This window comes from Bradyrhizobium mercantei, assembly GCF_001982635.1.
Classification (GTDB): domain Bacteria; phylum Pseudomonadota; class Alphaproteobacteria; order Rhizobiales; family Xanthobacteraceae; genus Bradyrhizobium; species Bradyrhizobium mercantei.
Genome location: NZ_MKFI01000010.1, coordinates 1 through 230,686, shown reverse-complemented (window position 1 = coordinate 230,686; position 230,686 = coordinate 1). Strand labels below are relative to the sequence as shown.

The window sequence follows — 230,686 nt, the reverse complement described above, 5'->3', positions numbered from 1 at the left end:
ATCATGGTCGTGGGAATGGGTGTGATCGTGGGAACCGCTCATCGTTCTTGCTTTCGTCAGACATGTTTCGTGCACGGAACGCTACCGAAAAGCACGCGCGCAAGCGAGCGCAAAATCGGAACATTGCCATGTTCCGGCGCGTTGCATCAGCGTATTCCGAAGGAGCATTTCATGACCAGCACGACCGACAAGATCAGGGGCACGGCTAACGAGGCGATCGGCAGGCTCAGGCGGCGCCTTGGCAAGGCCACCGGTTCTCTGACGATGCACGGCAGAGGCGCGATCCAGCAAGCCAAGGGCAAGGGACAGAAGGCACTCGGCGGCGCCAAGCGGATCGTCGGACATGCAATCAGCCGGGCCACCTCGGGCGGCCACTGGTCTCGCTGAATGAGAGATGAGACGGCCGGTCATCGGGCCCGCCGTTCGAGCACGCGCGACGCTGGTCAGCCGCGCGGGCTCGGATGTGCCAGCACATCCGGACGTGCCAGCACATCCGGATTGACCACATTGGTCGGCGTGCCGGCGGCGTAGGCCACGATCTGATCGAAGATATCGGTGAACTGGATCTCGTATTCGTCGCGCGAGACGTAACCGAGATGCGGCGTGCAGACCACATTGTCCATGTTGAGCAACGGGTCGGCGGTGTCGCGCAGCGGCTCCTTCTCGTAGACGTCGATCGCGGCCATGCCGGGCCGGCCGCCGCGCAGCGCGTCGACCAGCGCGCCGGGCTCGATCAGCGGCGCGCGGCTGGTGTTGACGATCAGCGCGGTCTCCTTCATCCGCGCCAGGTCTTCCGCCTTGACGATGCCGCGTGTCGCATCGACCAGCCGCATGTGCAGCGACAGCACGTCGCAACGCGCGAAGAAATCCGCCTTGCTGGCCGCGGTCTCGTAACCATCGGCGCGCGCCTTCGCCATCGCGGCCTCGCGCGCCCAGACCAGCACGTTCATGCCGAACGCCCTGCCGTAGCCCGCGACCACGGCGCCGATGCGGCCATAACCGTAGATGCCGAGCGTCTTGCCGCGCAGCGTATGGCCGACGCCGATCTGCCACTTGCCGGCCTTCAGCGCCGCCATCTGCTGCGGGATCGCGCGCATCGCCGCGAGGATCATGCCCCAGGTGAACTCGGCGGTGGCGTAGGACGGCGTATCGGCGTGCTGGCTCGACGACACGATGATGCCGAGCCGGGTGCAGGTGTCGATGTCGATGTGCGGATAGACGCTGCGCTGGCTGATCAGCTTCAGCTTCGGCAGACGCTCGAGCAGCGGGGTGCGGATCTGGGTGCGTTCGCGGATCAGGACCAGCGCGTCGGTGTCGGAGAGCCGCTCGGCGAGCACGTCGACGTCCTGGACATGATCGTTCCAGATCCTGACGTCGTAGCCGTCGAGCTTGCGGTAGCAATCGAGGGTGCGCAGCGTGTCGAAATAATCATCGAGGATCGAGATCTTCATCGCTGCGCCCCTGTTCTTGTGGGCCGGTTATCCGGCCGCCGGAGCTTACTTTACACCGAGCAGCTCGACGTCGAACATCAGCGTGGCGTTCGGCGGGATCACGCCACCGGCACCGCGCGCGCCGTAGCCGAGATCCGGCGGGATGATCAGCGTGCGCTTGCCGCCGACCTTCATGGTGGCGACGCCCTCGTCCCAACCCTTGATCACGTGGCCCTGGCCGATCGGAAATTCGAACGGCTCGTTGCGGTCGACGGAGGAGTCGAATTTCTTGCCCTTCTGGCCGTTTTCGTAGAGCCAGCCGGTGTAGTGCATCACGCAGGTCTGGCCGGTCTTCGGCGAGGCGCCGGTGCCGACCTTGCTGTCGATGATCTGGAGGCCTGAAGCTGTGGTCATGGGCTTTCCTGCAGTTTGGGCCGCTGCCATTTCGCTGACAACGGACGTGGAGACTGCGGCCGCAAGGCCGGCGAACGCAGTCCTGATGATCGTGCGTCGTGAAGATCGCATCTTGGACGTCCTTCCTTGATTGATATTGATTCTGGTCAGTAGCCGAGCGCGCAGCCGTCCTTGCGGGGATCCGAACCGCCGGTCAGCGTGCCCTTGTCCCAATCGATCCAGATGCCCTGGCCGCCGCCGAGCGGCGCGACCACGCTGGTGGTCTTGTGGCCGATCTTCTTCAGGCCCTCGACGATCTCGGCCGGCACCGAGTCCTCAAGCTGGTAGACGCCTTCGTAATGCAGGCCGCGCGGCATGTCGATGGCTTCCTGGATGTCGCAGCCGTAGTCGAGCATGTTGGTCAGCACATGGGTCTGGCCGACCGGCTGGTACTGCCCGCCCATCACGCCGAACGGCATCACCGCGCGGCCGTTCCTGGTGGCCAGCGCCGGGATGATGGTGTGCAGCGGACGCTTGCCCGGCGCGATGCAGTTCGGATGGCCGGGCTGGATGCGGAAGCCGCCGGCGCGGTTCTGCAGCAGGATGCCGGTCTTGTTGGAGACGATCGCCGAGCCGAACGAATGCGCGATCGAGTTGATGAAGGAGCAGACGTTGCGATCCTTGTCGACCACGGTGATGTAGACCGTCGACGGATTCATCGGCGGTGCGACGTTCGGCAGGTCGAGCAGGGCGTCCATCCGGATGTTCTTGATGTGCTCGTCGGCGAATTCGCGGGAGAGGATGCCGGCGACGTCGACATGCACCTGCTGGGGATCGCCGATGTGCTGCTCGCGCATCATGTAGGCGATGCGGGCGGCCTCCGCCTCGAGGTGGAAGCGCTCGACGCTGAGCGGCTTGAACTTGGTCAGGTCGAACCGCGACAGGATGTTGAGCATGACCAGCATGGTGATGCCGGGGCCGTTCGGCGGGCACTGCCAGACGTCGTGGTCCTTGTACATCGTGCCGATCGGCGCCGTCGTCTCGGTCGAATGCGCCGCGAAGTCCTCCAGCGTGTGCAGGCCGCCGATGCCGCGCAGCGTGTCGACCATGTCGGCGGCGATCTCGCCGCTATAGAAGGCGTCGCGGCCGTTTTGCGCGATCGTGCGCAGCGTCTTGCCGAGCTCGGGCTGGCGGATCACGTCGCCGGCGACCGCGGGCTTGCCGTGCGGCAGCAGATAGCGCTCGGTGTTGGTGCCGTTCTTCAGCTTCTCAAAGCCGTTCTTCCAGTCGAAGGCGATACGCGGCGCGACGACATAGCCCTCTTCGGCCGCCTTGATCGCGGGCTGCAGCAGCCGGTCGAAGCCGAACTTGCCGTGGTCTTTCAGGATCACGTCCCAGGCATCGATGGCGCCGGGAATGCTGACGGCATGCGCCGAGGTCAACGGCACCGAATGGATCTTGCGCTCGAGGTACCAATCGGCGGTGGCCGCCATCGGCGCCCGGCCGGAGCCATTGTAGGCCGTGACCTTGCCCTCGCCCCGCGGCTGGATCAGCGCGAAGCAGTCGCCGCCGATGCCGGTCGATTGCGGTTCGATGACGCCGAGCAGCGCGCAGGCCGCGACCGCCGCGTCAGCCGCCGTGCCGCCCTCGCGCATCACCTCGATGGCCACCAGCGCCGCCTCCGGATGCGACGTCGCCACCATCGCGTTCTGGGCGTGGACGGTGGAACGGCCGGCGAAATGGAAATTCCTCATGACGGAGTGCTCGCTTGATCGTGATGGTCTGATGGTGCTGCGGCGGATGGGTGCCAAGGGGCTACCAAGGGGCTGCAAGTACATGGCACATTCGTCCCCGGCAGGGCAATGCCTGGCATGCCAGAGGAATTATCCCGATAACGCATGGCTTTGCGGGGTTTCGCCGGCCTGACCGGCCTGATAAACCCCGGCCATGCCGCTCAAGGTCGCCGCCTTCTACCAATTCGCCGCGCTGCCCGATTTCCGCGCACTGCGAGAGCCGCTGCGCGCGTTTTGCACCAGGCTCGAACTCAAGGGCAGCGTGCTGCTCGCCCATGAGGGCATCAACGGCACCATTGCCGGCACCACTGACGCCATCGACGGCCTCGTCGCAGAACTCAGATACGGGCCGCTGTTCGGCGGCCGCCTCGACAATCTCGAGCTGAAATTCTCGGAAGCCGCGCAGATGCCGTTCCAGCGGCTCAAGGTGCGGCTGAAGAAGGAGATCGTGACGCTCGGCGACACCACGGTCGATCCAACCCGGCAGGTCGGCACCTATGTCGATGCCGCCGACTGGAACGAACTGATCGCCGCTCCCGACATCACGGTGCTCGACACCCGCAACACGTTCGAGGTGGCGATGGGCACCTTCGACGGCGCGGTCGATCCCAGGATCTCGAGTTTTGGGCAATTCAAGGAATTTGCCGCACGGCACCTCGATCCCGAAAAGCACCGCAGGATTGCGATGTTCTGCACCGGCGGCATCCGCTGCGAGAAGGCGAGCGCCTATCTGCTCGCGCAAGGCTTCAACGAGGTCTATCACCTCAAGGGCGGCATCCTCAGATATCTCGAGGAAACCCCGCAGCAGGAGAGCCGCTGGCGCGGCGACTGTTTTGTGTTCGACGAACGTGTCGCGCTCGGCCACGGCCTGCGCGAGCGCACGACGGCAATTTCAAGCGAGGCCGAGAGCGAGATCAGCTCGTGCGGGGCCGCCATCCATGAATGACACGGCGAAGCTGAGCGAACGGATCGAGGCGCTGGAGGTCCGCCTGACCTACCAGGACGAGACCATCGAGACGCTGAACCAGACCATCACGGCACAATGGAAGCAGATCGACGCGCTGACGCGCCAGATCGTCGAGTTGCGCGACCGCCTTCAGGAGGCCGAACGTCAGGCGCCAGGCTCCGCCAACGAGCGCCCGCCGCATTATTGATCGATGCCGCCGGACTGCGGCGGCATCGGATTACATGTTGCTCACCTGGCGCATCGGCTTCGCGCCGCTGAAGAACAGGTTGGACAACCGCTGCACCATCGCCGTCGCGCGGCTTCCTTCGAGGCCCGGGCGGACACACAGCAAGCGCTTCTGCACCGGAAGCTCCGGAAGATAATAATCCTTGGCCGAAACCAGCGAGGACGGAATCATCCGTTCGGGGCACGCCGTCAGGCCGTATCCGGCCCGTGCGGCTTCCAGTCGCAGCTGATGGTTCGGGCTCCTGAACACGATCTTGTACGAGATGTTGTGCTTGGTGAGCGTCCGGATCATCCAGTCGTCGCCGGGCCACGCCAGGATCGGGATCGGGGCGCCCGGCCGCAGCACAAAATCGCGTGACCGCACCCACACCGAACGCTCGTCGGCCTCGGCGGCGATCGTCACCTCGTCTTCGTTCTCCAGCGAGGGGTTGCTGTAGACGAACGCGATGTCGATGTAGCCGTCGATCAATCCTCGGATGACGATCGGCGACATGTCGGCGTGAACCAGTACGTCGGCGAGCGCGTCGGCCGGATGGAGCTTGAGGAATTCCTCGGCGAGCATCGTGCTCATTCCCAGCCGCAGCGGCTGGGGTCCTTCATGATTGCCGCCGAGCCGAAGCAATTGGTCGTTGGCTTCGAGGATTCGCCTCGCCTGCTGCACGGCGACCTTGCCGAGCTCAGTGGTTGTGGTGCCGTTTGCGGTTCTGACGAACAGCGCGCCACCGATCAGGCTTTGCAGTCGCTTGACCTGCGAACTGATCGCCGGCTGGCTGAGGCCGAGACGCTCCCCGGCTTTCGATAGACTTCCCGTCTCTGCAATCGCAACGACGGTACGAACGATTTCAGTAGGAATATTCAAATGCTGGCGTGGTCTGTGCATCGCGGGCCCTCCAATCTCAGCACGGGACGCAATTGCGATCTCTATAGTATGTGATTCAGCTATACTAACATTTGGTTGCACTTTCGTTTAGCCGCAATTTGTCGCGAAGGGGCTGCTCTTGCAGGCCATATGTATTGTTACGTGCATTTCCACGTAGAGCTACGGTATCGAACGACTGCATCTGCACACGCGCACAGCACCTCGGCACCGTCAGACCCCGGAATTCTGCGGACACAGCATCAAGGATTTTGATCGCCCCATAACGCGGCGCGCACCTGATAATTTCTAACGCTGCCATTCATCTGAATTGACGTCGCTGATTCGCGGAAGCGTTTTCATAGCTTTCCTTAATCAAAGCCTCGCAACGTGACGCTGTAGGCTGCGTTCCGAGGTATTGCCAATGACCAGGTTCTTTCGCTGTCGAAACGGCGCTTCTGCTGTCGAATTTGCGCTGATGCTGCCGCTGTTTCTCGCCTTCATTTTCGGCATCATCGTATTCGGCTCATATCTCGCCATGGTGCACGGCGTGCAGCAGCTCGCCGCCGAAGCGGCGCGCTCATCGATCGCCGGAATGACCGACACCGAGCGCAACAGCCTCGCGACGAATTACGTCACCGCCAACGCATCCACCTATCCGCTGCTGGTCCCCGGCAATCTCACCGTCAATGCAGCGCCGTCCCCCTCGAACGCGAACGTCTACATCGTGACGGTGAACTACAACGCGGCCGGCAACTTCATCTACAAGCTGCCCTTCGTCCCGGCGCCGGCGAGCACCATCGTCCGCTCGGCGGCGATTCAGTACGGGGGATTCTAGGATGAGAGGCATCCTCCTGCTGATGCGGCGCTTCGGCGCCGACGAGCGTGGAAACTTCGCGATGATCTCGGCCGGCCTGATGACGCTGCTGATCGGGTGCGCCGGGCTTGCAATCGATCTCGGCACGATCTTCGCGGATCGGCGCAAGACGCAGAGCACCGCCGACCTCGCCGCGATCGTCGCCGCCGCCAATTTGAACAATCCGGTCAACGCCGCCAGCGCGACGGTGACACAGAATAACTATCCGGCCAGCGCACTGGTCAAGGTCGAGACGGGGACCTACACCGCAAACAGCGCCATCGCGCCCCAGGCCCGCTTCGTGACCCCGGCGATCGGGATTCCCAACGCCGCGCGCGTCACGCTGACCACCCAGACCCCGCTCTACTTCGCGCGCTACCTGACCGGCGCGAGCAGCTTCAAGATCTCGACGACCGCCACCGCGACGTCGACCGAAATGGCGACGTTCGCGATCGGCTCCCGGTTGCTCGCGGTCAATGGCGGCGTGGTCAATGCGCTGCTCGGCTCGATGCTCGGCACCTCGCTGTCGCTCTCGGTGATGGACTATAACTCGCTGATCAGCGCCAAGATCGACGCATTGGACTTCCTGTCGGCGCTGGCGACCCGGATCAACCTGACCGGCGTCAGCTACAGCGACCTGCTGAGCAGCAACATCAAGGTCGGCGACATCATGGCGGCGGCGCTGACCACGCAGCAGATCACCAACGGCGCGGGCGCGGCGACGACCGCGCTGTCGACGATCTCCCAGGCCGTCACCGGCTCCTCGACCAAGATATCGCCGGGCACCCTGATCGATCTCGGCCCCTTCGCCAACCTCACGGTAGGGCAGAAACCCAAGGTCGGCGCCAGCGTTTCGGTGTTCGACCTCGTCAACACGGTGGCGCAGATCGCCAACGGCAACCATCAGATCGCAACCTCGGTCAATCTCGGCCTGCCGGGCATCGCCAACGTATCCGTGATCGCAACGATCGGCGAACGCCCCGTCGGCTCGAGCTGGATCGCGATGGGCACCCAGGGCGTCAGCGTCCACACCGCGCAGACCCGGATCCTGGCGACGATCAACGTGCTCGGCTCCGGCGCCGTTTCCGCGATCAACCTCCCGGTCTATGTCGAGGTTGCCTCGGGCACCGCGACGCTCAACGCGGTGTCCTGCGGTCGTCCGAACATCAGCACCTCGCAGGTCACCGTCGGCGTGACGCCGGGGATCGTGGACGCGTGGATCGGCAACGTCACGGTCGCCGACATGACCAACTTCGCGACCAAGCCCAATCCGCCGCCGGCGATGCTGGTCAATCTCGGTCTCGTCACCGTCACCGGCCTCGCCCATGCCGGCATGGGCAACACCACGCCGACCAACGTCAATTTCAGCTACAGCGAGATCCAGTCGGGGACCAAGAAGACGGTGACGACGACCAACTTCCTTTCATCGCTGACGGGAAGTCTGCTCGGCGACCTCTCGCTCACCATCAATGTCGGCCCGCTCGGGCTGCCGATCCCGGGATTGGGCGCGCTCGTCATGAGCATCCTGAACGGCGTGACGAGCTCGATCGACCAGGTCCTGGCATCGCTGCTCGCAACGCTCGGCATCGGGCTCGGCCAGGTCGACGTCTGGGTGCTGGGCATCCGCTGCGACGGCGCGGTGCTCGTGAACTAGGGGAACGATCGCGACATCAGGGGTAGAGAGACTGCCGTGAGTGCAACAATAATAAGATACAAGACCGACAGCCAGCGAACGGTCCTGATGAAGCGCGGGACCATCTTCTACCGCAACGCCAGCGTCGGATGCCTCGTGCTCAACATCTCGACCGGCGGCGCGGGGCTCGCCGTGGAAAGCGACGCCGCGCTCCCCTTCGCGTTCGACCTCGAAATCGAGAGCGAGCCGATCCGGCGGCACTGCATTCTGACATGGCGTCTCGAGCGGCGGCTCGGCGTGACCTTCGAGCTCGACCGGATGCAGCACCCCGAGGGCGGCCCGATCTAGCCTGTCCGGGCGATCGCAATATTGCGGGCGGCTCGCTGATGGAGGCCCGCAAACCCGTCACGCGCGCAGCGTTCCCCCGCGATCGAACGCGATTCGCATCATGGTTAGCATCCGCTGCGATATACCAGCTAATTGTCCCGATCGCCGTCGTGCTTCGATGGCGCGGGCTGCGTGGCGCTGACCGGATCGGAGGCCGGAAAGGTATCCTCCAATCCCTCCTTCAGCCGGCTGCGTGCCTTGCGGTCGGCAGCCTGCGCCTCATGCGGCTTCTCGGCATGCTTGTCATGCGGGGCAGGATCGAATTTCTCGGCCATATCGTCCCTCCATTCACGGGACAACGCGTCTGCGCAAACGGGGGTTCCAGAACCGCCTTGGCCCAGTGCGCCGCAGCGTGTATCAGGGGTGCAAATTTGACCGTGATCAGGAACTCCCGCGTGTCCCAGGACCCCAGCCAAATGCCGTTCATCGATGTCCTGTCGGGCCACCGGCGGGCCGTGCCGCCGCTCTGGATGATGCGGCAGGCCGGCCGTTATCTGCCGGAATATCGCGAGCTGCGCGCCAAGGCCGGCGGCTTCCTGGATCTCTGCTTCACGCCCGAATTCGCCACCGAGATCACGCTACAGCCGATCCGCAGGTTCAACTTCGACGCCGCGATCATCTTCTCCGACATCCTGGTGATCCCCTATGCGCTCGGCCGCTCGGTGCGGTTCGAGGCCGGCGAAGGGCCACGGCTCGATCCGCTGGCGACCCCCGGCGAGATCGCGACGCTGGCGACCCGTGCCAATTTCGACCTGCTCGAGCCGGTCTTTGAGACCCTGCGCCGGGTCCGGCGCGAACTCGCCCCCGAGATCGCACTGATCGGCTTCTGCGGCGCGCCGTGGACGGTTGCGACCTATATGGTGGCCGGACAGGGTACGGCGGACCAGGCGCCGGCACGGATGCTCGCCTATCGCCACCCGGACGCGTTTGCCAAGATCATCGACGTGCTGGTCGAGAACTCGATCCACTATCTCATCGGCCAGCTCAAGGCCGGCGCCGATTGCCTGCAGATATTCGACACCTGGGCCGGCGTGCTGCCGCCGCGCGAGTTTGCCCGCTGGTCGATCGAGCCGACCCGGCGCATCGTTGCCGGGGTGCGCAAAGAGGTCCCCGGTGCCAGGATCATCGGCTTTCCGCGCGGTGCGGCAGGCATGCTACCGGCCTATGTCGAGCAAACCGGCGTCGATGCGGTCTCGGTCGACTGGGCGGCTGAGCCGTCGATGATCCGCGAGCGCGTGCAGAGCCACGTCGCCGTGCAGGGCAATCTCGATCCGTTGGCCCTGATTGCCGGCGGCGCCGCGCTCGACCGCGCGGTGGACGATGTGCTGGAGAATTTCGGCAAGGGCCGGCTGATCTTCAATCTCGGCCACGGCATCCTGCAGGAAACGCCGATCGCCCATGTCGAGCAGATGGTCGCACGGGTGCGCGCGTATAAGGGCTAGCGTCTTGTAGCCCACTCCATCACCGTCACCCTGAGGTGGCCGCTTCTTCAGCGGCCCTCGAAGGGTCGACGGCCCGGCCGGTGGCCGTACATCCTTCGAGGCTCGCTACGCTCGCACCTCAGGATGACGGTTCGCGATATGCGCCCGCTACCTTGCATCCTCCAAGATCATGTCCGCGGCCTTCTCCGCGATCATGATCGTCGGCGCATTGGTATTGCCCGACATCAGGTCCGGCATGACGGAGGCATCGACCACGCGCAGGCCATCGATGCCGCGCACCTTGAGCCTGTTGTCGACGACCGCGAGCGCATCGTTGCCCATCCGGCAGGTCGAGGTCGGGTGATACACCGTGCTGCCGGTGCGGCGGCAGAAATCGAGCAGATCGTCGTCGCTGACCACCTTGGCGCCGGGGTCGACTTCGCCGACCGAGTATGACTTCAGCGCCGGCGCGGCCAAAATCTTGCGCAGGATGCGGATGCCGTCGATGAAGGCGCGGCGATCGGTCTCGGTCGCGAGATAATTGATGCGGATTTCCGGCGGCACGCTGGGATCCGCGCTCCTGATCTTCAGCGAGCCGCGGCTCTCCGGGCGCAACTGGCAGACCGATGCCGTGAAGCCGGAGAACGGATGCAGCTTCTCGCCCATCTTGTCGGTCGAGAACGGCAGAAAGTGGATCTGGATGTCGGGCGAGGCCAGCCGCGGGCTGGTCTTGAAGAACGCACCCGACGTGCCGGCCGCGATCGTCAGCGGCCCCTTGCGCAGCGCCGCGTAGCGCAGGCCGGCCATCACCCGTCGCACCGGATTGTTAACGACGTCGTTCAGCGTGACGGTCTGCGCGCAGCGGGTGACGATGCGCACCTGCATGTGATCCTGCAAATCGTTGCCGACGCCGGGTGCATCGAGCACGATATCGATGCCGTGCTGCTTCAGCAGCTCGGCCGGGCCGACGCCGGAGAGCTGCAGCAATTGCGGCGAGTTGTACGCGCCACTCGACACCAGCACCTCCTTGCGTGCCGTGGCCTTGCGCAATTGTCCGCCCTGCCTGTACGCGACGCCGCTCGCACGCGTGCCCTCGAACAGGATGCGCTGCGCCAGCGCCGAGGTCTCGACATGCAGATTGCCGCGCGTCAGCGCCGGCCGCAGATAGGATCGCGCCGTGGAGGCGCGGCGGCCGCGCCGCGTCGTGGTCTGGAAGAAGCCCGCGCCCTCCTGGCTCGCGCCGTTGAAGTCCGGATTGGTCGGAATGCCGACCTCGGCCGCGGCATGCACGAAGGCTTCCGACAGCGGATCATGGTGCCGCCAGTCCGACACCGGCAGCGGGCCGCCGGCGCCGTGATATTTGTCGCCGCCGCGCTGCTGATCTTCCGCCTTCCGGAAATAGGGCAGCACATCGTCATAGCCCCAGCCGGCATTGCCGCGCTGGCGCCAGCGGTCATAGTCCTCGTGCTGGCCGCGGACATAGAGCAGGCCGTTGATCGAGCTCGAGCCGCCGAGCACCTTGCCGCGCGGCTGGAACACCTGCCGTCCGTTCAGGCCGGGCTCGGGCTCGGTCTGGTACATCCAGTTGACGGATTTTTCCTTGAACAGCTTGCCGTAGCCGAGCGGCACATGGATCCAGATGTTGCTGTCCTTCGGCCCGGCCTCGAGCAGCAGCACCGAATGCTTGCCGTCGGCGCTCAGGCGATTGGCGAGAACGCAGCCGGCCGAGCCGGCGCCGACGATGACGTAATCATACTCGGCCGCATCATTGTTATTGTTCACTGGTTTCCCCCGGAATTTCTTTCTTCCGGTGGTACAGACAAAGCGCTGGCTTGAAAAGGCTAGAGCTCCATTCCGATTTGATCGGAACGGAGCTCTAGCTTTTTATTTTGACGCGTTTTCTTCACGCGAAACGGTGTCCACTTCGCTCGAAAACGCTCTAGTGCCATGCGCTGAGGTTCTGGACCAGTTGCCCGACAAGCATATTGAGCTCGTCGGCGTTCCCGGCGGCGCCGAAGACGTAACGGTCGGGCCGCACGATCACCGCTGTGGCGCCGTGTTGCCGCATCCATTCGGCGAACAATCCGTCTCGCTCCACCACACTCAAAATACCGTTGGCATCGGCACTGTCGCCTGATGTCGTGATGACGACGCGCTCGCCGGCGAGATGCTGCCAGGCGGCACGGGACGCCTCCGACAGCCATGCCATCGGCTCGGCCGCGGCGGTCACGATCGCAAATTCCCCTTGCAGCAGATCGTCGAGCCGGCAGGTACGCCCGTCCGGCGCGCGCACATGCGGCTGCACGAACAGCCGCCCGGCCAGCACGACATCGCGCGCGATCAGGCCGGTGACGAGATCGGGAATGAATTTCTGCCGGATGGTTTCAGCCGTGCCGGCCTTCAGCTCGGCGCGCAGCCGCAGGTCACGCTCGGCGGCGGCCACAGGATCCAGCTCGCCGATGATCTTGCCGAACTCCTTGGCGCTGGCGACGACGGCGCGGACATGCGGCTTGCGCTCGATCTCGTAACTGTCGAGCAACGCCTCGTCAGCGTCGCCGCGCAGCACCAGCCTCAGTTTCCAGGCAAGGTTCACGGCATCGCGGATGCCGGCGCACAGCCCCTGCCCGAGGAACGGTGGCGTCTGGTGCACAGCGTCGCCCATCAGCAGCACGCGGCGGTCGCGCCAGCGTTGCCCGAGCAGCGCATGGAAGCGATAGACCGCCGAGCGCCAGATCGTGAGGTCCGAGATATCGGTGAAGCCCTTGAGCAGCTTCACCACGTTGTCGGGCGCGCCGGCCAGATCGGGATCCTCGCCGGGCAGCAGCTTGATTTCCCAGCGCCGCAGGTTGCGCGGACCGGGCACGAAGGTGCCGGGACGCTGTGGCCAGCAATACTGAAAGCTCTTGGCCGGCCGCCTGGCGGGGTCGCTGGTCAGCGTGTCCACCACCATCCACCATTCATCGAAGGCAAGGTCTTCGAGGCCGATACCGAGCTGCTTGCGCACAAAGCTGTTGGCGCCGTCGCAGCCGACCAGATAGCGCGCGCGGATCGAGAGCCCCTCACCGGGCTCGCGGCGCGCGGTCAGCGTCACCGTGTCGTCGTCCTGCTTGAGCGCCACGCCCGCGGCAGCAAGGAGCACGTCGACCTGCGGATAGTCGGCGAGCTTGTCGCGCAGCGCCTGCTCGAGGTCCGGCTGCACGAAGGTGACGTTCGGAATCCAGCCGAGCGGGAACGGCGGCGGCATCGGGTCGAAGATCTTGATGATCTCGCCGTCGACGCCGAGATAGTGCGAGCCGTTATGCGGAGCGATCGCCTGCTCCATGAAATCGCCGAGCCCGATCGCCTGCAGCACCCGCAGCGCCTCGTGGTCGAGCGTGATCGCGCGCGGCTTGTCGTAGATCTCGGCAACGCGCTCGACCACCGCAATGCGCAAGCCAGCCTTTGCGAGCAGATGGGCGAAGACGGCACCGACCGGCCCGAGGCCCACGATGACCACGTCATACATGCGATGATGCTCGGGGTTCGCGGCTGACACTGACATGCTACTTCGTGAGATAGTTCTCGAGCGTCAGCGGCTTCGGCTTGATTTGCGGCTCGCGGATCGCGACATCGGCGAACGGCGTCGCCTCCTCGAACCAGGCCTGCCGCGCCGGCAGTCCCCATGGAAACGAGATCTTGTGGTCGGACGGGTCCCAGCCGATCGGCTCGTTCTCGATGTCCATGATCTGGTAGTGCGTGTTGAACAGCTCGACGCGGTGCCCATCGGGATCGCGCATGTAGACATACATCGCGTGTCCCGGCCCGTGCCGCCCCGGGCCGCGCTCGACGGCCGCGCCATAGCCGAGTTCGCCGGCGATATCGCAGGCCTTCAGCAGATGATGCACCTCGGGCGCGAGGAACGCGAAATGATGCAGCCGCGGTCCGGCGCCGTTGAAGAACACGATGTCGTGCGGATTGCCCTTGCGCTGCAGGAACACGCCGCGCAGGTCGAACGTGCCGGCCGGCGCGATATACTCGCTGAGCCGGAAGCCTGCCGCGGTGTAGAACTCGCACGCCTTGCGCACCTCTGATGTCAGCACCTGGTAGTGATCGAGCCGCAGCGCCGAGCCGCCGGCATGGCGGGTGAATTGGGTGATCATGCGCGGCTCGACCGGCATGGTCGCGCAGAACTCCAGCGGCGTGCCGGCCGGATCGGTCGCATGCAGCGAGCGGCCCTGATGCGGCACGTCGGCCCAGGCGGCTCGGCAGCCATGCGCCTCGAAGAAGGCCTTGAGCCGGTCGAGGTCGTCATCCCTGAACACCCGCAGGCCGAGCCGCGCACAGACGGCGTCCGATCCCTTGCGCAACACAAGGCTGTGATGACAGGCCTCCTCGACGCCGCGGAAATAGAGCGCATCGCCCTCCTCCGCGGTCAGGATCAGCCCGATCACCTTTTCGTAGAACCGCCGGCTCGCCGCGAGATCACGGACGGTCAGGACGACGTGGCTGGCCCGCGTGATCCGAAACCCGGGATCGTGGTTCGTGGTCGGGAGGCTCATGCGCACCTTCTGGTTCTTGCCGCTCGCGGGAACCCGACTCATTGCGAAAAACCGGCCGGCGATCAAGCAGGGCGCCGCCGCTGGGCAGGCTTTGCCGGTCCGTGACGCCCCGTCACGCATTTGTATCGATTTGTTAGCAATGCCCGCCAGTGGAACCGAAGCGCGGCCCGCCGTGGCACGGTCCGTTCCAATAGTTCATAGTTTGTCAAAGGTTTGCAGAGAATTCTTCGCTGCTGCGCCACGGCCAACGCGCGCAGGCAACGTAGTGAGATGCGTACCTATCTCAGATCATATTTCGCGACCCTGTTCGCGGGCGACCTCGCGGCCTTCGGTGCGCCACCGACCGATGACGCGCTTGCCGGCCACATCCGCGCCGAGCAGGTTTCGCTGGTGCTCGGCTATTCCTTCGGCATCATGCTGGCCAATGCCTGCAACGCGCTGGTGCTCGCGGTCGCGCTGTGGCAGTCGCCGGACTGGGCGTTTGCGCTGGTGTGGGCCGCCGCCGTCAGCAGCGCCGCGCTGTTCTTCGGCCTGCAGGCACGCGCATCGCGCCGCATCGCCAAGCCGCAATTCGTCTCGCGCCGAACCATGTACCGGCTGGTGCGTAATGCGCTGGCGCTCGGGGCGGCCTGGGGCGTCGTCCCGGTCGCCTTCTTTGCGAATGCATCGAGCGGCGCGCAATTGGTCATCACCTGCCTGTGCGCCGGCATGCTGGCCGGCGGCGCCTTCGCCTTCTCCACCGTCCCGATCGCCGCGATTGCCTTCACCGCGCCGATCTTCGTCGGTACCGCGATCTGCCTCGGCCGCGACGGCGACTTCGTCTATCTGCTGATGGCCGTGCTGGTCGTGGTCTACGGCTCGGTGTTGCTGCGCGGCGTGTTCGTCAATGCGTTCGAGTTCCGGCGGCGGATCATCGCCCAGCACGAGGCCGAACGGACGGTGCGGCAGGATCCGCTGACGCATCTGCCGAACCGCGTCGCCTTCAACGAGGCACTCAATGGCGCGCTGAGCCGGCTGACGCGCTCCGGCGAGGAATTCGCCGTGCTGCTGCTCGATCTCGATCACCTCAAGGAGATCAACGACAGGTTCGGCCATCCAGCCGGCGACGAATTCCTGGTGCAGGTCGCGGCCCGGCTGCAGCGCTGCACCCGCGCCGCCGAGCATGTCGCGCGGATCGGCGGCGACGAGTTCGCGCTGATCATGTCCAATCTGACGCGGCCCGAGGATGCGCTGGCGATCGCCGAACGGTTCGTCGCGGCCTTCGCCGATCCGTTCCCGATCGACGGATTCGAGATATCAAGCGCGATCAGCATCGGCATCGTGCTGGCGCCCCGCGACGGCAGCACGTCGCACGATCTGCTCAAGCATGTCGACATCGCGCTCTACCGGGCGAAGAAGTCCGGCGCCGGCACGATCTGCTTCTTCGAGGCGAGCGACGACCAATCGGCGCGCGACCGCCGCGCGTTGCAGCGCGACCTGGAACAGGCCATCGAGACGGACCAGCTGTTTCTGGTCTACCAGCCGTTCCTCGACATCCGCAAAGGCCGCGTCACCGGCTTCGAGGCACTGTTGCGCTGGCAGCATCCGACGCGCGGCCTGATCCCGCCGAGCGTCTTCATTCCGATCGCCGAGGAGAGCGGACTGATCCACCAGCTCGGCGAGTGGGTGATCCGCCGTGCCTGCGCGGTGCTGTCGCACTGGCCGGACGATATCAGGATCGCGGTGAATTTCTCTGCGGTCCAGTTCCAGAACGTCGGCATCCTGCAGACCATCGTCGACGCGCTGGCCGAGGCGAACGTCGCGCCGAGCCGGCTCGAGATCGAGATCACCGAATCGATGCTGATCTCGAAATATGGATCGGCGCAGGCCATCCTCAACGGACTGCTCGAGCTTGGGCTGACGGTCGCGCTCGACGATTTCGGCACCGGCTTCTCGTCGCTGACCTATCTGCGCAAGCTGCCGTTCAGCCGCATCAAGATCGATCAATCCTTCATCCGGGACATGCTGACCCAGCCGGATTGCGCCGCGATCGTCAAATCGGTGATCGCCCTCGCGCAGGATTTGCAGATCGGCGTTGTGGCCGAAGGCGTCGAGACCGCCGATCAGCTCGAATACCTGCGCCAGACCAGCTGCGACGAAGTGCAGGGCTACCTGATCGGCCGGCCGATGTCGGCCGGCGAGATTTCCGCGCTGCTCGATCACAACCCACGACACTCGGTGCACGCGGCGTAGCCCTGATCGCGCACATCACGGCGCGTCGGCGCGATGCAGGGTATCCACCGTGATGGTGCCGCGGGCCCGCGAAACGCAGGCGCAGATCTTGCGGCTCTCCCGCTTCTGGTGGTCGCTGAAGAAGACGTCCCGATGATCGATCTCGCCCTCGACATCGACCACGTCGAGCGCGCACACGCCGCATTCGCCGCGCCGGCAGTCGCTCATCACCTCATGGCCGGCTTCGTTGAGCACGTCGAGCATCGAGCGATCGCGCGGGATGATGAACTCGGTGCCCTCGCCCCTGAGCCGCACCCGGAACGCCTCGGTCGGCAACAGCCCGCTCGATCCAAAGGTCTCGTAGCGCAGATCGGTCATCGGGCGCCCGGAGGCTTCCCAGGCCCGTCGCGCTGCATCCAGCATCCGCATCGGGCCGCAGAACAGCGTCATCGCCCCCTGCGGCAAGCCGGCAAAGACGCGCTCGAGGTCGAGCCGCCTGCCCTCGTCGCCGGCGTGGACGACGAGGCGGTCGCCGAGCAGATGCTCGAGCGGTTCGAGGTAGGCGGCATCGCCGCGCGTGCGCACGGCATAGTGCAGCGTCACGCCGGCATCGCGACGGGCCAGCGCCTGTGCCGCGCCGACGATCGGCGTGATGCCGACCCCGCCCGCGATCAGGCAGAACTGCCGCCGCGTCCAGTCGAGTTGCACCAGCGAGGCGGGCTGCGTGATGTTGAGCCGCGCCCCCGGCGCGAGCGACCACATGTAGCGCGAGCCACCGCGGGAATCCGGCGCGCGCCGCACCGCGATCCGGTAGCCCTGCGGATCGGCTTCACCGACCAGCGAATAGGACCTGACCTGCGGCTGGCCGTCGATGGTAACGCCGACATCGATATGGCTGCCGACCGGATAGGGCGCGGCCGTAAAATCGTCAGGCCGCAGCAGGAATTCGCGGATGCCGGGCGTGAGGTCGCGCACGGCAAGCAGCGTAGCCGATGTCCAGGTTTCAATGAATCGCATGGCGCGCTCCGTTCAGCCTGATGCGATCAGCGCCAGCGCCGGCAGCAGATCGAGGTGCGTGCGGTTGCGCAGCGCGAGCCGCAGATTGCGCGCCGCAAGCCTGGCATGCTCGCGCATAACAGCCTCGGCGCGCGCGCCCTCGCGGTTCTCGATGGCGTCGACCACCACGCGATGATGGTCCTGCGCGATCAGCAGGATCTGGCGTGCCTCGGGCAGCGCCGATTGCGCCATCACGAACGCGCTCGGCGAGGCGAACGGCAGCGCCGAAGCGCGGTCGATCTGCCGGATCAGCGGCGGACTGCGCGACAGCTCGGTCAGCAGCGCGTGGAAGCGCGCGTTGAGCGCGACATAGGACGAAAACGCTTCGACTGAGATCGGATCCTGCCGCACCAGGCCGTCGATCTCGTTGAGGCATTGCTTCAGCGGTTCGAGATCGCGCGACGAGACGCCGCGCTCGGCGGCAAAGCGCGCAGCCAGCCCCTCCAGCGTGCCGCGCAGCTCGATCGAATCGAGAATGTCGCGCTCAGAAAACGCCTTGACCATGAAGCCGCCGGACGGGATCACCTCCAGCAGGCCTTCCTCTTCCAGCCGGACCAGCGCCATCCGCACCGGCGTCCGCGATACCCCGGTGACCTCGACCGCCTGCAATTCCGAGATGCGCTCGCCCGGCCGCAGGCCGCCGGAAACGATCAGCTCACGCAGCGCGAGCTGCGCCCGCACGGTCTGCGACACTGAACGCTCGGCCTCGCGCTCCGCCATGCCGCCTACTCCGCCGCCTGCAACTGCGGCGGATTTTCCTTCGCCACCATGCGGTCGATGACGCGGCGCGCCCACATCGCGCCGGCATCGATGTTGAGATTGTAGAACACGCGATCCGGATTCTCGTCCATCGCGCGCTGCTGTGCTTCAAGGATGATCTCGTCCTCGTGGAAGATGCCGGCGACGCCGTCGCGGATTTCCGAGGTCAGGCGCTGCTCGGTGATGCGGTGATTGCGGACGAAGGCCCAGAAGTAGTGGCAGGTCTTCTCGGTCTCCGGCGTGATGGTGTTGAGCACATAGCCGTTGACGCCGTGCGAGCGATCGCCCTCCGGCGCGCCCGATCCGGCCGGCGCCACGCCGACGTCGATATTGACGGTGCACGGCGCCTCGAAGCGGATGATCTGCCAGCGATCGACCGGGCCCGGCTTCTGCAATTGCTTGGCCCAGAACGGCGGCGCCTCGATGCCCTGCATCCAGCGCGTGACGGTGACCGTCTTCTCGCCATGGGTGACGTCGAACGGCGCTTCGGCGACCGCGTCATTGCCGATGCTCGAACCATGCACGAAGGTCTCGTGCGTCAGGTCCATCAGATTGTCGACGACGAGCCGATAGTCGCATTTGACGTGAATGGTCTTGCCGTCGCCGGCCCAGGCCGGATCGTGGTTCCAGTGCATGTCGGGCACCAGCAAGGGATCGGCGAGCGCCGGATCACCCATCCAGAGCCAGATGAAGCGGTGGCGCTCGACCACCGGATAGGCGCGCACGCAGGCCGACGGATTGATCGTCTCCTGCGACGGCATGAAGGTGCAGCGGCCCTGCGCATTGTATTTCAGGCCGTGATAGCCGCAGACCACGGTGTCGCCGTCGAGCCGGCCCTTGGAGAGCGGCACCAGGCGATGCCAGCAGGCATCCTCGAGCGCCACCACCTCGCCGTCGCCCTTCCGGTACATCACGACATGCTTGCCGCAGATCGTCCGCGGCAACAGCGCGTGCTTGATCTCGGCATCCCAGCCGGCCGCGTACCAGGCATTCATTGGAAAGGAATTTGGCATCGGTCGCCCTCTCGGGATCTCTATGGATACTTTATGTATACATTCTTGGCTCGCGCTTGGCAATCCGAACCATAATCGTTCGAAATTCCGGCATTTCGGTATACATCATTTGGAGATATGAAAGTTCCAGGAGCCCTCGCGGTCCGCCACGCCCATGGCGCATCGCCGGACGCCTTTGGCGCCGGAGGCAGATGGCACGTACTGAAGGCTGATGGGCTTGATGCGCCGGCGGCGGGCGTGCGGCTAAGAGTTCGACGCCGCGCGGGTCGAGGCCGACTGGACGTCCTTGATGTTGATGACGACGGCGATGCGCTTGATCATGCCGCTGCGGTAGGCCTGCAAGAACTTGTCGTAGTGCTTGACCGAGATGCAGCCGTTGGAGTCGCCGTTCGGCCCGAGCATGTAGCTGTGGACCAGCAGGCCAACACGCCCGAACGTCTCGCTGCCATCGACCGGGGTCATGCGCAGCGCGGGCACGCCGTGGAACAGTTTTTCACGCGGCTTCATCTCATAGATGCCGGGCGGCGTCGCACCAGCGTTCCGGGCATTCACATGCGCCGGATCGTCGAGCAGATTGCCGAGCCCCGAATGCGCCTCGAACTTGGTGCCGTCGGGCATGTACACGATGCGGCCGGTGATGTCGTAGACCGCCGTGGTGCTGTCATAGCCGAGCTTGCCGAGATCGGGGCTCGGGCCGGACAACAGGCCGTCATTCGGATCGACCGAGGCAAGCTGTATCTTGCCCGGCATCATGTCGGCGATCTTCTGCAGGAACGTCCGGTTGTCGCCCTGCTGCACCGGCGCCGGCGGCGGTAGCGGCTGATCGTTCCGCGCAAGCAGATTGGCCTCGGCGGGCCGCGACCGCGGCATCGGCACAGCGGAAGCGGAAGTCGGGGGAGTGATCGCAGCGACGGATGCCGTTGCCGGCTCGCTGGTCGGCTGCTCGGTCTGCGTGTCGCGCAGCTGGCCGGCCAGCGCGTCCTCGATCTGACCGAACTCGGAATTGAAATCGCCGCGGCTCGAACGGAACCCGCGGCGCAGCGGATAATAGAGAGAGGCCGTGTTGATGGTGGAGCGCGCGCCGAAGCGATCGTCGAAGTTCAGCGAGGCGGTGGTGTTGGCGAAGGCCGGTCCATGCAGCCAAGAGGTGGGATCGACGCCGACCATCCAGGCGGCAAGGCCAGACGACAGGACAAGCGCGCTCACGGCGAACGCCGTGCTGCCCACCAGAGACGTGCCGCGGCTTGACTTATGCCCGGCAGCTTTCGTCGTTCGTTGACCCATCATCCCCAAGTTCGGTGCTCTGGGGCCTGTTGCCCGGCCCACGTGGGATTCACCGATCGCTCATCATATCAGGGAATTAGAGTAAGGCATAATCGAGACGAAGCGGCCAACGAGAGGTTTTTTAAACGTTTTTCGGATGGATAGTGCCGGAGAATCAGCCTTGGACAGGCCGAAACCATCAAAAAAGTCCCGATTCGGGACAATTCGACCGACTCAGGCGATCTTTTCTTCCCAGAGGGTGAGCACCGGAACCGGCTTCCCGATGGCGTAGCCTTGCGCGTAATCGACCCCGATCAAGCGCAGCTCGTCCAGGATCGCAAGGCTCTCGACGAATTCCGCGACCACCTGCTTCTGCATGATCTTCGCGGTCTTGGTGATCATCTCGACCATCGCGCGATCGACCTTGCTGTTCAGGATCTCCTTCACGAACGACCCGTCGATCTTGATGATGTCGACCGGCAGGTGCTTCAGATAGGCGATCGAGGACATCCCGGTGCCGAAATCGTCGAGCGAGAAGCTGCAGCCGATCTCGCGCAGCCGCGCGACGAATGTCTGCGCCTCGTCGAGATTGGAGATTGCGCTGGTCTCGGTGATTTCGAAACACACCAGCGCCGGCGACACGTCGTGCTGCGCAAACAGCCCGGCGACGAAGTCGACGAAGTCGCCGTCGCCGATGGTGGCGCCGGAGAGGTTGATGGCGTAGCTCGCGATCTTGCGCGGGTGATGCTTGCGCTCGGCGATGATCTCGAACGCGCGGCGAACCACCCACCGATCGATCAGCGGCATCAGCCCGTAGCGTTCGGCGGCGGGCAGGAAGCTGCCGGGCGGCACCAGGGCGCCGCTCTCGTCACGCAGGCGCAGCAGCAGCTCGCGCCGGTCACCGCCCTTCAGCGTGCCGTTGATCGGGCGGATCTCCTGCTCGTAGAGGCAGAATCGCCCCTCGTCCAATCCCTTGCGGATGCGATTGACCCAGCTCATCTCGGCGACACGTACGGCCATGCCGGTATCGGACGGACGGTGCTCCTGGACGCGGTTGCGTCCCTTGTCCTTGGCGAGGAAGCAGGCGACGTCGGCGAGCCGCAACGCGTCCTGTACGCCTGCGCTGTCGGCCAGCGAGACAAGGCCGATGCTTGCGCTGATCCGGAAGCTCGATCCCTCATGGACGAAGTTCGACTGCTCGATCACGGCCCTGATCCGCTCCGCGACGTCGGCGGCAACGTCGTGCGCGGCGGAGGCATCGTCGTGCAGCAGGATGCCGAACTCATCGCCGCCAAGGCGCGCGACCAGCCCGCTGCCGCCGACCTCGGCCGCCAGCAGCCGCGCGATCTGTTTCAGCAACCTGTCGCCCGCCATATGGCCGCAGGTGTCGTTGACGATCTTGAACTGATCGAGGTCGATCAGCATCAGGTCGGCGCCCATGTCCTCCGAGCCCGCCATCGCCTTGTGCAGCTCGAACTCGAACTGGCGGCGGTTCGCCAGGCCGGTGAGCGCATCATGCGAGGCGGCCCATGCCAGTTCCTCTACCAGCCGCCGCTCGGCGGTCATGTCGTGGATGATCATCACCCGGCCGGCGGGTTCGCCTTCATGAACGATCGGGGTCTCGACCACCGAGACCGGCACGCTGGAATGATCCGGCCGCACCAGGAGCCGCTGCTGCGGCCGGCTTTCACCATCGGCATCCGAGCTCTGGAACGATCCCCGCACCGGCTGCTCGGCGATGTTGAACAGCGACGAAAGCCGCCAGCCGGTCACGTCCCGCCCGGCTGCGATCAGCCGCTGCGCGGCGGCGTTCATGTAGCCGACGCGATCATCCTGCGTGGTCACGATGACGGCGTCGCCGATCGAGGCCAGCGTGAGCTGGGCGCGCTCCTTCTCGACCGCGAGCGCGGTCTCCGCAAGCCAACGTCGCCACAGCATCCGCCGTGTATGCAACAGCACGATGCCGGCAAGGCAACCCGCGATCACGAGATTGACCAGCAGAAGCAGCGTGGAAACCTGACGCGACGCCTTGCCCAATTCATCCGAGAAATCGACGGCAAGCGTGCTCAGCGCGGCGTCGACCGCGCCGATCCGCTCGGCCCAGTGTTTGATGGTCGCAGCCGAGGGATCATGCAGCGCGACGTCGTTCGCGGCCTCGTTCCTGATCTCGATCAGCTGATCGAGCAGCGCATCCGAGTTGCGCCAGGCCGTCACCGCGCCGGCCACATGGTGCATCTTGCGGAAATATTTGAACAGCCAGATCAGGCCGCCGATGTCGTCATCATGATTGCCTGCCCTGGCGAATCCATCGCGGGCCACGGCGTCATTGTTGCCGGGCGCTTCGAGCGCGCGCCGCGCGGTGCGGTCGGCCAGCGGCACCGCGATCGCGGCATCGAATTTCTGCAGATAGAGCGGCGCACCGGTAGAGACATAGGTCTGGAGATAGTGAATGGCGTCCTTCTGGCCCTTCGACCACATGCTTTCGCCGGCGACATAGGCCCGCACCGCGGACATCACCTGGAGGCTGCCGGCCGACAGGCCGCCCAGCAGCAACACGATCGCCAGCAGCGGTCCGACCACCCGCCACAGTGACCAGCTCCGGAATGAAAAGAACATGCCCAATGCGCCCGACCCTGAAATTGTCGGGTAAGCCTAGGAATGGTGATTTAACCTCACGTTGCAAAACGCGATGAGTTTGAAACGACTTGGTTGCAATACAATTGCGTCAAACTTTATCCATCCGGCGACCGCTCAGGGGCGCAGTGTCGGCGACGTGTTCGGCGCCAGCGCCAGCTCCATCTCGGCCTCTTCGGGCAGCTTGTCGGCGTGGACAGCGAGCGGCGTGCCGATCCAGAGCGGATCGTCGCGATGATCGCGGCGCGGATTTGTCGTGTTGGGATGGACCAGGATACTCAGGCTGCCGTGGTTCAGCATCAGCCACGGCACCAGGGTCGGAAACAGCTCGGCTGCAAACGCCACCTGATACATCGCCTGATCGTGCGGGCCGACCTTGACGTCGTGCCAGCGCCCCAGCGTGACCAGGAAGCGCTCGCCCATCCAGTTGCGCAGCCGTTCCGCCTCGCCCCGGCTGGTGGCGGGATCGTAGTAGACATGGGCATGGTAGCTCGCGATCTCGCCGATGGTCCGTGGCGCGTCCGTCATATCACCTCTCCTTCCGCGGCCGATCGGCTGCGCCGCAGCACACTGAATTGGAACGACTGCGTCGCGCCCCAGGGCGTGACGTGCCGATGCTCCTCCCCGGCGATCAGCTCGAATCCCGGACCAATGGTCCCGCTGAGCGTTGCGGGATCATAGCGCTGCACCGGCAGACCGCTGCATTTCTCCGGACCGTCCAGCGCGAAGGTACCGATCACGGCATGGCCGCCTGCTTTGACGCCGCGATGCAGCCTCTCGATATAGGCCGCGCGATCCCTCTCCTCGACGAGAAAGTGAAACGCCGCGCGATCGTGCCAAATGTCGAAAGCCTGCGGCGGCTGCCAGACCGTCGCATCAGCCGCGATCCAGCGCACCGCCTCGCCCGTCGCGCCGATCCGCTGTCGCGCGCTGGCCAGCGCCGCTTCGGAGAGATCAAGCACCGTCAGATCGCGGAAGCCGCGCGCCAGCAACGCATCGACGAGGCGCGAGGCCCCGCCGCCGATGTCGATGATCGACGCGTCGCGACCGGTGGCGACGGATTCGATCAGGCGCAGCGATGGCTGCGGATCGGCCTGCGACCAGCTCACCTGCTGCTCGCCCTTGGTCAGATAGACGGCCTGCCAGTGCGATTGGCGATCCGAAGCAGTCATGGCGATACGTCCCGGCAGCGGCGGCAATCTGCGTTGCCGCACGATTAACCATGAGCTAGGCACGGCGGCTTCCCGCGTCAACCGGCGGCGGCCGACAGGCGTGGCCGCGCAACCGCAAATGCCGCATTTGCTTCGCCGGATTTTCCATCTAACCTGACGGGCAGGTTGAGATCGGGGCGCCCGGGGATGGCCAATTTCGGCTGGACACGCGTCAACAAGCCTGCACCTGCGGAGGACGCCGCCAGCGACTTGCGCGGCCTCAGCGACCCCTGCGCGTTTCTCACCGCACTCGACAAGGTGGTGCCGCGCTATCTCGATCTCGCCGACAACGGCGTGCTGGTCTATCCGGCCTGCAAGCGCAAGCCCGGCGACCTGCTCGGCGATAGCAGGGCGATCTGGGAGCACACGCGGCTCGAAGCCATGCGCTACATCCCGATGGTGCCGCGGCAGGACACCTCGCTGCTGGTCGATCCGTCGCGCCAGGCCGAGATGATCGACGCGTTCCTGCGCCAGCGCGCACACGACAAGACCGTCATCGATTTCACCGGCGCTGCGATCGAGGATTACGGGATTGCGATCTACGCCGGGCTGAACTGGCTGAACCATTGCGGCTCCCTTGTCGGCGCCGATCCGCAGAAATTCTCCGGCACGCTGCGGAGCTTCCGCAAGGTCATGGTCGTCGCCCGGCAGTGGTGGGCGCTCGACGGCGCCGCTGACCGCTGCCGGCAGATGCTAGAGGCACGCGAGCGGCCGCCACTGGTGTTCTTCCTGCTGTGGGCCGAATGCACCAACCGGGCGCGGGAGATCACGATCGCGGCGGCCGGTACGGCGGCAACCGAAGACAGCATTGCGCGGATACGCGCGGCCGAAGATCCGGAACAGCTGACGTAAAGTGTGATGAGATCAGGTTTGGCTGGGTCGGCCGCGAAGGTTCACCTCTCCCTTGGGAGAGGTCGGCGCGTAGCGCCGGGTGAGGGGTTACGGTCCCTCGTGAGATCTGCGCCCCCTCACCCGATTTGCTTCGCAAACCGACCTCTCCCCAATGGGGAGAGGTAAAGCGAGCACGTGGCCAAACCCCGTTCGAGCTAAATTCATCATGGTCTAGGGAAGCCCGTAGTATCCGGAGGTCAGGCAACCGGATCCGCGTCGGCGGACACCACCAGCAATTCCTTGGATTTGCGCGCGATCAAGCGGGCCAGCTCGCTCTGCTTGTAGGTCTCGACGAATTTGATGGCGAAACCGTTCGGCAGATGCCGGACCACGCGCCCGACGCAGGCGCCGATCGCAAGCGGCATGCCGACCGGCGGCTGCACCTCGGACGACACCGCCGCGCCCGACAGCGACATATCGATGATGAAGCAGCTCTGCATGGTGCCGTCCGCCAAGGTCAGCATGGCATGCGGCGCGACCGGAACGAAGCGCGGGTTGTTGCGCGCCTCGCGGATGCTGGGATCCTTTTGCTTCTTCTCGATCCAGGTCAGCTTGTCGGCGAACTTCTCGCGCATCGCATGCGTCATCTCGAGCTCGAGCAGGAAGCTGCCGCTCATCGTGTCGGTGATGCAGCCTTCGAACTTGCCGAACTCCTCGAAATACGAGGTCAGCCGGTCGCCGATCTTGCCGACGACAGGAACGTCCACGATCATGCGGAACGGCGACACCCGCGTGGTCCGGCACGCAAACGTGCGCAGTCTGCCCTGCGCATCATACCAGTTCGGCAGCGTGTAGCTGCCGTTGACCGTGATCCTGACTGCGCGTTGCTTGAGAAACTTTTCGACAGACACGACTGGACCTCGCCGGAGGCGATGTGAATACACGGAGGTCGGGGGTTGACCGGCTTCCTTGCCGGTCCGGTGGTGGGACTTCCGCTACCGACGCGACGGCAGCGTGAGGCTGCGGCACGCATCCCAGCGCGGCGCGGAATGCTCCTGGCGCGCAGGTACGTACAGTCGTACCGTCGAAAAACTAGGAAAAAGTTAAGCCGGGACAGAGTGCGGCGGCGCACTTTATGGCGCAACCCTTACGCGGCAGTTTAATCTGCGACCCGTACAACTACCGGGAGAATAGCCGCACGCCGATGCAATCGCGCCGTGCCCTAAACCGCCTGCTCCGGCTGCCGGCCGAATGCTAGGCTTGGTGGAAATCAGAGCGGACCTCACATGGCAAACATCTCGAACAAATCGCTTGCCGACGGCAAGATCCTGCAAAGCGTGGTCGACGGCGTCGGCGTCATCACCTTCAACAACCCCGACAAGCGCAATGCGATGTCGCTGGAGATGTGGGAAGGGCTCGGCGAGGCGCTGATCGCCTTGCGTGACGATCCGGCCGTCCGCGTCGTGATCCTGGTCGGCGCCGGCGACAAGGCCTTCGTCTCGGGCGCCGACATCAGCCAGTTCGAGAAGACCCGGCATAACGCGGAAGCCTCCGAGGAATATTCCCGGCGCAGCGCCGCCCAGCGCGCTTTGCTCGCCGACTACCCGAAGCCGACGATCGCCTGCATCCGCGGCTTCTGCCTCGGCGGCGGCATGCAGGTCGCGATGCTGACCGATATCCGCATCGCCGGCACCAGCGGCCAGTTCGGCATTCCCGCCGCCAAGCTCGGCATCGCCTATGGCTATGACGGGCTGCGCCATCTGGTGTCGCTGGTCGGCCCGTCCTGGGCGCGGCTGATCATGTATACGGGCATGCGGATCGACTCCGCGGAAGCGCTGCGGATCGGCCTCGTCGAACGCGTGCTGCCGGATGCCGAACTGTGGGACGCGACCATGGCGATCGCACGCACCATTTCGGGCAACGCGCCGCTGGCGATCAAGGCCGCCAAGATCACCATCGCGCAGGTGCTGAAGGATCCCGCCGATCGCGACATGGCCGCGATCAAGCAGATCGGCATCGACTGCATGGACAGCGCGGATTTCCGCGAAGGCCGCAACGCCTTCATGGAAAAGCGCAAGCCGCAGTTCAAGGGCCGGTAGCGATGCGGTGTCGGCTGTGGCCCAGCCGCGCGCCGGTACCGGATCAAAGCGCACCTCCCGCCACGCAACAAACCGTCATCGCCCGGCTCGACCGGGCGATCCAGTATTCCAGAGACGAATGTTATTGAACCGAGAAGCCGCGGCGTACTGGATCGCCCGGTTGAACCGGGCGATGACAGGTGAGAATGAGGACCGCCCGCGCGATTTCTGAATATTAGAAATATATCCCTGAGTTGCCCGACGTGTCAAGCCGCCCGGTCGACGCCGGCCGCCGACCGCTCCTTTGCATGGGGTTGTTTTCGATATTTTGGCGGCGCCCTACTTCTTCTCGTTGACCGGCACCGTGTAGTTCAGGATCAGCCGTCCGCCGTCGGGATAGATGGTCTGGCCGGTGATGTAGGAGGCGTCGTCGCTGGCGAGGAAGGCCACGACGGAGGCGACCTCGCTCGGCTCGCCGCAACGGCCGGCCGGCGTGCGCGACAGCACGCTGCGCCGCGCGTCCTCCGACGAGAAGATCGCCGTCGCCACCATCTCGGTCAGGATCGTGCCCGGTCCGACCGCCACGACGCGAATGCCGTGCGGCGCCAGCGCCACGGCGGCCACCGAGGTGAGCTGCTTCATCGCGCCCTTGGACATCGCATAGGTCGCAAGCGAGGGGATCGCGAGCAGCGCGTTGACCGAGGACATGTTGACGACGACGCCGCCACCGCCCTGCGCGATCATCTGGCGCGCCGCGGCCTGGACGCCGAAGAACGCGCCCTTGAGGTTGATCCCCATCACGTCGTCGAACTCGGCCTCGCTGATGTCGAGGAAGTCGCGGTTGCGCGCGACGCCGGCATTGTTGACCATGACATCGAGCCGGCCGAACTCCTTGACCGCTGTCGCGACGATGCGATCGACGTCGGCGCGCTTGCTGACGTCGGCTTCCACCGCCCGCAGCCGATCGTCATGTCCGAGCTCCTGGGCGGTGTGGACCAGCCCGGCAGCGTCGACATCGGAGATGACGACCCTGGCGCCATCGGCCAGGAAGCGCGCCGCGCAGGCCTTGCCGATGCCGCGCGCCGCGCCGGTGATGGCGACGACCTTGCCGGAATTCTTCATGGGAGTGCCTCCAGGATTTCGGTTTGCGCGTTCCGCCAGAGCCGGACTGATGCGAGAATGAGGCCCGAGCAATAGCCTATTGCGCGGCGTCAGGGAACGCGACGGATTCACCGTTACGTCCTGCGATCAGCGGCGCCATATCATAGCGCATTGCGCGGTTTCTTGCTTCCGCCGTCTAAACCGCGCTTCAGAAACGACTCCGCCGCATTCGTCAAGCGGGCGCGTGAGCGAAGCAGGCAACCATTTCGGGCGCCTCCTCCCGCCTGAGATAGCCTGATATAGCCCGCTCAAGGTCGGCTCGCCCAGCCGCCCAAACCCATCTCGCTTTTCGGGAGCCCCCTATGTCGATCACCGACCGCCGATCGCTGCTGCAGGCTGCGGCCACCATCCCCTTCGTCGCATCCGCCACGACCGCGGCGCTCGCGCAGACGCCGGCCGAGCCGGCCAAACCCGAACCCAACAAGCCCGCGCCTGCAAAGGACGTGACGCGCAAGCTGGCGCAGTATCTCGTCGGGGCAAAGTACGACGACTTGCCGGCCAATGTCCGCAAGGAAGGCGTCCGCACGCTGCTGAATTGGGTCGGCGTCGCAATCGGCGGCTCGCATCATCAAACCGTCGATATCGCGGTCTCCGCGCTGGCGCCATTCTCGGGCCCGGCCCAGGCCTCACTGTTCGGGCGGCACGAACGCTTCGACATCATGAACGCCGCCTTCCTCAACGGCGTATCGAGCCACATTTTCGACTATGACGACACCCATCTGAAGACGATCATCCATCCGGCCGGCCCGGTGGCGTCCGCGATCCTCGCGCTGTCGGAGATGCAGCCGGTGTCGGGCAAGGACTTCCTCAACGCGCTGGTGCTGGGCGTCGAGACCGAATGCCGGATCGGCAACGCGGTCTATCCCAACCATTACGATGTCGGCTGGCACATCACCGGCACCGCCGGCGTGTTCGGTTCGGCCGCTGCGGTCGGCAAGCTGTTGAACCTCAACGAGCAGCAGATGGTGTGGGCGCTCGGCCTTGCCGCGTCGCAGCCGGTGGGCTTGCGCGAATCCTTCGGCTCGATGAACAAGAGCTTCAATATCGGCCGGGCTGCATCAAACGGCATCTTCGCCGCGATGCTCGCCTCGAAGAATTTCACGTCCTCTGACAGCATGATCGAGGCCAAGCGCGGCTGGGCCAACACGATCAGCACCAAGCAGGACTACAACGAGATCCTCGGCGACCTCGGCAAGCGCTATGAAGCCGCGCTCAACACCTACAAGCCGTTCGCTTGCGGCATCGTGATGCATCCGGCGATCGACGCCGCAATCCAGCTGCGCAACGAGAACAAACTGACGGCCGACCAGATCGAGCGCGTCGATCTCAAGGTGCACCCGCTGGTGCTCGAACTGACCGGCAAGAAGACGCCGCGCGAGGGCCTCGAAGGCAAGTTCAGCATCTACCACGCGGTCGCCGTCGCGCTGGTCGAAGGCGCCGGCGGCGAAAAGCAGTTCAGCGACCGCGCGGTGACCGACCCGACCATCGTCGCGCTGCGCTCCAAGGTGATGCCCGTGATCACACCGGGCATCGATCCGGCGCAGGTCGACATGACCATCTTGCTCAAGGACGGACGCACCCTGCATCGCTACATCGAACACGCGATCGGCAGCGTCGAGGTTCCCATGACCGACAAGCAGCTCGAGACCAAATTCGCCGACCTCGCGGATGGCATCATTCCGGCCGCGGCGGCGCGCCGCGTCATGGACGCTTGCTGGAATGTCGAGAAACTGCCTGATGCGGCCGAGATCGCCAAGCTGTCGGTCTCGACCTAAGGTCTCGCGCAACGCGGTCCTGTGATCACGCTGTCGCCTTGCGTGATCCCGTATTGATCCGCGCGAGGATCCGGTCGGCCTCGGTCCGCCAGTCGGCGCTGCGGGCGAAGTCCCGCGTTCCCTTCGGCCCGAACACGCCCTCGTCGGCAAGGTCCGCGATCCAGCCCTGCCGCTCCGCGGTGCCGGACGCGGACCAGGGCGTCAGGTGGGCCTCGCGCACGGTCTCGGCCACCTCGCGCACCTCCTCGGCGCGCCGCCGGCCGTGCTCGATCACGCGCTGGAAGAAATAGGCGCCCTGCTTCTCCCAATCGATGCCCGGAAAGGTCTCCTTGAGTGAGGCGAGCACCGCATCCTCGACGCCATAGGCGCGCGCGGTGGTGAAGCTCTCGATCACCATCGCCTCCAGCCCCTTGATCATGATGCTGCGGCACATCTTGACCGCCGAGGACACGCCGAGCTCGTCGCTCGCGACCTTGGCCGCGAAGCCGAGCGCGACCAGGAGCGGCGCCAGCTCCCGCGCACCCTGGCCGCCGAGCAGCAGCGGCACCTTGATCCGGTACGGCGGCAGCGAAGTCATCACCGCGCCCTCGACATAGCGGCCGCCGGCGCCATCGATGTGGACCGCCGCGCGCTGCTTGGCCCCGGGCGAGGCCGAGTTGAAATCGAGAAACCAGGCACCTTTCTTGATTGCGGGCGCGCTGGCCTCGGCGACCGGCACCGCCTGGCTCGCCGTCACCGCCGAGATGATGAAATCAGCCCGCGCCGCGAGGTCGGCATGGGATTGCACGAGTTGGACGCTGATCTCCGCCGCGTGTGCGCGCAGCGTGCCGCCCTGTTCGCGGTCAAGCTTGATATCGTAGGCGGCGACCTTCACACCCTGCTTGCGCAAATCTTCGGCCAGGATGCGGCCGACCTCGCCATAGCCGAGCATGCCGACCTGCCATTGCCGCGGATCGCTGGAGATTGTCATCAGTTCAGGTCCCGTGTTGTGTCGTCGAACAGCGCGTCGACCGTGACGCGCCGCGGGATCAACGCCTGCTGCACGCCATAGTCGATCATCAGCTCGAGCGGCTTGCGATTGGCCTCGACGCCGAACGGCACCATATCAGGCATGCCGGGCGGACCGGCCTCTGCCTTGCTGCGCTTGAGGAGATCGTAGAGGCTGCGGACCACGTCCGGCCGCGATGTCGCGAGCCGTTCCGTCACCACGACCAGGTGATTGACCGGCACGACGCCATGCCGCGCGTACCAGCGCGCCGCCTCTGCGGCCGGATCGGCGAACAACGGCCTGAGCGCCGGGTCGCTCGAGGTCTCACCCAGCACGGCGTCGAGTTCGCCGTCCTTCAGCATCTCGATGATGCTGCTGCCCTGCGGCGCACGTTCGGTGCGGTCGGCATATTCGGCGACATGCGGATCCTCGAACGTGACCCAGTTGATGCGGTCGAGGTTGACGCCATGATCATTGGCAAGGATGCCGCGCATCCATGCCCCCGTCGTGGTCGTGAACGAGCGGATGCCGACCCGCTTGCCTTCGAGACCGGCAGGCGTGAGCGTGCCGCGATCGGCGCGACAAAGCGCATGGCCATGCTGGAAGCGGCCGACCATCGCCGCCGGCAGCAGCACCAGCGGCTTGCCGCGCGCCCGAGCCATCAGATAGGTGACGATGGCCATCTCGCAGACGTCGTAGGCCTGCTCGCGCACCATCGGCTTGAACGCGGCGTTGGTCGGCGTGAACTCGGTGAAGTCGAGATCGAACAGCTCCGCGCGCAGCTCACCGCGCTTCACCGGCTGGATGTGCGGGTGATTGCCGAGTACGGTGCGCAGCCGAAGTTTCTCCATTGCGACGAACTCCGCAGGGTCAGGTCAGTGCCCGGCCAGGGCTCGCGCCCGCTGCCTTGCGTGGCTGGTCGAGCGGAGGAGCCTGCAGCGCGGCGACGGTCGCGCGCACCAGCTCCTCGATGGCGTGGCCGGCATCGGTGCCGTCGGCGCTGCCGCGCGACAAGCGCGAAACGCGCTCCGGCGTCACCAGCGTGTAGTAGAGCGCGCCGAGCAGGAAGTGGCCGCGCCAGACCAGGTCGGTGCGCGGAATATGCGGCAGGCTCTCGTGGATCGCGTCGATGAAGGCGTGGCTGGTGTCGTCGAAGGTCTGCGCGATGATCTTGCGCACCACCTCATTGCCCTCGGCCGACATGATCGCACGCAACCGCGTGAAGCGCGTTCCGCCGCCGGCAAGGTCGCTGCCTGACGTGAAGGCCGGCAGCACATAGGCGCGCACGATCGCCTCGAGCCGGTCCTGCAAATCGCGCACCCGCCGTGCCGCCGCCAACAGCTCGGAGCGCCGCCGGTTCATCGGCCCGCAATGCCGCCGATAGATCTCGAGCAGCAGGCCGTCCTTGGTCTTGAAGTGATAGGTCACGCTGCCGGGATTGGCGCCGGCGGCCTGCGCGATGTCGCGCACCGAGACGGCGTTGAAGCCGTAGGTCGAGAACAACTCCTCCGCCGCGGCGAGGATCGCCTCGCGCATGTTCGGCTTGCGGGTGCTGGCGGCCTTCACGTCGGGCTTTACGTGGGACTTGGCGGGCTTGCGGACCATATTTGTACTATCGTCCAAATATTCAGGTCACGTCAACAAGGCGGCCCGCGGGCCCGCGCTCAGGACAGTTTGACGTCCGGCTCGGCACGGCCGCGCGCCGCGGCATCGAGCAGAAAGGTTTGGCCGTGCCCGGGATCGGCGGCGCGCTGCGCCTCATCCATGTCCTGCCAGGCCGAGGTAACGAACACGCGCGAGAAATCGCGGCCGACAAAGGCCGGGCAACTCGACTGGCTCGCCGGCACCTTCAGCGCGCGCAGGTGCCGGCCGGTGGGATCGTAGACATCGATGCGGCCGCCGCCCCAGCGCGCGTTCCAGATCATCCCGTCGGCGTCGACGACCGCGCCGTCGAGCCCGCCAATACCCTGATGCCTGATCAGATCGATCGGCTCGCCGGTCGGCAATCCCGTTGCTGGATCGAGCGGCACGCGATGCAGCACGTTGGTTGCGGTATCGGCGAAATAGCCGACGTCGCCCGCGGGCGAGAAGCAGATCGCATTCGGGATGGTGATCCCGGGATAGAGCCGCGTGATGCGTCCCTGATGCAGCGCATAGATCGCGCCGGCGCCCTGCTCGGCCTGGCGCCCCATGGTGCCGAGCCAGAACGTGCCCGACGGATGCACGCGCGCATCGTTGGAGCGCGTCAGCGGGTTGTCGGCCTCGAGCGCGGCGAACAGTTCCAGGCGGCCATCGGCGACTTGCCGAACATAGAGTCCATCCTCGGTCAGGATCAGCTGTCGCTCACCGTCGATCCGCGCCAGCGCGCTCGCCATTTTCGGCAGCGCGTGAATAACGGTGCGACCGCTTGCAAAGCGATGCTCGAACAGGCGCCGCTCCCGGATATCAAACCACCAGGCAGTGTCGGTCGACGCGTCATAGGTCGGGCCCTCGCCCAGATGACAGCGCTCGGCCGACAGCACGGATGTCGGCACCTCCTCGATCAGCGGCTCGGCGGTACGGTCGGTCATTGCATCACTCACACGGTTGAGAATCGGTAGACGATACTGCGCCGGTAGATCTGCCCGGGATCGAGCCGCGCCGACGGGAAATCCGGCCGGTTCGGCGTATCCGGCCAGGCATGCGGCTCGAGACAGAGTGCATCAGACTGGCGATAGAGCCGATCACCCTTGCCCGCGGACGAACCGTCGAGGAAATTGCCGGAATAGAACTGCAACCCCGGCTGATCGGTGAACAGCTCCATCACGCGGCCGCTGTGCGGCGCCTCGAGGCGCGCAGCAAGGCGAAGGCCGGCCCCCGAGGCCAGGCAGAAATTGTGGTCATAGCCGCGCCCGAGCCGCAGCTGCTCGTCATTCATCCTGATCCGCGCGCCGATCGCTGCCGGCTCGCGGAAATCGAACGGCGTGCCGTCGACCGGCCGCGGCGGCCCCGGTAGCGGGATCGCGGTGGCGTCCACCGCCAGGAAGTGGTCGGAGGCGATCGTCAGCCGGTGATCGAGGATTGGCGTGCCCGAACGCGCGCCGTCGAGATTGAAGAAGCTGTGATTGGTGAGATTGAGGCAGGTCGGCCGATCGGTCGTCGCCTCGTAGGTGACCGCGAGTTCCATCGGACTGCGCACCAGATAGGTCACGCGCGTCGTGAGATTACCCGGATAGCCTTCCTCACCATGCGGGCTCTCGCGCTCCAGCACCAACGTCGGCCCCGGATCATCCGATAGTTCGACGATCCGCCACAACTTGCGATCAAAACCCTGCGGCCCGCCATGCAGCGCGTTGGGACCGTTGTTGGCGTCGAGCGTCACCGTCTCGCCATCGAGCACGAAGCGCGCGCCGCCGATCCGGTTGGCATAACGCCCGATGGTCGCGCCAAAGAACTTGCGCTGCGCGAGATAGCCACCGAAGTCGTCGTGGCCGAGCACGATGTCGTCGCAAATCCCGTCGCGATCGGGCGTCACCAGCGACTGCAACGTGGCGCCAAAGGGAAGGATGGCGGCCTCGAAGCCGTGCGCGCCACGGAGCGTCACGCGCTCGACCACGGTGCCGTCGTGCAATTTGCCGAAGGGGGCGCGAGCAATGCTGGCTGATGTCATTGTCAGTCCTCGAACGCCTCGACGAGGCGCCGCTGCCCCACCATGAAGCTATCGGCGACGAGCCGCAAGGGCGCGAGGTCGACATCAGATTTTCCCTCCGATGTCAGCGCGACGAAACGGCGGTACAGCGCGGGATATTCCTCATCCGCGGCATCGACCACCAGCCTGTTGCCGTCGCGCAGCTGCCGTCCGCCTTTCGACAGCGTCACGGGCCCGGCCTCGGTCTCGCACAGGATGTCCCAGCTCGGCGGCCCGGTCTGGCGGAAATCGAACTCGGCGTGAATCGGCAAGCCGCTGTGATCGGTGAGTTCGATTTGCGCTGCAATCGGCGCGTCCCGATTGGAGGGAAAGTCCAGCATCGCGTTCCTGATACAAACCTGATGCGGAAGGATCTCGGTCAGGATCGACAGCGCGTTGATGCCGGGATCGAACACGCCGAAGCCGCCCGCTTCGAAGATCCAGGCCTGGCCGGGATGCCAGACCCGCACATCCTCCCTCCAGATGACGGTCACCTTGGTGATCGTGCGGCCCGCGAGCAATTGCCGCGCCGGCCCGACCGCCGGCGCGTAGCGCGAATGCCATGTCGCGAACAAGGTCCTGCTCGCTTCGTGCGCGGCCGTGATCAGCGGCGTGAGCTCGCTTAACGTGGAGCCCGGCGGCTTCTCCAGCAGCACATGCTTGCCGGCAGCGAGCGCGGCGGCAGCTTGCACATGACGCACTTGCGGTGGCGTGCACAGCGCCACCGCATCGATCTCCGGCCCGTCGCGCAACAATTCCTGCAGATCGCGGAAATGCGGCAGGCCCGGCGGGGTCTTCGCCGGATCGACCACCGCGACGAGTGCGATGCCGGACGTCTTGGCGATCGCAGGCACGTGCTGCCGGCCTGCGATCTCGCCGAATCCGACGATGGCGATGCGAAGCAGGTCACTCATGGCCGTCCTCGCGTTGCTGCCCACCCTCTTCGGCCCGATGCCGGCAGGCAAGAATCACAGGCCGGCGCCGAATAGCAACGGCATGATCCGACGTTGACTGCAAACGCGCAAGTCCGGCGCTTCGCCGGCAACGATCTCAAATAGCGTCCGATTCCATGATATGCCGACACGGCAGACATTGATTCAAAGACGCAGGACGCAAATCCCGGCCATGGCGAGCGGCAAAGCGAAGACGGAGGATGCGGCAACGGGGCGGCGCGGCCGGCCGCGCTCTGCCGCGACGACCGCCGCGATCCTGCAAAGCGCCTATACGCTGATGGCGACCACCGGCCTCGCCGCCACCACCATCGACGCGATCGCCAGGCACTCGAACGTCTCGAAGATGACGATCTACAAGTGGTGGCCGTCGCGCGAGGCCCTGCTGATCGATGCCTTCCTCGACCAGGCCTCGCGGGCCGTGCCGCTGCCCGAGGCCGGCAATCCGGTGGCCCGCATCCGCCGCCATGTCTCGACCTATGTCGAGGCGCTGCAGGGCGAGTTCGGCCGGGTGCAGCTCGCGGTGATCTCGGAATGCATCTCGAAGACCGGCACCGCGGAGCTGTTCTACGAGCGTTATCTCGGCCTGCGCCGCAGCAAGATGCTTGAGATCATCACCGCCGGTCAGAAGGACGGCAGCATCGGTGCGCCGGGCGTGGCCGGCGACATCTATGACGCGATCTATGGCAGCCTGTTCTACCGCTATGTCTTCGGCATCAAGCCATTGACGCCGGCCTACGCGCGCAATCTTGTCAATCTGGTGCTGCGGCCACGCGCGGAGGCTTGAGCGATCAGAGCATGATCCGGAAAAGTGTGCCGCGGTTTTCCGATAAGACCATGCTCAAACGTCAAGAATGCTGCCGCTGACGGCGGAACCAGGCCCAGGTCTCGCTCGTCACGGCGCGGTAGTTGCGGCCACGATACACGATGTGGCCATCGACGATCGCATTCAGCTTCGGCAGCGCATGGAACGGCACCGTCGGATAGGCATGGTGCTCGACATGGTAGGGCATGTTCCAGGCGAACCATTTCATGATCCGGCCGGTCATCGTGGTGCGCGTGTTCTCGAATGCGCTCCGCGTCCGCTCGCAGCCGGTATGCTCGGCATAGAGATACGGACGCAGGATGAGCTGGCCGGCCAGCAGCGGCACGATCCACACAAACAGCAGGATTGCGCTGTGCAGCGCGAGCGACGCAACGAGCAACAGCAAATAGCCGGCGAGATAGAGCCTTGCTTCCAGCACGATCGCGGCGCGCTTATGCGCCGGAATCCACGGCACGATCACCCGTCCGGTGAGGGCATGCCGCAACATCAGCCGGATCCGGACCAGCACCTGCAACAATCCGGAATAGGCGATCGCGAGCTGGGTGTCCGACGCCGGCTTGGGACCGACGATCAGCTCCGGGTCCTTTTCCGGATCCTGGGTGTAGCGATGATGGTCCCAGTGAAACAGGCAGTAATATTGGTAGGGCAGTCCGATCATGAAGGCGGACAGATTGCCGACAACGAGATTGAGCGCCGGACGGCGGAACGCGGTCTTGTGCGCGGTCTCATGCACCACCATGAACAGGAACGCGACGAAGTAGCCCTGCACGGCAATCAGCGGCAGCGCCCACGGCAGTCCGTAGCGCGACGACACCAAGGAGATCAGCGCGCCGACGATCACAATCATTCCGTAGTGGCTTGCCGCGCGCACCGCGCCGGCAAGGTTCGACTTGGCCGACAGATCGCGGAGGATCGGCGGGCTGAGCGGCTTCAGGCGAGGTCCGGCGTCACTGGTCTCGGCGGTGCTCATGGTCGTCTCACAGGTCAGCGTTGCAAGAGCGCCGAGATTTCGGGGTTGATGAAGGCGCGGTCTTCAGCGTTGTTGATGGGATTGCCGGCGCGGTGCCCATGGATCGAGGGGATCGCATGCAGCGCCGCGGAGCGGGCATTGACCAGTCGGCCGAGTTCGTCCTCGTTGTCGCGCGGATCGAAATAGCGGTCGGTGCGACCGGGCATCAGCAGGATGTGCGCCTTGATCGCGGCCAGCGCCCGGTCGAAATCGCCGGCGAATTCATCGCAACGGCTGATGTCGCCGGCCTGCCAGATCGCGATCTGCGCCAGCAGATCATTGGCATCGCGCCGCGCGAAGGTACCGTCCCACGATCCCGCGAGATAGTCTTCCAATGAGCTGAAGCCGGCCCCGCGCCAGACTTCCTCGCGATAGAACTCATGCGACATCGCCCAGCCGGCATAGACGCGCCCCATCGCGCGAAGGCCAGCCGCAGGCTTGGCGACGAAGCGGCCGTCCTGATAGGCCGGGTCGGCGGTCAGCGCGGCCTTCACGCCTTCGAGGAAGACATGATTGTACGGCGAGCACCTTGCGCTGCCGCAGACCACCGCCGCGCGCGCCACCATCTCGGGATAACGCGCGGCCCAGTGATAGGCCTGCATGCCGCCCATCGACCAGCCGTAGACCAGCGCGAGCCTGGTCACGCCAAACCGTTCGACCAGCAGCCGCCGCTGGATCGCGATTGCATCATGATAGCTGAAGGCGGGGAACGGCGCGCCGCCGAGCACCTCGCTCGAATTGGACGGCGAGGAGGACAGGCCGTTACCGAACAGATTCGCGATGACGATGAAGTAGCGCTCCGGATCGAGCGCCCCGCCCGGCTGCACCAGCCATTCGACGTCATAATGCTGAGCGGCGAACGACGTCGGATAGAGGATGACGTTGTCCCTCGCCGCATTCAGCGTGCCGTAGGTCTGGTAGGCGAGCGCAAGCCGCGGAAACACCGCGCCACACTGCAAGGTCACTGGACCTGCCTCAAACACCTCGTAGTCACTTGGCGTGGTCATCGGCATTCGACCTCAAGCCCCGGGCACGACGTTGCGCCCTCAATAACTGTACGAATAGTACACTAATTGGAGGCCGACGCAAGAGTGGCGAAGGTGGAATGACACCGGGCCGATCAATTCAAAACCGGTATGGATCAATACCTGTTTCGGCTTGGACCCATTGCCGTCATCTCTCTAGGACAGACCCCGAGGAAATATTTCTAAGGAGGCGCGAATGAGCGCAATTGTGTCCGCCACGGATGCGCGGCGGTCCCGCGTCCGGCTCTTGATCGTGACGATGCTGTTTCTCGTCACCACCGTGAACTATGCTGATCGCGCCACGCTCTCGATCGCTGGGCCCGCCCTGTCCAAGGAACTGCATCTCGACCCCGTCGCGATGGGTTACGTGTTCTCGGCGTTCGGCTGGTCCTATGTCGTCGCGCAGGTGCCGTGCGGCTGGCTGCTCGACCGCTACGGCTCCAAATGGGTCTATGCGATCAGTATCATCGTCTGGTCGATCTTCACCGCGATGCAGGGCCTGGTCGGGTTCCTTTCCGCCGGCACGGCCGTGGTCCTCCTGTTCGGCCTGCGCTTCCTGGTCGGCATCGCCGAGGCGCCGTCATTCCCGGCCAACGCCCGCATCGTCGCCTCCTGGTTCCCGGGCAATGAGCGCGGCACCGCATCGGCCTTCTTCAATTCCGGGCAGTATTTCGCCACCGTGATCTTCGCGCCGCTGATGGGCTGGATCGCCCATGAGCACGGCTGGCGCCACGTGTTCTACGTGATGGGCGGGCTCGGCATCGTCATGGGCATTGCCTGGATCAAGACGATCTACGAGCCGAAGGACCATCCTGGGATCAACGAGGCCGAGTTCGACTACATCAAGCAGGGCGGCGCGCTGGTCGACATGGACGCGGCGAAGGACGGCAAGGCGCATGACTCTGGCCCGCGCTGGGACCACATCCGCCAGCTGCTCGCCAACCGCATGATGCTCGGCGTCTATATCGGCCAGTACTGCATCAACACCCTGACCTATTTCTTCCTGACCTGGTTCCCGGTCTATCTGGTGAAGGAGCGCGGGCTTTCGATCCTGCAGGCCGGCTTCGTCGCGACCTTGCCGGCGCTGTGCGGCTTCATCGGCGGCGTGCTCGGCGGCGTGATCTCCGACTATATCCTGCGCCGCACCGGCTCTCTGACCCTGGCGCGCAAGATCCCGATCGTCGGCGGCATGCTGCTGTCGATGTCGATCATCGCCTGCAACTATGTCGATGGCCAGGCGCTGGTGGTCGGCTTCATGGCGCTCGCCTTCTTCGGCAAGGGCATCGGCGCGCTCGGCTGGGCTGTGGTCTCGGACACTTCGCCGAAGGAAGCCGGCGGTGTCTCCGGCGGGTTGTTCAACACCTTCGGCAATCTGTCCTCGATCACCACGCCGATCATCATCGGCTATGTCCTGGCCGCCACCGGCTCGTTCAACGGCGCGCTGGTGTTCGTCGGCGTCAACGCGCTGGTCGCGGCGATCGCCTATCTGTTCATCGTCGGCGAGATCAAGCGGGTGCAGCTGAAGGCGGCCTGATGCCTACGGCCCGTCATTGCGAGGAGCTCGCGACAAAATTGCAAAGCAATTTTGCGCTGAAGCGACGAAGCAATCCATGCTTCCGGATGTGCCGTGCGATGGATTGCTTCGCTTCGCTCGCAATGACGGGGATGGAGTTGGGCACAAAACTCCAGGAACGGCGGCTTCGGCCGCCGTCTTTGTCTGCTTGTTTGTCTTCTTGGCCAGTGGGAGGCATCGATGCTAGAACGTACGAATTCTCAAGCGATCCATTCCAGGCTTGCATCGATGTTCGACCTGAACCAGCTCCGCTGTTTCGTCACGGTGGCCGAGGAACTACACTTCGGCCGCGCCGCGGCGCGGCTCAACATGACGCAGCCGCCGCTGAGCCGGCAGATCCAGGTGCTCGAGCACATCATCGACGCGCCGCTGCTGGAGCGAACCAGCCGTTCGGTGCGGCTGACGCCGGCGGGCCGTAGCTTCCTGCCCGAGGCGCGGCGCATCCTCAAACTGGCCGAATCCGCCTCGCAGGTCGCCCGCCGCATCGCGCTCGGCAAGACCGGCTCGCTCAAGATCGGCTTCACGGCGGCGGCCGCCTATGGCTTCCTGCCCGACCTGATCGCAGCCGCCCGCTCCCGCCTGCCCGAGGTGGATTTTTCGCTGAAGGAGATGGTCTCCGGCGATCAGTTCGAGGCACTGACCACCGGCCAGATCGATGCCGGCCTGCTGCGCCCGCCGATCGCGCGGCCGGAATTCGCCAGCCGCCGCGTCGTCGCCGAGCCGCTGCTTGCGGCGATCCCGAAGAAGCATCCACTGGCCGCGGCCGATGCCGTCAGCATCAAGGATTTCGACGACCAGCCCTTCGTGATGTATTCGCCCTATGAGGCGCGCTACTTCCACGATCTGCTGGTGTCGATGTTCACGCGCGCCGACATACTGCCGCGCTATGTCCAGCATCTCAGCCAGATCCATTCGATCCTCGCCATGGTGCGCGCCGGGCTCGGCATAGCCATCGTGCCGGAGGCCGCCGCCAGCCTGAAGATCGCGGACGTCAAGCTGAAGCCGCTGAAGCTGCGCACGCCGGTGCCGGTCGAGTTGTTCATGGTGTGGCGGCGCGATCACGAGAACCAGTTGCTGCCGTCATTGATCGAGATCGCGACCGAAATCGCAGCGCCGCAGCTGCGCGGCGATTGATGCAGAGTTAGCATCGCTCGATACCGCGTTTGGCTTGGACGCGCATCGAACCAGTCCCTAAGAATTCGGCCATGGACGCGCGCTGCTCGCGCATCCCTTTCCCAACAACATCATTCAAGGAGTGGCGCCATGAGCAAGATGACCCCTCAGGAGATGGCCCGGCATATCGGTGGCGGTCTCCTGTCTTTCCCGGTGACCCCGTTCAACGCGGACTATTCGTTCGACGAGGCGACCTACCGTGCCAACATGGATTGGCTGTGCGGCTATGACGTCGCCGGCCTGTTCGCCGCCGGCGGCACCGGCGAGTTCTTCTCGCTGACGCCCTCCGAAGTTCCCCATGTCGTGAAGATCGCGGTCGAGGAGACCAAGGGCCGCGTTCCCGTGCTGGCCGGCACCGGCTACGGCACCGCGATCGCGCGCGAGATCGCAGTTGGCGCCGAGAAGGCCGGCGCCGATGGCCTCTTGCTGCTGCCGCCCTATCTGACGCATGCCGAGCAGGACGGTCTCGCCGCCCATATCGAGGCCGTGTGTTCGTCGGTGAAGATCGGCGTCATCGTCTACAACCGCGACAATGCGATCCTGCAGCCGGATACGCTGGCGCGGCTCTGCGAGCGCTGCCCGAACCTCGTCGGCTACAAGGACGGCATCGGCGACATCGAGCTGATGACCCGCGTCTACACCAAGCTCGGCGACCGCCTGACCTATATCGGCGGCCTGCCGACCGCGGAAACCTTCGCGCTGCCCTATCTCGACATGGGTGTTACGACCTATTCATCGGCGGTGTTCAACTTCGTGCCGGAATTCGCCACCAATTTCTACGCCGCGGTGCGCCGGCGCGACCATCAGACCATCCATGCAGGCCTGAAGGATTTCATCCTGCCGCTGATCGCGATACGCAACCGCAAGAAGGGTTACGCCGTGTCGATCATCAAGGCCGGCATGAAGGTGATTGGCCGCGATTCCGGCCCGGTGCGGCCGCCGCTGACCGATCTCACCGAGCAGGAGATCGCCGAGCTCGCGGCGCTGGTGGCGAAGCTGCCGCAGGCCGCGGCGCAGCAGGCGGCGGAATAAGCCAAGCGGCAAACGACAAAGGGAGGACCAGATGATTCAAGATGCGATCCGCAGCGGCTTTGCCGGCGCCCCCGTCGTCACGGCGATGGAGGTGATTCCGGTCGCCGGCCGCGACGGCATGCTCCTCAATCTGAGCGGCGCACACGCGCCGTTCTTCACCCGCAACCTCGTGATCCTCACCGACAACTCCGGTCATACCGGCGTCGGCGAGGTGCCGGGCGGCGAAAAGATCAGGAAGACGCTCGAGGACGCCCGCGACCTCGTCGTCGGCCAGACCATCGGCGCTTGCAACAACATCCTGGCCTCGATGCGCCAGGCCTTCGCCGACCGCGACGCCGGCGGCCGCGGCAAGCAGACTTTTGACCTCCGCGTCACCATCCACGCGGTCACTGCGGTGGAATCCGCACTGCTCGATCTGCTCGGCCAGCATCTCAATCTGCCGGTCGCGGCGCTGCTTGGCGAAGGCCAGCAGCGCGCTGAGGTCGAAACGCTCGGCTATCTCTTCTTCGTCGGCGACCGCAGCAAGACCAGCCTGCCTTACGTCGAGGGCGAGACCGGCAAGGCGGACTGGTTCAATCTGCGCCATCAGGTGGCGATGACGCCGGAGGCGATCGTGCGCTTCGCCGAGGCAACGCAGGCGCATTACGGCTTTGCCGACTTCAAGCTCAAGGGCGGCGTGCTGGCCGGCGAAGCGGAGATCGAGGCCGTCACCGCGATTGCAAAGCGCTTCCCGAAGGCGCGCGTCACGCTCGACCCGAACGGCGCCTGGTCGCTCGACGAGGCGATCCGGCTGTGCAGCAACATGCATGGCGTGCTGGCCTATGCCGAGGATCCATGCGGCGCCGAGGCCGGCTTCTCCGGCCGCGAGATCATGGCCGAGTTCCGCCGCGCCACCGGGCTGCCGACCGCGACCAACATGATCGCGACCGACTGGCGCCAGCTCAGCCACGCGCTGCGGCTCGGGGCCGTCGACATTCCGCTGGCCGATCCGCATTTCTGGACCATGCAGGGCTCGGTGCGGGTGGCGCAGACCTGCCGCGACAACGGCCTGACCTGGGGCTCGCACTCCAACAACCATTTCGACATTTCGCTGGCGATGTTCACCCATGTCGGCGCCGCCGCGCCCGGCAAGGTGACCGCGATCGACACCCACTGGATCTGGCAGGACGGCCAAGCGTTGACCAGGGAGCCACTCCAGATCAAGGGCGGCAAGATCGCGATCCCCGACCGGCCGGGCCTCGGCATCGAGCTCGATCGCGGTGCCATCGAGGCGGCGAACGCGCTATACAAGCAGCATGGTCTCGGCGCCCGCGACGACGCGCTGGCCATGCAGTTCCTGATCCCCGGCTGGACCTTCGACGACAAGCGTCCCTGCCTCGTGCGCTAACAACAAAAGGTTGGAGAGAACAATGACCGCTCACCAGAAGAACTTCATCGCCGGCGAATGGGTCGACGGAACAGGCATCACGCGGGACATCAACCCCTCCAACACCAAGGACGTGGTCGGCGAATACGCCAAGGCCGACAAGGCGCAGACCGAACAGGCGATCGCCGCCGCGAAGGCCGCCTTCCCGGCCTGGGCGCGCTCGACGCCGCAGGAGCGCTTCGACGCGCTGACCAAGATCTCGGTCGAAATCCTCGCCCGCAAGGAAGAGCTCGGCCGCCTGCTGGCGCGCGAGGAAGGCAAGACGCTGCCCGAGGGCATCGGCGAGGTGGCGCGCGCCGGGCAGATCTTCGCGTTCTTCGCCGGCGAGGCGCTGCGGCTGATGGGCGAGAAGGGCGCGTCGGTGCGCCCCGGCCTCGATGTCGAGATCACCCGCGAGCCGGTCGGCGTCATCGGTATGATCACGCCGTGGAATTTCCCGATCGCGATTCCGGCCTGGAAGATCGCGCCCGCGCTCTGCTACGGCAACACCGTCGTGTTCAAGCCGGCCGAGCTGGTGCCGGGCTCGGCACATGCGCTGTCCGAGATCATCGCGCGCTCGGGGATTCCGGCGGGGGTCTTCAACCTCGTGGTCGGCTCGGGCTCGGTGGTCGGCCAGACGCTGCTGGATCATCCCGACATTGCCGCGATCTCCTTCACCGGCTCGGTGCAGACCGGCCGCAAGATCGCGCAGGCCTGCGTGCTCTCCAATCCGATGAAGAAGTTCCAGCTCGAGATGGGCGGCAAGAACCCGCTGGTGGTGCTCGACGACGCCGACGTCAAGGTCGCGGTCGAGGTCGCCGTCAACGGCGCCTATTTCTCGACCGGCCAGCGCTGCACGGCGTCGTCGCGCCTGATCGTCACCGCGGGCATTCACGACCGCTTCGTCGATGCGATGACCGAGCGCATGAAGGGGCTGTCGGTGGATGACGCGCTGAAGAGCGGCGTGCATGTCGGCCCGGTCGTCGACCAGAGCCAGCTCGATCAGGACCTTCGCTACATCAAGATCGGCCAGGATGAAGGCGCCCGGCTGCATTGGGGCGGCGAGTTGTTGAACCGCGAGACGCCCGGCTTCTATCTGCAGCCGGCGCTGTTCACCGGGGCGACCAACCAGATGCGGATCGCTCGCGAGGAGATTTTCGGCCCCGTCGCCTGCGTGATCCGCGCCAAGGATTACGAGGAGGCGCTCGCGATCTCGAACGACACCGAGTTCGGCCTCGCCTCGGGCATCTGCACCACGAGCCTCAAATACGCCTCGCACTACAAGCGCAACAGCGAGGCCGGCATGGTGATGGTCAACCTGCCGACCGCGGGCGTCGACTACCACGTGCCGTTCGGCGGCCGCAAAGGCTCGAGCTACGGCGCGCGCGAACAGGGCGCCTATGCCCGCGAGTTCTACACCACGGTGAAGACGGCCTACACCTTCCCGGGTTGAGGCTCGTAGGGTGGGTTAGCGCCAGCGTAACCCATCGGCACCGCACACGAAACACGGCGGGTTACGCCTTCGGCTAACCCGCCCCACAATTTCCGGAGCCCTCATGGACCAGTCGACCGGCGCTAAGGAGCAGCCCCGCTACATCAAGCTCAACGCGCGCGACAATGTCGCGATCGTGGTGAACGATTTCGGCCTGCCCGCCGGCTCGCGCTTTGCCTCGGGCCTGACGCTGCGCGCCTTCGTGCCGCAGGGCCACAAGACGGCGCTCGAAGACATTGCCGAAGGCGCGCCGATCGTCCGCTATGGCGAGGTGATCGGTCACGCGTTGTCGCCGATCCTGGCCGGCGAATGGGTCGACGAGGCCCGCATCCGCATGCCCGACGCGCCGCCGCTCGATCAGCTCGAGATCGCAACCGCGGTGCCGCCGGCGCTGCCGCCGCTCGAAGGTTTTACGTTCGAGGGGTTTCGCAATCCCGACGGTTCAGTTGGAACAAAGAACATCCTCGGCATCTCCTCGTCAGTGCAATGCGTCAAGGGCACGATGGAATATGCGGTGAAGCGCATCCGCGCCGAGCTCTTGCCGAAATACCCGAACGTCGACGACGTCGTGCCGCTGACCCATGCCTATGGCTGCGGCGTCGCGATCACGGCGCCCGATGCCGTGGTGCCGATCCGCACCCTGCAGAACCTCGCGCTCAATCCGAATTTTGGCGGCGAGATCCTCGTGGTCGGGCTCGGCTGCGAGAAGCTCGCGCCGGAACGGCTGGTGCCGGAGGGCGTCAATGACGCGATCGTGCGGATGCAGGACGAGGCCTTTGACGGCTTCGGCGCCATCGTCGATGCGATCATGAGCCAGGCCGAGGCGCGCCTGAAGGTGCTCAACGCCCGCACGCGCGAGACCTGCCCGGCCGCCGATCTCGTGATCGGCCTGCAATGCGGCGGCAGCGATGCATTCTCCGGCGTCACCGCCAACCCCGCGGTCGGCTTCGCCGCCGACCTGCTGGTTCGCGCCGGCGCGACCGTGATGTTCTCGGAAGTGACCGAGGTGCGCGACGCGATCCAGCTGCTCACCCGCCGCGCGGTCAACGAGGATGTCGGCCGCGCGCTGATCCGCGAGATGGCCTGGTACGACGCCTATCTGGCCCGCGGCGGCGCCGACCGCAGCGCCAACACGACGCCGGGCAACAAGAAGGGCGGGCTCGCCAACATCGTGGAGAAGTCCCTCGGCTCGATCGTCAAGTCGGGCTCCGGTCCGATCGCCGGCGTGCTGTCGCCCGGCGAGAAGGCACGGCAGAAAGGCATGCTGTTCGCGGCGACGCCCGCGAGCGACTTCATCTGCGGCACCTTGCAGCTTGCCGCCGGCATGACGCTGCAGGTATTCACCACCGGCCGCGGCACGCCCTATGGCCTTGCCGCCGCGCCTGTCATCAAGGTCGCGACCCGCAGCGAGTTGGCGCGGCGCTGGAAGGACCTGATCGATTTCGACGCCGGCTGCATCGCGACCGGCGAGAAGACGATCGAGGAAACCGGCTGGGACCTGTTCCACCTGATCCTCGACGTCGCGAGCGGCCGAACGAAACCGTGGTCGGACAAGTGGGGCATCCACAACGATCTGACGTTGTTCAACCCGGCACCGGTGACCTAGGACCACCGCCGCCGGCTCACCTGATTAGCTACACTTGGAAATGTTGGCTACACTTGGAAAATCCGCCGCGACGAAACTTGCGGCGGATTTTCCTCTACGTCCAACATCGCTTCGATCAGGCGTCAATCGTCATCATCGTGGTGAATCACGGTCTTGCTGCGATTGCCGAACTCGTCCTGCTTCTTGATGACCGTGGTCCGGTCGCGGCGCGGCTCACGCTCCCTGATCACCGTGGTGCGGTCACGGTCGCGGTCGCGATATTCGGGCGCCCGGCCCACGGTCACGCCGGCGCCGACGGGACCGACGCGAACACCGACATCATCGGCGAACGCAGGTGAAGCGATCGCGGTCACCATGGCCGCGGCGAACAGATACTTCCTCATCACGCCTCTCCTCCTCCAGTTGCGACGTGGGGGACGAACGCCGGATGCGACAACCTGTTCCTATGTTGCCCGCATATGCGGAACATCGCCTGGGGAACTCCGCTGAACAGACATTCACCTGTGTGGCGAAATGCTCATGTTCCACGCGTTGAATAGCCTGATTTGATGTCCCACGTCCTCATCAACAGGAGGACGTTCCATGAAGCAATCACAGCACTTCCTCGACAATGCGGAGAACTGCGCGCAGCTTGCCGAGCGCGCCGACGACGAGCCGACCTTCAATCGCTTCAAGCGAATGGAAGCGGCCTGGCGCGCACTGGCAATCGAACAGGATTGGCTCGACGGCGAGACCTCGCCGTCGCAGACCGCAGCGTGAGCCCGGAGGCCCGTGGCGGCGGACGCAGCGCCGCCACGACCTCGGCCTATTCGGCACTGCGCTGCCGTTGCCAGCGCAGCAGATAGGCCTGCAGCCGCCAGATGATCGCCGACAGCACGACGCCGACCAGCATCAGCACGACCACCGCGACCATCATGCCCGAGGCTTCGCCGCGCGCCTCCGACTCGATGATGAGACGGCCGATGCCGCGCTCGGCGCCGATGAACTCACCGACGATCACGCCGATCAGCGCGAAGGAGATCGCCGGCGTCAGCGAGGCGAACACCCAGGCCATGGTCGAGGGGATCACCACGGTGCGGGTGATCTGCCACTCGCTGGCACCGAGCAGCCGCGCGGCGTTGGTGAAGCCCTCGTCGATCGAGCGTGCGCCCTCGAAGGTGTTGAAGAACACCAGGAACACCACGACGATCCAGGAGGTCACGATCTTCGACATGTCGCCGATCCCGAACGCCAGCACGATGATGGGCGCCAGCGCGATCCGGGGGATCGAATTCACCGCGGTGATGAAGGGCTGGAAGATCGCGCTGAGCCGGTCGGATCGCCCGAGGATCAGCCCGGCGGCGAAGCCGGAGACCACGCCGGTGACGAAGCCGAAGAAGGTGTTCTTCAACGTGATCGCCGTCGCCGCCCAGAGATTGTTCTCGTTGCGCGCCAGACATTTTCCGAACTCGCCGTTGAACCAGCCGTTGAAGGCACCGAGCTTCGAGGTCAGGCAGCTCTGGATCAGGAAATTGTCGAAGATCATCGACGGCTTTGAGATGAAATAAGGGTCGAGCAGATCGGGCACCAGCCACGGCAGCTTGGTGCGCAGGTCGTAACCCCATTGCCAGACCGACAACACGACGGCGCAGATCAGGATCTGCCAGCCGACCGTGCCGAGCGTGCCGTACCTCTTCATGTGCTGCGGCCCTTGACGAACTCCTCGCCGAGCGAGTGCCAGATGTGCTGGAACAGCTCGGCATAATGCGGGGTCTCGCGCACCTTCACCGCGTCGCGCGGGCGGTCGAAATCGACCGTGAACATGTCCTTGATGCGGCCCGGCCGCGCCGAGAACAGGATGATGCGGTCGGCCAGGGTCAGCGCCTCGCCGAGATCATGGGTCACGAACAGCACGGTCTGCTGCTCGCGCTCCCAGATCCGCAGCAGCACCTCGTGCATGTCGATCTTGGTGTGGGTGTCGAGCGCGCCGAACGGCTCGTCCATCAGCAAGATCTGCGGCTCGACGATCAGGGTCCGCATCAGCGCCGCGCGCTGCCGCATGCCACCCGACAACGCCGAGGGATAGGCGTGCTCGAATCCCTTGAGGCCGGCCTGCGCGACGCATTCGGCGATGCGCGCCTTCCGTTCCGACGCGGGCACGCCCGACAGCTCCAGCCCGTAGCCGATATTGTCGCCGACGGTCCGCCAGGGAAACAGCGTGTCGCGCTGGAAGACATAGCCGACATTGGGCGTCGCCTTGCCGGCGACGACGCGCCTGCCGTCGATCAGGATCTCGCCGCCTGTGGGGCGGATCAGCGAGGCGATCATGTTGAGCACGGTGCTCTTGCCGGAGCCCGACGGCCCGAGCAGCGCGACGAACTCGCCGCGGCGGACGTCGAAGGTAACGTCACGCACCGCCTCGATCGTGGTCTTGGCGAGCTGGAACGACTTGCTCAGGCCTTTGACCTCGACGCGGCGGTCGGCCGAGGCGCGCGGCGATACGATTGCGCTTGTCTCGAGCGCGCTCAACCCGGATAGGCCTTTCGCGCCGCGTCGATAAGGTTGGAATTGACCACATCGGCGATCTTGAGCGGCTTGATGCCGGTCATCTCGCGGAACCAGACCTTCTCGCCGCGCGCGAAGCTCGCCGCGTCGATCGTGCCCTCATAATCCGCGACCTTCTGGATCGCCGAGATCTCCAGCAGATTGGCGTCGCGCGAGGTGCTGCCGACATAGGGCTCGATGGCGTCGTAGACCTCGGTCGGCTTGTGCGCCTTGATCCATTGCGACGCGCGCCACAGCGCGGTGACATAGGCCTGCATCTTGGCGGGATCCTTGTCGATGGTGGCCTGCAGCGTGAAGTGCGCGGTCACCGGCACCTTGCCGCCGATATGCTTGTTCCAGATCGCTTCATCGGTGCCGTCGAACAGCAGTTCGCCCCAGCCCTGCTGCTGCGCCTCGTTCAACAGCGACAGCGAGCTGACGAGGATATCGACCTGCTTCGACTTCAGCGACCCCAGCATGGTGTCGACATTGCCGGTGCCGATCCAGGTCACCTTGTCGTCGAGCCCCATGGTTTCCATGTAGTAGGACGCCCAGACATGGTTGGTGCCGCCGAGCGAGGACACCGAGACGATCGGCTTGCGGCCGTCGGGCCGCTTCCATTGCGTGAAAGCCTCCAGCGAATTGATGCCCTGGTCCTTGAGGTCCTTGCGCAGGATGAACATCACCGAGTTCGACCGCGTGTCGACCGGCAACAGGACGCGCGCGGCGCGGCCGTGATTGGTCAACTGCATCGGATGGGTGACGTCGCCGATCCCGATGTCGCCCTGCGACGAGGCGATGATCTCGCGGGTCTTCACGCCGCTGCCGCCCTGCACCAGCTTGCAGTCGAGCCCGGCGTCCTTGAAGTAGCCGATACGGTCCGCGACGAACTGCGTCTGATAGACCGGCACCGCAACCGGATAGATAGCGCGGCCGGTGGTCGCCTGCGCCCATGCCCGCCCGGTCGCCAGCGCCGCGCCGCCCGCAGCGATCACCGTCAGCGCCGAACGCCTCGAAATATTGGGCATCGCGAGGCGCCCCATCACGCGTGCTCCTTCGCCGAGATCTTGTCGAGCGCGCTGAGCACCGCGTCGCCCATCTGGACGGTCGACAGCTTCTTCGCACCCGCTTCCGCAATGTCGGCCGTTCGTGCACCGGAGGCAAGCGCGGTCTGCACCGCCTGCTCCAGCAAATCCGCATCCTCGGGCCGGTTCAGTGTCAGGCGCAGCAGCATCGCGACGCTGAGGATCGAGCCGAGCGGATTGGCGATGCCCTTGCCCGCAATGTCGGGCGCGCTGCCATGCACCGGCTCATAGAGCGCCTTGCGGCGGCCGAACCGATCCACCGGCCCGAGCGACGCCGACGGCAGCATGCCGAGCGAGCCCGAGGCCATCGCCGCGCAGTCGGACAGGATGTCGCCGAAGATGTTGCCGGTCACCATGACGTCGAATTGCCGCGGCTCGCGCACGATCTGCATCGCGGCGTTGTCGACATAGAGATGTGTCAGCTCGACGTCGGAGAACTCCTCCTTGTGCAGTTTGATCATTTCCTCGCGCCAGACCACGCTGGTCTCCAGCACATTGGCCTTGTCGACCGAGCAGACCTTGTTGCGCCGGGTCCGCGCCAGCTCGAACGCCGAACGCGCCACGCGGCGGATCTGGTTGGTGGTGTATTGCTCGGTGTTGAAGCCGCGGCGCTGGCCGTCCGGCAAGGTCTCGATGCCGCGCGGCTCGCCGAAATAGATGCCGCTGGTCAGTTCGCGGATGATGACGAAGTCGACGCCGTCAAGCACCTCCGCCTTGAGCGGCGCCGACGCCGACAGCGCCGGGCTCGCCATGATCGGCCTTAAGTTGGCATAGAGATCGTATTTGCTGCGCAAGCCCAAGAGACTGCCGGCCTTGCGTGCCGCCGCCGGCACTTCCGTGGTCTCAGGCCCGCCGGTTGCGCCCCACAGGATGGCGTCGGCCTCGTCCATCGCTTCCGCGGTGTCCTCGGGCAGCACCTTGCCGGTCGCCAGATAGGGGATCAGGCCGTACTGCGCCTCGCGCAAGGTCATCGGCACGTTGCGTTTGGCCGCGAACCAGTCGAGCACCCGGCGCGACTGCGCGGTAACCTCGGGGCCGATACCCTCGCCGCCGACCACGGCGACCTTGATCATGTTGGATTGCGTGCTCATGCGGATGTCCTTGAGGCGGGTGTCCTTGTGGAGTGAATCCAGGGCCGCGCGGTGCGGTCGGCAGTCTGGAAGGCGTGGATCTCGTCGTCGCGCTGCAATGTCAGCGCGACCTCGTCGAGCCCCTTCAACAGCCCTTCGCGCCGTCGCGGGTCGATCTCGAACGAATGCCGGGCGCCCGACGGCGAGACGATGGTCTGCGCCTCGAGGTCGATCGAGACCTTGCCGGCGCCCTGCGTCGCCTCGATATCGGCGGCAAGCTGGTCGACCATCGCCTTGTCGATGATGATCGGCAAAATTCCGTTCTGGAAGCAGTTGGCGAAGAAGATATCGCCGAAGCCAGAGCCGATGATGGCGCGGATGCCGCGCTCCTGCAGCGACCACACCGCGCCCTCGCGCGACGAACCGCAGCCGAAATTCGGTCCGGTGACCAGAATCTCCGCGTCCCGGTACGGCTCGCGGTTGAGGATGAAATCCGGATTCTCCGAGCCGTCGGGCAGGTAGCGCAGCGAGCCGAACGCCCATTTGCCGAGCGTGCCGCGGATCCCGTTGCCGACCAGCCGCTCGATGCGGATGATCACGTCGGTGTCGATATTGCTGCGCATGATCGGCGCAGCGGTCGCAGTGAGCTTGTCGAACGGTTTCGGCATCGTCTAGCGCCCCATCATCCTGACATCGGCGATCGCACCGGCTATCGCCGATGCCGCGGCACTCGCGGGGCTCGCCAGATGCGTCCGCGCGCGCGGCCCCTGCCGGCCGACGAAGTTGCGGTTCGAGGTCGAGACCGAGCGCTGTCCGGGGCCCACCACCTCGCCATTGGCGGCAAGGCACATCGAACAGCCGGGCTCGCGCCACTCGAAGCCAGCCTCGATGAAGATCTTGTCGAGCCCTTCGGCGACCGCCTCGCGCTTGACGTTCTCCGAGCCCGGCACCACCCAGGCGCGAACACCGGCGGCGACCTTGCGGCCGCGCGCCACCTCGGCCGCGGCGCGCAGGTCGCTGAGCCGGCTGTTGGTGCAGGAGCCGATGAACACCCAATCGATCGGCGTGCCGGCGATCGGCGCGCCGCCTTGCAGGCCCATATACTCCAGCGCGGTCTCGATCGCGGCGCGACGCGCGGGATCGTCGACCGCCTTCGGATCGGGAATGACGCCGTCGACGCCGACGACATGCTCGGGGCTGATGCCCCAGGTCACCTGCGGGATGATCTTCTCGACGTCGATCACGACCTCGCGGTCGAACACCGCGTCGGGATCGCTCGGCAGTTCGCGCCATGCTTTCACCGCGAGATCCCACATCTCGCCTTGCGGCGCATAGGGACGGCCGCGCAGGAATTCGAATGTTGTCTCGTCCGGCGCCACCATGCCCATCTTAGCGCCGAGCTCGATCGAGAGGTTGCAGATCGTCAGCCGGCCCTCGATCGGCAGCGCGCGGATCGCACTGCCGGCGTATTCGACCGCATAGCCGGTGCCGCCGGCGGCGCCGATATGCCCGATCAGCGCCAGGATCATGTCCTTGGCGGTGACGCCGAGCGGCAGTCTGCCCTCGAAGCGCGCGCGCAGCGTCTTCGGACGCTTCTGGATCAGCGCCTGCGTCGCCAGCACATGGGTGAGCTCGCTCGACCCGATGCCGAAGGCGAGCGCCCCCAGGCCGCCATGGGTGCAGGTGTGGCTGTCGCCGCAAACAATGGTCGCGCCCGGCAGGCTCAAGCCGAGTTCCGGCCCGATGACATGGACGATGCCCTGGCCGGGCTGATCGACGTCGAACAGCGTGATACCGCTCGCCGCGGTCTCGACCCGCAGTGCGGCGAGCAATTCCATGCCGATCTTGCTGGTTCCGGCGCGGCCGGGCGCCGTCGACAATGCATGATCCGGCGTCGCAAATGTCAGCTCGGGATTATGGACCTTGAGGCCACGGCTCTTCAAATCGAGCAGGCCGCGCGAGCCGCCGAGATCGTGCAGCAGATGGCGGTCGATATGCAGGAGATCAGTGTCCTCGCTCAAACGGGCAATGACATGCTGGTCCCAGATCTTCTCGAGCAAACTTCGACCGGGCATCCGCCTTCCCCTGCAGTCCGCGTTTCCATGCGACTTGATCTTATTGGCGCCAATCTGTGCCAAAGTTGTCGTCAAGTGAAGCGGTTTTGGCCTAACATCACATATGTGAAGGAGGCGCGGTACCCGACCCGCCGCGGAGACAGCCATGCCGAACGCGCGTAAGACGGCGATTGTCAAATCGGCCATGCGGACGTTTGCAGTTCTGGAGTTCTTTCGGGAAACCAAGCGGGCTGCTTCCATGACTGAAATTGCTTCCGCATTGGGAATGCCCCAATCGAGCACGTCAGTGTTGCTCCGCAGCCTCGTTGAATTGAACTACCTCGAATACGAGCGAAAGACGCGGCGCTTCATCCCTAGCTACCGGGTCAATCTGCTAGGGGACTGGATCCGTCGTTCCCCGTTCCGTGACAAGAAGCTCACCGATCTGATGGAGGAACTCTGGACCGCAACGGGCGGCGAAACCGTCATGCTTGGGCAACAGACCGGCGCCGCCGGGATGCGGTATCTGCACGTTGTCCCCGGCGGCTCTCAACTTCAGTACACGGCACATGCCGGCCAAATACGTCCGATGGTTCGCACCGCGCTCGGACACGTGCTGCTGAGCCAAATGCCGAACACCAGGATTCGCGGCATTATCCGTCGCAACAACGCCGAGGAGCCGAGTCTGCCGGCGCGCGTTCGCGAAGCGGCCTTTCTCGAAGAGATCGAGCGCATTCGCCGGCGCGGCTTTTCCGAGTCAGCCGGCCGCACGACACCGGGCGCCAGCACAATCGGCATGCTTGTTCCCCTGCCAAAGCGACGTGCTCCGCTCGCGATCGGCATCGGCGGCCCGATCGAACGGATCGTGGCCAAGCGCGAGCACATCATTGCAGTCATGCAGAGCCGGCTGAAAGAACTGACAGACAAAGCCGGGGCAAGATTCGCAGAGAAATGACCTCTCGGACGGTTGACGTGTCGAGCGGATGACAGAGCCCGGAGGAGACGATGTCTGTCTTCTCCTTCCCCCTGAAAGGGGGAAGGTCGGGATGGGGGTCTGCCACAGGCGACGCTCTATGTGGAGAGAGCAGATCCCCACCCGCTTTGCTCTGGCGAGCAAAGCGACCTCCCCTTTTCCAGGGGAGGTTGGACCCAAACTGCAATTGGACCTTCTGGCTTTCACCTCACGACGCCAGCGCGTCCTCCGGCATCACGGCCGCGAGATGCTGGCTCTCGGCCACCGCACGGTTGGTGATGCGGCCACGATGGACGTTGAGGCCGGCGCGCAGATGCTGATCCTCGACCAGCGCGCGCAGGCCCTTCGCGGCCAGCGCCAGGCCGAACGGCAAGGTGGCATGGTTGAGCGCGTGGCTCGAGGTCACCGGCACCGCGCCCGGCATGTTGGCCACGCAGTAATGCACGATCTCGTCGACCAGGTAGGTCGGCGCCTGATGCGTGGTCGGCTTCGAGGTCTCGAAGCAGCCGCCCTGGTCGATTGCGACGTCGACCAGCACCGCGCGGCGCTTCATGCCGCCAAGCTGCGCGCGCGAGACCAGTTTCGGCGCGCTGGCGCCGGGCACCAGCACCGCACCGATCACCACGTCAGCCGCGAAAACTTCCTGCTCGATCGCCTCCAGCGTCGCGTAGCGGGTACGAACGCGGCCGATGAAGAGGTCATCGAGCGCGCGAAGGCGCGGCAGGGAGCGGTCGAGGATGGTGACGTCGCTGCCGAGCCCCGCCGCCATCCGCGCCGCATGGGTGCCGACCACGCCGCCGCCGATGATCGCAACGCGCGCCGGCGGAACGCCGGGCACGCCGCCGAGCAGCTTGCCCATGCCGTCAGCGGATTTGCGAAGTGCTGCACCCGCGGCCTCGATCGCAAGCCGGCCGGCGACCTCGCTCATCGGCGCGAGCAGCGGCAGACCGCCATGCGCGTCGGTCACGGTCTCATAGGCGACCGCGGTGCAGCCGGAGGCGATCAGCCCCGCGGTCTGCGGCACGTCGGGCGCAAGATGCAGATAGGTGAAGAGGATCTGTCCCTCGCGCAGCCTGATCCATTCGGACGGCTGCGGCTCCTTCACCTTCACGATCATCTCGGCGACGGAGAACACCTCTTCGGCAGTGTCCGCGATCCGTGCACCAGCCTGGGTATAGGCGTCATCGCCGGCACCGATGCCGTCACCGGCGCCACGCTGCACCACGACCTCGTGGCCGTGCGCCACATATTCCCGCACCGAGGCGGGCGTCAGCCCGACCCGGTATTCCTCGACCTTGATTTCCTTGGGCACGCCGATGCGCATGGTCCGCTCCTTGAAGGATTCGTTTCCGTTACGCTTGAGGCTATTCCCCGTCACACGGCGTTTCTCAGCGATTTCCGGCTTGCTCACAGCCAAATACGCCCATATCCTTCGCATCAAGCTCAGCGTGCGAAGGAAAACTGCGTGGGCGGTCTCGATCGTATCGACCTCAGAATCCTCGCCGAGCTGGTCGCTGACGCCCGCGCCAGCCAGATCGAGCTTGCCGAGAAGGTCGGGCTGTCGCCGACCGCCTGCGCGCGGCGCATTCGCCATCTCGAGGAGATCGGCGTGATCCGCGGCTATCGTGTCGACCTCGAACCATCAGCGCTCGGTCTCGTGACGACCGTCGTCGTCACCATCACGCTGGAGAAGCAGAGCGAGGATTATCTCGCAGCCTTCGAGGCCGCGATCGCGCGCTGTCCCGACGTCGTGTCCTGCCATCTGATGTCGGGCAGCGACGATTATCATCTGCAGGTCATCGCCCGCGACATCGCCGACTTCGAGCGCATCCACAAGCAGCATCTGTCGCGGATGCCGGGCGTCGCCCGCATCCATTCCAGCTTCGCGATGCGTGAGGTGGTTCGCCGCACCATTCCCGAAACCGCGCTGCGCGGCTGAGCAACGCCGAAGGTTTACCTCTCTCCGCTGGGGAGAGGTGAACCGAATCCGCGGTCAAGACGATCGCGCCCTCGCGCGCGGCCACATCCGCGCCAGCGTCTCGTCCTTCTTGACGACGGCATGCCAGAGCGTCGCAGCGATATGCAGCGTGACCACGGCATAGACGACATAGGCGAGCGCGCCATGCGCAAGCTCGCCGGCCTCCGCGACCGCCTTGTTGTCGGCAAACAGGCGCGGCCAGCTGAAGGTCCAGAAATAGCGCAGCGAGTAGCCGCCGGCCGACGAGAACATGTAGCCGGTCACCGGCATCACGAACAGGATGGCGTAGAGCGCCCAGTGATTGAGCCGTGCCGCGATCCTGACCAGCGGCGAGAACGAGCCCGGCTCCGGCGGCGCCGTGGTCGCGGCGCGCACCATCAGCCGCAGGATCGCCAGGAAGAACAGAGTGACGCCGAGCGACTTGTGCACCTCGAGCAGCTCGCGCCGCGGCGACGTCCCCGCCGGCTGCAGCCCGCAATAGAGCCCGATCAGCATCGCCGCGATGAACAGGACGGCGGTCGCCCAGTGAATCCTGCGCAGCAGCGGGTCGTAGCTGGCCGTCATGTCCGTCGTCACAGGGCGCCTTCGCTTGCAGCCAGCCCGTGCGGGTACGGCCCGAAAAAAGGAAGGCCGTTCAATAGAGGATCGGGCGAAGCCTGCCTACCCGCCGCGGGTGTCATATTCGATCACGATCGTGAAGGCGGAGCTTTCTCCTCGCCATTCCGGGGCGCGCCAACGGGTCCGCGCAGAGCGCGGCCCGATGACAGGCTCCGCGCGAGCCAGGAATCCATCCAGCAACGACACGGCGGCCCAATGGATTCCGGGCCTGCGCCTTCGGCACATCCCGGAATGACGAGAGGAGGTTTGGCGGGCCGCTCGCTGTCACAAACGCCGGGCCGCCGCTCACTGTCACAAACGTCGCGCCGTCACAAACGCTGTCACAATCCGTAGCCCCCTGGCCCGTTGCCACACGCATTTTTTAGTCGTGATTCGCGTCCTTCTATGACAGAATTACTACAGTTCAATATCAATTCGGTTACACGCGGAGCGGTGAATGAGCATGGAGAGGCGGGCACGGCCGGTATCGCTGGCTTGGTCGAATCCAGTGGTCCGGTGGTGGGGCCTGTTGAGCCTCGTCAGCGCCGCCAACATCGCGGTCTGGTTCGCGCTGTATCGCCAGTTCCATGAGCAGGCGAGCAGCAGCTTCAGCAACACGTCCGGCATCGGCCTGATGCTGCTGCTGTGCGCGGCCTATGTGTTCGGCTGCGCCTTCCGCTCGGTGCTGCCGCGCGCCGACGTGCAGCGCATCTGCCTGGTCGACACCTGGCTGTCGAGCGTGATGGTCGGCCGCACCGTCGCCACCGTCGCAGAGGTCTGCTTCGCCGCGCAATGGGCGATCATCCTGCATCAGCTCGGCACCATGACCGGCGCCGAGACCACCGTGACCATCGCCTGGATCGTCGTGCCGCTGATCGTGATCGCGGAATGCTTCTCCTGGTATGCGGTGCTGACCACGCATTATCTCTGCAACGCGATCGAGAACTCGATCTGGGCCGTGGTGTTCTTTCTGATCGGGATCGCGCTGTGCCGGCTGCTGCCCGAGTTCCATGGCCCGGTGCGCTGGGCCTTCATCGTCGCGATCGTCGGCATCGCCGCCTTCCTCGCCTTTCTGATGACCATCGACGTGCCGATGTATCTCAACCGCTGGCGCGCCAACCTCGCCGCCGGCGGCACGCTGCTGCATCCACTCGACGGGCTGCGCGACGTCAGCCGGCGCTGGGTCGTGACCCACGACATCGCCGAATGGCGCGAGGAGATCGCCTGGATGTCGCTGTATTTCAGCATGGCGGTGTGGTCGAGCCTCGCGCTCTGCGTCGGCTATTCGCTCGAGGATCAGCTGCCGCGCTACCGCACCGAGCCGGCGATCGTGGCGACGACGCCTGCAACCGTTACGCCTGCGATCGCCGGAACGGCACCGGCAGCGCAGCACACCGCGACAATCGACGCGGCGGCACCGTCGCAGAATTGATCCGCGGCGACGCCGCGCGGCTTGAGGCGATCAGCGCTTTCGGAGTAAAGGCTGGGTCATCCCGCTCCTCCGTCAGCGCGTTCCATGGCCCGCATCACCATCATCGAAACCGGGCTCGTCAGCCCGCAGTTCCTCGAGCGTCACGGCAGCTATCCGCAGATGTTTCAGCGGATGGTCGCCGCCGCCGACCCCTCGGCTACCTGCAACGTCGTCAGCCTCGCCAAGGGCGAAGCGCTTCCCGATGCGGCTACGCTCGACGCGATCCTGATCACGGGATCGGCGGCCGGCGTCTATGACGATGTCGCCTGGATCGCGCCGCTGGAAGCCTTGGTGCGCACAGCCCATGACAAACGCATTCCGATGGTCGGCGTCTGCTTCGGCCATCAGCTGATCGCGCAGGCGCTCGGCGGCACGGTGCGCAAGTCCGAGAAGGGCTGGGGCATCGGCCGCCACGTGTATCAGCTCGCGCCTGATAACGGGCTCCTTGCGGGCGAGACGATCGCGGCGGCCGCGTCCCATCAGGACCAGGTGATCACCCCGCCCGCCTCCACGCGCACCATCATGTCGTCGGCGTTCACGCCGCATGCCGGCCTGCTCTATGCCAACGGCACGACGCTGTCGGTGCAGCCGCATCCGGAATTCACCGTCGACTACGCCGACGCGCTGTGCGACCTGCGCCGCGGGCTTGCGCCCGATACCGTGGTCGACACCGCCAAGGCCTCGCTCGCCGAGCCGCTCGACCACGCCACGCTTGGCGGCGTGGTCACGCGCTTCCTCACGCGCCGCGTCTAGAGCCCCGCTCCGATTAAATCGGAACGAGGCTCCGGATCCTTGTTTTGACGCGTTTTCTTCACGCGAACCGGTACCCACTTCGCTCGAAAGCGCTTTAACCCTTGCGCCACTGCGCGGCGGCATCGCGTGCGAAATCGCGATAGGCACGCGGTGCGCGGCCGAGCAGCCGCGTCAGACGCGCGAGTTCATCGGCCGTCGCGACTGCGCCGTCGCTCTGGTAGCGGCCGAACATGAGGCGCAGGTCGAGCGCGAGCCATGCCGGCATCGCCGCCTTGATGCGCTGCTCCATCGCCGCGAGATCGTCGCCGCCATAGCTGACGGCGCGGCCAAGCTCATCCCGCCAGATCGCGGCCGCGCCCTCGCCGGTCACGACATCGGGACCGACCAGCGCGTAGGTCTCGCGGCCAAGCGGTGCGGGTGCACGCTCGCGGCGCACCAGCTCGATCGCGGCCGCCTCGCCGATGTCGCGGATATCGACCATCGAGATCCCCTTCGCACCGATCGGCATGCCATAGGCGCCGAAATTGAGCAGCGGCTCCTTCAGCCGAACATCGTTCTGGATGAAATAGGCCGGGCGCAGGATGGTCGCGGGAAGATCGAGCGCCTCGATCATCCGCTCGACCGTATGCTTGCCTGCGAAATGCGGCACGTCGGCATAGGCCTCGCCCTTGAACACCGAGAGATAGACGATGCCCTTGACGCCGGCCTCGCGCGCAACAGTCAGCGTCAGCATCGCCTGGGTCAGTTCGTCGGCGGCGTTCGGCACCAGCAGGAATAGCGTGCTGACGCCATCAAGCGCGGCGCGGACCGAATCCACGTCAGCCAGATCGCCCCGAACCGCCTTCACGTGCTGCGGGAACTGAGCCTTGCCGGGCGAGCGCGTCAGCGCGCGAACCTCGATGCCGTGACCGGCGAGATGGTTCAGAACCTGGGTGCCGATGGTGCCTGTGCTGCCTGAGATCAGAATAGCCATGTCGAATTCTCCTCGTCGCGGCAGACCGTCTGCCGTTGGAGGGGAAGCTATCTGTTCCAATTTTCCTTTGAAGATGCCAGTATTTGGACACGCCGTCTCAAACATGGAACAGCCGCAATGGACCTTCAGGCGCTTGCCGACTTCAACCTGGTTGCCGCCCATGGCGGGTTCGGCCGCGCCAGTCGTATGTCCGGACGCGCCAAGGCCACGCTGTCCCGCCGCGTCGCCGAGCTCGAACAAAGTCTCGGCGTCCGCCTGATCGAGCGGGGTTCGCAGAGTCTTCGATTGACTGATGAAGGCCGCGCACTGCACGAGCGCACCAGCGGTCCGCTGTCCGACATCGCCGAGGCCGGCGAAGCCGTGGTGCTCGGCGCGTCGACGCCGCGCGGCCGGCTGCGGGTCAGCGCGCCGGTGTTGCTCGCGCATGTCGCATTCGGCCGGATCGGTGCGCGCTTTGCGCGCGGCTATCCCGACGTCCAGCTCGAGATCGTCGCCGAGGATCGCATGGTCGATCCGGTGGAGGACGGCTACGATCTCGTTATCCGCATCAACCCGTCGCCGGACGAACGCCTCGTCGGCCGCCGCGTCCTCAACGATGAGCTGCTGGTCGTCGCGCATCCCGATATATCGCGGCCCATGAGCACCGTTCGCGGTGCAGGTGACATCGCGGTCGATGCCGTCGTCATGTCACCGACGCCCGCCGACACGCTCTGGCGCATCCGCAATGGGCACGATGAGATCACGCTCAGACCGCGGCCGGTGTTGCGTCTTTCATCCATGCAGATGATGCGTGACGCAGTGCTGGCCGGCGCCGGCGTGGCCCTGCTGCCGAAGCTGCTGGTCGACGACGACATTGCCGCGGGCCGGCTTGCCTATTGGGGAACGGACGCCAGACCTCCGGTCGAGATCTGGGCGCTGCAGAGCTCGCGACGGCTGGTCGGCGCCAAAGTCCGCGCGTTTCTCGACATTGTCGAGCAGGCGTTTCCGAACCGGGTCTTCGTTCCGCCGGCTTGAATTGCAGATCATCCCTCAGGTCATGCTGCCCGGCATGAAGCAGCGGATGCGCGGGTGGCCGTCGATATAGTGCTTCCAGACCATGGTTCGCCCGACCTTGTTCGGCGCGGTGATCAGGGCCTCATCCGGCACCACGACCCATTCGTCGTCGATGTGCACGCGATAGTGCCCGTGATCCGACTCCCAGTCCGGATCGGCGACGACAGATCCGTCGGCGTCCGAGCAGCATTGTCCGTAGCCGCTGCGCAGGCTCTCGAACCAGGGTTTCAGCGGTGAGTTGGCGTAGCGGCCGTCGTCGCGTGCCAGGGTCGGCGATCCCATCCACATCGTGGATATCAGCCACACCGTCCCAAGCAGCAGTGCCGCACGCGTGATGGCGTGCATGGTGTCGTCTCCGCAGATTTCGATCCCGCTGCGGGCGCGCATCACTCCTGTCTGTCCGCGACATTGCCGTCGCGGGCAGGAACGCAACGAATCAGCGCCCCAGCACCTGCCCTTCACGTATGCAAGAGCGGCGCCAGACTGCATTCCGGGAGACTACTGCCGACGAAAGTATGGGGCGCGCAGAGCGTCGCCCGCCATGCGCGACGAGCCGCCATCCCAAGCACGAGCGATCGCCTAACGCAGCGCGATCAGCGGCTCACTGCTGCGACCTCGGGAACGAGCGGCGGTGCGCTGCGTGACGCCGCCTGCAGTGCGCATTCGACGAACCGGCGCGGCAGCAGCGAGGCATTCGAGCGCATCGCCACCAGCATGCGGCTCTCCGCATCCGGCGTGTCCAGCGGCTTGGCGACGACGTTCATCACGCCGGCCTGCTGGTAGCAGGACGGCAGGATCGATAGTCCGATCCCCGCTGCGACCAGGCTGAGCACGGTGCGCAACTCATGCGCCTCTTGCACCACGCGCGGAGCAAACCCCGCCCGCCGGCACAGCATCGCGGCCTGATCGCCGACGCCGCAGCCGCTCTCGGCCATGCCGACGAATTCATGCTCGGCAAGATCGGCCATCTCCAGCGCGCCTTTGGCGCCGGCGAGCGGATGATCCAGCGGCAGGAACACCATCAGCCGGTCGCGCCAGACCACATGCACCTGCAGATCGGCCGCCGGCCTGAAGTCGAGCGGCGGCCGCATGATCGCGACATCGAGCTCGGCGTCGGCGAGCGCGCGCAATTGCGTTGCCGTCGACATGTGCCGGAGCTCGATCTTCACCCGCGGATAGCTGGCGCGAAAACTTCGGAACAGCTCGGCGAACATGTCGAGCATCGGCACCGAGCCGGTGAAGCCGACACGGATCATGCCGGCCTCGCCGCGGGCCGCGCGGCGCACCGTCTCCGACGCAAGGTCGAGCTCGCTGACCGCGCGCCGCGCATGTTCCAGCAGCAATTGCCCGGCCTGCGTCAGTTCCACCGCACGCCGCGTTCGCGCCAACAGGCGCGTGCCGAGCTCTTCCTCCATCGCCTTGATCTGCGTGCTCAGCGGCGGCTGGCTGACATGCAAGCGCTTGGCGGCGCGGCTGAAGCTGAGTTCTTCGGCCACCGCGATGAAATAACGAAGCTGCCTGTAATCCATCGCTTATTCCGATTCCCTATAAGTCGGGGGTCAACAAGGTATTTGACCTCACGGGGCCGTTTCCCGATCTTCGCGCGAAATCACCTGTCCTCCAAGGGAGAAGCGCGAGAAATGCGTCAGCTTCAGGCAGAATGGCGCGGCGCGCGCAGCGGGGCAGCCATGCAATATCGCGGCAGGCGATAGACCATGACCGCTCCGTTTCGCGTTCTGGTCACCGGCGATACCCTCGCCCCCGCAGCCGTCAATGTGCTCGGCGAGATCGGCGCAGACATCGTGCTGATGCGCGATGCCGTCACGCCCGATCGCCTCACGCATGAGATGGCGACGGCGCCGACGCAGGCGATCCTGATGCGCGGCAATCCGATCATCTCGTCTGCGATCATTGCCGGCAATCCGCATCTGCGCGTGATCGCAAAGCACGGCGCCGGCGTCGACAGCGTCGATATCGATGCCGCGACCGAAAGGCGCGTGCCGGTGATGGTCGCGGGCGATGCCAACGCGCCGGCGGTCGCCGAGCACACCGTCGCGCTGATCCTCGCGCTCGGGCGTGACGTCGTCAGCCTGAACGCACGAACCCATTCCGGTGCCTGGGACCGCGCCACCTATCGCGGCCGCGAAGTCCGCGGCCGCACTCTCGGCCTGGTCGGCTTCGGCCGCATCGCGCGGCACGTCGCGCGCGCCGCGGTGGCGCTCGGCATGACCGTCGTTGCGCTCGGCCGGAGCAAGGGCCGCGTCGATCCGGCGCTGGCGCGTGAAGCCGCCGATCTCGCCGAGCTGCTCGCGGTCTCCGACATCGTCAGCCTGCACGCACCGCTCACCGACGCGACGCGCGGCATGATCGATGCCGGGCGGCTCGCTGCCATGAAGTCCGGCGCAATCCTGATCAATACCGCGCGCGGCGCGCTGGTCGATGAGGACGCATTGTGCGCGGCGCTGCGCAGCGGCCATCTCACCGGCGCCGGCCTCGATACGCTGGCGGAAGAGCCACCCGCGAAGGACCGGCCGATCCTGCAGGCGCCGAACCTGATCGTGACGCCGCACATCGCCGCGCAAACCGGCGCATCGATCACGCGGACCGGCGTCGAAGCCGCGCGCAACATCGTTGCCGTCCTCACGCAACGCGACATCGATCGCGCCAACGTCGTCAATCCGGCGGCGCTGGACCCGCCTTAGGTCTCACGGAAACAGCCCGACAAGAGGCTGGAATCATCAGGGGAAACGAACATGAATCTGGGGTGGCTGTCCAAGCTGTCCGCCGTCGAACGCAAGACATTCTTCGCCGCCTTCGGCGGACTTGCGCTCGACTCGATGGACACCACGATCTACGCGCTGGTCACGCCGGCGCTGATCGCAACATTGAGCCTGTCGCGGCCCGACGCCGGCATTCTGGCCTCGAGCTCGCTGATCGGCACCGCCGTCGGCGGCTGGCTCGCCGGCATTGCCGCCGACCGGTTCGGCCGGGTGCGCGTGCTGCAATTCACGATCCTGCTGGTCGCGATCTCGACCTTTGCCGCCGCCTTTGCCCACGGCTTCTGGTATCTCCTGGTCGCGCGCGCGATCCAGGGCATGGGCTATGGCGGCGAAGCGGCGGTCGGCGCCGTGCTGGTCGCCGAAGTGGTTTCGGCCGGCATGCGCGGCCGCGTCGCCGCGGCGATCCAGAGCGGATACGCCGTCGGCAATGCGCTGTCGGTGGCGGCATTTCCCGTCATCTTCGGCTGGCTGTCGCAGGACATGGCCTGGCGGGTGTTCTTCGCGATCGGAATCCTGCCCGCGCTGCTGGTGTTCTTCGTCCGCCGCTTCGTGCCGGAGTCCGCGATCTTCGTCGAGGAGAAGGCGCAGCGCGCCGCCTCGGCAACGAGCAGCTTCTGGACCATCTTCACCGGCGAGCATCTGTTCAAGACGCTGGTCGCGACCTTCTTCACCACAGGCACGCTGGGCGCCGCCTATGTGATGATCACCTGGCTGCCGACCTATCTGCAGACCGGCCTGCATCTGCCTGTCACGCACACCGCCGGCTATCTCGCCGTCAACATCTTCGGATCGTTTGTCGGACCGATTGCGTTCGGCCTGATTGCCGACCGCATCGGCCGCCGCAAAGGCTTCATGCTGTTCCTGATCTGCCAGGCGCTGAACGTCGCCGCCTACACCCAGGCGCCGATCGGCCAGGGCATCACGATCATCCTCGGATTCTTCCTCGGCGCGCTGCAGGCCGGCCTTGCCTCCGGCCTGATGCCGACCTTTGCCGAGCTGTTCCCGACCAACATCCGCGCCAACGGCGCAGGCTTTGCGCTGAGCGCGGGACGCGGCCTCGGCTCGATCGTGCCGGCGACCGTCGGCATTCTCTCGACGCGGATGCATCTCGGCGACGCCATGGCGATCTGCGCGATCTGCGGCTACACCGCTGCCTTCTGCGCCGCAGTGCTGCTGCCCGAGCAGCAAGGCATCGACCTCAGAACGATGGCGGCGGGCTCCGCGCCTGATGGTGCTGAACGCGAGCCTGCCGAGCGCGAGGCCGAACATCCACACAACGTCCGAAATGGCGTCGCGACCCAATGAACGCCATCACAATGAACGGGAGGATTGCAATGACTGGTGCGTCCGTCAGCGAGCTGGAACAGCAGACCATCCGCCGCGTCTATTGGCGGCTGATCCCGATCCTGTTCGTGATGATGTTCTTCAACTATCTCGACCGCATCAATCTCGGCTATGCCGGACTGACGATGAACAAGGATCTCGGCCTCAGCCCGGCGATCTTCGGCTTCGCCGCCAGCATCTTCTTCCTCGGCTACATGGTGCTCGAGGTGCCGAGCAATCTGATGCTGCACTGGCTCGGCGCGCGGATCTGGCTGGCGCGCATCCTGATCACCTGGGGCCTCGTCGCCGCGCTCACCGCCTTCGTCTGGGATCCGCTCAGCCTCTATGTGATGCGGTTCGGCCTCGGCGTCGCGGAGGCCGGCTTCATGCCCGGCGTCGTGCTTTACCTGACCTACTGGTTCCCCGCGCGCTACCGCGCCCGTGCGGTCGCCGGCTACATCATCGCCGGATCGTTCTCGGCGGTATTGGGCGGGCCGATCTCGACCAGCGTCATGACCTGGTTCGATGGCGCCGCCGGCCTGCATGGCTGGCAATGGATGTTCATCGCCGAGGGCGTGCCGACCATTCTGCTCGGCCTGTTCACGCTCTATTATCTGACCGACCGCCCGGCCAAGGCGAGCTGGCTCACCAAGGAGCAGGCCGCCTGGCTGGAGGGCGAGCTCGCCGCCGAGCGGGCCGAGATCGAACAACAGGGGCAGCACAGGTTGATCGAATGCGTCCTCGATATCAGGGTCTGGCTGCTGGCGGCGCTGTTCGGCTGCGCGCTGGTCGGGATCTACGGCCTGCTGCTGTGGCTGCCGCAGATCATCAAGGGCATGGGCAACCTCAGCAACATCCAGGTCGGTTTCCTTTCGGCGATCCCGCCGCTGCTCGGCGTCATCGGCACCATCGTGGTCAGCCGCAGCTCGGACAAGACCGGCGACCGCAAGTTTCATCTCGCCGCCGTCTATCTGCTCGCCGCGGTCGCGATGCTCGGCAGCGCCTATGTCTCAAGCCCGGTGCTGGCCTTCGTGTTCCTCTGCATCGTCGGCTTCAGCCTGAACGCCGGCAATCCGCTGTTCTGGAGCATCAACGCCTCGCTGCTGACGGGCGCGGCCGGCGCCGCCTCGATCGCCATGGTCAACACGCTTGCACAGTTCGGCGGGCTGATCGGCCCGTGGTGCATCGGCCTGATCAAGGACTCCACCGGAAGCTTCTCCTGGGCGCTGGTCGGGATCGCCGGCTTCCTGCTGATCGCCTCCGCCATCGCCGCCACCATGCGCGTCAAGCCACGCGAGACGGAACTTGCGGGCGCGATCCCGTCGACCGTCGCACACTGACAAACCTCGTAAGGAACCAACCATGATCATCGATTGTCACGGCCACTACACCACCGAGCCGGCCAAGCTGCAGATCTTCCGCGACAAGCAGCTCGCCGGCCTCGCCGACAAATCGCGCCGGCCGCTCACCACCAATCTCGGCATCACCGACGACGAGATCCGCTCGAGCGTCGAGGGCGCACAGCTCCGCCTGCAAAAGGAGCGCGGCACCGACGTCACGATCTTCTCGCCGCGCGCCGCCGGCATGGCGCATCATGTCGGCAAGGAAGCGACCAGCCGCGAATGGACCACGATCTGCAACGACCTCGTGCACCGGGTCTGCACGCTGTTCCCGCAGAACTTCGTCCCCGTCTGCCAGCTGCCGCAGAGCCCGGGCGTCAAGCCGGCGAATTGCATCGAGGAGCTGGAGCGCTGCGTGACGCAACTCGGCTTCGTCGGCTGCAACCTCAATCCCGATCCGGCCGGCGGCTATTGGTGCGATCCGCCGCTGACCGACGAATGGTGGTATCCGCTGTATGAGAAGATGGTCGAGCTCGACGTCCCGGCGATGGTCCATGTGTCCTCGTCCTGCAATCCCTGCTTCCACGGCACCGGCGCGCATTACCTCAACGGCGACACCACCGCTTTCATGCAGTTCCTGACCTCGGATCTGTTCAAGCGCTTCCCGACCCTGCGCTTCATCATCCCGCATGGCGGCGGCGCGGTGCCCTATCACTGGGGCCGCTATCGCGGCCTGGCGCAGGACATGAAGCTGCCGCCGCTGTCCGAGCATCTGCTGAAGAACGTGTTCTTCGACACCTGCGTGTATCATCTCCCCGGCATCGAGCTGCTGACCCGGGTGATCCCGGTCGAGAACATCCTGTTCGCGTCCGAAATGGTCGGCGCGGTGCGCGGCATCGATCCTGAAACCGGTCATCACTTCGACGACACCCGCCGCTATATCGACGCGCTGCCGCTGAGCGCGGCCGACAAGGCCAAGATCTTTGAAGGCAATGCCCGGCGCGTCTATCCTCGCCTCAACGCCCATCTCGACCGCCGCGCGCATTGAGCTGCCGCGCCAACACACCGGAGAAAACCGATGGCCATAGGATTTGCAATTCACAAGGCGAAGCGGAAAGTGTCGCCCGACCTCGTCGCGCGCTACCGCACGCTGCCGGTCGCCAACATCAGCGATTCGATGTCGCGGATCGCCGGCACCAACCGGCTGCGGCCGATGCATAACGGCGGCTGGCTCGGCGGCCCGGCGCTGACCGTGAAGACCCGGCCCGGCGACAATCTGATGGTGCACAAGGCGATCGACCTCGCCCAGCCGGGCGACGTCATCGTGGTCGATGCCGGCGGCGTGCTGGTCAACGCCATCATCGGCGAGATCATGTCGACGCTGGCCGAGAAGAAGGGCGTGGCGGGCTTCGTGATCGACGGATCGATCCGCGATGCCGGCGCGATCCGCGCCGGCTCGTTCCCGGTATTCGCCGCCGGCGTCGCGCATCGCGGCCCCTACAAGGACGGCCCGGGCGAGATCAATTGTGCCATCTCGATCGACGGTATGATCGTCGAGCCCGGCGATCTGATCGTGGCCGACGACGACGGCGTGCTCTGCGTACCCCATGACGACGTCGAGGCGATCTGCAAGCTGACCGAGGCCAAGAAAGCCACCGAGGAGAAGGCCATCCAGCAGATCCTCGCCGGCACCAGCGACCGCCGCTGGGTCGACGAGGCCCTGCACCGCCTCGGCTGCGAGTTCAAGGAGTAGGGCACCGGCCTAGCCGGCGGCAATTGCCGGCGACACGGGCGGCCCTGCGGCTGCCCGTGAGACGATTTTCGGCCCGGTCGCTCATGGCGACGACGGCATCTGCCGCGAAGTCGATACCGGCTCAATCCGCGATGCTTGCACCAATGCGACGGTCGGCACGCCCAGATCGCCGCCAATCCGAGCGGATGACTTGGTCAGCGATCCCCGCTACTGTCCGTGTCCAGAGCCCGCGACGTTGAAATCGACGCTTGAACGGCACCGGGGCGAGCGGCGGGCTTTGCGGTGTCGGAGTGAAAAATTGCAGAAGACCTTTTTCCATTTGAGCGGATGATCTCGTCCTGTCCGGCCAAGGCCTCAAACCGGTCAGCCGGCCGGCGAGAGTGGCGGATGCATTGAAGTGGCGGATCGTCTGCGACAGCTCCAAGCCGTAACGGACATCATGCCCAAGCCGAACGGACCGAATGCGGATTTTGTCAGCGAGTGGCTCGAACAGCTGGGGCTGTCCGGCTACCTGCCGGCGTTCCTCGACAACGATATCGACGCCGCTGATCTGGCGCATTTGACCTCGACCGATCTGGTCGAACTTGGCGTCACGTCGGTCGGGCATCGCCGCCGGCTACTCGACGCGATTGCAAGACTTGCTGTGGACGTGCAGCGACCCGAACCCAAGCAGAAGCCTGCCCCGCGTGCCCCTGCGGCCGCGCCGCGACCGCTTGCCGCCGCCGAGCGGCGGCAGGTCACGACGCTGTTCTGCGATCTCGTCGGCTACACCAGACTTTCCAGGGATTTCGACCCCGAGATCGTGCTGGAGCTCCTCACCGCTTACAAGGACATCTGCGCCACGCTGATCGAGCGCTACGGCGGATACGTGCTGCGCTATGTCGGGGACGGCGTGCTCGCGACCTTCGGGTATCCGCGGGCGCGCGAGGATGACGCGGCGCGCGCAGTCACCACCGGGCTGATGCTCGCCGAAGAGATCGGCAAGCTGGTCACACCAAGGGGAGACCGGCTCAAGGTGCGGATCGGAATCGCCACCGGACTCGTCGTTGTCGGTGACCTGATCGGCGATGCCGCCGTCGAGCGGGACTCTCTGGTCGGCGAAGCGCCCAACCTGGCCGCGCGGCTGCAAGGCGAAGCCCCGGCCGGCGAAGTGATCATCGCGGAAGCGACCGCAAAAATCATCGGCGGGCAATTCCGCCTGGAGAATTTCGGATCACGAACGCTGAAGGGCTTCGACGCGCCGGTCATCGCCTATCGCGTGCTCGGGGAACAGCGGGGCGCCTCCCGATTCGAAGCCGTGCACGGCGCGATCAGCCTGCCGATGATCAGTCGTGAGGACGACGTCTCCCGACTGGTCGACCGTGCCGCCGCCGCCCTGCTCGGCCAAGGCCAGATCGTCGTGATCATCGGCGAAGCCGGCATCGGCAAGTCGCGCCTGATCGAGGAGATGCACCGCAGGCTCGAGATCAGGCCGGAACAGCGTGTGGTGCTGCAATGCTCGCCGATTCACGCCAACCGACCGTTCCACCCGATCGCCCACTATCTCGACTACATGACCGCCGTCGAAGCACCTGATGCCGACGTGCGCCAACTCGACAAGCTCGACACGCTGTTGCGCAGCCTCGGCCAGGCGACACCCGAACGACTGGCGCTGATCGCCGAGTTGCTGCGGCGCGAGAGCAGCGACCGCAGGCTGTTGCTGCGGCTTGCGCCGACAGAAATCCGCGCGCGCACCATCGCGGCGCTGCTCGACATCGTCGAGGCGATCTCGCGCGAAAGTCCCGTCATCGTCATCGAGGACGTGCACTGGGCGGATCCCTCGACCAACGAATGGCTGGAGCAGCTGGCCGGCACGATCCGCGGCCTTCCAGTATTGCTGGTCGCGACCATGCGACCGGAGGAGACGCCGCAATGGGCGGAGCGTTCCGGCGCGAGCATCATGCACCTGGCGCGGCTGCAGCCCGACGACATCAAGAGGCTCGTCAATACCATTGCCGCCGAGCGCAAGATGCCGAGCAGCGTGGTTGATGCGATCGTGGCGCGCTCGGATGGCGTTCCGATCTTTGCCGAGGAATTGGCCCGCGGCCTGCAAGCGATGGAGGACGCATCCCCCGGCGCGACGGACGCGACCGCCATTCCGGTCACGCTGAACGAAATCCTGCTCGCGCGGCTCGATCTGCTCGAGAACGGCCGCGAGACCGCGCAGCTTGCGGCCGCGATCGGCCGCGACATCCCGCTTGATCTGTTGATCGCCGTATCGCCATTCGGCGAGGTCGCCACGCGGGCAAGCATCGAGCGGCTGGTCACCAGCGGCATCTTTGTCACGCGCCCCAGCGGCTTCGGCGACGCGGTCGATTTCCGTCACGCGCTGCTGCGCGACGCCGCCTATCATCTGCTGCTGCGGCGCGACAGGTTGCGCGTCCACAAGCTGATTGCCGACACCATCGAGGCGGAGTTTCCCGCGATCGCCGACAGTATGCCGCATGTCCTGGCGCACCAGTTCGTGGAGGCCGGGGACCATTCCGCCGCCATCATCTATCTGGAACGGGCAGGCCGCGACGCCGCGCGCCGTTCGGCGGCCGTGGAGGCGGTCGCGCATTTCACGGCGGCACTGACGCAGGCCTCAAGTCTGCCACCGGGACGCGAACGCGACGTCCGCGAATTCGACTTGCGTCTCGGCATTCTGGGGCCGCTGATCGCAGCACGGGGCTACGGCGCGCGCGAGGTCGAGCGGCAGATCGTGCATGCCGTCGAGCTGTCTGCGCGCATCGGCGGCGGCGACCGCATCGTCCCGGCGCTGTTCCTGAACTGGATCGCCCGCTTCAACGAGACCGATGTACGGTTCGAAGTCGCGCGCCAGATCGCGCAGGTGGCGGAGCATGGCAGCACGCTGGACAAGCTGATCGCGCGTCGCTGCATGGGCACGACCTTGCTGTTCCGCGGTGAGTTTGGGGCGGCGATCGCTGAGTTCGAACAATTTCAGAGACTGTTCGATCCCGAGCTGCACAACGAGGCGCTTAACAGGGTCGGAGCTACCGTCCATGCCGTCACCGTCAAGGTTGGACTTGCCGAAGCCTGGACCATGCTCGGCAACGCGGAACAGGCCGGCAGATGGCGCAAGGCTGCGCTCGACGAGGCCGATGCGAGCGGCCATTACCAGACGATCTGCCATACCACGGCTTTCGCCGGCGGTCTGCTCGCCGCCCTGATGGAAGATGCCGACAGTCTCGCCCTCCATGCCGCGCGGTTGCGGGACCTGACGCTGCAGCGCGACCTGCCCTACTGGCGGCCGCACGCCGATCTGCTGGCCGGTGTAGCCGACATTGGTGGGGGGATCGTCGAAAAGGGTTTCCGCCTGGCGCAGCACGGCATGGAACGAATGATCGCCGAGCGCCTGCCCTCGCTATCGGCGTGGTGCGTGGTGTTTGCCGGCGGTTGCGTCAAGGTACGCCGTCCGCGGGAAGGGCTCGCGACACTGGCAGCTATCGCCGAGGAGATCGATACAGGCGAGCGCTGGACCGCGGGCGAGTTTCACCGATTGCGCGGCCTGTTGCGGCTGCAATCCGGCGACAGCTCGGGTGGCGTTGAGGACCTCGCGGAGGCGCAGCGGATCGCCGCTCAGCAAGGTGCCGCGCTGGTCGAGCGCCGCGTCACAGCCGATCGGGAGCGACTGACCCAAGCGAGCTGAACGGGGATGCCTCCGTCTTGGGCACCGACCGGCAAAAGGCGGCCGGAATCGCCCGGTCGCCCGCCGATAGGCCCCATGCTGCGCCAGCGACGGCGCAACAATCGAGGCGCCGAGACGTCTACTTCATCAGGCGAAGGAGGGCGCGCCCGGCGGGCGACTTCAGTTCCTTGGCATCCAGCGTTCCGTCATTGTCCGGATTGGCGGCGCTGAAACGCTGCGCGACGACGGCAAGATATTCATCCTTCGTCAGGGTACCGTCATGATCGGGATCAGCCGCAGCCAGCTCCTTCTTGCTCAGCCGGCCGCGCAGCTCACGCGCATCGAGGGTGCCATCCTTGTCGGGATCGAGCTTGTCAAAAAGCGCCGACGCGGCGTTCTTCACCTCGGACAGATCGAGCGTGCCGTCATTGTCGGGGTCGAACATCTTGATGGTGTTGTTGTGGCTCGCAGCGAAGGCCGCTCCCGACAAGGTCATGGCTGCGGCCAGCACAAGGCCAGCCAATGGGCGCAAAATCATTCTCGATCTCCCATCCAATAACGTCCGTTTTGGACCTCACGGACGAATTAGCTGGTCGACGCAGCGCCCTCAAGTAATTTTCCCGATTTTCTCGGGAAGAACTCCCGATCAGGCTCGAAGGGAACCGGCCAGAACTTAATGCGCACGGTCTACGCGAGGCAGACCGTGCGCGATCCCTGCGGCATGACCCATTCAGGTCATGCTATTTGCTCTTCGGCCGGATCGCGTCCGCGGTCCCCTGGATGAAGGCCTGGATCTTCACCACATCCGCTTCCGTGAGTTTGCCGGTGAAGTCGGGCATGCCCCTGTCACGGAACGGCCCGTTGAAGACGATGTCCTTCAGATTGGCGATCTCCTCAGTTGGCACATAACCGAGGTTTCTGACGTTGCCGCCGCGATCGACGCCGGGAACACCGTGGCAGGTGGCGCAGGCCGCGACATAGATCGCGGTGCCTTCGGGCACGTCCTTCGGATCGTACTTCACGCCCTGCAGCAAGCCTTCGGTCTGGTATTTCACGAACTCCGGCATCTTGGCCTTGCCGTTGAGCGCGAAGGTATAGACCGTGCCGGGGTTCTGGTACTCGGTCGCGCGCGCGGCGATGCCGAACACGCCGCCCCAACCGACCGCAATCGAGACATATTGCTGACCGTCGATCGTATAGGTTGACGCTGCCGCGACCACACCGGTGCCGGTCGGCGTTTCCCACAGCGTCTTTCCGCTGGTCGCGTCATACGCCACGAAACGGCCGTCGGCGGTGCCCTGGAACACCAGATTGCCGGCGGTGGTCAGTGTGCCGCCATTCCACGGCGAGACATAATCGACCTTCCACGCCTCCTTCTGCTTGACCGGATCCCATGCGATCAGCCTGCCGAAGGCGGGTGCTTTCGGCGGCGTGCCGTTCAGCACAAAGCCGACGTTCCAGCCGGTGGTGCCACCGAACTTGCCGGGAGTGGCAGCGTTCTGCGCAAAGGATTTTTCCGGCGTCAGGTTGAGTGGCACGTTCTGCGCAGGCAGATACACCAATCCGGTTTGCGGGTTGAACGACATCGGATGCCAGTTGTGCGCGCCATACGGTCCGGGGATGGCATCGTAGTTCTCATCGCCGCGCGCCGCCGGCACTTCGATCGGCCGTCCATTGGCGTCATAGCCGGTCGCCCAGTTCACATCGACGAAATTCTTCGCCGAGATGAATTTGCCATTGGTCCGGTCTACCACGAAAAAGAAGCCGTTCTTCGGCGCGTGCAGGATCACCTTGCGCGGCGAGCCGTCGATCGTGATATCGGCCAGGATCATGGGCTGGGTCGACGTATAGTCCCAGTGATCGCCGGGCGTCTCCTGATAGTGCCAGATGTATTTTCCGGTGTCGGCGTTTAGCGCGACCAGCGAGGCAAGATAGAGATTGTCGCCGCCGGATGGGCTGCGGATATTGCGATTCCACGGCGCGCCATTGCCGGTGCCGACATAGACCATGTTCAACTCGGGATCGTAGGTGATCGTATCCCACGGCGTGCCGCCGCCACCGTTGAGCCAGTACTTGCCGGCCGGATCCCATGTCTTGGCCGCAGCTTCCATCGAGGCGTCCTCGAACGGCTTTGACGGATCGCCCGGCACGGTGAACCAGCGCCAGAGCTGATTGCCGGTGTCGGTGTCATAGGCCGTGATGTAGCCGCGCGCACCGTATTCGGCGCCGCCCTGGCCGATCACCACCTTGCCGTTGAAGGCACGTGGCGCGCCGGTGATGGTGTAGGAGTGATCGTGATCGATCAGCGTGTCCTTTTCCCACACCTTTTGGCCGGTGGCCGCATCGAGCGCGATCAGGCGTCCATCATACGTGGCGACGAACACCTTGCCCTTGTAGACGGCGACGCCGCGATTGACCACGTCGCAGCAGCCCTTGTAGCCCTTCGAGCGGTCAACGCCCGGATCGAACGACCACAGCTTCTTGCCGGTGCGCGCGTCGATGGCGTGAACCACGCTCCACGACGCCGACTGATACATGATGCCATCGACCACGACCGGCGTCGCCTCGACACCGCGTGAGGATTCGAGATTGTAGCTCCAGACCAGTCCGAGGTCCTTCACATTGCCCGCGTTGATCTGGTTGAGCTTGCTGAATCGCGTCTCTGCGTAATCAAGGCCGATCGTCGGCCAATCCTTTGAGGTAGCCGCATTCGCCTTGATGAAATCACTATCGACCTTCGACGTGACGTCCTTGATGCGGTCAGGCGTCACGTTCTGTGCCGACGCGACACCATTAACCGCCGAGAGACCGAGGGCTCCGGCGAGAGTGAGCGTCGCGAGGACGAATCGTGGAGAAGAACTTCTCCTGCCTGAAGTGCAGTGCGTAGATTCAAACCAAAGCGAGCGCATCATCTGTTTCCCTCCAGCGATCTCTAACGGATCTGCCGCGAGCGTAGACGTGCGTTTTTGTGACTTCAAGTTCGAAGCATGTCACGACACGCAAAGCGAATGAATTGCACACGCACGACGTTGCGCGATCAAGTTTTGTCCAAAACAACTCGGGAATAATTCCCGAAAACTGCGAGATACAATCTCATTGATCGAGACGATCGTGACGATACGATCCGCTTTGCTACTTCCCGCGCATTGCGCTGGATTTCTATCCCAAATGAACCTTTAACCCCGCCTCCGCTGTGAGAGCGGGGTTATTTTTTGCAAGTGGCTCATGCTCGCATCGACCTGCTGAAAAATTTCTCGAATAGTGTCGCGCAGACAGCGCGCATCCACTCAGCTCGGCAGCTTTGCGCGGATCTCCGCCGCCAGCCGAACCAATTCCCGCGTCGTGCGAACGCCGAGCCTGTGTCGCATGATGGCGGTGTCGTTCGCGACCGTTCCGTAGGACACACCGATCAGTTTCGCAATCTCCGCCAGGGTATGGTTGGCCGCAAGCAAGCCAAGGATCTTGGCTTCCCGGGGACTGATTTGCGCGAGCCGGCTGGCCGCATAAGATGGATCGACCGGCGCCGTCTCCCGCAAGCTTCGGGTCGGCAGGAACGTGCCTCCCTTTCCGACTTCGCGAATGGCAATGACGAGATCGTTGGGGTCGCCGGACTTGGACACGTAGCCCTTGACGCCAACATCGACGGCGCGCGCGATGAAGACCGGATCGTCATTGATGCTGAAGATGACGATACGGGCTTCGGCATCCTTTCCGAGGATTTGCTTCGCGAGTTCGAGGCCGGACACGGACGGCAGATTGATGTCGATGACGCAGACCTCCGGAGCATCGGCGGCAAATGACGCGAACCCGCTTGCCGCATCCGGGGCCCCAGTCACGGCAATTCCGGCTTCGTCAGCCAGCAGAGCTTCGCAAGCAGCGATGACGATCGGATGATCGTCGACGATCAGGACTCGCATCAGCCCTCGGGACAGCGATGAGGGATTAAAATCTGGAATGACATCTACAGGTGCATGCCAGGTCGGGACAGGCGACACTTATGCGCATCGCGGCGCTGATACAATCGACACAGGAAGACATGACAGCTTGGAGGATGGTCGCCTGAGAGAGCCCGAGGACCCGCGCCAAGTGGCAGGACCGCTTCGATCGCCACTCTGTCGTCAATCGACGACCCGCCGACAATTAATTGATTTTGTAAGAGAATTATCGAACGCAGCAACGACTGTTGCTCCGATGCGTCTACCGCCGCAAATCTGACCGGGAATTTTTCCCGAACATACGTGGAAAAGAATCCCTGACTCACGGGACACATCTTGTTTGCCAAAGCCTTACCGCTCCAGCAGTCTCGCATGCGAATGGTTCGTTGGGGACAATGACGAACCACGACAATGGGGTGGGCGTCATGGCTGGTACGTTGTTGCGTGCGGCAACTCGATTTCTGTCTTCTTCGGTCTATGCGCGCGGCGCTGCGGCCATGCTCACCGCCATCGGAGCCGCAGCGCCGCTGGACGCCGTCTATGCGCAGACCCCTGCCCCGACCGAGCTGCCGCCGGTCAACGTGATTGCCCCCTCGCCGCTGGCTGGCGCGCGCAGCATCAAGCCCGCGGCCAAGCCGGTGGTGCGGACATCGCGAACCACCAGACCGCGGGCCGCACCGGCCCAGACCGCCGCGGCACCCGAGGGCGGCGCCGGGGTCCCTGGACCGTCCGACCGCAACCCCACCCTGATCGATCGCGACAAAGTCCCCTCCAACACCTCGGTGATGACGACGCAGGATTTCAGCCACGACTATTCGACTAACTTCCTCGATGCAGTGAACCGCAAGCTGCCGGGTGTTTCACTCGGCGACCAGACCGGCAATCCGTTCCAGCGCGATCTCAACTATCGCGGCTTCACCGCCTCGCCGGTGCAGGGTACGCCACAGGGGCTCGCGGTCTATCAGAACGGCGTGCGTATCAACGAATCCTGGGGCGACGTGGTCAACTGGGACTTCATCCCGGAAAAGGCCATCGACAGCATGGCGTTGTTTCCCAACAACCCGGTATTCGGCCTCAACGCGATCGGCGGCGCGCTCAGCATCCAGATGAAGAACGGCTTCACCTATCAGGGCTCGGAGGCCGAACTGTTCGGCGGCTCCTACGGGCGCGTGCAGGGCAGCGTCCAGTCCGGCGGCCAGCGGGACAACATCTCCGCCTATGCGGCGTTCGAACACGCCTATGATCGCGGCTGGCGCGACTACGCCAACCAGTCACACATCAATCGCATGTATGTGGACGTCGGCGCACGCAACGACGACACCGAATTCCACGTCAATTTCACCGGCGCCAGCAACCTGCTCGGCAACGTCGCGGCGACGCCGGTGCAGATGCTCAATCAGCGCTGGTCGAGCGTCTACACCTGGCCGCAGACGACGCTGCTGCAGCTCGCCTTCATCAACGCGACGCTGAACCATAATTTCTCGGACACATGGTCGTTCCAGGGCAACGCCTATTTCCGCGGCTTCCGGCAATCCCATGTCGACGGCAACGGCACCGATGTCGAGTCCTGCAACCGCGGGCGCAACCTCTGCATCGACGGCAACAACGACAACGACCCGATCTATGGCCCGGTCGGTGGCCCACCGGTGCCGAACACGCTCGGCACGGCTTTCCTTGGCGAGATCGACCGCAACAACGCCGCCACTAATTCGTACGGCGGCACCGCGCAGCTGACCAACACCGACCAGATCTTCGGCCACAACAACCATGTCGTCATGGGCGTCAGCGTTGACCATGGCAACACCAAGTTCAACGCCACCAGCGAGCTCGGCACGATCGATCCGAACAATCTGTTCGTCAACGGCACCGGCATCTACATCAACCAGCCGGACGCCGGTCTCGCCCCGGTCGACCTGCGCGCCACCAACACCTACGCCGGCGCCTATCTCACCGATACGTTCGACGTGACGAACAGGTTCTCGGTCACGGCCGGTGGACGATTCAACTATGCCCAGATCAATCTGCAGGACCAGACCGGGACAAATGACCTGCTCAACAGCAGCAACAATTACCAGCGCTTCAACCCGGTGATCGGCGGCACCTACAAGATCACGCCGAATCTGACCTTCTATGCCGGCTACTCCGAGGCCAACCGCGCGCCGACGCCGCTCGAGCTCGGCTGCTCCGATCCGGCGCGTCCCTGCGTCATCGATGCTTTCCTGGTGTCCGATCCGCCGCTCAAGCAGGTGGTGTCGCACACTGTCGAGGCGGGCTTCCGCGGCACCTGGGGCAACAACGCCAGGACCGGCATGCTGAGCTGGGGCCTCGGTGCGTTTCACACGCTGTCGGACGACGACATCATCCGGGTGCAGAGCCCGGTCGGCACAGGCAATTTCGGCTATTTCCAGAATGCCGGGCAGACCCTGCGGCAAGGCATCGAGGCCAAGCTGGAGTATAACATCGAGCGCTGGAACGCCTACGCCAACTACACCTATGTCGACGCGACCTATCGAACCGCGAATACGTTGCCGTCTCCCAACAATCCGAATGCTCTGACTGACCCGGACAACAGCGACGTCCAGTTCGTCAACGTCAAGCCGGGCGACCACATCCCGGGCATTCCAGCGCACCGCTTCAAGGCCGGTGTCGAATACCTCGCCACCGATGCGTGGAAGGTCGGCGCCGATGTCAACGTCGTCGGCAGCCAGTGGCTCGTCGGCGACGACACCAACCAGAGCCCGAAGGTCCCCGCCTATGCGGTCGTGAACCTGCACACCTCCTACAAGATCACGCCGAACATCGAGGTGTTCGGCCTGATCAACAATGTGTTCAACCAGCACTATTACCTGGGCGGCACGTTCTTCCAGACCGGCGGCTTCGCCAGCACGACGCGCGGCGTCCCCAATCTGATGGCGCAGCTGACCGATCCGCGCACCTTCGTGCCCGGCATGCCGCTCGCCGCCTATGTGGGTCTCAGGGCGAAGTTCTAGGCTAGGCCCGCGAACTTTCGACGCCGTCATTGCGAGGAGCGAAGCGACGAAGCAATCCATTTCTCATTTGCGGCATGATGGATTGCTTCGCGGAGCCTGTCATCGGGCGCGCGTTCGCGCGACCCGTTGGCTCGCAATGACGTGGATGGAGCGACGTACTCCGCCCCGAGACTGATGCAGGACGCTACGCCACCGTGCCGCCATCGACCGGCATCGCGATGCCGGTGACGAACGACGCCTTATCCGACAGCAGGAACACCGCGACCTCGGCGATCTCCTCGGGGCGCGCCGCGCGGCCCATCGGGTTGCGGGTCACCGCGGCCTTGATCAGTTCTTCGGCGTCGGCCTCGTTGTGACCGGGCTGGTCGGGCCGGTTGACGAACACCCGCAGCATCGGCGTGTCGATCGCACCGGGACAGATCGCGTTGACGCGGACGCCGTCCTTGGCGTGGCGCTTTGCGAGCGCCCGTGCCAGCCCGATCACGCCGGCCTTGGCGGCCGAATAGGTCGGGCTCCACGGCGAGCCGACCAGGCCCGAGGTCGAAGCCGTGAACAGGATGCTGCCCTTGCGCCGCGCCGTCATCTCGGCGAGCGCCGCGTTGGTGGTGATCAGTTGCGAGCGCAGATTGAGATCGACGCTGAGATCCCAGCCCTCGAGATCGTCGATCACGGACGGGCCGGGAATGCCGAGGTGATTCCAGACGCAGTCGAGCGCGCCGAACTCCTTCACGGTCGCCGCCACGATATCGCGCGAAAAGCCGTCGTCGCGCAGATCGCCGGCCAGCGCCAGCGCGCGCCCGCCGCCCTTCTTGATCTCGTCGACCACCGCCTTCGCGCCGGCCTCATTCTGGTCGACGACCGCGACCGCCGCGCCCTCGCGCGCGAGGATCAATGCGCCGGCGCGGCCGGCGCCCGATGCCGCGGCGGTGACGAGTGCGATCTTGCCTTGCATATCCATGTTTCGATCCTGACTGTGCCCGTAAGCTCGAGCCTTCTTGGTGCTGGTCGAGGTTCTGGTTGAATCAGGACCGCAGCACGGCCGTCTTGCGCTGAAGCGCTAGCGGCCGCCGAACAGGACCGGAGACTGGCCGGGCAAGAGCTGCGAATGAATGTCGCTGTCCATGCGCTCGGCGCCCTGCTGGGTGAAGCTCGCGCCGAAGGAGAGGCTGAGATTCGAAGTCGGGCGGAACTCGAGTCCCGCGCGTGCCGAATAGCCGGCGTTGACGCCGGCATTGCCGCTGAACGGCGCCAGCGGCCCGCCGGCGCCGGGCGGATTGTATTTCAACGTGTCGAAACCGGCGAAGAACGTCACGGGCGTATCGCCGACGCCCTTGAAATTGTAGCCGAACTGCGCGCCCTGATATTCGAGCGAGCCGAACGCCGCCGATTGGTTGAGCGCGCTCCAGCCGTAGCGGCCGCCTTCGCTGCCGACGAACCAGCCATCCGGCCGGCCGTTCAGATAGGCTGAACCGCCCTGCGCGCCGGTGGCATCGAAACCTGGAAAATTGCCGTAGGTGTCCGCCTTCTGGCCATCGGCCAAACTGCCGCCAAAGCCGAACAGCGACCCCGGCGTCCAATATTGCACCGGCCCGGCCTGGGCATTGGCCTGCCGGCCGCTCAGGCAGAGCACCGCCAGGATGATTACGAAACCGGTTTTGCTTGCGAGGGACATTCCGACTGACCGCCACGTGGGGCCAAATTATACGTCCCGGCCGCCGGGAACGCCAGTGCGGCACGCAGATCCTGGGCCGTCAAACCAGGAACAGCCCCGCAACGATCATGAGAATGCCGATCGTCGGCACGTTCCAGACCAGCGAACGGAGCAGCGCGATATCCGCCAGATACACAATGGCGTAAACGAGGCGGCCCCAGAAATAGCAATGGGCTCCCCAGATTGTGAGCCCGTTGTGCGTGCCCGTCACCGCAGCAGCAAGAATTGCGGCCACGAACAATGGAAACGTCTCGAGATAATTGCGAAGGGTTCGTTCAGCCCTTCCGGCAATGCCGGTGAGCGGAGCAACGGCCTGCTCCCGCGAACTGGCCGTCCATCGATACCCCCGCTGCCAGCTCTGCAGATGCGACGCGACGACAATGTGCGCAACGCCGAGAACAACGCTCGCCGCAAGCAATTTAAGTTCGACGGTCATACGGGCAGCATAACACGATATGTGCTTCAACCTCCGTCGTGTCCATCGCGTGAGAGGGTGCCGAGAGAGCGTCTTTGCGGCCCCAAACGCGATGTTGCAAAATCGCCTGACGGCCAGAAATTGATCGCATCGCCCAGCAATGCCAATTGACAGGCTGGTGGGTTTTCGAAACTGTGCGGCATTGCGCCGCACGGGCACTCGGCTTCGCGCCAACTCACTGATCCGGCGCGGCAATGGCGTCGTCATGAAGTGGTTTCGTTCGAACATCAGGCATGGGGCTCGGCTGGCGCTTCTGGCGCTGTCGATCCAGTTCGTGCTGTCGTTCGGGCATTTTCATGCCATTGCGCCGGCACAGGCGGCGACGAACGCGTCGGTGCAGTCGTCGCACGCTTCGGTCGAAGCCTCGCTCGCGGCGCATGTCGAGAACGCCTCGCGCGACGAGCCGCGTTCGAATCCGGATTCCGACCAGGCCGCCGATCTTTGCGCCATCTGCGCCGTCGTGGCGATGGTCAATTCGGCGACGCCGGCACCGGCGCTGCCGCCGCTCCAGCTGCCGGATGCAGCAAGTCTGCTCTCCTGGCACACCGACGACCACGCAGCCCCGGTCGACATCGGCCGGCTGCACTACCAGCCGCGCGCACCTCCGATCTCCTGATATCCCGGCACGACTGAACTGCGAACGCGGCCACGCATCGGCTGCCGTTTGATCAATGGGAATCTGGCCGTCGCGCATCGACGGCGGGCTCGACCGCGTCCTGTTTGGAGGGATCCGGATCGCGGCCTCACGGGATCGGAACCAACATGTCAGGACATATCAGACGACACGCCGCCGCCGGCGCGGCATCGCTTTTGGTCTGCGGGATGAACGGCACCGCGTTCGCCCAGACGACGGCGCCGCCCACCGAACTTCCCGACATCACGGTGACGGCGCCGCAGCACCACACCGCGCCGTCAGGGCCGAAAAAGCCGAAGACGCGCATTGCGACCGGGGCCGGTCGGCGCGCGCGAAGAACCGGTGCGGTCACGGCCACGCCAGAAGCCGCCGAACAGGCCCAGGCGCGGGGCATCGCCGGCCAGAATGCGCGGCTCGACCAGGCCCGCGCTGCCCTGCTGGCGCCGACCGGCGCCGGCACCTACCAGATGAGTCAGCAGTTCCTGCAATCGCTGCCGCAGGGCACCAACACCTCGCTGGACAAGGCGCTGCTGCAGGCGCCGGGCGTCTCGCAGGACTCGGCCGCGAGCGGCGAGCTGCACGTGCGCAACGAGCACGCCAACCTGCAATACCGCATCAACGGCGTCATGTTGCCGGATGGCGTCGGCGCCTTCGGCCAGATCATCGACACCGGCATCGTCGGCAGCATGGCGCTGATCACGGGCGCCCTGCCCGCGCAGTACGGCCTGCGCACCGCGGGCGTGCTCGACATCCAGACCAAGACCGATGCCTTCAACAGTTCCGGCAGTGTCAACGTCTATGGCGGCAGCCACGGCAACTTCACCACCAGCGTCGACTATGGCGGCGCGGTCGGGCAGACCCAGTATTACGTCTCGGGACGTTATTTCGGCAGCGACGTCGGCATCGAGAATCCGACGCCGGCCTACAATGCCATCCACGACAGGACCGATCAGGAGAAGGGCTTTGCCTATGTCTCGACGGCGATCGATCCGACCAGCCGGCTGACCTATATCGGCGGCGTCTCCAACGGCAACTATCAAATCCCCAACAATCCCGGCCAGGCGCCGGCCTTCACCGCCTACGGTGTCTCGAATTTCGACTCCGCGCTGCTCAACGAGCGGCAGCAGGAATTCAACCAGTTCAACGTCGTGGCCTATCAGAAATCGGGCGACGGATTCGACTACCAGATCGCCTATTTCAACCGCTACAGCCAGCTGCACTTCATGCCCGATCCGGTCGGCGACCTCGTCTTCAACGGAGTGGCATCGGATGTGTATCGCCAGAGCACTATCAACGGCATCCAGGAGGACACGTCCTACCGGCTGGGCTTCGCGCACACCTTGAAGTTCGGCATGGCCGTCAGCGCCGAGCGTTCGCTGGTCAACAATGGCTCGACCGTGCTGCCGCTGGACGATTCCGGCAACCCGATCGACGCGCCGCTGTCGGTGTTCGATTCCAGTGCCAAGACCGGATATCTGTTCTCAACCTACGTCGCCGACGAGTGGAAGATCACCAACCAGCTGACGCTCAATGCCGGCCTGCGCTTCGACCAGATGTGGCAATATGTCGATGCCAACCAGCTGAGCCCGCGGATCAGCCTGACCTGGAAGCCCTATGAAGGCACGACCTTCCACGCCGGCTATGCCCGCAACTTCACGCCGCCCGAGCAGGTGCTGGCGGCGCCGACCAACCTTTCGCTGGTGCAGAACACCACGGCGCAGCCGGGCGTCACCGCCAATGACCCGGTGCTGCCGGAGCGCTCGCACGTGTTCGACATCGGCGTCACGCAGAAGGTTTATGCGATCCCCGGCCTCGAGGTCGGCATGGATGCCTATTACAAGATCGCGACCGATCTGCTCGACGACGGCCAGTTCGGCGCCGCCTATGTGCTGACCGCCTTCAACTATGCCAAAGGCACCAATGAGGGCGTCGAGCTGAAGGCAACCTACGACCACGACAATCTGCACCTCTACGGAAATGTCGCGATCGCACGGCAGGTCGCCACCCAGGTCGTCTCGAACCAGTATCTGTTCGATCCGGACGAGCTGGCCTACATCGCCAACAATTACGTCAACACCGATCACGCCCAGACGCTGACCGCATCGGTCGGTGGCTGGTATCAATGGCACGACACCAAGTTCAGCGCGTCAATGATCTATGGCTCGGGCCTGCGCGACGGCTTTGCCAATACCGGTACGGTGCCGGCCTACACCCAGGTCAATCTCGGCGTCTCGCACGACTTCAACATCGTCGCACCGAACAAGCCGACCACGCTGCGCCTCGACGTCGTCAATCTGTTCGACACCGTCTACCAGATCCGCGACGGCTCCGGCATCGGCGTATTCGCGCCGCAATACGGCCCGCGCCGCGGCGTCTATGCCGGGATCACGCAGAAGTTCTGAGAGGAGGACCGCGAGTCCAATTGGGACGACCGTGGCATGACCGGACCAGGGTTCATGCCCCGGTCCTATTTCGATAGCCTGCACCCGAGAAACATCGCGCTGTGTTCACTTGTGAACATTACCTTCGCTATGGACCTGTCAAGATCGCTCCATCACCGCACCATTCATGGCTTCTATCGGTGATGAGCTCGCCGGTTGCGCTCCCGTCCAATTCTACAGGGAGTGCTCGGCGTGAAGCGACGACGGTTTACGCAGACGGAATCTCTCCAACAACGGCTCGCGTCGTTTGCCGCAGCGATCGACGCGGCAACAGCCCATACCCGCATCGGCATCGAACAGTCTCTGCAATCAAGCAGCACGAAGAGGCCGCTGGCGCTGGACAGCGGCCTCTTGAACCTGGTCTAAAATGAACGTCTTTCTGTTAAAAATAGTCATCTCAGGTCCGCCATGATTAGACCGAGAATCTGCCACGGTGTGAAGCGGAAACAGCTCTATGACCAACGGAACTCTTGTGACGTTGCGGGTACGACACACCTTCGGTGGAGCGAGCTCGCGGCCGGTTACCGAGCTCTCATGATCGCAGTTCACCGAGCCGAATAGGACGCGCCCTCGGTCAAGACTTGCGTTCAAATATTTCGCTTTATCAGAATCTCGATTTGGTACTGTTAATCCGAAGTATGAGCTTCGTGGTTGTCACGAGTGTGGGTCGAGATGCGAGTGGAGGCCCATTGCGCAACCGACCAGCGCGCATCCGGCACTGCCACATATTCCGTGTCGTCCCTGCGTTCGCAGGGACGACATCGAGAATGCATGAGCTAGCCCTCCACAGCGAGAGAACGCCGCGACATTGCGCCGCGAAGCACGTTGCGGCGCAACAATCAAAATGAGACTGCCCGTTAAGCACCCCCGCCGCGACGACATCCGCGCTGTGCCTGCCTTCGGCTAGCTTTGCCGCCAACAACCGGACGTCCATCCGCCTTCGTCAGGCCAAATGGACGCCGGCGACAACACAGAGGGAGGAGCGCGATGTTGAAAGGCAGTTTGGGACTGATTGCGTTGAGCAGCCTGTTGCTTTCGGGCACGGCATTCGCCCAGGAGAAGATCAAGGTCGGCGTCACCGCAACGCTCGAGGGCACCTACACGGTGCTCGGCGAGGACGGCATGCGCGGCCACCAGACCGCGCTCAACGTGCTCGGCAAGAAGGTTGGCGACAAGGAGCTCGAATTCATCGTCGCCTCGACCGATGCGACGCCGGATTCCGCGGTGCGCGCGGTGCGCAAGCTGATCGAGCAGGACAAGGTGCAGATCCTGCTGTCGCCGCTGTCGGGTGACGAAGGCATCGCGGTGAAGAACTTCGCAAAAACCCATCCGGAGCTGACCTTCGTCAACGCCGCGTCCGGCGCGCAGGAGACGACCTATGTCGATCCGGCGCCGAACTTCTTCCGCTACAACATGGATGGCGCGCAGTGGCAGGTCGGCCTCGGCAAGTATGCCTACGAGACCAAGGGCTATCGCAAGATCGCGACCGTCGGCGAGGATTATTCCTTCATCTACACCCAGGTGTTCGGCCTGGTGCTCGAATTCTGCGGCGCCGGCGGCCAGGTCACCAACCGGCAATGGGTGCCGCTCGGCACCAAGGACTTTGCCTCGGTCATCGCAGCACTGCCCGACGATGTCGATGCGATCTATCTCGGCCTCGGCGGCGCCGATGCCGTCAACTTCCTCAACCAGTATCAGCAGGCCGGCGGCAAGGCGCATCTGATGGGCGGCTCGATCATGATCGACCAGACCATCCTGTCGTCGAAGGGCAACGCCAAGAACGCGCTGATCGGCACCATCGCGGCGAGCGGCCAAGCCGATACCTGGGAGGATCCGGGCTGGCAGAAATTCGTCAAGGCGTATCAGGACGCCTTCCCGCCGGCCAAGCGCTTCCCGAGCCCGTCGCTGCTCGCCACCAACTATTACGGCTCGACGATGGCGCTGATCCTGGCGCTGCGGCAGGTCAATGGCGATCTCTCCAACAATCAGGCCAAGCTGAAGGACGCGCTGGCCAAGATCGAGATCGACGCGCCGAACGGCAAGATCAAGCTCGACGCCAACCGCCAGGCGATCGGCACCAATTTCGTCACCGAGGTGGTCGATGACGGCAAGGGCGCGCTGTTCAGCAAGGTCGTGAAGGTGATCCCGAACGTCAACCAGACGCTCGGCTACGATCCGGCGGTTTTCGCCAAGATCGGCCTGCCGAGCCGCACGGTCCCGGAGTGCAAGAAGTACTGACGCATTTGTTGCAGTGCGGGCAGAGTGGCCGCGGCATGGCGCGCGGTTGCATGATGCGCCCTGCTCGCCCTTGCTTTCCGCGGGCGGATGATGAACGCTTGTCGAAAAGACAAGAACATCCCGCGGGAGGGGAGGCATGAGCAGGGCGCTTGCCGTCTTCCACGGCCGGTTCGGTCGCGCGACGGTCTATCAGCTGAACCGTCCCTTCAACGTGCATGCGCACCGCGAAGGGCACCTGATCTTTCATGTCGGCGGCACGCCGGCACAGATCGATGTCGCCGAGCACCGCCTGCTGCTCAAGGACGACACCGTGGTTGCGGTCAACCCGTGGGAACCGCACAATTTTCTGCCGACCGACATGGACCACGGTGCGATCTTCTTCGTGCTCTATGTCAATGCCGAATGGTTCACGCCGGCCGCGAACGCGCAGGGGCTGCGGTTCGGCCGCACCTTCTTTCCACGCACCGAGGCGCTCGACCGGCTGATCCGCCGCACCGCAGCACTGGTGTGCGGCGCGCCGTCGCTGCGCAGCCTCGATTGCGAGCTCAGGCAATTGATCGACTCCTGCTACGAGGAGAGCTGGCAGGCGGCCGAGGGCGCGCCCGCCGCCGCCGCGGTGACCGATTTCCGGGTCCGCAAGTCGATCAGGCTGATGTCGGAAAGCCCTGGCGCCGAGATCGAGCTCGATGCGATCGCGCGCGAAGCGGGGCTGTCGCGGCCGCATTTCTACCGGCTGTTCCGGACGCAGACCGGCGTCACCCCTCACCTCTACATGAACACGCTGATCATGGAGCAGGCGCTCGATGCGCTGGTCGCGACCGAGGCGCCGATCGCCGATATCGGCTTCGATCTCGGCTTCTCCTCGCAGAGCGGTTTCACCCGCTTCTTCGCCGCCAATGTCGGCATGGCTCCGACCGACTATCGCCGCGCCGCCAAGGTGTTGCGGCCGTGAAGCGGGTTCCCGAGAAAAGCGATAAAGGGGAACGATAAAAGATACTCTCGATCAAATCCGACGCTTTCGCCCTCGGTAGGATATTGGACACGCGACCCGGCAGACGGTCGCGACCGACTGAGGGAACGCGACTGACATGGCCAGGTTCATCGAACGCCATCCGGCCTGGGCGCTGATCGTGATCATCGCGGTCGCGGTGCTGGCGTGGCTGGTGTTCGCGATCTGGCCGCCGGGACTGGAAGCTGCGATCGGCCGCAAGCGCGTGTTCCTCAACGCCGCGCTGAACGGCATCACGCTCGGCGGGCTGTATTTCCTGGTGGCCAGCGGCTTCACGCTGATCTTCGGGTTGATGCGCAACGTCAACCTCGCGCACGGCTCGCTCTATCTGTTCGGCGGCTATATCGGCTACGCCGTCAGCACCTGGACCGGGTCGTGGATCCTCTCCTTCATCGTCGCCTTCATTGTGGTGGCGCTGGTCGGCGTGATCCTGCAGCTTGCCGTGTTCCGGCGCATGGAGGGGCAGGACCTCAGGCAGACCATGGTGACGATCGGGCTCTCGATCGTGTTCGCCGATCTGATGCTGTGGGCGTTCGGCGGCGACTTCTACCAGGTCCAGACCCCGAGCTGGCTGATCGGCCCGGTGCAGTTGCCGCTGCTGACCGCGATCAAATCATCCGGCGAGCCGGTCTACCTGCAATATCCGCTGGTGCGGCTGGTGATCTTCGCAGCCTCCGTCGTGATCGGAATCGCGATGTGGCTGGCGCTCAACCGAACACGGATCGGCATGATCGTGCGCGCCGGCGTCGACGACCGCGACATCCTGGCCGCCACCGGGGTGCGGATCCAGCTGGTGTTCGTGCTGGTGTTCGCGCTCGGCGCAGGGCTTGCCGGCATCGCCGGCGTCGTCGGCGGCACCTTCCAATCGCTGTCGCCCGGCGAGGACACCCGCTTCCTGCTCGCCTCGCTCGTTGTCGTGATCGTCGGCGGCATGGGCTCGATCCCGGGGGCGGCGCTCGGCGCCGTCATCATCGGCCTCGCCGAGCAACTCGGCTCGGTCTACATCCCGACCTACGCCATCGTCGTCACCTTCCTGATCATGGTGCTGGTGCTGGCGCTGCGGCCGCAGGGCCTGCTCGCGAGGCGATGAGATGTCGTTGCTGCAGAGCACCCAGTTCCGCCCCGACCCATCCGCCTCAACGACGCGCCGCGCCCTGCTCCGCGCCTGGCCGGAATTCCAGAACCCGGCGGCATGGCTGGTCGCGCTGATCCTCGTGATCATGCCGCTGATCGCCAACGGCTTCTTCCTGATCGAGATCTTCGCCACCACGCTGATCCTCGGCGTCATCGCGCTCAGCCTGATGTTTCTGGCCGGCTATGGCGGCATGGTCAGCCTGATGCAGCTCACCATCGCGGGCTTCGCCGGCTACATGGTCGCGGTGTTCGGCATGAGCGGCAACGCCAATATCAGCCTCGGCTGGCCGTGGTGGCTCGCAACCCCGATGGCGCTGGCGCTGGCGACGCTGTTCGGCACACTCGGCGGCGCGCTCGCGGTGCGCACCGAGGGCATCTACACCATCATGATCACGCTCGCGATCGGCGCGGCCTTCTACTACTTCACCAACCAGAACTGGGCGATCTTCAACGGCCACACCGGCATCAACACCGTCGCGACGCCGCATTTCTGGGGCGTCGACTGGCGCGCCGACATCGCCTTCTACTATGTGACGCTCGGCGTCGCCGCGATCTGCTACTTCGCGGTCCAGTATGTCTCCCGCGCGCCGTTCGGCCTCGCGCTGCAAGGCGTCCGCGACAATTCCCGCCGCATGGCCGCGCTCGGCTTCAATCCCAATGCGCACCGCATCGCGGCCTACGCCTTCGCCGCCTTCATCGCGGCGCTCGGCGGCGTGCTGCAGGTCTGGAACTACCGCCAGATCTCGCCCGGCTCGGTCAGCGTCGGCGCCTGCATCGACGTGCTGATCATCGCCGTGGTCGGCGGCATCACGCGGCCGATCGGCCCGTTCATCGGCGCGCTGATCTTCGTGCTGCTGCGCACCTTCGCGCTCGACGTGCTGATCAAGTTCGGGCTCGACGGCAACCGCTTCCGGCTCTTGATCGGTCTCGGCTTCCTCGCCATCGTGTTCTGGTCGTCGGACGGCGTGATCGGGCTGTGGGAACGCTGGCGGCGCCGTAACTCATCTTCGACGCGACGTGCAGGCGGAGGCCGCCATGGATAGCGTCGCGCAGCGCCTGTCGGTGGTCGGTGCCGGCGCGGCGCTGGAGCTGCGCGGCGTGACCCGGCTGTTCGGCGCGCTGGCGGCGCTGACCGACGTCACCATCACGGTGCGGCCAGGCGAACGCCGCGCCGTGCTCGGCTCCAACGGCGCCGGCAAGACCACGCTGTTCAACTGCATCACCGGCGACTTCCCGCCCTCCTCCGGCACGATCCGCTTCTTCGGCGAGGACATCACCCAATTCCCGCCCTATGAGCGGATCCGCCGCGGGTTGCGCCGCACCTACCAGATCTCGGCCCTGTTCCCCGGCCTCACCGTGCAGGACAACGTCTATCTCGCCTGCCGCGGCGTCTCGCGCGGCCGCTTCTCGCTCCTCCGTCCCGGACAGAACGATGCGCTGATGCACGCGACCGAAACGCTGGTGCAGGCGGTGCATCTCGCTGGCGTCAAGGATCAGCGCGTCGCCGAGCTGGCGCATGGCCAGCAGCGTCAGCTCGAGATCGCGCTGGCGCTGGCCGGCGCACCGCGCTTCATCCTGTTCGACGAGCCGGCGGCCGGACTGTCGCCGACCGAGCGGCGCGAGCTGATCGAGATCCTGACCTCGCTGCCGGCCCATATCGGCTACATCATCATCGAGCACGATATGGATGTTGCGCTGCGCGTCGTCGAGAGCGTGACGATGATGCACAACGGCCGCATCTTCAAGGAAGGCCTGCCGCGCGAGATCGAATCCGATCCCGAGGTGCAGGAGCTTTACCTCGGAGGCGGCCATGAATGACCGCCGCGCCGTGCCCGCACTCGAGGTCAAGGGCCTCGACGTCTATTACGGCCATTCGCATGCGCTGCAGGGCGTCGATCTCACGCTCGATAGCGGCGTGTTCTCGGTGGTCGGCCGCAACGGCATGGGCAAGACCACGCTGTGCAAGGCGATCATGGGCCTGGTCCGCGCCAGCGGCGGTTCGATCCGGATTCGCGGCGAGGAAGTCACGCGGCTCAATCCGGCGCGGATCGCCCGGCTCGGCGTCGGCTATGTGCCGCAGGGCCGGAGGCTGTGGCGCTCGCTGACCGTCGACGAGCACCTCGCGCTGGCCGGCGGCCTGCGCCGCGGCGCCTGGACCATCGAGCGCATCTACGACACCTTTCCGCGGCTCGCCGAACGCAAGAACAACGGCGGCAACCAGCTCTCCGGCGGCGAGCAGCAGATGCTCGCGATCTCGCGCGCGCTGCTGACCAACCCGCATCTGCTGATCATGGACGAGCCGACCGAGGGGCTTGCGCCGGTGATCGTCGCGCAAGTCGAGGAGATGCTGCTGCGCCTCGGCGACGAGGGCGACATCTCCGTCCTGGTCATCGAGCAGAATATCGGCGTCGCGACGGCGGTGTCGCGCAACGTCGCCATCATGGTCAATGGCCGGATCAACCGCATCATCGACTCCGCGCGTCTTGCGACCGATCGCGAGTTGCAGCAGCGATTGCTCGGCGTCGGCACCCACGGCGCGGATGAGACCGACGCGGAGGCAGCGCCGGCGAAAGCTGATGCTGCCGGAGCGCCGCAGCCGGAACGCAAGGGTCCGACACGGATCTACGTCTCCAATCCGGTGCTGCCGACGCGCTGGTCGCAGCCGGTGCCAATCGCCCGCATCGAGGCCGCCGCGCGGACGCAATCCGCCGCCGTCACACGTCTCGAAGAGACGGCTCGCACGCGGCGCGAACCGACGACGTCAAAGACATCGGGGCCGTCGGTCGTACTGGTCGTCGGCACGCTCGACACCAAGGGCGCCGAGCTGCGCTTCATCCGCGACATCGTCGCGGGCAGCGGTTTGCGCACCCGGCTGGTCGACGTCTCGACCAGCGGCAAGGCGGCAAGCTGCGACGTCACCGCGCAGGAGATCGCGCTGAACCACGGCCGCGGCGGCTCCGGTGTGTTCGGCGCAGATCGCGGCGCCTCGGTGACCGCGATGGCCGACGCATTCGAGCGATGGCTGCGCCGCCAGGGCAATGTCGCCGGCATCATTTCCGCCGGTGGCTCGGGCGGCGCGTCGCTCGTCGCGCCCGGCATGCGCGCGCTGCCGGTCGGCGTGCCGAAGCTGATCATCTCCTCGGTCGCGTCCGGCGACGTCGGTCCCTATGTCGGCCCCGCCGACATCACCATGATGTATTCGGTGACCGACGTGCAGGGCCTCAACTCGATCTCGCGCACGGTGCTCGGCAACGGTGCCCACGCTCTGGCCGGCATGGTCAAGGCCCGGCTCGATGAACAGGCCGCCAAGCAGCGCGAGACCGGCGCTCAGCTTCCGGCCATCGGCATCACCATGTTCGGCGTCACTACGCCGGCGGCGCAGAAGATCGCGGCCGACCTGCGTGAGGATTTCGAGTGCCTGGTGTTCCACGCCACCGGCGTCGGCGGCCGCTCGATGGAGAAGCTGGTCGAATCCGGCCAGCTCGCCGGCGTCATCGACCTCACCACGACCGAGGTCTGCGACCTCCTGATGGGCGGCGTGTTCCCGGCGACCGACGACCGCTTCGGCGCCATCATCCGCAGCCGCGTACCTTACGTGGGCTCGGTCGGCGCACTGGACATGGTCAACTTCGGCGCGCCCGACACAATTCCGGAGCGCTACCGGCAGCGCAAATTCCACGTCCACAATCCGCAGGTCACCTTGATGCGGACCACGCCGGAAGAGAACGAGCGCATGGGCCGCTGGATCGGCGAACGGCTGAACCAGATGGACGGGCCGGTGCGCTTCTTCCTGGCCGAAGGCGGCGTCTCAGCGCTCGATGCGCCCGGCCAGCCGTTCTGGGACCCCGACGCCGACGCTGCGCTGTTCCGTGCGCTGGAGCGCACCGTGCGCCAGACCGGCAATCGGCAGATCATCCGCGTCAAGCGCAACATCAACGATCCCGAGTTCACCGCCGCCATCGTCAGCGCGTTCCGACCTTTGCTCGGTCGCGCCGGTGGACGGCGGAGAGTGGCGAGGTGACCCATGCCGAGGTTTGAACGCGCGGCGCTGTTGAAGAAGTTTCATGCCATGATCGCACGCGGCGAGCCGATCGTCGGCGGCGGCGCCGGCACCGGGCTGTCGGCGAAATGCGAGGAGGCCGGCGGCGTCGATTTGATCGTGATCTACAATTCCGGCCGCTATCGCATGGCCGGCCGCGGCTCGCTCGCCGGACTGATGCCCTATGGTGATGCCAACGCCATCGTCGTCGAGATGGCCGGTGAGGTGTTGCCGGTGGTGACGAAGACGCCGGTGCTCGCCGGCGTCAACGGCACCGATCCGTTCCGCGACATGGACGTGTTCCTCGATCAGCTCAAGGCGCTCGGCTTCGCCGGCGTGCAGAACTTCCCGACCGTCGGCCTGATCGACGGCACCTTCCGCGCCAACCTCGAAGAGACCGGGATGTCCTACGCGCTCGAGATCGACATGATCGCGAAGGCGCATGAGAAGAACATGCTGACCACGCCCTATGTGTTCAGCGAGCAGGAGGCGGCCGCGATGGCGATCGCCGGCGCCGACATCATCGTCTGCCACATGGGCCTGACCACCGGCGGCACGATCGGCGCGCAGACTGCGCCGAAACTCGCCGACTGCCCTGCCCGCATCGAGGCCTGGGCCGACGCCGCGCTCAGCGTCAATTCCAAGATCATCGTGCTCGCGCATGGCGGTCCGATCGCGGACCCCGAGGATGCCGATTTCATCATGAAGCAGACCCGCAACTGCCACGGCTTCTACGGCGCCTCCTCGATGGAGCGCCTGCCGGTCGAGCGGGCGCTGACGGATCAGGTTCGCAAATTCAAGGCGATCGGCGCGCGCTGAGCCGCCGTGACCAAGGGAGGAAGAGATGTCGGGGATGCTGGTCGGTGAATTGATCCTCTGGCTCATCGTCGCAATCGTCGCGATCGTCATCATCGTCTATGTCGTGAACTGGCTGTATCACCGCTCGTCGAAGGAGGTTTCCTTCGTCCGCACCGGGTTCATGGGCGAACGCGTGGTGATCAATGGCGGCGCCTTCGTGCTGCCGTTCATCCACGACACCACGCCGGTCAACATGAACGTGCTGCCGATGGGCATCGTGCGCTCCCGGCAGGACGCCGTGATCACCCGCGACCGCATGCGCGTCGACATCGAGGCCGATTTCTACGTACGGGTCCAGCCGACCCGCGAGGCGGTCTCGATCGCGGCTGCCACACTCGGCCGCCGCACCATGGAGCCGCAGCAGCTCCACACCTTGCTCTCCGGCAAGTTCATCTCCGCGATCCGCTCCGTCGCATCAGAGATGACGATGGAGCAGATGCACGAGCAGCGCGGCGACTATGTCGCCCGCGTCAAGGCCAATGCGGCGGAAGCGCTGGCGCAGAACGGCCTCGAGCTGGAATCGGTCGCGATCACCGATCTCGACCAGACCGACCTTGAATACTTCAATCCGTCGAACCGGTTCGACGCCGAAGGCTTGACCCGGCTGATGGAGGACATCGAGGCCAAGCGCAAGCTGCGCAACGACATCGAGCAGGACTCGATGATCAAGATCCGCTCCCGCAATCTCGAAGCCGAGCGGCAGGCGCTGGAGATCGAGCGCGAGAGCGAGACCGCCCGCCTCGAGCAGGAGCGCGACATCGAGATGCGCCGCGCCCTGCAGCGCACCGAAGTCGCCCGCGAGCGCGCGCTGCGCGAGACCGAGTCCGAGCAGGCCCAGATCGCCGCCCGCGAGGCCATCGAGAAGGCACGCATCGCCAATGAGCAGGCGATCACCGAGGCCCGCATCGCCTCGGAGCGCGAGACGCGGCACAAGGAGATCGAGCGCACGCGTGCGGTCGAGGAGAAGGAGCTGCTGGCCCGCGAGGAGATCGAGAGGGTCCGGATCGCCAACCAGCGTTCGGTCGACACCACGCGGATCGCCTCGGAGCGCGAGGTGCGCCAGCGCGAAATCGAGCGGATGCGCACGGTCGAGGAGGCCGAGATCGCCGCCCGCGAGGCGATCGAGAAGGCCCGCATCCAGCAGGACCGCGTCGTCACCGATGCCCGCATCGCCAATGAGGAAGAGACCCGGCGGCGCGAGATCGAGCGCACCCGCGCCGTCGACGAGGCCGAGATCATGGCCCGCGAGGCCACCGAGAAGGCGCGTATCGCCCAGACCATGACCGTCAATGTCGAGCGCATCTCCTCCGACGAGCGCACCCGCGCGCTGGAGATCCAGCAGGTTCGCATCATCCAGGAAGCCGAGATCGAGGCGCAGAAGGCAGTCGAAGCCGCCCGGATCATCAGAGAAAAGACGCTGGCCGCCGAGCGCATCGCAGCCGACCACAGCACCCGCAAGCTCGAGATCGAGCGCAATCAGGCGGTCGAGATCGCCGGGATCAGCGCGCGCGAAGCCACCGAGGCGTCACGGATCGCCCAGGAAGAGCATGTCCGCTCGCTCGAGATCGCGCGCACCCGTGCGATCGAGGAAGCCGACATCGCCTCGCGCGAGGCGATCGAGGCGGCGCGGATCTCGCAGGAGAAGTCGGTCGCCGCGCAGCGCATCCGGGCCGAACGGGAGACCCGCGGGCTCGAGATCGAGCGCACCGGGGCGATCGAGGCTGCCGAGTTGAAGCGCCGCGACGCCGTCGAGCGGCAGCGGATCGATGTCGAGCTGGCGCTGGAAAGCGAGCGGATCGCCTCTTCGCGGACCCGCGAAGTGCTCAACATCGACCAGAAGAAGGCGATCGAGCTCGCCGACGAGGAACGCGTGATCGCGCTCGCCGCCAAGCGCTCGGAGCGAATCGATGCCGACCGGCAGGTCCGGCAGGCCGAAATTGTGGCGCGCAAGGACATCGACACGACAGACGTCTCGCGCGAGCAGGCGCTGGAAGCAGCGCGGATCGAACGGCGCCGGGCGATCGAGCAACTCGAGGTCGCCCGCAACCAGTCGCTGCAGGAGGCCGAGATCGCGGCCCGCGAGGAAGTCGAGCGCGCGCGGATTGCATCGGACCGTGGCCTCGACGAGGCGAGGGTCGGCCGCGAGCGCGAGCTGCGCAAGCTCGAAGTCAACAGGGAGAAGGACGTCGAGACCGCGCTGATGGAGAAGGCGATCGCGCTGCATCAGAAGTCGCTGGAAGAATCCGCGGCACGTGCGGCGGCCGAGGACGCCCGGATCCGTGCGACGGAAGCGGCCGAGCGCGTCGTCACCGCGCGCGAAAGCGAGATCGCAAAGCGGCGCAAGACCGTCGAGGTGCTGCTCGCCGAGAAGCAGGCCGAGGAGACCAGGATCGCGGCGGAAGCCGAGCGCGTCCGCGCCGCAGTCGAAGCCGAGGCCCAGCGCCTGCTCAATGAGGCCGAGAACGTGCTGACCGACCAGGCGCGCTACTCGCTGTTCCGCCGCAAGCTGCTCGACCGGATCGAGGGCATCGTGCGCGAGAGCGTCAAGCCGATGGAGAAGATCGAGGGCATCCGCATCCTCCAGGTCGATGGCCTCAACGGCAACGGTCATGGCGGCGGCGGTTCGGGTCGCAGCGCCACCGACGAGGTGATCGACTCGGCGCTGCGCTACCGCGTGCAGGCGCCGCTGATCGATTCGATCCTGTCGGACATCGGTGTCGAGGGCGGCAGCCTCGCCAAGATGCCCGGCCTGATCCGCGAAGCGCGCGACATGCAGGGCATCAAGGACTCCGCGCGCAAGAGTGGCGGCGATGCCAAGCCGACCGCGCCCGAGGGCGGCGGCGAGCCGGCGCGCTCTGAGCGCACGCCGCGCAAGAAGGACTGAGTGCACGACATGGCACGGGTTTATGTCTCCACCGTCGTCAACGCCCGCAATGACCGGGTCTGGGCCCGCGTCCGCGATTTCAACGGGCTGCCGAACTGGCACCCCGCGATCGCGGAGAGCCGGATCGAGGGCGGCGAGCCCTCGGACAAGATCGGCTGCGTGAGGGACTTTCGCCTGCGCAACGGTGACCGGATCAGGGAGAAGCTGCTCGGCCTCTCCGACTACGACATGTTCTGCACCTACTCGATCCTGGAATCGCCGATGGGCGTCGAGAACTACGTCGCGACCCTGCGGCTCACGCCGGTCACCGATGGCGATCAGACCTTCCTGGAATGGACCGCCGAGTTCGACTGCGCGCCGGAGCGCGAGGCCGAGCTCGTCAACAATATCGGCGGCGGCGTGTTCCAGGGCGGGTTCGACGCGCTGAAGCGGGCATTCGGAGGATAGCCGTGCCGCACATCGTCAAAAGCACGATCCTGGACGCGTCGACCGATGCGGTGTGGGCCGTGCTGCGCGATTTCAACGGCCACGACCGCTGGCATCCGGCGGTCGCGAGCAGCGGCATCGAGCGCGCGCAGCCGTCCGACAAGATCGGCTGCGTCAGGCGCTTCAAGCTGAAGGATGGCGCCGAGCTGCGCGAGCAGTTGCTCGCGCTCTCCGACCTCGAACAATCGTTCAGCTACTGCCTGCTCGATACGCCGATCCCGATGTTCAACTACGTGGCGCATGTCCGCCTGCTGCCGGTCACCGACGGCGACCGCACCTTCTGGCACTGGGAATCGCGCTTCACGACGCGGACCGAAGATCGGGACCGCATCACCCAGATGGTCTCAGAGGACATCTACCAGGCCGGCTTCGAGGCCATCCGCCGGCATCTGAAGGAGGCCGCGTAAGCGGAGAAGACATCATGCCAGTCACGGTGAAGACCTTCACCAACACCCATGACGCAGCCGCAGCGCTGTCGTCGGATCGCAGCGCCCGCTATCTCGGCGGCGGCACGCTGGTGATGCGGGCGCTGAACGAGGGCGACATCTCGATCTCGACCGTGGTCCGCGCCAGCGACCATGCGATGACGCGGATCGACGCGTCGGGCTCGCGCATCACGCTCGGCGCCGGCGTCACCTTTGCGCGCATCCTGGCCGAGCGCGATCTCGGCTTCCTGCACGCCCCTGCCCGTTCGATCGGCGGGCCGGCGGTGCGCAACATGGGCACGGTCGGCGGCAATCTGTTCGCGCCGGTGCCGTATGGCGATTTCACGGTTGCGATGCTCGCGCTCGATGCTGTGGTGTCCGTGCAAGGCGGCCTCGGTGGCCGCGAGATCTCGATCGACGAATTCCTGCAAACGCGTGACCGGCAGACCGGCGTTCTCGTGCTGGCGATCTCCTTCGCCAGGCCCGGTAGCACTGATGCGTTCCGTTACCGCAAGATCGCCCGGATCAAGCCCAAGGGCGGCGCGGTGATCACCCTCGCGGCACATCTGCCGGTCAACGGCAGCCGCATCGTCGGCGCCCGCATAGCCCTCGGCTCGATGGCGCCGACGCCGATCCGCGCCCGTGCCGCCGAGCGCACGCTGGAGGGCCGCGCACTCGACGCCTCCACCATCAGCGCAGCTGCCGCGGCGGCGGTCGAAGGCACCACGCCTGGCGACAACGCGCTCGCCAGCGCCTGGTATCGCCGCGAGATCGTCGGCGTGCATCTCCGCCGCCTGTTGTCCGGTCAGGAATAATCGCGATGGCCAAGACCGCGCTTCAGTTCCAACATAATGGCCGCGACGTCGCGATCTTCGTCGACGGCGGCACCAATTTGCTGGTCGCGCTGCGCGAGCTGATCGGCGACATGACACCGAAATTCGGCTGCGGCCAGGGCGGCTGCGGCACCTGCAGCGTGCTGATCGACGGCGAATTGCACCTGTCCTGCCTGACGCTCGCCGAGACGGTTGCCGGCCGTTCGGTCGAGACGCTCGACGGCATCAAGGACGGCCCCAATCTGCACCCGCTGCAGCGCGCCTTCGCCGACAACTTCGCCGCGCAGTGCGGCTATTGCACGCCCGGCATGCTGATGGCTGCTAAGGCGCTGCTCGATCGCAATCCGCAGCCGAGCCGCGCTGAAGTCATCGAAGCGATCTCCGGCAATATCTGCCGCTGCACCGGCTATGAGCCGATCATCAACGCCGTGCTGGCTGCCGCGTCCGGCGGCCGGGCTCGCGCGTAAGAGGATAATGTCATGCTGGAACTGCGCAAGGACCTCTTCGCCGACGAGCGCGACGACAATCTGAAGGAGATCGGCAAGGGCACCCAGCGCCAGGACATGCTCGGCCATGTCACCGGCACCTCGCCCTATTTCGACGATCACAAGCTACAGGGCATGCTGCATCTGAAGGTGGTCCGCAGCGCGCATTCGCATGCAAGACTGCGGCGCATCGACACGTCCGAGGCCGAGCGGTCGCAGGGGGTACGGCGCGTGATCCGGGCCTCCGACGTGCCGCGCAATCTGAACACGCTGCTCAGCTTGATCAATTTCGGCAAGGATGACGAGCCGTCGCTCGCGGTCGACAAGGTGCGCTACAAAGGCGAGCCGATCGTCGCCATCGTCGCCGACAGCCCGCGCGAGGCTTATGAAGCCATCGCCAAGGTGAAGATCGACTACGAGGTGCTGCCGGCGGTGTTCGACGTCGAGGACGCGCTGAAGCCGGGCGCGCCCGTGGTCAACGAGGTCTACCCCAAGAACACCTTCACCTATCACGAGACCTACGATCGCCAGCAGCTCCGCTTCGGCGACGCCGACCGCGCGTTGGCCACGGCCGACCACGTGCTGGAGCAGCGCTACCAGATGTCGCCGATCGAGCACGCGCCGACCGAGACCAACGGCTCGATCGCGGCGCCCGACACCAACGGCCGCTATATCGTGTATACCTCGACGCAGGCGCTGTTCTTCTCGGTCGACACCTGCGCCAAGATCCTTGACGTCCCGTCCAACACCTTCCACTTCATCGGCGGCACGGTCGGCGGCGGCTTCGGCGGCAAGGTCGATACGCTGACCGAGCCGCTCTGCATCCTCGGCGCGATGCTGACCGGGCGCCCGGTGCGTTACGTGTTTGGGCGCGAGGAGGAGATGCAATACGGGCCGCCCCGAGGCGCCGAGCGCATCTACATCAAGGACGGTGTGATGCGCGACGGCCGCGTCGTCGCCCGCAAGGTACGCGCCTATTTCGACAGCGGTGCCTATACGCGGCTGTCGAGCTATGCGGCGGTGAAATGCGCCGCGCATCTGCCCGGTCCCTACACGATCCCGAACGTCCATGGCGACGTCTACTGCGTCTTCACCAACCGCACGCCAGCGACCGCGATGCGCGGCTTCGGCGTCACGGCGATGGATTTCGCCATCGAATGCCAGATGGACAAGCTCGCGCATCTGGTCGGCATGGACCCGATGGAGTTCCGGATCCTCAACGCGTATCGCGACGGCGACATGAAGGCGCATCGCCGCGAGGCCAAGAACACCGCGCTGATCGAATGCGTGCAGGTCGCCGCCGAGAAGGCCAAGTGGCCGCTGCGCGAGGACTTCAAGCGGATGTCGTCGCGCAAGGACGGCGGCGGCGCCCGCGCCGCGGTGACGCCGACGCCGCGCGAAACGCACGCGCCAATAGCCGCAGCGACGCAGCAGCGCACGACATATGACCGCGCGCCGGCCGCCACCCGCGAGCCGCCGCCACCGCCGCCCTCGTCGCCGCCTCCGCCACCGCGGCCAAGCGCACCGTCGCATGGCGCCACTCGCTTCTCTTCCGTCTTCGGCACCAGGAGGCGCTGATCATGACCCGGCACCGCGGGCGCGGCATCGCGTCGGTCAATTATCCCATCGGCATGAACCTCGGCGGCGACCCGAGCCAGGCGCTGGTGCATTCCAATCCGAGCGGCAAGTTCACCGTGGCGCTGTCCTCGATCGATCTCGGCCAGGGCATGAAGTCGGTGACGCGGCAGATCTGCGCCGAGACCCTCGGCGTGCCGGTCGAGGACGTCTATGTCGACACCGCGGATTCCGACACCGGCCCGCACTGCATGGGCTCGTTCGCCTCGCGCGGCACCCATCGCGTCGGCAACGCCGTGATGGCGGCGGCGCGGGAGGCGCGCGGCGTGATGATGGAGGCCGCCGCCGAAGAGCTCGAGGTGAACGCCGCCGACCTCGAGACCGATGGCCGCGGCAACATCCACGTCAAGGGCGCGCCGCACCGCTCGATCTCGACCAAGGACGTCGCGATCGCAGCCCAATTCAAGCAGGGCAAGACGATCTCCGGCCGCGGCATCTTCCTGGTGCCGCTGTCGGACGTCGATCCCGAGACCGGCGAGATGTCGCCGGCGACGTGCTACGCGCATGCCTGCCTGGTCGCCGAGGTCGAGGTCGACGACGAGACCGGCGAAGTCGACATGGTCAGGATGGACAGTGCCTATGAGCTCGGCCGCGCGCTCAATCCGCGGCTGGTCGAACAGCAGCTGGTCGGCGGCGCCTGGATGGGCGTCAGCCACGCGCTCTATGAGACGCCGGAGCCGTATTATCCGGAGCCGGTGCATGGGCCGCGCGATTTCGTCGAATATCTGATGCCGGGGCCTGGCGACATCTGCCCGCATGACATCGCGGTGCTGGAACGCCCTGCCCCCGATGGCCCATTCGGCGCCAAGGGACCGGGCGAAATGTGCGCCAATCCGGTGCTGCCTGCGGTAGCCAACGCGATCTTCAACGCGGTCGGGGTGCGGATCGACGATCTGCCGATCACGCCGGAGAAGGTGCTGCGCGCCATCCAGGCGCAGGGCGGCGCGCGGCCGCAACCGCGGCGCTGAGGTTCTGATATGCCGGTCCGCAGCAACATCGTCGGCATCGACAGCCCCGAGGCGCTGGAGCGAGCGCTGCGCGCGGCCTATTACCTCGCCGACGACGGCATCGCCACCGCCTCCTATCTCTCGCTCGCGCTCGGCAAGCCGCTGCTGCTCGAGGGTGCGCCGGGGGTCGGCAAGACCGAGGCGGCGAAAGCGATCGCCGCCGTGCTCGGCCGCCGGTTGATCCGGCTGCAATGTTACGAGGGCATCGACGCGGCCGCGGCACTCTACGAGTGGAATTATCCGCGCCAGATGCTGGCGATCCGGCAGGCCGGCGAGGAGAGCATCGACATCTACGGCGAGTCGTTCCTGATCGAGCGCCCGATGCTCGCGGCACTGCGTGCGCCCGATGCGACGGTGCTGCTGATCGACGAAATCGACCGCGCCGACCAGGAGTTCGAGGCCTTCCTGCTCGAATTCCTGTCCGACTTCCAGATCTCGATCCCGGAGCGCGGCACGATCCGCGCGGCCGAGCATCCCGTCGTGGTGCTGACCTCGAACCGGACCCGCGATTTGCACGAGGCGCTGCGGCGGCGCTGCGTCTATCACTGGATCGACTATCCGAATGCCGAGCGCGAGGCGCGGATCGTGATGATGCGCGCCTCCAGCGTTGCCGAAACCACCGCCCGCGCCGTGGTCGCCGCGGTCGGCCGGCTGCGCCGCGAACCGCTGAGCAAGGCGCCGGGGATTGCCGAGGCGGTCGACTGGGCCGAGGCCGCGACGCTGCTCAACAAGGGCGGCGCGCGCTGGCCGGATGCGTTCAAGCGCTCGATCGGCGTCGCACTGAAGGACGAGGAGGATCTGCATTTCATCTCGCCGCGGCTCGATGCCATCATCGCGGAGGCAGCCGCGTGAGCGACGATCTCGTGCTGCCGCGCGCCGCGCGGATCTTCGTGTCGTTCGTCGCGCTCTTGCGCGCCAACGGCTTCTCGGTCGCGCCGGAGCAAACGACGAGCTTCCTCGCCGCGATCGAACTGCTCGGGCCGCGCAGCCTCGAGCACATCCGCCGGGCCGGGCTCGCCACACTGGCGCCGCCGCCGGAGCGCCGCGCGACCTATGACCGGCTGTTCGACATCCATTTCCGCGGCACTGATGCCATCGAGCAGGCCGAAGGCGAGGACGACGAGACCGTCCGCCTTCAGGAGGAAGGCCGCGGCGAGGACGAGCCGCCGCTCGCCGACGAAGCCAATGAATCCGGCCTCGCCGCGGCACGGGCCGAGGCGCTGGTCGAGCGCCGCTTCGCGCAAATCCCGACCAGCGATCCACTGCGCCAATTGTCGCGCGAGGCGGCCCGGCGGCTGCCGCGAAGGCGCGGCCACCGGCGGCGGCGTGCGCGCACCGGACCGTTCGCCGATCTGCGCCGCACGCTGCGTGACAGCGTGCGCAATGACGGCGAGGTGCTGCGGCTCGGGCGGATGCGCCGTCGCCAGCGGCCGCGCAAGATCCTGCTCCTGATCGACGTTTCCGGCTCGATGAAGGCGCGTACCGAGGAGAACATGCGGCTTGCGCATGCGCTGGTGCAGGCGGCCGGCAATGTCGAGGTGTTCACCTTCGGCACGCGGCTGACCCGCGTCACGACGGCACTGCGGCTGAAGCGGCGCGAACAGGCGCTGAGCGCGGCCTCATTCCTGGTCAGCGACTGGGACGGCGGCACAAGGATCGGCGATGCGCTGCAGGCGTTCCTCGCGGTGCCGCGGTTCGGCGGATATGCCCGCGGCGCGGCGGTCGTGATCGTCTCCGACGGCCTCGAGCGCGGCGATCCGGCCGCGCTGCGCGATGCCGTGGCAAAGCTGTCGCGGCGGGCCTGGCGCGTGAGCTGGCTGACGCCGCTCGCGACCGCAGCCAACTTCAAGCCGCAAACCGAGGCGCTGATCGCGATCCAGCGCTTCGTCGATGATCTCGTGGACGGCGGATCGAGCGCGGCGGTTGTCGCGCATCTGCTGTCGCTTGCAACAAGGAGAGCTGCGTGACCGGCATTGTCGACGGACATCATCACATCTGGCGTCAAGCGGATCTCGCCTGGCTGTCCGGCCCGATGCAGCCGCGCATCTTCGGCCCCTACGAGCCGATCCGCCGCGACTATCCGATCGAGGAATATCTCGACGACCTCAGGGGTAGCGGTGTCACCCGCTCGGTCTACGTCCAGACCAACTGGCCGAATGGCAAGTTCGAGGATGAGGCGGCATGGGTGCAGCAGACGGCGGATCAGCGTGGCTGGCCGCACGCCCTCGTCGCCTATGCCGATTTTTCCGTCGATGACGTCCGGCCGCAGCTGGATCGGTTGAAGCGCTATCCGCTGGTGCGCGGCGTGCGCATGCAGCTGCATTGGCACGACAACCCGCTCTATCGCTTCGCCGCCCGTCCCGACCTCTGCACCGATCCCGTGATCGGGCGCAATATCGCACACCTCGCCGACTATGGCTGGAGCTTTGACCTGCAGGTGTTCGCGCCGCAGATGGCCGATGCCGCCGGCCTTGCCGAAGCCTGCCCGAACGTAACCTTCATCCTGCAGCATGCCGGCATGCTGGAGGATCTGTCGCCGCAAGGCCGGGCCGCCTGGCGCGCCGGCATGGCGCGGCTCGCACAATGCCCCAACGTGGTATCGAAGCTGTCCGGGCTCGGCACCTTCATCCATCGCAACGATGCCGCGCATATCGCCGGCATCATGACCGACACGGTCGCGATCTTCGGCGCGGAGCGCTGCCTGTTCGGCTCGAACTTTCCGATCGAGAAGCTGTGGACCAGCTACCGCGATCTGATCGACGCCTTCAAGGCAGCCGCGGAACGGCTCAACGCCGCGCAGCGCGAAGCGATCTTCAGCACGACGGCGGCGCGGGTCTATCGGCTGGGGCCATAGTCGCGCCGCGACGAACACAACAACGAACAGGAATTTGGAGGGGAGAGCGATGCCGTTGGAGATCAAGATCCTGGACTATGGCGATATCGAGCTGGAATCGAGCTTCCTCGTGCTCGGGCACAATTGCGGCCGCACCCGCCGCGTGCTGACGCTCGGCTTCCTGATCCTCGGCGGCCCCTACCCCGTGCTGGTCGACACCGGCTACCGCTCCAACCAGATCATGGAGACGCTCGGCATGCGCGGCCTCCAGTTTCACGAGAACATGATCGAGAACCAGCTCGCCCGCCACGGCGTGCGCATGGGCGACGTCCGTTTCGTCTGCCACACCCATCTGCACATCGACCACGCCGGCAAGGACGATCTGTTTCCGATGAACACCACCGTCGTCGTCAACCGCAAGGAGCTGGAGTACTCCGTCTCCGGCCTGATGCATCCGCAATACCCTGCGCCCGACATCAAGCATTTGATCGACCGCCTGCACACCAAGAGCGCGCTGCGTTTCCTCGACCTCGAGATCACCGGTCCGGTCGAATTGATGCCCGGCGTCTATTGCGACGCCGCCAACGCCCACACCGAAGGCTCGATGAACATTCACGTCCACACCGCCGACGGCATCGCGACGATCTGCGGCGACGTGATCTATGATTTCAACGATCAGATCGTCACGCCCTTCAACGAGATCCACGACGCCGAGCCGCGCACCACCGGCAATCACGGCACCAGCAAGCGCGCCGAGAAGGCCGCGATCAAGAAGCTGCTGAGTAGCTCACGCTATCTGCTCCCTGTGCATGATCGCCCGGCGAAGATCGAGGGCGGCATGGTGGTCGGCCGCCTGCACGACCAGGTGCCCGGGCCTGTCGTGCAAAGCCTGCCGCAGCGCAACTGGTTCCCGGCATAACCACGAAGGCCTGCTACGATGACGCACGTCACGCTGCGCACCGAATTCGAAGACCTGATCGACCCCTACGCGCCGGTCGGCCAGGTCGGCACCGGCTTCGATTTCACGGAAGGGCCGATCTGGCATCCGCTCGATCACTTCCTGCTGTTCTCCGACATGCCTGGCGACGTGCGCCGGCGCTGGGATGCGCGGCGCGGGGTGGTCGAGGTCAAGCGGCCGTCGAACAAGTGCAACGGCATGACCTATGACGCGGACCTCAATTTGATCGTCTGCGAGCATGCGACATCCTCCCTGATCCGCGAGCGGGCTGACGGGCGGCGCGAGGTGCTGGCCTCGCACTACGAGAACCAGGAGCTCAACAGCCCGAACGACGTCTGCGTTCATTCCTCGGGCGCGATCTATTTCTCAGATCCATGGTATGGCCGCATGCCGGTCTACGGCGTTGAGCGGCCGCGCCAGCTCGGCTTCCAGGGCGTCTATCGCGTGCCGCCGGGCGGCGGCGCGCCGAAACTCCTGGTCGATCGCTACCTGTTCGAGCAGCCGAACGGGCTGTGCTTCTCGCCGGACGAGCGCATCCTCTATGTCAACGACACCGTGCAGGCGCTGATCCGCGCCTTCGACGTCAGCGCCGACGGCTTACTCAATAATCCGCGCGTGTTCGCCTCCGGCATCCGCTCCGAGCTCGAGCCCGGCCTGCCCGACGGCATGAAGTGCGACCAGCGCGGCAATGTCTGGGTCACCGCGCCCGGCGGCGTCTGGGTCTATGCGCCCGGCGGCGATCTGCTCGGCAAGGTCCGCCTGCCCGAGCTCGTCGCCAACCTCGCCTGGGGCGGCACCGATTTCCGCACGCTCTATCTGACCGCGACCCATTCGGTCTACGCGATCCCGACCAAGGTCGGCCCGCGCCACGAACCCTATATGAGCGGTAAGCGCGGCGGCGCGAGCGCTGCATCGACCACACCTGCGCCGAACCTGACCTCCGGGGAAATGCAGCTCGATCCGCAGCGTTGCGCGATGATCATCCAGGACATGCAGAACGACGTCATCATGGACGGCGGCGCGTTCGCCGAGTCCGGGGCGCCGGCGCATGCGCGCCAGCAGCACGTCGTCGAGAATGTCCGCCGCGTAGCCGAGGCGGCGCGGGCGCGCGGCGTCGCCATCATCCACGTCTGGTTCGTCGTCGAGCCCGGCGCACCCGGCGTGACGTTGAACGCGCCCCTGTTCGAGGGCCTGGTCGACAGCAAGGCGATGGTACGCGGCAGCTGGGGCGCTGCGCCGGTCTCCGGGCTCGAACCGCGCCCGGGCGACTTCGTGGTCGAGAAGATGCGGATGAGCGCCTGGGAAGGCACGCGGCTCGAGACCATATTGAAAGCCACCGGCCGCGACATGATCATCAACACCGGCGCCTGGACCAACATGTCGGTCGAGCACACCGCGCGCACCGGCGCCGACAAGGGCTATTTCATGATCGTGCCGGAGGATTGCTGCTCGACCATGAATGCCGATTGGCACAACGCCGCGATCAATTTTGCCTTGCAGAACGTCTCCGTCGTAACCAACGCCGACACCGTCATCAAGGCGCTCGGCTAAGGGAGGCGCGGTGCCGAAGCTGCTGCACGTCGCCTGCTCTCCCCGCGCCGACTCGGAATCGGCAGCCGGCGCGCGCGTGTTTCTCGATCGCTTCCGTGAGAGCCATCCGGACTGGGACATCGACGCGATGAACCTGTGGCGCGAGCCGCTGCCGGAGTTCGAAGGGTATCTGCTCGAGGCCAAATACGCCCGGATCGGCGGCAAGACGTTCACTGCTTCGCAGCACGACGCCTTCGCAGTCGCCGAACGCCTCGCGTTGCGGCTGTCGCTGGCCGATCGCGTGTTGATCTCGACCCCGATGTGGAATTTTTCCATTCCCTACAAGCTCAAGCAGTGGCTCGACGTCATCATCCAGCCCGGACTGACCTTCCGCTTCGATCCGGCGCAGGGCTATCTGCCGCTGCTCACAGACCGGCCGACGGTCGTGATCCTGGCGAGCGGCAGCGACTTCGTCACCGGCATGAACCGCGGCCGCATCGACATGGCGACGCCCTATCTGCGCGAAGCGCTGCGCTTCATCGGCATCAACGATTTGCGCTTGGTGCCGATCGGCCCGACCACGGGGCCCGCGGAGCCGATCCGCGCCGCCCGCGAGGCCGCGCACCGGCGGCTGACGGAGATGGCGGCGCGGTTTTGAACGGTTAACACCGCCGTCGTCCTGGCGAAAGCCAGGACCCATAACCGCCGCATTTGATGATGAATGGGGCCGTGGCCCCGGCGTGGCGCAACAACTCTCATTTGGGGTAATGCGTCCTGGCTTTCGCCAGGACGACATCGAATGTGCTGCACGGCCTGCGACTTGTGCTTCCGCAGTCTCGCGACGCGCTGCGCCCACTCTGCTTGGCGAGAGGCGCTTACAAGGCGGCGATTGCACGATTTCGGAATATTGGAAGAATACTCCTGAGTTGCCCGACATGTCAAGCTGGCTGGCCGAACGCCGGCCGCCGCGAGCTCCTTTGCATGGGGTTGTTTTCGATATTTTGGCGACGCGCACCTAGCGAGGGAGCTCCGCCACCGATTCCACCACAGGAAAGACCAGCCTGCACAACAATCCCGGCGCGTTGTCGCGCAATTCGATTCGTGCGCCGTGCAGGCTCGCGACCGCCGCGACCAGGCTGAGGCCGAGGCCATTGCCCGGCGTGTAGCGGCTCTGCTCGAGCCGGTAGAAGCGCTTGAAGACCCGGTCGTGCTGGCCGGCGGGAATGCCGGGGCCGTCATCGGCGACCGAAATCACCGCGCCGCTCTCGTCATTGTCGCAGGTCACGCTCACCCGCCCGCCCGGACGGCCGTGCTTGATGGCGTTATCGACGAGATTGGCGATGGCGTCGAACAAGAGATCGCGGTCGCCGGTCACCAGCACTGCCTGATCGCCGGCGAGGTCGAGATGGGTGGTGACCTCCTCGGCCGCGGCATCGTAGAGCTCGACCACCTCGCTTGCGATCTCGACCAGGTTGACGATGCGAAACGCGCCCTTGCGGGCCCGCGTCTCGATCTCGGAGATCCGCGTGATCGACGCGAACATCCCGAGCACCGCGTCGAGATCGGCGATGGTGTCGCCGATCAACGCCGCATCGCCCTCCGCGTTGCGCGGGGCGTGATAGGCCTTCTCGAGCCGGCCGCGCATCCGGGTCAGCGGCGTGCGCAGGTCGTGCGCGATATTCTCGCCGACCTGCTTGACGTCACCCATCAAGGTCTGGATGCGATCCAGCATCAGATTGAGATTCTCCGCAACGCGATCCCATTCGTCGTGGCTGCCAAGGAGCGGGATGCGCTGGTCGAGGCCGGAGAGCATGATGGCGCGGCTGGTCGCATTGATCGACTCGATCCGGCCGACCGTCCGCCGCGTGACCCCGATGCTGGCGGCGGCGGCAAGCACGATGATCAGCACGACAACGGCGATGCCCGCGGCCCTGATCTGCGCCATGAAGCCGTCGAGATCACTGATGTCGCGACCGACCAGCAGCCGATCGCCGTTCGACAAGGTCTCCGTCACGACTCGCGCCAGAGAAGTGCCCGTGGGGAGCTGCGGCAGCGAAACGCGGAATTCGGCCCATCCCTGCCGGGCAGCCTCCGCCGGCCATTGCTTGAGATTTCCGGCAACTACCGCCGAGTCCGGGCCGGCCAGCAGATAGACATGATCGGCAAAGCCCTTGTCCGCGATGCGTTGCGCAATCAACGCGGCCAGGCCATCGCGGCCGGACCGCGCATAGGCATCATCGAGGCTCGCCTGCTCGGTCATGATGGCGCGGTCGGACCTGTCGCGCACATAGGACAGCGTCGACCAGTAGACGTAAGCAAAGATCGCGGACACCATCAGGCCGAAGATGCCGATGGCGATCAGCGCCAGGCGGAAAGTCGACGACTTGAAGGTCTTAGCCAGGAGCACGGAGGCAGTACCCGATGCCGCGGATCGTGTGGATCAGCGGATAGGCTTGCTGGTCGTCGACCTTGCGGCGCACCCGCCCGACATAGACGTCGATGATGTTGGTCGAGGGATCGAAGTGCAGATCCCAGACGTGCTGCAGCAGCATGGCGCGCGACACCACGCGGCCTTCGTTGCGCGCGAGATATTCGAGCAGCTGGAATTCCTTCGGCAGAAGCGGAATCTTGCGGCCGCGGCGGCTCGCCGTCCGCGCGATCAGATCGACCGCGAGATCGCCGACCCGCAGGATGGTCTCCTTGGCAACGGTCTCGCTGCGGCGGCCGAGCGCCTCGAGCCGCGCCAGCAGCTCGACAAAGGAGAACGGCTTGACCAGATAGTCGTCGCCGCCGGCGCGCAATCCACGGACCCGGTCATCGACCTCGCCGAGTGCGCTGATGATCAGGAACGGCACCGCGATGCCGTCGTCGCGCATCTGGCGCATCACCGCGATGCCGTCGATGTCGGGCAGCATGCGGTCGATCGTGATCACGGCATAATCGCGCGCCGCCCCCTGGCTCAGCGCCTCGCGGCCGTTCGCGGCCAGATCCACGTCATAGCCGCTGGTGGTGAGCTCTTCGACGAGCTGACCGGCGGTTTCAGGATCATCCTCGACGACGAGAATGCGGCGGTGAGCTCCGGTCATCTTCTTGAACTCTCCGAGGCATCTTGAACTCTCTCCGAGTTCTCAAGCTCTGCAAGCCCCCGCGACGATCGCCGCCAGACTATCCCATTCCGGGGCGGGATGGAACGTCTGGCGACGACCGCGACAACGGTGCGGTTGGTTGGGCGATCACCAATAATCCCCGCACACATTGACCCATTGCAGACCGTAGGCCGTCCACACCCTGCGGTAGCAGCCGTAGTCATAGCCGGCGTAGAGATAGGGCGCGCCGAAGAACGCGAAGCGATGGAAGCGGTGATGGTGGAAGAAGCCGCCATGATGGAAGAAGCGCCCGCCGTGGAATCCGGCGCCGGCAAATCGCGGGCCGAACGCGGGAGCACCGGTGAAGCGGGGACCGCCACCAAAATGTCCGCCGGCAAAATGCCCGCCGCCGCCCATCGCGGCAAACGCCATGCCACCACCGCGCATACCGCCGCCGAACCCACCGCCGTGCATGCCGCCGCCAAAACCACCGCCATGCATTCCGCCACCCATGGCACCAGCAAAGCCACCGCCGTGGCCGCCACCGAAGCCACCCCCGCCACCATGGCCGCCGCCACCGCCGCCTCTGGCGAGAGCTGCGGGTGCAAGCGCAACGCTGACGGCGAGCGTCGCCGCCGTGAGACATGTGAGAAGCCTGTTCTTCATGAAACTCTCCCTGTTTGGGACTGCGGCGAACCTCGTGTCGCCGCACGCAGAGGATCACCAGAAGACGCAAGCGTGAGCCCGACTTCAACTGACAAATGCGCCAGATTCTGACAGCGGAGTTAGGATAAGCGAGAGGCCTCTTCGCGTCAGACGACCTTCGCGCGTCCGGATCAAATCACCAGACGTTCTCGGAGCCAGGACAGACTCCCGGGCGTATGCCGGGAGCGCTCACCTTGAGGATGCACACGGCATCGGCACACCCTTGAATATCGGCCATCTTCGTGGTAACGACGCTTCATGATCAACGTTGTGCGCATCGCGAACCGCAAAAACATGACCCGCTCTCGCTGGGCCGTGGAAGGAGTCGTGCGCTAGGAATTCAACGACGCGATCTTTCACCAGGCCCCGCCGGCATCGGACGGGGCCTTTTGTTTGGCCATGCTCCCTGCCGGCACAACAGCAGGAGCATCCGATGCCCCCTCAACAGACGAACCCTACGTCCGAGACCGGGCGCGATACCGCACGGCTGCGGCCCGACCTCGCCATCGCTGTGGTGAAAGACACCACGGGCGACGCTTCGGCCGAGGCGTGTCCCGAAGCCTCGATCGCAGCGCGGAGAGACGCTTTCTCGGAGAAGGAAGCGGCTGGGCCACCGGGCGCATCGACGCGGAGCCTTCCGGGTTTGCTCCAGGGATTTTGGCTTGCATTCCGCAATTGGCAGCAGCGCGAGAGGTCGCGAGTCAACTTGCACGAACTGAGCGAGAGAGAGCTGAAAGATATCGGCCTGACACCCGGCGATCTCGACTGCATCGTCACCGACCGGGCGATTGAAAGGCTCAGAGACGGCACCGCGTATCCATGGCTGTCTCGCGGTGTGATGTGAGCTGACGGCAACTCACCGCCGGTTCTGCACGCCGAGTGGCATGACCTCGGGCGGATCAGCAAGGCATGATCCGCCCCTTCTCTAAAATCGCCGCGACATGGCGGGTGACGCCGACGCGGCTCAGGTCGGCTTGCCGCGCCCGCTCTTCTCGGCGGCGCGGCGCAGCGCGTCGGCGAGTGCACCGCCGCCGGACTGCTCTTGCGGGCGGCGCGGCGCGGACGACGTCATCTTGCCGGAGCCGCGCGAAAAATCGCGCGACGGCGCCGCGTTGTCCTTCTTCGGCCCGACCTCGTCGTCGAGCCGCAGCGTCAGCGCGATACGCTTGCGCGCGACCTCGACATCAAGAACCTTGACCTTGACGATATCGCCCGGCTTCACCACCTCACGCGGGTCCTTGATGAAATTCCGCGACATCGCCGAGATGTGCACCAGACCATCCTGATGCACGCCGATGTCGACAAAGGCGCCGAAGGCGGCGACGTTGGTCACGGTGCCCTCGAGGATCATGCCCTGCTTCAGGTCCTTGACCTCCTCGACGCCCTCCATGAACACCGCCGCCTTGAACGCCGGACGCGGGTCGCGGCCGGGCTTTTCCAGCTCGCGCAGAATGTCGGTGACGGTCGGCAATCCAAACGTATCGTCGACGAAGGATTGCGGCTTGAGCCCGCGCACCACATCGGCGTTGCCGATCAGCGCCTTGATGTCGCTCTTGGTCGCCTCGAGGATGCGGCGCACCACCGGATAGGCTTCCGGATGCACGCCGGATGAATCGAGCGGATCCTCGCCATTGCTGATGCGCAGGAAGCCGGCGCACTGCTCGAACGCCTTCGGCCCGAGCCGCGGCACCTCCTTGAGCGCCTTGCGCGACTTGAACGGGCCGTTGGCATCGCGGTGCTGCACGATGCTCTGCGCCAGTCCCGCGCCGATGCCCGACACACGCGAGAGCAGCGGAACCGATGCGGTGTTGGCATCGACGCCGACCGCGTTCACGCAGTCTTCCACCACCGCATCGAGCGAGCGCGCCAACTTGGCCTCACCGAGATCGTGCTGGTACTGGCCGACGCCGATCGCCTTCGGATCGATCTTGACCAGCTCGGCCAAGGGATCCTGCAGACGCCGCGCGATCGAGACCGCGCCGCGAATGGTAACGTCGAGGTCGGGCAATTCATTGGAGGCGAAGGCGGAGGCCGAATAGACCGACGCGCCGGCTTCGGAGACTACGATCTTGGTCATCTTGCGCTCGGGCAGCCGCTTCACGAGCTCGGCGGCGAGCTTGTCGGTCTCGCGCGAGGCGGTGCCATTGCCGATCGCGATCAGCTCGACGCCATGCTCGATCGCGAGCTTGCCGAGAATGGCGAGCGCCTCATCCCAGCGCCGCTGCGGCTCGTGCGGGAAGATCGCCGTGTGCGCCACGACCTTGCCGGTGGCATCGATCACCGCGACCTTGACGCCGGTGCGATAGCCGGGGTCGAGCCCCATGGTGGCGCGCGCGCCGGCGGGCGCGGCGAGCAAGAGGTCGCGCAGGTTGGAGGCGAACACGCGCACTGCCTCGGTCTCGGCCGCGGTCCACAGCCGCATCCGTAAATCGATGTTGAGATGGATCTGGATCTTGGTGCGCCAGGCCCAGCGCACCGTCTCGGTCAGCCATTTGTCGCCCTTGCGGCCCTGATTGGAGATCGCAAAGCGGTTCATGATCCTGAGCTCGTAGAGACCGGGCACACCGACGGCCGGCGCCTCGGCCTCCGGCTTGATCGCGAGGTCGAGGATCTCTTCCTTCTCGCCGCGGAACAGCGCCAGGATGCGGTGCGACGGCAGCTTCGGCAGCGGCTCGGAGAAATCGAAATAGTCCTTGAACTTCTCGCCTTCGGTCTTCTTGCCGGTGCGGACGGTCGAGGCCATGATGCCGTTCGACCACATCTCCTCACGCAGCGCTCCGATCAGATCGGCATCCTCGGCGAAGCGCTCGACCAGGATTGCGCGCGCGCCATCCAGCGCGGCGGCGACGTCGGCGACCTGCTTCTCGGCGTTGATGAACGGAGCGGCAGCTTCGTTCGGATCGTTCTGGGGCTGCGTCAGAAGCTGATCGGCGAGCGGCTCGAGCCCGGCTTCCTTGGCGATCTCGGCCTTGGTGCGGCGCTTCGGCTTGTACGGCAGATAGATGTCTTCCAAACGGCCCTTGCTGTCGGCCGCCATGATCTGGGCTTCCAGCGCGGCATCGAGCTTGCCCTGCTCCCGGATCGAGTTGAGCACCGCGGTGCGGCGTTCCTCGAGCTCGCGCAAATACGTCAGCCGCTCTTCCAGCGTGCGCAGCTGAGCATCATCGAGCGCGCCGGTGAGCTCCTTGCGGTATCGCGCGATGAACGGCACGGTGGCGCCACCGTCGAGCAGCGTCACCGCCGCCTCGACCTGCTCGTCGCGAACCCCCAGCTCCTGCGCAATCTGATGATGAATCTTTGCCACGCTTCTCTCTCTAATCCCGTTACGCCGCCGGATCACCGACGACACGGACGCCGCTTATGAACCATCCCGGATTGATTCATCAAGGCACGCTGTGGATCAAATTGGGCGCAGGCTGCAATCTATTTCCGGGATGTCGGCCGCCCGCGGCTTGACAAATAGATGCGCGCCGCATTGCCGCCGAAAATCGCGGCTCTTGCTTCACTTGACAAATCGGCAAGCAGGCTCTCCGCGGCCGCGAACCAGTGCGCGTAGCCGCCGGCGAGATTGACCACGGGCCAGTCGCTGCCCCACAGCATCCGCTCCGGCCCGAAGCATGCGAGCGCATGATCCGCGGCTTCGCGCAGATCGGCGACCTGCCAGTTCGGCGCCGCCTCGGTCGCAAGGCCCGACAATTTGCAGACGACGTTGGACCGCGTGGCCAGACCTGCGACATCGTCCTTCCAGGCCCCAATGTCGCCGGTGGCGAGATTCGGCTTGCCGAAATGATCGAGCACGAACTGCAAATCCGGATGCCGATCGACCACCTGGATGAGCCGCGGCAGATGGCGCGGCAGCACCAGCGCGTCGAACACGAGATCGTGCCGCGCCATGGCCTCGAGCGGCGCCGCCAGTTCCGGGCGCAGCAGCCAGTCGTCATCGGCGATGTCCTGCACCATCGGCCGCAGGCCGACCAACAGATCGCGTTCGGCGATCGCGTCGACGCGCGCCGCCGCGTCGCCGGCGTCGAAGTCGATCCAGCCGACCACGCCGCGCACCTGCTCGGCCCCTTTTGCGACATCGAGCAGAAATGCCGTCTCGGCCTCTGTTGGTGCGGCCTGCACCAGGATCGTGCCTTCGATCCCGGCTGCTTCGAGATGCGGAGCGAGATCTGATAGCCCGAAGTCGCGATAGATCGGCCCGCGCTCCGGCGTCAGCCAGCCGTAATCCGCGCGCGCCAGCGTCCAGACATGGTGATGGGCGTCGATCCGCATCATGCCGGCACCGGCGCATGCTGGTCGAGCAGCCCCTCATTCTTCAAGTCGCGCCACAACGCGGCGGGCACGGCTGACGACAATGCGGCGACGTTGCGCTCGACCTCCTGCGGCGTCTGCGCACCGAGCACGAGGCTTGCGACCGCCGGATGGCCCAGCGCGAAATGCAGCGCCGCGGTTGGCAGCGCCACATCGTGGGCGTGGCAGACGCGCTCGATCGCAGAGACCTTCTGCATCACGTCCGGCGGCGCGTCCTTGTAATTGTACTTGGCGCCGGCCACCGCGCCTGTCGCCAGGATGCCGGAGTTGAACACGCCGCCCAGCATCATGCCGATGCCCTGCTGCTCCGCGAGCGGCAGGAACTCGGCGAGCGCCGGTTGCTCCAAAAGCGAGTAGCGGCCGGCGAGCAGCATGGTGTCGAACGTGCCCGCTTTGGCGAAACGCACGCACATCTCAGCCTCGTTGACGCCGATCCCGATACCCTTGGCCACGCGCTCGGCGCGCAGCTTGTCGAGCGCGACATAGGCGCCCTCCATTGCCTCGCGAAATCGCGCCTCGATGGCGTCAGCACCGTGGGTCCAGACGTCGACGTCATGGATCAGCAACAGATCGATATGATCGGTACCGAGCCGCAACAGCGACTGCTCGACCGAGCGCATGGTGCCGTCATAGGAATAATCGACCACGGCGCGATGCGGCTGGCCGCCGACGAAGTTCGAGCCGTCGCCGCGGCCGTGGAACGGATCCATCCAGCGTCCGACCTTGGTGCAGACGACGACGTCGTCGCGTGCGACGCGGCGCAGCGCCGTGCCGCTGCGATGTTCGGCGAGGCCATGCCCATACAGCGGAGACGAGTCGAGCAGGTTCACGCCAAGCGCAAACGCCCGCTCCGCCGCCGCGATCGCGGCCGCGTCATCGAGCCGCGCAAAGAGATCGCCGAGCGGCGCGGTGCCGAAACCGAGGATGGAAACGTCGAGCCCGGTGCGGCCGAGCCTGCGCCGCGGCAACGGGGCGGAACCTGGATTGGAGGGTTGTTGTTGGGTCATTGGTGCGTCCTGCCCATTACGTTTTTTGTTGGTCGCTGCGTCGAGACTAGCGCCGGTGACGCGGAAGGTGAAGATGTCCCGCCGACGGCGTGACGATGACAGCTTCGCGTCAGCGCGCTCTGCACGTCACAATGCCTTGCAAAGTGCGCGGTGGCGCAATCGGCGCGTTGCCTGGCGATACAAAATGGGCTATGGGAACCGCACCGCAAATTCATTGCAGGAGGCGACGATGATCAGGCTAGCGCGCTTCCCGGGTTCACCGCGCGATTTTTGATGCGCGTTCCGGGAGCTCAATCCCGGACGAGACCCTAACGCTCCATCCCAATTGAACCGAATCTGCCGCGCCGCGGGCGTGGAACCATTGTCATGACATCCAATGTTCTGGCGTTCCCCCACCGGGACGCCGCACGCTTCGCGCTGCCCGAACGGCAGTTGCGGAGATACCATCCCGATGTGCAGGCCAAGGTGCGTGCGCTGGCGATGCAGCATGCGCGCATTGCGGACCTTGCCGTGAGCTTTCCCGCGCTGCTGTTCGCGCTGGCGGCCCCACGGGTTGGACGAGACCCCGCGCTCGCACTCGCGCATGTCATCGACGGCCGCTCCCTTGCGGAGGCAGCGGCTGCGGCAGGCATACCGCTCTGGTTGCGCAAATTGCCACCGGAAGCATTCACGTTTCCGATCGCGGGATTGCCCGACGATGAGCTGTTTCGCCGCCAGATCGCGAACCATCTGCCGCCATCGCCGAAGCTGGCGCCGCAATGGCTGAAAGCCGTTACCGAACTCACGAGGCTCGCGCACTCGCCCGCTGCCGCCTGGATCGCGCGCGAGCTGATCCGCGCGGCGCGGTTCGTCAACCCGGCCGGGTTGCGGCTGGTCGGCCTGTGGGCGTGGTTCTCAACCCACCCCTCAACGCTCGGCCATACGCTGATCGACCGGACATGGACGCCAGCCATGCGTCTCGACACCGCGCGTGCCGCCGCAAACGACTGGCGAACGCTGCTCTCGCTACACCTCAACCTCGGCTCACAGCCGATTGCCGACATGTGGCTGCAGGCGGGCCGTGTCGCCGGCTACGATTTCGTGCCCTTGACCTCGACCGCCGATATCGCAGAGGAGGCAGAGGCGATGCAGAACTGCCTCCGCACCTATGGCTGCAACCTCGCACACAATCGCTCACGGCTCTGGAGCATCAGACGGCATGGCAGGCGCATCGCCACGCTCAAGGTGGCGACCCGGTATCGCGACCCCCTGCCGAGCATCGTCGAGCTCAAGGGCCGCCGCAACGGCGAGATGCCAGCCGAATTGTGGTGGGCGGCACGTCAGTGGCTGCACATGCACGACCTGTCGCGGGTCGACATGGCGCAGCGCATCTGGGGCACGGTGCCGCTGGACCGTCCGACCTGGCGCGCGATCTGGCGGCCTTATTGGCTCGCCAAGCGTCGTATCCCGGAATGGCTGCCGATCGCACCGTCACGCGACGCGCTGCAAGACCTGTGACGTCGGCGGATGCACGCGCCCTCCGTCCGCTCTTGCGGGGAGAGGGTTACCGTTAGTCGCTGTCTTCACGCAGGGCGAGGCGGAGCGGAGTCCACGGCTCAGGTCACCCGCTCAGTTCATCGGCAAGAATCCGATCGGCGACGTTGTCGACCATTACGGGACTTTCGAAATAGGTCACCGTCGGATCGGCGCCATACTTCTCCCGGGCGCGGGCGCGCCACGCTTCGGTGTAGAGCGCCTCGGCTTGCGGCCTCGAGTTCCAGAAATAGATGCCGCCGGCCGTCATGCCGTCCTCGGACAGCACGTAGGTCTTGCGAAACAGCCCCGATACGCCGCGGTAGATCGGCGCGGTGCTGAGAAAGATGGCGCGCGCTTCGTCGCGCGTGATCGGCTTGGGCAATTTGAACGTCGTGACGGCGGTAATCATAGTGATCTCCTGAAGCGTCATTCTTGACATGATTGTCAATCTTGACGATAATGTCAAGAATAATCAGGCGGAGCGGGTCGAATGGTGGGTGTGCGTCAGTTCAACGAAGACGAGGTGATCGCAACGGCGCTGGACGTGTTCTGGCGCAAAGGCCTGCACGACGCGACCATGCAGGACCTCGCGGAGGCCACCGGCGTGCAGCGCGGCAGCCTCTACAACGCCTATGGCGACAAGGAAGCGATCTTCCTGCGCGCCTTCGATCAATATGCTGAGCAATTCCTGGAAGCGGCGGGCAGCGCGCTGGCTGGCGCCGACACGACGACCGCTTTGCGAAGTTTCTTCGACATGATCATCGTCAACATGACCGACGGCTCGCCGGCGCGCGGATGCCTGACAACGCGCACCGCGCTTGATGCGGCGATCTCGAGCACAGAGGTGCGTCAGCGCGTGCAGGATGTGCTGGGCCGGCTCGAGCAATTGATCGGCAAGGCGCTCGGCACGGCCCCGGGCAAGCGGAGCGCGGCCGATGCCAGCCGGCTGGCACGCGTCATCGTGACCTTCACGCGCGGCCTCGCCGTAATGGAGCGCGCCGGATACAGCCGCAAGCAGCTGAAGGAATCGGCTGCGACCTTCATCGACGCCGTGGCCGGCGGGGGTTGAGCGACACTTGCCAGACGACCGTATGGGAGACGACATCATGCAGGATCGAAAGGGCGGCTGCCTGTGCGGCGCGGTGCGCTACGTGCTCAGGGCCGAACCGCGCGGGATCGCGATCTGCCACTGCACGCATTGCCGGCGGCTGAGCGGCAGCCTATTCTCGCTCAACGTCGTGATCCGCGAGGCCGACTACCAGCAGTCCGGCGAGACCGCCGTCTTTGTCGACAAGGGTGACAGCGGTCATCCGGTCGAGCGCCATTTCTGCGGCGGCTGCGGCTCGCCGATCCTGGCGAAGACTGCGCTGATGCCCGGCAAGGTCGTGGTCAAGGCCGGCACACTCGACAGCATGGACGGCTTGCGGCCGCAGATCGAGATCTATACGGATCATGCCGCGACATGGCTTGCACCAGTCGCGGGTGCCGCACGCTTCGCGCAAAATGCGTGAAGGCCTCCGCGGCCATCAGCCCGCCTGTTTGCGTGACCATGCGCTGACGAAGGTCGGCAGCGCGAAGACCCCCTCCATGGCGACCACTTCGGCGCGCAAGCGGTCGGCAAAACTGTCCAGCGCAAGATCGGCTTCGGTGGCGACGCCGAGCTTGACGATATGCGGCAGGTTGCTGCGCAGGCCGCTCGCCATGTAGTCGTAACCGTCGAAATCCGCTCCGCCTCCGGCCGGCGCGAACAGGCTCATGCGCGGCGCGGGAAGGCCGGCCGCGACGAAGGCGCCGTGCAATGACAATCCCATCCGGTTGTTCAGCCCGGCCCGCCGAAACATCTCCTTCACGGTGCTCCAGGCTTGCGACAGCAGCAGCGACGGCGGATCGGCGATCGGCCCCTCGCCCCAGTCGAGATCCTGGAACGCCACGATGCCGTCAGGCTTGAGGTGCCCGAGCAATTGCCGAACCAGCGCCGCGGGATCCCTGACATAGATCAGGACGAGCCGGCCGATGACCGCATCGAAATCCCGTTCCAGCTCGATCGTGCTGATATCGCCGGCCCGGAACGAAACCTGGCTCAGGCCGAGCGAGCGCGCCGTGCTTGCGGCTTCGGCGACAATGGCGGGATTGCTGTCGACGCCGACGATCGCCCCGCTCTCACCGACAAGACTTGCGGCGATAAAGGACACGTTGCCGGCGCCGCTTCCGACATCGAGCACCTTCATGCCCGGCAAGAGCCCAGCCTCCCGCAGGAGCTGCGATGTCGACGCATCGTAAAGCTGCGACTGCCGCTTGAGCCGGTCGGTCTCCGCGGTCGAGCGCCCCATCACATAGTTCGGATCGTAGCCGGACGTCTCTTGCATGCGCGCTCGCTCCGATTACAGGCTCGACAAGAAAGCTTCCAGGTCCGCGGCAAAGCGCTGCTCGAACGCGATGGCGCGGTGGGGTGAGTGGCCGCAACCGTCATAGCGAACGATGTCGGCACGCGGATTGCCGTGCGCAAAGCGAGACTCGTGCCCCTCCAGCAAGGCCGCCCCGCATCCGGGATCGGCCTGAATGATCCTGACGGGACACTGGAATTCCTGCTCGGTCGGAATCGCCGCAAGGACGGAGGCCGCAACCTGCCCGCCCGCCCAGCACCGCCCGTCCTGCCGCTGCAGCGCGGACGCATGGCTCAACAGATGACGGGAGCTGAAATGATCACGGCCGATGCCGTCCATGGGCGTCGGCGAGTCCGCGAGAAACGCAAGGTATGTGCCGAGCGGCGCGCGCGCCTGCTGCCACGCAGCCTGACGGGCGCTGACGATCGAGAACAGCTTCGGAAACGTGGATTTCTCCCACTCCCCCGGCTGCCCGAGATACCACGGCGGATCCTCGAGCAAGGCGGCGCGCACATTGGCATCGCCGCGCTGCGCCAGGACACCGGCAACGCAGCCGCCGAGCGAGTGCCCAACAATCACCGCCGGGCGCCCGATTGCGGCCAACGTGGTCTCCGCGTCCGAAGTATAATCGGCGAGCGCGTAGCTTGCGGCCCGATCCGAATGCCCATGGCCTCGGAAATCCAGGGTCCAGACCCGATATCGATCGCTGAGCCGAGCGCCGATTTCCTGCCAGGTGTCCCGGCTCAGCGACAGGCCATGCAGGAACAGGATCGGTTCACCGTCGGGTGGGCCATCAACAGATGCAGCGAGCCTGACGCCCTTATTGTCGAGGGTAATATCGGTCACCGAACATCTCCGTTACAAAATGCGCGCGGCACGACACCCCTCCACTGCTCTCAACGTCCGATCTGCCGGAACTTGTCTGAGAGGCCGTCGAGATAGCCGACCCAGGTCGAATTGATCGGCTGGTGCTCGATCAGCGCGTGGAAGCGGATCATCATGCAGATCAGGAACAACGGCTGGATGAATGCCGCGCGCACCGTCACGGCCAGCAAGGCTGCGATGAAGACGGTGACGATCGCGCCATACTCCCTGACGGCGTCCGGCAACCAGACCGTCACCACGCCGGCGGGGACCAGCAGCAGCAGGCAGAGCAGGATGCTCAGGATCCGCTCGACGATGACCATCCAGACCGACGTGGTCAGGATCGGCTTGGCATTCTGGCAATAATAAACCAGGCCGTCCTGGATGTTGCGCCTGGGATCGTCGCCGCCGCGCGCCAGATCGTAGGACAGCACCACCTTGTCCAGATAGCGCGTCGCGGCCGACAGGATGGTGTTGAGCAGACCGACGATCGCCTTCATGCCGGGCGCCGGCAGCCAGTCGCCGAGTGTATCGAGCGCATTGTGAAACGCGCGCAACACGCCGCGGATCAGTGCGTTGAGCCCGAACAGCACCGCGACCTCGCCGAACCGCTCCATCACGATCCGGCGGCCGTAGGCGAACTGCCCTTCGGTGCCGTTGCCGATGCGGCCATGCGTGATCAGCTCGGTCAGCACGGCGACGTGGCCGCAGGCGATCATGTGAAGCGTGTAACGCAGGACCGCGCCCCAGATCCATCCGCCGAGCAGCAGAGTGCCAAGCAGCCAGCAATAGCCGAACACGCTGGCGACATGGGTGCCGAGCCACACCGCGCCGCCCACGGCGACGATGGCAAAGACCGCGCACGCCGCCGCAAAGCCCAGTAACACGCCCCACCGCGCCAGCGCGTACGGCAGAGTCTCGAGCAACAGCTTCAGCGCGGTGCCGAGACCGTGATCGCGCACCAGCAGCGGGTAGGAATGGGACGGTCCTTGCGATGATCCTTGAGGCGCCCCCTGGAACGATCCTTGAGACGATCCTTGAGACTGCCCCGCGGCGCGCCATTCGCCAGGACGGCCGCCGCCATTGCCCAGACTCATGTCAGACACGTGTTGCTCTCTTCCGTTGCGGTGATCGATCGAACGACGTCTGTCCGGTGATGGCAGTCGTTGGGTGAATTATCCGGTAGCCCCCCGGACGTCACAGCGCCAACACCCCGGGGCTGGCAAAAGGGTTTATCTGTTGGCGCTGTGAGCCGGCACAGCCGCGACATCGATCCGGGAGGAGCGCCGATGTCGCGGCCGGCGATCATTGACCGGCCGGCAGTTCGGCGTAGTTGCCGTCCTTGTCGCGGCGATACACGACATAGTCGATCAGGGTGATGTCACCCTTCGGCGTGTAGCTGATCTTGCCGAGCACGGTATCCCAGCTGCCGGCCTTGATGGCGGCTGCGACCTTCTTGGCGTCCGTGGTCTGCGCGCGCGCGACGGCCTCGCTCCAGATCTGGAACGCGGCGTAGCTGTAGAGCGTGTAACCATCGGGATCGATGCCCTTGTCCTTGAACTTCTTCAAGGTCGCGGCCGCGGTCGCCTTCTTGCGCGGATCGGGCGAGAAGGTGAACAGCGAGCCGTCGGCAAGCGGACCCGCGATCGCGGCGAACTGCTTGTCGACCAGGGCGTCGCCGCCCATCAGCACGGCATTGACGCCCTGTTCACGCATCTGGCGCAGGATCAACGCCGCCTCGGCGTAGTAGCCGCCGACATAGACGAAATCGATCTGCTCCTTCTTGAAGCGGGACACCAGCGCGGCAAAGTCCTTGTCGCCCTTGGTGTAGGCTTCATAGAGCTTTTCCTTCACGCCCGCCGCGTTGATGGCGTTCTTGGTTTCGTCGGCGAGGCCTTTGCCGTAGGTCGTCTTGTCGTGGATGATCGCGACGTTCTTGGTCTTGTAGTTCTTGATGATATAGGCAGCCGCGACCATGCCCTGCTGGTCGTCCCGGCCGCAGACCCGGAACGTGTTCCACAACCCGCGCTCGGTGAACAGCGGGTTGGTCGAGCCCGGTGTGATCTGCAGCACGTTGCCCTCGGCATAGGCGTCCGAGGCGGGAATCGAGGTCGACGAGCAGAAGTGCCCGACGACGAACGGAATCCTCGCGCCCGCCATCTTCTCGGCAACCGACACCGCCTGCTTCGGATCGCAGGCATCGTCGCCGACTTCCAGCTTCAGCTTCTTGCCGAGCACGCCGCCGGCCGCATTGATGTCGGCAATCGCGAGATCGGCGCCGTTCTTGAACTGCTGGCCGAAGCTCGCCTCCGAGCCGGTCATCGGCCCGACCACGGCAACACTGATATCCTGTGCCATGGCGGCGCTGGACAAGGCCAGGCTCGCGCCGAGCGCAAGAAAATATCGTCGAAGTGCAAACTTCATCACATTCTCCTCGATGGTCTCAAGTCGCCTCAATGCATCGCAACCGACTGGTATCGCCGGATGCAACGATCGCCGGGGGCTGCCTTTTATGCGCGCGATGGCTGGCAGGCTCGGACTGAGGCGACGGGGGATTGGACATATGCGACATCCGGCAACAATGTGAAACACGTTGCCGTGCATTGGTGCTAGAACAACACGCGCCGGCATGATCGGAAGCGTGCTGTGTGCGTGACGGCACATAACCGCCGATCACTGCCGGACCAACGGCGGTGGCTGGTCCGGCTTGACGTCGGCCCCGACCGGCGCCGCGGCCTCAACGGCGCCTTTCAACTCGATCTCATAGTAGCCGCCGACCTTGATCGCTCCCCACTGCGTCGAGACCGCCAGATTGATTCGCTGTCGTACCGGCAGATCGGCATCGGTGTGCCGGCGCGCGACGTTGCCCTGCGACAGCACCTCGATGTGGGACAGCCGAACGCCGTCCACATTCCAGAAATCGAAGTTGAGATGCTGCCGCAGCGGACGGCCGAACACCCCCATCTCCTTGAAGGCGAGCTCGACATCGACATGGCCCGGCCCCGCCATGAAGGTGTAATAATGGCCGCTGATATCATTGGTGATGTTGGCGCGATTGACGCCCAGGCCGAGCACCGCCGGACGATGCGGATCGGTGGACTGTGCCGATGCCGGGCCGGTCAACGCGCCAGTCCAGAGAAGCAGGCAGAGCACCGGCTTCGCGACCGTCTCGAGCCGGCAGGCAATCGACCGTTCACGGCACGGGGGACAGGGCGCGTGCATCGTCGCGATCATCCGAGAACAGCAGGGGCGTGGACCGCATATCCGCGCCGAGATACGCCTCACCCGCCATCTGATAATTGGCTGGCGCCAAAGCCAGGTGCTGGACCGCAGCATGGACGTCGCGCACGCAGCGTTCGAGCCCGCAGCTCACGTCGACGGACGCCGAGCCGCCGGCACCGAACATCAGTTCGGTCGCCTGCTTGGCCGTGTTGGCCGCATGGGTCGATGCCAGCCACAGCCTGGCGCGCTCGGCAACGCTGAGCTCCTTGCCGGCGCTGACAGCCTGCCACGCCTCTCCCAGCGTGCCATAGAGGAAAGCCCGTCCCGAGCCCAGCAAGGCCTCGGCGCGGCCGAGATCAGCCTGGACCAAGGCGTCCTCACCGAGCAGCTTGCGCGAGCGCGACGCGATCTTGCGTCCGACGAGCTCGACCAGGATGTCGATGGCGTGGCGGGCAATGCCGAGCGGCACGGCCGCAAGCGCCGTCCCGAACAGCGCGATGGTCGGAAACGCATACAGCGGCCCCTGCTCCACCGGCGGTTCGCGAAACGACAGTGACCGCGCGGACGGCACGAAGGCATCCGCGATCGCATAGTCATGGCTGCCGGTGCCGCGCAGCCCGATGCTGTGCCAGGTGTCGAGGATCTCGCATTGCGCGGTCGGAAACAGCATGAAGCGCATCACCGGGGTGCCACCGAGGCCCAAGCGCGGCTGATCGCCGTCGAAGATCCGGCAGTTGCCGATCATCCAACCGGAGTGCTGGCAGCCGCTTCCGAGCGGCCAGCGGCCGCTGACATGATAACCGCCATCGACGACCCTGGCGGTACCGAGTGGCCGCAGGGCTCCCGCGGTTCGAACCAGCGGGTCGCTGCCGTAGATCTCCCGCGCGGCGTCCTTCCCGAGATAACCGCCGAACACGCCGTAGATGCCGCCGATCGCCATGCACCAGCCTGCGGCACCATCGGTGCGCGAGATCTCCTCGACCACCCGAACGAGGGTCATCGGGTCGGCCTCCTCGCCGCCAATGGCGCGCGGAATCCAGAGCCGGAACAGGCCTGCCTGCGCCATCGCCTCGACCAGCGGGACAGACAGCCGCCGCGATCGTTCACTTTCCTGCGCGGATGCCTGAACCAGCGGCGCGAGCGCCGCGGCAGCATCGACGAAGCGTGATCGGATGGTGTCTGTCATAGTCGCCTCGCTGCATCGCCGTCGATGAATCGCCCGCGCGGGTGATCCGCGGGGGCCGCCTTTTAATCGTCTCGGCCGTGCGCGGCTCGGACTGAAGCGACGGAGATTGGGACGGATGCGACATCACGCGACAATGTTTGTCCCCACTCCATGCGCCTCGCCCGCGCTAGTTCGGATTCGGAACGAAGATGACGATCTTCAGATCGCGTGACGGCTTGAAGTTGGAGTGGTGAACCTCGAAGCGGGTGGGACCGGTCTTTTTCACGCCATCGGCACAGAAACTGACGAAATTATTGGGCTCGCCCTTGTCGACGGTGAGATGAAAGTCACCGATCGGAGCCGCCCAGTTGGCGCCGGTCGAGAGCACATAGGCAATCGACCGCTCGCTGAACGGCGGATAGGGGGCGCGCTTCGTCGCTCGCGCGCGTTCGATGGAACGGATCAGGTCGTCGTCAATGCAGTATGACGCGAGAAACGCCGGCGCTTCCGGATTGCTGCGCCAATTGTCGGCGCCGATGATGGTCTGCACGGAGCCGCCGACGCTCGGACGGTAGGTCTGCTCGAAGGTGATCTCCCGGCCGGCAGGGAAGGTCTGCGTCCAGGTATAGGCCGAGCGCAACGTCCAGGTTGGTACCAGATGATCCTGCATCGGACCACCCGACCCATAGGTCTCGACGGCGCCGACGCCGAGCTTGACGAGTTCCGGCCAGTTCGATTTGGGCAGTTTGTCGAGCAGCTCGCCCGCGGGGCCCCTGATCGGCATCAGCGGAATTCCGAGCTTCCGCAGCAGCGCGGTCTGGTCCACATCGTTCGCGATCGCCGTCTGTTCGAGATGCGGCGCCGCCGCCCTGCCGTCGACGGTGACGTGGAAATCAAAGATGTTTTCGGGATCGTCGGTGGGGAGCCCGATATTCTCATCGCTCTCCTCGCCCGCGATATCGGGCATCGGGAACGCGATCATGATCGTCTTGTCGGCGGGTGATGTATTGAAGAACCGGTAGACGATCCGGATCTGCTTTTCGGAGATGAACAGGTCCTCGGAGCGCATCACGATATCGGGGTCCTGCCTGAAGCGAAGTCCTCCCGTCTCCAGCGCAGCGGACGTGTCATTCGCTTGTGCGCACCAGGGCATCAGCCCGGCAAGCAGAACCAGAAAAGCCCCTTTGGCCATCGGAGGCATGGTCATTCCTTCTCTCTTGATTGGGGAGCAAACTCGCGGCAGTCAATCGCATCCGTCCTTGACCGGGAAGAAATCGGAGACGTCGACGTGCGTCGTCTCGATCGGCAGCACGGCCCAACTGTCCATCTCGAGATGCCCGCAAAGCTTTACGACAGCGATCGATTTCCGGCCCTGCCAGGCCGTCACCATGAATCCGATCGGGACAGCACTGCGCTCGAAAACATGCAGCTTGGCAATACCGGCGGCAGCGCCGGCCGCAAGCGAGATCGTGATTTCGCCGGCACTGGTGCCACCAAGCCGGATCGGCGATTGCCGCGGTGGTCCAAACGAGAGTTCGCTCCCCGCCGAGACCGCGACGGTCTGTTGGAACCCGTTTTCGATCCTGAGCACCGGTTTCGCACCCGCGGCCTCGGTGGCGATCGGCGCTATTCCCGCTAGAGGGCAAAAAATCACTGTTGCTGATCGAATGAACGAAACCGACATGAGCGCAATCCTACCTGAATGAGTGCGCGCAAAGCCGAACCGGTTCGCAGTGTCGTGATCTTTCTCCGAATCCAGTATCGATGCACGCGCACGCGCGCCGTCGCTGCGATCGATATTGAATGGCAAGTACTCTTCCTGTCGCGATCAGACGGAAGCTACCTTTTACGTGCTTCGCGGATATGCGGCACGGACCGACGCGACACTGATTTGGACATATGCGACGTCGCTCGACGCAATGAATCGAATTTGTCGCTGCCCGTCGCATGGTTGTCAGACGGCAGGGTTGTTTACAGACCAGCCGCCCGCTAATGATCGCCCGCCTCGGACGATCCCTGTCTCGCCAATGACCTTCACAAGGATGGACATGCGCAGATCATATCGGCGGATATCCCGGTCGCCCCTGTTGATCGGCGCGGCACTGATCGTGACAGCCGCGGCGACACCGGCGCCGGAAAGCGCGATCCGCTGGGATGCGAAGAACGCCTATCTCAAATGCGATGGCGCGATCGACGGCAGCATCGCCTGGCCTGCCGAACCGGAGGCCGCGTGCGTCGCCATGTTGATGTGCGCGAATGAGCGGGCGTTGTCCGCACAGCGTGAGCGGCAGCTGATCGAGCAGATCCGGCGAGTGCCTGGTTGCGGCGAGCCGTAGGCCACACACCGCGCGGCCGATGGATCGAGAGGTCCGGTCAGGAGCGCCGCGGCACCGCGCGGATATCCGATGGCGTTGCGCCGTAATGCCGGCGGAAGGTGCGGTTGAAGTAGGACAGATCGCCGAACCCGACCTCGAACGCAATCGTGCCGATGGTGCTGCCGCTGTGGCGCGGATCGGTCAGCAGATGATGCGCGCGCGCCAGCCGCTGGCCGAGCACGAATTCCGAGAATGTCGAACCTGCACCTTCAAACAACCGCTGGATATGGCGCGGCGTGAGCTTCAGCCGGGCAGCCACCGCAGGCAAAGTGAGATCGCCATAGCTGAGATTGTCGTTGATGTCGGCCTTGACCGCGGCGAGCCGCGCGGCCGCGAGCCCGCCGTCTTCCGCGGCGACCGCCGCATCCCGGTTCGCGCCGATGATCAGGGCGCCGAGATCGAGCAGATGCCTGACGACGGCGCTGCGCAGTTCGGGAGTCGCAAGCTGATAGCTGTCATCGAGCTCCCTGATGTAAAGCGCCAGCAGGCGCATGGCTTCGGTGTTCGCCGGCAACGGACGGATCAGCATGTCTTCGGGGTCGTGAACCAGCGATGCCAGCGCCTTGCGCGGCAGCCTGAGCCCGACAAAGCGGCTCGGCGCCACCGGCACCACCATGTTGCCGGCCTCCGCGCTCGACTGCAGCACGGCCTGTCCCGGGCTGAGCTCGATGTCGCGGCCGCGCTGCGACGCGCGAACGTTGCCGCTGGTGATGATCGTGAGCACCAGGTCGTCGGTGCCGTCGAGCAGTTTGCGCGGTCTTGCGATCTTGAGATTGCTGCACGCCCAGGACCCGATGCCGAGCCCGGACAATTCGCGCACATTCGCTTCGGCATGAAAGATGCCGTCGTCGAGCGGCTCCGGATCGAGCTTGACGATCATGCGCCCGATCTGCTCGCGAAAGATCGGCAAGCGCTCTCGCTCGCCGAAATGCGCGGTGGAGAATCGAAACCCCGTGATATCGCCCGACTGCATTGTCATCGGCTTGCCCTCATCGCGGCGGAAGTCGCCGCTCATATGAGGCTGATTTGTGGCGGCGCACAACGAAGCATGAGGGCCATGCAGCGCAACCACAGCGTGAACCTTTTGCGGGTTCCGCCGATGCTTCGATCTGACAACTGTCAAGCGTCGCGCATAAGCATCGCAAATACGAAGCTCCGGTGCAGCGCGCGAAATTGCTCCGACCTTGATGTGTTTGTCGCGCCCGAACTCGCGACCGGGACTAAAATCGTCCTCGCTCCGATAAGCCCGAAGACGCCGTCCGCACTGGAGCACGGATAATTATAATTGACTGACCGGACGGTCAATAGTAATCCGGTCTGGGTCACGCGACCCTCGGTCGTCAGAAGCCGAGAACGGGAGGTCATCATGGTCAGCGATCTGGTGTTGACTGATATACGCGCCGGATATCGCGTCCTGACGCTCAACAGGCCGGACCGCCTGAATTCGTTCAGCGCCGATCTGCACACCGCATTGATGGCCGCGCTGGTCGCGGCAGAGCAGGACAAATCCTGCCGCGCGCTGATCCTGACCGGGGCGGGACGCGGCTTCTGTGCCGGGCAGGATCTTTCGGACGGCGTCTTCACGCCGGGCCAGACGCCCGATCTCGCAGCCCCGATCGAAAAATTCTACAATTCGCTGGTGCGCAAGCTGCGCAGCATTCCGATGCCGGTGGTGTGCGCCGTCAACGGTGTGGCCGCAGGCGCCGGCGCGAACGTCGCGCTCGCCTGCGATATCGTGATCGCGGCACGGTCGGCCAAATTCATTCAGGCTTTCGCGAAGCTCGGCCTCGTTCCGGACTCCGGCGGCACCTGGTTTCTGCCGCGGCTGGTCGGCGGCGCACGGGCGCGCGCACTGGCGTTGCTGGCCGAGCCGATCTCCGCGGAACGGGCGGAATCCTGGGGCATGATCTGGAAGATGGTCGAGGACACCGATCTAATGACGGAAGCCCATGCCCTCGCCGCCTCGCTCGCGACGCAGCCGACCGATGGTCTTGCGTTGATCAAGCAGGCGCTCGATGCTTCCGAGACCAATACGCTCGACGCGCAACTCGATCTCGAGCGCGACCTGCAAGGCCGCGCGGGGAGGTCGGCGGATTACGCCGAAGGCGTCACCGCGTTCCTCGACAAGCGCGCGCCGCGGTTCAGCGGACGGGCCTAGGGCGTTTTCGAGCGAAGTGGGTACCGGTTCGCGTGAAGAACGCGTCAATCCAGGGCGGATTGAACGTTCCGCCGGCAAGGCAAGACGCATCATTGATCACAAGTCAGAGGGTTTTGGTTCGATGACACAAACTCAATCCAGCGGCGCACGAACGGCGGACGGCATCATGAAACTCGACAGCTTCGTGCGCGGAAAGTGGTCCGGCGCGGGCGAGCCGGCCGCCGAGATTCACAGCGCAGTCACTGGCGATGTGGTGGCGGTCGCGACCAGAAGCGATCTCGACATGCGCGAGATCCTCGCCTATGGCCGCACGGTCGGCGGCAAGAATCTCCGGAAACTGTCGTTCCACCAGCGTGCGGGTCTACTCAAGGCGTTGGCCGACTATCTGAGCCAGCACAAGGACCGGCTTTACAAGCTGTCGTACCATGCGGGAGCAACCCGCACCGACGCCATGATCGACGTCGATGGCGGCATCGGCACGCTGTTCGCCTATGCCAGCAAGGGACGCCGCGAGCTTCCGAACAGCAAATTCCTGCTCGACGGCAACGTCGAAGGGCTCTCCAAGGGCGGCGCGTTCGCCGGTCAACATATCATTACGCCGTTGCACGGCGCCGCCGTGCACATCAACGCGTTCAACTTCCCGTGCTGGGGCATGCTGGAGAAGCTGGCGCCCGCGCTGCTCGCCGGCGTTGGCGTCGTCACCAAGCCCGCGACGGTCACGGCCTATGTCGCCTACGAGCTGGCCCGGATGATCACCGAGTCCGGCGTGCTGCCTGAAGGTGCCCTGCAGTTCATCGTCGGATCGACCGGCGACCTGTTCGATCACCTCACCTGTCAGGACGTGGTGTCGTTTACGGGCTCGGCCGACACCTCGCAAAAGCTGCAACGGCATCCGGTCATCGCACGCGAGGCTGTTCGCTTCATCGCCGAGCGGGATTCGCTCAACGCCGCGATCCTCGCGCCGGACGCCGTGCCGGGAAGCGCTGAGTTCGACCTCTTCATCAAGGAAGTGGCCAAGGAGATGACGGTCAAGGCCGGGCAGAAATGCACCGCGATCCGCCGCGCGCTGGCGCCGGCGGCGCAGCTCGATGCCGTGATCGCGGCCCTGCGCGAGCGCCTGGCAAAGGTCGCGGTCGGCAATCCCGAGAACGACAAGGTCAGGATGGGACCGCTGGTCGGCCTCGGCCAGCGCAGCGATGTGCTTGCCCATGTCGCGAAGCTCCGCACCGAGGCCGAACTGGTCGCCGGTGATCCCGACAATTTCCCGCTGGTCGACGCCGACGCGAAGCGCGGCGCTTTCGTCCCGCCGCTGCTGCTGCATTGCGCGAAGCCGCTCGCCGCAACCGCAGTCCACGAAATCGAGGCGTTCGGACCTGTTAGCACCGTGATGGGGTATGACGATCTCGACCAGGCGATTGCGCTGACCAATCGCGGCGGCGGCAGCCTGGTCGCATCGGTCTACACGCACGATATTGCGGCCGCGACCGAACTTGCCTTCGGCATCGGCAGCTTCCACGGCCGCGTCGCGATCATCGACCGCGACTGCGCGAGCGAGCACACCGGACACGGCTCGCCGATGCCGCAGATGGTGCATGGCGGCCCGGGCCGCGCCGGCGGCGGCGAGGAACTGGGCGGCGTCCGCAGCCTGCAACACTACATGCAGCGCACCGCGCTGCAGGGCTCCCCTCGTATGCTGAGCGGCGTCACCGGCCGCTGGTTCAAGGGCAGCCCGGTGCTCGAGGGTGACCTGCACCCGTTCCGCTATCACTACGACGATCTCGAGATCGGCCGCACGCTGGTCTCCAAGGCGCGGCAGATCACGCTCGAGGACATCGAGCATTTCGCGCATTTCACCGGCGACACCTTCTACGCCCACATGGACGAGGAAGCGACCAAGGGGCATCCATTCTTCCCGGGCCGCGTCGCGCACGGTTATTTGCTGCTGTCGTTCGCGGCCGGCCTGTTCGTCGATCCCGACTACGGTCCGGTGCTGGCGAATTACGGCCTCGACTCGCTGCGCTTCATCAAACCGGTCCAGCCGGGAGAATCGATCCAGGTGCGGCTGACCGCGAAGGAGAAGACGCCGCGCAACAAACAGTATGGCGAGGTGCGCTGGGACGTCGAGATCACGACCGGCACCGGCGAGACCGCGGCGACCTATGAACTGCTGACGATGAACGCGATGCGGGCATAACGGACCGGCGTCAGAGCAACTCGGCCTGCCGGCTGCGGCCGGCCGGTCTTGCCTTGCTGCGCGGCCGGGTGGCGGCCGCATCCTCGGCACCGGCCAGCACCAGCTGCGCGACGAAATCGGCATAGTCGGCGCGGGTCATCGGTCCGCCGTCGCGAAACCACATATAGTGCCAGTTCAGCATGCCGAAGACGCTCATCGTCAGCGGCTTGAGCACGCGCTTCTGCTTCGCCGCCGGCACGGCAGCCGCGAGCGCATCCGACATGATCCCGACTAGGATCCGCTCGCTGGCGAGCAGCGGCTGCTGCTTGTCCTTCGGCAGCAGCTTGAGACTTGCGATCTGGACCTGATGCTCGGCGTCGGCATGCCGGTACAGCTCGAGCAGGGTCGCAACGATCGTCCTGAAGCGTGCGACCGGATCGCCGGCCGATGCGCTCGCCTTGCGAACCGCCGCCACCAACTTTTCGAGATGCGACGACAGGATATCGAACAGGATCGCTTCCTTGTCGGGGTAATAGTGATAGAGCAGCGCCTTCGAGACCCCGCACGCATCCGCGATCGTGTTCATCGAGGTGCCGACATAGCCCGAGGCGGCAAACAGCTCGGCCGAGCGATGCAGCATCGAAAGGCGCTTCTCGTTGTAGTCCTTGGCGCGCGATCGGGCCATGTCTTTCCGCTTCCACCAGCCGGCCGTTCGGCCATCGTCCAGAGATGTGAATCAATAACGGCAGAGTTCGGGGACCGCAGCCCCGAACCACCATTTATTGACCATCCGGTCGGACAATTCCATGGCTCAGTTGGAATGGCGCCTCTGTCCCGAGGTCACGCCATGGCCGCTAGACCCAGCCGCCATCGACGATATGGCTCTGGTTGGTGCAGGCGCCGCTATCGTCGGCGGCGAAGAACAGCACGACGCGGGCGATGTCGTCCGGCACGAGCTTGCGCTTGAGGCACTGGCGCTGCATCAGCTCGGCGACGCCTTCGGGCGTCAGCCACAGATCCTGCTGCCGCTGCGTCATGATCCATCCGGGCAGGATGGAATTGACCCGCACGTTGTGCGGGCCGAGATCGCGGGCCAGCGCGCGGGTGAGGCCCTGAACCGCCGACTTGGCGGTTGTGTAGCAGGGCATGTTGCCCTGCCCGATCACCCAGCTCACCGATCCGATGTTGACGATCGCGCCGCCGCCCGCCTGCTTCATGTCGGGCGCGACCGCCTGGGCGCTGAAGAACTGATGCTTCAGATTGGTCGCGAACCGTTCGTCCCAGAATTCCGGCGTGACGTCCTCGATCGCGTGGCGGTCGTCGCGCGCCGCGTTGTTGACCAGGATGGTGACCGGCCCGAGCGCCTCGCGGATGCCGGCGACCGCACGGCGCAGCGCGCCGATGTCGCGCAGGTCGGCGTGTTCGAAATGCACGCGGGCTTGCGGCCCCAGATCGGACAGCAGTTGCTCCGAGGAGGTCAGATCGATGTCGATGAATCCGACCCGCGCGCCCTGGCCGATGAACTGGCGGACGATGGCCTCGCCAATGCCGGAACCGCCACCGGTGACCAGGACGGTCCGGTCCTTGAGGCTTGGATAAATGGCACCCTGCATTGGCGTTCTCTCGATTTGGCGCCTGAAGCGCGTCGGTTGCGTTGCCACGGCTCAAGCAAAGAGCCACGGCTCCCGAGGTTCACTCGGTTGACTCCATGTGGTTTCGGTCCACGACCCGCAGCGTCCGCCGCACCATGCCGTCGACAATTGTCGCCGACTCGCTCGGACGCACATGGATCGCCGTGGACTTGAGCAGCCACGGCAGCACCGCCTGCTCGAGCCGCTCCTCATAGGCGCTGCGCATCATGTCGAACGCCTCGAGGCCCGGACCTGCGAGGATCACGTGATGCGGGCGCAGCACCGATATCGTCGTAGCAACCGCTTCGGCCAGCGCGTGGCCGGCCTGCCGGAATAACTGCTCGAGACGGGGATCGCCGGCGCGGGCCCGCGCCCGCAGCAGCGCCATTTGCGCCTCGGACGGTTGCTGCGACACCGCCGGCGGCAGGTCGAGGAAGGTGCGGGCATCGCGGTAGAGCGCATAGTCGGCGAGATGGGCCTCGATGCAGCCGCGCTGGCCGCAGCGGCATTGCGGACCGTTCGGCGTCAACTTGACATGGCCGATCTCACTGCCCGCCCCGGCGCCCCAGCGCGCCTCACCGTCGACGACGATGCCCATGCCGATGCCGTGGCCGACCATGAGCGTGGCCGTGAGGCCTTGCGCCAAAGCCGGCTCGGCCGCCACGAGAGCCAGCGCCACCGCGACCGCGTCGTTCGCCATCACGACTTCGACACCGAATTCCTCGCGGATCGGCGTCGCCAGATCGACGTCGGTGATCGACAGCGCCGGACTCCACAGATGCCGGCCAGTGTCGGCGTCGACGATGCCCTGCAACGCGATCCCGATTCCCAGCAGCCGGTCTCGCGGCGTGGCCGTCTCTTCGAGCATGGCCTCGATCTGCGCGATCACGAGATCGCACACCGCGCCTGCATCGAGCCCGCGCGTCGTGAGTTCAAGCCGCGATTGCGCCAGGGCAGAGCCGCCGAAATCGGCGATCAACGTCTCGATCAGGTTCATGCGCAGCGAGACCGCAATGATGCGGCCAAACTCGGGATTCAGGGTCAGCAGGACCGCCGGCCGGCCGCGGCGGCGGCCGCCATCCGCATCCTCTTCGTCGGCATCGTCGGACCACGACGTTGTCGTCTCCGGCTCCGCCTCGCACAGCAGTTCTTCCGCCATCAGCTTCGAGGTGATGGCCGAAATGGCCGGGAAACTCAGCCCAGTGCTGCGCGCCAGCTCGACGCGCGGCAATGGCCCGTGGAGCCGCAGCACCTCGACGAGACGGTCGCGGTTCGATCCGCGGGCCAGACTTGAAGCACGTCTCAGCGGTTCGGGCTGCTCGTTCATACCGACTTTTTTAATTCGCTTGCTAAAATTATTCAACGGATGCGCCTCAGATATTGGCCAAAAAGCGTCCATAGCGGCGGAAATACATCACCTTCCCACTATTTTTGCTTGAAGACACGGACATGAACATCCTTGACTGGACATTTTGTCGCGCTAATTTATTAGTTACGTGAATAAAATAAGGCGTGAAAAGCGCCAGGCGTGAAATCCCCTCACCGGGGGTGTCGACAGGGAGGTGCATATGAATCACTCAATGAAAAGATTGATCGTGCCGTTGTTGGCGAGCGCAGCCGCGCTCGTGATGGCAACGGGGATAGCACAGGCACAGCAGAAAAAGACCATCGCGCTGGTGACCAATGTCGCAGCCGATTTCTGGACCATCGCGGGCCGCGGCCTCGAGAAGGCGCAGAAGGAACACCCGGACTACAATATCGAGCTGATCGTCACCAATGAAGGCACCGCGGCCGGCCAGCGGCGCGAGCTGGACGATCTTTTGGTGCGCGGCGTCGCCGGCATCTCGATCTCGGTCGACGATGCGCCGCATGCAACCGAAGAGCTCAACAAGGTTGCGGCCAAGACCGTGCTGATCACGACGGACAGCGACGCGCCGCAGAGCAATCGCCTCGCCTATATCGGCACCGACAACGTCGCGGCCGGGCGGCAGGCCGGCGAGGAGATCAAGAAGGCGCTGCCGAACGGCGGCAAGATCGCCCTGTTCGTCGGCACGATGGACGCCGACAACGCCCGCGAGCGCGTGCAGGGCATCAAGGAAGCGATCGCCGGCACCAAGGTCGAGCTGGTCGACGTGTTCACCGACCAGGTGGATTTCGCCAAGGCCAAGGCGAACATGGAGAACGTGCTCGTCAAATATCCCGACATCGCACTGCTGTCCGGGCTGTGGAGCTACGAGACGCCGCTGATCTATGACGCGGTGAAGGCCGCGGGCAAGGCCGGCAAGGTGAGGATCGTCGGCTTCGACGAGGACCAGCGCACGCTGCGCGGCATTTCCGACGGCACGATCGAATCCACCGTGGTGCAGCAGCCATACGAGTTCGGCTACCTCTCCGCCACCAACATCATCAAGACGCTGAACGGCGACAAATCCTGGATCCCGAAGGACAGCAAGCTGATCGTGCCAACCAAGGTGATCAGCAAGACCAATGTCGCGGAGTTCGCCGCACATCTGAAGGAACTGCTGAAGAAGTAACTTCGATCGGCTTCACCGCCCGGCAGCCTGCGGCTGCCGGGCGGTGTGCAGGAGGACATACCGAATGGCGGAGACGCTGCTCGAACTCAGCGCAATCAGCAAGACCTATCCCGGCGTCCGGGCGCTCGACGACGTCAATCTGCGCGTCTGCCGCGGCGAGGTGCTTGGCCTGATCGGCGAGAACGGCGCCGGCAAATCGACGCTGATGCGCGTGCTGGCCGGCGTGATTGCGCCGAGCGCGGGCGCGATCCGCATCGGCGGCAACGAGCACAGCCGGATGACGGTGAGCGAGGCCACGCAGTGCGGGATCGCCTTCGTGCACCAGGAGCTGAATCTGTTCGAGAACCTCGACGTCGCAGCCAATGTCTTCATCGGGCGCGAGAAGCTTGCCGGCGGCCCGCTGAAGCTGGTGAACAATGCCGAGATGCACGCCCGCGTGACGCCGCTGCTCGACCGGCTGGGCGCCGATTTCACCCCGGGCACGCTGGTCGAGAATTTGTCGATCGCCGAACGCCAGATGGTGGAGATCGCCAAGGCGCTGTCGATCGACGCCCGCGTGATCATCATGGACGAGCCGACCTCCAGCCTGACGATTTCGGAGACGGAACGGTTGCTGGAGGTGATTGCCGACCTGAAGGCGCACGGCATCTCGGTAATCTACATCTCGCACCGGCTGGGCGAGATCATGAGCTGCGCAGATCGGGTCGTCGTGTTGCGCGACGGGCGCACGGTGGGCGAGCTGGCACGGGACGAGCTCAGCCATGCCGCAATGATCCGGCTGATGATCGGCCGTGACCTAAAGGCGCTGTATACGCCGCCGGCGCACGCGCCGCAGCCGGGCGGCTGCGATATCGCCGGCGTTGTGACGACGGCGTTTCCCGACCGGCAGATCAATCTGTCCGTGCGCCGCGGCGAGATCCTCGGCCTCGCCGGGCTCGTCGGCGCCGGCCGCACCTCGCTCGCCCGCGCGGTGTTCGGCGTCGACCCGCTGCTCGGCGGCGAGATCAGGGTCGACAACATGCCAGTCGGCGTCGCCTCGCCGCGCGATGCGATCAGGCAAGGGATCTACCTGGTGCCGGAGGATCGCAAGAAATCCGGCCTGGTGCTCGAACTGCCGATCCGGGAGAACGTGACCCTCGCGAGCCTGCTGGATCAGGCGCGGATGTGGCTGGTCAACGGCACGGCCGAGCGCAAGATCGCGAAAGACCAGGCCAGGCGCCTGTCCATCAAGGCACCGAGCGTCGACATCGAAGTCGTGACGCTGTCCGGCGGCAACCAGCAGAAAGTGGTGCTGGGCAAGTGGCTCTCGATGCAGCCGCGCGTGATGTTCTTCGACGAGCCGACTCGCGGCATCGACGTCGGCGCCAAGAGCGAAATCTACGCGCTGATGCGCAGCCTCGCCGACCAGGGCGTCGCGATCGTGATGATCTCTTCCGACATGGAGGAAGTCATCGGCGTCTCCGACCGGGTCGCAGTGATGCATGAAGGCAGCGTCAGCGGCGTGCTCGAGCGCGACCAGTTCAGCGAATACAACGTGCTGAGGCTGGCGGTCGGCCAGGCGCTCGAAACCATGGAGGCCGCTGCGCCATGATGAAGAAGGAACTCGGCCTGTTCCTGCTGCTCGCGGTGATCTCCGCGATCACGGGCGCGATCAATCCGGCCTTCCTGTCGTTCGTGAACCTGCTGAACATGGCCAACCTGATCGGCCTGTTCGGTGTGTTCGCGCTGGGCGAAGGGCTCGTCATCATCACCGGCGGCATCGATCTTTCGCTCGGCTCGATGTTTGCGCTGCTCGGCGTCGTCTTCATCGATCTGCTGACGACGTATCAGGTTCCCTGGCCGTTGGCGCTGTTGCTGGTCCTGATGGGCGGGCTTGCGCTCGGAGGCATCCAGGGTTTCCTGATCACGCGGCTGAAAATGCAGCCGTTCATCGTGACGCTGTGTGGACTTTTGATCTATCGCGGCGCCGCGCGCTACTACACCAGCGATTCGACGCGCGGCTTTGGCTATGGCGACGAGGCCAGCACGCTGAGTAACATCGCCTCCGGCAACGTCGCGGGCATTCCGAACACATTCATCTTCCTGATCATCCTGGCGCTGATCCTCGGCGTACTGCTGCATCGTTCGGTCTACGGGCGCTGGCTTTATGCCGTGGGCAAGAACGAGGAAGCGGCGCGCTTCTCCGGCATCAACACCAATATCGTGATCGCGACCGCCTATGTCATCAGCGGCGGCCTCGCCGGCGTGTCGACCGTGATGTTCGTGTTCTACACCAACTCGGTCTCGCCGAGCTCGTTCGGCAATTTCTACGAACTCTATGCGATCGCGGCCGCCGTGCTCGGCGGCTGCAGCCTGCGCGGCGGCGAGGGCTCCATTCTCGGCATCGTGCTGGGGACGGCGTTGCTGCAGGTGCTGCAGAACCTCGTGAACATCCTGGGCATTCCCAATTCGCTGAACTTCGCGGTGATGGGAACCGTGATCTTGATCGGCGTGCTGGCGGATCAGCAATTGCAGGCCCGTCGGCGGCGCAAGGCCGCGCTGGCCGGCCTCGCCCGCACGGCGCCGAAATCAAAGGAAAACACCCGCCTGCAGAACGCAGCTCCGCACGGCGCGGCGGCGTTGCCGACAACGACGAGCGATCAGGCGTGACCACTCAATAAGGACGAAGCGCGATCGGGAATAGGGTCGCGGCGACTTGAATAGAGGACCATGGGGAGGAGTTCGATGCGCAGGACCGATGAAGCACACGACGCTCGCATCCGCATTCGCGCTGCAGACCGGGCCCGGCCGGGCGGCGGACGGACCCTCACCATTGTCTTGAAAGGTTTTGGTGCGCGCGCGGTTTCTATCTCAAGTTGAAGGATCAGTGCACTGAAAGCGGCGCGTTTCATGCTGAAGGGCTTTGGGCGGGAACGTGACACAAAATTGGACAAAGCCGGGGACGCTGGGAGTGCAGAAAATGTCACTTAGGTCTGTAGGCACCGCGGGGGCGTGCGGCGTGGGGATCGCTCTATTATCTCTGTTCAGCGGCGGCGTGCACGCGGCCGACCTGTTCACGAAGGCTCCGCCGGTGCCTTACACGGAAACCGATGATTTCTGGACGAGACCGTATCTGTTTGGCGATCTCGGCAGAACGCAGCTCAAGGAACGGGGCATCTCGCTCGCGCTGACGTTCGGTGACGAAGCGGTCGGCAACCTGTCGGGCGGCAACAGGAACACCGCGACCCAGGCCGGGCAGCTGTTCTTCCAGGCCAAGTTCGACATGGCGAAGCTCGCCGGCATCCAGGGCGGCACGGTCGGCCTGACGCTGGTCGACCGCTTCGGCCGCAACCTGAATGACGAGGCCGGCATTCCGGCCTTGCAGCTGACCAACGAAGTGTTCGGCCGCGGCAGCATCCTGCGATTGACCGAGCTCTACTATTCGCAAAAGCTGTTCGATGACCGCCTCGAACTCAAGGGCGGCCGCCTGCCGGTCGGCTCCGACTTCTTCTTCGGTCTGTGCGAGTTCATCAACCTGACCTTCTGCGGCGGTCAGCCCGGCAACATCCAGGGCGGCTACATCTACAACTGGCCGGTGAGCCAGTGGGCCGGTGTGGTTCACTATAACTTCGCCAAGGAATGGCAGCTGTCGGTCGGCGTCTACGACGCCAATCCGAATTATCTGACGACATCGGACTCCGCGACATACTTCCTCCCGGGCGTCCCGGGCTCGAGCCCCGCCTCCGGCGTGCTGGTGCCGGTCGAGGTGGTCTGGGCACCGAGCGGTCCGTTGAACGGGACCTGGCGGTTCGGCGGCTGGTATGACAGCGCATCGACGATCGACGGTGGCCTGCCGGGTATCATTGCGATCTCCCCGGGCACCGGCGGTGTGTCGGATCAGAACCTGGGAGATTCACGAGGCCGCTATGGCGTCTATGAATCGATCCTGCAGCGCTTGACCGTTGAGGGTGCCAAGGCACAGGGCTGGTACATGTTCCTCAATACGACCGTCGCCGATCACCGGACGGCGTATCAGGATTACCAGGTCGCGCTGGGCTTCAGGCACACCGGAACGTTCTCCTGGCGCCCTGAAGACGAAGTCGGCTTCGCGGTGGGTACCACGCACGTGAATTCGGCGGCCCTCACGCTCAATGCCGGCGGCAACGAAGTTCCGATCGAAGCCTGGTACGGGTGGCAGGCGACCGGCTGGATGAATCTCAAGTTCGACGCCCAGTACGTGATCAATCCGGGCGGACGCGGCTACAACGCCGCCGGCATCAAAACGGAGAATGCCTGGGTGCTCGGCCTGCGCACGCTGGTGCACTTCTGAGCCAGCATGCCTGAGCGAGGTCAGCCATGGTAACCCCTCACGACGCCGGGCTGGCGGTCCTGGAGTTGAAGGGCATCGGCAAGGAGTTCGGCGCCATCCGTGCGTTGCATGGCGTCGACCTGCGTATCTCCCCCGGCGAGGTTGTCGGCCTGATGGGCGACAACGGCGCCGGCAAGTCGACGCTGGTCAAGATCATCGCCGGCAATTTCCCGCCAAGTCACGGCGAGATCCGCTTTGACGGCAAGCCGGTGCATTTCGCCCGGCCGATCGATGCCCGTGCGGTCGGCATCGAGGTGGTCTACCAGGACCTCGCGCTCGCCGACAATCTCACGGCCGCGGCCAACGTCTTCCTCGGCCGCGAGCTCAAGCGCAAGTTTGGTCCGCTTGCCTTGCTCGATCAAAAGGCGATGGCGGCGCGCGCGCTGGAGCTGTTCGCCGAGCTGCGCTCGGAGACGCGGCCGCACGATCTCGTCAAGCAGATGTCGGGCGGCCAACGCCAGGCCGTCGCGATCGCGCGGACGCGGCTCTCCAACGCCAAGCTCGTGATGATGGACGAGCCGACGGCGGCGATTTCGGTCCGCCAGGTCGAGCAGGTCCTGGGCCTGATCCATCGCCTGAAGGAACAGGGCGTCGCGGTGATGCTGATCTCGCACCGCATGCCCGACGTGTTCGCAGTCTGCGACCGCGTCGTCGTCATGCGCCGCGGCGAGAAGCGGGCCGACAAGGCGATCGGTGACACCAGCCCCGAAGAAGTCACCTCCCTGATCACGGGAGCGAAGGAGGCTGCGTGATGGCCACGCCCCTGGAATCTCCCCTCGTCTTCACCAATGTCGGCAAGGCCAAATGGTGGCGAAGCGGCTTCTTCGCCTCGCAAACGGGCTACGTTCTGCTCGCGCTGGTGGCGCTGTTCGTGGTGATGAACTTCGCCAGCCCCTATTTCCTCACTCAGGGCAACCTACAGAATGTGGCGAAGAATTTTTCCTTCATCGCCATCGCCACGCTCGGCGTGACCTTCGTCATCATCACGGGCGGCATCGATCTCTCGGTGGGCTCGGTGATGTGCTTCTCCGCGATGATCACCTCGATGGTCATGACGTCCATCTCGACGCCGGGCATGCCTGGCGCGGAGTGGTTCGTGCATCTGGCGGACGACGGCAAGACCGTGATCGCCAACATGCCCGGGTTGATCCTGCTCGTCTCGGTGCTGGCAGGGCTCGGCGTCGCGCTGGTGGTCGGCCTCGTCAACGGCTTCTGCATCGCAGTGCTCGGGCTGTCACCCTTCGTCACGACGCTCGGCATGCTCTCGATCGTGCGCGGCCTCGGCTACGTCGTTTCCAACGGCCGCGGCAGCTTTCCGAGCGGCCCGGAAGCCAGTTATTTCTACACCCTGACCTCGGGCGTCGTGTTCGGCATGCCGGCACCGTTCATCTATCTCGTGGTTCTCGCGGCGGTGATGGCGGTGGTGCTGCACCACACCGGTTTCGGCCGCCACGTCTTTGCGCTCGGCGGCAATGAGAAGGCGGCAGCCTTGACTGGCATCCCGGTCGTCCGCGTCAAGATCGAGGTCTACGTGATCTGTGCGCTCGCGGCCGGCCTGCAGGGCATCATCATCTGCGGCTGGCTGGGATCCGCGCCGGCCAACATGGCGACGTCCTACGAGCTCAACGTGATTGCGGCTGCCGTCATCGGCGGCGCCAATCTCGCCGGCGGCGCCGGCGGCCCGCTCGGGGCCATCGTCGGCTGCGTGCTGCTCGAAGTGATCCGCAACGGCCTCGTTCTCGCGCAGGTCAACTCCTACTGGCAGCAGACCCTGGTCGGCGTGATCATCATCGCAGCCGTGCTGGTCGATCGCCTTCGCTCGCGCATGGCCTGACAAGTTCGTCCCGGAGAGATCATGAACGTCCGCCTGTCCGCCTCCGGGAGCCGCTGATTTCAAAGGATAGGCACAAAAGAACAGTGTGGAGGGAAGCAATGAGGAAGGCACTTCTTGCGGCCGCGGTCCTCGCCATGATGGCGACACCCGGCTTTGCCCAGAACTACAAATTCGTGATCGTGCCCAAGGCGATGAACAATCCGTTCTTCGATTTCGCGCGCGACGGCTGCCAGAAGCGCGCCAAGGAGCTCGGCAACATCGAATGCATCTACAAGGGTCCCGTCGAGCACGAGCCGGCGACGCAGGCGCAGATCATCCAGGATTTCATCACCCAGAAGGTGGATGGCCTCGCGATCTCGGTCGCCGATGTCGCGGCGATGACCAAGTCGATCGACGCGGCGACCGCGGCCGGCATTGCCGTCATCACGTTCGACTCGGATGCACCTGGCTCGAAGCGGATCGCCTATATCGGCACCGACAACAAGGAGTTCGGTGTGGCGCTCGGCAAGCAATTGCTGAAGCTGCGGCCCGACGGCGGCAAATACGCGATGATCTCCGGCGGGCCGGGTGCGGAGAACCTGGCCGAGCGCGTCGACGGCGTCCGTGAGGCGCTCAAAGGTTCGAAGTGGACCGAGGTCGGGGGATCACCAACCTTCTGCAACGACGACCCTGCGCTGGGCGTGCAGCAGATGACCGATCTGCGAACCGCCACCCCCGACCTCGCCGCGATCATCCCGGTCGGCGGCTGGCCGATGTTCGCCCCCGAAGGCTTCAAGGCGTTCGCCAGCAAGAGCAAGAAGGACATCGACGCCGGCAAGTTCACGCTCGTCGTCGCCGACACCCTCAAGATGCAGCTCGAGCTTCTGAACGAAGGCTATGCCAACGCGCTGATTGGCCAGCGCCCGTTCGAGATGGGCGAGAAGGCGATGGATACGCTGTTTGCCATCAAGAAGGGCCAGAAGGTGCCGCAGATCATCCACACCGGTCTCGACGTCGTGACAAAGGACAACGTAGCCACGATGTTGAAATAGGCACGCACGCCGCGCGATCTTGCCGAGATCGATTACGGCCGCAGCCGGGGTCCGCCGGGGCGACGGACCAGGGTGCGGCCGAGCACGGTCGCGCAGTGCCGCAGGGCCAGCCTGAGATCATTTTCGACCGTGCGAAGGCTGACCTTGAGGCGGGCGGCCACCTCCTGTGCCGTGACGCCCTCGATCGACATGCCCTGCAGCACCTGGCGCGGCCGCTCCGGAAGCTCGGCCAACGCGCATTTGAAGGCTGCGATCTCGGAACGCGCCTCGACCACCCGCGCAGCGTCGGGCTGGTCGTCGCAGACATCCAGCAGCACATCGACCTCGGACACGCCGACGCGATAGGTCTGGGCCCTCTGCCGATCCTTCGCGACATTGATGGCGATGCGAAAGAGATAGTCGGCCGGGCTACGAACCAGCGCCGTGTCCGTGACCCGATCCAGCCGCAAGAATGTCTCATGCAGCGCCTCGTGGGCGAAGTCGGCGGAGCCAAGGCGGCGCGTCAGCCTCGCAATGAGACCGTCATAGTTCGCCACCAGCTGGTGACGCAGCCTCGCCTCGTTGGTGTCAGCCACGTTCAGGACCCCAAACCATTCCTCAGCGTGTCTCGAGACTTGCCCTTTCCTCCGCGGTGAGCGCCTGCCTTTGCGTCTCCGAAAGCGGACCATTGCCGACCAGCTGAAGAACGCTGTTCTGGTTGTAGCTGCGCCGGTCTTGCATGCGGCGCTTCTGGTCGTCCTTCGCGGGATCCGGCGCCCCGCCATCGCCGCCGCCATAGCCGAGCACCTCGACGATGACGACCGACGGCTGGTCGTTGTTCCTTGGCGGCGGCGGCGCGGCCTGCTGGCTCGCGGCGGTGGTATTCGACGCCGCGGTCAAGGTGCCCACCGGCGGCCCCTGCACCGTAGGAATGCCGGTCGAGGTGCCCTGCACCTGGATGTTGGCAGCGTTGACCACTTGCAGCGCCGCGAGGTTGACATTGCCCGAGACGCGGATGCCGGCTTCGCCCGCATCGATGGTGCCGAGCGGCGCGATCAGGTCGATGTCACCCGGCGGCACCTGCGGGATCGGGTTGAGGGTGGCGATGCCGGCGCCGGCCGATGGCACGGTCGGCGACAGCGAGACATTGCCATAAGGGTCGTAAGTGCGCTTGGGCGGCGTGAAGATCGTCGTCGTCTTCGAACCGCGGCCGGCGTTGATGTCGCCGGTGGCGGACCACGCCAGGATGTTGCCGCCGAATGTCGTCATGATACGGCTCTGGCCGAGCAGCAGGCTGCCGAGCGAATAGACGTCGATGTCGCCTCGCCCCTGCGTGATCAGGCCCGCGCCGGCGCCCGGCGTCACGCCTTCGACGCCGATGATCGTCTGGCCACCCGGATTGAGAATCTGGATGTCGCCGCCGAATTGCGTCTGAATGCCGGCATCGGCCAGATACGTGGTGCCGTCGCTCTTCTTGGCGACACCGCTGAACAGGGTGATCTTGCCCGAATAGTTGACCGGATTGCCTTCCGTACCCTGATCCGGGAACAGCGTGGCGATCGCCTCACGGCCGCGCAGATAGCTGCCATAGCGGCTGCTGGTCTTGTCGTTGTACTCGCGGCCGCCTTCCCTCAACTCCGCGTAGTAGACTTGGCGGACAAACACGCCCTGCTGCTCCATCGGCAGAGTCAGGAAGAAGCTGAGCGCATCGTCCTTCGTGCCTGTGAAAACGTAGAGCTGGCCGTCATGCGAATAGTTCCGGCTTGGTGAGAATCGCTCGCGCAGCCAGTCGTACAATTCGTCGCCGTAGGTCTTTGCCACCTTGCCGCTGCCCGCGAGCGGCCGGCCGTCGCCAGGAAGCTGGTTCGCGGCATTGAAATACAGCGTGGCGAAATCGGCGTAGTCGGGGCCGCTGGCGCCGACACCTGCGATCGTCACGATGCCCGCACCGCCCGTGGTGTTGGATTGATTGACGATATCGCCAACGCTGACCAGCGAGCCGTAGTAGCCCTGGTACAGGTTGCGGCCCGCCTGCAGCTGGAGCAGGCCTGGGCCCGCAACGGTGACGGATTGATAGAAGATATCGCGGCCGGCCTGCATCAGGGAGATGTCGTTCGGCCCGGTGTTCAGGAACACGCTGGGCACCGGACCGGTGCCGACGATATCGCGGCCGGCGATCACCTCGAACGGCTTGGCCGCGATGTACCAGGTGCTGTGGGTGGGAGTGAATCCCGAGGAGAAGCTTCGCGTCTTTGGCAGCACCTGTCCAAGGGTCAGATCGGTGATGTCGACCCCCGCATAGACCAAGGCCGGCTGGCTGTCCCCTGCGTGCAGGTTGGAGACGGGCATGTCCTCGCCGAAAGCGATGGGATTGAGCGGGTTGTCCCGGAAAGCGGCGCTCGCCCAAGCGTTGCTGTCACCAGCCCCACCCGTGCCAGTGCTGAAGACGGCATTGAACGGCGTCGCCAATGTGCTCATGTCCGCACCGGACATCGCCACCACCTGGGCTGTCCCGTAGATCGAGCCGGCCGCCAGCAGTTCGAGTTGGCCGAACGGCGACGGCATCAATTCGATGGTCGTACTACTTCCGCCATATCCGGGCTCTGCAAACCGGATGTCACCATTGGCAGCCGCGACAGTCAGCGTGCCCGGAAAGAAACCGGTGCTGTTGGAGGAGATCCCGGTCAACACGGCCGCATCACCGCCCGCTGCGTAAAGGTTGATCGCGGTCTCCGGCGTCCACAATGTGAAGTTCGATTGCCCGCCGCTCTTGAGCGTCGTGGTGCCGTCCGCGTTGCGGACCGTGTAGGCAATGCCGTGCAGATCGACCAACGCCGCCATGCCGGCATCGCCCGCGCCGCCGAGTACGAGGTCGCCGCGCGTAACGATGCTGACGCTGCCGTCCCCCGGTATGACGAGCGGACCCGGCGTCTTGAGCGAGCGCTTGAAGACGGTGGGATCGACGGCGCGCGGATCGTAGGACACCAGGTAGGAGCCCCAGGTGTTCGGGGCAAGTGCACCGACGGCTCCGGCGCTGACCGTGACGTCGCCGCGCAGATTGGTGATCGAGCCGTAATAGTCCGACACCGTTCCGAAAGGCGTGGTCGGCACCACCGGATTGAGACCGCCGCCGACCTTCACGACAAGATTGCCGCCACCGGTCCCGACCAGCGTGCCATCCGGAAGAACACGGCCGGTCGAGGCGACTGCCAGATCAAGGCCGGTCGAGCCGTTGCCCGTGACGCCGGCATTGCCGCCCGCAATCACGGTCAAATTGCCGCCGCCGAGCGTGCCGATACCCTGGAAGCCGATGAGCTGCTGGGTGGTCGTGTAGGCATAAGTCTTGGCGAGCGAGCCGAAATTGATCCACCACGCGGCCGGATCGGCGGAGGCGCCGCCGCCTTGCAGCCGGAACCAGTTGGCGGTGAGGTTGGAATCGACGAAGCGGATGTTGTTGTCCGCGATCTGAATGTTGCCGGTGACATCCTGTTGCGCGGTGAGCAACAGGTCGCCGCCGTGCTCGGGATACCACGCGTGTGAATTGCCGCCGGTGGTGACACCGACAAGATCGTAGGGATTGCTGCCGTCGGCGGCCAGGATCGGCGCCGATTGCGTGCCTGCCGTATAGACGCCGTAAGGCGTGGCCTCGCTGAAGCTGCCGCCGGCCATCAGGTCGAGGCTGCCGGTACCGGTGCGCAATACGCTGAAGAACGTGGCGTTGCGCGACGCATTGTAGGCCGGATCGCTCAGCGTCAGGTTGCCGCGTCCGTTCAACGCCTGTGTCGTCTGCATCGTGCGTTGGTCGGCCGAGGCGAGGTCCGCGCCCGCCACGACGCGGATCGACGCGGAGAGCGAACCTGGGGCGAGCATCAGCGCGCCCGCCGCGGTGGCGGCTGCCCCCGGGATTGCCGGCGTTGTCACGATCGCGACGGTCGGCATGTTGCCCGGCTCGAATGCAAACCCGGAACTGTTGCTGGCGCTCAGGATCGTGCCGGCCCGGATCGTGTCTCCCGGATTGTAGTAATTGTTGTTGGTATCGACCAGATTGCCCCAGTAATCGTTAATCCACCAATTGTAGAAGGCGTCATTGGGGATGGTCCAATCGTTCACGACATAGACGTCGGTCCGCTGGTTGAACCAGTAAGTGTAGCCGCCGAACGTGCGGCTTCTGAAGTACGGGCTGTGGGTGACGTCGAAGATCGTGAAGGTGGCCGGCAGGCCGGGCGACGACTTGAACCCGTCCGAGATGCTCCCGTTGACGGCCACATTGCCCGCGGCGCGAACCACGAGGGCCATCGGTTCGCCGGCGCCGTAACCCGCGGAGTTCAGATCACGATCCGCGCCCGCGCCGTAGCGATATCCGGCGAGGTCGATATCGCCTGACGTCGACAGGTCGCCGCTCGATGTGATCTGGACGCCCGGCCGCAGATGATAGGCGCTGCCATAGGCCGACAGACCCGCAACGCGTGTCGCCAGCCCCGCATTGCCGAGCGCCGCGTTGATGAAGGACGTGCTGGCGGTGTCGTAACCGTCGAGCGTCGCCTGGGTGACCGTGCTGCCCCCCGGCAGGTTGTAGGTCCAGAACGCGTTGAGCGCGATGCTGTAGGCGCCCTTAATGTTGAGCGGACCTGCCGCATTGATCGCGATGTCGCCCGAGGTTTCGCCGGTGCGCTGCGCGTTCAGTACCACGTCGCCATAGGCTGTGCCGTTCGGCGCGGTGAGATCCATGGTGGCGCCCGATGACAGCGTGAGCATGCCACCGGCCGAGGTCAGCTCGATATGACCGCGGTTCTTGGCCTCGATCGGCTGGCCGTAACTGTCGACCTGCAACACCGTGCCGTGAACGTCGAGCACGGCAGTCGAAGCAAGCGTCAGCCCGTTGCCGGCCGAGAGCCGGATGGTGCCCGGCGCGGCACCGGACGCATCGATGGTGCCGGTGACAGACAGGCTGCCATTGTCGACGGCGATCGTGACGTTGCTGGCGCGCACGCCATCGCCGACGACGAGATTGCCGTTCCTGATATCGAAGCCGCGCGCATCGAAGAAGCCGCCCTGGGTCAAGAGCGCATTGAGTGCCGCGAAATCCGGGCTGGACAGCGTGCCGGTGGTGACGCTGAAGTCGCCATTGGCGTAGCCATTTGTTGCCGCACCATTGAGCGTGCCGTTGAGCGTGACCGGTCCATTCACCGCGGCGATGCTGATCGATCCAGCGCCGGCATTGGTGGCGGACACATCGATCACGGAGCCGGCAAGCTGTGTCAGTCCGCCCTGCGCGCTGTTGAAGAGCGCTGTGCCGCCGAAGCCGTAGACCGTTGCCCGCTGGATCGTGGACGGCTGACCGCTGAGGTCAATGCGGCTTGCGCCACCGAGTACGATATCGCCCGCCGCGTTGACAACCAGCTTGCCGCTCGGCAGCAGGATCGTGCTGCCGATTGCGACGCTGCCGCCGCTCAGGTCGATCTCGGCGCCGGCCACGGTGGAGCTCGCCGTACTTGGCGCAATGCCAGCTGGTGCGACGACATTGAGCGCGCCGCCGGTGTCATAGGCCATGATCGACTTCTGCACGCCGGTCAAAAGCGGCGTCGTCAGCGTCAGATTGCCGCCGGTGCCGCTCTGGCTGAATACTGCGGCGGGATCCGAACTCGGTGACTGATAGACGAACAGCTTGCTGTTGCCCGCCGAGACAATCCGCGAGCTTCCCGTGATGTTGACGTTGCTGAAGCCGTAGATCACACGGCTCGCGGTCGATGTGTCGAGCGAGGCGAAGCGGCCGAAATCGATCTCGTCGGCAACGAGGTTGAGCGTGCCGGCTCCGGTGCCCGGCCCACCAGCGGCGATGGCCGGTGGCGTCGCGCCGCTGATACCGTTCCAGGTGATCTTGTTGGCCGCAATCGTCGAATTGTCGCCGGCCGCGCCGTAGCCATAGATCGCCGAGGTGTTCAGCACCAGGTTGACGCCGCTGCCGGTGGCGTCGAGGCCGGCACCGCCGAACAGGTTGATCGAATTGGCCGCAGCCAGCGTGATGGTCTTCAAAGCCGGTGCGTTGTGAAGGGGATCACCATTGACCAGCGTATTGAACAGCGCCTGATCGAACAGCAAGCCGGTGGGCGCCCCGGTCGCGGCGATGGCAGCGGCGTCGCCGATATTGATGGTGCCGACTGCAAGCGCGATGTTGCTCGAACCGAAATGAGCCGACGGATCGATTGTGGAAGCGCCGTTGGTGACGAACGCCAGCGTTCCTTCGGAATACAGCGATGCATTGGCGCCGATCGTAATCGAGCCGCCGCCGATGTTGGAGGGCAGGAAGTTGACGTCTCCGTTGGACAGCGCCAGCACCGTGGACTGGCTGGCCGCATAACTCATGCCGGTAGACACCGAATCGAACGGGATTGCGCCTTGTCCGATGGTGCTGAGCGTGACGTTGTTGCCGACGGTGATGTTGCTGCCGATCAGGAACATCTCGCCGGCGGAGAGAGCAACGCCATCCCGTATGAAGAGGTCGGTTCCGGTTGGATTGAGGGTCAATGTGCCGTTCGAAATCCCGACGGTTCCATTGACCAGCAGACGCGGCGCCCTGAGCGCGTCGATGTCTGCGGCGCGAACCGAGACACCGGTGAACCCGGCTGTCGGTACGTCGGCATAGATCTCGCCGACCCCGATCAGCGCCGCCTGACCGGCGGCCCCTCCTTGCGCGCCCTGAAACAATGCGGTCCCGTTGAAGGTCAGCGCCGCACCGATTGTTGCGGGGTCCTGCGTCTCGAACAATAGTTCCAGCGTCTTTCCGTCGCTCGGCAGCAACGGACGCACACCGCCGAACTGGGTCACACTGGCAATCAGGAAGTCGCTGTAACCCTGCTCGTTGAATTGCGAGTATTTGCGAACGGCGGCACCTGCGGTGATCAGCGCCGTCACCGGCAGGCTCCCCTTGATCGTGGTGTTGGCTATGCCGGTCGCGACCGAAGCGGCGTAGGTGCCGTTGCCGATCATGATCGGGCTGCCAACCGGCGTCGTGGTGCTGCCCCCGAGCTCAACGCGGTATGCGCCAGGCAACAGCGCGTAGTTGGACGGCAGCAAAGTGTAGGTCCCCGGCGGCAATCCCGGAACCCCGGACGGCACCGTGATCTGCTGACCAATCGCAGGATCGCCTGCGCCGTTCTCGGGCGCGATCGGTGCATAGCTGGAGCGATAGCCGGGGAGGATGGCATAGACCTTGTCGGTCGCCTTGCTGACCGGGGTCGCGGGGTTGGCGTTGACGAGCGGCGTGTTGATGACATTGACCGAGCCGCCGCGTCCGGAGACGAAGCCCGCGCCGGTGAGCGTGCCGCCTCCCGACATATCCAGGATCGCGCCGCTCGCGACGTTGATCGACTGCCCGTCGAGTGTGATTCCGAATTGCGATCCGGTGTTGCCGAAATTGGTCAGGCTGATCGGACGTATGGCGGCGCCGTTGTAGCTGTAGGTCACGCCGTCGACCGTGCCGCCATAGGGCAGCGTCAGCCCGGCCATGGAGACCGAGGTCACGCTGCCAGATAGCAGATCGACGTGCGGCGTGAAGACCGGCCAGCTCAGGCCGAAGGTCAAGAGACCGAACGGCGCGCGGACGACGCCGCCCTGCTCGATCACCGGCGCCTGGAACGCGAGGCTGCCGAAAACGGAGTATGGCACATCCGGAATGGTATCGGTGGTGCGCCCGATGGTGAGCGTCGTCGTCGGATCGGAATTGCCGCTGCCAGCGATGACGGTCGCAACCGTGTTGGTTGCGGGATAGATCTGTGCGGCAAGAAGTTCGAGATTGCCGCTGGTGGACAACTGGGTGGTGATCACCCCGGGCATCGACAGGAAGCGGATGTCGCCCTGGCTGACGAACTTGGTCGTAAGGAATCCCGGCGCAAACATGCCGTTCGGCGAGCGCGCCGAGAATCCGATGAGGCCCTGGATGTCGATCTGGGTTGCATCGGCCTCGAACGTCGCCGTGGTCGGCAAGGCCGCACCGCTGGGATTACGGATGCTGCCGCTCGCTGTCCCGTCAGGGACAACGGCCGTTGCTTCACGAAACAGGATGTAGGGGGCCGACACCATCACGCTGCCGGTCGCGGCCGGCATTGATGAATCGACTGGCCCGGACACCGGCGCGCCCGATACGAAGGCCGCCGCCGTCAGCGTCAGGCTGCGGCCTAGCGCCAGCGAGACATTGCCGGAGAACCGCATGTAGTCGCCGGATGTCAGCGTCAGGCTGTCGAACCCGCCGCCCTTGACCATGTCGGCGCTCACGGTGGCCTGGCCAAACGCCAGATGCGACGCTGCCATGCCCGGGGTGAGATCCGCCGGCAGCAGGGAATCCGGGCGCGACTGCACCACGGTCATCAGGCTCGGAACGATGGCGTTGGCGGGTGCCACGCCGTTGGGGAAGGAGTTGTTGTCGAAGTTCGGCGTGGTGAGCGCGATCGACAGGTTGCCGCCGGCAGCGCTGCCACCACCGGAGAAGGCGTGGACATCGCCCTCGAGATAGAGCCCGCTCTGCGATGCCAGCGCGATGGAGCCGCCATTCGTCGTGGTCATCTGCGGCCGGCTTGACGACGCCGCGCCCCCTGCCGCGAGATCGATCGCAACCTGGGTGCCATCGGCATTGAGTTCGGCACCCGGGCGCAGGATCACGAAGGCGCCGCCGCCGTTGACGGTGATGGAGCCGCCATCGCTCGCCCGCCCGAACAGATGTCCGGTCGTATCGGTCGCCTGATAGGCGAGGCCCGAGACATCAAGCTTGGCAGCAGCATCGATCCAGATCGAAACACCGCGGCCATTGCCCTTCAGGTCGAAATTGCGGGCCACCTCGGCCGTCGAACTGTAGGCATCATTGACCAGATTGATGCTGCCGCCATGTGCGGTGAGACTGCCGAACACGCTGATCTGGCCGAAGGCATCGAGCGTGATGCTCTGGCCCGGATCGACGCTGACCGAGGCGCCGTCGCCAACCACGATAGCACCGCCGTTCACGAGGGGACCAGTTCCCGATTTGATCAGCGAGCGCAGCGTGACGCTGACGCCGCCCCGCTGGCTCACCGTGGCCTTGAACCGATCCTCGGTGAACAGCGGCGGCGTCCACAGCGTCAACGCCGACGATGGATCGCTGCCGGAAGGTGCCGCGTAGCTGTTCGCCGTGAACCGGTAGACCGGCATCGCGGCCGCAACCACCGTGTTGTTGGCCACCACAACACCCAGCCCGCCATTGATGTCGTAGTTCGAGAAGCCGGCCGTGAAGAACGAGGATTGCAGCGCCGGCGCAGGCTCGATCGCCACAGTCTGCGGCAACGCCGTGCCGACCGGAATCGTGCTGCCGATCGGGTAGGTCATCGGCGTGGACTGAATCGTTCCGGCTGCGTAAGTGACCTGGTAGGGTCTGACCGGAAGACCGTTCGGGAAGACGTTTGAGGGAACGATGCTCCCGGCGGGGATGACCGCATTTCCCGCCCAGCTCGTGATGTTCGAGCCGGCAGGCACAACCGACGACCCACAGGGCCATCCGCCGTAGCAACCGCCGTCCGTCCAGACCGTCAGCCCGGTCGGAACCGACCAATCGGCGCCGGTCGGGCCGCTTGGCAGAGTGTCGCTGAGCGGCACGTCGGCAAGCAGCGGCGTGTCGAAGGTTATTTTCGTGAGGGTGAGCGTCAGCGCAGCCGGCAGCGGTTGGCCCGCCGGAATGGTCAACGCCTGCTTCAGCTTCACCGCAGCCGGCGCTGGCATGCCGGCCGGCAAGATGCCCCCCGCGAGTTCGGCGTTGTCACCGATCAGGATGTTGCCGGGCGTCGAGATCGTCAGCGTGCCGCCGCCTGTGACGCCCCAGGCACGGATCGCGCCGTCAAGAACCAGATTTCCATCGCCCGGCGTTCCGCCATTCTGCTGGGTATGGCCCGCCATGATGGTGACGTTGCCGCCCTTGCCGCCCTGCGTCTTGCCGTTGACAAGAACGGCTCCGCCGGAGGACACGTCGATGACGCTGCCGGCGGAGAGCGTGACGTCTTGTATGGAATTGAAGGTGACGTTGCCGCCATCGAGGAAGCCAAGGCCCGACAGGCTGTTCGGGTCGGCCTGTGCATTGACCCACACGCCGCGCGCATCGATCACGGCGCCGGGCTCCAGCGTCAGCGCTGCGCCGCCGGTCGCGTTCGTCAGTGCAACCGTGCCGGTCGCAGCATTGAGAATATTGCTGACCGTGACGCTGCCGGAGCGCGCGGTGATGTCGGCCGCGATATCGACGGTCGGTGCCGTCAGCTTGACCTGCGCGCCCGGGGTAAATTGCAGCGGCGCATTGACGGCGATTTTGTTCGCGGTGTTGATGTTGACGCCGCCGAGGCCGAAGCTGTTGAGCGCCGGCGCATCGAAATAGGCCGTGTTGAGCCGACTGGCCGGCAGCGCCGAGGTCGGGTCGAGGTTGCCTGCAACCGGTGCAAAATTGCCGAACGACACATCGGTGTTGTACGCGTTGGCGAGGCCATAGCTATTGTACTGCCCGAGCGCCAGCGTGCCGGCGAGCGGCACGATGTTCTGCGTCAGCTTGTAGCCGTCGGTGACAACGGCTGGACGCTTGGCGAGCTGCTGTTCGCCGTTGATCACATTGGCGAGGATCGTGCCCTCGAACACCGAGGTCGGGGTCGCGAGAATGAGGCTGCCGGCGTCGCGGCCGACGGTGTAGCCGTCCTCCCAGCGCGTGCTGCCCTTGCCGAACGGGCTGAGATAGACCTCGGTAACCTTCCAATGCGCGTGGTTGACCACGAAGCCGTTTGCCAGCGCGACATAGGTCAGGTTGGCCGGGGCGCTGTCTGCATTGTAGATGCGGCCGTCGCTGCCGAGCAGCAGCGTCTGCTGCACATAGCCGCCTTGATATTGTACCGCGCCGCCGGAGATATTGAAGATCGAGCCCTGCTGCGCCACCACCTCCGGCGCCGCCAGCGTGATGGTGCCGCCGACCGCGGTCCACTCGCCGATCCTGTGGCCGGTGTTGTTCAGATAGCCGGAGACCTCGAGCAGGCCGCCCGCGGTGTAATAGCGGTCGGTCGCATAGCCGCCGGTGCCGGCCGGCACCAAAGTGAGATCGCGGGCATCGATCCACATGTTGCTGTTGAGCAGCGTGCCGCTGTCGCGGTTCTGCGGGCTGTCGCGCAGCTCGTTGCCCTGGACGTTGACCTTGATCGAATTGGCGGACACCGGCAGCACGGTGCCGACGGTGCCGGAGACGTCGATGACCGAGCCGCTTTCGGCGAGCACGCGCTTGCCAGCGGAAGCCGTCACCTGGCCGCCCTGCGCCATGGTCAGCGAGCCGTTCCTGAAGTCGATGGTGCCACCGGTGACGATCTCGACCCGCGACTGGTCGGGACGATCGGACAGCCTCGAGAGATTGTCGAACTGGCCGATGGCCAGCTGATTAGGACCTGCCGATGCGATCAGCGCGTCGCGCTGCGAATTGAACGCGGTCGCGCTCGGATCGATGCCCGAAACCAGCGCTGCCGCGGCATCGGTCTCTGGCAGGATCAGGCTGATGCCGTTGTTGGTCAGCGTGACGCTGCCGGTGGCATCGGACGCCGAGTTGAGCAGATGGATGGTGCCGCGCTGATTGACCGAGGTGGTGGAGACGAGGATGCCATCCTGGGTGACGGCATGGCCGGCCAGCGTGATGTCGCCTTGCTGGGCCAGCACCAGGCCCGTGTTGGTGACCGTGCCGCTGGTGCTGCCGCCGCGCAGCACCGGTGCGATCTCGTTGCCGCGCGTGGTCGAGTTCTGATTGGCGTTGGTGCCGTAACCGGCGCGCAGGATGAAATCGTCGCCGGCCGCGAACTGGGTCTGCCCCTTCGGCGTGGTGATGGCGCCGGCGTTGTCGACCTCGGTGCCCATCAGCAGCACAAAGCCGCCGCCTGAGGTGACCGAGGACGGCGCATTCGTGGTGATCAGCGCGCCGTTCTCGACCACGATCTTGCCGCCGGCGCCGGTGAAGCTCGGCAAATAGGCATTGCCGCTCTGGGCCGCATAGATGCCATTGGCGAGGAACTGGCTGTCGGCGATGTTGGCGCTCGATGCGATCAGCGAGCCGACATTGATCTGGCTCGCGCCGCCGAAGATGATGCCGTTCTGGTTGATCACCAGCACCTGGCCGGGCGCGGTGATACGTCCGAGGATCTGGCTCGGTCCGGTATTGCCGACGACGCGATTGAGCGCGGTCCAGGTGCCGGCCTGCTGGTTGAAGTTCAGCGTGGTCTGGCTGCCGACGTTGAAGCTCTGCCAGTTCAGGATCGCCTGTGGCGCGGTTTGATTGACGGTGACCGTGGTCTGGCCGCTGCTTGCGGTCTGGCTCGGCAGCGCCGCGCCTTGCCAAAGGGGCGAGCCGGGCGTGGCACCCGGTGCAACCTGGAGCCCGCCCGGCGCGAGGCCGTTCGGCACCGCCACTTGCGGCAGCGTGCTCGATCGCTGCGAGGCGGCGGCTGCGTTGCGTGCGGCGGACTGCGCGGCCTGTAGCGCCTGGATGGCCTGGGTCGCCCGCGTCAGCGCGCCTTGGCTTTGCCTGGCGACGTCGGTGGCCTGCTGTGCCGCGGCGGCCGCCGCGTCGCTCGCGATCGTCGGCGCCGACATCGTCGTCGCGGAGCTGCCGAACGGCCGCGCGGATGCCTCGACTCCCGTCAGCAGCAGGGCCACCGTGCTTGTTCCGGCGAGCAGCGCGGAGCGGGATACCAATCCGATCCGCTGCCGCGAAGCAAGCGATGCACGGGAGATCACACGAGCGACGAACATTCGGAATCCTGACTAAGCCGACTTGCGATCACCGTGATGACCGCTGGCTCACTGTCGTGACACCCGCCGACATCGAAACCCTCAAGGGAATTTTATGAATGTTTTGTGTCACCGCGCCGGAGCGTCATCGTTCGAGCGAAGCATTGCCGCGAACAAAAAGCCCTAGGAGAGCAGGACGAGCCCGCCGGGCAGCGTGCGGGCATGAATGCCGAATGCGCGCTCAATCTGAACCAAGGCCTCGTCGGGACGATCGATCCTGAAACGACCATTGACGGGACTGCGCCCGAACTCCGCATTCAGCAGCACGATGCGGCCAAACCGGTATCTGTTCAGTTCCTGAATCAAATCCGCCAGAGGCATCATGTTGCAGATGATCAGGCCCTGCTGCCAGGCGGCGGCAATCGACGGGTCGATCGCGACGACATCGCCAAATCCGCTGTCGCCATAGCTCACGCGCTGCCTGGATTTGAGGACAAGCCGTTGCGTCCGATGCTCCACATGCGCCTCGTTCGCAAGGCACGTGACCCAGACGCTCGCCCCGTCGACGCGCACATCGAACTGCGCCTCGGTCGAAGTGGTTCTTCCGCCCGCCGCTATCACGCTGAACGTCTCCGCTCGCCGATCAGCAACCTTGAAGGAGGCTTCGCCGGCAATCAGTTCGACCGTGCCGGGGGCACCTCCCGATCCCAGCGAGATGCTGGTGCGGGTATTCATCTGGACCGCGACGCCGTCGACCACAGCGACCTCACGCTGCTCGCCGACGCCGGTGCGGAAGTCGGCGCGCAATTCGAGCAGCGACGGCCACAGATCGAGCGGAGGGCGCACCACCATGATCCCGGCTGCGGCGGCCGCCAGCGCGCCGCCCACGACTGCGCGGCGACTCATGAGCGTCCTGGCGCGCGAGCGGCGGCTTGTTGCCCTCTCGTCCTCGAGCAGGCTCTGACCGGCGGGGCCGAATGCCTTCCAGAATCGGCTGGCTTCGGAAAAAGCGGCCGCATGGGCTGGGCTCTGGCTGCACCACCGCTGCAACGCCGCTGCGTCAGAAGCCCTCGCCTCACCGGACGTGAGCCGCCGAATCCAGGCGTGGGCCTCGCGCTCCAGCACGGAAAGCTCGTCGTGATGGTGGTTGCTATCAATCATCAACGTTGCATGTTGCCGGTCATGATGCGGACTGCGGTCGCAACCCTCTGCGGCCAAACCATCGGCCCTCCCGTGACATAGACACTTCCTGGCGATGCGAACCGCACAATTTTCTACTCCGGACGCCGGATTTTCTTGAAACGGACGACGCAATGTTCCTGCGCCCTCCTCAGTTCCTTTTCGACCAGGCTCACGGAGATTCCAAAGCGCTGGGCAATCTCCTGCCTGGACAGGCCTTCCAGCCGGGCGGCCAACAGGATGGCCCGCGGGCGCGGCGGCAGTTCGGCCATCACCTGCTTCAGTCTTTCGAGATCGGCACGGCCGGAAATCACGCGCACCGCATCAGGCGCATCGTCGGCAAGATTGAGCAGCGCCTCGACCTCCCCGGCATCGAGGCGCCGGTTGTCGGCACGCCGCTGATTCAGCGCGATATGGAAGGCAGACCGCAGCAGGTAGGCGGCCGGATTGCGAACGTCGCCGACGATCTCCCTTCCGTTCAGACGCAGATAGGTGTCCTGCAGAGCGTCTTCCGCCCACTCCATCGAGCCCAGCCGACGTGCCAGGCGCGACTTCAGGTCCTGATACCGCTCGATCAACAGGGCTCGCAGCGTTCGCGAACTCTCGCTGTCCGCGGCCGGCTCTCGATCCGAGGAGCCGGACCTCTCGTCCTCACTCATCTTATCGGCCGCCTTCACCCGGCGGACAGTCGACGGTGCCGCCGGACGCTTGGGGCAGGACAACCATGGTGAACGGTTGCGTCATCTGCGCGGGAGGAGCTTCGCCCGCGGATACGCGACGTGCCGCCTCCGCAATCGCCGTATCCCGTTGCGGATCGCCGGTCGTCCCCAAAAGCTTCACCCTCGTCACGCTGCCGGAAGGCCCGATCCAAAAGCTGATTGCGGCCCGGTACGTACCGGGCCTCGTCGCCCGCTCGGCGCACAAGGCATTGTTCAGCCGCTCCTGTAGCAGCGCGGAATATCGCCGTTCAATAGCGCTCTGTTGTGACAAGGCCGCCTGCGCGATCGCCGATGGCGATCGCGTCACAAAAGCTTCATCCGGCGCTGGAACGACGACGACGGCATCGGATGCCGTGTAGTCCGCGACCAATCCACTGCCCTTCAGCAGAAGCAGAATGGCTTGCTGCGGATCGAGCTGCCCTCTCACCGGATTCGAGACCCGCCCGACCGCGAGATTGCCGTTATAGGCGATGACGACGCCGGTCGTCTTGCAATAGGCGTCAAGCGCCGATGCGAGCGGCTGCGAGGGAATGTCGAACCAGGCCTGGCTCGCCGGCTGCGCGGTTTGTGCCGATACCGCACAAGCCCAGAACATGCCCAGGGAGAAAAGGCCGCCGAACCAGAAACGCCACCGACACGGCATGAGATCCAGACATCATTATCTCAAATGAAACTCCGACTATCCCATAGCGTCCGCACGCGACCTGAGCCACTCCCCTTCGCCTCGGCAGCAGCCTAGCGTCCCGAACGCCGCGAGCAGCAATTAGCTCATTGATATTATTTTGATTTATATCCTCTTGGCGGATCGGACGCCCTTCCTGGGCTGAGCGTCACGGCAGAAATATACTGCGCTGGTCAATTGCCAAATCTCACCTGTCCACCTCGAGAGACCCGCCCCAATGAGGGGTCAGTTTGGGAGCCGAATGACGCGGGTTGGACTCACCATGCTCGGGAACGCCGTCCGCCGAGACGTCGCGGCAACGTATAGTCAAGCCGGTCGGCACAATGGTGCAGTGCCAGCTTTAGGTCGCTCTCAACCGTTCGAACACTTATGTCGAGCTGAGCGGCAACCTGCTGCGACGTCCGCCCCTCAACCGAGATATGGTAGAGAACCTCGCGAGTGCGCGCCGGCAACTCCGTCAGCGCACGTTTGACGGCTGCAATTTCGGAGCGCGCTTCGACGATTCGGGCGGGATCGGCCATATCGTCCCTGATGTCCAGCAACTCATCGACGTCCGATGTACCGGCGCGACGACTTTGCGCCCTCCAACCATCCTTCGCGACATTGAGTGCGATCCGAAAGATATAGTCGACGGGGTTCCGTATCGTGTCGGCATCGCTGACCCGATCCAGCCGCAGGAAAGTCTCGTGCAGCGCATCATAGGCAATGTCAGTCGATCCCAGACTCCGTGTCAAACTACCAACGAGACGTTCATAGTTTTCGACCAGTTCGCGGCTCAGCCGCGCTCGGTTGTCACCAATCACCCTTTTCCCCATTGAGCACGGGGAAGCAGGTCAGCTTGCCCCAAGGGTTAGTCTCTCCTGCAGCATCCGACCGCAGTGCTCCGGCGGCTTCACCGCGAAAGGAGCCTGCGCTTTTCCTCTTCGGTAAGCCCCATCGCGTCAGCCCCAGTGAGCGGGCCGTAGCCAACCACCCTGACGGCATCGTTCGGGTTGTAGCTCTGCTTGTCCGCCGGAGGCTCCCGCCGCCTGTCGTTCGATGACGGATCGCCCTCACCGGAGCCACCGCCATAACCGAGCACCTCGACGATGATCACCGAAGGCTGGTTGTTGTTCGATGGCGGCGGCGCGGCGGCCTGCTGCGAGGCCGCCGTCGTATTCGATGCCGCGGTCAGCGCGCCGACCGGCGGTCCTTGCACCGTCGGAATGCCGCTCGATGTGCCCTGAACCTGAATGTTCGCGGCATTGACGACTTGCAGCGCCGCGAGGTTGACGTTGCCCGAGACGCGGATGCCGGCCTCGCCCGCATCGATGGTGCCGAGCGGCGCGATCAGGTCGACGTTGCCGGGCGGCACCTCGGGGATCGGATTGAGCGTTGCGATACCCGCGCCCGTGGTGGGGACGCTGGGCGACAACGTCACCTGTCCATAGCTGTCATAGATGCGCTTCGGCGGCGTATAGACCTGTGTCGTCTTGGAGCCGCGGCCGGCGTTGATGTCGCCCTCCGCCGACCACGCGACGATGTTGCCGCCGAAGGTCGTCATGATGCGCGACAGCCCGAGCAACAGGCTGCCCTTCGAATAGGTCTCGATATCGCCCTCGCCTTGGGTGATCAGGCCCGCCGAGGCGGGCGGCACGACGCCCTCGACGCCGAGCAGGATTCGGCCGCCGGGTGCAAGCAACTGAATGCCGCCGCCGGCGATGGTCCGGACGCCGGCGCCGCCGAACATCGTGATATCGCCCTGATACGCGATCGGCGTACCGGAGGCATCACGATCCGGGAACAATGCGGCGATCGCCTGCCGGCCGCGCAGATACGAGCCTGCGCGCGGACCGTTGGTGTCGTTGTATTCGCGGCCGCTGTCGCGCAGCTCGTCATAGTAGACCTGCCGCAGGAACACCGCTTGCTGCTCCGGTGGCAACGATGCGAACCGCTCGCGCGCCTCCGCATCCGATCCCTTGAAGCCGTCGCGCTGCGAGAGCCAGTCGGCCAGCTCCTTCTCGTAGGTCTTCACCACCTTGCCGGGTTGGTCGGCGAGCGGCACCTTTGCCGCCGCCAGATTGGCCGGATCGAGGTAGCGCAGCAGCGCGCTGTAATCTGCCGCGTCCGCACCGGCCATCATCAGCACCGAGGCACCCGAGCGGAGATCACCCGAGACCACCGAGCCGAGGCTCGTCACCGCAGCCTGGTCTGCCTGGTAGATGTTGCGCCCCGCCGTCATCATCAGCGTGCCAGGACCTGCGATCTGCTGGTTGGCGTAGACGATGTCGCGCCCGGCCGAGATCATCGAGATATCGTTGTCGCCGGTGTGGAAAATCAGGTTGCTGGTCCGTGTTGCATTGGCTTCCGTCTCTGACGTACCGACCGGCGTGCCGAGACCGACGATGTCGCGGCCCGCAGCCCGCTCAGATCGGCACCCGAAATGTTGATCGCATAGCCGTTGGCATAGATCGAGCGGCCGGCCAGCAGTTCGAGCTGTCCGATCGGCGACGGCGCCAGCGTGAGCGGAGGCGGCGGGATGGTCGGCACAGTGTCGTAGCCGCCATAGTAGATGCTGCCGCTGGCGGCGAGCGCGGTCAGCGTCGGTGGATAGATGAAGGCTCGATCGGTGGCCGCATCAATGGTGCCGGCCGAAAGGATGTTCTGCGTTGTCGGAACGAGATTGCCGCCGGCGGAAGCCAGGTTGATCGCTGTCTCGTTACGCCACAGCGTGAACCAGGTGGTGCCACCGCCATCGTGCGCAACACCGTTGACCGAATAGCTCGTGGTGTTCTGCTGCGTCACCCGCCCCGGATCGGCCGCGCCGGCCAGCACCAGATCGCCTCGCGCCGACAAATCGACCACGGCATCGCCCGGGATCACCAGCGGGCCGCCGAAGCCGATGCCCTTGTTGGCGGTCGACGGATCCGGCCAGCGCGGATCGGCGGCAAGCTTCGCGCCATACGTCAGGCTGACGCCACCAATCGTGCCCGCCTGCAGATCGATCAGGCCGCGCAGGTTGGTCAGCACACCGCTGGTTTCACTCGTGACCTTCGTGGTGATCAGCGTCGGCTCCAGCGGGTTGAGCCGACCTCCGATTTTGACCTGCATGTCGCCGCCACCGGTCAGGATCAGCTGCCCGTTCGGCGTGATGCGCCCGGTCGAGCCGACCGTGATGTTCAGCGCAGTCGAGCTCGTGACATTGTTGGTGCTGCTCTGCGTCGCCAGAACGCCGGCATCGCCGTCGGCCTGCACGGTGACGTTGCCGCCGCCAAGCGTGCCGAAGCCGGTGAAGCCGACAAGGGCCAGCGGGGTGTTATCCGGATCGCGCGGCTGCGGAAGTGCGACGGTGCCGAAATTGATCCACCACGCGGTCTGCTGGCCGCTGATGTTGCCGCCCTGACGCCAGAGCCAGTTGCCGGGATTGCCGTCCTGCACACCCATCGGGTTGCTCGACATGCCGGTCAAATTGCCCTGCGCCGCCACCAGCAGATTGCCGCCGCCTTCGGGATACCAGGCGTGATAGACACTGCTGGCCTGGCCGTTGACCAGTCCCTCATACGAGGCGCCGGTGTTTCCGAGGACAGGTGTGCCCAACGGCCGGCCGCGCGGCAGGTCGTATGGATTCGAGCCATCCGCCGCCAGGATTGCCGGCGACTGTGTGCCGGCCGTGTAGATGCCGAACGATGTGCGGACCTTCAGGTCGGAGCCGCTCAGCAGTTCGAGATCGCCGGTCCCCGTGCGCACCACGCTCGGCACCAGGAACTGCGTCTGGGCGGTAACGCCGCCGGGATTCCACACGCAGTAGTCGGGAAGGATGGAGCAGATGTCGGGATCACCCGCCTGCCCCGGCGTGCCGAATGGATTGGTGCCGTCGCCCGTATCCGACCAGACCCAGCCTGCGGGCTGGGTCGAAATGACGGCCATGACCGAAGAATCGGCGAGCACCAGGCTTCCCGCCTTGGCGCTGCGCGGCCGCAATGCGCGGCTGTCGGCGGCAGTCACGTCGGCGCCGGCGACGAGGCGCAACGACCATGATTGCGATCCCTCGGGCAGCATTGGCGCTGCGGCCCAGATCCCGCTCGGGGTCGGATCGTCACGCAGTTTCACGAAGCTCGCATCATCGGGCAACTTGACGACCGTCGCCGCCGGGATGATGGCGCCAACCGGCAGCGTGAGCGCACCGTTGAGCGTCATTCTGGCCGGCAGCGGCACATTCTTCGGCCAGACCATCGGACCGACGGCGATGTCCGAAGCAAACCGGGTGCCGGCGCCAAGGATCGTACCGGCGGGCAGCATGGTATCCTGCCGCAGCAGCGTGCCGCGCGTATAAATCACTGCGCCGGAGGCATCGAGCACATCCGCGCGCAGCACCGTGCCGGCAGGCAGTGTCAGCGCGCTTTGCAGCGGAGCGTTGGCGGGAAGGACCATGTTCGCCGCCAACGTGAATGCCTGCACCGGCAGGTCGTAGTTCAGCACGCCGGCGCTTGGGAACAGGGTGCCGTCGGCGATCACCACGCCGGCGCGCGGAATCACGACGTCACTTGCGTTCGGCTGGGTGCCCTTGACCAGAAGCCGCGCGACCTCCGGCGTCGTCTGGCCGTCGACGGCGAGCGGCAGCGGCGCCGCGCCGAAGCCGTCGCTGACATTGCCGAACACATTCAGGTTGCCGCCGGCGCGGATCACCAGGCGGCCGGGCTCGCCGGAGCCGTCGATGCCGGTCTTCGCGGTGTTCGGGTTGAGGCTGTCGTAGCGATAGCGCGACAGGTCGATATCGCCTGATATCGTCAGGTCGCCGTCCGGCGTCGCGCTCGTGATCTCCACGCCAGGGCGCAGATGGAATGCATCGGCATAGGCACGCAGGCCGCCGAGACGATTCTGCAGGTCAGTATTCGCCAGCGCCGCGGTGATGAACGCGGTGCTGGACGTATGCACGGTATCCATCAAATCCTGGTTGATGATGCCGTCGGCCGGCCGGTAGGTGCGGAAGCCATTGACCGCGATGCTGCGCGCGCCCGCGATCGTCACCGGACCTGCCGCATCGATCGCCACGTCATTGGCGCCGTCGCCGCTGCCACCCGCGCCACCGAGCCGCGGGGCGCTCAGCTCTATCGTGCCGCGCGCGACATTGTCCGCCGAGCGCACGTCGATCCGCGCGCCCGGCGTCAGGCTGAGCCGGCCCTGTGTCGTGGTCAATTCGACCACGGCCCGGTTCGGCGCATCAATCGGCTGGCCGTAGCTGTCGACGCGAAGCACCGTGCCATGTGCATCGAGAACGGAGCCAGCGCCGAGCGTCAAGCCGTCGCGCGCCGCAAGCCTGATGGTGCCGACCCGCTCACCGCTGGCGTCGATCCGGCCATTGACGGTCAGGCGGCCGCCGTCGACCGACAAGCTGATGCTGTTCGCCACCAGTTCGTCGCCGATGGCGAGATCGCCCTGCTTGATCTGGAAGTTGCGCGCGCCGGTCACGCCGGCGGCCGTGAGCCGCTGGTTCAGCCCGGTGAAATCGTCGATGGTCTGCGCGCGTACGTCGATGCTGCCGGCGAGGAACGGCACCATCGTGCCGCCGGCGTCATAATGCCCCGAGGTGCTGCCACGGAGCGAACCGGCCAGCACCACATGTCCGGCCGCGGCGTCGAGTGCGGTCACCGACAAGGATCCGGCGCGGTTGTTGACCGCCGAGACGTCGATGACGGATCCGGCCGCCTGCGTGATGTTGCCGTGGGTGCTTTCGAGCGTCACGTCGCCGCCCCAGCTGTAGCGCACCGCGTCGAGCAGGCCGACGGTACGCCCCGCGACATCGATCCGCGCAGCGTCACTCAAGACGATGTCGCCATCGGCAGAGACCGTCAGCTTGCCGCTCGGCAGCACGACGGCGCTCGATATCGCGACGGTGCCGCCGGTCAGGCCGATCTCGGCGCCGAACGCCGCCGCGCTCGTTGCCGCCGCAGCGCCGGTGCCGGTCACGTTGAGCGCACCGCCGGCGGTGATGCGATTGACGGAACCGGAATCGCCGGTGAGCACCGGCGTGATCAGATTGAGGTTGCCGCCGCTGTAGCTGTACCCCACGCCGGTCTGATAGGCGCCCTGGCTCTCATAGACCGACAATGAGTTGCCGTTGTTCGCGGTGATCCGGCTCTGCGCCGTGACATTGACTGTTGAGAAGCCGAGCGCCAGGCGGTCCAGCGTCACCTGGGTGTCCGGCCTGGATTTGCTGAGATAACCGAACACGACCTCATCGGCGACGATGTTGAGCGTGCCATGGCCGGTGCCGGCGCCACCCGCGATGACCGCACCCGGCGGCACACTCTGCGGCCCGTTTCTACCGGCGCGCACGGCACCGTCATTAATGCCGTTCCAGACAAGTTGTCCGGTGGTCAGCGTCGCGGCGTCACCGGCGGTGCCGAGTCCATAGATCGCCGGCGTGTTGAGCACCAGCGAACGCAGGCTGGACTGGCCGGTCACAGGGTCGATCGTCGACAGATTGAGCGAGCCGTAGAAATTGATCGAAGACTGCGCGGAAAGGATCAGGCTCTCCAGCTTGGGAGCGCCGGTCACGGCGTTGCCGGCGAGCAGACGTCCGAACACGTTCTGGTTCAGCACGAGCCCGTCGGGCAACACGCCGGCGGCGCGTGCCGCTGCGATCGCCGCCGCATCGCCGATGTTCACGTTCGGCATCGCGAGCGAGAGATAGCGCGCGCCGTAGCGCATGCCGTCGGCGATCGCCAGTGTTCCCTTCTGGACGCCGAAGGCAAGCGTGCCTTCCGTCGCGATGGTAGCGGCGCCGACCGTGATGCCGCCGGCAACATCACCACCGGTCGCAAACTGCGGCATGTCGACCCAGCCATTCGAGACGACGATGCTGTTCTGGCCGACGCTATAGGCGAAGCCGTCGCTCGACGGCATCACCGTCGCAGCACCGGCGCCGATGGTGTCGATGCGAGCGCCGTCCTCGATCCGAATGCCGCCGGCGCCGGCCGTGATGAACACCTCAGGGGCGTGCAGGACCGCGTCGCCGCGCACCAGCACCGTGGTGGCGAAACCGTAGGTCCCCACGTAGCCAAGGTCGAGATAGAGCCGCTGGCCGCCGCCGAGCGAAATCCTGGCGGCGCCGATCGCATCGAGATCGGCCGCGCGCAGCGAGGCGAAGCCGGCTGTCGGCGTCGAGTTGGCGCCGAGAATCTCCAGACGCGAAAATTGATCGGTGTCGACGCTGACTGTGCCGCCATAGCCGCCGCTGCCCGGCGTGAACAATGCCTGCCCAGCAAACGAAAACGATGGGCTGCCGCCCGACGGTTGCGCCGCCAGAATAAGCTGCAGCGTGGCGGCATCGGCAGGCAGGCTCGGCCGCGGCTGTCCGGTGCGCGCGGCGGTTGCCAGCATGAAGCTCGTATAGTCCTGCTCGTTGTACTGCGAATAGCTGCGCACCGTGGCGCCCGGCGTGATCACGGCCAGATTGGGCTGGCTGCCATGGATCGAGGTGTTGGCGACGCTGCCATAGGCCGTCGTCACATAGGAGCCGTTCGGCAACGCGACCGCGCTGCCTCCGGGCTGGGTCGACGCGCCGAGCTCGACGCGGAATGCGCCGGGCAGCAGCGCATACGAGGCCGGCATCAGCGTGTATGTCCCCGCCGCAAGGCCGGGCACCCCGCCTCCGATTGTAATGCGCTGTCCGATGGAAGGCGCCGCCCCCTGGCTTGCCGGCACGATCGGCGCATAGTCCGCGCTCGCGCTCGGAACGATCGCATATACCTGGTTCTTGGAGCTACTGTAGCTGTTGCCCGGATTGGCTGCGGCGAGCGGATTGAGCAGCGCATCGACCGAGCCGCCACGGCCGCTGATGAAGCCGGCGCCGAGCAGCTGACCGCCGCCGGAGAGATCGAGCAGCGCACCGCTGGCCACCGTCACCGCGGGGCCAGACAGGCTGATGCCACCCACGACCTGGCCATACCCGTCGACGCCATTCAGCGCCTGCGTCACTGCGGTTCCGTTGTAATTGTAGACGATGCCGTCGACGGTGCCGCCATACGGCATCGCGAGCCCCGCGGCGCTCACCGACGTGATGCTGCCGGGCAGCAGGTCGAGCTGCTCGACGCCGACCAGCTTCTTTGCGTCCAATGCCGGGCCGCCGAGAACAATCGTTCCGAGCGGCGCACGCACGATGCCGCCCTGCTCGATCGTCTTGCCGTAGACCGTGAGCCGGCTGAACACCGAGAACGGCAGCGCCGGCGCATCTGACGTGGTGCGGCCGAACCGCACGAGCTCGCTCGCCGCGAGGAACACCTTGGCATTGCTGACCGGATAGATCTGCGCGGCGTCGAGCTCGAGCGTACGGGAGCCGTAGGTGTTGCCGGTGACCCGGATGTCGCCTCGGCTCACCACGCGGACCTGATCGATGCCGGCGATGCTGGTCAGCACCGGTGTCGAGCCGTCCGCCTGCGTGAGCGCCCTGTTGAGCGGCTCGAAAGAGCCGGCGAGATCGACGAGATCGGCATTCACCGTCAGCTGCGCGGTGCCCGTCTTGGCCGGCTGAGTGCTCGGCACCGTACCGAAGCCGGGTTGCCTGTCGCCGGTGACGCTGCCCGGACGGGGCTCGAACGCCCCTTCGCCCGGCGAGAACGAGACGCTTCCGAATGAGACGTAGGGCGCGGCGAGGCCGATCCGTTCGTTGCCTCCCTTGGCGACGAGATTGCCGTAAATCCTGAGGCTCTGCGGCAACGCGAGCTGGACGTCGCAGTCGAATGCGATGGTCTCCGAGTAGAGGCGAAGGTTGGCGAAGCCGCCGTCCGCGACCTGGTCGGCGCCGATACGGCCGTGCCCGAACTGCAGGGCCGGGTCACGCGCACCCCACACCAGATCCGGCGCTAGGCCGCTTGCGCCCGCCTGCTCCGCGACCTCCAGGATACGGAACTTGCGCACCTCGTTCGGAGCCGGCCGACCGAGCGGATTGGCGTAGCTCGGGGTCACCAGGGCCAGCGACAGCGTGCCGCCGGCAGCACCTTCGCCGCCGGCGCGTGCCGTCATGGTGCCATCAAGATAGAAGCCGCTCAACGCACTGATGGCGATGCTGCCGCCTGCGCCTGCGAGCGTGACCGGATGCACGGAGTTCGAACCGGACCCGGCATCGACCACATCGATGACCGCACTGGCGCCGGAGGCGTCGAGACGCGCGCCGGGCCGCAGGATGACAAAGCCGTTGCCGGCCGGTGCGACCGCGCCGGGAGCCTCGCTGTCGTCGCCGAGCGTGATGCTGCCACCGGCGTCCGCGAAGCCATAGCGCCGACCGGAGCGATCGATCGCCACGGCGCTTTGCCCCGCGACGTCGAGCACGGCATTGTCGGCGAGCCAGATCGATCGCGCCCCGATATAGGGATCACCGGGACTGCCGTTCTGAAGGACATCGATCCGGCCGCCGGCAGCGGTCAGGCGGCCGTCGATATTGATCTGGCCCGGGCTTCGCAAGGCGATCGCATGTCCGGGATCAACCGTGATGGTCGCGTTGGTGCCAATCGCGATCATGCCTCTCGACTGATCGAGGTTCGACTGCAGCACGAGGTCGGCGCCGGCGCGGCGCGTCATGCGGCCGTTGACCGGGTCCTCCAGGTTGACCGGCGGAAGCCAGAGCTGCAGGGCCGAAGTCGGATCGGACCCCGTTGGCGCCGTGAAGGCCGCCGTGCCGAAGCGATACACCGGCACGGTGACATCGATCGCGGCGTGATCGACCACCAGAAGCCCCTGATGACCATTGATGTCGTAGCTCGAGAATCCGGTCTGGAAGAGACCGGTGCCGAGCTCGGTCAGCGCGGCGACCGCAAAGGCGCGAGAGGCGACGGTGCCGGCCGGGATCGTCGTGCCGACGGCGAAGCGCAGCTGAACCGGCGCAATGTCGCCGGCTGCGAAGGTGATTTGGGTCGCCGCAAGCGGGATGCCGTTCGGAAACTCGCCGGCCGTGAAGGTGAAGCCCGCCGGGAGCTTGGCCTGGTCTCCGGGAAATATCCTGGTGCCCGGCGCGATACGCGTGCCACCGGCATAGGGCATATAATTGACATCGTAATAGATCGTACCGGCCGGAACGGTCCAGCCGCTCGGCCCCACCGTCAGCGGGTTTTCCCTGCTCGCGTTCATCTTCACGGCGACCGCGGCGAAGTCTCCTGGTGCGAGACTGGTAATGGTCTCGTTGTAATCGAACGGAACGCGTCCGCCGGCCGGGATGATGATCTGTTCCGCGAGCAGCAGCGGGACCGGCGCCTTCTCGCCGGCCCCCAGCACGCCATCGGTCGCCAGGGCCTTGCCCCCGATCACGATCGCCGGGCCGCTGCCGATCACGAGCTTGCCGCCACCGTTCACCCCGTAGCCGTCGATCTGCCCGTCGAGGACCAGCCGTCCACCCGCGGTGGGACCGCCAACCGAACGATCGTCCGCAACCAGGGTGACATCGCCGCCCTTGCCGCCTCGCGTCTTGCCGTTCAGCGGAACCGCGGCGCCGGACGACACGTCGATGCTGCTGCCGCTTGCCAGCGTGACGCCCTGCGTCGAATTGAAGCTGACACTGCCTCCGTTGACGAAAGCGAGCCCGGAGAGATCGTCCGGCGAACTGAGCGCGTTGGTCCACAATCCGCGCACATCGATGGTCGCGCCGGCATGCAGGTTCAACTGGGCGAGCCCGTCGGGCGTCGTCAGGACGATCGGCGTCAGTGCGGCTGCATCCGGCCTGAGAATATTGGTCACGCTGACGCTGCCGGAGCGCGCGGTGACATCGGCCTTGATATCGACGACAGGTGCGATGAGCTCGACCTGCGCACCGCGCGCAAAGGTCAGCGGTGCTTCGGTCGAGATCGAGCGTTTCGCGGCGACGCTCAGCCCGCCCAGTCCGGACGCGTTGATCGTCGCGGCATCGAACCAGCCGGTATTGACCCGATCGAGCGGAATCGCTGCGGCCGGATCGAGCCCTGCCGAGATCGACGCTAAGTTGCCGAACTTGACGTCCGTCGTGGCCGCGTTGACCAGCCCGCGCGCGTCATAGAGTCCGAGCTGCAGCGCACCGGCCAGCGGCGCCGTGTTCTGCGTCAACTTGTAGCCATCGGTGACGTTGGCAGGACGCGCGGCAATTTGCCGTTGCCCATCGACCACGTCGGCAAGAATAGCGCCCTCGAATACCGAGGTCGGCGTTGACAAGGTCAGGCGGCCGGCGTCCCGGCCGATCGTGTAGCCATCCTCCCAGCGCATGTTCGATCTGCCGAACGGGCTGAGATAGACCTCGACGACGTTCCAGTGCTTGTGATTGACCACGAAGCCGCTCGCAACCGTCGCATAGGTCAGGTCGGACGGCGCGTCGTTGATGTTGTAGCTGCGGCCGTCACGGCCGAGCAGATAGGTCTGCGGCAGGTATCCGCCCTGGTACTGCACCGACCCACCGGATACATTGAAGATCGACCCCTGCTGGGCAACCACCTCCGGTGCGGACAGTGTGACGTCACCGCCGACCGCGGCCCACTCGCCGATCTTGTGGCCGGAGTTGTTGAGATAGCCACCGACTTCGAGCAGACCGCCTGCGGTATAGTAGCGATCGGATGCGTAGCCGCCGGTGCCGGCGGGCACCAAGGTGAGATCACGGGCATCGATCCAGACATTCTTGTTGATCAGCGCCCCGCCGTCGCGGTTCTGCGGCGAGTCACGCAGCTCGTTGCCCTGGATGTTGACCTTGATGGCGTTGGCCGACATCGGAAGCAGCACGTCGCGGACACCCGACACATCGATGACGGCGCCGGTCTCGGCGAACACCCGCTTGCCGGCCGAGACCGCCACCTGACCGCCAGGCGCCAGCGTCAGCGACCCGTTCTGGAAATCGACCAGGCCGCCGGTCACGATCTCGACCCGAGACCGATCCTCACGATCCGCAAGGCGGGACAGGTTGTCGAACTGGCCGAGATTCTGTGTGGCGCGGACCGCGTTTTGCGTCGCCGAGTCGGCAATCAGCGCGTCACGCTGCGAGTTGAGCGCAGTCTCCGCGGAGTCGAGCTCGGGCAGGATCGTGGTGAGGCTGCCCGCGGCGAGCGTCACTGTACCGCCGGCATCCGAGGTGGAGTTCAACAAATGGATCGTGCCGCGCTGATTGACCGAGGTGGTCGACACCAGAACGCCGTTCTGGGTGATCGCATGCCCGGCGAGCGTGATGTCGCCCTGCTGGGCGAGAATCAGCCCGGTATTGCCGACCGCACCACTTGCGCTTCCTGCACGGATGATCGGCGCCACTTCGCTGCCGCGGGTGGTGGAGACCTGGTTGGCGGTGGTGCCGAGACCGGGCCGCAGGATGAAGTCATCACCCGCCGCCAGCAGCGCCTGGCCTTTCGGCGTCGTGATCGATCCGGCGTTATCGACCGCGCTGCCAAGCAGCGCCACGAAGCCGCCGCCCGATGTGACCGAGGTCGGCGCGCTGGTGGTGATCAATGCACCGGCTTCCACCACGATCTTGCCGCCGGCGCCACTGAAGCTCGGCAGATAGTTCGAACCACTCTGGGTCGAATAGATTCCGTTGGCGAGGAATTTCTGATCGGTGATCCCTGCGGTCGATGCGACCATTGAGCCGACATTGATCTGGCTTGCGCCGCCGAAGATGATGCCGCTCTGATTGATGACGAGCACCTGTCCCGGCGCGTTGACGCGCCCGAGGATCTGGCTTGGTCCGGCATTGCCGACCACGCGGTTGAACGCGGTCCAGCTATTGGCCTGCTGGTTGAAGTTGACGGTGGTCTGACTGCCGACGTTGAAGGTCTGCCAGTTCAGGAGGGCCTGCGGTGCGGTTTGATTGATGGTGACCGTGGTCTGGCCGCCGCTTGCCGACTGAACCGGCAGATCAGCGCCCTTCCACAGGCTGGAGCCCGGCACCGCCCCCGGCGCGACCTGAAGCCCGCCCGCCGCAAGCCCGTTTGGTACCACCACCTGGGGCAGCGAGCTCGAGCGCTGCACAGAAGCCGCGGCACCACGGGCAGCCGCCTGTGCGGCCTGCAAGGCCTGGATCGCCTGCGTCGCCCGTGTCAGCGCGCCCTGACTCTGCTTTGCAGCCTCAGTCGCCTGCTGGGCCGCAGCAGTCGCGGCATCGCTGGCGATGGCCGGTGCCGACATCGCGCCGCCGCCGGCGCCGCTGCCAAACGGCCGTGCCGCCGCACCGCCAATGCCGGCCAGCATCAATGCAAGCACGCTGGTTCCGGCCAGCAATGCGCGCCTCTGTCCCTGCCCGACGAAAATCGAGCGCGAGGACACCGTGACGGACCTGCGGCGCGCACGGCTCCGGGCGGATTGACGATGGGGCATTCCTGGTCCTCTCGGCGATATCGATTTTTCCGATCCACCGCGAAGACGGATGCCGATCATGGAATCTACCGGCCCGGTGCGAATATTTTTTGTGCGACAATGATGTGAAAATTCGCGCCGGGATTTCAGCCGACCAGCACGACACCACCCGGTAGCGATCGGATCCGGATCCCCATCGCCTTCGATATGAAATCGACGACGTCCTCGATCCGATCGATGCGGAAATTTGCGACCACCTGGCGTCGACCGAGCATCGTATCGAGCAGGATCACGCGACCGGACCGATAGCGATTGACCTCGTCAATCACCTGGGCCAGGGGAACGCGCCGGAACACCAGCAGGCCATGCTGCCAGGCAACGACCGTGTCGGGGTCGATGGACGTGACGTCTCCTGCACCCTGCGGCCCGTAGGCGACATGCTGTCCCGCTCGGATCGCAATCTCCTTGCCCTGGCAGCTCACCGTCACCGTCCCGCCAACGCAACTGACGCCCACCGAAGCGCCGTCCTTGCGAATGTTGAACGATGCCTCGCGCGAAGCGACACGGCCGTTGCCGGCGATCATCACCAGTTCACGATCCGCGCCGCCATGGGTGGACACGGCGGCTTCTCCGGCGATCAGTTCGACCCGGACGCCGCCGTCAGCGAGCGCCTGTCGATCAAGGCTGGTACGCGTGTTGAGCTCGATCGCGGCGAGCTTCTCAATCTCGATCTGCCGCCGCTCGCCTGTCCTGGTCCTGTAATCGGCAGCGAGCTCTGCGACAGATGGCCACAATTCGAGTGGCGGCCGGAGCACCAGTGCGCCCGCGGCCGATGCGGCAAGCGCCGCTCCGCCGACCAGAAAGCCGCGCCGGGCGAATTGCCGCTCTGAATGCAACGCTGACACTGAAGCGGCCCGGTCGGCCTCGGCCTTGCGGGCGGCATCGCCGAGAACATTCCAGAACAGGGCTGCCTTGGCGAATTCCGCGGCATGCGCCGGGCTGCTGGTCTTCCACCGATCAAGCGCCTCCGCGTCGGCGGACGTGGCCTCGCCACTGTTCAACCGGCGCAGCCAGTCGAGCGCTTCCGTCCGCAGCTCTGCCGGATCTCGGTCAGGCGTCGTCATGGTTCAATCCGTCTCAAAACAATGGCCTCATGTCCTAGACGGTCCCTGGCCGCCGGTTCCTCCCGCGGCATTTGCTTTTTCCCAGATCTTGCCGAGATGCTCGAGCGCGATGGCCAACTCGCGATCGACCACCCGCACCGTGACGCCCAGGCGGGCGGCAATCATCTTGTATGGCAGGCCCTCCAGGCGTGCGGCGACGAAAATCGCGCGCCGGCGCTCCGGCATGGCATTGATGGCTTGCGCAAGGGCGGCGAGTTCGAGCCGCGCTTCGGTGATGCGCGCCGGATCGAGATCATCCTGCGCCCGCTGATGAATGGCCTCGACATCGGCCGCCGCGAGCCGCGAGCGATCCGAGCGCCGGCGGTCGGCGGCGATATTAAGCGCGACGCGGTAAAGATAGGACCTTGGATTCTTGACCACGGTTGCGGCCGTACCGGCGTCGGCACGCTGAAGCCGCAGCCATACCTCATGGAGAACCTCGGTCGCGAAATCGAACGAACCGAAGCGCCGGCCAAGCCGTTCCTTCAAGCCGTGATAGTCGTCGACCAGAAGCCGGCGCAGCGCCAGGAACAGCTCGCTCATCTCCGGGTCTCGCGCCCGCGGCCGGACGGCGATGGCTGCGAACAGTATCCCGCCGTTTTTCCTCGAGGCGTCACCAGCAAGGTGACCGGCTGCGGGAGATCGCCGGGCGGCGATGCTCCGATCGCCAACCCGCGAATACTCGCCAGCAGCAGGGCATCGCGACGATCGTCACCGGACGAGGTCACCAATTCCACGCGATCCGTCGTGCCTGACGGTCCGATCCACAGCTGCGCCAGCATGCGATATGATCCTGGCTCGGTCTCCCGATCACGACACAATGCGGCGCGCAGCGCACCCTGCACCGATGCCGAAAACGTGTTGAAACGACGCACCGATGGCGAAACCTCGGCGGCGCCGGCCGGTGGCTCATCCGCCACGAGAGTAAAGCCCTGCTCGCCGATCATGCGCGCAGCAAGACCGGTGCCCGAAAGCAATTGCTGGAGTGCAGCCTCGGGCGTGAAGACTCCCCTCAGCCGGTTGACGCGCCGTCCGTCGGTGAGACCGGGATCGAACAAAAGCTGAATGCGCGTGATCGCGCCGTATGTGCTGAGCGCGGTATCGAGCGGCTGGGACGGAATATCGAATTCGACGACCGCTTCAGCCGTCAATGCCACCTGCGGAGTACCGGCAGCGACCAGCGCCGCTAAGCCGATCACCGTTCGCATCCCCCAGAAACGAAGCGCCCGCCCCGCCTGCGGGAAACGCAACACCATTGCCATCTTTCGCGGAATCCAAGGACAGGATTCGGCGAGCTAGGTAGCGTCAGCTTGTGACAGCGAGACGACAGTCACTGAAAGGGCGAAGACGTCGAGGCCCCCCCAATGGCGCTCGGCGCCTAGCCCAGGATAGCCCACCCGTGCGGTGGCAGCGTGAGCGCGGTCTTTGCGCCTGCCCTGCGCAGCGCAACTGATCCCGCGAGCCTGTCGACGGCGGCGTCGATGGTACGTGCCACCGCTGCATCGGCCAGGTTCAGCGCAACCCATAGCCGATTGCCGTTGTCGAAGGCCTCGAAGACAAGGTCCGTATTGCGGAGCTCGATCATCCGGGACTTGGCCCGATGCAGCCATGGATGCCTCCGCCGCAGTCCGATCAGTTCCTGATGTAGCCGGTAGACCCGCCAGCCGAACGATGCCAGTTCAGCTGGTGCCACCGGAAAGGCCGGACGGATCGCGTCGTCGCCTCCTGCGCGGCGCTCCTTGATTCCACGGAACGCCTGTTCATCGCCCGCATAGATCGAGGGCGTGCCGCCGCAGGTCATGAGAATGACCAGCGCGTGCGGGATATGCCGTTCGTCCAGGAGCTGACTCGCGATCCGCGTGACGTCGTGATTGCCGATGAATGTCTGCGGCACGAACCGATCGATCATCGCATTGTGCCGCGCGAGGGCCCATGCGAGCTCATGCAAGTTGCGATCGTTCAGGGCGCTCCAGATCGCCTTCCAAAGCTCGTATTGCGTGACGGCATCCACGCCGGTCTCGTCGACGAAGCCGGCATAGTCGCCGTGGATCACCTCGCCGAAGACGTATGCGTCGGGATGCTGCGCGCGAACCGCAGGCAGGACGCGCTGCCAGAATTGCCGCGGCACGGCATAGGCCGCGTCGAGGCGCCAGCCATCGGCGCCGCGATCTAGCCAGTGATTCATCACCCGGATGACATAGTCGACGACCGCGGGCTCGTGATGGTTGAGTGTCACAAGCTGGTGGTGACCTTCGAAGACCGCGCAATCAGGCTCCTTGCCGTCCGGCGGCCAGGTCAGGTGGAACCACGACGCATCCGATGATCGCGGACCGCCGGTGATGGCGCGCAGGAAGTGCGGCGAATCACGGCCGACATGGTTGAACACGCCATCAAGGATGATGCGCAGGCCACGGCGCCGGGCCGCTTCGACGAATGCATCGAAGTCCGCATCGTCCCCAAGCCGCCTGTCGATCAGGAAATGATCGATCGTATCGTAGCCATGGGTCGATGAGGCAAAGATCGGCCCCAGCAGGATACCGGATACCCCGAGTTCCACGGCGTAATCGAGCCACCGGACGAGGTGCTCAAGACGATGCGCGACGCCGGCACACGCGCCGGCCTCCCGTTCAGCGCCGACGAAGCCGAGCGGATACACATGCCACCAGACGGCGTGCTCGATCCAGTTGCTCACGCGCTCCTCCAACCCAGGTTCACTCTTCGAGCCGGTCGCCACCCCTGACGAAGTTCATGCCGATCGCGCCGAGGGTCAACAGCACGGCGATCGGGACGAGACCGACAGCCTGCGATTGAAAGCGCGCCGTCAGGATGCCGACCGGCATCGGAGCGATCCAGACCGTCGTGCTGGCGGTCAGGCCGAACAGCCCGAAATAGGCGCCGACGCGCATCGGCGGCACGATCTGCACGATCATGGCCCGCCCCGACGCGATCGAGGCCATCGCGAACGCCGTCATCAATCCCGACAGCAGCATGAAGGCGACCTCGGGCAGGGTTCGAAAAACCGGTCCGCTCCACAGCGGCTGTGCGCCGGGGTCATGCGGCCAGAAGAAGATCATCCTGTCCGGCGTCGTGCCGAGCACCATGGTCAGCAGCACGACCGTCATCGCTATCTGAACGATGATGGCGCGGCGCGTGCCAAGCCGCGCATTCAGGCTCGCCGCCAGCAACCGGCGATTTTCAGAACGGTCGGGTCCAACGCGTTCTGCGCCGCGACCTCGCCAGGCTCGGCGTCCAACTGATCGACGACGAGCGTGTCGTGGAAGTTCGCCGGGATGGAGCCATGACGGACGGCGGACGCCTCCTTCCATTCGATTACTGCGTATGGGCGGCCGGCATGCGTGCTCCGGCCATTGCACAACAAGCCGGTATCTCCTGCGACGAACGCGATCGTACCTTAGTTGGTGCCGACCTCCGCTCCATCTCGCATCCCTTTATTGTCGCGGCTGGCGATAGCGCCCGCCCGGTGGCGCCGACAACGGGAGCGCCTTACCGGCCATCAGCGCTCACGGCGGCGGTTTCGGGGGTCTACGCTGCGGAGCAGGTGATTGCGCGGACGCGCGGCGAGGAGATTCCACCGTTCAGCTATTCGACTTTCGCGCAGGCGGTCGCAGTAGGACGCTTTGCCGCTCTATTTCCGCTCGACGCCGACGACCATCAGGTCCTCTTCGTCCTTGGTGGTCGAATTGCGCATCGGTTGCGGCGAGTCCTGATTTGGCTCGTCTTGCATTTCATTACCCTGGAGCGCGCACTTCCGGGGGTCCAGTCCTGGCCCGGACGACGCCGTGTATCGCAAATGCAAGCCGATGAAGCGGTCCTGAAGGCATTAAAGGGCGATCTGAAATAACGAGCTTCGAAGTTCGCCTAACGCCGGAAGCGGCCAATCCTCCGATCTGCTCCGCTCTGCCGATGCAATTCGCGCCGGGGCTCTCCAGCCGCTGCCATCAGCAGTTAAACAATCGTGGAAGATCGCAGATCGGCGGACAGATTGCCGCGCTCGGTAGCGGGAGAGCGATACCGCTCATATCCACCCACTCAAAAGCCTCGCGTCGGGAACACATGGTAGCGGGGGTCCGCTACATCGCGAGACCCACTATTTTCGAAGCCCTGTTTTCCTACTGGAAAGCAGCCTAACTCGCAACTCGGACCCTTTGTAGCTCGTCAAAAGCCGCCGTTCATACGCTCTTTATCGGCGGCTCGAAAAGGTCTTGGCGTAGATCAGGACTGGCTGCGGGACGTCCCCAATGAAATGGAGATCGAGAACGGCGCGATCTGGGTCTTTGGCGTCGGAGAGGACGGTGTCCAGGCGTTCACCGACTTTGATATCGAAAATCTGATCGAACTCGAGCGCATGTACAAAGAAAGTCCCTGACTGCATAAGCGCTGGCCTCCCGAATAATTCAGTCAAGCCGGCGACCTACGCCGGGTGCGTACCTGCTGGCGCCTTGTGCTACCATCCCTCCGCCGACGTGCACTCTGACGCAATGGTACGCCCGTGAAACTCTACAAATGCAGGACAGAAGCCAAGCAGGTCGCCTGGGAGGTCGAGCATCTGAAGAGAGGGGGCTGGTCGGACAAGGCTACCTAACAGCCACGACTCTGCAACCAGCCTGATCCGCCGGCGCGCGTTATCCGCGGTCGTCGCCGGACGAATACCAGGCAACCAAGACGCTGCACAGGCGGCCGCGCGGGCCATATTCTCGTTCACAGAGGAGCGGGCCGGGCCATTGGTTTAACAAAGCGCCGCGCAACATCGGCTTCCTGCATCTTTCCTTGCAGGAATTTCTGGCCGCGCGACACCTCTTGCAGTTGACGGCGCAAGAGCGGGCTCAGGATTTCATCGGCCCCGCCGAATACAGGGAGCACAAGCGAAAGCGTTTCCGCCAAAGCGACAATCAGATCATTGCCGAGAACGACGCCTTCAGCTTAAGCGAAGCAGAAACACGTGCGTTGTACACGGACGCCTATGAGCGCAGCAGTTCACTCTATTACGCGAGCGAACCTACCTTCGAGGAAATATTGGCCGAAATCAGAAAGGGGATGAGTGAGCTATAGCTATGCCTTGCGCTCTCGCTATATCCACAACGTTCGCGAACTGCCTGACGCTGTTATGCTTGCCCATGCCGAGATCGATCGCTGCCCCGTATTGAGCTTTGATGGATTGGTACGCCTGACGCACCACGTAATCAGGGCCTTTATTGCCGGTGACACCAAAATAGAGCACGAACCGTGGGCCTATAGTCGCGAGCATGCTGGTGTCGTTCAGACACTGACGTCGTCTGGGCGCCACGGAAGTTTTTGCCTACCTAGTCTAGGACCCGCCCCCCCTGTTGTTTGCTGCGGGTGCACTTTGCGCATTCAGACAGCAGCCGTTGTTTTCGTACCGAACGTACCAACTTCATCACCACGACGTCCCATCACCATAGAACTCCAAATGGAGTTTCCCCGGCGATCCGCGTGCAGAACAGCTCTTCTTCGATTGATATCGTGAAAAGGCGCTCTGATAGAGACAATTGATATTTACAACCGCCAAAGTTTGATTACTCTCCGTCCTGCAGGGGACTAGGTCAATTGTGTACGCGCGTGTCTGGCACATCGTCGGACGCAGCAGCATTCTTTTGGCGTGCACGGCCAAGATACTAGAAATTCTTTTGTTGAATTGCCCGGCCGGTATGGGCGTCTTTTTAACCCACGATCTCTCGAGCGATTAATATGACGAGGTTCTCTCCGTTCCGTTTGATGCGGCTTTTTCGTTTCGTTGTGCCGGCGTGTCTGGTCGCAGCTTGCGTGGTCGTTCCGAAGATGGATGGAGCGGCAAATGTGTCGCTTGACGATGTCGCTTGGCGGGTCAAGTGCGACATTTGGAAGGTCGTTGCGCGCAAGATGCAAGAATTTCCGGTGGACAAGCGCCATCCCAATGCGAACCCTTATTCTTTCCTCAAAGGATGGGGAGCCAAGGTCCATATGACGTTGGCGGTCGATGATACCGGCTCGCTCAATCCCGGTGCGACCCTCATTGAGCCGCTCCCGACGTCGCAGTCGCGCAGTCTCGGCCTCGGTGCCGGGATCACGACCGAGGCCGTTTCGACAACGGACTATGAATTCTTCATGTCGTTCTCGGAGCTGGCTGATGAACTCGACAAGAAGTCGAGGGCCGGCCTTGTCGAAGGTTACTGCCAGGCGCCAAAAGGGCTGTTGCTGGAGAGCGACCTTCAACTTGACGATTTGTTCGATCGCGCTCTCGAGCCCGTGAAGTTTGGAACACTCAAGGTCGGTGCGCACCCGGGATTTGGCGGCAGTTCGCCACCTGCCACTCCTGTCGGCCAGGTGCCCGACTACAAAGCTCTTCAGCAGGTATTCGATCGGTTAAAAAGTCAGAAACCGAGCGGCAGTGTCGCGCTTAGCCCTGAGGATGTCAAAAGAATCCAGGAGAACTCGAGCGCGAAGGGCCTCGCGGTGCCATCGGACACGACATTGCAGCAACAGCACACCATCGATGACAACAAGCAGGCCGCCTTGCAGCAGGAGACCAAAGCGCAGACCTACATCAACAACATTGTAAAGCCAGTGACGGACGTGCTTGCGGCCAGCTACCCAGCTTGCGTCAAGGACGTCACACAGCTCAGAAACAAGGCGATCATCGAGGCTGCCATTGTCTCCAGCGAGAAGATCGAGGTCGATCGAGCCACCAATGATGGGGCCTCAACGTCGGCGTTGAAGATTTTGAACGACAAGATGGACCAATTGGAGAATGTGGTTCAGGACGTCATAGGTGAACTGAAGACCTGCCCAACAATGCGCGCCCCCAAGACACCGCCGCAGGTCTACGATCCACTTGATCTGATCTCGCAAACCATCAACTTCTACATCACCTCGACCGGAAGCGTCACTCCGATGTGGAAACTGACGCGGGTTACGGCACCGCTGGCCAACACCTTTGCCAGCGTGAGCCGGAAGGACACAAATACGCTGATCATCGCGTTTGGCCGGCCCGATCTGAGCAAGACAAATTCATCGGGTACGGCGATAAGCAACCAGATTCTCACGAGTACATTGAAGGATGCGTTGAGCACCCCACGCTGACACATCCGTCTGATCGTGTATGTGTCAGATAGCTGCTGCTTCTGACGCGATCGTAGCGGAGCCTGGCGTCATGGATCTGGAGCCTGTATTGGTTCAAATCATTTGCTCGGGTCGATTGCAACGCTGGCATGTGTCTGCGTGCGTTGCACTGACCGTACTTTGCATGCTCCTGGGCAGCCGGTCGCCGTTGGCAGCCGACGTCCCCAAGGTTTCATCGATACAGTCGCTCCACGGCACCGTCCGGTCTCTCGTCGTACTGGAAGGCTCTGGGCTGGAGAAAGCTCGGGTGATTTGGGATGCCGGGCTCCCGACTGAAAGGAAGCTTGCCCCATCTTTTCAGGGAGCCACCATGTTTTCGGTACCGCCAAACAGTGCGCCGGGGGGCCATCCGCTGGCCATTGAATCGAGCCAGGGTCGATCGGCGGTGCTGCGCTTTACTGTCGATAGCGACAAACCCAACGCCACGCCGCGTCTGGATCAGGTCACCCTCGCCAACGCGACGTTCGAGAAGGACGGAAACGTTCGAGTGAACCTCTACGTTCAAGGCGCAAACCTGGATGTCGGAGCCAAGGTTCTCATAGATGGCGCCGAAACAGATTCGAGCGCGCATAAAGCCATCAACAACAACCTGTTCGGCGCAAACCCGGCGACGCTGGGATATCCCATCCGGCACTATTTGTCCCATATTGTCTCGGAGATTTCTCGCCCGTGCGGGACGACCGTGAGCGTGAAGCTGACAAACGAGGCGGGCGAATCCAGTAACGAAATCCGTTACGCGTTGCCGACGGATGCCAAAACCATCAGCAGCGCCGGAGACGGCATTCCGGACGAGGCCAAACGCAACGGCTACGATAACGGGCATGGCCGCATCGATCTGAAGGCGCTGGGAGCTGATCCCTATCGGAAGATCATATTTGTGCAGGTCGATATGATGCCGCGGGCAACGAAGCCAATCCCGAAAATCGGAGGGTCGCCCGGCACGTTCGACGCCGTCAAGCAGATGTTTGCCAATGCGCCGATCATAAATCCGTACGGTGCAAACGGTATAGACCTCGTGATCGATGACTCAGGAACAGTGCCGGATTGGCGGTATCTCGATTTCGTTGATCAGGACGATCCTCGCACGGGCACGGGCAGCTTCTGGAAGATGAAGAACGATCGGCTGGATCCAAAGCGGGTTGGACTCTACCACTATGCTGTCTGGGGTCGCGAGCGCCTGGACAACGCGAGCGGCTATAGCGACGTTGATTTCAACGGGACCAAGGTCGGCGAGGCCTTCATGATAACCTTGGGGGATGCCCCCACCGCCTATCAGACTGTCCAATCGCAGGCAGAAACGTTTGCGCACGAACTGGGGCACGACCTGGGACAAAAGCACGGCGGGACCAACCATTCCCGCCACAAGCCCAACTATTGGAGCCTGATGTCATATACTTGGCAGCTTCGGACCAGCATTGACGACGATAGCCGGTCCAAATATCCAACCTGCACCCAGATATACTACGCTACCCCGGGAGCGGTTGAAACCAACGGAAAGCTGCCTAAGGTACGCAAGGCCCGGCTCGATTATTCAGAGGGTATGGGCCCGAGCCTTGTCGGCAACAACAAATCTCTGATCGAGAAGTCAGGTGTTTGCGGGCAACCGATCGATTGGAACAGAAATGGCAAGATCGACACCGCGCCGGTCAATGCGCAGGTCGATGATGACGATGGGATGGGTGCCCAGGTAGCCGACTTTGCCAATTGGTCAAATCTTGGCTTTTCCGGGCCGAAACTGGGCGGGAGTCATAGCCCATGAGATTCTGTTTTTGGACCGTTCTGGGGGCACTGGCCGTCTCTCTAAAGTCGGTTATCATCCTCGCACAACCCGTTACTGCTCCTTCCGACGTTCTACAAAGGCTCAATCAACAACAGCCGGCTCAAGATCGGAAAATGACGATCGTGCCTGGCTCGGGTCCCGACGCGACTGCTGGGGCGCCGTTGAATCCAGCGGATAGGGACAAAGCCCGCCGGATACAGGATCTGCTCGAACAGGTCGAAGTGAGCCGTGGAGCTCAAGCGGGTACCGTCAAGGCGACGTCCACAAAGGGAGCGACGATCAATCTCCAGCACGATCTGACGAAAATTCGAAACAACTTTCAGGCCGTAACTGATGCCCCGTTTGGATCCGCGCTGTCCGAGATCACGATCGGCCCGGAAAAGACGGTCGCCAACACTCCCGCGAACGTAGAGTACAGGTCAACGGACCGGGCAAATGGGGTGGAGCGGATCGTTTCGATAAAGTCGAAGAACAGCGTGGCAGCGAACGCTTTTCGTTCAGGCCAGCAGCCTGTGACTCTCAAGGTCGAAAATGCCGGCTTGATTGCCTCTCAGATCCCGAGCAATGAACCGCTGCTTCCTGTAAAGGTTCAGGTCGGAGATCAGACACGAGAGCTAAAAGTTGGCGACGTCAGCCGCTTTGGTTCATTCGACGTGACAGTTCTTGCAAGCTCGAATCGCTCAGCCAAACAGACGTATGAAGGACAGCCCTATGTCCTGCGGCTGCAGGTGATGCCTGTACAATAAATATCGCCTGCGTCCTTCGCGGCTGCGCGTGTTTGAGCTTCTGTAGCATCTTGAGCATTGCGCCCTTGGCATACCAGGAGAAACGGCTCCGATCTTTGCCAAGACCACCGATTTCGCAGCGGAGTTCCTCTTTGGCAATCAGACCGAACGTGCACGCTCCGCGCTGGATTGTATCATCGACGCGAAAACGAACGCTTACAAGTTCGAGAGGAGTGCCGGGCGATCCTATGGGAGACAAGGCGAACCAAGGCTGGAGCGATGCGTCGTTGCCAAGGCTGCGGGGACGATTGAGAGCCCCGGGTTCGGCTTGGATGACCGCGGCGTTCTTGTCGTGCTCGCGCTCTGCTTCTCCTAGCGCCGCCTGTGCTCCTACTATTGCTTTCTCGCGCCGTTCGCGTTGCTTCTCCCTGGCGGCTTCGTCGCGCTGGCGCTCGGTACCGCGGGTCTCCACCGCCGAATCCGGTGACTCTTATTTTACCGGGTTTTGCGCGCGTCGCGGTCAGACAGCGGAGAGGGAGGGATTCGAACCCCCGCGGCCGCAAGCTGTCCCAGATAGTTGCAAGTTTTGGGTTCTATTTCGACGCCCATCGGGCGAGCGATGATTGCCTCGCCGGGGTCCATGTTCTGGCACGCCGGCTTCCTCGGACTGGCCGGACGGGACTTGCGGCCTTGCTCGAAAGTGCACGCGCTCCCCGGTGCGGACTATGGGCGGAGGGAGCGCCCTTCGCTAGTCGAGGACTATTGAAAGCGCGCGGTTACCGATGGAACCCCGGCGACGAAAGTGGACGCCGATCCTGGTACATCGATGTCGCCGGCGCCGCTCGCGGTATCCCTCCGGCGGCGGCCGCCTTGTGTAGTTTGAGAGGCAGCCCGAGGATTTGACCTTAAGTCTAGCTTTAAGGTCACGTGGCGAATGCAGGTCAATGTGTTGGGCGCCGAGCGTCGGCGGCGATGGAGTTACGACGAGAAGGTCCGCCTTGTCGAAGAGACCTTGCAGGCGGGCGAGACGGTCTGTGGCGTCGCGCGCCGGCACGGGGTGGCTCACAGCCTGCTGTTCACTTGGCGTCGACAGGCGCGCCAGGGTCGACTGGGCGGGGATTCCGTGCCAGCTCTCGTTCCCGTCGAGATCACGCCGGTGGCGGCTCCGATCTCGAGCGATGCGCCACAACCGGCGTCCTCACCGCCTGCGCCGCGTGCAAGCGCTGGAATCATCGAGATCGAGCTTGGCGGCGGCTGTCGCGTTCGCGTTGACCGGGACGTCGACAGCGAGGCGCTGCAGCGGGTTCTTGAGCTCCTGCGACGACGATGATCCCGATTCCGAGCGGCGTCAGGGTTTGGATCGCCACTGGCCACACCGACATGCGTCGCGGCATGCAAAGCCTGGCGCTTACGGTTCAGGAGAGCTTGAAGCGCGATCCCCATGCCGGCGATCTCTACATCTTCCGGGGCCGCCGCGGCGATCTGGTCAAGATCCTCTGGCATGACGGGTTAGGCATGTCGCTCTATGCCAAGCGCCTCGACCGTGGCAAGTTCATCTGGCCCGCGGCGTCAGCCGGCGCGGTATCGATCTCGGCGGCGCAGATGGCCTATATGCTGGAAGGGATCGACTGGCGGAATCCGCAACTAAGCTGGCGGCCGCAAAGCGCAGGCTGAGCGAAGAAATCTGCGGTTGCCGCCATTTGGGGGAGTCCCATCGCGTCCGATCTGTGATTCACTGCGTCGCATGGATGCCGACCGCGACGCTGTTCCGGATGACGTTGCCGCCCTGAAGGAGGCGCTGGCAGCCGAGCGCGCCAAAGGTTTGGAGATCGCCGCCGAGCTCGCGGTCGCCCGCGCGAAAGCGTCGGAAGACGAAGCGCTGATCGCCCAGCAGCAGCTGCAGATCGCCAAGCTGAAGCATCAGATCTATGGGCAACGGTCGGAGCGTTCGGCGCGGCTGATCGAGCAGTTGGCGCTGACGTTCGAAGAGCTGGAAGCCGACGCCACTGAGGACGAGCTCGCGGCGGAACGAGCCGTGGCGAAGACGACGGTGCGCGGATTTACGCGCAAGCGCGCTGAGCGCCAGACCTTCCCCGAGCACCTTCCCCGGGAGCGGGTGGTGATCGACGGGCCTACGGCTTGTGAATGCTGCGGCAGCAATCGCCTTCGCAAGCTCGGCGAGGACGTGACGCGGACGCTGGAAGTGGTGCCGCGCCAGTGGAAGGTGATCGAGACGGTCCGGGAGAAGTTCTCCTGCCGCGATTGCGAGAAGATCAGCCAGCCGCCGGCGCCGTTCCATGCCATCGCCCGGGGATGGGCCGGCCCGAGCCTCCTGGCCATGATCACGTTCGAGAAGTTCGGCCAGCATCAGCCGCTCAACCGCCAGGCCGAGCGCTACGCCCTGGAAGGCGTGCCGATCGCGCTGTCGACCATGGCCGATGCCATGGGGGCGGTCTGTGCCTCGCTGGATCCCCTGCTGCGCCTGGTGGAAGCCCATGTGATGGCGGCCGAGCGCCTTCATGCTGACGATACGACGGTGCCGGTGCTGGCCAAGGGCAAGACCGACACGGGACGGTGCTGGATCTACGTCCGGGACGACCGGCCGTTTGGGGGCGCAGGCCCACCAGCAGCGATGTTCTACTACTCGCGCGACCGCAAGGGCGAACATCCCCAAGGGCATCTGGCCCGATATGCCGGCATCCTGCAGGCCGACGCCTATGACGGCTACAACCAGCTCTATCTGGCCGGGCGGCAGCCCGGACCGATCCGGGAGGCTGCCTGCTGGTCGCATGGAAGGCGCCCGTTCTTTGCCATGGCCGATATCGAAGAGAATGCGCGGCGCAAGGGCGCCGGCAAGAAGGAAATCCCGCTCTCTCCGATCGCGATCGAGGTCGTGCGGCGGATCGATGCGCTGTTCGAGATCGAACGCTCCATCAACGGCAGGAGCCCCGAGGGGCGCCTTCAGGTGCGACAGACGCTGAGCCGGCCTCTGGTCGGGGACCTTCAGGTCTATATGCGCGAACAGCTCGCCAAACTGTCTCGTGGTCACGATCTGGCCAAGGCGTTCAACTATATCCTGAAGCGATGGACGAGCTTCACGCTGTTCCTGGAAGATGGACGCGTGTGTCTCTCTAACAATGCCGCCGAACGGGGCTTGCGAGGCATCGCTCTTGGCCGGAAGTCCTGGCTGTTCTGCGGATCCGATCGCGGAGGGCGGCGCGCCGCGGCCATGTACAGCCTGATCGTCACGGCCAAAATGAACGGCGTCGACCCGCAAGCTTGGCTGGCCGACGTCCTTGCTCGCATCGCCGCCCACCCAGCTCATCGGCTGGACGAGCTTCTGCCCTGGAATTGGACCCCGGCATCAACGTTCTCCGCTCGGGCGGCATGACCACGCACGTCAACAAAGTCCATCACGTCACCACCATCACCCAGGTCGCCAAGGACCTTGGTGAAGACGAAGATTGGCTCCGCGACATCTCGATTGAAATGGAGATCGAGGACGGGGTCATCTGGGTCAATGGCGTCGGAGAAGATGGCGTCAAGGCGTTCACCGACTTCGGAATCGAGAACCTGATCGAGCTTATCAGGTTCTACAAGGAAAACCCCCGACTGCTGAAGCGGTGATCCTGCGGCCTACGCCGAATGGATACCGCTCGCGAGGACGAGCAGCGCTTTCTGCGCACGGAGGTCTTTCGTCGATCGGACATGGACATCCCGGCATACGAAATCAGCGCGTTCGATCGCTACTCGTCACGCGAGCTATCGCTTGCCTCCGCCGCCGCCCCTTCTGGATGTTAGGCGAGCTCATTGAGCGAGCGCGACGGGGATGCAGGCATTCGATCGGTTCCAGTGCGGTGAGCTGCGCATCACTCCCGGCGGAGCGCCGTCGACGACTTACTGCCGTATAACAACGAGCTCTGATGTAGTGCTCAGAAATTGCTGGACCAGCGTCTACTTGGTTCCGTCACCGTTCTTCGTTTCGGACCCACTCCGCTGAACCATACGGTCCAGTTCGCGCCGCAGCACCTGAAGCTCGATCCGAGTTTCCTCAAGCTGAGTTCGCAAGCGCTGAACTTCTTCGGTAGGCCCCTTCGCACCTATGGCGTCCACCGCGGTCCGAAGGTCCTTCACATCGTCCTGTGCTCTTTTGGCATCGGCCCCCGCTTGCGTCGCAGCGATTGAAACCGTCGACGCAAGGTTCACGGCGGCGATCACGTTCGCCTTCACCGACTCGAAGAACGAGAACAAGCCGATGACAAGGCCCGCAACCGCCAACAGGCCACCTCCGACGAAGATCCTATTCGTCCGTTCCGCTCTTGTCGCCGCATCTACAGCATCCTTCGCCTGAGAGCGGGCTTCCGCGACGACTCCGGGGATCGAACTCCGGATCGGCCGATTCTTGCTCGCGCGGTCAAAGTAGTACTCAGGTGGCTGATCGTTCTTGCGCGCCTCCATGGCCTCGAACTTTTCGACGACCGGATGGGTGACAACCCCCTGTGTGGCTTCGTGCGAGGTCTTCGTGAATTCCATCCATATCAGGCCCTCGTCGCCACGAATCGTATACTCGTCCGAGGTGAGATTGTGGAGGGGAATGAGCAGCTTGCCGTGGAATCCTGGATCGACCAGCGGTCCAGTACCGAGCAGAAGACCTCGGTGCACATGGGTTATCCTTAGGTTGAAGCGGACGGCGATGTATTGAGGCAGTCGAAAAGTGATACCGACCTGAACGAAACTAATGGAGTTGGGCGGCAACGTAATCGTGCCGTCCTTCGCAACGGGTTTCGATTTCTTCTTTCCGTTCTCGTCCCAGTAGATGAAACGCCCGCCCGCACTGACTTCGTAGGAGGCAGATTTGAGGTGCCCCTCGGCAAAGGGATGTATCATCCCAGTCTGCCGGACATATGCCTTGACGTGCTCGGACGAGAGCAACGCTCGCGGAATGGAAGGAAATGGATCGATGTCGACGTCCTTCGCCCGGTATCTAGCCGAGCGAGTTTCGGCTACATCTTCGGTACCGGCAAATTCAACCTCTGCCAGGAAGGTCGGCGGGGCGTTCCTTGCCCCTGGAGAAGGATCGCTAGGAGGCGACATTGAAAGCCCTCATGCAGGAATCGGCACTCTTACTGGCGATATCTATAGGCGTCATCGGCGCGACGGTCGTGACATACGTCGGCGCTACCCTGTTGCGCAACGTAAGAGAGGACGTCGAAGCCCTGCTTCGTAGTTTGCCCACCAGAGCGGCGGAAGAAAAGGCCGATGCGCGGGAAGAGAACAGATTGAAGGCGCGCAACGAGCTCCTTATTCTGCTTGCGGTCCGGAGTGCGCCCGGAGCCATACTCAGTCTTTTCGGCTTTGTTCTCCTCTGCTCGCTCTCATCGCGCGTACTCGACATAGCGGCAACTATGCTGCGGGCCCCTTGATTCATTGAGCTGAAATTCCGAAAAGGCGGGATTCCTGGCCGTCAAGGTAGGGCATCGCTACGATCGCGGCTGCTACGCCCGAGGGAGAGCTAGAGCGGACCGAGCAAGCGAACCGACCGGGGCGCACCAGCGATCGAGGTCGTTTCGCTTGCCAAGAACCCTTCACGCGTGGCTATCTCAATCGCCCTCAAACGCAAATGCTGGTTGGCCGTCATGGCTGGCATCGGTTCCTGGGCTGAGACGAAGTTGGCATATATCAGATGAACTACCGTCACGAATTTCACGCGGGCAATCATTCCGAAGTCTTCAAACATGCCTTGCTTTGCGCGCTGATCGACCGACTTCAGTTGAAGCCGAAGCCGATTTGCGTCATCGACACCCATGCCGGCTCAGGCCTGTACGACCTCGATTCATCCGAGGCTGCCCGCACTGGTGAAGCCGATCGTGGCATCCGGCTTGTCTATCCGAAGCGGACGCGAGCCCTGCAGCGATATCTCGGGATCGTCGAACACTTCAATCCGGATCGACTAAAGCTTTACCCTGGTTCACCGGCGATCATTCGCCATCTCTTGCGCGACGACGATCGCCTAGTCGCATGCGAATCGGAAGCCGGACCGGCCGCACGGCTAAAGGAGCTCGTGGAAGGCGATAGCCGTGTCGCGGTCCATCAGCGGGACGGCTTCGCCGCGGTGCACGCCTTCGTTCCACCAAAGGAGAGGCGCGGCCTCGTATTTCTTGACCCACCGTTCGAGAATCCGAACGAACTCGCGCTCGCAGCGGAAGCGCTTAATGCCGGAATCCGCAAATGGCCTACGGGCGTCTACGCTCTATGGTACCCTATCAAAGGACGCAGCCAAATCGCCCACGTCAAAAAACTCATTTCCGAGGATGTCCCGACGCTCTGCGTCGAGTTTCTAGCCTATGCTAAGAGCCAGGAAGGGTTGACCGGAAGCGGGGTGGTGATCTTCAATCCGCCTTGGCAATACGAAAAGGACGTTCACGCTATATGTAAGGCTCTCCTGCCGATCTTTGAGGAAAGCGGCTCGGGATATTCCACTGAATGGTGGGTCAGGCCTCGCTAGGCTAGTTCATCCGGCTCTCGGCGCACTCGCCGGAGCTTATCGCGTGAATGGCTGCCATCACATTGCGCCAACGTATGGCAGACGGCACATCCCGTCGATCCACGCAGCTTTCCGCGCGCCGGTCGAGTTCCGCTAGAGCTTCGTCCGCGCCAAAGCGCTCAATCAGCCTGGCGGCCCTCCGCCACGTTGTGGAGGTCAATTGATGATACAGACCTTGGTCGAACGAGGTATTCTCCTCGATCACATCCATAGCCACGGTCATCTGGCCAAATGAGGCGGTCAACAGCCTTCGGACTATCATGGGATCAATATAGCGCTTTGGCGCCAAGATCCAAGCCGGCGGTGAGCGGAAGTCGCCCATATGGGCCGCTTCGATCAGCGGCCTTTCCCCTTCGAAGGAGCCCTTCTGGGTCGCTTCTTCGGAGGGGAATTCAATTTCTGAATTTGCGCATCTTGCTCGTTCAGACGCGCGTTTAGCTTTTCGTTTGCGTCTTTCAATTCGACCATTTTTTCCGTCAAGTTTCTGTTGTCCGTCGACAATGTCGTGAGCTTTTCGGCCATTCCCTTCGCGTCCGTCGAAACCGACGCTATCAGCGATTGGGAATTCTGCACCATCGACGCGAACTGTTGGCCGATTTGATATAGCGCGAACGCGATGGGCACCCCGGCGACAACAGCAGCTACAAGTCCTATATTGCGAAGATCTCTTGCACTTTTCTCGGCCTTGCGGGCGGAATCAGCAGACTTTGCGATCGCGTCGGGAATCGAGCTGCGAATCGGATTTCCAGCGTTAGCTTTGCGCAAGTATTTGTCGGGATCCAGATATCGCTTATCAGGCGGGAAGCCCTTGAACTTTCGCACATCTCGTTGGGCGGCCAGATCGTCTCCGATCTCCGGTTGATAGCCAAAAGTTGTCTTGGTGAACTCAATCCATATTAGAGCTTCATTCGTATCGATGGCGTAGGGATCTGACGTAAGATTATGGAGGGGTATCAAAAGCTTTCCGTGAAATCCGGGATCAACCAAGGGACCAGTACCGAGTAGCAGGCCACGATGGACATGCGTGATCCTCAGATTGAACCGGATCGCAATGTAGTTCGGCAGCCTGAAGATCGGCTCGACTTGAGCGAACACGATGGAGTTTGCCTCTAGAACTAAAGGCGTCCCCCTTTTGACGACCTTTGTTCGTCTCCGTCCGTTTCCGTCCCACCAGATAACTTCTCCGCCTATGAACACTTCATAGGATGCAGACTTGAGCTGTTTCTCCGTAAACGGCCACATCATTCCCGTAACGCGGGCGTAGTCTGCTATTTCGAAAGAGGAAAGCAACGCGCGGGGTACGCTCGGAAACGGATCCATATTCTCGAACCTGACAGCACGAGCTTTGGCGTCGTCGTCATCCTTTGGTAAATTCGCTAAGTCCATTACTGACTGTTTTCTCGAGAAGAGGCTCCGAAACCAGATGCAAAACCGATACGTCGGCGATGTCGGAGATTTTGCGAAGTACGCCCTACTGAGAGCGATCGCCCGGGAAACCAAGCTTCGAATCGCAGTCATATGGTACTTGTATTCGGATGAAGACCACAATGCAGACGGGAGACACTTAGGCTATCTCCGCGATGGGGCTCTTGCACAGCTCGATCCAAGCCTCCATGCGGCTCTGGCGCGCCTTATTCACAAGGGAAAAAGAAGCGTTCGCTCCGTTGCCGCCGCAGGCATTTTGCCTCCTGACACTTCGTTCTTCGCAAACTCGGTTTCCGACCGCCGCGGCGATAAGCGCCTGAGCCGAACGCAGCGAGCGTTGTTCAGGGCTGCCTGGCTCAAAAAGGCCCTCGCAAGCGCGGAAGGCCATCAGCTGGTCTTTCTAGATCCCGACAACGGACTTGAAACGGCATCGGTACAACGGCATTCGCCGAAAAGTGGGAAGTACGTCTTTTGGAACGAGGTCGCAGAATTCTGGAGCGCGGGGCATTCACTGGTCATCTACCACCACCTCAACCGGACAGCGACGGTCGCTCGTCAAGCAGACGTCTTGAAGGCAAAATTCCGCGAGCGCTTTCCCGACGCCCCACTCCTACGATACTTCCTTGCGCGTCGCGGATCGTGTCGGCATTTTTGGATCGTGGCTCAGGAAGAACATGCCCCCGCGCTCGCCCAATCGATCGAACGAATTTCTCAGACGAGCTTGAGAGAGTGTTTGGAATTAGGGTGAGTCCGGCCATCCCTCTCGAAGTCCGATCTTGACTCCAACGAATCTGGACCGAACCCGACCATCGTCACCATTGCTCCAATCTGCGACTCGACGCGCGCTAAAAACTCTCGAGCAAGCCGACTTCGCTCACCACGCGCAACCGCTGGGTCGACATAATCGAGGTGATTGAGCACGATCGAAGTCGGTTGGTTGGCTGCGATCGCCCTTCGCACGACGTCGACCTCAAAGCGGCCAATACGCCGGATTTTTTTGGTCGCGGTCGTGAGCTCCTTGTAGTCCTCTGCAAGTCCCGCCTCGGCAGCGAGATCCTTCCAGCTCATCTCGTCTTCGAGGGGACCAGAATCACCTGCCACCCTAATCGGGTGCGCCCGGAGCACGAGGACGATCTCATCGACGTCGAACGGGCTCAGACCAGCTTCCGAGACAAAGGCAGCCGCCGTCGTATCCCGGCTCGTCGCTTTAGGGTAAAATCCTCCGTGAAGCACCGATAGCCCGAACCCCTGCGATCCTTCGATGACGACGCGCTGTCCCTTCGCTAGAAAGTCACGCATCAGCTGAGCCGTATCAGCGATATAAGGCCCTAATCTTGGTTCATTCCTCGCCAGACGAACGGTTGATGCCCGACCAATGCGGCGCACGAGAGCCGCTCCTGTTCCCGATCCCGTCGAACCGATTCGATCGACGAGCCCGTTCGATCTCTCCGTTTCGCGATCCTCCGCGGAGATCAAGCTCGCAAGCGGGCTGACCTTCACGCGGTCCGGTCCCAAACCAAGTTCAGCGACTTCCCTCTCGAATATGTCGACGTCTACAAGCGCTCCAGGCGGAAGCACCGCGATACTGTCTTTCGAGAAGACCGATGCCGGCAACTGACGGAAAGAGCGCGGCTCGCCACGTCCATCGATGATCGTATGCCCCGAGTTGGTCCCGCCTACGCGGACGACACACCGAGCACCTTTCTCGCGAGCGATCGCGAGTGCGACCTTGCCCTTTCCTTCCGACCCGTACTGGCCGCCTACTACTACTGAGACAGGCATTTGCCGCTCTTCGAGATCTCCAAAAGGACCTGGTTCAGCGACTGCTTCAACTCCGACAAGCTTCCCTCATTCGTCAGATGTATCTGGGCCAGCTTCGCGAGTGGCCCGATGCCGGCCTCGACCGGCTGGCTGTCCGCCGACTCGAACGAAACAGCGGCATCTTCCGCATACCTTGCGCGTCGGACCACATCCGAGGCCGAAATATGGAGATGGACAAAACGAGATCCGAAGGTCTCCCTGAAATAGGCCCGATCCTCAGGGAAGCGCAGCCCATCGATCACGATCAGGCTCTGAGCCCCTACGCGCTGAAGTACTCGCTCGCAGAGCCATCTCTGGCCCTTCTCGCGATGGATCCGCTCGCCAAACTGCTGACGCGTCGCACGATCAGGCGTCTCTCCCGCGTTAAGAATCTCATCGTCGATGACCAGACTAAATCGCGTGTAAGCTAAGCCCTGTTCTTCCAACATGCGCGCAGCGGTGGTCTTCCCAGAGCAGATTCTTCCGCTTATGCCAACGACGAGAGGAGCGTGTGCAGTGTCTGTCAGCTTTGGCACGATCAAGGCACCTTCAGTCGGGCCGCTGAGTGCTTCGTATTTGCCGGCGAGGAAAAATGAGCCCACCAATGCCGCCGTGATGGCATCGAGCTCGTCATGCGTCACCTCTTCCGAAACATACGGTCCGCAGATACCGAAGTCGGACAGCCCTCGTTTCAGATATTCGATTCCGGCACCCTTGCGCGGAATGGCCATGATGTCCTGAGCGGCACCCGGATAGCTTTCAATAACCGGGATACCTTCACTCCGGATCCTAGCCGCCAGCAGCATTCCACGGCTGGTGAGCCCCTGCATACTCGGCAACAGCGCAGGGTAGACGTTGACACCGCGCCGCTTCAGCTCGCGTTCGCACTTGCGCATGATGCCATACTGTTGTCGACCTGGGTCGTCATCAGTCACCACGGTCCGTCCGAACGGAAGCGAAAGTGGGGAGTCGATAGAAACCAGATCCGGCTTGAGGGCGATGATCCGACTTACCATTTCCTCGTCGGCATGAACGGTAAGTGTTTCGGCGACAGCACCTTCCAGAACGCACCATCCGGAGCCGCGCTTCTCCGAACCGGTCAGATCGATGCCGACGATCCGGGCGTGCTCGGCGGGAGTAGCAGAGAAGATCGACGCGAAGCTGCGGAAAGCCACACAGGGCTGGAGCGCTCGGTCGGAAATCGTCGGGGCGGGTTGACCGAAAATATGCCGGGCGATCTCCTCGAAAGCCTGAGGCTGAAGCCAGAAATCGCGCTGCAGGTTGAGCCGAGCCATCACTATGTCCAGGATAGCCGCCATCCCGAGCACGTCGCTTCGATTGTACAGGACGAGCTTTTGCAGCGCCGGCAAGCTTCCGCGCAGATAGTCGTGCCAGAGAAGCACGGCCGCAGCGCCGTCGACGTCTTCGAGATCGCTGCGGAAGTCGATCTGGAGCTCTCTCTCGATACTCTTCTGCCCGCCAGCCAATCCCACCCGACGCGAGAGATAGCGCAGGTCGACATGAATCCCGGGAAGTACCAGCTCCCCGAAGGTCTTCTGGAGAAATCGAAGGTCGAAAAGCGTGCCGTTGAACGTGACCAGGACGGTAGCTGATGCAAGATCCTGCAGCAGCGGCGTCGGATCTTCACCCCTCACCAAAACCTTGTACGCGCCGTCTATCGCCCAACCGATGATGGTAATCTCATCGTAGAACCAGCTCAGACCCGTAGTCTCGACGTCCAGGAACAGAACTCGAGCATCCCGGGAGAGGATCGGAGACAAATTGACGTCCAGGAGGGCACTTTTGCGGGCAGATTGCACCGCTCGCGTCCGCGAGGTCGGCGGGCTGCCCCCCTCCGCATCGAATAGTGAAAACAAGATGTCGCTCCGCCCTCACGCGCGCCGCAACGCGACTTGGTCGAAGTTATCCCCAAACCTTCTTTGCCGAAAGCCGCTTTCCGGATCCCACTCTTGGAACCCGCTAAAGCTCCACAGAAGATTGGAATCCTTTCGAAAGCGCTGGATACGATTCTCCAAAATCCCGTCGCGTTCGGCCTTCCTATCCGGGATTTGCGTGCGCCGCGAGCCCGGATCTGCGCAATCCGCAAAAAATATCGAACCAAGGACCGCACCCAAACCCAGGCGCCTTATAACACATTGAAATAACAGAACTTTCAATAGAGGATCGATAAATTCATTCAGAAGCCGAGGCGACTGAATAATGATCTCTCGTCGGGCAAAAACAGGCGATCCCCCCACCCTATCGTCTTCGCTCTCGGTTTCTTCGATCCGTCAGCGGAGATGATCGAAAGCTCTCCCTCGTCACGAAGGATGACGAGTTGCTTTTGAAGAATTTCAGAAGTTATGGGCGTGTCGTTGCAGTTTCCTGCGAACAGCTCCTCCACAAGGAGACCACGCCCCTCCCTCGTCGCCGAATGGATCATGGGCGGCAACTGTTCCAGGACGGCGGTTTCCGAACGCCTTCTAGCGTCGTCGTCAAACATGAAAGTAAGCATGCCTTGGCGAATATCCTTAGACGGATCAAAACCAAGGGCATGGAAGCCAGCACCACCATGATGCTGGAAATGGTTGTTGAGCCGCCAATGCAGCTTTCCCATTTCGTCTCTCGCCTGTCGGTGCTTGGACAGATGCAACAGCCAATATGATCGATGGGCGTCGACAGAGTGAATGAAGAAGGGAGTATAAAAGGGTGCTCCGGCGCGGTCGCGGATATGGCGGTAAAGGCCGTTCTGAATCAGATAGCGCCAACCGTCGCCATCGCGGAGACCGGTCAATGCGCGCACGTCCTCTCTGTCGAGTTCGATGTTAAGCAGAGCCTGAGTCTCCCCTGTCTTTTCCGAGAGGAAATCGATCAGAGCATCGACTGCGAATGTCAGCAGAATCTCGGGCTTTTCGAGCGAGTTCAGGATATCTCGCATGGTCCTCAGAGCGACATCGCTCCAACCATACTGATCCAGGAAGAACAGAGAACGATGCGCGGTGCCCTTGCTGCGGATATGGGCTACAACGTCGGGGAGCGCTTCCTGGAAGGGTGCCTGTCGAACGAAGATATCCCGCCCAAGTCTCGGACCATATCCGCGCTTGCGAAGCAAATCGTTGAGAAAGTCGATGTGATGACGCTTCTCGTCGATGAAAAAGAAGTCGACTCTCAGATCGAAGCCTTTCGCACGCGCCGCCCCAAGAGCCTCATCCACCGCTTCTACTGCTTTCAGGAGCCGCAGCGGCGATCCATCCACCTCGGTCGATCCCAATCGATACAAGCCGCCGCCGCAGAAGCCGTCGACAATGGTCAGGTTGAGCATCGTCTGACTCGGCGTCCGCGTGACACGATCGATGTAGACCTTTACGTAGTGCTCAAAAATTTCGTGCTTAGCGAGGCTATGCTCTCCCAGAATGGGAGGGCGCCGACCAAGCTTCCAGTCGTACTTTCCGCTCATCTTGTCGACATTTTCCCAGGAAATTTCGGAAGATGAGCCTAATCGATTCGCTTTTGGCGTGCCGAACAGCAATCCAGGACATCCCTACTGTCCACAGACGCCTCAGCCCGTGCGCAGACCGCGTTGCCGCCGATCCGCCCGTCTCCCGCCGGTAAATCGGGATATAAAAACAATCAGGACGACAGCGCCGCCCTGGGCATCTGGTCCCAAACCTGGTCGCGGTAGACCCGCCCGTTGGCCTTCTTGGAACGGCGCTTATTGTCCTTCCCCCAGGTCCCCCACTGCTTGAAAAAGAACGCCGTATCATGCACCGCGCAGCGGTCGAATATCTCATCGATCCATTCTTCTCGAATAGGGCGCGCCGACCGACCGCTTTCACCCCCGACAATAGCCCAGTCAATGCCCTTAAGATTCACGTTTCCGACCGAGCCGATCAGAGGTTCAAACGATATGAAACGGATCGCCGCAGGAGCGGATCGCAGATGGTCGATGCGACCAACTACGTCGGCATTCTCGACGCTAGTTCCCAGCCAAACGTTCGGCAATACTTTGCCAATCTTCGACCCGATCAGTTTCCCCATGCGCTCAGGTCGCTTGCTAAGGATCTGATAGTGATGGTGCGGCGTACGACCCATCACGTCCCAAACCTTGAGGATGAAGGCGTCGGACACGCGATCGTGGAATAGGTCCGACATCGAATTGACGAATATTTTACGCGGCTTCCGCCAGCGGAGGGGAATTTCGAGCGCAGCCGCATCTTCGCGGACAACACCATTCCAAATGGTCCTTTTGCCGCTCCGGCGAGTCAGGCCCCTGTATTTTGGAACGTTCATAGCGTCCAGTCGCTTCGCCATCTCCATGGCGTAGCAATTGGTGCAGCCGGCGCTGACGATCGAACAACCCGCGACAGGATTCCACGTAGCGTCGGTCCATTCGATTTGTGTCTCGGCCATGACCGTCTCCGCATATCGCCGCCCGGGTCGCGGCATGCCGAACTCAGTAATAGCAAAGCGACGGTTAACGCCCCGTTGGGCGGCTTTTCAAGGCATAAGCCTGATTAGAACATATCATGAACAAACGGTTGCAGTCAAGCCAATAGTGGGCATCGCCCCGCGCCGCTCAGGACGGACGGCGTGTGATTGATCGTAGGCAATAAGTCGAACGAGACTTGAAAGGATGCAGCCATGGACAATCCGCTCAAACTACGCGCAGTTTAATCCCCCTTAGAGCCATTGCCCTCGCCATCAAGTCGGATCCCTTTTTGGAGGGAGACCTTCGACGCTGCGGCGCCTGCAATTGGCATGCCCGGCAGCCCTGCTACGGCTCCCCGAACACGCGCTTGAAGATCGTGGCGACGTGCTTGAGGTGATAGCCGAGGTCGAACCGCTCCTCGAGCTCGGCGTCGGTCAGATACTTCTTCACTTCGGCGTCCTTCTTCAGGAGCTGAAGGAAGTCGCCTTCACCGCGCCAGACCGACATGGCGTTGCGTTGTACCAGGTTGTAGGCATCCTCGCGGCTTGCGCCCTTCTGCGTCAGGGCCAGCAACACGCGCTGCGAATGCACGAGGCCGCCGAGGCGGTCGAGGTTCTTCTGCATGTTGGCCGGATAGACCAAGAGTTTGTCGATCAGGCCGGCAAGACGAACCAGCGCGAAGTCGAGCGTCACCGTGGCGTCCGGCCCGATCATACGCTCGGCCGAGGAGTGCGAGATGTCCCGCTCGTGCCAGAGCACGACGTTCTCAAGTGCTGGCGTCACATAGGCGCGCACCATGCGCGATAGGCCGGAGAGGTTTTCTGACAGCACCGGGTTGCGCTTGTGCGGCATCGCGGAGGAGCCTTTCTGGCCTTCCGAGAAGAACTCCTCGGCCTCCAACACTTCGGTGCGCTGGAGATGGCGGATTTCGACCGCAATGCGCTCGACCGAGGCGGCGATCACGCCGAGCGTGGAGAAGTACATCGCGTGGCGATCGCGCGGGATCACCTGGGTCGAGATCGGCTCCGGCCGCAGGCCCATCGCCTCGGCGACATGCTCTTCGACGCGCGGATCGATTTGCGCGAAGGTACCGACTGCACCAGAGATGGCGCAGGTTGCGACCTCCTCGCGGGCGGCGATCAGGCGCTCCTTGGCGCGCGAGAATTCGGCATAGGCATAAGCGAGCTTGAGGCCGAACGTCACCGGCTCGGCATGGATGCCGTGGCTGCGGCCGATGGTGGGCGTCATCTTGTGCTCGAAGGCGCGCTTCTTCAGGGCCGCCAGCACCTTGTCGAGGTCGGCGAGCAGAAGGTCGGCCGCGCGGGTGAGCTGGACGTTAAGGCAAGTGTCGAGCACGTCGGACGAGGTCATGCCCTGGTGTAAGAAGCGCGCCTCGGGGCCAACGATTTCGGCGAGGTGAGTCAGGAAGGCGATGACGTCGTGCTTGGTCTCGCGCTCGATCTCGTCGATGCGGGCGACGTCAAACGTGGCGTTCTTCGCCTTTGCCCAGATCGTCTTGGCGGCCTCCTTCGGGATGGTGCCGAGTTCAGCCAGCGCGTCCGCCGCATGCGCCTCGATCTCGAACCAGATCTTGAACTGGGTCTGCGGCTCCCAGATCGAGGCCATTTCCGGGCGGGCATAACGGGGAATCATATGGCGGCTCCAAGTCAGGGGGCCCGAGCAGTGGTGCGGCCCAAACGCATTCTAGGTCGCAGATCGCCGCAGCGGGGGGGGGGGGAACCCGGTCACGAACAATTATGACCGATTCTTCCCAATTCGCGGCGCCCCCTCAAGCTGATAACCATCAACAATGGTGGCTCGAAGGGCTGCAGGCGCGTTGCAACATGGTCGCGGCCTGCGAGAAATCGACGGCAGTACGGGACGCCAGGAGTTGCTCGCCGAGCGCATCGTATCGCGATCGAGAGGCCTGGCCGATTTTGCACGTCTAGTGTGGCTGCAACCTCGAAAACTCCTCCGTGAACGCCTCCCGCTCCTTTTCAAGCGCCTCCGTCGTCAAAAGTCTGACAGACCATTGATCTCTTCCGAGCAGATCGAAGGAGAACAAGGGGTCAGCGGGCACGAAGTCGTGGATTTCGGCGTCGGCTTCTTCCGAAAGCTCCTTCGGTTCCTGGAGTTCGATCGCCAGCTGAGCCTCCCAATCGGGCCCCAATCGCTCAATCGCGGTCCGAGCTTCAAAGAGGGCTTTGATGGCCTCCTCGAAGGCAACCCTTGCAGCGCGCACGTGGCCCCTTGATGCCGCCCGGATCGCCGCCGGCTTCAGATAGACGGCATAAGCACGCGCAGGCCGCTCGGTCGCCCTCACGATTCGTCCAGCCTCGCGCAGGAACGAGAGATACGTCCTTTCGGAGCAACCGTATCTCAATATGTCGATATAGACGCTGTTCATCCAGGTTTCGGCGAGCCTGTACTTGCCCATGTTTCGAAATAGATGCGCAGACGAGATCCGGAAACCCAGCGCAACGTGCTGCTCTCCCTCGGACGCGTAGTGCCAAAGCTTTCGCGAAGCGACCATCAAAGCTTCGTCTCTCAAATCGACAATTTCTTTCTCTTCTCCCGGCGTTCGGTCGAGCTTCCGGCTAAGCTCCTCGGCCTTGGCGCCCTTGCTCGCCACGAGATAATGCGAAGCCTCGATCGACAGCCGATCGTCCTTCATCTCGTCATGCGGCTTTTTCAACATGTCCACGGCAGCATCAAACTCTTTGCGAGCATAGCGGATCTGCCCCCTCAATGTCGTACAATGCAAGCTCACCTGCTCGGCGGCCAGACTGGAGCCATCGATTGGATTGGCCTTGACCCTTTCGTCGATGTCTTCGATCTTCTCTTCGAGTCCATCGAGCTGTTGCAGCTCGATTTTGACCGCAATCAGGTCAAGTTCCGCGGTTAGCTCGGCCAGAGAGCCGACGTCCGTCTCGCGGACATATGCGAGACGTTTTTCAAAAAGCTCTTCGGCACCCTTAAGATTTCCCAACTCGAACTGCGCGAAAGCCGCGGATGCGTAGTACTTGCCATGAAGCTTGCGATCGAGGGCCCAATGAGGTTCGCCCAGGACCTCGTTGTTGCTCATTAGCTGCAGCAGTTCGGCGCTGAGATGGTAGAGCCCATGCCTTTGCGAGAGCTTCCTCGCATCAATTTCGTCGGAGTTGCCGTCAATCTCCTTCCAATACACCTGTCCGAAACAGAAGCTCAGAACTTCGTACGGATCGCATCCGAGCATCGAACGGGAAGGAGGAGACACGAACTCCCCTTCCTTCCACGAAATTTGTCGACTGGGCTTGGCTTTAACGACGGGCGCGATCGCGCGCATCAGGTGACGGATGCACTCCGCCAGGAAGAAGATGCCGGAGCGGCCCCAGTGCGGCGTAAAGGGAAACTCCTCGCCGAGCGCATCCTTCTTGTGCTGTTTGTCGTAAAGGCGCTCCGCGATCGTAAAATGAGCATGGGATCGCGCTGCCGGATCCGTCCGGAGCCAATGATCCTGCACGATAGCCTTGATTCCGATCGCTGCAACGTAGTGATCGGTCTTCGCGCGAAGCTGCTCGCGTTCAGGTTCATACCAGAGTATCGCGGGAAGGGCTTTGGCAGCCTCCCGAAAAGTGTCCGGATCAACTTCAGGCGTAGGCGACGGTTTCAGCGGCAGATTCGGTAGGAGCTCGATCCCCCGCTCGTCCGCGTCGGCAAGATCTACGAATGGAAACTTCGTTCCGAGGTCTTTCACTGCGTCTTGGGTGAGCCAATAGATCGCGGTGCTGCACCACTTGAGGGGCCGCAGCGGAGGGCTCTTCTTGGTTGCGTCCCAGATCTGCACCCATCTTTGGATGTCGTCGTGATACATCTCGATCTCGACAGGCAGCGGCTGATCTCGCATGTTGCAGAGCCGATCGAAGCCGGCCGTCGGATCGAAGTAGCTGAAGTTAGTCAGGTCGGAAGCGAAGAAGGCGCGCAGCCTTATGTTTATCGGATAAACTAGGCGCTCACCGCCGACGAAGCTGTAGTGCCAGCGGGCCCTCTTTAGGCGCGAACCACCCTCGTCAGGCCGATAGGTTTTTCGCAAGACGCAGTACTGCTGCCAAATTGACCGAAAGAACGGATAACGCTCCCTCATATCGACGATATTGAGATCATCGACGTCGATACTCGATTCCTTCAACGGCAGTTTCATCGGCGATTGCTTGCCGTGCTGCGGAATCGATACGATTACGGCAGGCGGATCGTCTTTGCGCTTGGTCGCGACGAGCGCGTAGCTCACTATGGCTTGCGCAAGCCCATCGAACGGACCGCTGAAGGAAAGAAATACGACGATTGTGCGAGAGGCGATGATCTTTTCTACGATCGTTCGCACGTCGGACTTCGGCGAGAGGCCCAGCTTCGTCGCAAGCCAGGCAATGGCCGCCTCGAAGCTTTGACTGATCTTCGCTGATTCGCTTACCCGAATCTCCGGTCGGAGCAGAAACACCGCTTCGGCACGCTCGGGGATCAGCTTGTGGACCGCGGTCAAATACCAAAGGAACGAGATACCGGCGTCGAATGGCGCTTCATTGACGAGTACATGCTTTCGAACCTTGCCTGCAGCCGCGGAAAGGTCGGTGATGATGCTCTCTTCCGTGCTACAGAAATCGGGCAGCTTCTCCGGCAAGGAGTGACGGTCGACGAACCAACAGCCGCCGTGAGAAAGAGGCGCTACAACTCCCTCGGAAAAGTGACTCGCGACGATCGACTTTGCCTGAGCAAGCGTCGCGGCGTCAAAAACGGATCGTGGAATATTGCAGGCATCCACGACTGCGTTTGCATAGTTCTCGTCGTCTAGAATCTCGGTGATCGCAGCATCCTCGATAGGCTGCGACGCAAACAACCATCGCGAGACCATTGCCGGGCTAAGGCCGGCCTTGGTCTTCGTCAATTTTTTCAAGAAATCTCCCAGCTCCTTTTGGCTCGGGAAGACCTTGCTGAGGTGAGGTTCGAACGCTGTCAAAATGGCATGCAACACCGTCGATCGCGGCAACGGCAAATCGTTCATAAGAATTTCAGCCCCAATAGCGGTCCGGCCTACCCCCAAGGCCTGCAAAAACCGGCGGCCAATATCCTACAACCCCAACGCGCAAGAAACCAAGACAATTCTCGACGCCGACGAAATGCGCACATCTTTGCGCGAGCCGCCGGGGCTACCCATCGCGTCTAGCGCGCGCGCAAGCCGCACCGGAGAGATCGAGCAATCACGATTCGCTCTCCGACTCTCGCCGAATAGCGGGGATAGGTTTGGTTAACGTTTGCCTTTCTTGCCGAATACACTTCGGCACCATCCTCCTACCGACCCGGGCAAACAAGCCATTGGGGCAGCCCGGCAGCAATCAAGGGAGGACACATGAGCTCGCTTAATATCCCTATCACTTCCCAGGGCGCTCAGCTTTCGGCGCTTGATGCTGCGATCGATGGGGCGATCGCTCGCTTCAAATCCGAGACCGGGGTGCGGGTGATCATCGCCTTCTCCGGCGGCGCCGACAGCGGCTTGGGCGAAAAGGCCCCGGCTCCGGTCAAGGATTTCCTCCAACAGCGCATGAACGAGGAGATCAAGGAAGCGGTCGAGTATCTCAGCGAGTACCGCATCGCAGCCTTGTCGGGCGGCACCAAGTACGGCGTCCCGGCGGTGGCGGCGCAATGCGCGAAGGAAGCCGGCATCCCGACCATCGGCGTCTACCCGAAATGCGGCGAAAAACACGCGCTCCCCGAAGCCTTCCTGGATCTGCGGATCTGTGTCGAGTCTCTTTTCGGCGACAGCGCTTGGGGCGACGAGTCCCCGGTGTTCGCGAAGTTACTTGACGGCGTTGTCGTCTACGGCGGCGGCGCGGGTACGCTGATCGAGGCAGCGCACATCCTGAAGTGCAACGAGAGCCTGATCAAGAAGGGCCGTCCTAAGTTCATCGTCCCCATTCGGGGCAGCGGCGGGACCGCGGACAGCCTTCCTTACTTCCCGGGGAAGGTCGAGGTCCGCAGCGCCTGCATGCCGTCGGACGCGATCAGCTCGGGCCACGACGCCGCCGAATGGCTGGAGAACCAGCTCAACCTCTTCGACTACCGCCATTGATAGGAGGAAACATCATGAACAAGAACGTACCGGCGAAGACGCTCAAGAGCGTCTTCAAGGAATTTCAGATCCACGAGCAGATCGTCGCCGACCGTTTCGGCGACATCATTCGGCAGAGCTTCGAAGCGACCGGTGCCGCGCCGCTGCGGACGAGTGCCTTGGAGCTTCGCGAAACGCTGTTCGCCAGCAGCGCCGGCGCCACCGTCGACCATCAGATCTACACGGTCAACGAGCCGCCGGAATTCCAGAACTCCAGCGGCGGGGCCTTGGCGTTGTGTTACGATCTCACCGTTCCGATGGTGAGATGGATTTCGCAGAATGCCAACCACCTGCGGTTTCCCTTCCGTCGGTATCAGATTCAACCTGTCTGGCGCTGCGAGGAGATCCGGTCGAGCCGCTTCAGCGAATTCATCCAGTGCGACATCGACGTCGTCGGCGATGGGCGTCTCGATCTCATAACCGATGCCGAGATGGTCAGCATCGCGAACGACATCTTCAGCAAACTCGGTATCGGCGCCTACGAGATCCGCTTGAGCAACCGAAAGCTCCTGGAAGGATTCCTGATGCGCGTCGGTGTCCATCACCAGCGTATAATCGAGGCCGTGGTCGCCATCGACGACCTGGCGGGACTGGGGCACAGGCGCTTGAGATCCGAATTCGAAACGAAGTTCGATCTGAACGCGTCGCAAATCGAACGCGTCATCCGATTTCTGTCCGTACGCGGTGCGCTCGAACATGTCGTCCACGAGCTGTCCGAGCTCTTCGAAGATCTGCCGGAGCACGAACGGTACGCTCAGGGTCTCGAGGAGATCAAAACCGTCGCTGCAGGCGCAATCCTGATGGGCGTGCCCGTTGGCAACTTCGTCGTGGATCTGAGCGTGGCGAGGTGTTTTGCCTATTATACGGGCACGGTGATCGAGACCGTTCTGACCGACCATCCGGGACTGGGCAGCATCTGCTCGGGTGGCCGCTACGACGACTTGGCCGGTCTTTTCACCGATCGGAAGCTTCCCGGCGTCGGGATCTCGATCGGCTTGACCAGCCTGGTGTGCCGGTTGTTGCAGGCTGGCGTTCTGAAGACTGGACCATCGACCAAGGCTTCGGTATTGGTGACGTCTCAGTGTCGCGATGCACTCGACCGCTACATCGCGGTCGGCACCCGACTGCGGGCTTCAGGAGTCGGCACCGAAATCTACCTCGAGCACCACGGCATCAGCGAGCAGCTTCGCTATGCGAAGGTGAAGGGATTCCGCTTCCTTCTCATCGCCGACGACGAGCAGCTCGACACGAAGATTTGGGAGGTCAAGAACCTCTCCACCGGCCAGATCGCAATGGTCAACGACGCCGACGTCGAGCGCTTCGTCGGCGCCCACGCCGACACGGACTGACGCTTGATGGCCGCTCCTCTGGGTGCGGCCACCCCTTCGAATATCGCCATTCCCGCTCCGGCTATCCCAAACAGACGACACGAGGAAATAGATATGAATCCGACGAGAAAAATGGAGGCACAGGTTCCGAGAGGGTTCTCGGACGTCGAGGCTTCCGATATCCGCGCCATCGAATCCATGAAAGCAAAACTGGCCAGCACCTACGAACTTTACGGCTTCGACCCCGTCGAAAACCCATGCGTGGAATTCAGCAGCGCATTGGGCAAATTCCTACCGGACCAGGACCGTCCCAACGAGGGCGTCTTCTCGTTCAAGGACGACGACAACAATTGGCTCTCGCTGCGCTACGATCTGACGGCACCGCTGGCGCGATACGTCGCCGAAAACTTCGACAAGCTTCCCAAGCCGTTCCGCAGCTACCGCTCGGGCTGGGTCTTCAGGAACGAAAAGCCCGGACCGGGGCGATTCCGTCAATTCATGCAGTTCGACGCCGATACGGTCGGAGCTTCGGGCGTCTCGGCCGACGCGGAAATGTGCATGATGGCCGCCGACGCCATGGAGACGCTGGGCATCGACCGCAAAGAGTTCGTCGTCAAGGTGAGCAACCGCAAGCTGCTCGACGGCATTCTCGACATGGTGGGGCTGGCCGACCCAGCGGACGCCGCGCGACGCCTGATCGTTTTGAGGGCCATCGACAAGACCGATCGGTTGGGACTTGAGGGTGTTCGCGCCCTCCTGGGCAAGGGTCGCCAAGACGAGTCCGGCGACTTCACGCGTGGCGCGGAGCTGCACGAATCCGGCATCGAGCGCGTACTGGCCATGTTGTCGGCGGGGCGGCTCGACAGCACCGCGACAATCGGGGCACTCCGCGAGGTGGTCGGCAACAGCCCCAACGGCAACGAGGGGGTGGACGAACTGTGCGAAATCGGCGAGCTCGTGGAAGCTGCCGGCTACTCCGATCGCGTGCGCCTGGATCCCTCGGTCGTGCGCGGACTCGAATACTACACGGGGCCCGTCTACGAAATCGAACTCACCTTCCAGACTTCCGGCGAGCCCGGTGAGCCCAGTCGCTTCGGTTCGGTCGGAGGGGGTGGCCGTTACGATGGCCTGGTCGGTCGATTCCAGGACCAGCCAGTGCCGGCCACCGGTTTCTCGATCGGCATCTCCCGCCTGCTGGCCGCGGTTCGTCATCGAAAACTTCTGTCCACTACCGACCTCGGACCGGTCGTGGTGTTGGCCATGGATAGGGATAGGACCGCCGACTACCAGCGCATGGTTTCGGACCTTCGCTCGGCCGGGGTGCGGTCGGAGATGTACGTCGCGGACGCCGGCCTCAAGGCACAGATGCGCTACGCCGACAAACGCAACTCTCCCTGCGTGGTCATCCAAGGGAGCAACGAGCACAGACGCGGCACCGTCGTGGTCAAGGATTTGATCGCGGGCAAGAAGCTTTCGTCGGTGATCGGCAACAATCAGGAATGGCGCGGTTCGAGGGAGGCCCAATCGGAAGTTCGCGTCGGTGAGCTAGTCGCCGAAGTAACTGGCATCATCTCGCGCCACCGATAGGCGCGGCGTGGGCGGGCTGGTGCGCCTGGAGAGGCGATGCCAGTTCGTCCGACTGCGCCCACTGAACCTCTTTGACTTCCCCTGATTTCGATTTGTGTCAACTTATTGCTCTAAGTTGACACTTCAGCGGGGGAAGTCAGGTTTTCTTCGAGAATTTGCAGTCTTCCCTCAAAAGCCACGGAAGACTAGACCGCCGATACTTTCACGGTGCCTGCAGGCTTCTACTTGGTTCGGTTCTTTTCGGCGGCGATGCGAACCTTGGGCCAATCCTCTCCGAACGTGACGAACGAGAGCGACTGCCCCTTCGTAAATTCTTCCACGGGGAGTATCAGATTTTCGCGGGTGTTGCGTCCGACGATGAACCCGGACAATGCGCCGGACTTCGAAATGACCGGAGCACCGACACTTTGCTTGTTCGCAAATGGCCGGCCGCGAGAGGTGACAAGTCCGCAGTACGGGAGGAGGAGATCCTCTTCCTTGCCATCCTTGATCCGCACCTTGAACAGCTCCCCGGTCAAGCGGCCGAGCTTGTTGTTCTTGGCTCTGGTCATCTGATTGCGGCGAGAACCCGAGGCGATCGGAAGGACTTCCTCCGCATTGACGCGTCTGACCCGGAAGTTCGGCCGATCCCATAGATTGTTGCGGAAGTCACGGACCGTAACCATCTTCTCCGACGACTGGACGGGATCGTTGAAAAGCGGCGACGCCTCGAGCTGTACGGCCTGGAAGCCGATGTCGGGAGACTTGGCGCCCAGCACTTCGACGACCGGTACGAAGTGCCCCATCCGCACGTTAGAACGCCCCGACCCACGGACCAATTCGCAAAGACCGGATTGAACCTTACCGACCCGGGAATGCGGCGTCATGAGTGCGAATACCGCCGGTCCTTTTCGGACCAGAGCGGACAGCATCATCTTGGCGTCCTTCTTGCCGTCGATCCGAACCTTCACCAGCGTGCCTATGCGCAAGGCATTCGAGCTCACGATCGACGGTTCGCGCAGACCCTTCAGCTCAGTCTTCATAGTCGATGTCTCTCGTAGTGTCGGGCTCGCCCAGTTCCACCAGAACAGGCCCGACCATCAACGGAAATAGATCGAAACTCTCGGCTCGTTTTGTATCAGCCGGAGGTAAATTTACTTTGATGGGCTCGCCCTCGATGTTCATCCGCGTGAGGCGAACATTCGAGAAATCCAGATCGTAGGCCCGGGAAATCGAATCGAGCGAACGCTCGAGCGAATCCACCAGCACTTTCATGCTGATGGCCGTCTTCCCTACTCCTTTGCGCGTCCACCCGTACTTCGTGGAGTCATACCCAGGCAGTATGGCCGCATCGAGATGCTCGAACGACAGCTCCCCAAGACGGGCCAGATCGGCATCGTCGAGGATACTTTGCGCAGCCGGTGGGGCACCGTGTCGCACCATCACTTTCGCGAACCGCGTCGTCGGAGGCTCTATGCATTCGGAAGCGCCGGCGTCCGGCACCATGGTCGCGCGGTTGTCGACGGTCCGGAGGCTTCCCTTCACATGCGTCACGCAGCGCGCCGGGCCGTTGCTGAAATGGGAAAGTAGAAGCTTGTTGATGGGCGCGGCCGAAAACGAATAGGCGCTATTGCTCTCATGCAAGAGCGTGACGGCGGGCACCGGACTGCGCTTTACGAAAGGCCTGATCTCTTCCGCATCTTCGTCTTCGAGATGTACGGCCGAGTAGAACGGGCAGAGATCCTGGCTGTCCTTGGTCCCGGCGACGACGCGAGCCCGCCGCTCCTCTTCGATCGCCTTCACATCGGCCTTCATCGGCTTCTTCGACAGCCGGGCCGCCAGAATGTGCGCCGCCTTCGTCACGTCCTTGCCGAGTATCGGGGAAAGCGCATCGATCAGACCACCGTCGCCCGATCCGCTAACCATGAACTCGCCGCCGCTTTCAATGATCGACGACGGCGACCAGTAGGCGGGAGTCTGCAGATTGCCGAACTGCCTTTCGGCTGCGAAGCCCGTGGCGAGGACGCAGATGTCGGCCTTCAATACCGTCCTCTTGGCATCAGCGAGCGTGATCTCGATCGGCGTCGCCGTTCGATCGATTTCGTCCACTTCCGCGCGAATGAATGCGACGTGCTTGGCGAATCCCTCTTCCCACTCCTTCTTCATGGCGTCGACGACTTCCGTGACCGGCGCCTGTGCCCAGTTCATGAACGGCAGTTCGGTTGCGGGCGTCGGCTCCTGGAAGGGCCAGAAGATGATGTTCGGATGGAGCTCGCGATGCGTCGCGTTCTGGTAGTGACTGAAGTCGACCGACTCCTTGTCGACGATGGTGACGCCGGCTCCCAGACTGCGGAAGGCTGCCGCGACGGTTCTGCCTGCCACGCCTGCCCCGACGACGCACACGCTGCGATGCCCGGGCGCAAGATGCCGATCGGAAATCTCTCCCGCCAGCGCAAGTGCCCGCAACTGCTGCGAATAGAAGTTCTGCTGCGGCAGGTACGGATTGAAGACGAAGAGATTGTCGGTAAGCCTACACGCCTCGTAGACGTGCGCGCTGCGTTCTGCGTCGATCGGCATGCTTCTTCGATGTTGGGATTATCCCCGCCGCCCCGGCGAGCGACGGTCGATGAAATGAAGTTTTCAAACAGATAGAAGATGACTCTCACGGCATGGGTGCACGCCGCGTCCTCAGGAATAGCGATGGCCGTCTCCGTCCCCGAAGACACGCGCCCACCCCCGTTCGATTGGCCCGTCACAAGATAGTAACAACTGCCAGTTGCGTAAAGCGGATTGTTGGTTTCGACGCCGAAAACAAGGTCGAAGCGATATACGCGATGGATAGGGTTATGCATGGAGCCAATGCCTCCATGCACCTCGCCTCATCTCCAATGGCCGTGTTTACAGATGTCGCCGAGCTTGTCGCGGTAGTCCGGCTCCGGCGTTCCGTCCGCCTTCAACAGGATTGCGTCTGAACCGCGGTGCCCGAACCAAAGCACCCCAATGGCGGGTATACGCAACGACTCGAGCGACTCTTTTGTCTTGTACACGGCGTCCGGCTCGCTGTCGGCCGTGAAGACTAGGTCGCGTACTCATAAAATCCTGAACTACAGCGCCATCATGCGTGATGTCCGCTTATCCCCCAACAGCAGCACAAAAGCGGACATCGCGGGAGGTCCGAGAAGGGCCAGGAGCTGCCATGCTCGCGTCGACTGCGGTTTTCCGATTGAGAGTTTCGACGAGCTTGCGGGTGATTTATGCAGAAATTCCCGAAAGCCCTAAAGCGGCCGCAAAGCTGATCAGTCTAGCGTCGGCGTTACGCCGTCTCTAAAGTATTTTGATCAACATCCGAACATTCTACTCAGATGATCGAAGAATACAGCTCCGAGCGCGCTCTCGACTTCTATGCCGATAACTACGATATCGTCGGGCAGTGGGTATTGAAGCACGGCGAGCCCACGATCGTCGTTGGCGATACCAAAAGCCGTCGGTGCCGTTTCTGCGGCTTGAGCGCGCCACAGGTAACATTCAAGAAGCAAGCACACGCCATTCCAGAGATGCTCGGTAACCGAACTCTGCTATCGGCTCATGAGTGTGACGATTGCAACGACGCGTTCGGACGCGGGATTGAGAACCAGTTCGGCTATTGGTCCAAGCCATCCCGACTTTTCGCTCGAACAAAAGGAAAATCGGGCATTCCGACAATCAAACAAGGGCCGGACGGCGGATGGCGCATCGAGCCGCGCGACACTGGCATCGAAATGATGCACGGTGCCGAAAACGCTGTGATGGACGTCGACGAGGCAGCGAAAACCTTGACGTTTCGCATCAATCGCGACTCTTACGTGCCGATCGCGGTACTGAAGGCGCTTGTAAAGATGGGGCTGTCGCTGATTCCGGACGCGAACGTAGCCGATTTCCGGACAGCCTTTGCCTGGATCAAAGACGCCGATCATCGAAATGAGATTTCGATGGCACAGAGTGTCCTTTGGACATTCGTGCCTGGTCCAACAGCAGGCAACACGATTTCGCTGTTGGTGCTCAGACGCAAGAACGACTTCCTGAAGTTACCCTTCATGATGTTCAATTTGCGCTACGGCAACGACTCGTTTCAGATCTTGCTACCCAGCCCTGAGAAGGACTGGGCAATCGCAGGGAGTTCAATCGGTTTACCGCCGTTTCCGGTTTCCGTGGATGACAATCCGGCGCTACACGGTCAGCCGATTCGACGCCGAGTCGATCTTTCCGGGAGCGCAGTGGTGACCGGCGAGGAAGTGACGATCCAGGCCACTTACGACGAACCGAAGAAGCTGGACCCTGAAGTCGAAAGTGTGATCGATCATTGAAGTCGGTCAGTGCAATTCGCGCGCTTCGTCAAACGCTCGGCGAGCCGCTTCGGTCCGCGCGGCATGGCAAAGACCAGTGGCCTGTCGGTATCGACGGTGCAACGCATCTGGCGGGCCTTCGGGCTTCAGCCGCACCGGATGGAGACGTTCAAGCTCTCGACCGATCCGAATTTCGTCGCCAAGGTGCGCGATGTCGTAGGCCTCTACGTCTCGCCGCCGGAGCACGCCATCGTGCTGTGTGTGGATGAGAAGTCCCAAATCCAGGCGCTGGACCGCAGTCAGCCGATGTTGCCGATGCGTCCCGGCCAGCCGGCCCGAAGGAGCCATGACTACACGAGGCACGGCAACACATCGCTGTTCGCCGCCCTTGACACCGCGACCGGACGGGTCATCGGCAAGTGTTACGGACGGCACCGTGCCGCTGAGTTCCGCAAGTTCCTGGACCAGATCGAGGCCGCCGTGCCACGCCAACTCGACGTCCATCTCGTCATGGACAACTACGCCACGCACAAGACCCCGCTGATCCGGCGATGGCTAGCGAAAAGGCCGCGTTGGCACGTGCACCTGACCCCGACCGGTTCATCATGGCTCAATCAGGTCGAGCGCTTCTTCGCGCTCCTCACCGATAAGGAGATCAGGCGCGGCATCTATCGCAGCGTAGCCGCCCTCAGAGCGGACATCGCCTCGTTCATCGACAAACACAACGCCGATCCCAAACCGTTCCGATGGACCAAATCCGCCGATGACATCCTTGCTTCTATCGAGCGCTTCTGCCGATACAATGCTCCGGCAAAACACGACGCGATATTGCGAACTTCTGGTTCAGGACACTAGCGGACATGCACATGCGGCAACTCGTAGTCGACGAGCCGCAGCTCGGTGGGAAAGCCGAACAGGTAGAATTGCGCACCCACGTCGCCCTGCCAGATGTCGTCCTCCACCAACGGCAGAAACGCCGATTCCAGGTTCGGTGAGCCGTAGTTCTCCGGCGCGAACTCCATGGCACAAAGATCCTTGAAGTCCTCGTCGGTCGTGCCGTCGTCGTCGGTCGCGAACACGAAGCGAGATCCGGACACGAGAATCTTCCCCTGTTCGATCGCGATCGTGACGTCGTTCGGAGCATAATCTCTGGTCTGATGCCGACACCAGACGAGGAAGCACCGGTTTCCGAGCCGCACCGCTGTCGTGGATCCCAGCAGCGAGTACGGGATGGCTTCGTCCCCCGTCAAACAGAATATCTGCTTGGTATAATTCGCCAGCGTCTTTTCGACCTGTCGTCCAGCTACCTACAATCGGCCGACGCGCACGGCCGACGCCGACATCCATTCCGGCAAGCTCCGAATCATCCAACATCCTAGCTTATCCGGACAACCGGCGGCCGTCGACGACGGCCGGATCAATCCAACCGGCGATGTTCGGGCCGCAGGTTTTGGTGATGCAATTCGATCATGGCCGGAGAAGTGAAACTGGAAGAGCTTGCGAAGCTCGGTTATCTCGACGTCAACGCCCTTTCCGGACGCGCGCTCAGATTGCTGCCGCTATGAGAAATGGCTTCAATGGTTCGATGGACCGGACGGTCGGCTGGTTCCGATCCGCATCGTCGACACGGCACAATCGCTGTACGTCACCAACACCAAGCCCGCCAGCGAAGCCGATCTTTGGATCCCGCTGATCGAGCTCATCTGGCAGCGCTTAAGCTACCGCGATCTCGTCGGATTTACGCATGCGCTCGAGGACGACTTTCATCTGCTCGCGACCAGCGCAGCGAAGCTCGAACATTTCTACGCGGTGCGGGATTCGTTGAGCCACAGCTTCACCGCCTCGTTCGTCCGCGCCGAGGTGGAGTACATATTGATCGTGGCGCGCTCGATCTTCGACCTGCTGCAGGAGGTCGTATCCCGCTTCTGGAACGATCACATCAATCTGCTCGACGAGCCCCGTAATCGCCTCAAGAAGCAGAACCGCCTGCCTCCCGGCTTCGCGCGCGTCGTCTTCGCCAACGACGCGCCTCGGACAGCGCAGGAGCTCACGGACAGGTTCGCTCTGCCGCCGACGTTGGCCGAACAGTACGTGAGGCACGCCGGATTCTTCGCGTCTCTGCGTGCCGCGCGCGACCACATCATCCATGGCAGTTCCAATCCCGGCACCATATTCGTGACCGAGCGGGGCTTCGCAGTCGATCCCAAGTCGACACTCTACTGCGAGTTCCCGTGGACCGCGGAGCACCACTACAACGAAAACATCGTCTCGTTGATGCCCTGGATAGCGAACATCGTCGTCAAGACCATCGCGTCCTGCACGGATATCGTCGGCGCGCTTGGCCACGAGATCAAGCTCCCGGACGAGTTGGCGCCGGGCTATCGCGTGTTGCTTAGGGACCCGATGAATTCAGCTCTGATGCGTCTGCTTGAAGCAATCGATGGAAAGAGCGTGTGGTGGGACGAGCCCGCCGATCCACAGCCCGCCGCGCCCCAAGCGGAAGATCCGCCGCAGGATTCGGCCGAATCGTGAATCGCTTCTGCCATCGGCACTGCATGCGGCTCGCCCTGCCGACGTTACGAAGTGCGCTATGCCGCGGGTTGGGCGGCCGAGTCCTGGACCGCCAGCCTCCTCCCCGTGGCAAGCGTGGTCCGTTCTCTTTGCAACAGCGCGAGCGCGCGGTCGATGATTTCGTTGCCGGCAGCGCGGATTACTCGGAGCGACGGCCCGCTTACGTCGTAGGTCGGAAACAACTCCATCCAAGCCGACGTGACGTCCACAGGAAAACTACCGTAGTCGCCGCCCTCGTTCTTGAAGGCGTGGCCCATGAAATAAAGTCGGACTTCCTCATCCATCGCGATGCGCCGACATTCCGTCTTGAAGCGATGGCGCCATCCGTGATTCGGAGCCACCGATCCTTATCCTCGCCGACGTGCTCATGGAATCCCGCACCGCCCTTTAGAATGGCGTACATTTCGCCGTCACGAAGATCCTTTTCCCGCAACCGTTCCTCGGGTTTGCCGCTCACCTTCACGGAGTCGCAGGGATTGGTCTCGACAAGTCCACCGTATTTGGCGGAATTGAAGATCGCATTGATCGAAGCGAAATAGCCGTCCTTGACGCGGACAGCGCTCAACGGCTTTCCGCGAACCTTCCGATCGCGCAAGGAACCGATCCAGCTTCGTATGTCGTCCGCGGTAACGCACGCGACTTCATCATGACTCACAAACGCGATGAACTGATCCATACACGGCGCGCGAGGAAGGAAATGCAGGACAACGGCTATGGTTCGACGCTGCACAACGCCTGCGCCGCGACCTTGAGCGAATTCATGAACATGTCAGCGATCGACGTGCCGGTCACGTTGGGCGCCGGGAATCTCGCACGCCGCATCAAGGCACGCGGATGGAATGCCGTCACGGTCGGAAATCAGCGCGCGGGCGACGTCGCAGTCGCGGTGAACGATGTGCATATCTTCCTCGTGGTGCAGGCCGTAGATCACGACGTCATGATCATCGCGGACAACCAAGCGCCGGCCCCTCATCGTCGCAAGGCAAGCGGAGATCCCAAACTCGATCATAGTCCCGTGGCCTACTTGCTGCGCGCCGATGGAGCTTCGGCGCCGGCTTCCAATCCGGAGATGCAGCTTCAAGCCGTCCCACCTGATGCGGACGCATATCCGCAGGGCGACGAAGACACGGGTGGTCTACGCGAACCTTTCGAAGATAATGGGGAGCGGAAGCAGTAAGCTTTTGGTGCTCTTCTCGGGTTGAAATCGGATGCTCTTCTGCAAGATGCGGCGGGATGTCGATTTCGCCGCGATGATCTCTCGCGACCACGCTCGTCCACGAACTCGGGAGCCGACCCCGCTGCGAAAAGCGGCGAGGCCAATCGCCTCGCCGCGCCTTCAACTCGACCGGATTCCGGAGTCGCTGACCCGAGGATTCGGATTCTCTGTTCCCACGCGCCGCACCTAGAAAAGCTCCGGATTAGTAGTACGCTCGTCTTCCGATCCCATAGGAGTTCGCCGGCGATGACACAGGTGTTTGCAGACATTCAGAAGAAGGATCTGCAATCGTTCGCTTCCCTGTTGGCGGATCTGATCAAGCGTGGGCAATCGTTTGCGTTCTTTCTAGGCGCGGGTTGCTCGGTGAGCTCCGGGGTCCTTCCGGCTAGCACCCTGACGCTTCAATGGATTCGAGAGCTCAAACGTCATCAGACAGGAACTTCGCTCGACGCCGAGAAGTGGTATTCCGAGCTCCATCCAGATTTCGACGCCAAAGTGGCAGGCCGCTTCTACGGGCGTGTCATTCAAGAGAGATTTCCCAATCTGGCCTCGCGACGAATGGAAGCTCAGCGCTTCGTTTCGAACAAGGATCCGGGATTCGGGTATGTCACCCTTGCCGGCCTCATGTCCGACATAGTGCTCGGCCCGCGCACGAATGTCGCGATAACGACCAACTTCGACGACCTGCTCTACGATGCCCTCCATCTGTTTTACGGATCGAGACCGCTCACGATTTCTCACGAGGACCTCTTCAGATTCGCCCTGCCCGAGCTCAAGCGTGCCATCATCCTCAAATTGCATGGCGACGCATTTTTGGAGCCTCGCCATACCGAGCTGGAAACGAGCGTCCTGCCGGCGGGAATGTCTTCTGCCGCTACCAGTCTCTTGATGAACAGGGGTCTGGTGTTCATGGGCTACAGCGGCGGCGACCGCAGCATTTCCTCCATGCTCCAGTCGCTCCCGCCCGAAGCACTCCCCTACGGCGTCTTTTGGGTCAATACGGATCCACCCTCCGATGCAGGTCTCGCCCGATGGCTGGAGAAAAGCGGGGCGGTATGGGTCCAGCATAGGGATTTCGATCTGGCGATGCTGGCCGTAAGCCAGCACTTCGGCGGCCCCCGTCCCAGCAACAAGCGCTTCAAGCATCTATTGGAAGATTATGACGAGTCCCGAGAGCAACTCGAGCGCAAAGCCCAGATCAAACGCACTTCGAAGCGTTTCAACATGGACGATTTCATTAGTCGTATCCGGGCAATGATGAGCTCCGATCGCGCGGCAATCATAGCGGCACTAGACGATGCCGTGTCGCTGAACCCGAAAAATGCAACGCTATTGGGCTTCTGTGCCCAACAGAAGCGCCGGCTGAAGGACAACGAAGGCGCCCAATCTCTATATGAGGCGGCCTTGTCGGTCGATCCTGACAACGTGCAGTGCTTGTGCCATTACGCAAGCTTCGTTCTAGACACCAGCTCGAACACCAAGGAATTTCCCGACCCACTTGCCTTTTCCAGATCCCTCTTGAGGCGCGCATGCGCGAGCGAGCCCTACAACGCATTGGCCCTGGGTTCGTATGCGAGCTTTTCCTGGACGCGCGACCAGAATGCGAACGTTGCCGAAGACTATTTTCAGCGAGCTCTGCAGGCCGACCCGGGCAATTCGGAGACGTTGGCAAGTTATGCGAACTTCCTTTGGCGGAGCGAAGGGTCGGCTCGCTTCGAAGAGGCGCTCGAATACTACGAGCGGTCGCACGCCATGAACCCGGCCAGCTTCAGAACGCTGGCGAACTACTCGCAGTTGTTGTTTCTTACCGACGACAAAGGTCGAGCACGGGACTATGCAATCACCGCTCTGAAAAAAGCGCCCAGCGACGCAGTCCGACTGGAAGCAGCGTTCTATCTCTTCTGCAACGACAGGAAGGAGAACCGCTCGCCATATCTCAAATCCATGCGCGCGCTCATAGATGCCGGTGTAAGATCACCCCACTGGGACCTTTCGCCAACCGTCAATCAAGCAGTTTCTCAAAGCCACGAAGATGCAATTTTGATCGGCGCGCTCGCGCAAGTGATATCGCACGGCACGTCCGACAAGGGTTTGAGTGGTTTCATCGCCTGGGAAAAAGCACGTCTAGAACCGACTGGCGCGCCCGAGAAGATTTGAACTTCCGACCGTTCTCTTAACCAGAGACCGCTCTACCACCGAGCTACAGGCGCATCGTCGGGAGCATATAAGCAACATTCTCGCTGTTCAACAACCGGGAGGCCGCCTTCCGGCGATCAAATCCCCTGGGGTGAAAAGACAACCAAGGTCGTGCACCATCCGAGCGTTGGTCCGACGCTCCGTTCGAAGCCAAGCGCGGGAGGCAGTTGCGGCCGGCACGCTTTGCGTGTGTACTGCGTACCTCGACCATTTGGATCTTCATCAACGGGGCACGCCGTGAAAAAGCGATTTGATCGACCCTATTTCCTTTGCTCCCTTTTGTCGCTCGTCGTCTTGGCCATCTCGCTCGTAGCTTCGGCGCGATCCGGATACGCTCAAGCGCTCCCCGCGCCCCTGTTGCAGAAGGGAGCCTCTCCCGTCGATTGGTGGTTCGTCTTCAAATTCAACACCAAGTTCTTTCCGGGATGCCTAACGACCTCGAAGCGCGCGTGCATATTCGGCGGGGACGTTCAGGATTATCCAAAAGGATTCGGCCTCCAGTCGATTTCGGCCAGTAGCGCAAATCCGACCCTACACAACGACAACGGCTGTCTCGGCGAGTCGACGAACGATCCGATCGGCGCCACTTTCGATGAGATCTACAACGGCGAGTACAGCTACGTAATCTGGAACGACCAATTCTACGACGATCCGGACCTGCCCGCTTGCAAAGGAAAGACGTCGTGCAACGCTCCGTGGGGCCACTCGAAAGGAGTTTTGGCTTGGAACGACCAAGGCGAGGGGCTGGTCATGCAGGTGTCGACGCCGAACTGGCCTGGTTCAGGATCTTCCGACTTCCCGAGGAAGAACGGTAACACTCTCGGGTGCATCACCGACAACACCGGCAAACCTCAGAACAACGTGTGGGTCAGCCAGCATTTTTTCGCTCTCCGCTTGAACAAGGCCGACGTCGTGACCGTGCTGCGCGCGCTCCAAAGAGCCAGCGTCGTCACTCAGGCCGGCGCCCACCCTGGCAGTCAATCTCAAATCATCAGAAACGGCGGCCCCGGCGACATCCAAAAGCTGGTGTCCGAACTCGGAAAGCTGTCGGATGACGACGCGTTGCTGAACGAGAAGCTGTCAACCGGCGTTCAAATCATCGCAAAACCTCCGAGCCTGCACGTGCCCCCGTGGCAGATGGTTTCGGCAACCCTCGGCGGCACGCCTTTGACGGTGGCGACGTGGTTGATCGGCAACGGCAAAATCGACGACTACAAAGGAGGCCGTCCCAAGTGTTGGGACTCGACGCTGGGCCCCTCCGGCGCGGTCACCAACTCCGATACCGGAACGTGGCTCAAGAAGGTCTTCGGATTGACGGGCGGCCCAAGCCCCGACCGGAATCACGCGAAGATCGGCGTATCCACGCCGGCCAAGTATGCGGTCTTCGGTGATTTGAATCAGGAGGGGGCGCTTACCGAACCCTGCGACGTTTCGCAAAACACACGGGGAGGCATGTTCTTCGTCGTCGAAAACAAAGCTCTCTCCACCTCTCTCGGCGGCATGATGAACGTCGATGAGGCCCTCAAGCTGGCATTCGTCTCCGCCGCCCGCTTTTCGCCGGTCCGAACGCTCGTACAACCGGCCTCGCAAATCGAAAGCAAAAGCCAACATCTCAAGCCCGTGGCCGTACATCACAAGAAGATCCGCAGGCGACGACGGTAGCGATCCGGCTCAACGTACCCTCGAACCGCCATCCGAGCACGCGGCGACGATGGCCAAGACGTCGTCCAGGGAAGTCGCCGTCGTGCTACGGTCGAATGCCCCCCGAAGCTCTTCGATCGACAGCTTCTCGAGCTGCACCGGGAGATAGCCTGGGACCTGATCGAACTTCGTCCGCAGCGAGCGGATGATCAGCTCGGCCGTGGTTTGGCGCCGAGCGCGATCGATGGCCGAGCGGATCAGAGTGCTATCTTCGAGATCGACCGAGATACCCATCTTATCTCCGCATAGACACACGGACCGATACGTCGCAAGCCCGAGTGCAGGCTCAAGTATCGCGTTATCGACCGGACTATCGAGGACTGGTAAAGACCGCAAGACGCTGGCCGTCGACATCGTAGGTCGCCACCAGGGTGGCGGCAAACTCCGTCTTGCCGCTGTCCGGACTGATGCGCCAGCCGCGTCCGAGAGCCATGGAGCTCTTCCGACCAGCCTTCTTGACGGACTTGTCGTTGCTGACGGCCTTCGTCGACTTCGTGTTGGCCTTCTTCGTCGTCTTAGTCACGTCACTGTCTCCTTTTTCATCAAATGCGATATCGATCGCGTTTCAGCCTACGTGCGCGATCGGTTGGGTCCTCCGGATCGGTGGATGCCGGTCGCGGATTTCATCGCGGCGAGCTAGTGCAGCCTGCCGGCACACAGCTTTCTCACGTCCTCCTTGATCGCTAGGTCGGCCAAGAGACGAAGAACGAAGGCGGGCAGCCGCGGCGACTTCGCAAGATCGTCGCGTCCGTTCGCGAATCCATGGCGATAGGATTGCGAACGGTTGGCCGACGGCTCGGGGGAATCCTCCTTGCGGCCGTCGAGATAACCTTCCGTCATCTCCCCAACGAACATTTCCTCGAGCTCGCGATCCTCGTCGTTCACTTCAGCATCCCCTCGATCTTGAGCACGTCGTCGGGCGAATTCAGAACCAGCATGCGGATGCCGTGGTCCAGCTCGGCGGCGTTCGGCTGTTTCCAAGGCAGATAGGGCTCGCAGATCGGATCGATGATCCGCTCGAGTTCGACCGAGTAGTCCTGGACGAGGTCCCAGCCGCTCTCGTCGAAGATCAGCCGCAGCCAACGGCGCTCCTTGCCCTTGTGCACGTGCATCTCCGCGATCTCGATCTGCCACAGGTACTCGAGAATCCCGTTTCGATCGTCGGATCGCACGAATTCGGGTTCGATCTCCTGGAGGTCGCAGGTGATGGTGTAACCATCGGCCAGCAACGCATCGACGAGCTTGGTCGCGATCTCGCGATCGATGCGACGCACTTCGCGTCTTTCCGCGACGCGCTCGAGTCGCTTATCGAAGGCCTGGTCGCTTGCGACCCGGCCTTCCCAGTAATGGCCCGAGACGCGCAGGAATTGCGCGGCGATCATGTCCATGCCGAGCATCCGATCCAGTTCGGGCTGCTGCGACTTCAGGACGGTCGCGTGCAGCTGCTCGGTCCAATACGGAAGTGCGAGAGGCTGCGCCTTTTTGGAATGCGCCTGCCACACATAGTGGACGAAGGAGCCGTAATCCTCTTCGGCTAGGCGGGTCTCCCAGGCATCGTCGTACCCGAAAGCGATCTTCATGGCTTCCACCGCGGACAGCCCGCGGGCGATCACGAGGTCGTCACGTTCGACGTCGTCGACGGGGATATAGGCGGTGTAAGTGTCGGTCATATGGTCACCTTCGGCGTTTCCTTGCGGGCGAGATCGGTTTTCTTCCATGCGATAAGCTGCGCTTCCTTGCGGCCGAACCATTCCCAATCGACCGCATCCTCGAAGGCCTTCTGGGCATCGAGGCGCATGCATTGATCGATGGCCGCTTCATCGATGATGGAGCCATCGACGAGCGATTCCAGCAGAAACGACAGTTTCCTCTCGTCCCAAAGCTGAAGCGGAATTTCGATCCAGGATTCGACTTCGGCACGGCTTCGCTTTCGAGCCATTGCGCGAGTCGCGGCACCCGTCGTGTTCCAGCGCGATCATGAACGCGCGGAGGATGTTCACGCCGCGCGCGACCACTTCCTCGTGGTTGCCGCGGTCGAGCAGCAGCGTGTAGGTCTTTTCCATCGCTCCTTCCCCTAGCCGTACGGATGCCGACCGGCGTACTCGACGTCGGTCTCGGCGCGCCCGCGCCAGAAGACGCCCGTGTTCTCGAGCAGCAGCCGTTCGAACGTGCGCCGCGCGCGCTCCTCGTCGTGTTCGGAAAAGGGCGGCGAGCGCACGAAGACGAACTTCAAGCATTCGAAGCCGCTGTCGTCGGCCAGTTCCCGTCCGATCGAGAAGCAGCGGCCTCGTCCGACGTCCCGCTGGTGGAGGACCGCCTTGCCGGCGCCGTCGTGCTCGATCGCGCGCGTGAGCGCCTGTCCCAGCGGAAATGCCGTGCGCGACGATCTCCTCCTCGCCGGCGTCGTTCTCGATGGACATGGTGTAGGTGGCGGACTTGGTGGCGGCGAACTCGGCGCCGGCGAACTTGGCGTAGACGACGTTAGTCATGGTGTTGCTCCTCAAACCGCATAGCGCGGCAATTTCTCGATTTCGCGCAGCGCAACCAGCGGCCAGGTGTCGCCGTAGCTGTCGGCGACCTTCGTCCCGGCGTGCCCCTGGATGATGTTGCGGACGTCCTCCGGCATCCCGACGAAGCGGGACACCGTCGAAAAACGATGGCGCCAGCCGTGGTTGGGCGCGACGCGCTCGTCGATCCCGAGCGAGCGGACCCCACTTGGCCAGGCGCTCGCCGACCTTCTTGTGGTGCGGATTGGAATCCTTGCCGCCGCGGCTGCGCGCGGGGTCGTAGAACAGCGGCCGCGTACCGCGCGACTTGACGTAGTCGAGGAGGCCCTGCTCGATGATGTGGCTGTGCAGCGGCACTTCGCGGAATTCGCGCGTCTTGTTGTTCTCGGCGCGGATGCGCATCATGACGATGCCGTCGCGCACGACGATGTCGCGTCCGATCATCGAGGTGATCTCGTTGACCCGGGCACCCGAATACGTACATAGCCACGGGACCAACGGCGCGCGGCCGCCATCTCGACGCTGATCTTGTCGGAGAACTTGAGCTTGGTGGCCGAGAGGATGGTCTCGGCCTCATTGCCGTCAAAACCCTTGTCGCGCTGCTGGGGAGCCTTGCGGACCTTGACGCCGGCGGCGGGATTTTCGGCGAGATCTCCCTGGTCGACGGCGTACTGCAGGATCGGGCGCGTACCCGCCTTGTAGACGTCGCGGACCGTCACCGTCTTCATTCCGGCCTCGATCAGCGAATCCTTCCAGGCGACGATGTCCGCGCGCGAAATCGCTGCCGCATCGTCGTGGCCGAGGAAGCCGATCAGGCGATCGACCACCGGCGTCCACCGCTTGACCGTCGGCGGCGGGACGGCCGATGACATCCTCGCGGACGTCACCACATGGGGCGCGACGAGCGCGAGCAAAGACACCGGACGCTCGGCAGGAAGTCAGGCGACACCGGGATGGCGACCGGCGTTTCGACGGCAACGCCCTTGAGTTGCGCCCACTCGCGCTCGAGCCGAGCCGTCGCTTCTAGATTGAGGATGCGGGCCGAAACCGGATCGCGCGTCTGCAGCGAGAACTTGATCTCGCTCTTGCCGACGATCGCTTTCAGCTGCTCCGGGACGCGCTTGCGGAACTGATAGATTCCGCTGTCCGGATCCCGCTCGGGTGTTGAGGCTGCGCTAACCATGTCTGCCGCGATCGACCTTCGTGTACTGACGTTGTGTACCGATTGTCGTCCGGACCAGACGCAAAAAAACCCTTCAGATCAAGGGTCGCGGATTTTCGGAGGTTTTCGAAGCTGCTGGCGGAGAGGGAGGGATTTCTCACCCAAGTCACGGTCGAGTTCGCGGCCCAGTGTGTTACCGACCACGACTACTTTGCCGAATTTTACCGATTGAGAGCGGGACTAAGGAATATGATTCCTGTGTTCAAGAGCTACGCCGTGGCGGATCGCATATATGTGCCTGGGATGCCGATCGCCCCCCAACGATTCACAATTGCTCCTCAAGCTCTCGGCAAAGGGGAGTGATTCGTCCTATTCGTACGCCACAGCTACCCAGCAGCCCTACCTGCGCTCTAGCTCTCTTTCTTCGTTGAGAAGGCTACGATCTTATTGCCGTAGACCGATCACGGTTCGGGGCGGAGGCATGGGTGGCAAGGACGAAAAGGGCCGGATCGAGGCATTAGAGTCGCTGGGTAATCTGAAAATGCCGCTGACCACGAAGCGCCGCCGCAAGAACCGTGGCATGCCGCCGCCCGCGACGTTCGATATCGATACGCTGCCAGGAGGCTCCAATTTGACGGCATTGGAAACGGCCGCGGTCATCCGGCGCACACCCGGGGCGCTGGAACAGTGGCGACGCGATCCGAACCACCCGCTGAAATGGCGCTACGTCGACGGCCGCCCACTCTATCGTGTCGACGCGGTCCGCGATTATCTGGCCAGATGCGACAAGGCCGCTAAGCCGTCTCAGCCGCATAATGTTCACGGAGACGGCCGAGCAGTTCTGCCTTGATCGGGTCGAGCGGATTCGTCCGCTGCAGGCGCACGACCTTGCCGACCCTGATCGCGCCAACCAACTCCGCGACATAATCATGAGCTGCTTCGAACGCCATTTTGCGAATGATCCACTGTTCGTCGTGATTGTAGACTTGATCGATACCGCCGGGCTTTTGCCCGACACACAATCGCTGGATCTCGTTGTCGTAGCCGCAGCGTGACATGATGGTACGCAGACTGCGCCTCAAGTCATGCATGGTGAACTTGGCAACACCCGCTTCCTTGACCAGCCGGTTGACCATCTTGGTAAAGCCCGACATCTGGCCACCGGTCTTTGGTGACGGGAAGACATAATCGGACGTGGCGCGCTGGAAATGCTTCGCGGCCGCGAGCACCTCATCAATAAGGTGAGTGCGCGGCACATCGTGGTGCAAGCCCATCTTGGTCCAAGCCGCATCGAAGGTGATGCGATCGTCCATGACGTGCTTTTGCCATTCGATCATGGTCGGCTCACTCCGGCGCGGGCCACCGAGCAGGCACGTCCTCACCAGAAGCCCAAAGGTGCCGAGCTTGCCGGATGCATGCCAGACCTTAATGATTTCGTCATCGGTAAGTGCACGGCCCTTCGTTCGGCGTCCGACCCTTTGCGCGCGGGTTTCCTTGGGCTCGCGATAGCCTGCGAGCACATTGTGGTCGACATAGCCCTCGCTGACGCACCATTCGAGGAACGTGTGGGTGTGCTTACGCAAGTCCTTGGCCGCGCCACGCTTACCGGTATTGGTAACCTTCTCAACCGCGGCCATGATTTGCCGCCGAGTAAGGTCCCCCACACCGTTCTTAGTGTGCTCCTTGAGCCCGCGCCGCAACGCCGACATGGCTGGCTTCCAGTTGACGACCTGCCGCCCGGTTAACGACGCCTGGTAGGGACCATTTTCGACAATGAGGTCCGCCAGCGTGGTGCGCTGCTTTTCGGCCGCCTGTTGCCGCCTCGCCTCGCGTTTCGCGTCATTAGGGTCCGTGCCCTTGAACACCTCGCCAGCGGCAATAGTGGCGGCCTTGCGCGCAACCTTCTCATTATACTTGGGCCATGGGCCGAGCGTCTTGCGCTGGGTCCCTCTCACTCCCGGCTTGGTGAAGAGGTAAACCCAGGTCCGGCCGCCGGTAGCGCGCATGCGCAGCGCGAGGCCGGGCAGCTTATCGTCGTGGAGATAATGCTGCGCCTTGCCGGGTGGCATCGTGGCGCTGCGGATCACCGCGTCGGTCAGTGTCAGTTGGTTGCTCGGCTCCGGCATGATCCCTACGCTCCTCGTCACGGTGTGCCCCCGCGGGCGCCCGGATCATTCAAGTGGCGGGAAAGCAGCATTGAATTTTCTTCGCTTTTCCGCCCCGGGGCACACGAGCATGGAAGGACGGTGCCTTCGAGAACAAAGGAGGCACAGACCCTTCCACGAATTGTGTGCCCCACGGGAAAATCCGTGGTGGGCACAACAGGGGCACACAAAATGCAGTTTGGTCGCTTGTGGCCCACTGAGGCCAAATCAGACACAAGCCACTGTAATAAAATGAATTATTCAGACGAAACTGTGGCCGGGCGTGGTCAAGTCGGACCTACAGATTGTGGTTCACACGGGAGAGGTCCAAGGTTCGATCCCTTGTGCGTCCACCATTCCCCATCCTGAGTAGCCGGGGTGCGGACGATTGTTCGACATTCCGGGTGCCGTTCGGGACCGCCGCATAAAAAATGTCGAAAACAACCCCATGCAAAGGAGCCGCGGCTGACCTTGGTTTGTCGAACCGTTCGGGCTCATTGCCGACGGCGGTGCGGCGTCGATGACGGGTTGGCGGTGCGGCGGCTGAGTTCGCCGAGCAGGTCGCGCACGGCGCCGTCGAGCTCATCGGGTGGGGTGACGGGTTGCGCGGCGGGCGGCCAAGGCCGGCCGCGGGCGGAAATGTCGTCATTCGCAGCGAGCAAGGCTGCGGCTTCATCGTGCCCCGGCGTCGCCTGACGCCGCGAGCGGCGCACCTGCGGAGATGACCGCCGCTTGCGGCGCGAGATCAGCTCGCGGACGCCGTACCCCGATACGAACCCGATCCCGGCGACGAGAACGACAATCAGAACTTCCAGCATTGTGCTGTCCCCAATCACCCTGCCGCGATGCAATATGCGCGACAATGCGGCGGCGGCTTGACCGGGCCGGTTCCTTTTCACTGTATCGAGCACAACCCTGCCCTACGGAATCGTACGGGGTTTTATTTGCAGGCCTCCTCGGCTACCTTCCGGGAACTCGCGGGGGCCGGGGAGTCTCGATGCGCAAGAGCAATGACTACATTCTGAGGCTGAGGCCTTGGTCATTGTCGACATTCGTCGTCGCCCTGCTTGCCGTGGTGCTGGCCACCGCGACGCAGGAGATGTTCGCGAGCTTCGGCATGCAGTTCTATTTCGCGGGCTTCGTGCCGGCGATCCTGATCGCCGGCCTGATGGGCGGCGCACCCGCCGGCGCCTTTGCCACCATCATCACCGTTCCGATCGTGTGGTGGGCGTTCATGCCCCCCTATTTCGAATTCGCCTGGCCGACGGCCGCCGACTATGACAGCCTTGCGATGTTCCTGCTGTCGAGCGCGCTGCTCGTCTGTTTCTCGCAGCTCTACCGGGAAGCGCTGGTCATCCTGCGGAAGTAAGCGGCCGTCACACGGCGCGGCCGCGCCCCGGCAGTGGCAAGCCGGTGGCCTGCACGGATCGTCCCGTCCTCAGATCCCGAACATCCAGACCGCGACGATGGTCGCCAGCGTTGCAACGCCGCTGACGGTCCAGCCCACCGCGTAGAACGTGTCCTCGGGAGCGGTGTCGAGCACCGTGTTGGTGGTTTCCGTCACTGATCGCCAGCGCATGGCGTCTCTCCTCGGAACTCCTGCCCAGCCACATAACGCGGCGCGCGGTTCCCGGTTCCGCCCCCTTCGCGATGGACCACGCCGTTCACGCACAGCTCACGGACTGCTGATCGGAGCCGCGGAACCCTGCGACATTCTGTCCCGTTGAGGGGCGCCGGAAACCAACTTGGGAGAACCATCCGATGCGAACACTGATCCTCGCCGCCACGGCGCTTGCCTTCGTCTCGTCCGCCGCCCTCGCACAGGACAAGGCGGGCAGCAGCCCGGCCCCCGCAGCGCAAAGCGGTGACACGGCGGCCAAGGGCGAGGCGACCAAGATGGCGCCGAAGAAGGCGAAGAAGGCCGCAAAGAAATCGAAGGCCAAGACCGGCGCCGCCGCGACCGGGGACGATGCGGCCAAGCAATAAACAGAAACAATCGCGCTTGGTGATCAGCTTGGTGATCCAACCTGGCGATCACGGAAAAGGCCGCCCGCGGGCGGCCTTTTTGCTGTCTCGGTGCGGATGCTGCCTCCGCGCGTCACGTCGCAATCAAGTGTGCCGATCGCTTGCGGTCGTGAGGCTCGAGGTAGCGAATTCGAGTGCGGGAGGGGGAGCGAAAGAGGCGCAGAGCCGATAATCCGCACCGCCATCGGATCGTTCTGAAATTTGACCACCAGCTCCAGTAATTGCTCCACCTCCCGCGCCTTCTGTTGTGACGCGCACGCAGGGGTCACGCATGATCCAAACGGGCTATCACTGCGATGCGGAGAAAGATTCCTCGCAATAGACTTAATGCTGCGCGCCATCGTTGCGCCTGCCCGCGAGCCCGCTCTCTTCCAACCGCTCAGCGAACCAGCGTGACACAGCACCGTCGACGGCGCCGCCGGCATAGACCTCGGACAAGCTCACGCCGTTCGGTCCGACGATCAGGAGAACGCCCATCGCATAGGCAAACCAGACGTTCGGATCGGTCAACCCCAGCAGCTTGCGCTGATCGTGCTCGAGCGGCTGGTGATTGCTCTCCTTGCGTAGTTCGATCGCCAGCAGATTGTTCGGGATGTCGCGCTGATGCACGACGATATCGGGATAGATCGACTTGCCGAGATGGTCGTCGGTCGAGACCGTCGAACCGCGCGGCAGCCGCAGCGTGCGTTCACCGAGCCGATCGTAATTGCAATCGATCTGCCAGCCGGAGAATTGCCGCTCGACATAGACGGCCAGCCGGTGAGTAAGCGTTCGCTCGCCGAGATCGCGCTCCAGCAGGAACATCTCCTGCGCATAGAATTCCTCGACGGCGGCGATCACCTTGTTCAGCTCGGTCTGCATTGGCGCCTCCGACTGGACTGGGCCGTCGCCGCGGCCATTTCAAACTGCGCTCTAGTTGGGGCTGCTACATCTGCACTTCGATCAGCCGCGGTCCCGGCTCGGCAACCGCTTCCGCCAGCGCCTTGTTGAACTCGTCGGCCGTGGTCACCGCCCTGCCCGGCACGCCCATACCCTTCGCGAGCGCGACGAAGTCGAGCGTCGGCCGGTCGATCTTCAGCATGTCCTGCGCCCGCTTGCCCGGCTCGCCGGCGCCGACGCCGTCGAACTCGCCACGCAGGATCTGGTAGATCCGGTTGGCGAACACGATGGTCACGACATTGAGGCCTTCGCGCGCCTGCGTCCACAGCGACTGGATCGTGTACATCGCGCTGCCGTCGCCGACCATGCAGATCACCTTGCGGTCCGGACAGGCGATCGCCGCACCGGTCGCGACCGGCGTCGAGAAGCCGATCGAGCCGCCCATGTTCTGCAACCAGTCATGCGGCGCGGCGCCCGCGGTCGGCGGAAAGAAGCCGCGGCCGGTGGTGACGGACTCGTCCACCATGATGGCATTCTCCGGGATCGCGCACGCGATCGCCTGTGCGATCGTCGCATGGTTGAGCGCGCCGGTCGGCTTGACCAGTTCCGGGTGCTGCTGCGGCTTGACGTCCTGCGCCGTCGCATGCAGCGCAGTGGCGAGCGCCTCGAGGGCTGCGACCGAATTCTCGCCCCAGGCAGTCATGCGATGCACCTCGCAGCCTTCCGCCTTCAGCATGCTCGGCTTGTTCGGATAGGCGAAGAACGCCACCGGATCGTTGGCCTCGACCAGCACGATGTGACGGAAATTCTTCAGGATCGGCAGCGCCTGCTCGATCACATAGGGAATCCGGTTCACCGAGAAGCGGCCTCGGCCGCGCGCCATGCGCGGGTGATAGGTCTGGCCCATCACGGTGCAGCCGGTCTTGCCGGCGATGCGCTCGGCGAGCGCCAGCCCCTGCGCGGTCAGCGCGCTGCCGGTGACCAGCAGCAGCGTGTGCGCGGCATCGCCGTGCAGGATCTTCGCCGCGGTGTCGACCGCCTGCGGCGAGTAGCTCGGGCGCTGGGTGTCGACAGGCGCCTCGGCGACGCCGTCGGCCTCGTTCCAGGCGGTATCCGCCGGCAGGATCAGGGTTGCAATCTGCGGTGGCGCGCTCTTGGCCGCGGCGATCGCGGCCGCGCCGTCGGCTGCGACCGACTTGGCATCCGGCGAGGTGCGCACCCAGGACGACATCGGCCGCGCCAGGCCCTCGATGTCTGACGTCAGCGGCGCGTTGTAGCCGATGTGGTAGGTCGCGTGCTGGCCGACGATGTTGACGATGCCGGAATGGGCCTTCTTGGCGTTGTGCAGATTGGCAAGGCCGTTGGCGAGGCCCGGCCCGAGATGCAGCAGCGTCGAGGCCGGCGTTCCCTTCATGCGGAAATAGCCGTCGGCCGCGCCGGTGACGACGCCCTCGAACAGGCCGAGCACGCAGCGCATGCCCGGGACCTTGTCCAGCGCCGCGACGAAATGCATCTCCGAGGTGCCCGGATTGGTAAAACAGACATCCACGCCGCCTGCGACCAATGTCCGCACCAGGCTTTCCGCACCATTCATGATCTCGCTCCCGTTTCGCGGTGTTCTTGAGGTCGCTCCAGATCAACCATTGTTCATCCGCTTCGTCAAAGGCTTGACCGGACAATGCAGGTATCGCGTGCGGTCTGTTGCCTTTTTAAACCGTGTTGCCGGAAAGTGCCTAAAGTCACCGCTTCGTCGCTTGCGAAACGCCGGCAATTGTGGCCTCTCTGAGCACATATTTGATTGTTCGCGAGGACGACGACGATGCGCCCGATTGCCTTGATGTTTGCCGCGCTCACGATCCTGGCAGCTGCCGGCCAGGCCCAGGCCCAGTTCTTCGACTCCCGGGGCTACAACGGTGACAACGCGCCCTTCTTCGGCGGCAGCGGAAGCGGCGGCGCAAGCCCGATCCCGCGCACCACCGTCAGCTACCCGACCAACTACGCTCCCGGCACCATCGTGGTGAACACGGCCGAGCGCCGGCTCTATCTCGTGCAGGGCAACGGCATGGCGCTGCGCTACGGCATCGGCGTCGGCCGTGACGGCTTCCGCTGGAGCGGTGTCCACCGCATCTCCGCGAAGAAGGAATGGCCGTCCTGGACGCCGCCCTCGCAGATGCTGCGCCGCCGCCCCGATCTGCCGCGCCACATGAACGGCGGCATCGAGAACCCGCTCGGCGCGCGTGCGATGTATCTCGGTTCGACGCTCTACCGGATCCACGGCTCGAACGAGCCGGAGACGATCGGCCAGGCGGTCTCGTCGGGCTGCTTCCGCATGACCAACGAGGACGTCCAGGATCTCTATGATCGGGTCTCGGTCGGCACCACGGTGGTGGTGAAGAACTGATCGCGTCGATATCGCCGGAACCAGGCGCTGCTTTCCAGCACAACGACTGATGACGCCTTGCGTTGCCGCAAAGGTTGCGGCAGCGTTGTCACGATGTCCCAGCCCCGTTCCTCGATCCCAATCTTTTTCGCCGCAGCGCTTACCGCGTGCCTCGTTGACACCACCGTGCCCGCGGCCGCCACCGAGGTGCCAGCGATCGCGGCGCGCCAGCGCAACGAGAAGAAGGTCTTCACCGACGCCGAGATCGTCGAGGGTTTCCTGAAGACCGCGTTCGGCGCCGAATATCATCTCGCCGGGCGCGTCGATCGCATCCGCAAATACGACAGCCCGGTGCGCGTATTCGCCGACGGCAGCCGCGCCGACCGCAAGGCTCAGCTCGCCAAGGTCGTCGCCGACATCCGCGGCAAGGTGCAGCATCTCGACATCGCCATGACCGACAGCAACGATGCGGCCAATGTCGTGGTCAAGCTGGTGCGCGACCGCGAGCTGTACCGCACGATCGCAACCTTCTACGGCCAGGAGCGCGCCAAGGAAATCCGCTCCTCGCTCGACCCGCAATGCCTGTCCGGCTTCCGCAAGAACGAGAACTACGAGATCGAGCATTCCGACGTGATCCTCACCGTCGACAATGGCGATTTCGTCTTCCTCGACTGCGCCTATGAGGAGCTGTTGCAGTCGCTCGGCCCGATCAACGACACCGCGACCGTGCCGTGGACCATGTTCAACGACAGCGTCTCGATGGGCTATTTCGACGTCTACGATCAATATCTGCTCAACCTGCTCTACGACCCCCGCATCAAGCCCGGCATGAACGTGCAGGAGGTCAAGGCCGTACTGCCCGCCGTGCTCACCGACGTCCGCACCTGGGTGGCGAAGGTGAACCATCTGGAGTGAGGATGGCGGCGCGGCGATCGTGCGCGTACTCGCGACATACACCGCCGTCGTCCTGGCGAAAGCCAGGACCCATACGCCGCGGCAGGTGTTGTTGGAGGGACTCGTCGTTCCAGCTTCGCGCAACAATCACCATTCGTGGTTATGGGTCCCTGCCTTCGCAGGGACGACGATGAGGATGGCTCTCGATTCAAGACATCAACACGCGGTGTCATCCCCCGCGAAAGCGAGGGCTTTGCGAAAGTCGATCGCATCGGCGGGAGCTTGGGGGTATTGGTGTGGGTCGGTTGGGTGGCTCGGGTTGGTGAGCCATGATGGCTGGTTTGGTTAGACGACGTGGAGTGGCGTCCTCGCCCATCGCTGGAGATTGATCGCGATCGCTGCGAGTTGGAAGGCTGCCGCATTGCGCGTCAGGCCCCGATAGCGGGCGCGCGCGAGGCCATAGACGCGCTTGAGCAATGCAAACAACGGCTCGATCGGGGCGCGTCGATGCGAGATAACCGCGTTGGGCGCGTCGATGCGAGATAACCGCGTT

Annotated in this window: 195 protein-coding genes, 1 tRNA gene and 3 pseudogenes (1 of these 199 cut by a window edge); 95 read left to right on the top strand and 104 right to left on the bottom strand. The window is 64.1% G+C overall.

The genetic code is table 11. The annotated features are described in order from the left end of the window. Nucleotides 1-42: the start of a cupin domain-containing protein gene (locus BI327_RS37025; RefSeq protein ID WP_076866333.1), read on the bottom strand. It extends 483 nt beyond the left edge of the window; 42 of the gene's 525 nt are visible here — the first part of the coding sequence; the start codon lies at nt 40-42; its stop codon lies off the left edge, out of view. Nucleotides 43-171: 129 nt separating this feature from the next. Between BI327_RS37025 and BI327_RS37020 the strand changes: the two genes are divergently transcribed. Further along, nucleotides 172-387: a CsbD family protein gene (locus BI327_RS37020; protein WP_076866401.1), complete on the top strand. Its 216-nt coding sequence runs from the start codon at nt 172-174 to the stop codon at nt 385-387. A 56-nt stretch (nt 388-443) separates the two neighbouring features. Here BI327_RS37020 and BI327_RS37015 read toward each other — a convergent pair whose 3' ends face one another. Genes BI327_RS37015 through ggt form a run of 3 tightly spaced genes read right to left on the bottom strand, consistent with a single transcriptional unit; the run spans nt 444 to nt 3,577 of the window. After that, nucleotides 444-1,451 (bottom strand): D-2-hydroxyacid dehydrogenase family protein, encoded by a 1,008-nt coding sequence (locus tag BI327_RS37015; protein ID WP_076866331.1) that lies wholly within the window; start codon nt 1,449-1,451, stop codon nt 444-446. Nucleotides 1,452-1,496: 45 nt separating this feature from the next. Next, a complete protein-coding gene (locus BI327_RS37010) occupies nt 1,497-1,955 on the bottom strand; it encodes an FKBP-type peptidyl-prolyl cis-trans isomerase (RefSeq protein ID WP_089025696.1) in 459 nt (152 codons plus the stop codon). 35 nt (nt 1,956-1,990) lie between these two features. After that, on the bottom strand, nt 1,991-3,577 hold the full coding sequence (ggt, locus tag BI327_RS37005) for a gamma-glutamyltransferase (RefSeq protein ID WP_076866328.1): 1,587 nt from the start codon (nt 3,575-3,577) through the stop codon (nt 1,991-1,993). A gap of 193 nt (nt 3,578-3,770) precedes the next feature. Here ggt and trhO point away from each other — a divergent pair, with 193 nt between their 5' ends. Then, complete coding sequence (trhO, locus tag BI327_RS37000) at nt 3,771-4,562, top strand: oxygen-dependent tRNA uridine(34) hydroxylase TrhO (protein ID WP_076866326.1); 792 nt, start codon at nt 3,771-3,773, stop codon at nt 4,560-4,562. Beyond that, nucleotides 4,555-4,770, top strand: a complete 216-nt coding sequence (locus BI327_RS36995; RefSeq protein ID WP_076866324.1) for a SlyX family protein — start codon at nt 4,555-4,557, stop codon at nt 4,768-4,770. The genes trhO and BI327_RS36995 overlap by 8 nt, the downstream gene beginning before the upstream one ends. Before the next feature lie 30 nt (nt 4,771-4,800). Here BI327_RS36995 and BI327_RS36990 read toward each other — a convergent pair whose 3' ends face one another. Further along, nucleotides 4,801-5,688: a LysR family transcriptional regulator gene (locus BI327_RS36990; RefSeq protein ID WP_245335044.1), complete on the bottom strand. Its 888-nt coding sequence runs from the start codon at nt 5,686-5,688 to the stop codon at nt 4,801-4,803. Nucleotides 5,689-6,088: 400 nt separating this feature from the next. On the opposite strand from BI327_RS36990, the gene BI327_RS36985 reads away from it, so the two are divergent. From BI327_RS36985 to BI327_RS36975, 3 genes are all read left to right on the top strand, one after another. Then, the gene (locus BI327_RS36985) at nt 6,089-6,502 is read left to right on the top strand and encodes a TadE/TadG family type IV pilus assembly protein (RefSeq protein WP_076866319.1); all 414 of its coding nucleotides are present in this window, start codon (nt 6,089-6,091) and stop codon (nt 6,500-6,502) included. Nucleotide 6,503: 1 nt separating this feature from the next. Beyond that, nucleotides 6,504-8,174, top strand: coding sequence for a pilus assembly protein TadG-related protein (locus BI327_RS36980; RefSeq protein ID WP_076866317.1), 1,671 nt, complete (start codon nt 6,504-6,506; stop codon nt 8,172-8,174). An 87-nt stretch (nt 8,175-8,261) separates the two neighbouring features. Then, nucleotides 8,262-8,501, top strand: coding sequence for a hypothetical protein (locus BI327_RS36975; RefSeq protein WP_076866315.1), 240 nt, complete (start codon nt 8,262-8,264; stop codon nt 8,499-8,501). A 128-nt stretch (nt 8,502-8,629) separates the two neighbouring features. Here BI327_RS36975 and BI327_RS36970 read toward each other — a convergent pair whose 3' ends face one another. Beyond that, nucleotides 8,630-8,815: a hypothetical protein gene (locus BI327_RS36970; protein ID WP_076866314.1), complete on the bottom strand. Its 186-nt coding sequence runs from the start codon at nt 8,813-8,815 to the stop codon at nt 8,630-8,632. 141 nt (nt 8,816-8,956) lie between these two features. On the opposite strand from BI327_RS36970, the gene hemE reads away from it, so the two are divergent. After that, nucleotides 8,957-9,982 (top strand): uroporphyrinogen decarboxylase, encoded by a 1,026-nt coding sequence (hemE, locus tag BI327_RS36965; protein ID WP_394329910.1) that lies wholly within the window; start codon nt 8,957-8,959, stop codon nt 9,980-9,982. 147 nt (nt 9,983-10,129) lie between these two features. Here the strand turns inward: hemE and BI327_RS36960 are convergent, their stop codons facing one another. The 3 genes from BI327_RS36960 to BI327_RS36950 form a co-directional block, all read right to left on the bottom strand. Beyond that, complete coding sequence (locus BI327_RS36960) at nt 10,130-11,743, bottom strand: GMC family oxidoreductase (RefSeq protein WP_076866312.1); 1,614 nt, start codon at nt 11,741-11,743, stop codon at nt 10,130-10,132. Between the two features lie 157 nt (nt 11,744-11,900). Next, nucleotides 11,901-13,502 carry a bifunctional 3-(3-hydroxy-phenyl)propionate/3-hydroxycinnamic acid hydroxylase MhpA gene (mhpA, locus tag BI327_RS36955; protein WP_076866310.1) on the bottom strand — a complete coding sequence of 534 codons (1,602 nt, stop codon included), beginning with the start codon at nt 13,500-13,502 and terminating at the stop codon, nt 11,901-11,903. Nucleotide 13,503: 1 nt separating this feature from the next. After that, nucleotides 13,504-14,541, bottom strand: a complete 1,038-nt coding sequence (locus BI327_RS36950; RefSeq protein ID WP_076866398.1) for a VOC family protein — start codon at nt 14,539-14,541, stop codon at nt 13,504-13,506. A 228-nt stretch (nt 14,542-14,769) separates the two neighbouring features. Between BI327_RS36950 and BI327_RS36945 the strand changes: the two genes are divergently transcribed. Then, a complete protein-coding gene (locus BI327_RS36945) occupies nt 14,770-16,731 on the top strand; it encodes a putative bifunctional diguanylate cyclase/phosphodiesterase (RefSeq protein WP_076866308.1) in 1,962 nt (653 codons plus the stop codon). A gap of 15 nt (nt 16,732-16,746) precedes the next feature. Here the strand turns inward: BI327_RS36945 and BI327_RS36940 are convergent, their stop codons facing one another. The 7 genes from BI327_RS36940 to BI327_RS36910 form a co-directional block, all read right to left on the bottom strand. Beyond that, nucleotides 16,747-17,727, bottom strand: a complete 981-nt coding sequence (locus BI327_RS36940) for a PDR/VanB family oxidoreductase (RefSeq protein ID WP_076866306.1) — start codon at nt 17,725-17,727, stop codon at nt 16,747-16,749. 12 nt (nt 17,728-17,739) lie between these two features. Beyond that, nucleotides 17,740-18,486 carry a GntR family transcriptional regulator gene (locus BI327_RS36935; RefSeq protein WP_076866304.1) on the bottom strand — a complete coding sequence of 249 codons (747 nt, stop codon included), beginning with the start codon at nt 18,484-18,486 and terminating at the stop codon, nt 17,740-17,742. A 5-nt stretch (nt 18,487-18,491) separates the two neighbouring features. Beyond that, nucleotides 18,492-19,538, bottom strand: a complete 1,047-nt coding sequence (locus BI327_RS36930; RefSeq protein WP_076866303.1) for an aromatic ring-hydroxylating dioxygenase subunit alpha — start codon at nt 19,536-19,538, stop codon at nt 18,492-18,494. Nucleotides 19,539-19,781: 243 nt separating this feature from the next. Beyond that, the gene (locus tag BI327_RS36925; protein ID WP_245335043.1) at nt 19,782-20,744 is read right to left on the bottom strand and encodes a DUF2778 domain-containing protein; all 963 of its coding nucleotides are present in this window, start codon (nt 20,742-20,744) and stop codon (nt 19,782-19,784) included. Between the two features lie 291 nt (nt 20,745-21,035). Further along, entirely contained in the window at nt 21,036-23,417 is a 2,382-nt protein-coding gene (locus BI327_RS36920) for a putative bifunctional diguanylate cyclase/phosphodiesterase (RefSeq protein WP_076866301.1), read from the bottom strand. 135 nt (nt 23,418-23,552) lie between these two features. Then, nucleotides 23,553-23,963: a DOPA 4,5-dioxygenase family protein gene (locus BI327_RS36915; protein ID WP_076866299.1), complete on the bottom strand. Its 411-nt coding sequence runs from the start codon at nt 23,961-23,963 to the stop codon at nt 23,553-23,555. Further along, a complete protein-coding gene (locus BI327_RS36910; RefSeq protein ID WP_076866297.1) occupies nt 23,960-24,607 on the bottom strand; it encodes a class I SAM-dependent methyltransferase in 648 nt (215 codons plus the stop codon). Before BI327_RS36910 ends, BI327_RS36915 begins: the two co-directional genes overlap by 4 nt. A gap of 186 nt (nt 24,608-24,793) precedes the next feature. Between BI327_RS36910 and BI327_RS36905 the strand changes: the two genes are divergently transcribed. Further along, nucleotides 24,794-25,498: a hypothetical protein gene (locus BI327_RS36905; protein WP_076866296.1), complete on the top strand. Its 705-nt coding sequence runs from the start codon at nt 24,794-24,796 to the stop codon at nt 25,496-25,498. A gap of 236 nt (nt 25,499-25,734) precedes the next feature. Here the strand turns inward: BI327_RS36905 and BI327_RS36900 are convergent, their stop codons facing one another. Beyond that, a complete protein-coding gene (locus BI327_RS36900; RefSeq protein ID WP_076866294.1) occupies nt 25,735-26,388 on the bottom strand; it encodes a PilZ domain-containing protein in 654 nt (217 codons plus the stop codon). Between the two features lie 375 nt (nt 26,389-26,763). Here BI327_RS36900 and BI327_RS36895 point away from each other — a divergent pair, with 375 nt between their 5' ends. Continuing rightward, nucleotides 26,764-27,576, top strand: coding sequence for an enoyl-CoA hydratase (locus BI327_RS36895; RefSeq protein ID WP_076866292.1), 813 nt, complete (start codon nt 26,764-26,766; stop codon nt 27,574-27,576). A 318-nt stretch (nt 27,577-27,894) separates the two neighbouring features. On the opposite strand, the gene BI327_RS36890 is transcribed toward BI327_RS36895, so the two are convergent. Further along, nucleotides 27,895-28,677, bottom strand: a complete 783-nt coding sequence (locus BI327_RS36890; RefSeq protein WP_076866290.1) for an SDR family NAD(P)-dependent oxidoreductase — start codon at nt 28,675-28,677, stop codon at nt 27,895-27,897. Nucleotides 28,678-29,018: 341 nt separating this feature from the next. On the opposite strand from BI327_RS36890, the gene BI327_RS36885 reads away from it, so the two are divergent. Continuing rightward, a complete protein-coding gene (locus tag BI327_RS36885; protein WP_076866288.1) occupies nt 29,019-30,491 on the top strand; it encodes an MmgE/PrpD family protein in 1,473 nt (490 codons plus the stop codon). Between the two features lie 25 nt (nt 30,492-30,516). On the opposite strand, the gene BI327_RS36880 is transcribed toward BI327_RS36885, so the two are convergent. The 6 genes from BI327_RS36880 to BI327_RS36855 are packed head-to-tail and all read right to left on the bottom strand — an operon-like array spanning nt 30,517 to nt 36,060. Continuing rightward, complete coding sequence (locus BI327_RS36880) at nt 30,517-31,461, bottom strand: DUF1932 domain-containing protein (protein WP_076866286.1); 945 nt, start codon at nt 31,459-31,461, stop codon at nt 30,517-30,519. Next, nucleotides 31,461-32,330 carry a hypothetical protein gene (locus tag BI327_RS36875; RefSeq protein ID WP_076866284.1) on the bottom strand — a complete coding sequence of 290 codons (870 nt, stop codon included), beginning with the start codon at nt 32,328-32,330 and terminating at the stop codon, nt 31,461-31,463. Before BI327_RS36875 ends, BI327_RS36880 begins: the two co-directional genes overlap by 1 nt. A gap of 19 nt (nt 32,331-32,349) precedes the next feature. After that, the gene (locus tag BI327_RS36870) at nt 32,350-33,084 is read right to left on the bottom strand and encodes a TetR/AcrR family transcriptional regulator (protein WP_076866282.1); all 735 of its coding nucleotides are present in this window, start codon (nt 33,082-33,084) and stop codon (nt 32,350-32,352) included. A 59-nt stretch (nt 33,085-33,143) separates the two neighbouring features. Beyond that, on the bottom strand, nt 33,144-34,022 hold the full coding sequence (locus BI327_RS36865; protein ID WP_076866395.1) for an SMP-30/gluconolactonase/LRE family protein: 879 nt from the start codon (nt 34,020-34,022) through the stop codon (nt 33,144-33,146). A 35-nt stretch (nt 34,023-34,057) separates the two neighbouring features. Further along, nucleotides 34,058-35,128, bottom strand: a complete 1,071-nt coding sequence (locus BI327_RS36860; protein WP_076866280.1) for an aldose epimerase family protein — start codon at nt 35,126-35,128, stop codon at nt 34,058-34,060. Between the two features lie 2 nt (nt 35,129-35,130). Continuing rightward, nucleotides 35,131-36,060, bottom strand: a complete 930-nt coding sequence (locus BI327_RS36855) for a Gfo/Idh/MocA family protein (RefSeq protein WP_076866279.1) — start codon at nt 36,058-36,060, stop codon at nt 35,131-35,133. 211 nt (nt 36,061-36,271) lie between these two features. Here BI327_RS36855 and BI327_RS36850 point away from each other — a divergent pair, with 211 nt between their 5' ends. Further along, entirely contained in the window at nt 36,272-36,883 is a 612-nt protein-coding gene (locus tag BI327_RS36850) for a TetR/AcrR family transcriptional regulator (protein WP_076866277.1), read from the top strand. A gap of 61 nt (nt 36,884-36,944) precedes the next feature. Here the strand turns inward: BI327_RS36850 and BI327_RS36845 are convergent, their stop codons facing one another. After that, nucleotides 36,945-37,892 carry a fatty acid desaturase gene (locus tag BI327_RS36845; protein WP_076866275.1) on the bottom strand — a complete coding sequence of 316 codons (948 nt, stop codon included), beginning with the start codon at nt 37,890-37,892 and terminating at the stop codon, nt 36,945-36,947. A gap of 14 nt (nt 37,893-37,906) precedes the next feature. Continuing rightward, nucleotides 37,907-38,938: an alpha/beta fold hydrolase gene (locus BI327_RS36840; protein WP_076866393.1), complete on the bottom strand. Its 1,032-nt coding sequence runs from the start codon at nt 38,936-38,938 to the stop codon at nt 37,907-37,909. 214 nt (nt 38,939-39,152) lie between these two features. On the opposite strand from BI327_RS36840, the gene BI327_RS36835 reads away from it, so the two are divergent. The 6 genes from BI327_RS36835 to garD all read left to right on the top strand — a co-directional run bounded on the left by BI327_RS36835 (nt 39,153) and on the right by garD (nt 47,237). Further along, nucleotides 39,153-40,490, top strand: a complete 1,338-nt coding sequence (locus tag BI327_RS36835; RefSeq protein WP_076866273.1) for an MFS transporter — start codon at nt 39,153-39,155, stop codon at nt 40,488-40,490. Between the two features lie 267 nt (nt 40,491-40,757). Beyond that, nucleotides 40,758-41,663, top strand: coding sequence for a LysR substrate-binding domain-containing protein (locus BI327_RS36830; protein ID WP_076866271.1), 906 nt, complete (start codon nt 40,758-40,760; stop codon nt 41,661-41,663). Between the two features lie 129 nt (nt 41,664-41,792). Next, complete coding sequence (kdgD, locus tag BI327_RS36825) at nt 41,793-42,734, top strand: 5-dehydro-4-deoxyglucarate dehydratase (RefSeq protein ID WP_076866269.1); 942 nt, start codon at nt 41,793-41,795, stop codon at nt 42,732-42,734. Between the two features lie 31 nt (nt 42,735-42,765). After that, complete coding sequence (gudD, locus tag BI327_RS36820) at nt 42,766-44,121, top strand: glucarate dehydratase (RefSeq protein WP_076866268.1); 1,356 nt, start codon at nt 42,766-42,768, stop codon at nt 44,119-44,121. A gap of 22 nt (nt 44,122-44,143) precedes the next feature. Further along, nucleotides 44,144-45,592 (top strand): aldehyde dehydrogenase family protein, encoded by a 1,449-nt coding sequence (locus BI327_RS36815; RefSeq protein ID WP_076866267.1) that lies wholly within the window; start codon nt 44,144-44,146, stop codon nt 45,590-45,592. A gap of 103 nt (nt 45,593-45,695) precedes the next feature. Then, a complete protein-coding gene (garD, locus tag BI327_RS36810) occupies nt 45,696-47,237 on the top strand; it encodes a galactarate dehydratase (protein WP_076866265.1) in 1,542 nt (513 codons plus the stop codon). 122 nt (nt 47,238-47,359) lie between these two features. Here garD and BI327_RS36805 read toward each other — a convergent pair whose 3' ends face one another. Next, nucleotides 47,360-47,620, bottom strand: coding sequence for a hypothetical protein (locus BI327_RS36805; protein WP_076866264.1), 261 nt, complete (start codon nt 47,618-47,620; stop codon nt 47,360-47,362). A gap of 199 nt (nt 47,621-47,819) precedes the next feature. Here BI327_RS36805 and BI327_RS42840 point away from each other — a divergent pair, with 199 nt between their 5' ends. Beyond that, entirely contained in the window at nt 47,820-47,996 is a 177-nt protein-coding gene (locus BI327_RS42840) for a hypothetical protein (RefSeq protein WP_167386927.1), read from the top strand. Nucleotides 47,997-48,042: 46 nt separating this feature from the next. Here BI327_RS42840 and BI327_RS36800 read toward each other — a convergent pair whose 3' ends face one another. The 6 genes from BI327_RS36800 to leuC are packed head-to-tail and all read right to left on the bottom strand — an operon-like array spanning nt 48,043 to nt 53,990. Then, complete coding sequence (locus BI327_RS36800; protein WP_076866262.1) at nt 48,043-48,915, bottom strand: ABC transporter permease; 873 nt, start codon at nt 48,913-48,915, stop codon at nt 48,043-48,045. Continuing rightward, nucleotides 48,912-49,745, bottom strand: coding sequence for an ABC transporter ATP-binding protein (locus tag BI327_RS36795; RefSeq protein ID WP_076866260.1), 834 nt, complete (start codon nt 49,743-49,745; stop codon nt 48,912-48,914). Before BI327_RS36795 ends, BI327_RS36800 begins: the two co-directional genes overlap by 4 nt. Beyond that, entirely contained in the window at nt 49,742-50,788 is a 1,047-nt protein-coding gene (locus BI327_RS36790; RefSeq protein ID WP_245335042.1) for an ABC transporter substrate-binding protein, read from the bottom strand. The genes BI327_RS36795 and BI327_RS36790 overlap by 4 nt, the downstream gene beginning before the upstream one ends. A 14-nt stretch (nt 50,789-50,802) precedes the next feature. Beyond that, nucleotides 50,803-51,936, bottom strand: coding sequence for a 3-isopropylmalate dehydrogenase (leuB, locus tag BI327_RS36785; protein ID WP_083742367.1), 1,134 nt, complete (start codon nt 51,934-51,936; stop codon nt 50,803-50,805). Next, the gene (gene leuD / locus BI327_RS36780) at nt 51,933-52,583 is read right to left on the bottom strand and encodes a 3-isopropylmalate dehydratase small subunit (RefSeq protein WP_076866258.1); all 651 of its coding nucleotides are present in this window, start codon (nt 52,581-52,583) and stop codon (nt 51,933-51,935) included. Before leuD ends, leuB begins: the two co-directional genes overlap by 4 nt. A gap of 3 nt (nt 52,584-52,586) precedes the next feature. Next, nucleotides 52,587-53,990, bottom strand: coding sequence for a 3-isopropylmalate dehydratase large subunit (gene leuC / locus BI327_RS36775; protein ID WP_076866257.1), 1,404 nt, complete (start codon nt 53,988-53,990; stop codon nt 52,587-52,589). A 145-nt stretch (nt 53,991-54,135) separates the two neighbouring features. Here leuC and BI327_RS36770 point away from each other — a divergent pair, with 145 nt between their 5' ends. After that, nucleotides 54,136-54,924 carry an IclR family transcriptional regulator gene (locus tag BI327_RS36770; RefSeq protein WP_076866256.1) on the top strand — a complete coding sequence of 263 codons (789 nt, stop codon included), beginning with the start codon at nt 54,136-54,138 and terminating at the stop codon, nt 54,922-54,924. A 226-nt stretch (nt 54,925-55,150) separates the two neighbouring features. Here the strand turns inward: BI327_RS36770 and ald are convergent, their stop codons facing one another. Beyond that, on the bottom strand, nt 55,151-56,266 hold the full coding sequence (gene ald, locus BI327_RS36765; RefSeq protein ID WP_076866389.1) for an alanine dehydrogenase: 1,116 nt from the start codon (nt 56,264-56,266) through the stop codon (nt 55,151-55,153). Between the two features lie 141 nt (nt 56,267-56,407). Between ald and BI327_RS36760 the strand changes: the two genes are divergently transcribed. Further along, a complete protein-coding gene (locus tag BI327_RS36760; RefSeq protein ID WP_076866255.1) occupies nt 56,408-56,881 on the top strand; it encodes an Lrp/AsnC family transcriptional regulator in 474 nt (157 codons plus the stop codon). A 54-nt stretch (nt 56,882-56,935) separates the two neighbouring features. Here the strand turns inward: BI327_RS36760 and BI327_RS36755 are convergent, their stop codons facing one another. Further along, on the bottom strand, nt 56,936-57,484 hold the full coding sequence (locus tag BI327_RS36755; RefSeq protein ID WP_076866254.1) for a cytochrome b: 549 nt from the start codon (nt 57,482-57,484) through the stop codon (nt 56,936-56,938). A 496-nt stretch (nt 57,485-57,980) separates the two neighbouring features. On the opposite strand from BI327_RS36755, the gene BI327_RS36750 reads away from it, so the two are divergent. Further along, nucleotides 57,981-58,949 (top strand): hypothetical protein, encoded by a 969-nt coding sequence (locus BI327_RS36750; RefSeq protein WP_245335046.1) that lies wholly within the window; start codon nt 57,981-57,983, stop codon nt 58,947-58,949. Between the two features lie 84 nt (nt 58,950-59,033). Further along, a complete protein-coding gene (locus tag BI327_RS36745) occupies nt 59,034-59,741 on the top strand; it encodes a type 1 glutamine amidotransferase (protein ID WP_076866252.1) in 708 nt (235 codons plus the stop codon). A gap of 94 nt (nt 59,742-59,835) precedes the next feature. Here BI327_RS36745 and BI327_RS36740 read toward each other — a convergent pair whose 3' ends face one another. Continuing rightward, on the bottom strand, nt 59,836-60,714 hold the full coding sequence (locus tag BI327_RS36740) for an NmrA family NAD(P)-binding protein (protein ID WP_076866251.1): 879 nt from the start codon (nt 60,712-60,714) through the stop codon (nt 59,836-59,838). 117 nt (nt 60,715-60,831) lie between these two features. Here BI327_RS36740 and BI327_RS36735 point away from each other — a divergent pair, with 117 nt between their 5' ends. Then, nucleotides 60,832-61,728 (top strand): LysR family transcriptional regulator, encoded by an 897-nt coding sequence (locus BI327_RS36735; protein ID WP_076866250.1) that lies wholly within the window; start codon nt 60,832-60,834, stop codon nt 61,726-61,728. A gap of 15 nt (nt 61,729-61,743) precedes the next feature. Here BI327_RS36735 and BI327_RS36730 read toward each other — a convergent pair whose 3' ends face one another. Together BI327_RS36730 and BI327_RS36725 are read right to left on the bottom strand one after the other, a co-directional pair. Then, nucleotides 61,744-62,055, bottom strand: coding sequence for a hypothetical protein (locus BI327_RS36730; protein WP_174683073.1), 312 nt, complete (start codon nt 62,053-62,055; stop codon nt 61,744-61,746). A 305-nt stretch (nt 62,056-62,360) separates the two neighbouring features. Beyond that, entirely contained in the window at nt 62,361-63,296 is a 936-nt protein-coding gene (locus tag BI327_RS36725; RefSeq protein ID WP_057016894.1) for a LysR substrate-binding domain-containing protein, read from the bottom strand. Nucleotides 63,297-63,482: 186 nt separating this feature from the next. Here BI327_RS36725 and BI327_RS36720 point away from each other — a divergent pair, with 186 nt between their 5' ends. From BI327_RS36720 to BI327_RS36695, 6 genes are all read left to right on the top strand, one after another. After that, nucleotides 63,483-64,469: a hydroxyacid dehydrogenase gene (locus BI327_RS36720; protein WP_076866249.1), complete on the top strand. Its 987-nt coding sequence runs from the start codon at nt 63,483-63,485 to the stop codon at nt 64,467-64,469. A 51-nt stretch (nt 64,470-64,520) separates the two neighbouring features. Beyond that, nucleotides 64,521-65,852 carry an MFS transporter gene (locus tag BI327_RS36715; RefSeq protein WP_076866248.1) on the top strand — a complete coding sequence of 444 codons (1,332 nt, stop codon included), beginning with the start codon at nt 64,521-64,523 and terminating at the stop codon, nt 65,850-65,852. 29 nt (nt 65,853-65,881) lie between these two features. Then, complete coding sequence (locus BI327_RS36710; RefSeq protein ID WP_076866247.1) at nt 65,882-67,210, top strand: MFS transporter; 1,329 nt, start codon at nt 65,882-65,884, stop codon at nt 67,208-67,210. 22 nt (nt 67,211-67,232) lie between these two features. Continuing rightward, nucleotides 67,233-68,258: an amidohydrolase family protein gene (locus BI327_RS36705; RefSeq protein WP_016847664.1), complete on the top strand. Its 1,026-nt coding sequence runs from the start codon at nt 67,233-67,235 to the stop codon at nt 68,256-68,258. Between the two features lie 30 nt (nt 68,259-68,288). Then, on the top strand, nt 68,289-68,963 hold the full coding sequence (locus BI327_RS36700) for an RraA family protein (RefSeq protein ID WP_076866246.1): 675 nt from the start codon (nt 68,289-68,291) through the stop codon (nt 68,961-68,963). 439 nt (nt 68,964-69,402) lie between these two features. Beyond that, nucleotides 69,403-72,651 (top strand): adenylate/guanylate cyclase domain-containing protein, encoded by a 3,249-nt coding sequence (locus tag BI327_RS36695; protein ID WP_076866245.1) that lies wholly within the window; start codon nt 69,403-69,405, stop codon nt 72,649-72,651. A gap of 118 nt (nt 72,652-72,769) precedes the next feature. On the opposite strand, the gene BI327_RS36690 is transcribed toward BI327_RS36695, so the two are convergent. From BI327_RS36690 to BI327_RS36680, 3 genes are all read right to left on the bottom strand, one after another. Further along, nucleotides 72,770-73,168, bottom strand: a complete 399-nt coding sequence (locus tag BI327_RS36690) for a calcium-binding protein (RefSeq protein ID WP_076866244.1) — start codon at nt 73,166-73,168, stop codon at nt 72,770-72,772. 202 nt (nt 73,169-73,370) lie between these two features. Next, nucleotides 73,371-75,539 carry a PQQ-dependent dehydrogenase, methanol/ethanol family gene (locus tag BI327_RS36685; protein ID WP_076866385.1) on the bottom strand — a complete coding sequence of 723 codons (2,169 nt, stop codon included), beginning with the start codon at nt 75,537-75,539 and terminating at the stop codon, nt 73,371-73,373. A 378-nt stretch (nt 75,540-75,917) separates the two neighbouring features. Continuing rightward, complete coding sequence (locus BI327_RS36680) at nt 75,918-76,547, bottom strand: response regulator transcription factor (RefSeq protein WP_076866243.1); 630 nt, start codon at nt 76,545-76,547, stop codon at nt 75,918-75,920. 443 nt (nt 76,548-76,990) lie between these two features. Between BI327_RS36680 and BI327_RS36675 the strand changes: the two genes are divergently transcribed. Continuing rightward, on the top strand, nt 76,991-79,555 hold the full coding sequence (locus BI327_RS36675; protein ID WP_283807835.1) for a TonB-dependent receptor: 2,565 nt from the start codon (nt 76,991-76,993) through the stop codon (nt 79,553-79,555). A gap of 184 nt (nt 79,556-79,739) precedes the next feature. On the opposite strand, the gene BI327_RS36670 is transcribed toward BI327_RS36675, so the two are convergent. From BI327_RS36670 to BI327_RS42535, 3 genes are all read right to left on the bottom strand, one after another. Next, the gene (locus tag BI327_RS36670) at nt 79,740-80,513 is read right to left on the bottom strand and encodes an SDR family NAD(P)-dependent oxidoreductase (RefSeq protein WP_076866242.1); all 774 of its coding nucleotides are present in this window, start codon (nt 80,511-80,513) and stop codon (nt 79,740-79,742) included. A gap of 99 nt (nt 80,514-80,612) precedes the next feature. Beyond that, on the bottom strand, nt 80,613-81,227 hold the full coding sequence (locus BI327_RS36665) for a hypothetical protein (RefSeq protein ID WP_076866241.1): 615 nt from the start codon (nt 81,225-81,227) through the stop codon (nt 80,613-80,615). A gap of 79 nt (nt 81,228-81,306) precedes the next feature. Next, on the bottom strand, nt 81,307-81,702 hold the full coding sequence (locus tag BI327_RS42535) for an MAPEG family protein (protein WP_076866240.1): 396 nt from the start codon (nt 81,700-81,702) through the stop codon (nt 81,307-81,309). A 244-nt stretch (nt 81,703-81,946) separates the two neighbouring features. Here BI327_RS42535 and BI327_RS36655 point away from each other — a divergent pair, with 244 nt between their 5' ends. From BI327_RS36655 to BI327_RS36545, 23 genes are all read left to right on the top strand, one after another. Continuing rightward, a complete protein-coding gene (locus tag BI327_RS36655; protein ID WP_076866382.1) occupies nt 81,947-82,357 on the top strand; it encodes a DUF2946 family protein in 411 nt (136 codons plus the stop codon). A 146-nt stretch (nt 82,358-82,503) separates the two neighbouring features. Next, a complete protein-coding gene (locus BI327_RS36650) occupies nt 82,504-84,777 on the top strand; it encodes a TonB-dependent receptor (protein ID WP_076866239.1) in 2,274 nt (757 codons plus the stop codon). Nucleotides 84,778-85,008: 231 nt separating this feature from the next. Next, nucleotides 85,009-85,182, top strand: a complete 174-nt coding sequence (locus tag BI327_RS42530; protein WP_159450521.1) for a hypothetical protein — start codon at nt 85,009-85,011, stop codon at nt 85,180-85,182. Between the two features lie 621 nt (nt 85,183-85,803). Continuing rightward, nucleotides 85,804-87,054 (top strand): ABC transporter substrate-binding protein, encoded by a 1,251-nt coding sequence (locus BI327_RS36640; RefSeq protein ID WP_076866237.1) that lies wholly within the window; start codon nt 85,804-85,806, stop codon nt 87,052-87,054. A gap of 136 nt (nt 87,055-87,190) precedes the next feature. After that, nucleotides 87,191-88,006, top strand: coding sequence for a helix-turn-helix transcriptional regulator (locus tag BI327_RS36635; RefSeq protein ID WP_076866236.1), 816 nt, complete (start codon nt 87,191-87,193; stop codon nt 88,004-88,006). Between the two features lie 136 nt (nt 88,007-88,142). Beyond that, nucleotides 88,143-89,153 (top strand): branched-chain amino acid ABC transporter permease, encoded by a 1,011-nt coding sequence (locus BI327_RS36630; RefSeq protein WP_076866235.1) that lies wholly within the window; start codon nt 88,143-88,145, stop codon nt 89,151-89,153. A 1-nt stretch (nt 89,154) separates the two neighbouring features. Next, nucleotides 89,155-90,240 carry a branched-chain amino acid ABC transporter permease gene (locus tag BI327_RS36625; RefSeq protein ID WP_076866234.1) on the top strand — a complete coding sequence of 362 codons (1,086 nt, stop codon included), beginning with the start codon at nt 89,155-89,157 and terminating at the stop codon, nt 90,238-90,240. Further along, nucleotides 90,233-91,015 (top strand): ABC transporter ATP-binding protein, encoded by a 783-nt coding sequence (locus BI327_RS36620; RefSeq protein ID WP_021075866.1) that lies wholly within the window; start codon nt 90,233-90,235, stop codon nt 91,013-91,015. Before BI327_RS36625 ends, BI327_RS36620 begins: the two co-directional genes overlap by 8 nt. Then, nucleotides 91,008-93,218 carry an ABC transporter permease gene (locus BI327_RS36615; protein ID WP_076866233.1) on the top strand — a complete coding sequence of 737 codons (2,211 nt, stop codon included), beginning with the start codon at nt 91,008-91,010 and terminating at the stop codon, nt 93,216-93,218. The genes BI327_RS36620 and BI327_RS36615 overlap by 8 nt, the downstream gene beginning before the upstream one ends. A 3-nt stretch (nt 93,219-93,221) precedes the next feature. After that, entirely contained in the window at nt 93,222-94,055 is an 834-nt protein-coding gene (locus tag BI327_RS36610; RefSeq protein ID WP_076866232.1) for a phosphoenolpyruvate hydrolase family protein, read from the top strand. A 25-nt stretch (nt 94,056-94,080) separates the two neighbouring features. Next, nucleotides 94,081-96,978 (top strand): flotillin family protein, encoded by a 2,898-nt coding sequence (locus BI327_RS36605; RefSeq protein ID WP_076866231.1) that lies wholly within the window; start codon nt 94,081-94,083, stop codon nt 96,976-96,978. A 9-nt stretch (nt 96,979-96,987) separates the two neighbouring features. After that, entirely contained in the window at nt 96,988-97,425 is a 438-nt protein-coding gene (locus BI327_RS36600; protein WP_016847814.1) for an SRPBCC family protein, read from the top strand. Between the two features lie 2 nt (nt 97,426-97,427). Beyond that, nucleotides 97,428-97,871 (top strand): SRPBCC family protein, encoded by a 444-nt coding sequence (locus BI327_RS36595; RefSeq protein ID WP_076866230.1) that lies wholly within the window; start codon nt 97,428-97,430, stop codon nt 97,869-97,871. 14 nt (nt 97,872-97,885) lie between these two features. Then, nucleotides 97,886-98,704, top strand: a complete 819-nt coding sequence (locus BI327_RS36590; RefSeq protein WP_076866229.1) for an FAD binding domain-containing protein — start codon at nt 97,886-97,888, stop codon at nt 98,702-98,704. 5 nt (nt 98,705-98,709) lie between these two features. Then, nucleotides 98,710-99,189, top strand: a complete 480-nt coding sequence (locus BI327_RS36585; protein ID WP_076866228.1) for a (2Fe-2S)-binding protein — start codon at nt 98,710-98,712, stop codon at nt 99,187-99,189. A gap of 12 nt (nt 99,190-99,201) precedes the next feature. Next, nucleotides 99,202-100,785 carry a xanthine dehydrogenase family protein molybdopterin-binding subunit gene (locus BI327_RS36580; protein WP_076866227.1) on the top strand — a complete coding sequence of 528 codons (1,584 nt, stop codon included), beginning with the start codon at nt 99,202-99,204 and terminating at the stop codon, nt 100,783-100,785. A 2-nt stretch (nt 100,786-100,787) separates the two neighbouring features. Continuing rightward, nucleotides 100,788-101,810, top strand: coding sequence for a xanthine dehydrogenase family protein molybdopterin-binding subunit (locus BI327_RS36575; RefSeq protein ID WP_076866226.1), 1,023 nt, complete (start codon nt 100,788-100,790; stop codon nt 101,808-101,810). Nucleotides 101,811-101,819: 9 nt separating this feature from the next. Then, a complete protein-coding gene (locus BI327_RS36570; RefSeq protein WP_076866225.1) occupies nt 101,820-102,701 on the top strand; it encodes an AAA family ATPase in 882 nt (293 codons plus the stop codon). Next, nucleotides 102,698-103,816: a vWA domain-containing protein gene (locus BI327_RS36565; protein ID WP_076866224.1), complete on the top strand. Its 1,119-nt coding sequence runs from the start codon at nt 102,698-102,700 to the stop codon at nt 103,814-103,816. Before BI327_RS36570 ends, BI327_RS36565 begins: the two co-directional genes overlap by 4 nt. After that, nucleotides 103,813-104,703 carry an amidohydrolase family protein gene (locus BI327_RS36560; protein ID WP_076866223.1) on the top strand — a complete coding sequence of 297 codons (891 nt, stop codon included), beginning with the start codon at nt 103,813-103,815 and terminating at the stop codon, nt 104,701-104,703. The genes BI327_RS36565 and BI327_RS36560 overlap by 4 nt, the downstream gene beginning before the upstream one ends. Nucleotides 104,704-104,752: 49 nt before the next feature. Then, nucleotides 104,753-105,601 carry an MBL fold metallo-hydrolase gene (locus BI327_RS36555; RefSeq protein WP_021075854.1) on the top strand — a complete coding sequence of 283 codons (849 nt, stop codon included), beginning with the start codon at nt 104,753-104,755 and terminating at the stop codon, nt 105,599-105,601. A gap of 18 nt (nt 105,602-105,619) precedes the next feature. After that, nucleotides 105,620-107,191, top strand: coding sequence for an isochorismatase family protein (locus tag BI327_RS36550; RefSeq protein WP_076866222.1), 1,572 nt, complete (start codon nt 105,620-105,622; stop codon nt 107,189-107,191). A gap of 10 nt (nt 107,192-107,201) precedes the next feature. Beyond that, entirely contained in the window at nt 107,202-107,828 is a 627-nt protein-coding gene (locus BI327_RS36545) for an FMN-dependent NADH-azoreductase (RefSeq protein WP_076866221.1), read from the top strand. A 357-nt stretch (nt 107,829-108,185) separates the two neighbouring features. Here the strand turns inward: BI327_RS36545 and BI327_RS36540 are convergent. From BI327_RS36540 to BI327_RS42835, 3 genes and pseudogenes are all read right to left on the bottom strand, one after another. Next, nucleotides 108,186-109,139 (bottom strand): annotated as a pseudogene (locus BI327_RS36540) (sensor histidine kinase); the annotation flags it as partial. 424 nt (nt 109,140-109,563) lie between these two features. Then, the gene (locus tag BI327_RS36535; RefSeq protein ID WP_076866219.1) at nt 109,564-110,256 is read right to left on the bottom strand and encodes a response regulator transcription factor; all 693 of its coding nucleotides are present in this window, start codon (nt 110,254-110,256) and stop codon (nt 109,564-109,566) included. 147 nt (nt 110,257-110,403) lie between these two features. After that, a complete protein-coding gene (locus BI327_RS42835; protein ID WP_076866218.1) occupies nt 110,404-110,922 on the bottom strand; it encodes a hypothetical protein in 519 nt (172 codons plus the stop codon). Nucleotides 110,923-111,394: 472 nt separating this feature from the next. On the opposite strand from BI327_RS42835, the gene BI327_RS36525 reads away from it, so the two are divergent. Further along, nucleotides 111,395-111,805 (top strand): DUF1127 domain-containing protein, encoded by a 411-nt coding sequence (locus tag BI327_RS36525; RefSeq protein ID WP_076866217.1) that lies wholly within the window; start codon nt 111,395-111,397, stop codon nt 111,803-111,805. 120 nt (nt 111,806-111,925) lie between these two features. Here the strand turns inward: BI327_RS36525 and BI327_RS36520 are convergent, their stop codons facing one another. From BI327_RS36520 to BI327_RS36510, 3 genes are all read right to left on the bottom strand, one after another. Further along, a complete protein-coding gene (locus BI327_RS36520; RefSeq protein WP_076866216.1) occupies nt 111,926-114,265 on the bottom strand; it encodes a Tex family protein in 2,340 nt (779 codons plus the stop codon). Nucleotides 114,266-114,384: 119 nt separating this feature from the next. Beyond that, on the bottom strand, nt 114,385-115,239 hold the full coding sequence (locus BI327_RS36515; protein ID WP_076866215.1) for an amidohydrolase family protein: 855 nt from the start codon (nt 115,237-115,239) through the stop codon (nt 114,385-114,387). After that, nucleotides 115,236-116,282 (bottom strand): aldo/keto reductase, encoded by a 1,047-nt coding sequence (locus BI327_RS36510; RefSeq protein WP_076866214.1) that lies wholly within the window; start codon nt 116,280-116,282, stop codon nt 115,236-115,238. Before BI327_RS36510 ends, BI327_RS36515 begins: the two co-directional genes overlap by 4 nt. Nucleotides 116,283-116,648: 366 nt before the next feature. Here BI327_RS36510 and BI327_RS36505 point away from each other — a divergent pair, with 366 nt between their 5' ends. Further along, nucleotides 116,649-117,779, top strand: coding sequence for a hypothetical protein (locus tag BI327_RS36505; protein ID WP_076866213.1), 1,131 nt, complete (start codon nt 116,649-116,651; stop codon nt 117,777-117,779). A 103-nt stretch (nt 117,780-117,882) separates the two neighbouring features. Here BI327_RS36505 and BI327_RS36500 read toward each other — a convergent pair whose 3' ends face one another. Then, the gene (locus BI327_RS36500; RefSeq protein WP_076866380.1) at nt 117,883-118,206 is read right to left on the bottom strand and encodes a hypothetical protein; all 324 of its coding nucleotides are present in this window, start codon (nt 118,204-118,206) and stop codon (nt 117,883-117,885) included. Between the two features lie 81 nt (nt 118,207-118,287). Between BI327_RS36500 and BI327_RS36495 the strand changes: the two genes are divergently transcribed. Both BI327_RS36495 and BI327_RS36490 read left to right on the top strand, forming a co-directional pair. After that, nucleotides 118,288-118,866, top strand: coding sequence for a TetR/AcrR family transcriptional regulator (locus BI327_RS36495; RefSeq protein WP_076866212.1), 579 nt, complete (start codon nt 118,288-118,290; stop codon nt 118,864-118,866). Between the two features lie 37 nt (nt 118,867-118,903). After that, nucleotides 118,904-119,308 (top strand): GFA family protein, encoded by a 405-nt coding sequence (locus tag BI327_RS36490; RefSeq protein WP_076866211.1) that lies wholly within the window; start codon nt 118,904-118,906, stop codon nt 119,306-119,308. 15 nt (nt 119,309-119,323) lie between these two features. Here BI327_RS36490 and BI327_RS36485 read toward each other — a convergent pair whose 3' ends face one another. From BI327_RS36485 to BI327_RS42080, 8 genes are all read right to left on the bottom strand, one after another. Next, the gene (locus tag BI327_RS36485) at nt 119,324-120,163 is read right to left on the bottom strand and encodes a class I SAM-dependent methyltransferase (RefSeq protein WP_076866210.1); all 840 of its coding nucleotides are present in this window, start codon (nt 120,161-120,163) and stop codon (nt 119,324-119,326) included. A 15-nt stretch (nt 120,164-120,178) separates the two neighbouring features. Next, nucleotides 120,179-121,027, bottom strand: a complete 849-nt coding sequence (locus tag BI327_RS36480) for an alpha/beta fold hydrolase (RefSeq protein ID WP_076866209.1) — start codon at nt 121,025-121,027, stop codon at nt 120,179-120,181. 50 nt (nt 121,028-121,077) lie between these two features. After that, on the bottom strand, nt 121,078-122,151 hold the full coding sequence (locus BI327_RS36475; RefSeq protein ID WP_143271773.1) for a hypothetical protein: 1,074 nt from the start codon (nt 122,149-122,151) through the stop codon (nt 121,078-121,080). A gap of 199 nt (nt 122,152-122,350) precedes the next feature. After that, nucleotides 122,351-123,469: a branched-chain amino acid ABC transporter substrate-binding protein gene (locus tag BI327_RS36470; RefSeq protein WP_076866207.1), complete on the bottom strand. Its 1,119-nt coding sequence runs from the start codon at nt 123,467-123,469 to the stop codon at nt 122,351-122,353. Nucleotides 123,470-123,718: 249 nt separating this feature from the next. After that, nucleotides 123,719-124,168 carry a hypothetical protein gene (locus BI327_RS36465; RefSeq protein WP_143271772.1) on the bottom strand — a complete coding sequence of 150 codons (450 nt, stop codon included), beginning with the start codon at nt 124,166-124,168 and terminating at the stop codon, nt 123,719-123,721. 70 nt (nt 124,169-124,238) lie between these two features. Next, on the bottom strand, nt 124,239-125,453 hold the full coding sequence (locus BI327_RS36460) for an acyl-CoA dehydrogenase family protein (protein ID WP_076866205.1): 1,215 nt from the start codon (nt 125,451-125,453) through the stop codon (nt 124,239-124,241). Nucleotides 125,454-125,619: 166 nt separating this feature from the next. Further along, nucleotides 125,620-126,639, bottom strand: a complete 1,020-nt coding sequence (locus BI327_RS36455) for a DUF4424 domain-containing protein (protein WP_076866204.1) — start codon at nt 126,637-126,639, stop codon at nt 125,620-125,622. A gap of 36 nt (nt 126,640-126,675) precedes the next feature. Next, nucleotides 126,676-127,242 (bottom strand): hypothetical protein, encoded by a 567-nt coding sequence (locus BI327_RS42080; protein WP_143271771.1) that lies wholly within the window; start codon nt 127,240-127,242, stop codon nt 126,676-126,678. 277 nt (nt 127,243-127,519) lie between these two features. Between BI327_RS42080 and BI327_RS36445 the strand changes: the two genes are divergently transcribed. Further along, nucleotides 127,520-127,768: a hypothetical protein gene (locus BI327_RS36445; protein ID WP_076866202.1), complete on the top strand. Its 249-nt coding sequence runs from the start codon at nt 127,520-127,522 to the stop codon at nt 127,766-127,768. Nucleotides 127,769-127,805: 37 nt separating this feature from the next. Here BI327_RS36445 and BI327_RS36440 read toward each other — a convergent pair whose 3' ends face one another. Then, nucleotides 127,806-128,786, bottom strand: a complete 981-nt coding sequence (locus tag BI327_RS36440) for an AraC family transcriptional regulator (RefSeq protein WP_076866378.1) — start codon at nt 128,784-128,786, stop codon at nt 127,806-127,808. A gap of 387 nt (nt 128,787-129,173) precedes the next feature. Here BI327_RS36440 and paaG point away from each other — a divergent pair, with 387 nt between their 5' ends. Together paaG and paaZ are read left to right on the top strand one after the other, a co-directional pair. Next, nucleotides 129,174-129,965 (top strand): 2-(1,2-epoxy-1,2-dihydrophenyl)acetyl-CoA isomerase PaaG, encoded by a 792-nt coding sequence (gene paaG, locus BI327_RS36435; protein ID WP_076866201.1) that lies wholly within the window; start codon nt 129,174-129,176, stop codon nt 129,963-129,965. A 166-nt stretch (nt 129,966-130,131) separates the two neighbouring features. After that, nucleotides 130,132-132,159: a phenylacetic acid degradation bifunctional protein PaaZ gene (gene paaZ / locus BI327_RS36430; RefSeq protein WP_076866200.1), complete on the top strand. Its 2,028-nt coding sequence runs from the start codon at nt 130,132-130,134 to the stop codon at nt 132,157-132,159. A 10-nt stretch (nt 132,160-132,169) separates the two neighbouring features. On the opposite strand, the gene BI327_RS36425 is transcribed toward paaZ, so the two are convergent. From BI327_RS36425 to BI327_RS36415, 3 genes are all read right to left on the bottom strand, one after another. After that, entirely contained in the window at nt 132,170-132,823 is a 654-nt protein-coding gene (locus BI327_RS36425) for a TetR/AcrR family transcriptional regulator (RefSeq protein ID WP_076866199.1), read from the bottom strand. Nucleotides 132,824-132,992: 169 nt separating this feature from the next. Further along, a complete protein-coding gene (locus BI327_RS36420; protein WP_076866198.1) occupies nt 132,993-133,751 on the bottom strand; it encodes an SDR family NAD(P)-dependent oxidoreductase in 759 nt (252 codons plus the stop codon). A gap of 79 nt (nt 133,752-133,830) precedes the next feature. Continuing rightward, a complete protein-coding gene (locus BI327_RS36415; protein ID WP_076866197.1) occupies nt 133,831-135,096 on the bottom strand; it encodes an ROK family protein in 1,266 nt (421 codons plus the stop codon). A gap of 253 nt (nt 135,097-135,349) precedes the next feature. Here BI327_RS36415 and BI327_RS36410 point away from each other — a divergent pair, with 253 nt between their 5' ends. From BI327_RS36410 to BI327_RS36380, 7 genes are all read left to right on the top strand, one after another. After that, complete coding sequence (locus BI327_RS36410) at nt 135,350-136,303, top strand: sugar-binding protein (RefSeq protein WP_076866376.1); 954 nt, start codon at nt 135,350-135,352, stop codon at nt 136,301-136,303. A 64-nt stretch (nt 136,304-136,367) separates the two neighbouring features. Next, nucleotides 136,368-137,894 (top strand): sugar ABC transporter ATP-binding protein, encoded by a 1,527-nt coding sequence (locus tag BI327_RS36405; RefSeq protein WP_076866196.1) that lies wholly within the window; start codon nt 136,368-136,370, stop codon nt 137,892-137,894. Continuing rightward, the gene (locus BI327_RS36400) at nt 137,891-138,952 is read left to right on the top strand and encodes an ABC transporter permease (protein WP_076866195.1); all 1,062 of its coding nucleotides are present in this window, start codon (nt 137,891-137,893) and stop codon (nt 138,950-138,952) included. The genes BI327_RS36405 and BI327_RS36400 overlap by 4 nt, the downstream gene beginning before the upstream one ends. Before the next feature lie 310 nt (nt 138,953-139,262). Continuing rightward, nucleotides 139,263-140,612, top strand: coding sequence for a carbohydrate porin (locus BI327_RS36395; RefSeq protein WP_076866194.1), 1,350 nt, complete (start codon nt 139,263-139,265; stop codon nt 140,610-140,612). Nucleotides 140,613-140,638: 26 nt separating this feature from the next. Then, on the top strand, nt 140,639-141,403 hold the full coding sequence (locus tag BI327_RS36390) for an ATP-binding cassette domain-containing protein (protein ID WP_076866193.1): 765 nt from the start codon (nt 140,639-140,641) through the stop codon (nt 141,401-141,403). After that, nucleotides 141,403-142,485, top strand: coding sequence for an ABC transporter permease (locus BI327_RS36385; RefSeq protein ID WP_076866192.1), 1,083 nt, complete (start codon nt 141,403-141,405; stop codon nt 142,483-142,485). Before BI327_RS36390 ends, BI327_RS36385 begins: the two co-directional genes overlap by 1 nt. A gap of 98 nt (nt 142,486-142,583) precedes the next feature. Then, nucleotides 142,584-143,516: a sugar-binding protein gene (locus BI327_RS36380; protein WP_076866191.1), complete on the top strand. Its 933-nt coding sequence runs from the start codon at nt 142,584-142,586 to the stop codon at nt 143,514-143,516. A gap of 32 nt (nt 143,517-143,548) precedes the next feature. Here BI327_RS36380 and BI327_RS36375 read toward each other — a convergent pair whose 3' ends face one another. The 13 genes from BI327_RS36375 to BI327_RS36315 form a co-directional block, all read right to left on the bottom strand. Beyond that, nucleotides 143,549-144,091 (bottom strand): RNA polymerase sigma factor, encoded by a 543-nt coding sequence (locus BI327_RS36375; RefSeq protein WP_076866190.1) that lies wholly within the window; start codon nt 144,089-144,091, stop codon nt 143,549-143,551. A gap of 22 nt (nt 144,092-144,113) precedes the next feature. Next, nucleotides 144,114-156,272, bottom strand: a complete 12,159-nt coding sequence (locus tag BI327_RS36370; RefSeq protein ID WP_076866189.1) for a filamentous hemagglutinin family protein — start codon at nt 156,270-156,272, stop codon at nt 144,114-144,116. Nucleotides 156,273-156,434: 162 nt separating this feature from the next. Beyond that, nucleotides 156,435-157,412, bottom strand: a complete 978-nt coding sequence (locus BI327_RS36365) for a FecR family protein (protein WP_076866188.1) — start codon at nt 157,410-157,412, stop codon at nt 156,435-156,437. A gap of 113 nt (nt 157,413-157,525) precedes the next feature. Next, nucleotides 157,526-158,089, bottom strand: coding sequence for an RNA polymerase sigma factor (locus tag BI327_RS36360; protein WP_083742369.1), 564 nt, complete (start codon nt 158,087-158,089; stop codon nt 157,526-157,528). Nucleotide 158,090: 1 nt separating this feature from the next. Then, entirely contained in the window at nt 158,091-158,744 is a 654-nt protein-coding gene (locus tag BI327_RS36355; RefSeq protein ID WP_076866187.1) for a TonB family protein, read from the bottom strand. A gap of 344 nt (nt 158,745-159,088) precedes the next feature. Beyond that, complete coding sequence (locus BI327_RS36350; protein ID WP_089025700.1) at nt 159,089-159,634, bottom strand: RNA polymerase sigma factor; 546 nt, start codon at nt 159,632-159,634, stop codon at nt 159,089-159,091. A gap of 89 nt (nt 159,635-159,723) precedes the next feature. Beyond that, on the bottom strand, nt 159,724-161,118 hold the full coding sequence (locus BI327_RS36345; protein ID WP_076866185.1) for a filamentous haemagglutinin family protein: 1,395 nt from the start codon (nt 161,116-161,118) through the stop codon (nt 159,724-159,726). A 29-nt stretch (nt 161,119-161,147) separates the two neighbouring features. Further along, nucleotides 161,148-172,025, bottom strand: coding sequence for a filamentous hemagglutinin N-terminal domain-containing protein (locus BI327_RS36340; protein ID WP_076866184.1), 10,878 nt, complete (start codon nt 172,023-172,025; stop codon nt 161,148-161,150). Nucleotides 172,026-172,246: 221 nt separating this feature from the next. Then, nucleotides 172,247-173,224, bottom strand: coding sequence for a FecR family protein (locus BI327_RS36335; RefSeq protein ID WP_076866183.1), 978 nt, complete (start codon nt 173,222-173,224; stop codon nt 172,247-172,249). A gap of 27 nt (nt 173,225-173,251) precedes the next feature. Further along, entirely contained in the window at nt 173,252-173,806 is a 555-nt protein-coding gene (locus BI327_RS36330) for an RNA polymerase sigma factor (RefSeq protein WP_076866182.1), read from the bottom strand. Further along, entirely contained in the window at nt 173,803-174,525 is a 723-nt protein-coding gene (locus BI327_RS36325; RefSeq protein WP_083742362.1) for an STN domain-containing protein, read from the bottom strand. Before BI327_RS36325 ends, BI327_RS36330 begins: the two co-directional genes overlap by 4 nt. 116 nt (nt 174,526-174,641) lie before the next feature. Continuing rightward, the gene (locus BI327_RS36320; protein ID WP_076866372.1) at nt 174,642-175,955 is read right to left on the bottom strand and encodes an alpha-amylase family glycosyl hydrolase; all 1,314 of its coding nucleotides are present in this window, start codon (nt 175,953-175,955) and stop codon (nt 174,642-174,644) included. Nucleotides 175,956-175,974: 19 nt separating this feature from the next. Next, a complete protein-coding gene (locus BI327_RS36315; protein ID WP_076866180.1) occupies nt 175,975-176,448 on the bottom strand; it encodes an MFS transporter in 474 nt (157 codons plus the stop codon). Nucleotides 176,449-176,480: 32 nt separating this feature from the next. On the opposite strand from BI327_RS36315, the pseudogene BI327_RS36310 reads away from it, so the two are divergent. The 10 genes and pseudogenes from BI327_RS36310 to BI327_RS36265 all read left to right on the top strand — a co-directional run. Then, nucleotides 176,481-177,125: pseudogene (locus tag BI327_RS36310) on the top strand (FAD-dependent oxidoreductase); the annotation flags it as partial. 402 nt (nt 177,126-177,527) lie between these two features. Continuing rightward, a complete protein-coding gene (locus BI327_RS43630; RefSeq protein ID WP_283807834.1) occupies nt 177,528-177,650 on the top strand; it encodes a hypothetical protein in 123 nt (40 codons plus the stop codon). 401 nt (nt 177,651-178,051) lie between these two features. Beyond that, nucleotides 178,052-178,333 (top strand): hypothetical protein, encoded by a 282-nt coding sequence (locus tag BI327_RS36300; protein ID WP_076866177.1) that lies wholly within the window; start codon nt 178,052-178,054, stop codon nt 178,331-178,333. Nucleotides 178,334-178,990: 657 nt separating this feature from the next. Further along, entirely contained in the window at nt 178,991-180,361 is a 1,371-nt protein-coding gene (locus BI327_RS36295) for a hypothetical protein (RefSeq protein WP_076866176.1), read from the top strand. Between the two features lie 70 nt (nt 180,362-180,431). Beyond that, on the top strand, nt 180,432-182,159 hold the full coding sequence (locus BI327_RS36290; protein ID WP_143271768.1) for a hypothetical protein: 1,728 nt from the start codon (nt 180,432-180,434) through the stop codon (nt 182,157-182,159). Between the two features lie 134 nt (nt 182,160-182,293). Continuing rightward, entirely contained in the window at nt 182,294-182,926 is a 633-nt protein-coding gene (locus BI327_RS36285) for a hypothetical protein (protein WP_076866174.1), read from the top strand. 913 nt (nt 182,927-183,839) lie between these two features. Next, nucleotides 183,840-184,235: an IS66-like element accessory protein TnpA gene (gene tnpA / locus BI327_RS43845; protein ID WP_076866173.1), complete on the top strand. Its 396-nt coding sequence runs from the start codon at nt 183,840-183,842 to the stop codon at nt 184,233-184,235. After that, nucleotides 184,232-184,579 carry an IS66 family insertion sequence element accessory protein TnpB gene (tnpB, locus tag BI327_RS36275; RefSeq protein WP_063676405.1) on the top strand — a complete coding sequence of 116 codons (348 nt, stop codon included), beginning with the start codon at nt 184,232-184,234 and terminating at the stop codon, nt 184,577-184,579. Before tnpA ends, tnpB begins: the two co-directional genes overlap by 4 nt. A 70-nt stretch (nt 184,580-184,649) precedes the next feature. Then, nucleotides 184,650-186,296 carry an IS66 family transposase gene (gene tnpC / locus BI327_RS36270; RefSeq protein WP_076866172.1) on the top strand — a complete coding sequence of 549 codons (1,647 nt, stop codon included), beginning with the start codon at nt 184,650-184,652 and terminating at the stop codon, nt 186,294-186,296. Continuing rightward, nucleotides 186,293-186,532, top strand: a complete 240-nt coding sequence (locus BI327_RS36265; RefSeq protein ID WP_076866171.1) for a hypothetical protein — start codon at nt 186,293-186,295, stop codon at nt 186,530-186,532. The genes tnpC and BI327_RS36265 overlap by 4 nt, the downstream gene beginning before the upstream one ends. A 327-nt stretch (nt 186,533-186,859) precedes the next feature. Here the strand turns inward: BI327_RS36265 and BI327_RS36260 are convergent, their stop codons facing one another. Then, on the bottom strand, nt 186,860-187,999 hold the full coding sequence (locus BI327_RS36260) for a dCTP deaminase domain-containing protein (protein ID WP_143271766.1): 1,140 nt from the start codon (nt 187,997-187,999) through the stop codon (nt 186,860-186,862). On the opposite strand from BI327_RS36260, the gene BI327_RS36255 reads away from it, so the two are divergent. Next, complete coding sequence (locus BI327_RS36255) at nt 187,999-188,328, top strand: hypothetical protein (RefSeq protein WP_143271765.1); 330 nt, start codon at nt 187,999-188,001, stop codon at nt 188,326-188,328. The two genes, BI327_RS36260 and BI327_RS36255, sit on opposite strands and share 1 nt — an antisense overlap. Nucleotides 188,329-188,588: 260 nt before the next feature. After that, nucleotides 188,589-189,410 (top strand): 23S rRNA (adenine(2030)-N(6))-methyltransferase RlmJ, encoded by an 822-nt coding sequence (locus BI327_RS36250; protein WP_076866168.1) that lies wholly within the window; start codon nt 188,589-188,591, stop codon nt 189,408-189,410. Between the two features lies 1 nt (nt 189,411). On the opposite strand, the gene BI327_RS36245 is transcribed toward BI327_RS36250, so the two are convergent. Both BI327_RS36245 and BI327_RS36240 read right to left on the bottom strand, forming a co-directional pair. After that, the gene (locus tag BI327_RS36245) at nt 189,412-189,771 is read right to left on the bottom strand and encodes a hypothetical protein (RefSeq protein WP_076866167.1); all 360 of its coding nucleotides are present in this window, start codon (nt 189,769-189,771) and stop codon (nt 189,412-189,414) included. A gap of 14 nt (nt 189,772-189,785) precedes the next feature. Next, complete coding sequence (locus BI327_RS36240) at nt 189,786-190,835, bottom strand: dCTP deaminase domain-containing protein (protein ID WP_076866166.1); 1,050 nt, start codon at nt 190,833-190,835, stop codon at nt 189,786-189,788. A gap of 37 nt (nt 190,836-190,872) precedes the next feature. Between BI327_RS36240 and BI327_RS42075 the strand changes: the two genes are divergently transcribed. After that, nucleotides 190,873-191,622 (top strand): hypothetical protein, encoded by a 750-nt coding sequence (locus BI327_RS42075; protein WP_143271764.1) that lies wholly within the window; start codon nt 190,873-190,875, stop codon nt 191,620-191,622. Here BI327_RS42075 and BI327_RS36230 read toward each other — a convergent pair. The 6 genes from BI327_RS36230 to BI327_RS36205 form a co-directional block, all read right to left on the bottom strand. Then, nucleotides 191,586-192,656, bottom strand: a complete 1,071-nt coding sequence (locus tag BI327_RS36230; protein WP_076866164.1) for an adenylosuccinate synthetase — start codon at nt 192,654-192,656, stop codon at nt 191,586-191,588. The two genes, BI327_RS42075 and BI327_RS36230, sit on opposite strands and share 37 nt — an antisense overlap. Further along, entirely contained in the window at nt 192,641-194,551 is a 1,911-nt protein-coding gene (locus BI327_RS36225) for a ribonuclease H-like domain-containing protein (RefSeq protein ID WP_076866163.1), read from the bottom strand. The genes BI327_RS36230 and BI327_RS36225 overlap by 16 nt, the downstream gene beginning before the upstream one ends. A 320-nt stretch (nt 194,552-194,871) precedes the next feature. Next, the gene (locus tag BI327_RS36220) at nt 194,872-196,203 is read right to left on the bottom strand and encodes a three-Cys-motif partner protein TcmP (protein ID WP_143271763.1); all 1,332 of its coding nucleotides are present in this window, start codon (nt 196,201-196,203) and stop codon (nt 194,872-194,874) included. 101 nt (nt 196,204-196,304) lie between these two features. Further along, nucleotides 196,305-197,084: a DUF5131 family protein gene (locus BI327_RS36215; protein ID WP_076866161.1), complete on the bottom strand. Its 780-nt coding sequence runs from the start codon at nt 197,082-197,084 to the stop codon at nt 196,305-196,307. Nucleotides 197,085-197,448: 364 nt separating this feature from the next. Beyond that, complete coding sequence (gene purB / locus BI327_RS36210; protein ID WP_076866160.1) at nt 197,449-198,756, bottom strand: adenylosuccinate lyase; 1,308 nt, start codon at nt 198,754-198,756, stop codon at nt 197,449-197,451. 292 nt (nt 198,757-199,048) lie between these two features. Beyond that, nucleotides 199,049-202,138, bottom strand: coding sequence for a hypothetical protein (locus BI327_RS36205; protein ID WP_076866159.1), 3,090 nt, complete (start codon nt 202,136-202,138; stop codon nt 199,049-199,051). A 345-nt stretch (nt 202,139-202,483) separates the two neighbouring features. Between BI327_RS36205 and BI327_RS36200 the strand changes: the two genes are divergently transcribed. The 3 genes from BI327_RS36200 (at nt 202,484) to hisS (ending at nt 206,157) form a co-directional block, all read left to right on the top strand. After that, the gene (locus BI327_RS36200; protein ID WP_076866158.1) at nt 202,484-203,203 is read left to right on the top strand and encodes an SLOG cluster 4 domain-containing protein; all 720 of its coding nucleotides are present in this window, start codon (nt 202,484-202,486) and stop codon (nt 203,201-203,203) included. Between the two features lie 14 nt (nt 203,204-203,217). After that, the gene (locus BI327_RS36195; RefSeq protein ID WP_076866157.1) at nt 203,218-204,591 is read left to right on the top strand and encodes a histidine--tRNA ligase; all 1,374 of its coding nucleotides are present in this window, start codon (nt 203,218-203,220) and stop codon (nt 204,589-204,591) included. A 93-nt stretch (nt 204,592-204,684) separates the two neighbouring features. Continuing rightward, on the top strand, nt 204,685-206,157 hold the full coding sequence (gene hisS / locus BI327_RS36190; protein WP_076866156.1) for a histidine--tRNA ligase: 1,473 nt from the start codon (nt 204,685-204,687) through the stop codon (nt 206,155-206,157). Nucleotides 206,158-206,378: 221 nt separating this feature from the next. Here the strand turns inward: hisS and BI327_RS36185 are convergent, their stop codons facing one another. Both BI327_RS36185 and BI327_RS36180 read right to left on the bottom strand, forming a co-directional pair. Next, complete coding sequence (locus tag BI327_RS36185) at nt 206,379-207,179, bottom strand: hypothetical protein (protein ID WP_076866155.1); 801 nt, start codon at nt 207,177-207,179, stop codon at nt 206,379-206,381. Next, nucleotides 207,169-208,713, bottom strand: a complete 1,545-nt coding sequence (locus BI327_RS36180; RefSeq protein WP_076866154.1) for an FAD-dependent oxidoreductase — start codon at nt 208,711-208,713, stop codon at nt 207,169-207,171. The genes BI327_RS36185 and BI327_RS36180 overlap by 11 nt, the downstream gene beginning before the upstream one ends. 785 nt (nt 208,714-209,498) lie before the next feature. Here BI327_RS36180 and BI327_RS43840 point away from each other — a divergent pair. Together BI327_RS43840 and BI327_RS36170 are read left to right on the top strand one after the other, a co-directional pair. Continuing rightward, nucleotides 209,499-210,479 carry an HNH endonuclease gene (locus BI327_RS43840; protein ID WP_076866153.1) on the top strand — a complete coding sequence of 327 codons (981 nt, stop codon included), beginning with the start codon at nt 209,499-209,501 and terminating at the stop codon, nt 210,477-210,479. A 39-nt stretch (nt 210,480-210,518) separates the two neighbouring features. Next, nucleotides 210,519-211,313, top strand: a pseudogene (locus BI327_RS36170) (IS630 family transposase); the annotation flags it as partial. Here BI327_RS36170 and BI327_RS36165 read toward each other — a convergent pair. Further along, a complete protein-coding gene (locus tag BI327_RS36165) occupies nt 211,310-211,555 on the bottom strand; it encodes a hypothetical protein (RefSeq protein ID WP_143271762.1) in 246 nt (81 codons plus the stop codon). The pseudogene BI327_RS36170 and the gene BI327_RS36165 sit on opposite strands and share 4 nt — an antisense overlap. 724 nt (nt 211,556-212,279) lie before the next feature. Between BI327_RS36165 and BI327_RS36160 the strand changes: the two genes are divergently transcribed. Then, nucleotides 212,280-212,990: a hypothetical protein gene (locus BI327_RS36160; RefSeq protein WP_210191245.1), complete on the top strand. Its 711-nt coding sequence runs from the start codon at nt 212,280-212,282 to the stop codon at nt 212,988-212,990. A gap of 56 nt (nt 212,991-213,046) precedes the next feature. Here BI327_RS36160 and BI327_RS36155 read toward each other — a convergent pair whose 3' ends face one another. Then, on the bottom strand, nt 213,047-213,370 hold the full coding sequence (locus BI327_RS36155; protein ID WP_143271761.1) for a hypothetical protein: 324 nt from the start codon (nt 213,368-213,370) through the stop codon (nt 213,047-213,049). Nucleotides 213,371-213,726: 356 nt separating this feature from the next. Here BI327_RS36155 and BI327_RS36150 point away from each other — a divergent pair, with 356 nt between their 5' ends. Together BI327_RS36150 and BI327_RS36145 are read left to right on the top strand one after the other, a co-directional pair. After that, complete coding sequence (locus BI327_RS36150) at nt 213,727-214,206, top strand: hypothetical protein (protein WP_076866149.1); 480 nt, start codon at nt 213,727-213,729, stop codon at nt 214,204-214,206. Nucleotides 214,207-214,491: 285 nt separating this feature from the next. After that, nucleotides 214,492-216,402: an SIR2 family protein gene (locus tag BI327_RS36145; RefSeq protein WP_076866148.1), complete on the top strand. Its 1,911-nt coding sequence runs from the start codon at nt 214,492-214,494 to the stop codon at nt 216,400-216,402. Here the strand turns inward: BI327_RS36145 and BI327_RS36140 are convergent. Further along, nucleotides 216,381-216,455: transfer RNA gene (locus tag BI327_RS36140), tRNA-Asn, on the bottom strand. The two genes, BI327_RS36145 and BI327_RS36140, sit on opposite strands and share 22 nt — an antisense overlap. Nucleotides 216,456-216,678: 223 nt before the next feature. Here BI327_RS36140 and BI327_RS36135 point away from each other — a divergent pair. Beyond that, on the top strand, nt 216,679-218,103 hold the full coding sequence (locus tag BI327_RS36135) for a deoxyribonuclease II family protein (RefSeq protein WP_159450520.1): 1,425 nt from the start codon (nt 216,679-216,681) through the stop codon (nt 218,101-218,103). Nucleotides 218,104-218,112: 9 nt separating this feature from the next. Here BI327_RS36135 and BI327_RS36130 read toward each other — a convergent pair whose 3' ends face one another. The 8 genes from BI327_RS36130 to BI327_RS36100 all read right to left on the bottom strand — a co-directional run bounded on the left by BI327_RS36130 (nt 218,113) and on the right by BI327_RS36100 (nt 221,832). Next, complete coding sequence (locus BI327_RS36130; protein ID WP_076866146.1) at nt 218,113-218,376, bottom strand: hypothetical protein; 264 nt, start codon at nt 218,374-218,376, stop codon at nt 218,113-218,115. Between the two features lie 76 nt (nt 218,377-218,452). After that, nucleotides 218,453-218,665 (bottom strand): hypothetical protein, encoded by a 213-nt coding sequence (locus BI327_RS36125; protein WP_076866145.1) that lies wholly within the window; start codon nt 218,663-218,665, stop codon nt 218,453-218,455. 113 nt (nt 218,666-218,778) lie between these two features. Beyond that, nucleotides 218,779-219,027, bottom strand: a complete 249-nt coding sequence (locus tag BI327_RS36120; protein WP_076866144.1) for a hypothetical protein — start codon at nt 219,025-219,027, stop codon at nt 218,779-218,781. Further along, nucleotides 219,024-219,812: a hypothetical protein gene (locus tag BI327_RS36115; protein ID WP_076866143.1), complete on the bottom strand. Its 789-nt coding sequence runs from the start codon at nt 219,810-219,812 to the stop codon at nt 219,024-219,026. The genes BI327_RS36120 and BI327_RS36115 overlap by 4 nt, the downstream gene beginning before the upstream one ends. Further along, nucleotides 219,809-219,940, bottom strand: coding sequence for a hypothetical protein (locus tag BI327_RS43625; RefSeq protein ID WP_283807833.1), 132 nt, complete (start codon nt 219,938-219,940; stop codon nt 219,809-219,811). The genes BI327_RS36115 and BI327_RS43625 overlap by 4 nt, the downstream gene beginning before the upstream one ends. 19 nt (nt 219,941-219,959) lie before the next feature. Then, nucleotides 219,960-221,093, bottom strand: coding sequence for a hypothetical protein (locus tag BI327_RS42070; protein ID WP_143271760.1), 1,134 nt, complete (start codon nt 221,091-221,093; stop codon nt 219,960-219,962). Continuing rightward, nucleotides 221,090-221,563: a hypothetical protein gene (locus tag BI327_RS36105; protein WP_076866141.1), complete on the bottom strand. Its 474-nt coding sequence runs from the start codon at nt 221,561-221,563 to the stop codon at nt 221,090-221,092. The genes BI327_RS42070 and BI327_RS36105 overlap by 4 nt, the downstream gene beginning before the upstream one ends. Further along, on the bottom strand, nt 221,533-221,832 hold the full coding sequence (locus tag BI327_RS36100) for a DUF6538 domain-containing protein (RefSeq protein WP_076866140.1): 300 nt from the start codon (nt 221,830-221,832) through the stop codon (nt 221,533-221,535). The genes BI327_RS36105 and BI327_RS36100 overlap by 31 nt, the downstream gene beginning before the upstream one ends. A gap of 460 nt (nt 221,833-222,292) precedes the next feature. Between BI327_RS36100 and BI327_RS36090 the strand changes: the two genes are divergently transcribed. After that, on the top strand, nt 222,293-222,661 hold the full coding sequence (locus BI327_RS36090) for a hypothetical protein (RefSeq protein WP_076866138.1): 369 nt from the start codon (nt 222,293-222,295) through the stop codon (nt 222,659-222,661). Here BI327_RS36090 and BI327_RS36085 read toward each other — a convergent pair. Together BI327_RS36085 and BI327_RS36080 are read right to left on the bottom strand one after the other, a co-directional pair. Continuing rightward, on the bottom strand, nt 222,606-223,937 hold the full coding sequence (locus BI327_RS36085) for a tyrosine-type recombinase/integrase (RefSeq protein ID WP_076866137.1): 1,332 nt from the start codon (nt 223,935-223,937) through the stop codon (nt 222,606-222,608). The two genes, BI327_RS36090 and BI327_RS36085, sit on opposite strands and share 56 nt — an antisense overlap. Nucleotides 223,938-224,449: 512 nt before the next feature. After that, on the bottom strand, nt 224,450-224,773 hold the full coding sequence (locus BI327_RS36080; RefSeq protein WP_076866136.1) for a hypothetical protein: 324 nt from the start codon (nt 224,771-224,773) through the stop codon (nt 224,450-224,452). Nucleotides 224,774-224,952: 179 nt separating this feature from the next. On the opposite strand from BI327_RS36080, the gene BI327_RS36075 reads away from it, so the two are divergent. Next, nucleotides 224,953-225,324 (top strand): DUF4118 domain-containing protein, encoded by a 372-nt coding sequence (locus tag BI327_RS36075; RefSeq protein ID WP_076866135.1) that lies wholly within the window; start codon nt 224,953-224,955, stop codon nt 225,322-225,324. A gap of 69 nt (nt 225,325-225,393) precedes the next feature. On the opposite strand, the gene BI327_RS42525 is transcribed toward BI327_RS36075, so the two are convergent. Then, nucleotides 225,394-225,534, bottom strand: coding sequence for a hypothetical protein (locus tag BI327_RS42525; RefSeq protein WP_159450519.1), 141 nt, complete (start codon nt 225,532-225,534; stop codon nt 225,394-225,396). A 182-nt stretch (nt 225,535-225,716) separates the two neighbouring features. Between BI327_RS42525 and BI327_RS36070 the strand changes: the two genes are divergently transcribed. Next, complete coding sequence (locus BI327_RS36070) at nt 225,717-225,941, top strand: hypothetical protein (protein WP_076866134.1); 225 nt, start codon at nt 225,717-225,719, stop codon at nt 225,939-225,941. Between the two features lie 363 nt (nt 225,942-226,304). Here BI327_RS36070 and BI327_RS36065 read toward each other — a convergent pair whose 3' ends face one another. Continuing rightward, nucleotides 226,305-226,841 (bottom strand): hypothetical protein, encoded by a 537-nt coding sequence (locus BI327_RS36065; RefSeq protein WP_076866133.1) that lies wholly within the window; start codon nt 226,839-226,841, stop codon nt 226,305-226,307. 64 nt (nt 226,842-226,905) lie between these two features. Then, a complete protein-coding gene (locus BI327_RS36060; RefSeq protein ID WP_076866132.1) occupies nt 226,906-228,453 on the bottom strand; it encodes an acetolactate synthase large subunit in 1,548 nt (515 codons plus the stop codon). Nucleotides 228,454-228,678: 225 nt separating this feature from the next. Here BI327_RS36060 and BI327_RS36055 point away from each other — a divergent pair, with 225 nt between their 5' ends. After that, nucleotides 228,679-229,260: a L,D-transpeptidase gene (locus BI327_RS36055; protein WP_076866370.1), complete on the top strand. Its 582-nt coding sequence runs from the start codon at nt 228,679-228,681 to the stop codon at nt 229,258-229,260. A gap of 93 nt (nt 229,261-229,353) precedes the next feature. Next, a complete protein-coding gene (locus BI327_RS36050) occupies nt 229,354-230,154 on the top strand; it encodes a DUF2927 domain-containing protein (protein WP_076866131.1) in 801 nt (266 codons plus the stop codon). 324 nt (nt 230,155-230,478) lie between these two features. On the opposite strand, the gene BI327_RS36045 is transcribed toward BI327_RS36050, so the two are convergent. Continuing rightward, a partial coding sequence (locus tag BI327_RS36045; RefSeq protein ID WP_143271759.1) for a transposase occupies nt 230,479-230,686 on the bottom strand: 208 nt, incomplete at its 5' end.

Coding starts and splice junctions, on each gene's coding strand:
- BI327_RS42525 (WP_159450519.1), bottom strand. CDS start 225,534: ATGCGCTGGCGATCAGTGACGGAAACCACCAACACGGTGCTCGACACC.
- BI327_RS36580 (WP_076866227.1), top strand. CDS start 99,202: ATGCTGGAACTGCGCAAGGACCTCTTCGCCGACGAGCGCGACGACAAT.
- BI327_RS36365 (WP_076866188.1), bottom strand. CDS start 157,412: ATGATTGATAGCAACCACCATCACGACGAGCTTTCCGTGCTGGAGCGC.
- BI327_RS36625 (WP_076866234.1), top strand. CDS start 89,155: ATGTCGTTGCTGCAGAGCACCCAGTTCCGCCCCGACCCATCCGCCTCA.
- BI327_RS36195 (WP_076866157.1), top strand. CDS start 203,218: ATGAACAAGAACGTACCGGCGAAGACGCTCAAGAGCGTCTTCAAGGAA.
- BI327_RS42070 (WP_143271760.1), bottom strand. CDS start 221,093: ATGATCGGACGCGACATCGTCGTGCGCGACGGCATCGTCATGATGCGC.
- BI327_RS36600 (WP_016847814.1), top strand. CDS start 96,988: ATGGCACGGGTTTATGTCTCCACCGTCGTCAACGCCCGCAATGACCGG.
- ggt (WP_076866328.1), bottom strand. CDS start 3,577: ATGAGGAATTTCCATTTCGCCGGCCGTTCCACCGTCCACGCCCAGAAC.
- BI327_RS36500 (WP_076866380.1), bottom strand. CDS start 118,206: ATGATTACCGCCGTCACGACGTTCAAATTGCCCAAGCCGATCACGCGC.
- BI327_RS42840 (WP_167386927.1), top strand. CDS start 47,820: ATGAAGCAATCACAGCACTTCCTCGACAATGCGGAGAACTGCGCGCAG.
- BI327_RS36920 (WP_076866301.1), bottom strand. CDS start 23,417: ATGTTCTTTTCATTCCGGAGCTGGTCACTGTGGCGGGTGGTCGGACCG.
- hemE (WP_394329910.1), top strand. CDS start 8,957: ATGCCGTTCATCGATGTCCTGTCGGGCCACCGGCGGGCCGTGCCGCCG.
- BI327_RS36585 (WP_076866228.1), top strand. CDS start 98,710: ATGGCCAAGACCGCGCTTCAGTTCCAACATAATGGCCGCGACGTCGCG.
- BI327_RS36185 (WP_076866155.1), bottom strand. CDS start 207,179: ATGAAGACTGAGCTGAAGGGTCTGCGCGAACCGTCGATCGTGAGCTCG.
- BI327_RS36770 (WP_076866256.1), top strand. CDS start 54,136: ATGCCGAACGCGCGTAAGACGGCGATTGTCAAATCGGCCATGCGGACG.
- garD (WP_076866265.1), top strand. CDS start 45,696: ATGGACCAGTCGACCGGCGCTAAGGAGCAGCCCCGCTACATCAAGCTC.
- BI327_RS36665 (WP_076866241.1), bottom strand. CDS start 81,227: ATGTCCCTCGCAAGCAAAACCGGTTTCGTAATCATCCTGGCGGTGCTC.
- BI327_RS36360 (WP_083742369.1), bottom strand. CDS start 158,089: ATGAGTGAGGACGAGAGGTCCGGCTCCTCGGATCGAGAGCCGGCCGCG.
- leuB (WP_083742367.1), bottom strand. CDS start 51,936: ATGAGCACGCAATCCAACATGATCAAGGTCGCCGTGGTCGGCGGCGAG.
- tnpA (WP_076866173.1), top strand. CDS start 183,840: ATGCAGGTCAATGTGTTGGGCGCCGAGCGTCGGCGGCGATGGAGTTAC.
- BI327_RS42535 (WP_076866240.1), bottom strand. CDS start 81,702: ATGACCGTCGAACTTAAATTGCTTGCGGCGAGCGTTGTTCTCGGCGTT.
- BI327_RS36790 (WP_245335042.1), bottom strand. CDS start 50,788: ATGCCCAATATTTCGAGGCGTTCGGCGCTGACGGTGATCGCTGCGGGC.
- BI327_RS36385 (WP_076866192.1), top strand. CDS start 141,403: ATGGCCACGCCCCTGGAATCTCCCCTCGTCTTCACCAATGTCGGCAAG.
- BI327_RS36735 (WP_076866250.1), top strand. CDS start 60,832: ATGGACCTTCAGGCGCTTGCCGACTTCAACCTGGTTGCCGCCCATGGC.
- BI327_RS36150 (WP_076866149.1), top strand. CDS start 213,727: ATGCAGGACAACGGCTATGGTTCGACGCTGCACAACGCCTGCGCCGCG.
- BI327_RS36250 (WP_076866168.1), top strand. CDS start 188,589: ATGAACTACCGTCACGAATTTCACGCGGGCAATCATTCCGAAGTCTTC.
- BI327_RS43630 (WP_283807834.1), top strand. CDS start 177,528: ATGGAGATCGAGAACGGCGCGATCTGGGTCTTTGGCGTCGGAGAGGAC.
- BI327_RS36240 (WP_076866166.1), bottom strand. CDS start 190,835: ATGGACTTAGCGAATTTACCAAAGGATGACGACGACGCCAAAGCTCGT.
- BI327_RS37015 (WP_076866331.1), bottom strand. CDS start 1,451: ATGAAGATCTCGATCCTCGATGATTATTTCGACACGCTGCGCACCCTC.
- BI327_RS36590 (WP_076866229.1), top strand. CDS start 97,886: ATGCCAGTCACGGTGAAGACCTTCACCAACACCCATGACGCAGCCGCA.
- BI327_RS36845 (WP_076866275.1), bottom strand. CDS start 37,892: ATGAGCACCGCCGAGACCAGTGACGCCGGACCTCGCCTGAAGCCGCTC.
- BI327_RS36720 (WP_076866249.1), top strand. CDS start 63,483: ATGACCGCTCCGTTTCGCGTTCTGGTCACCGGCGATACCCTCGCCCCC.
- BI327_RS36915 (WP_076866299.1), bottom strand. CDS start 23,963: ATGACGGACGCGCCACGGACCATCGGCGAGATCGCGAGCTACCATGCC.
- BI327_RS36980 (WP_076866317.1), top strand. CDS start 6,504: ATGAGAGGCATCCTCCTGCTGATGCGGCGCTTCGGCGCCGACGAGCGT.
- BI327_RS36245 (WP_076866167.1), bottom strand. CDS start 189,771: ATGGGCGACTTCCGCTCACCGCCGGCTTGGATCTTGGCGCCAAAGCGC.
- BI327_RS36620 (WP_021075866.1), top strand. CDS start 90,233: ATGGATAGCGTCGCGCAGCGCCTGTCGGTGGTCGGTGCCGGCGCGGCG.
- BI327_RS36905 (WP_076866296.1), top strand. CDS start 24,794: ATGGCCAATTTCGGCTGGACACGCGTCAACAAGCCTGCACCTGCGGAG.
- BI327_RS36395 (WP_076866194.1), top strand. CDS start 139,263: ATGTCACTTAGGTCTGTAGGCACCGCGGGGGCGTGCGGCGTGGGGATC.
- tnpC (WP_076866172.1), top strand. CDS start 184,650: ATGGATGCCGACCGCGACGCTGTTCCGGATGACGTTGCCGCCCTGAAG.
- BI327_RS36710 (WP_076866247.1), top strand. CDS start 65,882: ATGACTGGTGCGTCCGTCAGCGAGCTGGAACAGCAGACCATCCGCCGC.
- BI327_RS36515 (WP_076866215.1), bottom strand. CDS start 115,239: ATGATGCGGATCGACGCCCATCACCATGTCTGGACGCTGGCGCGCGCG.
- BI327_RS36880 (WP_076866286.1), bottom strand. CDS start 31,461: ATGACAATCTCCAGCGATCCGCGGCAATGGCAGGTCGGCATGCTCGGC.
- BI327_RS36730 (WP_174683073.1), bottom strand. CDS start 62,055: ATGTGGATGGGATCGCCGACCCTGGCACGCGACGACGGCCGCTACGCC.
- BI327_RS36100 (WP_076866140.1), bottom strand. CDS start 221,832: ATGGTTAGCGCAGCCTCAACACCCGAGCGGGATCCGGACAGCGGAATC.
- BI327_RS36850 (WP_076866277.1), top strand. CDS start 36,272: ATGGCGAGCGGCAAAGCGAAGACGGAGGATGCGGCAACGGGGCGGCGC.
- BI327_RS36605 (WP_076866231.1), top strand. CDS start 94,081: ATGTCGGGGATGCTGGTCGGTGAATTGATCCTCTGGCTCATCGTCGCA.
- BI327_RS36575 (WP_076866226.1), top strand. CDS start 100,788: ATGACCCGGCACCGCGGGCGCGGCATCGCGTCGGTCAATTATCCCATC.
- BI327_RS36230 (WP_076866164.1), bottom strand. CDS start 192,656: ATGCCTGTCTCAGTAGTAGTAGGCGGCCAGTACGGGTCGGAAGGAAAG.
- BI327_RS36840 (WP_076866393.1), bottom strand. CDS start 38,938: ATGACCACGCCAAGTGACTACGAGGTGTTTGAGGCAGGTCCAGTGACC.
- BI327_RS36440 (WP_076866378.1), bottom strand. CDS start 128,786: ATGACAATGCAGTCGGGCGATATCACGGGGTTTCGATTCTCCACCGCG.
- BI327_RS36630 (WP_076866235.1), top strand. CDS start 88,143: ATGGCCAGGTTCATCGAACGCCATCCGGCCTGGGCGCTGATCGTGATC.
- BI327_RS36670 (WP_076866242.1), bottom strand. CDS start 80,513: ATGGATATGCAAGGCAAGATCGCACTCGTCACCGCCGCGGCATCGGGC.
- BI327_RS37020 (WP_076866401.1), top strand. CDS start 172: ATGACCAGCACGACCGACAAGATCAGGGGCACGGCTAACGAGGCGATC.
- BI327_RS36680 (WP_076866243.1), bottom strand. CDS start 76,547: ATGCGAGTCCTGATCGTCGACGATCATCCGATCGTCATCGCTGCTTGC.
- BI327_RS36495 (WP_076866212.1), top strand. CDS start 118,288: ATGGTGGGTGTGCGTCAGTTCAACGAAGACGAGGTGATCGCAACGGCG.
- BI327_RS36685 (WP_076866385.1), bottom strand. CDS start 75,539: ATGCGCTCGCTTTGGTTTGAATCTACGCACTGCACTTCAGGCAGGAGA.
- BI327_RS36490 (WP_076866211.1), top strand. CDS start 118,904: ATGCAGGATCGAAAGGGCGGCTGCCTGTGCGGCGCGGTGCGCTACGTG.
- BI327_RS36675 (WP_283807835.1), top strand. CDS start 76,991: ATGGCTGGTACGTTGTTGCGTGCGGCAACTCGATTTCTGTCTTCTTCG.
- BI327_RS36870 (WP_076866282.1), bottom strand. CDS start 33,084: ATGGTCCGCAAGCCCGCCAAGTCCCACGTAAAGCCCGACGTGAAGGCC.
- BI327_RS36700 (WP_076866246.1), top strand. CDS start 68,289: ATGGCCATAGGATTTGCAATTCACAAGGCGAAGCGGAAAGTGTCGCCC.
- BI327_RS36200 (WP_076866158.1), top strand. CDS start 202,484: ATGAGCTCGCTTAATATCCCTATCACTTCCCAGGGCGCTCAGCTTTCG.
- BI327_RS36610 (WP_076866232.1), top strand. CDS start 93,222: ATGCCGAGGTTTGAACGCGCGGCGCTGTTGAAGAAGTTTCATGCCATG.
- BI327_RS36415 (WP_076866197.1), bottom strand. CDS start 135,096: ATGAACGAGCAGCCCGAACCGCTGAGACGTGCTTCAAGTCTGGCCCGC.
- BI327_RS36975 (WP_076866315.1), top strand. CDS start 8,262: ATGAAGCGCGGGACCATCTTCTACCGCAACGCCAGCGTCGGATGCCTC.
- tnpB (WP_063676405.1), top strand. CDS start 184,232: ATGATCCCGATTCCGAGCGGCGTCAGGGTTTGGATCGCCACTGGCCAC.
- BI327_RS36470 (WP_076866207.1), bottom strand. CDS start 123,469: ATGAAGTTTGCACTTCGACGATATTTTCTTGCGCTCGGCGCGAGCCTG.
- BI327_RS36335 (WP_076866183.1), bottom strand. CDS start 173,224: ATGACGACGCCTGACCGAGATCCGGCAGAGCTGCGGACGGAAGCGCTC.
- mhpA (WP_076866310.1), bottom strand. CDS start 13,502: ATGTCAGTGTCAGCCGCGAACCCCGAGCATCATCGCATGTATGACGTG.
- BI327_RS36755 (WP_076866254.1), bottom strand. CDS start 57,484: ATGACGGCCAGCTACGACCCGCTGCTGCGCAGGATTCACTGGGCGACC.
- BI327_RS36075 (WP_076866135.1), top strand. CDS start 224,953: ATGCGCAAGAGCAATGACTACATTCTGAGGCTGAGGCCTTGGTCATTG.
- BI327_RS36655 (WP_076866382.1), top strand. CDS start 81,947: ATGAAGTGGTTTCGTTCGAACATCAGGCATGGGGCTCGGCTGGCGCTT.
- BI327_RS36290 (WP_143271768.1), top strand. CDS start 180,432: ATGGATCTGGAGCCTGTATTGGTTCAAATCATTTGCTCGGGTCGATTG.
- hisS (WP_076866156.1), top strand. CDS start 204,685: ATGAATCCGACGAGAAAAATGGAGGCACAGGTTCCGAGAGGGTTCTCG.
- ald (WP_076866389.1), bottom strand. CDS start 56,266: ATGCGCATCGGCGTGCCCAAGGAAATCAAGGTCGAGGAATACCGGGTC.
- BI327_RS36285 (WP_076866174.1), top strand. CDS start 182,294: ATGACGATCGTGCCTGGCTCGGGTCCCGACGCGACTGCTGGGGCGCCG.
- BI327_RS36690 (WP_076866244.1), bottom strand. CDS start 73,168: ATGATTTTGCGCCCATTGGCTGGCCTTGTGCTGGCCGCAGCCATGACC.
- BI327_RS42835 (WP_076866218.1), bottom strand. CDS start 110,922: ATGAAGAACAGGCTTCTCACATGTCTCACGGCGGCGACGCTCGCCGTC.
- BI327_RS36525 (WP_076866217.1), top strand. CDS start 111,395: ATGCCCCCTCAACAGACGAACCCTACGTCCGAGACCGGGCGCGATACC.
- gudD (WP_076866268.1), top strand. CDS start 42,766: ATGATTCAAGATGCGATCCGCAGCGGCTTTGCCGGCGCCCCCGTCGTC.
- BI327_RS36260 (WP_143271766.1), bottom strand. CDS start 187,999: ATGTCGCCTCCTAGCGATCCTTCTCCAGGGGCAAGGAACGCCCCGCCG.
- paaZ (WP_076866200.1), top strand. CDS start 130,132: ATGAAACTCGACAGCTTCGTGCGCGGAAAGTGGTCCGGCGCGGGCGAG.
- BI327_RS36650 (WP_076866239.1), top strand. CDS start 82,504: ATGTCAGGACATATCAGACGACACGCCGCCGCCGGCGCGGCATCGCTT.
- BI327_RS36265 (WP_076866171.1), top strand. CDS start 186,293: ATGACCACGCACGTCAACAAAGTCCATCACGTCACCACCATCACCCAG.
- BI327_RS36830 (WP_076866271.1), top strand. CDS start 40,758: ATGTTCGACCTGAACCAGCTCCGCTGTTTCGTCACGGTGGCCGAGGAA.
- BI327_RS43840 (WP_076866153.1), top strand. CDS start 209,499: ATGATCGAAGAATACAGCTCCGAGCGCGCTCTCGACTTCTATGCCGAT.
- BI327_RS36050 (WP_076866131.1), top strand. CDS start 229,354: ATGTCCCAGCCCCGTTCCTCGATCCCAATCTTTTTCGCCGCAGCGCTT.
- BI327_RS36180 (WP_076866154.1), bottom strand. CDS start 208,713: ATGCCGATCGACGCAGAACGCAGCGCGCACGTCTACGAGGCGTGTAGG.
- BI327_RS36740 (WP_076866251.1), bottom strand. CDS start 60,714: ATGGCTATTCTGATCTCAGGCAGCACAGGCACCATCGGCACCCAGGTT.
- BI327_RS36640 (WP_076866237.1), top strand. CDS start 85,804: ATGTTGAAAGGCAGTTTGGGACTGATTGCGTTGAGCAGCCTGTTGCTT.
- BI327_RS36995 (WP_076866324.1), top strand. CDS start 4,555: ATGAATGACACGGCGAAGCTGAGCGAACGGATCGAGGCGCTGGAGGTC.
- BI327_RS36855 (WP_076866279.1), bottom strand. CDS start 36,060: ATGAGTGACCTGCTTCGCATCGCCATCGTCGGATTCGGCGAGATCGCA.
- BI327_RS36330 (WP_076866182.1), bottom strand. CDS start 173,806: ATGAGCGAGCTGTTCCTGGCGCTGCGCCGGCTTCTGGTCGACGACTAT.
- BI327_RS36215 (WP_076866161.1), bottom strand. CDS start 197,084: ATGGCCGAGACACAAATCGAATGGACCGACGCTACGTGGAATCCTGTC.
- BI327_RS36505 (WP_076866213.1), top strand. CDS start 116,649: ATGACATCCAATGTTCTGGCGTTCCCCCACCGGGACGCCGCACGCTTC.
- BI327_RS36705 (WP_016847664.1), top strand. CDS start 67,233: ATGATCATCGATTGTCACGGCCACTACACCACCGAGCCGGCCAAGCTG.
- BI327_RS42075 (WP_143271764.1), top strand. CDS start 190,873: ATGCAAAACCGATACGTCGGCGATGTCGGAGATTTTGCGAAGTACGCC.
- BI327_RS36390 (WP_076866193.1), top strand. CDS start 140,639: ATGGTAACCCCTCACGACGCCGGGCTGGCGGTCCTGGAGTTGAAGGGC.
- BI327_RS36930 (WP_076866303.1), bottom strand. CDS start 19,538: ATGCCAAATTCCTTTCCAATGAATGCCTGGTACGCGGCCGGCTGGGAT.
- BI327_RS36800 (WP_076866262.1), bottom strand. CDS start 48,915: ATGAAGAGGTACGGCACGCTCGGCACGGTCGGCTGGCAGATCCTGATC.
- paaG (WP_076866201.1), top strand. CDS start 129,174: ATGGTCAGCGATCTGGTGTTGACTGATATACGCGCCGGATATCGCGTC.
- BI327_RS36355 (WP_076866187.1), bottom strand. CDS start 158,744: ATGTTCTGGGCTTGTGCGGTATCGGCACAAACCGCGCAGCCGGCGAGC.
- BI327_RS36910 (WP_076866297.1), bottom strand. CDS start 24,607: ATGACTGCTTCGGATCGCCAATCGCACTGGCAGGCCGTCTATCTGACC.
- BI327_RS36550 (WP_076866222.1), top strand. CDS start 105,620: ATGACGCACGTCACGCTGCGCACCGAATTCGAAGACCTGATCGACCCC.
- BI327_RS36935 (WP_076866304.1), bottom strand. CDS start 18,486: ATGGCGGAGCGCGAGGCCGAGCGTTCAGTGTCGCAGACCGTGCGGGCG.
- BI327_RS36725 (WP_057016894.1), bottom strand. CDS start 63,296: ATGGATTACAGGCAGCTTCGTTATTTCATCGCGGTGGCCGAAGAACTC.
- BI327_RS36555 (WP_021075854.1), top strand. CDS start 104,753: ATGCCGTTGGAGATCAAGATCCTGGACTATGGCGATATCGAGCTGGAA.
- BI327_RS43625 (WP_283807833.1), bottom strand. CDS start 219,940: ATGCGCCTCGATGCCCAGAAGGCCTTCGAGGATGCGGTCGATTGGGAA.
- BI327_RS36695 (WP_076866245.1), top strand. CDS start 69,403: ATGCCCAAGCCGAACGGACCGAATGCGGATTTTGTCAGCGAGTGGCTC.
- BI327_RS36745 (WP_076866252.1), top strand. CDS start 59,034: ATGGCCCGCATCACCATCATCGAAACCGGGCTCGTCAGCCCGCAGTTC.
- BI327_RS36410 (WP_076866376.1), top strand. CDS start 135,350: ATGAAAAGATTGATCGTGCCGTTGTTGGCGAGCGCAGCCGCGCTCGTG.
- BI327_RS36455 (WP_076866204.1), bottom strand. CDS start 126,639: ATGACCATGCCTCCGATGGCCAAAGGGGCTTTTCTGGTTCTGCTTGCC.
- BI327_RS36950 (WP_076866398.1), bottom strand. CDS start 14,541: ATGAGTCGGGTTCCCGCGAGCGGCAAGAACCAGAAGGTGCGCATGAGC.
- kdgD (WP_076866269.1), top strand. CDS start 41,793: ATGAGCAAGATGACCCCTCAGGAGATGGCCCGGCATATCGGTGGCGGT.
- BI327_RS36345 (WP_076866185.1), bottom strand. CDS start 161,118: ATGATCTCGGCCGGGCGCGACATCGTCTACGCCAACCAGCAGATCGCA.
- BI327_RS37010 (WP_089025696.1), bottom strand. CDS start 1,955: ATGCGATCTTCACGACGCACGATCATCAGGACTGCGTTCGCCGGCCTT.
- BI327_RS36985 (WP_076866319.1), top strand. CDS start 6,089: ATGACCAGGTTCTTTCGCTGTCGAAACGGCGCTTCTGCTGTCGAATTT.
- BI327_RS36295 (WP_076866176.1), top strand. CDS start 178,991: ATGACGAGGTTCTCTCCGTTCCGTTTGATGCGGCTTTTTCGTTTCGTT.
- BI327_RS36860 (WP_076866280.1), bottom strand. CDS start 35,128: ATGACATCAGCCAGCATTGCTCGCGCCCCCTTCGGCAAATTGCACGAC.
- trhO (WP_076866326.1), top strand. CDS start 3,771: ATGCCGCTCAAGGTCGCCGCCTTCTACCAATTCGCCGCGCTGCCCGAT.
- BI327_RS36420 (WP_076866198.1), bottom strand. CDS start 133,751: ATGCAGGGTGCCATTTATCCAAGCCTCAAGGACCGGACCGTCCTGGTC.
- BI327_RS36885 (WP_076866288.1), top strand. CDS start 29,019: ATGTCGATCACCGACCGCCGATCGCTGCTGCAGGCTGCGGCCACCATC.
- BI327_RS36815 (WP_076866267.1), top strand. CDS start 44,144: ATGACCGCTCACCAGAAGAACTTCATCGCCGGCGAATGGGTCGACGGA.
- BI327_RS36805 (WP_076866264.1), bottom strand. CDS start 47,620: ATGAGGAAGTATCTGTTCGCCGCGGCCATGGTGACCGCGATCGCTTCA.
- BI327_RS36715 (WP_076866248.1), top strand. CDS start 64,521: ATGAATCTGGGGTGGCTGTCCAAGCTGTCCGCCGTCGAACGCAAGACA.
- leuD (WP_076866258.1), bottom strand. CDS start 52,583: ATGCCGAAACCGTTCGACAAGCTCACTGCGACCGCTGCGCCGATCATG.
- BI327_RS36615 (WP_076866233.1), top strand. CDS start 91,008: ATGAATGACCGCCGCGCCGTGCCCGCACTCGAGGTCAAGGGCCTCGAC.
- leuC (WP_076866257.1), bottom strand. CDS start 53,990: ATGCCCGGTCGAAGTTTGCTCGAGAAGATCTGGGACCAGCATGTCATT.
- BI327_RS36130 (WP_076866146.1), bottom strand. CDS start 218,376: ATGGGTATCTCGGTCGATCTCGAAGATAGCACTCTGATCCGCTCGGCC.
- BI327_RS36970 (WP_076866314.1), bottom strand. CDS start 8,815: ATGGCCGAGAAATTCGATCCTGCCCCGCATGACAAGCATGCCGAGAAG.
- BI327_RS36510 (WP_076866214.1), bottom strand. CDS start 116,282: ATGACCCAACAACAACCCTCCAATCCAGGTTCCGCCCCGTTGCCGCGG.
- BI327_RS36400 (WP_076866195.1), top strand. CDS start 137,891: ATGATGAAGAAGGAACTCGGCCTGTTCCTGCTGCTCGCGGTGATCTCC.
- BI327_RS36085 (WP_076866137.1), bottom strand. CDS start 223,937: ATGCCGGAGCCGAGCAACCAACTGACACTGACCGACGCGGTGATCCGC.
- BI327_RS36065 (WP_076866133.1), bottom strand. CDS start 226,841: ATGCAGACCGAGCTGAACAAGGTGATCGCCGCCGTCGAGGAATTCTAT.
- BI327_RS36325 (WP_083742362.1), bottom strand. CDS start 174,525: ATGGCAATGGTGTTGCGTTTCCCGCAGGCGGGGCGGGCGCTTCGTTTC.
- BI327_RS36460 (WP_076866205.1), bottom strand. CDS start 125,453: ATGACAGACACCATCCGATCACGCTTCGTCGATGCTGCCGCGGCGCTC.
- BI327_RS36635 (WP_076866236.1), top strand. CDS start 87,191: ATGAGCAGGGCGCTTGCCGTCTTCCACGGCCGGTTCGGTCGCGCGACG.
- BI327_RS36875 (WP_076866284.1), bottom strand. CDS start 32,330: ATGGAGAAACTTCGGCTGCGCACCGTACTCGGCAATCACCCGCACATC.
- BI327_RS36370 (WP_076866189.1), bottom strand. CDS start 156,272: ATGTTCGTCGCTCGTGTGATCTCCCGTGCATCGCTTGCTTCGCGGCAG.
- BI327_RS36090 (WP_076866138.1), top strand. CDS start 222,293: ATGGGTGGCAAGGACGAAAAGGGCCGGATCGAGGCATTAGAGTCGCTG.
- BI327_RS36945 (WP_076866308.1), top strand. CDS start 14,770: ATGCGTACCTATCTCAGATCATATTTCGCGACCCTGTTCGCGGGCGAC.
- BI327_RS36485 (WP_076866210.1), bottom strand. CDS start 120,163: ATGCAAGAGACGTCCGGCTACGATCCGAACTATGTGATGGGGCGCTCG.
- BI327_RS36080 (WP_076866136.1), bottom strand. CDS start 224,773: ATGCTGGAAGTTCTGATTGTCGTTCTCGTCGCCGGGATCGGGTTCGTA.
- BI327_RS36070 (WP_076866134.1), top strand. CDS start 225,717: ATGCGAACACTGATCCTCGCCGCCACGGCGCTTGCCTTCGTCTCGTCC.
- BI327_RS36145 (WP_076866148.1), top strand. CDS start 214,492: ATGACACAGGTGTTTGCAGACATTCAGAAGAAGGATCTGCAATCGTTC.
- BI327_RS36570 (WP_076866225.1), top strand. CDS start 101,820: ATGCCGGTCCGCAGCAACATCGTCGGCATCGACAGCCCCGAGGCGCTG.
- BI327_RS36835 (WP_076866273.1), top strand. CDS start 39,153: ATGAGCGCAATTGTGTCCGCCACGGATGCGCGGCGGTCCCGCGTCCGG.
- BI327_RS36940 (WP_076866306.1), bottom strand. CDS start 17,727: ATGCGATTCATTGAAACCTGGACATCGGCTACGCTGCTTGCCGTGCGC.
- BI327_RS36425 (WP_076866199.1), bottom strand. CDS start 132,823: ATGGCCCGATCGCGCGCCAAGGACTACAACGAGAAGCGCCTTTCGATG.
- BI327_RS36890 (WP_076866290.1), bottom strand. CDS start 28,677: ATGAAGAATTCCGGCAAGGTCGTCGCCATCACCGGCGCGGCGCGCGGC.
- BI327_RS36055 (WP_076866370.1), top strand. CDS start 228,679: ATGCGCCCGATTGCCTTGATGTTTGCCGCGCTCACGATCCTGGCAGCT.
- BI327_RS36205 (WP_076866159.1), bottom strand. CDS start 202,138: ATGAACGATTTGCCGTTGCCGCGATCGACGGTGTTGCATGCCATTTTG.
- BI327_RS36750 (WP_245335046.1), top strand. CDS start 57,981: ATGGAGAGGCGGGCACGGCCGGTATCGCTGGCTTGGTCGAATCCAGTG.
- BI327_RS36380 (WP_076866191.1), top strand. CDS start 142,584: ATGAGGAAGGCACTTCTTGCGGCCGCGGTCCTCGCCATGATGGCGACA.
- BI327_RS36535 (WP_076866219.1), bottom strand. CDS start 110,256: ATGACCGGAGCTCACCGCCGCATTCTCGTCGTCGAGGATGATCCTGAA.
- BI327_RS36895 (WP_076866292.1), top strand. CDS start 26,764: ATGGCAAACATCTCGAACAAATCGCTTGCCGACGGCAAGATCCTGCAA.
- purB (WP_076866160.1), bottom strand. CDS start 198,756: ATGATTCCCCGTTATGCCCGCCCGGAAATGGCCTCGATCTGGGAGCCG.
- BI327_RS36405 (WP_076866196.1), top strand. CDS start 136,368: ATGGCGGAGACGCTGCTCGAACTCAGCGCAATCAGCAAGACCTATCCC.
- BI327_RS36115 (WP_076866143.1), bottom strand. CDS start 219,812: ATGACCGACACTTACACCGCCTATATCCCCGTCGACGACGTCGAACGT.
- BI327_RS36060 (WP_076866132.1), bottom strand. CDS start 228,453: ATGAATGGTGCGGAAAGCCTGGTGCGGACATTGGTCGCAGGCGGCGTG.
- BI327_RS36990 (WP_245335044.1), bottom strand. CDS start 5,688: ATGCACAGACCACGCCAGCATTTGAATATTCCTACTGAAATCGTTCGT.